General features: G+C 33.8%; 202 protein-coding genes and 2 tRNA genes (1 of these 204 only partly in view). 102 read left to right on the forward strand and 102 right to left on the reverse strand.

Annotated features, from left to right (window positions below; genetic code table 11):
* From KWG70_RS14440 to KWG70_RS14450, 3 genes are all read left to right on the forward strand, one after another.
* Positions 1–710 carry the 3' end of a methylmalonyl-CoA mutase family protein gene (locus KWG70_RS14440; protein WP_230936754.1) on the forward strand. 2,701 nt of this gene lie to the left of the window's left edge, so 710 of the gene's 3,411 nt are visible here — the last part of the coding sequence; its start codon lies off the left edge, out of view; the stop codon is at positions 708–710.
* 88 nt (positions 711–798) lie between these two features.
* The gene (locus KWG70_RS14445) at positions 799–1,917 is read left to right on the forward strand and encodes a response regulator transcription factor (protein ID WP_230936755.1); all 1,119 of its coding nucleotides are present in this window, start codon (positions 799–801) and stop codon (positions 1,915–1,917) included.
* 92 nt (positions 1,918–2,009) lie between these two features.
* Positions 2,010–3,566: an alanine/glycine:cation symporter family protein gene (locus KWG70_RS14450; RefSeq protein ID WP_230936756.1), complete on the forward strand. Its 1,557-nt coding sequence runs from the start codon at positions 2,010–2,012 to the stop codon at positions 3,564–3,566.
* On the opposite strand, the gene KWG70_RS14455 is transcribed toward KWG70_RS14450, so the two are convergent.
* Positions 3,563–4,003 (reverse strand): hypothetical protein, encoded by a 441-nt coding sequence (locus KWG70_RS14455; RefSeq protein WP_230936757.1) that lies wholly within the window; start codon positions 4,001–4,003, stop codon positions 3,563–3,565. The two genes, KWG70_RS14450 and KWG70_RS14455, sit on opposite strands and share 4 nt — an antisense overlap.
* A gap of 71 nt (positions 4,004–4,074) precedes the next feature.
* Here KWG70_RS14455 and KWG70_RS14460 point away from each other — a divergent pair, with 71 nt between their 5' ends.
* The gene (locus KWG70_RS14460; protein ID WP_230936758.1) at positions 4,075–4,518 is read left to right on the forward strand and encodes an Lrp/AsnC family transcriptional regulator; all 444 of its coding nucleotides are present in this window, start codon (positions 4,075–4,077) and stop codon (positions 4,516–4,518) included.
* A 2-nt stretch (positions 4,519–4,520) separates the two neighbouring features.
* Here KWG70_RS14460 and KWG70_RS14465 read toward each other — a convergent pair whose 3' ends face one another.
* Genes KWG70_RS14465 through KWG70_RS14475 form a run of 3 tightly spaced genes read right to left on the reverse strand, consistent with a single transcriptional unit; the run spans position 4,521 to position 6,878 of the window.
* Positions 4,521–5,282 (reverse strand): DJ-1/PfpI family protein, encoded by a 762-nt coding sequence (locus KWG70_RS14465; protein ID WP_230936759.1) that lies wholly within the window; start codon positions 5,280–5,282, stop codon positions 4,521–4,523.
* A gap of 10 nt (positions 5,283–5,292) precedes the next feature.
* Entirely contained in the window at positions 5,293–5,670 is a 378-nt protein-coding gene (locus KWG70_RS14470) for a VOC family protein (RefSeq protein WP_230936760.1), read from the reverse strand.
* Positions 5,667–6,878 (reverse strand): MFS transporter, encoded by a 1,212-nt coding sequence (locus KWG70_RS14475; RefSeq protein WP_230936761.1) that lies wholly within the window; start codon positions 6,876–6,878, stop codon positions 5,667–5,669. Before KWG70_RS14475 ends, KWG70_RS14470 begins: the two co-directional genes overlap by 4 nt.
* 226 nt (positions 6,879–7,104) lie before the next feature.
* Here KWG70_RS14475 and KWG70_RS14480 point away from each other — a divergent pair, with 226 nt between their 5' ends.
* Entirely contained in the window at positions 7,105–7,710 is a 606-nt protein-coding gene (locus KWG70_RS14480; protein ID WP_230936762.1) for a DUF1684 domain-containing protein, read from the forward strand.
* On the opposite strand, the gene crcB is transcribed toward KWG70_RS14480, so the two are convergent.
* Together crcB and KWG70_RS14490 are read right to left on the reverse strand one after the other, a co-directional pair.
* Complete coding sequence (gene crcB, locus KWG70_RS14485; protein ID WP_230936763.1) at positions 7,707–8,081, reverse strand: fluoride efflux transporter CrcB; 375 nt, start codon at positions 8,079–8,081, stop codon at positions 7,707–7,709. The two genes, KWG70_RS14480 and crcB, sit on opposite strands and share 4 nt — an antisense overlap.
* 3 nt (positions 8,082–8,084) lie before the next feature.
* A complete protein-coding gene (locus tag KWG70_RS14490; RefSeq protein ID WP_230936764.1) occupies positions 8,085–9,104 on the reverse strand; it encodes an SRPBCC family protein in 1,020 nt (339 codons plus the stop codon).
* 104 nt (positions 9,105–9,208) lie between these two features.
* On the opposite strand from KWG70_RS14490, the gene KWG70_RS14495 reads away from it, so the two are divergent.
* Positions 9,209–11,248, forward strand: a complete 2,040-nt coding sequence (locus KWG70_RS14495; protein ID WP_230936765.1) for a dipeptidyl peptidase 3 — start codon at positions 9,209–9,211, stop codon at positions 11,246–11,248.
* Between the two features lie 162 nt (positions 11,249–11,410).
* Here the strand turns inward: KWG70_RS14495 and KWG70_RS14500 are convergent, their stop codons facing one another.
* From KWG70_RS14500 to KWG70_RS14530, 7 genes are all read right to left on the reverse strand, one after another.
* Entirely contained in the window at positions 11,411–12,220 is an 810-nt protein-coding gene (locus KWG70_RS14500; RefSeq protein WP_230936766.1) for a hypothetical protein, read from the reverse strand.
* 82 nt (positions 12,221–12,302) lie between these two features.
* On the reverse strand, positions 12,303–13,079 hold the full coding sequence (locus KWG70_RS14505) for a prolipoprotein diacylglyceryl transferase (protein ID WP_230936767.1): 777 nt from the start codon (positions 13,077–13,079) through the stop codon (positions 12,303–12,305).
* A gap of 86 nt (positions 13,080–13,165) precedes the next feature.
* Positions 13,166–14,029: a porin family protein gene (locus KWG70_RS14510; protein WP_230936768.1), complete on the reverse strand. Its 864-nt coding sequence runs from the start codon at positions 14,027–14,029 to the stop codon at positions 13,166–13,168.
* Between the two features lie 38 nt (positions 14,030–14,067).
* On the reverse strand, positions 14,068–14,691 hold the full coding sequence (locus tag KWG70_RS14515; RefSeq protein ID WP_230936769.1) for a response regulator transcription factor: 624 nt from the start codon (positions 14,689–14,691) through the stop codon (positions 14,068–14,070).
* Complete coding sequence (locus tag KWG70_RS14520; protein WP_230936770.1) at positions 14,688–16,541, reverse strand: sensor histidine kinase; 1,854 nt, start codon at positions 16,539–16,541, stop codon at positions 14,688–14,690. The genes KWG70_RS14515 and KWG70_RS14520 overlap by 4 nt, the downstream gene beginning before the upstream one ends.
* A gap of 23 nt (positions 16,542–16,564) precedes the next feature.
* Positions 16,565–17,209, reverse strand: a complete 645-nt coding sequence (locus KWG70_RS14525; RefSeq protein ID WP_230936771.1) for a hypothetical protein — start codon at positions 17,207–17,209, stop codon at positions 16,565–16,567.
* A gap of 155 nt (positions 17,210–17,364) precedes the next feature.
* Positions 17,365–17,550 (reverse strand): hypothetical protein, encoded by a 186-nt coding sequence (locus KWG70_RS14530; protein WP_230936772.1) that lies wholly within the window; start codon positions 17,548–17,550, stop codon positions 17,365–17,367.
* Between the two features lie 35 nt (positions 17,551–17,585).
* Between KWG70_RS14530 and KWG70_RS14535 the strand changes: the two genes are divergently transcribed.
* Complete coding sequence (locus KWG70_RS14535; RefSeq protein ID WP_230936773.1) at positions 17,586–17,972, forward strand: nucleoside triphosphate pyrophosphohydrolase family protein; 387 nt, start codon at positions 17,586–17,588, stop codon at positions 17,970–17,972.
* 35 nt (positions 17,973–18,007) lie between these two features.
* Here KWG70_RS14535 and KWG70_RS14540 read toward each other — a convergent pair whose 3' ends face one another.
* Positions 18,008–19,081: a branched-chain amino acid aminotransferase gene (locus KWG70_RS14540; RefSeq protein WP_230936774.1), complete on the reverse strand. Its 1,074-nt coding sequence runs from the start codon at positions 19,079–19,081 to the stop codon at positions 18,008–18,010.
* 117 nt (positions 19,082–19,198) lie between these two features.
* Between KWG70_RS14540 and KWG70_RS14545 the strand changes: the two genes are divergently transcribed.
* The 8 genes from KWG70_RS14545 (at position 19,199) to KWG70_RS14580 (ending at position 29,145) form a co-directional block, all read left to right on the forward strand.
* Complete coding sequence (locus KWG70_RS14545; RefSeq protein ID WP_230936775.1) at positions 19,199–19,714, forward strand: DUF4920 domain-containing protein; 516 nt, start codon at positions 19,199–19,201, stop codon at positions 19,712–19,714.
* Positions 19,714–20,160, forward strand: coding sequence for a hypothetical protein (locus KWG70_RS14550; RefSeq protein WP_230936776.1), 447 nt, complete (start codon positions 19,714–19,716; stop codon positions 20,158–20,160). The genes KWG70_RS14545 and KWG70_RS14550 overlap by 1 nt, the downstream gene beginning before the upstream one ends.
* A 6-nt stretch (positions 20,161–20,166) precedes the next feature.
* On the forward strand, positions 20,167–20,844 hold the full coding sequence (gene mnmD / locus KWG70_RS14555) for a tRNA (5-methylaminomethyl-2-thiouridine)(34)-methyltransferase MnmD (protein ID WP_230936777.1): 678 nt from the start codon (positions 20,167–20,169) through the stop codon (positions 20,842–20,844).
* Between the two features lie 54 nt (positions 20,845–20,898).
* Complete coding sequence (locus tag KWG70_RS14560; protein ID WP_230936778.1) at positions 20,899–21,807, forward strand: TIGR01777 family oxidoreductase; 909 nt, start codon at positions 20,899–20,901, stop codon at positions 21,805–21,807.
* A 128-nt stretch (positions 21,808–21,935) separates the two neighbouring features.
* Positions 21,936–25,973, forward strand: coding sequence for an FG-GAP-like repeat-containing protein (locus tag KWG70_RS14565; protein ID WP_230936779.1), 4,038 nt, complete (start codon positions 21,936–21,938; stop codon positions 25,971–25,973).
* A gap of 7 nt (positions 25,974–25,980) precedes the next feature.
* Complete coding sequence (locus KWG70_RS14570; RefSeq protein WP_230936780.1) at positions 25,981–26,589, forward strand: SprT-like domain-containing protein; 609 nt, start codon at positions 25,981–25,983, stop codon at positions 26,587–26,589.
* Positions 26,582–27,661 carry a mannose-1-phosphate guanylyltransferase gene (locus tag KWG70_RS14575; protein WP_230936781.1) on the forward strand — a complete coding sequence of 360 codons (1,080 nt, stop codon included), beginning with the start codon at positions 26,582–26,584 and terminating at the stop codon, positions 27,659–27,661. The genes KWG70_RS14570 and KWG70_RS14575 overlap by 8 nt, the downstream gene beginning before the upstream one ends.
* Before the next feature lie 2 nt (positions 27,662–27,663).
* Positions 27,664–29,145 carry a DUF389 domain-containing protein gene (locus KWG70_RS14580; RefSeq protein WP_230936782.1) on the forward strand — a complete coding sequence of 494 codons (1,482 nt, stop codon included), beginning with the start codon at positions 27,664–27,666 and terminating at the stop codon, positions 29,143–29,145.
* Position 29,146: 1 nt separating this feature from the next.
* Here KWG70_RS14580 and KWG70_RS14585 read toward each other — a convergent pair whose 3' ends face one another.
* Together KWG70_RS14585 and KWG70_RS14590 are read right to left on the reverse strand one after the other, a co-directional pair.
* Positions 29,147–29,914: an ABC transporter ATP-binding protein gene (locus KWG70_RS14585; RefSeq protein ID WP_230936783.1), complete on the reverse strand. Its 768-nt coding sequence runs from the start codon at positions 29,912–29,914 to the stop codon at positions 29,147–29,149.
* The gene (locus KWG70_RS14590) at positions 29,914–30,651 is read right to left on the reverse strand and encodes an MlaE family ABC transporter permease (RefSeq protein WP_230936784.1); all 738 of its coding nucleotides are present in this window, start codon (positions 30,649–30,651) and stop codon (positions 29,914–29,916) included. Before KWG70_RS14590 ends, KWG70_RS14585 begins: the two co-directional genes overlap by 1 nt.
* 109 nt (positions 30,652–30,760) lie before the next feature.
* Between KWG70_RS14590 and pafA the strand changes: the two genes are divergently transcribed.
* Positions 30,761–32,449, forward strand: coding sequence for an alkaline phosphatase PafA (gene pafA, locus KWG70_RS14595; protein WP_230936785.1), 1,689 nt, complete (start codon positions 30,761–30,763; stop codon positions 32,447–32,449).
* Positions 32,450–32,585: 136 nt separating this feature from the next.
* Here the strand turns inward: pafA and KWG70_RS14600 are convergent, their stop codons facing one another.
* The 7 genes from KWG70_RS14600 to KWG70_RS14630 all read right to left on the reverse strand — a co-directional run bounded on the left by KWG70_RS14600 (position 32,586) and on the right by KWG70_RS14630 (position 42,406).
* A complete protein-coding gene (locus KWG70_RS14600) occupies positions 32,586–33,221 on the reverse strand; it encodes a hypothetical protein (RefSeq protein ID WP_230936786.1) in 636 nt (211 codons plus the stop codon).
* A 132-nt stretch (positions 33,222–33,353) separates the two neighbouring features.
* On the reverse strand, positions 33,354–33,569 hold the full coding sequence (locus KWG70_RS14605) for a hypothetical protein (protein WP_230936787.1): 216 nt from the start codon (positions 33,567–33,569) through the stop codon (positions 33,354–33,356).
* A gap of 81 nt (positions 33,570–33,650) precedes the next feature.
* Complete coding sequence (locus KWG70_RS14610; RefSeq protein WP_230936788.1) at positions 33,651–34,943, reverse strand: HlyD family secretion protein; 1,293 nt, start codon at positions 34,941–34,943, stop codon at positions 33,651–33,653.
* A gap of 12 nt (positions 34,944–34,955) precedes the next feature.
* Entirely contained in the window at positions 34,956–37,145 is a 2,190-nt protein-coding gene (locus KWG70_RS14615) for a peptidase domain-containing ABC transporter (protein WP_230936789.1), read from the reverse strand.
* 136 nt (positions 37,146–37,281) lie between these two features.
* Positions 37,282–38,892: a vitamin K epoxide reductase family protein gene (locus tag KWG70_RS17985; RefSeq protein ID WP_230936790.1), complete on the reverse strand. Its 1,611-nt coding sequence runs from the start codon at positions 38,890–38,892 to the stop codon at positions 37,282–37,284.
* Between the two features lie 40 nt (positions 38,893–38,932).
* Positions 38,933–41,686 carry a CHAT domain-containing protein gene (locus KWG70_RS14625; protein ID WP_230936791.1) on the reverse strand — a complete coding sequence of 918 codons (2,754 nt, stop codon included), beginning with the start codon at positions 41,684–41,686 and terminating at the stop codon, positions 38,933–38,935.
* A 66-nt stretch (positions 41,687–41,752) separates the two neighbouring features.
* Positions 41,753–42,406 carry a hypothetical protein gene (locus tag KWG70_RS14630; RefSeq protein WP_230936792.1) on the reverse strand — a complete coding sequence of 218 codons (654 nt, stop codon included), beginning with the start codon at positions 42,404–42,406 and terminating at the stop codon, positions 41,753–41,755.
* Between the two features lie 88 nt (positions 42,407–42,494).
* Between KWG70_RS14630 and KWG70_RS14635 the strand changes: the two genes are divergently transcribed.
* The 3 genes from KWG70_RS14635 to KWG70_RS14645 are packed head-to-tail and all read left to right on the forward strand — an operon-like array spanning position 42,495 to position 44,659.
* Positions 42,495–43,058, forward strand: a complete 564-nt coding sequence (locus KWG70_RS14635) for an RNA polymerase sigma factor (RefSeq protein ID WP_230936793.1) — start codon at positions 42,495–42,497, stop codon at positions 43,056–43,058.
* The gene (locus KWG70_RS14640) at positions 43,055–43,849 is read left to right on the forward strand and encodes a CDC27 family protein (RefSeq protein ID WP_230936794.1); all 795 of its coding nucleotides are present in this window, start codon (positions 43,055–43,057) and stop codon (positions 43,847–43,849) included. The genes KWG70_RS14635 and KWG70_RS14640 overlap by 4 nt, the downstream gene beginning before the upstream one ends.
* Positions 43,850–44,659: a DNA/RNA non-specific endonuclease gene (locus tag KWG70_RS14645; RefSeq protein WP_230936795.1), complete on the forward strand. Its 810-nt coding sequence runs from the start codon at positions 43,850–43,852 to the stop codon at positions 44,657–44,659. It abuts the gene before it with no gap.
* Here KWG70_RS14645 and KWG70_RS14650 read toward each other — a convergent pair.
* The 4 genes from KWG70_RS14650 to gcvP all read right to left on the reverse strand — a co-directional run bounded on the left by KWG70_RS14650 (position 44,652) and on the right by gcvP (position 50,126).
* Positions 44,652–45,509, reverse strand: a complete 858-nt coding sequence (locus tag KWG70_RS14650; protein WP_230936796.1) for a glycosyltransferase family 2 protein — start codon at positions 45,507–45,509, stop codon at positions 44,652–44,654. The genes KWG70_RS14645 and KWG70_RS14650 overlap by 8 nt on opposite strands.
* The gene (locus tag KWG70_RS14655) at positions 45,509–46,033 is read right to left on the reverse strand and encodes a methyltransferase domain-containing protein (RefSeq protein WP_230936797.1); all 525 of its coding nucleotides are present in this window, start codon (positions 46,031–46,033) and stop codon (positions 45,509–45,511) included. The genes KWG70_RS14650 and KWG70_RS14655 overlap by 1 nt, the downstream gene beginning before the upstream one ends.
* Positions 46,034–46,035: 2 nt before the next feature.
* Positions 46,036–47,097, reverse strand: a complete 1,062-nt coding sequence (locus tag KWG70_RS14660; RefSeq protein WP_230936798.1) for a 3-oxoacyl-ACP synthase III family protein — start codon at positions 47,095–47,097, stop codon at positions 46,036–46,038.
* A gap of 179 nt (positions 47,098–47,276) precedes the next feature.
* On the reverse strand, positions 47,277–50,126 hold the full coding sequence (gcvP, locus tag KWG70_RS14665) for an aminomethyl-transferring glycine dehydrogenase (protein WP_230936799.1): 2,850 nt from the start codon (positions 50,124–50,126) through the stop codon (positions 47,277–47,279).
* Positions 50,127–50,251: 125 nt separating this feature from the next.
* On the opposite strand from gcvP, the gene KWG70_RS14670 reads away from it, so the two are divergent.
* Positions 50,252–51,085 (forward strand): UbiA prenyltransferase family protein, encoded by an 834-nt coding sequence (locus KWG70_RS14670; protein ID WP_230936800.1) that lies wholly within the window; start codon positions 50,252–50,254, stop codon positions 51,083–51,085.
* Here KWG70_RS14670 and KWG70_RS14675 read toward each other — a convergent pair.
* Genes KWG70_RS14675 through KWG70_RS14710 form a run of 8 tightly spaced genes read right to left on the reverse strand, consistent with a single transcriptional unit; the run spans position 51,068 to position 55,212 of the window.
* Positions 51,068–51,319 carry a glycine dehydrogenase gene (locus KWG70_RS14675; RefSeq protein ID WP_230936801.1) on the reverse strand — a complete coding sequence of 84 codons (252 nt, stop codon included), beginning with the start codon at positions 51,317–51,319 and terminating at the stop codon, positions 51,068–51,070. The two genes, KWG70_RS14670 and KWG70_RS14675, sit on opposite strands and share 18 nt — an antisense overlap.
* Positions 51,320–51,322: 3 nt before the next feature.
* Complete coding sequence (locus KWG70_RS14680) at positions 51,323–51,874, reverse strand: sigma-70 family RNA polymerase sigma factor (RefSeq protein ID WP_230936802.1); 552 nt, start codon at positions 51,872–51,874, stop codon at positions 51,323–51,325.
* Positions 51,875–51,933: 59 nt separating this feature from the next.
* A complete protein-coding gene (locus tag KWG70_RS14685; protein WP_230936803.1) occupies positions 51,934–52,632 on the reverse strand; it encodes a YqjF family protein in 699 nt (232 codons plus the stop codon).
* 5 nt (positions 52,633–52,637) lie between these two features.
* Positions 52,638–53,537 (reverse strand): TIGR01777 family oxidoreductase, encoded by a 900-nt coding sequence (locus KWG70_RS14690; RefSeq protein ID WP_230936804.1) that lies wholly within the window; start codon positions 53,535–53,537, stop codon positions 52,638–52,640.
* Between the two features lie 19 nt (positions 53,538–53,556).
* On the reverse strand, positions 53,557–53,970 hold the full coding sequence (locus tag KWG70_RS14695; protein ID WP_230936805.1) for a hypothetical protein: 414 nt from the start codon (positions 53,968–53,970) through the stop codon (positions 53,557–53,559).
* Between the two features lie 3 nt (positions 53,971–53,973).
* On the reverse strand, positions 53,974–54,327 hold the full coding sequence (locus KWG70_RS14700) for a hypothetical protein (protein WP_230936806.1): 354 nt from the start codon (positions 54,325–54,327) through the stop codon (positions 53,974–53,976).
* A 41-nt stretch (positions 54,328–54,368) separates the two neighbouring features.
* Positions 54,369–54,653: a hypothetical protein gene (locus tag KWG70_RS14705; protein WP_230936807.1), complete on the reverse strand. Its 285-nt coding sequence runs from the start codon at positions 54,651–54,653 to the stop codon at positions 54,369–54,371.
* 55 nt (positions 54,654–54,708) lie between these two features.
* On the reverse strand, positions 54,709–55,212 hold the full coding sequence (locus KWG70_RS14710; RefSeq protein WP_230936808.1) for a GbsR/MarR family transcriptional regulator: 504 nt from the start codon (positions 55,210–55,212) through the stop codon (positions 54,709–54,711).
* Positions 55,213–55,324: 112 nt separating this feature from the next.
* On the opposite strand from KWG70_RS14710, the gene KWG70_RS14715 reads away from it, so the two are divergent.
* A complete protein-coding gene (locus tag KWG70_RS14715; protein WP_230936809.1) occupies positions 55,325–56,035 on the forward strand; it encodes a T9SS type A sorting domain-containing protein in 711 nt (236 codons plus the stop codon).
* On the opposite strand, the gene KWG70_RS14720 is transcribed toward KWG70_RS14715, so the two are convergent.
* From KWG70_RS14720 to KWG70_RS14740, 5 genes are all read right to left on the reverse strand, one after another.
* The gene (locus KWG70_RS14720) at positions 56,036–56,815 is read right to left on the reverse strand and encodes a hypothetical protein (RefSeq protein WP_230936810.1); all 780 of its coding nucleotides are present in this window, start codon (positions 56,813–56,815) and stop codon (positions 56,036–56,038) included. It lies immediately after the preceding gene.
* Between the two features lie 26 nt (positions 56,816–56,841).
* On the reverse strand, positions 56,842–58,875 hold the full coding sequence (locus tag KWG70_RS14725; protein ID WP_230936811.1) for a M3 family metallopeptidase: 2,034 nt from the start codon (positions 58,873–58,875) through the stop codon (positions 56,842–56,844).
* Between the two features lie 6 nt (positions 58,876–58,881).
* Entirely contained in the window at positions 58,882–59,715 is an 834-nt protein-coding gene (locus tag KWG70_RS14730; RefSeq protein ID WP_230936812.1) for a hypothetical protein, read from the reverse strand.
* A 174-nt stretch (positions 59,716–59,889) separates the two neighbouring features.
* Positions 59,890–60,369 carry a 5-(carboxyamino)imidazole ribonucleotide mutase gene (purE, locus tag KWG70_RS14735; RefSeq protein WP_230936813.1) on the reverse strand — a complete coding sequence of 160 codons (480 nt, stop codon included), beginning with the start codon at positions 60,367–60,369 and terminating at the stop codon, positions 59,890–59,892.
* Positions 60,370–60,371: 2 nt separating this feature from the next.
* Positions 60,372–61,526, reverse strand: a complete 1,155-nt coding sequence (locus tag KWG70_RS14740; RefSeq protein ID WP_230936814.1) for a 5-(carboxyamino)imidazole ribonucleotide synthase — start codon at positions 61,524–61,526, stop codon at positions 60,372–60,374.
* 156 nt (positions 61,527–61,682) lie between these two features.
* Between KWG70_RS14740 and KWG70_RS14745 the strand changes: the two genes are divergently transcribed.
* The 4 genes from KWG70_RS14745 to KWG70_RS14760 all read left to right on the forward strand — a co-directional run bounded on the left by KWG70_RS14745 (position 61,683) and on the right by KWG70_RS14760 (position 65,160).
* Positions 61,683–62,792 carry an adenylate kinase gene (locus KWG70_RS14745; RefSeq protein WP_230936815.1) on the forward strand — a complete coding sequence of 370 codons (1,110 nt, stop codon included), beginning with the start codon at positions 61,683–61,685 and terminating at the stop codon, positions 62,790–62,792.
* Between the two features lie 38 nt (positions 62,793–62,830).
* Positions 62,831–63,829 (forward strand): GTPase ObgE, encoded by a 999-nt coding sequence (obgE, locus tag KWG70_RS14750; RefSeq protein ID WP_230936816.1) that lies wholly within the window; start codon positions 62,831–62,833, stop codon positions 63,827–63,829.
* Positions 63,830–63,997: 168 nt separating this feature from the next.
* Positions 63,998–64,519 carry a DUF4136 domain-containing protein gene (locus KWG70_RS14755; protein ID WP_230936817.1) on the forward strand — a complete coding sequence of 174 codons (522 nt, stop codon included), beginning with the start codon at positions 63,998–64,000 and terminating at the stop codon, positions 64,517–64,519.
* Between the two features lie 89 nt (positions 64,520–64,608).
* Positions 64,609–65,160, forward strand: a complete 552-nt coding sequence (locus tag KWG70_RS14760) for a mycothiol transferase (protein WP_230936818.1) — start codon at positions 64,609–64,611, stop codon at positions 65,158–65,160.
* 49 nt (positions 65,161–65,209) lie between these two features.
* Here KWG70_RS14760 and KWG70_RS14765 read toward each other — a convergent pair whose 3' ends face one another.
* Together KWG70_RS14765 and KWG70_RS14770 are read right to left on the reverse strand one after the other, a co-directional pair.
* Positions 65,210–65,587 carry a DoxX family membrane protein gene (locus tag KWG70_RS14765; RefSeq protein WP_230936819.1) on the reverse strand — a complete coding sequence of 126 codons (378 nt, stop codon included), beginning with the start codon at positions 65,585–65,587 and terminating at the stop codon, positions 65,210–65,212.
* Between the two features lie 67 nt (positions 65,588–65,654).
* Positions 65,655–71,753, reverse strand: coding sequence for an alpha-2-macroglobulin family protein (locus KWG70_RS14770; protein ID WP_230936820.1), 6,099 nt, complete (start codon positions 71,751–71,753; stop codon positions 65,655–65,657).
* Between the two features lie 193 nt (positions 71,754–71,946).
* Here KWG70_RS14770 and KWG70_RS14775 point away from each other — a divergent pair, with 193 nt between their 5' ends.
* Entirely contained in the window at positions 71,947–72,903 is a 957-nt protein-coding gene (locus KWG70_RS14775; protein WP_230936821.1) for a tetratricopeptide repeat protein, read from the forward strand.
* Positions 72,904–72,947: 44 nt separating this feature from the next.
* Here KWG70_RS14775 and KWG70_RS14780 read toward each other — a convergent pair whose 3' ends face one another.
* On the reverse strand, positions 72,948–73,190 hold the full coding sequence (locus KWG70_RS14780) for a hypothetical protein (protein ID WP_230936822.1): 243 nt from the start codon (positions 73,188–73,190) through the stop codon (positions 72,948–72,950).
* A 138-nt stretch (positions 73,191–73,328) separates the two neighbouring features.
* On the opposite strand from KWG70_RS14780, the gene KWG70_RS14785 reads away from it, so the two are divergent.
* Positions 73,329–74,684 carry a UDP-N-acetylmuramate--L-alanine ligase gene (locus KWG70_RS14785; RefSeq protein WP_230936823.1) on the forward strand — a complete coding sequence of 452 codons (1,356 nt, stop codon included), beginning with the start codon at positions 73,329–73,331 and terminating at the stop codon, positions 74,682–74,684.
* Positions 74,685–74,740: 56 nt separating this feature from the next.
* Here the strand turns inward: KWG70_RS14785 and KWG70_RS14790 are convergent, their stop codons facing one another.
* The 5 genes from KWG70_RS14790 to KWG70_RS14810 form a co-directional block, all read right to left on the reverse strand.
* Positions 74,741–75,169: a hypothetical protein gene (locus tag KWG70_RS14790; RefSeq protein WP_230936824.1), complete on the reverse strand. Its 429-nt coding sequence runs from the start codon at positions 75,167–75,169 to the stop codon at positions 74,741–74,743.
* Between the two features lie 36 nt (positions 75,170–75,205).
* Positions 75,206–76,375 carry an MFS transporter gene (locus KWG70_RS14795; RefSeq protein WP_230936825.1) on the reverse strand — a complete coding sequence of 390 codons (1,170 nt, stop codon included), beginning with the start codon at positions 76,373–76,375 and terminating at the stop codon, positions 75,206–75,208.
* Positions 76,376–76,458: 83 nt separating this feature from the next.
* The gene (locus tag KWG70_RS14800; RefSeq protein WP_230936826.1) at positions 76,459–76,881 is read right to left on the reverse strand and encodes a hypothetical protein; all 423 of its coding nucleotides are present in this window, start codon (positions 76,879–76,881) and stop codon (positions 76,459–76,461) included.
* Entirely contained in the window at positions 76,881–77,471 is a 591-nt protein-coding gene (locus tag KWG70_RS14805; protein ID WP_230936827.1) for an FMN-binding negative transcriptional regulator, read from the reverse strand. Before KWG70_RS14805 ends, KWG70_RS14800 begins: the two co-directional genes overlap by 1 nt.
* Positions 77,472–77,488: 17 nt before the next feature.
* Positions 77,489–77,932, reverse strand: coding sequence for a DUF1569 domain-containing protein (locus KWG70_RS14810; protein WP_230936828.1), 444 nt, complete (start codon positions 77,930–77,932; stop codon positions 77,489–77,491).
* Positions 77,933–78,001: 69 nt separating this feature from the next.
* Between KWG70_RS14810 and radC the strand changes: the two genes are divergently transcribed.
* Genes radC through KWG70_RS14840 form a run of 6 tightly spaced genes read left to right on the forward strand, consistent with a single transcriptional unit; the run spans position 78,002 to position 83,554 of the window.
* Positions 78,002–78,700 (forward strand): RadC family protein, encoded by a 699-nt coding sequence (radC, locus tag KWG70_RS14815; protein ID WP_230936829.1) that lies wholly within the window; start codon positions 78,002–78,004, stop codon positions 78,698–78,700.
* 15 nt (positions 78,701–78,715) lie between these two features.
* A complete protein-coding gene (locus KWG70_RS14820; RefSeq protein WP_230936830.1) occupies positions 78,716–80,017 on the forward strand; it encodes a polysaccharide deacetylase family protein in 1,302 nt (433 codons plus the stop codon).
* Entirely contained in the window at positions 80,007–80,696 is a 690-nt protein-coding gene (locus tag KWG70_RS14825; RefSeq protein WP_230936831.1) for a YjjG family noncanonical pyrimidine nucleotidase, read from the forward strand. Before KWG70_RS14820 ends, KWG70_RS14825 begins: the two co-directional genes overlap by 11 nt.
* A gap of 48 nt (positions 80,697–80,744) precedes the next feature.
* Complete coding sequence (locus KWG70_RS14830; protein ID WP_230936832.1) at positions 80,745–81,305, forward strand: hypothetical protein; 561 nt, start codon at positions 80,745–80,747, stop codon at positions 81,303–81,305.
* 4 nt (positions 81,306–81,309) lie between these two features.
* The gene (locus KWG70_RS14835) at positions 81,310–82,722 is read left to right on the forward strand and encodes a DUF5723 family protein (RefSeq protein ID WP_230936833.1); all 1,413 of its coding nucleotides are present in this window, start codon (positions 81,310–81,312) and stop codon (positions 82,720–82,722) included.
* A complete protein-coding gene (locus tag KWG70_RS14840; protein WP_230936834.1) occupies positions 82,715–83,554 on the forward strand; it encodes a hypothetical protein in 840 nt (279 codons plus the stop codon). Before KWG70_RS14835 ends, KWG70_RS14840 begins: the two co-directional genes overlap by 8 nt.
* On the opposite strand, the gene KWG70_RS14845 is transcribed toward KWG70_RS14840, so the two are convergent.
* Positions 83,551–84,831 (reverse strand): replication-associated recombination protein A, encoded by a 1,281-nt coding sequence (locus KWG70_RS14845; RefSeq protein WP_230936835.1) that lies wholly within the window; start codon positions 84,829–84,831, stop codon positions 83,551–83,553. The two genes, KWG70_RS14840 and KWG70_RS14845, sit on opposite strands and share 4 nt — an antisense overlap.
* Before the next feature lie 92 nt (positions 84,832–84,923).
* Here KWG70_RS14845 and KWG70_RS14850 point away from each other — a divergent pair, with 92 nt between their 5' ends.
* A complete protein-coding gene (locus KWG70_RS14850; protein WP_230936836.1) occupies positions 84,924–85,673 on the forward strand; it encodes a rhomboid family intramembrane serine protease in 750 nt (249 codons plus the stop codon).
* On the opposite strand, the gene rlmB is transcribed toward KWG70_RS14850, so the two are convergent.
* The 7 genes from rlmB to KWG70_RS14885 form a co-directional block, all read right to left on the reverse strand.
* On the reverse strand, positions 85,670–86,404 hold the full coding sequence (rlmB, locus tag KWG70_RS14855; RefSeq protein ID WP_230936837.1) for a 23S rRNA (guanosine(2251)-2'-O)-methyltransferase RlmB: 735 nt from the start codon (positions 86,402–86,404) through the stop codon (positions 85,670–85,672). The genes KWG70_RS14850 and rlmB overlap by 4 nt on opposite strands.
* 63 nt (positions 86,405–86,467) lie before the next feature.
* Positions 86,468–88,120, reverse strand: a complete 1,653-nt coding sequence (locus KWG70_RS14860) for an aryl-sulfate sulfotransferase (protein WP_230936838.1) — start codon at positions 88,118–88,120, stop codon at positions 86,468–86,470.
* A 140-nt stretch (positions 88,121–88,260) separates the two neighbouring features.
* Positions 88,261–89,310 (reverse strand): hypothetical protein, encoded by a 1,050-nt coding sequence (locus KWG70_RS14865; protein ID WP_230936839.1) that lies wholly within the window; start codon positions 89,308–89,310, stop codon positions 88,261–88,263.
* A 12-nt stretch (positions 89,311–89,322) separates the two neighbouring features.
* Positions 89,323–90,183 carry a hypothetical protein gene (locus tag KWG70_RS14870; protein WP_230936840.1) on the reverse strand — a complete coding sequence of 287 codons (861 nt, stop codon included), beginning with the start codon at positions 90,181–90,183 and terminating at the stop codon, positions 89,323–89,325.
* A gap of 11 nt (positions 90,184–90,194) precedes the next feature.
* Complete coding sequence (locus KWG70_RS14875; RefSeq protein WP_230936841.1) at positions 90,195–91,715, reverse strand: SusD/RagB family nutrient-binding outer membrane lipoprotein; 1,521 nt, start codon at positions 91,713–91,715, stop codon at positions 90,195–90,197.
* Positions 91,716–91,719: 4 nt separating this feature from the next.
* On the reverse strand, positions 91,720–94,794 hold the full coding sequence (locus tag KWG70_RS14880; RefSeq protein WP_230936842.1) for a SusC/RagA family TonB-linked outer membrane protein: 3,075 nt from the start codon (positions 94,792–94,794) through the stop codon (positions 91,720–91,722).
* A 105-nt stretch (positions 94,795–94,899) separates the two neighbouring features.
* Positions 94,900–96,588, reverse strand: a complete 1,689-nt coding sequence (locus tag KWG70_RS14885; RefSeq protein WP_230936843.1) for a BamA/TamA family outer membrane protein — start codon at positions 96,586–96,588, stop codon at positions 94,900–94,902.
* 173 nt (positions 96,589–96,761) lie between these two features.
* On the opposite strand from KWG70_RS14885, the gene rpsL reads away from it, so the two are divergent.
* The 35 genes from rpsL to KWG70_RS15060 all read left to right on the forward strand — a co-directional run bounded on the left by rpsL (position 96,762) and on the right by KWG70_RS15060 (position 119,514).
* On the forward strand, positions 96,762–97,136 hold the full coding sequence (rpsL, locus tag KWG70_RS14890; protein ID WP_008269190.1) for a 30S ribosomal protein S12: 375 nt from the start codon (positions 96,762–96,764) through the stop codon (positions 97,134–97,136).
* Between the two features lie 22 nt (positions 97,137–97,158).
* Complete coding sequence (rpsG, locus tag KWG70_RS14895; RefSeq protein WP_230936844.1) at positions 97,159–97,635, forward strand: 30S ribosomal protein S7; 477 nt, start codon at positions 97,159–97,161, stop codon at positions 97,633–97,635.
* 8 nt (positions 97,636–97,643) lie between these two features.
* A complete protein-coding gene (fusA, locus tag KWG70_RS14900; RefSeq protein WP_230936845.1) occupies positions 97,644–99,770 on the forward strand; it encodes an elongation factor G in 2,127 nt (708 codons plus the stop codon).
* 13 nt (positions 99,771–99,783) lie between these two features.
* Positions 99,784–100,089 (forward strand): 30S ribosomal protein S10, encoded by a 306-nt coding sequence (rpsJ, locus tag KWG70_RS14905; protein ID WP_007650482.1) that lies wholly within the window; start codon positions 99,784–99,786, stop codon positions 100,087–100,089.
* Positions 100,090–100,229: 140 nt separating this feature from the next.
* Complete coding sequence (rplC, locus tag KWG70_RS14910) at positions 100,230–100,847, forward strand: 50S ribosomal protein L3 (RefSeq protein WP_230936846.1); 618 nt, start codon at positions 100,230–100,232, stop codon at positions 100,845–100,847.
* Positions 100,847–101,476, forward strand: a complete 630-nt coding sequence (gene rplD, locus KWG70_RS14915; RefSeq protein ID WP_230936847.1) for a 50S ribosomal protein L4 — start codon at positions 100,847–100,849, stop codon at positions 101,474–101,476. Before rplC ends, rplD begins: the two co-directional genes overlap by 1 nt.
* Before the next feature lie 7 nt (positions 101,477–101,483).
* Positions 101,484–101,774 carry a 50S ribosomal protein L23 gene (gene rplW / locus KWG70_RS14920; protein ID WP_204346315.1) on the forward strand — a complete coding sequence of 97 codons (291 nt, stop codon included), beginning with the start codon at positions 101,484–101,486 and terminating at the stop codon, positions 101,772–101,774.
* Between the two features lie 10 nt (positions 101,775–101,784).
* Positions 101,785–102,612, forward strand: coding sequence for a 50S ribosomal protein L2 (gene rplB / locus KWG70_RS14925; protein ID WP_230936848.1), 828 nt, complete (start codon positions 101,785–101,787; stop codon positions 102,610–102,612).
* A gap of 10 nt (positions 102,613–102,622) precedes the next feature.
* Positions 102,623–102,901 carry a 30S ribosomal protein S19 gene (rpsS, locus tag KWG70_RS14930; protein WP_230936849.1) on the forward strand — a complete coding sequence of 93 codons (279 nt, stop codon included), beginning with the start codon at positions 102,623–102,625 and terminating at the stop codon, positions 102,899–102,901.
* Between the two features lie 6 nt (positions 102,902–102,907).
* On the forward strand, positions 102,908–103,315 hold the full coding sequence (rplV, locus tag KWG70_RS14935; protein ID WP_230936850.1) for a 50S ribosomal protein L22: 408 nt from the start codon (positions 102,908–102,910) through the stop codon (positions 103,313–103,315).
* Between the two features lie 8 nt (positions 103,316–103,323).
* Positions 103,324–104,043 carry a 30S ribosomal protein S3 gene (rpsC, locus tag KWG70_RS14940; protein ID WP_230936851.1) on the forward strand — a complete coding sequence of 240 codons (720 nt, stop codon included), beginning with the start codon at positions 103,324–103,326 and terminating at the stop codon, positions 104,041–104,043.
* A gap of 21 nt (positions 104,044–104,064) precedes the next feature.
* Positions 104,065–104,484 (forward strand): 50S ribosomal protein L16, encoded by a 420-nt coding sequence (gene rplP / locus KWG70_RS14945; protein ID WP_230936852.1) that lies wholly within the window; start codon positions 104,065–104,067, stop codon positions 104,482–104,484.
* Between the two features lie 13 nt (positions 104,485–104,497).
* The gene (rpmC, locus tag KWG70_RS14950; RefSeq protein ID WP_040278737.1) at positions 104,498–104,689 is read left to right on the forward strand and encodes a 50S ribosomal protein L29; all 192 of its coding nucleotides are present in this window, start codon (positions 104,498–104,500) and stop codon (positions 104,687–104,689) included.
* 18 nt (positions 104,690–104,707) lie between these two features.
* Positions 104,708–104,965, forward strand: a complete 258-nt coding sequence (gene rpsQ / locus KWG70_RS14955; RefSeq protein ID WP_053991431.1) for a 30S ribosomal protein S17 — start codon at positions 104,708–104,710, stop codon at positions 104,963–104,965.
* Positions 104,966–104,967: 2 nt separating this feature from the next.
* On the forward strand, positions 104,968–105,336 hold the full coding sequence (rplN, locus tag KWG70_RS14960) for a 50S ribosomal protein L14 (protein ID WP_028871112.1): 369 nt from the start codon (positions 104,968–104,970) through the stop codon (positions 105,334–105,336).
* A gap of 11 nt (positions 105,337–105,347) precedes the next feature.
* On the forward strand, positions 105,348–105,659 hold the full coding sequence (gene rplX / locus KWG70_RS14965; protein WP_230936853.1) for a 50S ribosomal protein L24: 312 nt from the start codon (positions 105,348–105,350) through the stop codon (positions 105,657–105,659).
* Between the two features lie 2 nt (positions 105,660–105,661).
* Positions 105,662–106,213, forward strand: a complete 552-nt coding sequence (gene rplE / locus KWG70_RS14970; RefSeq protein WP_230936854.1) for a 50S ribosomal protein L5 — start codon at positions 105,662–105,664, stop codon at positions 106,211–106,213.
* A 3-nt stretch (positions 106,214–106,216) separates the two neighbouring features.
* The gene (rpsN, locus tag KWG70_RS14975) at positions 106,217–106,486 is read left to right on the forward strand and encodes a 30S ribosomal protein S14 (RefSeq protein WP_099563531.1); all 270 of its coding nucleotides are present in this window, start codon (positions 106,217–106,219) and stop codon (positions 106,484–106,486) included.
* 92 nt (positions 106,487–106,578) lie between these two features.
* Entirely contained in the window at positions 106,579–106,977 is a 399-nt protein-coding gene (gene rpsH / locus KWG70_RS14980; protein ID WP_230936855.1) for a 30S ribosomal protein S8, read from the forward strand.
* Positions 106,978–106,995: 18 nt separating this feature from the next.
* A complete protein-coding gene (rplF, locus tag KWG70_RS14985; RefSeq protein ID WP_230936856.1) occupies positions 106,996–107,538 on the forward strand; it encodes a 50S ribosomal protein L6 in 543 nt (180 codons plus the stop codon).
* Positions 107,539–107,548: 10 nt separating this feature from the next.
* The gene (rplR, locus tag KWG70_RS14990; protein WP_230936857.1) at positions 107,549–107,905 is read left to right on the forward strand and encodes a 50S ribosomal protein L18; all 357 of its coding nucleotides are present in this window, start codon (positions 107,549–107,551) and stop codon (positions 107,903–107,905) included.
* Between the two features lie 6 nt (positions 107,906–107,911).
* Complete coding sequence (rpsE, locus tag KWG70_RS14995) at positions 107,912–108,436, forward strand: 30S ribosomal protein S5 (protein WP_230936858.1); 525 nt, start codon at positions 107,912–107,914, stop codon at positions 108,434–108,436.
* 11 nt (positions 108,437–108,447) lie between these two features.
* Positions 108,448–108,630: a 50S ribosomal protein L30 gene (gene rpmD / locus KWG70_RS15000; RefSeq protein ID WP_230936859.1), complete on the forward strand. Its 183-nt coding sequence runs from the start codon at positions 108,448–108,450 to the stop codon at positions 108,628–108,630.
* Between the two features lie 9 nt (positions 108,631–108,639).
* Positions 108,640–109,092: a 50S ribosomal protein L15 gene (gene rplO, locus KWG70_RS15005; protein WP_230936860.1), complete on the forward strand. Its 453-nt coding sequence runs from the start codon at positions 108,640–108,642 to the stop codon at positions 109,090–109,092.
* A gap of 12 nt (positions 109,093–109,104) precedes the next feature.
* On the forward strand, positions 109,105–110,457 hold the full coding sequence (secY, locus tag KWG70_RS15010; RefSeq protein ID WP_230936861.1) for a preprotein translocase subunit SecY: 1,353 nt from the start codon (positions 109,105–109,107) through the stop codon (positions 110,455–110,457).
* A gap of 86 nt (positions 110,458–110,543) precedes the next feature.
* The gene (infA, locus tag KWG70_RS15015) at positions 110,544–110,759 is read left to right on the forward strand and encodes a translation initiation factor IF-1 (protein WP_026753784.1); all 216 of its coding nucleotides are present in this window, start codon (positions 110,544–110,546) and stop codon (positions 110,757–110,759) included.
* A gap of 4 nt (positions 110,760–110,763) precedes the next feature.
* Entirely contained in the window at positions 110,764–110,880 is a 117-nt protein-coding gene (gene ykgO / locus KWG70_RS15020; RefSeq protein WP_081990159.1) for a type B 50S ribosomal protein L36, read from the forward strand.
* Between the two features lie 2 nt (positions 110,881–110,882).
* Positions 110,883–111,257: a 30S ribosomal protein S13 gene (gene rpsM, locus KWG70_RS15025; protein WP_230936862.1), complete on the forward strand. Its 375-nt coding sequence runs from the start codon at positions 110,883–110,885 to the stop codon at positions 111,255–111,257.
* A gap of 106 nt (positions 111,258–111,363) precedes the next feature.
* Entirely contained in the window at positions 111,364–111,747 is a 384-nt protein-coding gene (gene rpsK / locus KWG70_RS15030) for a 30S ribosomal protein S11 (protein WP_120202429.1), read from the forward strand.
* A gap of 172 nt (positions 111,748–111,919) precedes the next feature.
* Entirely contained in the window at positions 111,920–112,525 is a 606-nt protein-coding gene (gene rpsD, locus KWG70_RS15035) for a 30S ribosomal protein S4 (RefSeq protein WP_230936863.1), read from the forward strand.
* A gap of 97 nt (positions 112,526–112,622) precedes the next feature.
* Positions 112,623–113,615 (forward strand): DNA-directed RNA polymerase subunit alpha, encoded by a 993-nt coding sequence (locus tag KWG70_RS15040; protein WP_230936864.1) that lies wholly within the window; start codon positions 112,623–112,625, stop codon positions 113,613–113,615.
* 60 nt (positions 113,616–113,675) lie between these two features.
* Entirely contained in the window at positions 113,676–114,146 is a 471-nt protein-coding gene (gene rplQ, locus KWG70_RS15045) for a 50S ribosomal protein L17 (protein WP_230936865.1), read from the forward strand.
* Between the two features lie 86 nt (positions 114,147–114,232).
* Positions 114,233–115,336 carry a glutamine-hydrolyzing carbamoyl-phosphate synthase small subunit gene (carA, locus tag KWG70_RS15050; RefSeq protein ID WP_230936866.1) on the forward strand — a complete coding sequence of 368 codons (1,104 nt, stop codon included), beginning with the start codon at positions 114,233–114,235 and terminating at the stop codon, positions 115,334–115,336.
* Positions 115,337–115,494: 158 nt separating this feature from the next.
* Positions 115,495–116,787 carry a phosphopyruvate hydratase gene (gene eno / locus KWG70_RS15055; RefSeq protein WP_230936867.1) on the forward strand — a complete coding sequence of 431 codons (1,293 nt, stop codon included), beginning with the start codon at positions 115,495–115,497 and terminating at the stop codon, positions 116,785–116,787.
* A 102-nt stretch (positions 116,788–116,889) separates the two neighbouring features.
* The gene (locus KWG70_RS15060; protein ID WP_230936868.1) at positions 116,890–119,514 is read left to right on the forward strand and encodes a DUF7619 domain-containing protein; all 2,625 of its coding nucleotides are present in this window, start codon (positions 116,890–116,892) and stop codon (positions 119,512–119,514) included.
* Between the two features lie 3 nt (positions 119,515–119,517).
* On the opposite strand, the gene KWG70_RS15065 is transcribed toward KWG70_RS15060, so the two are convergent.
* A complete protein-coding gene (locus tag KWG70_RS15065; RefSeq protein WP_230936869.1) occupies positions 119,518–120,270 on the reverse strand; it encodes a DUF481 domain-containing protein in 753 nt (250 codons plus the stop codon).
* Positions 120,271–120,495: 225 nt separating this feature from the next.
* Here KWG70_RS15065 and KWG70_RS15070 point away from each other — a divergent pair, with 225 nt between their 5' ends.
* Together KWG70_RS15070 and KWG70_RS15075 are read left to right on the forward strand one after the other, a co-directional pair.
* The gene (locus KWG70_RS15070) at positions 120,496–121,782 is read left to right on the forward strand and encodes a citrate synthase (protein WP_230936870.1); all 1,287 of its coding nucleotides are present in this window, start codon (positions 120,496–120,498) and stop codon (positions 121,780–121,782) included.
* Positions 121,783–121,846: 64 nt separating this feature from the next.
* The gene (locus KWG70_RS15075; RefSeq protein WP_230936871.1) at positions 121,847–122,761 is read left to right on the forward strand and encodes a dimethylarginine dimethylaminohydrolase family protein; all 915 of its coding nucleotides are present in this window, start codon (positions 121,847–121,849) and stop codon (positions 122,759–122,761) included.
* Positions 122,762–122,796: 35 nt separating this feature from the next.
* Here the strand turns inward: KWG70_RS15075 and KWG70_RS15080 are convergent, their stop codons facing one another.
* The 10 genes from KWG70_RS15080 to rsfS all read right to left on the reverse strand — a co-directional run bounded on the left by KWG70_RS15080 (position 122,797) and on the right by rsfS (position 131,609).
* Positions 122,797–123,552: a DUF5995 family protein gene (locus tag KWG70_RS15080; protein WP_230936872.1), complete on the reverse strand. Its 756-nt coding sequence runs from the start codon at positions 123,550–123,552 to the stop codon at positions 122,797–122,799.
* Positions 123,553–123,617: 65 nt separating this feature from the next.
* Positions 123,618–124,394 (reverse strand): hypothetical protein, encoded by a 777-nt coding sequence (locus tag KWG70_RS15085; RefSeq protein ID WP_230936873.1) that lies wholly within the window; start codon positions 124,392–124,394, stop codon positions 123,618–123,620.
* 111 nt (positions 124,395–124,505) lie between these two features.
* Entirely contained in the window at positions 124,506–125,585 is a 1,080-nt protein-coding gene (locus KWG70_RS15090) for an NADH:flavin oxidoreductase (RefSeq protein ID WP_230936874.1), read from the reverse strand.
* 15 nt (positions 125,586–125,600) lie between these two features.
* Entirely contained in the window at positions 125,601–126,764 is a 1,164-nt protein-coding gene (locus KWG70_RS15095; protein ID WP_230936875.1) for a M28 family peptidase, read from the reverse strand.
* A 25-nt stretch (positions 126,765–126,789) separates the two neighbouring features.
* Positions 126,790–127,056, reverse strand: coding sequence for an acyl-CoA-binding protein (locus KWG70_RS15100; RefSeq protein WP_230936876.1), 267 nt, complete (start codon positions 127,054–127,056; stop codon positions 126,790–126,792).
* Positions 127,053–127,706, reverse strand: coding sequence for a phosphatidylserine decarboxylase family protein (locus tag KWG70_RS15105; RefSeq protein WP_230936877.1), 654 nt, complete (start codon positions 127,704–127,706; stop codon positions 127,053–127,055). Before KWG70_RS15105 ends, KWG70_RS15100 begins: the two co-directional genes overlap by 4 nt.
* On the reverse strand, positions 127,696–128,517 hold the full coding sequence (locus KWG70_RS15110; protein WP_230936878.1) for a phosphatidate cytidylyltransferase: 822 nt from the start codon (positions 128,515–128,517) through the stop codon (positions 127,696–127,698). The genes KWG70_RS15105 and KWG70_RS15110 overlap by 11 nt, the downstream gene beginning before the upstream one ends.
* Positions 128,518–129,123, reverse strand: coding sequence for an LUD domain-containing protein (locus KWG70_RS15115; RefSeq protein WP_230936879.1), 606 nt, complete (start codon positions 129,121–129,123; stop codon positions 128,518–128,520).
* 113 nt (positions 129,124–129,236) lie between these two features.
* Positions 129,237–131,198 carry an ATP-dependent zinc metalloprotease FtsH gene (gene ftsH / locus KWG70_RS15120; RefSeq protein WP_230936880.1) on the reverse strand — a complete coding sequence of 654 codons (1,962 nt, stop codon included), beginning with the start codon at positions 131,196–131,198 and terminating at the stop codon, positions 129,237–129,239.
* A gap of 39 nt (positions 131,199–131,237) precedes the next feature.
* On the reverse strand, positions 131,238–131,609 hold the full coding sequence (gene rsfS / locus KWG70_RS15125) for a ribosome silencing factor (protein ID WP_230936881.1): 372 nt from the start codon (positions 131,607–131,609) through the stop codon (positions 131,238–131,240).
* A 96-nt stretch (positions 131,610–131,705) separates the two neighbouring features.
* On the opposite strand from rsfS, the gene KWG70_RS15130 reads away from it, so the two are divergent.
* Complete coding sequence (locus KWG70_RS15130) at positions 131,706–132,437, forward strand: biotin--[acetyl-CoA-carboxylase] ligase (RefSeq protein ID WP_230936882.1); 732 nt, start codon at positions 131,706–131,708, stop codon at positions 132,435–132,437.
* On the opposite strand, the gene KWG70_RS15135 is transcribed toward KWG70_RS15130, so the two are convergent.
* Positions 132,434–132,829, reverse strand: coding sequence for an SRPBCC family protein (locus KWG70_RS15135; protein WP_230936883.1), 396 nt, complete (start codon positions 132,827–132,829; stop codon positions 132,434–132,436). The two genes, KWG70_RS15130 and KWG70_RS15135, sit on opposite strands and share 4 nt — an antisense overlap.
* 37 nt (positions 132,830–132,866) lie before the next feature.
* On the reverse strand, positions 132,867–133,511 hold the full coding sequence (pyrE, locus tag KWG70_RS15140) for an orotate phosphoribosyltransferase (protein ID WP_230936884.1): 645 nt from the start codon (positions 133,509–133,511) through the stop codon (positions 132,867–132,869).
* Positions 133,512–133,637: 126 nt separating this feature from the next.
* Here pyrE and KWG70_RS15145 point away from each other — a divergent pair, with 126 nt between their 5' ends.
* Entirely contained in the window at positions 133,638–134,219 is a 582-nt protein-coding gene (locus KWG70_RS15145; protein ID WP_230936885.1) for an NUDIX hydrolase, read from the forward strand.
* Positions 134,220–134,226: 7 nt separating this feature from the next.
* Here the strand turns inward: KWG70_RS15145 and KWG70_RS15150 are convergent, their stop codons facing one another.
* Positions 134,227–135,960, reverse strand: coding sequence for a M14 family metallopeptidase (locus KWG70_RS15150; RefSeq protein ID WP_230936886.1), 1,734 nt, complete (start codon positions 135,958–135,960; stop codon positions 134,227–134,229).
* Positions 135,961–136,076: 116 nt separating this feature from the next.
* On the opposite strand from KWG70_RS15150, the gene KWG70_RS15155 reads away from it, so the two are divergent.
* Both KWG70_RS15155 and ctlX read left to right on the forward strand, forming a co-directional pair.
* Positions 136,077–136,466 carry a DUF7793 family protein gene (locus KWG70_RS15155; RefSeq protein WP_230936887.1) on the forward strand — a complete coding sequence of 130 codons (390 nt, stop codon included), beginning with the start codon at positions 136,077–136,079 and terminating at the stop codon, positions 136,464–136,466.
* Positions 136,467–136,514: 48 nt separating this feature from the next.
* Positions 136,515–137,447 carry a citrulline utilization hydrolase CtlX gene (ctlX, locus tag KWG70_RS15160; RefSeq protein WP_230936888.1) on the forward strand — a complete coding sequence of 311 codons (933 nt, stop codon included), beginning with the start codon at positions 136,515–136,517 and terminating at the stop codon, positions 137,445–137,447.
* On the opposite strand, the gene KWG70_RS15165 is transcribed toward ctlX, so the two are convergent.
* Both KWG70_RS15165 and KWG70_RS15170 read right to left on the reverse strand, forming a co-directional pair.
* Positions 137,444–138,079 (reverse strand): chromophore lyase CpcT/CpeT, encoded by a 636-nt coding sequence (locus KWG70_RS15165; RefSeq protein WP_230936889.1) that lies wholly within the window; start codon positions 138,077–138,079, stop codon positions 137,444–137,446. The genes ctlX and KWG70_RS15165 overlap by 4 nt on opposite strands.
* Positions 138,080–138,115: 36 nt before the next feature.
* Positions 138,116–140,173 (reverse strand): tetratricopeptide repeat-containing sensor histidine kinase, encoded by a 2,058-nt coding sequence (locus KWG70_RS15170; protein WP_230936890.1) that lies wholly within the window; start codon positions 140,171–140,173, stop codon positions 138,116–138,118.
* Positions 140,174–140,681: 508 nt separating this feature from the next.
* Here KWG70_RS15170 and argS point away from each other — a divergent pair.
* Positions 140,682–142,463 (forward strand): arginine--tRNA ligase, encoded by a 1,782-nt coding sequence (gene argS, locus KWG70_RS15175; RefSeq protein ID WP_230936891.1) that lies wholly within the window; start codon positions 140,682–140,684, stop codon positions 142,461–142,463.
* Positions 142,464–142,534: 71 nt separating this feature from the next.
* Here the strand turns inward: argS and KWG70_RS15180 are convergent, their stop codons facing one another.
* Entirely contained in the window at positions 142,535–145,039 is a 2,505-nt protein-coding gene (locus tag KWG70_RS15180) for a M14 family metallopeptidase (RefSeq protein WP_230936892.1), read from the reverse strand.
* 122 nt (positions 145,040–145,161) lie between these two features.
* Between KWG70_RS15180 and bshC the strand changes: the two genes are divergently transcribed.
* From bshC to KWG70_RS15210, 6 genes are read left to right on the forward strand one after another with little or no spacing between them, the layout of a single operon-like run.
* Positions 145,162–146,763 (forward strand): bacillithiol biosynthesis cysteine-adding enzyme BshC, encoded by a 1,602-nt coding sequence (gene bshC / locus KWG70_RS15185; protein WP_230936893.1) that lies wholly within the window; start codon positions 145,162–145,164, stop codon positions 146,761–146,763.
* Between the two features lie 55 nt (positions 146,764–146,818).
* On the forward strand, positions 146,819–148,354 hold the full coding sequence (guaA, locus tag KWG70_RS15190; RefSeq protein WP_230936894.1) for a glutamine-hydrolyzing GMP synthase: 1,536 nt from the start codon (positions 146,819–146,821) through the stop codon (positions 148,352–148,354).
* A gap of 37 nt (positions 148,355–148,391) precedes the next feature.
* Entirely contained in the window at positions 148,392–150,302 is a 1,911-nt protein-coding gene (locus KWG70_RS15195) for a PBP1 and LysM peptidoglycan-binding domain-containing protein (RefSeq protein ID WP_230936895.1), read from the forward strand.
* The gene (locus KWG70_RS15200) at positions 150,299–150,700 is read left to right on the forward strand and encodes an OsmC family protein (protein ID WP_230936896.1); all 402 of its coding nucleotides are present in this window, start codon (positions 150,299–150,301) and stop codon (positions 150,698–150,700) included. The genes KWG70_RS15195 and KWG70_RS15200 overlap by 4 nt, the downstream gene beginning before the upstream one ends.
* Positions 150,700–151,245 carry a DUF922 domain-containing protein gene (locus KWG70_RS15205; RefSeq protein ID WP_230936897.1) on the forward strand — a complete coding sequence of 182 codons (546 nt, stop codon included), beginning with the start codon at positions 150,700–150,702 and terminating at the stop codon, positions 151,243–151,245. Before KWG70_RS15200 ends, KWG70_RS15205 begins: the two co-directional genes overlap by 1 nt.
* Position 151,246: 1 nt before the next feature.
* Positions 151,247–151,477, forward strand: coding sequence for a DUF3820 family protein (locus KWG70_RS15210; RefSeq protein ID WP_230936943.1), 231 nt, complete (start codon positions 151,247–151,249; stop codon positions 151,475–151,477).
* Positions 151,478–151,480: 3 nt separating this feature from the next.
* Here the strand turns inward: KWG70_RS15210 and KWG70_RS15215 are convergent, their stop codons facing one another.
* The 9 genes from KWG70_RS15215 to KWG70_RS15255 all read right to left on the reverse strand — a co-directional run bounded on the left by KWG70_RS15215 (position 151,481) and on the right by KWG70_RS15255 (position 158,499).
* The gene (locus KWG70_RS15215; protein WP_230936898.1) at positions 151,481–151,882 is read right to left on the reverse strand and encodes an ACT domain-containing protein; all 402 of its coding nucleotides are present in this window, start codon (positions 151,880–151,882) and stop codon (positions 151,481–151,483) included.
* A gap of 4 nt (positions 151,883–151,886) precedes the next feature.
* The gene (locus tag KWG70_RS15220) at positions 151,887–152,735 is read right to left on the reverse strand and encodes a GNAT family N-acetyltransferase (RefSeq protein WP_230936899.1); all 849 of its coding nucleotides are present in this window, start codon (positions 152,733–152,735) and stop codon (positions 151,887–151,889) included.
* Between the two features lie 18 nt (positions 152,736–152,753).
* A complete protein-coding gene (locus tag KWG70_RS15225; protein ID WP_230936900.1) occupies positions 152,754–153,284 on the reverse strand; it encodes a DinB family protein in 531 nt (176 codons plus the stop codon).
* 2 nt (positions 153,285–153,286) lie between these two features.
* Positions 153,287–153,988: an SIMPL domain-containing protein gene (locus KWG70_RS15230; protein ID WP_230936901.1), complete on the reverse strand. Its 702-nt coding sequence runs from the start codon at positions 153,986–153,988 to the stop codon at positions 153,287–153,289.
* 4 nt (positions 153,989–153,992) lie between these two features.
* Positions 153,993–154,616, reverse strand: a complete 624-nt coding sequence (locus tag KWG70_RS15235) for a uridine kinase family protein (RefSeq protein ID WP_230936902.1) — start codon at positions 154,614–154,616, stop codon at positions 153,993–153,995.
* A 72-nt stretch (positions 154,617–154,688) separates the two neighbouring features.
* Positions 154,689–155,921, reverse strand: coding sequence for an alpha/beta hydrolase-fold protein (locus KWG70_RS15240; RefSeq protein ID WP_230936903.1), 1,233 nt, complete (start codon positions 155,919–155,921; stop codon positions 154,689–154,691).
* 34 nt (positions 155,922–155,955) lie between these two features.
* Positions 155,956–157,809, reverse strand: a complete 1,854-nt coding sequence (locus KWG70_RS15245; RefSeq protein ID WP_230936904.1) for a M1 family metallopeptidase — start codon at positions 157,807–157,809, stop codon at positions 155,956–155,958.
* 2 nt (positions 157,810–157,811) lie between these two features.
* On the reverse strand, positions 157,812–158,051 hold the full coding sequence (locus KWG70_RS15250; protein WP_230936905.1) for a hypothetical protein: 240 nt from the start codon (positions 158,049–158,051) through the stop codon (positions 157,812–157,814).
* Complete coding sequence (locus tag KWG70_RS15255; RefSeq protein WP_230936906.1) at positions 158,044–158,499, reverse strand: SRPBCC family protein; 456 nt, start codon at positions 158,497–158,499, stop codon at positions 158,044–158,046. Before KWG70_RS15255 ends, KWG70_RS15250 begins: the two co-directional genes overlap by 8 nt.
* 306 nt (positions 158,500–158,805) lie before the next feature.
* On the opposite strand from KWG70_RS15255, the gene KWG70_RS15260 reads away from it, so the two are divergent.
* From KWG70_RS15260 to KWG70_RS15275, 4 genes are read left to right on the forward strand one after another with little or no spacing between them, the layout of a single operon-like run.
* On the forward strand, positions 158,806–160,749 hold the full coding sequence (locus tag KWG70_RS15260) for a peptidylprolyl isomerase (protein ID WP_230936907.1): 1,944 nt from the start codon (positions 158,806–158,808) through the stop codon (positions 160,747–160,749).
* A 1-nt stretch (position 160,750) separates the two neighbouring features.
* The gene (locus tag KWG70_RS15265) at positions 160,751–161,602 is read left to right on the forward strand and encodes a peptidyl-prolyl cis-trans isomerase (RefSeq protein ID WP_230936908.1); all 852 of its coding nucleotides are present in this window, start codon (positions 160,751–160,753) and stop codon (positions 161,600–161,602) included.
* Entirely contained in the window at positions 161,565–163,022 is a 1,458-nt protein-coding gene (locus tag KWG70_RS15270) for a peptidylprolyl isomerase (RefSeq protein WP_230936944.1), read from the forward strand. Before KWG70_RS15265 ends, KWG70_RS15270 begins: the two co-directional genes overlap by 38 nt.
* 1 nt (position 163,023) lies before the next feature.
* Positions 163,024–163,977, forward strand: a complete 954-nt coding sequence (locus tag KWG70_RS15275; RefSeq protein WP_230936909.1) for an AAA family ATPase — start codon at positions 163,024–163,026, stop codon at positions 163,975–163,977.
* Here the strand turns inward: KWG70_RS15275 and KWG70_RS15280 are convergent, their stop codons facing one another.
* On the reverse strand, positions 163,978–164,577 hold the full coding sequence (locus KWG70_RS15280; protein WP_230936910.1) for an SCO family protein: 600 nt from the start codon (positions 164,575–164,577) through the stop codon (positions 163,978–163,980).
* Positions 164,578–164,581: 4 nt separating this feature from the next.
* Complete coding sequence (locus KWG70_RS15285) at positions 164,582–165,628, reverse strand: hypothetical protein (RefSeq protein ID WP_230936911.1); 1,047 nt, start codon at positions 165,626–165,628, stop codon at positions 164,582–164,584.
* A gap of 144 nt (positions 165,629–165,772) precedes the next feature.
* Here KWG70_RS15285 and KWG70_RS15290 point away from each other — a divergent pair, with 144 nt between their 5' ends.
* The 5 genes from KWG70_RS15290 to KWG70_RS15310 all read left to right on the forward strand — a co-directional run bounded on the left by KWG70_RS15290 (position 165,773) and on the right by KWG70_RS15310 (position 171,802).
* Positions 165,773–166,909, forward strand: a complete 1,137-nt coding sequence (locus KWG70_RS15290) for an acyltransferase family protein (RefSeq protein ID WP_230936912.1) — start codon at positions 165,773–165,775, stop codon at positions 166,907–166,909.
* A 191-nt stretch (positions 166,910–167,100) separates the two neighbouring features.
* Positions 167,101–169,371 (forward strand): aconitate hydratase, encoded by a 2,271-nt coding sequence (locus tag KWG70_RS15295; protein WP_230936913.1) that lies wholly within the window; start codon positions 167,101–167,103, stop codon positions 169,369–169,371.
* A 123-nt stretch (positions 169,372–169,494) separates the two neighbouring features.
* On the forward strand, positions 169,495–170,166 hold the full coding sequence (locus KWG70_RS15300) for a Crp/Fnr family transcriptional regulator (protein WP_230936914.1): 672 nt from the start codon (positions 169,495–169,497) through the stop codon (positions 170,164–170,166).
* A 95-nt stretch (positions 170,167–170,261) separates the two neighbouring features.
* A complete protein-coding gene (locus KWG70_RS15305) occupies positions 170,262–171,131 on the forward strand; it encodes an anti-sigma factor (RefSeq protein ID WP_230936915.1) in 870 nt (289 codons plus the stop codon).
* A 92-nt stretch (positions 171,132–171,223) separates the two neighbouring features.
* Entirely contained in the window at positions 171,224–171,802 is a 579-nt protein-coding gene (locus KWG70_RS15310; protein WP_230936916.1) for a TlpA family protein disulfide reductase, read from the forward strand.
* Here KWG70_RS15310 and KWG70_RS15315 read toward each other — a convergent pair.
* The 7 genes from KWG70_RS15315 to KWG70_RS15345 form a co-directional block, all read right to left on the reverse strand.
* The gene (locus KWG70_RS15315) at positions 171,789–172,934 is read right to left on the reverse strand and encodes a lycopene cyclase family protein (protein WP_230936917.1); all 1,146 of its coding nucleotides are present in this window, start codon (positions 172,932–172,934) and stop codon (positions 171,789–171,791) included. The two genes, KWG70_RS15310 and KWG70_RS15315, sit on opposite strands and share 14 nt — an antisense overlap.
* Positions 172,935–172,949: 15 nt before the next feature.
* Complete coding sequence (locus tag KWG70_RS15320; RefSeq protein ID WP_230936918.1) at positions 172,950–173,399, reverse strand: sterol desaturase family protein; 450 nt, start codon at positions 173,397–173,399, stop codon at positions 172,950–172,952.
* Between the two features lie 4 nt (positions 173,400–173,403).
* Positions 173,404–174,243, reverse strand: coding sequence for a phytoene/squalene synthase family protein (locus KWG70_RS15325; RefSeq protein ID WP_230936919.1), 840 nt, complete (start codon positions 174,241–174,243; stop codon positions 173,404–173,406).
* 2 nt (positions 174,244–174,245) lie between these two features.
* Positions 174,246–175,712, reverse strand: a complete 1,467-nt coding sequence (locus KWG70_RS15330) for a phytoene desaturase family protein (RefSeq protein WP_230936920.1) — start codon at positions 175,710–175,712, stop codon at positions 174,246–174,248.
* Positions 175,713–175,765: 53 nt separating this feature from the next.
* Entirely contained in the window at positions 175,766–176,665 is a 900-nt protein-coding gene (locus tag KWG70_RS15335) for a MerR family transcriptional regulator (protein WP_230936921.1), read from the reverse strand.
* Between the two features lie 127 nt (positions 176,666–176,792).
* A tRNA-Leu gene (locus KWG70_RS15340) sits at positions 176,793–176,877 on the reverse strand.
* Positions 176,878–176,930: 53 nt separating this feature from the next.
* Positions 176,931–177,003 (reverse strand) — tRNA-Lys (locus KWG70_RS15345).
* Positions 177,004–177,133: 130 nt separating this feature from the next.
* Between KWG70_RS15345 and KWG70_RS15350 the strand changes: the two genes are divergently transcribed.
* Complete coding sequence (locus KWG70_RS15350; protein ID WP_230936922.1) at positions 177,134–177,652, forward strand: shikimate kinase; 519 nt, start codon at positions 177,134–177,136, stop codon at positions 177,650–177,652.
* Here the strand turns inward: KWG70_RS15350 and KWG70_RS15355 are convergent.
* Positions 177,644–178,147 (reverse strand): phosphoribosyltransferase family protein, encoded by a 504-nt coding sequence (locus KWG70_RS15355; protein WP_230936923.1) that lies wholly within the window; start codon positions 178,145–178,147, stop codon positions 177,644–177,646. The two genes, KWG70_RS15350 and KWG70_RS15355, sit on opposite strands and share 9 nt — an antisense overlap.
* A 51-nt stretch (positions 178,148–178,198) precedes the next feature.
* Positions 178,199–178,585 carry an RNA-binding S4 domain-containing protein gene (locus KWG70_RS15360; protein ID WP_230936924.1) on the reverse strand — a complete coding sequence of 129 codons (387 nt, stop codon included), beginning with the start codon at positions 178,583–178,585 and terminating at the stop codon, positions 178,199–178,201.
* 123 nt (positions 178,586–178,708) lie between these two features.
* Here KWG70_RS15360 and KWG70_RS15365 point away from each other — a divergent pair, with 123 nt between their 5' ends.
* A complete protein-coding gene (locus KWG70_RS15365; protein ID WP_230936925.1) occupies positions 178,709–179,653 on the forward strand; it encodes an FKBP-type peptidyl-prolyl cis-trans isomerase in 945 nt (314 codons plus the stop codon).
* Positions 179,654–179,721: 68 nt separating this feature from the next.
* Here KWG70_RS15365 and KWG70_RS15370 read toward each other — a convergent pair whose 3' ends face one another.
* From KWG70_RS15370 to KWG70_RS15385, 4 genes are read right to left on the reverse strand one after another with little or no spacing between them, the layout of a single operon-like run.
* Positions 179,722–180,312: a porin family protein gene (locus KWG70_RS15370; protein ID WP_230936926.1), complete on the reverse strand. Its 591-nt coding sequence runs from the start codon at positions 180,310–180,312 to the stop codon at positions 179,722–179,724.
* A gap of 59 nt (positions 180,313–180,371) precedes the next feature.
* Positions 180,372–181,325 (reverse strand): transketolase family protein, encoded by a 954-nt coding sequence (locus tag KWG70_RS15375; RefSeq protein WP_230936927.1) that lies wholly within the window; start codon positions 181,323–181,325, stop codon positions 180,372–180,374.
* Complete coding sequence (locus tag KWG70_RS15380; RefSeq protein WP_230936928.1) at positions 181,322–182,029, reverse strand: hypothetical protein; 708 nt, start codon at positions 182,027–182,029, stop codon at positions 181,322–181,324. Before KWG70_RS15380 ends, KWG70_RS15375 begins: the two co-directional genes overlap by 4 nt.
* 1 nt (position 182,030) lies before the next feature.
* Positions 182,031–182,876 (reverse strand): transketolase, encoded by an 846-nt coding sequence (locus KWG70_RS15385; RefSeq protein WP_230936929.1) that lies wholly within the window; start codon positions 182,874–182,876, stop codon positions 182,031–182,033.
* A 223-nt stretch (positions 182,877–183,099) separates the two neighbouring features.
* Here KWG70_RS15385 and tgt point away from each other — a divergent pair, with 223 nt between their 5' ends.
* The 9 genes from tgt to KWG70_RS15430 all read left to right on the forward strand — a co-directional run bounded on the left by tgt (position 183,100) and on the right by KWG70_RS15430 (position 192,842).
* On the forward strand, positions 183,100–184,230 hold the full coding sequence (gene tgt, locus KWG70_RS15390) for a tRNA guanosine(34) transglycosylase Tgt (RefSeq protein ID WP_230936930.1): 1,131 nt from the start codon (positions 183,100–183,102) through the stop codon (positions 184,228–184,230).
* A gap of 2 nt (positions 184,231–184,232) precedes the next feature.
* Entirely contained in the window at positions 184,233–185,303 is a 1,071-nt protein-coding gene (locus KWG70_RS15395) for an LptF/LptG family permease (RefSeq protein WP_230936931.1), read from the forward strand.
* The gene (locus KWG70_RS15400; protein WP_230936932.1) at positions 185,290–186,204 is read left to right on the forward strand and encodes a DMT family transporter; all 915 of its coding nucleotides are present in this window, start codon (positions 185,290–185,292) and stop codon (positions 186,202–186,204) included. The genes KWG70_RS15395 and KWG70_RS15400 overlap by 14 nt, the downstream gene beginning before the upstream one ends.
* Positions 186,205–186,263: 59 nt before the next feature.
* Entirely contained in the window at positions 186,264–187,217 is a 954-nt protein-coding gene (locus tag KWG70_RS15405; protein ID WP_230936933.1) for an acetyl-CoA carboxylase carboxyltransferase subunit alpha, read from the forward strand.
* A 166-nt stretch (positions 187,218–187,383) separates the two neighbouring features.
* The gene (dnaB, locus tag KWG70_RS15410) at positions 187,384–188,925 is read left to right on the forward strand and encodes a replicative DNA helicase (protein WP_230936934.1); all 1,542 of its coding nucleotides are present in this window, start codon (positions 187,384–187,386) and stop codon (positions 188,923–188,925) included.
* A gap of 68 nt (positions 188,926–188,993) precedes the next feature.
* Complete coding sequence (locus KWG70_RS15415; protein WP_230936935.1) at positions 188,994–190,040, forward strand: AI-2E family transporter; 1,047 nt, start codon at positions 188,994–188,996, stop codon at positions 190,038–190,040.
* Between the two features lie 192 nt (positions 190,041–190,232).
* A complete protein-coding gene (locus tag KWG70_RS15420; protein WP_394801640.1) occupies positions 190,233–191,417 on the forward strand; it encodes an asparagine synthetase B in 1,185 nt (394 codons plus the stop codon).
* Between the two features lie 51 nt (positions 191,418–191,468).
* Entirely contained in the window at positions 191,469–191,741 is a 273-nt protein-coding gene (locus tag KWG70_RS15425) for an EF-hand domain-containing protein (protein WP_230936937.1), read from the forward strand.
* Between the two features lie 21 nt (positions 191,742–191,762).
* On the forward strand, positions 191,763–192,842 hold the full coding sequence (locus KWG70_RS15430) for an adenylate/guanylate cyclase domain-containing protein (protein WP_230936938.1): 1,080 nt from the start codon (positions 191,763–191,765) through the stop codon (positions 192,840–192,842).
* A 35-nt stretch (positions 192,843–192,877) separates the two neighbouring features.
* Here the strand turns inward: KWG70_RS15430 and KWG70_RS15435 are convergent, their stop codons facing one another.
* The 5 genes from KWG70_RS15435 to thrS all read right to left on the reverse strand — a co-directional run bounded on the left by KWG70_RS15435 (position 192,878) and on the right by thrS (position 199,541).
* Complete coding sequence (locus KWG70_RS15435) at positions 192,878–196,135, reverse strand: amidohydrolase family protein (protein ID WP_230936939.1); 3,258 nt, start codon at positions 196,133–196,135, stop codon at positions 192,878–192,880.
* 165 nt (positions 196,136–196,300) lie between these two features.
* On the reverse strand, positions 196,301–196,645 hold the full coding sequence (rplT, locus tag KWG70_RS15440) for a 50S ribosomal protein L20 (protein ID WP_204347045.1): 345 nt from the start codon (positions 196,643–196,645) through the stop codon (positions 196,301–196,303).
* A 103-nt stretch (positions 196,646–196,748) separates the two neighbouring features.
* Positions 196,749–196,946 carry a 50S ribosomal protein L35 gene (gene rpmI, locus KWG70_RS15445; RefSeq protein WP_040250651.1) on the reverse strand — a complete coding sequence of 66 codons (198 nt, stop codon included), beginning with the start codon at positions 196,944–196,946 and terminating at the stop codon, positions 196,749–196,751.
* A gap of 60 nt (positions 196,947–197,006) precedes the next feature.
* Positions 197,007–197,558 (reverse strand): translation initiation factor IF-3, encoded by a 552-nt coding sequence (gene infC / locus KWG70_RS15450; protein WP_317206765.1) that lies wholly within the window; start codon positions 197,556–197,558, stop codon positions 197,007–197,009.
* Between the two features lie 27 nt (positions 197,559–197,585).
* Entirely contained in the window at positions 197,586–199,541 is a 1,956-nt protein-coding gene (thrS, locus tag KWG70_RS15455) for a threonine--tRNA ligase (protein WP_230936940.1), read from the reverse strand.
* Positions 199,542–199,796: the final 255 nt, after the last annotated feature.

Below are 199,796 nucleotides of genomic sequence, written 5' to 3' on the forward strand. Positions count from 1 at the left end.
GAGCACAAATGCTGAAATATCATATTCAAACTTCAGGACGTAGCTTACATGCTCAGGAAATTGATTTTAATGATATTCGTACAACACTTCAAGCGTTATATGCTATATATGACAATTGTAATTCATTACATACCAACGCCTATGATGAAGCTATTACAACACCTACAGAAGAATCTGTACGTCGAGCGATGGCCATTCAGTTAATAATTAATAAAGAATTAGGACTAGCCAAAAATGAGAACCCTATTCAAGGGTCATTTATTATAGAAGAGTTGACAGACTTGGTTGAAGAGGCTGTGTTACTAGAGTTTGACCGAATCACTGAACGAGGTGGTGTGCTTGGCGCTATGGAAACGATGTATCAGCGAAGTAAAATTCAAGAAGAAAGTTTGTATTATGAAACATTAAAGCATAATGGTAAGTTCCCTATTATTGGTGTGAATACGTTCTTGAGTTCTAAAGGATCTCCAACTGTTATTCCTGCCGAGGTTATTAGAGCGACAGAGGAGGAAAAACAATTTCAGATCAAAACGTTGGAGAACCTTCATAAGGCTAATGACACAAAAACCTTATTAAAAAACTTACAGCATAAGGCCATTAACAATGAAAATATCTTTGAAGCACTAATGGATGTTTGTAAAGTGTGCTCCTTAGGGGAGATTACTTCTGCTTTATTTGAAGTAGGCGGACAGTATAGGAGAAATATGTAAAATATATATAACTTACGTTTATCAAATACACTAAAATCCCTTTTCATCGAGGGATTTTTCTATATTTAATACTTCAAACTAAAGAGTAATGCTTTCGACTATTGAATATACGGTTACCTCTATTGTATGTATTATTACTGCAATTATTATTCAGCGCATCTTTATAAAAGAACATAAACGTGGTACAAGTAAGGCTGCTATCAATGGAATTAAATGGTTTGGACTAGCTATTTTTGTTTGGGGTATAGGTGCACTGCTCAATATCGTTTTTACTTATATACTAGGATGGTCATCAAGTCATAAATTAATCATTTATGTGGGTGTCGTCATTTCATTGGCCAATTCATTATTCATCTTATTGTCTTTACCTTCCATAGAGCATAATCACACAAGAGGAATCATAGTAAGACTAATTGAACGCTTTTCGACCAAAGAATTCATTGGTTTATACTCTGGCGTATTAGGAATGATTGCGTTTGTATTTATTGCGACATCATATACTAATGAAGATATAAGTAATAATTTCATTTGGCTTATCGATATTCCAATCTCAATTTTTGTTGCTTTATCCTTATTGTATGAACTCAATAAAGCATTTAAAAGTCGGCAGATGAAGTTTATGTATCTGCCAACATTTGCATTATTTGTACTAATTATTATTGCTGTATCACATAGAATTATTCCTCAAGATCAAGTCATTCAAGTTATCGATCAGCAATTTTGGAGTGTTGTAGGAAGTATCACAGCCATTTCTTTTAAATTTCTTTTTATTTTATTGTTTTCAATTTTGTTGTACAGTTGGAAGTTTCTTTCTGAAAAAGAACAACAACAATCAATGGTAAAGCAATTGTCAGAAGATAAGACAAAACTAGAGCATAAATTAGAGCAGATGACCTTGGCCAATGAAAGTCATCTAGATACCATTAAAACGATGAAAAGGGAACTAGTTGGTCTTCGTGAATTACATCATATAGAACTTTCTGATCGACAAAAAGAAGTTTTAGCCAACCTAGCACTATTAGGTCAACAAAAATCTTATACCGAAATTGCCGAGGCAATGCATATTAGCGTAGATGGATTTCAAACCCATATTCATCAAATAAAAAAAATGCTCAATATTAAAGGTAGTGAGGGCAAGGAGCAATTAATCGCTTATGCTAAAGAGCATAATCTACTTAAATACGCAACGGTAAAACCTAATGCTTAAGTACGTGGTTAACTAGTACAAGTTAAAAATTTCAACACTACGTAACCTTTTGGTTTTTGAAGTTTCAGTGCAATTTGCCAAAAACTTCATTCATGATACTTCTACTTCAAAATCAATCATTAGACGAGCAAATCAACGAAAAATTTAGTGCAGCAACCCAATGGTTTGTTGATGCTATTTTTGCCGAAATTCCAATTACTGAAACGGTAGGTATTCCTTGGGTATTGATTGTCTTAATTTTAGGAGCAGGATATTTTACGTTCTATTATAGATTTATCAATATTAGGGCATTTTTAACTGCGATTAAAGTAGTTAGAGGAGCTTATGATGACTTGGAAGAATCGGGTACTGTATCGGTATCAGATGCCGTATCATCAGTTGATGGTGATAATCCGGATACAATACGAGTAGAAGGTCATGGTGATGGAGAGGTAAGTCACTTTCAGGCATTAACTGCTGCAGTTTCAGCTACGGTAGGTTTAGGAAATATTGCAGGCGTGGCTATTGCTTTATCAATTGGTGGAGCAGGCGCTACTTTTTGGATGGTCCTGGTCGGATTGTTGGGCATGTCTTCAAAATTTGTAGAGTGCACACTTGGTGTAAAATATAGAGAGGTAGATGCTAATGGCACTGTATATGGTGGCCCCATGTATTATCTAAAGAAGGGATTATCTGAAAAAGGACTAGCTAAACTTGGGAAAGTTTTGGCAGTTGCTTTCGCCATTATGTGTATTGGTGGCTCTTTTGGTGGTGGAAATATGTTCCAAGTGAATCAAGCATTTAAACTCTTCGAATATGTTACAGGAGGCGACTCTAGTTTTTTATCGGGTCATGGTTGGGTTTTCGGATTGATAATGGCAATCTTTGTTGGTATCGTTATTATTGGAGGGATAAAGAAAATTGCCAAGGTAACTGATAAGGTTGTACCAGTAATGGTGGTCGTTTATTTACTGGCTGTTTTAATAATTTTGGGTCTAAACTTCTCTAAAATTCCAGATGCTTTTGCTGCAATTTGGGATGGGGCTTTTAGTCCGCAAGGTATTGGAGGCGGATTTGTAGGTGTACTTATCCAAGGATTTAAACGTGCTGCATTTAGTAATGAAGCAGGAATTGGGAGTAGTTCTATTGCTCATAGTGCCGTAAAAACAAAGCATCCAGCTAGTGAAGGGTTAGTCGCCTTGCTAGAGCCATTCATAGATACTGTTTTGGTGTGTACGATGACCGCTTTAGTTTTAATTATTACTGGTCAAGTAGACACTAGTACAGAAATTAGTTTTGAGCAAGGTGTTATTTTAACAGCAACTGCTTTGGAGAGTGGTATATCATGGTTTCCTTATGTACTTACCGTCGCTGTAATATTATTTGCTTTCTCTTCTATGATCTCATGGTCTTATTATGGCTATCAATCTTGGAGTTTTCTCTTCGGAAGAGGAAAGAAAACAGAATATACCTATAAATTACTTTTTTGTGTATTTACAGTTATTGGTGCAGCGGCAACATTAACAGCAGTAGTAGACTTTAGTGATGCTATGGTGTTTTCAATGTTGGTACCTAATATGATTGGTCTATTTTTGCTTCGTAAGAAAGTAGCTTTAGAATTGTCAAAATATCAATTGCTAATTAAGAAGACCTTAAAGCGAAAAGTCTAAAGCGTCATCATCCACGAACGTTGCAAGCGCTTGAATTTTTTGAGCTCACTTTGAAGAATAGGTAAGAAATCTTTTCCATTACTATTACAGTGCTGTAGACGATTACAGTTAAGATGTAAACGATGAGTTAAGCGTTCTATAGAATCTAGATGTTTATGTTTTTTATCTGAAAAACGCTCGGCCTGAGCTTTTTCTATTTCGGGAGCTAAAGATTCAGATTGTTGAATGATATCTCCAGAAAAATAAATATCTGCATCTTCTGTACCGTCAGGTCTTAAATATGATAAATCGTGGTTGATATACGTAGAAATGCTTCTTGATAGCACAAGAATATCCATAGCCTTTTGATATATAGGCAGTTCTGACAGGTTTGATGGTAGGTTATAATTCATTTTTTCAATAGCAATGGTAACAAAATTAGTGACAAGTAACGACATGTCACTTTATTATTTAAAGTAAAAACGTATATTTGATTTAATTATTAACGTATATTTTAAAATTACTTTAAATGTATATTGACTCTTTAAATTGGAACATTTTAAAATGTCTACAACTCAGTGCTAGACAATCTAATGCCGAAATTGGTCGTCAGGTTGGTATTAGTTCTCCAGCTGTTTCAGAGCGTATAAAGAAAATGGAAGATGCTGGTATTATTGAAAGTTATAACGCTTTAGTATCTCCTTTTGAGGTTGGATATCAACTTAAAGCTTTAATTACTCTAAGGGCATTTATGGGCATGCTAAAGCCTTTTTTAGAAAAAGTGAAAACTTATGATGAAGTGATTAATTGTTACCGAATTACTGGTAATGAAAATATAGTAATGGAGGTGGTTTTAAAAAATCAAAAACATCTAGAGTCCTTTATTGATCAATTGATTGTTTATGGTGAAACCAAAACACAAATTGTACTATCTCATGTGATTAAACATAATGAAGTTAAACCTCTAAAATAATACTATTTTTCAATTATTAGATGCGGTACTTCGCCTAGTTTCCAATCAATAACTAAACCTCCTGCTAGACTTTTAGCTATATCTTTTCCATAGAGATATTCACATAAGTATAGTGCTGCTTCAAATGATTTTGCACCACCAGCAGAGGTAATGTATTTTCCGTCATGAACAAATAGCACTTCTTTTCTTATATCCAATTCTGGAAAACGTTTTCTCATCGTATCAATGTCACTTGGAAATGTTGTCGATACGACATGGTCTAATAGTCCAGCTTGTGCTAAAACAAAAGCACCATCACAATGTGAGGTGATAAATTGCGCCTCTTTATCAACACGTTTAACAAAATCAATCATGACTTGATCATCTAGGTCTGTATCTAAATGGTGTTCGGCACTTGGTACAACAAGAATATCAATTTTTGGTAGTTTATCTTCGGTATAATTAAAATCTGGTAAGATGCGCATACCTTCAAAAGTGACAATTGGTTCATCTGTTTTAGCCACAGTAAATACATTCATAGCTTTGATACTATCTCTAAAAATAGTATGCTGAAAAATGTCAAAAGGTGCAGTTAACTCTGTGTTATAGACACCATCCATAATTAAAAAAGCGACATTATAGCGATTGGGTTCTAGCTTAGGAAACTGTTTTTTATTCTCTTTTATTTCAGTTTGCACCTCATCAGTTTTTAGGCTCTCTTTCTTTTCAGAAGTACTACAACTCACAATTAATGATAGTGCTAGTATATAAATAATATGTTTCATTATAAGTGTTTTAATTAATACGCCAGGGCGGATTTTTTCTATTACTACCTGCTTTAAATAGTATGATGTGATTGTTATCCAAATCATGTAAATGGGCTTCACGCCATAACCAATCTTTGTCTTCAGGTTCTGAAGTAAATATAATCCCTTTTTGCTGAAGTTCCTTTACTAATTTATCGAGATTATCATCTTCAAAATAAATTGTAATACCGTTACCACTAGGTAATGTGTTTACTTTGTGGATGGAAAATGTCGCATGGCCATCTGGACACTCAAAGCGCACATAGCGAGGCAAGGCATCAACAATGAGTTTAAGCCCCAAAGTTTGATAAAACTCTGAGGCTTTTTTTACATCTATTGATGGTATTGTAATTTGGTTTAAATTCATACGTGGAGTTTTTTAGTTTTCAATCTATTATTGAGCGTAAACAAAATCAAAGCACATACAAAGGCGATGGCAGTTATGATATACCACGTACTATCGTATCCTAATTTGCCTGTCATTTGCAACCCAGCATTATGTCCAAAGATATGAGCGATAGAAAATGACATAGAATATAAGGCCATATATTCTCCTTGATTTCCTTTTTTAGCTCTTTCTACAGCAAAAGCATTTGAAAACGGAAAGGCTACCATCTCACCAAATGTCATTAACAGCATACCAACTACCAAAACACCAGTCCAACTTGTCAGATTTAAAACGAGTAGACTTAAACCAGTTAAAACGGCTCCAGCAAACATAAGACTCAACTTTGAGTGTCTAGAATCTTCTAACCACTTAATCAATGGCATTTCAAAGATGAATATGATAAACCCGTTAAGACCTAAAAGCAATCCAATTTCTAATTCACTCAGGATATGTACATCTTTATAATAGATCGTAATGGTAGAAAAATATTGTAAGAACACAATTCCAAACAAAGCCATGGCGATTAAGAATACTAAAAATGCTTTATCGTTGTATGCCGAATCAGGATTGTCATTTTCAATGGTATCTAATACTTTTGCCTTTTTTGGGTTCAATACTTTAATCATAACAAAAGTTGCTACAATACAAGTGATGCCATCTACCCAGAACAAGCCACTATAACTCAGACCAGTAATAATTAATCCGCCAATAGCTGGTCCAGCTGAAAACCCTAGATTTATAGCTAGACGAATTAATGTCAATGATCGTATTTTATTTTCAGGTTTGCTATAGGCATTGAGTGCGACAAACATCGCAGGTCTAAATGTATCTGCCACTAACATTACTAAGAATATACCAATACAAATTGACGCAAATGTGGTCAGAAACTGCATCGCAATAAACAAGATGCCTGTTGATAACAAACTTCTTACCATAACCTTATAATAGCCTATTTGATCGGTTAGTTTACCACCAAGCCATGAGCCAGCTACAGAACCTAATCCATAAGCACTCATAATCCACCCAACATCACCAACGGTAAAGTGTAAATCTTCTTTTAGGTATAATGACAAAAATGGAATAACCATTGTACCAGCTCTATTAATCAAAGTAATTAATGCGAGCCACCATATCTCTGTGGAGAGACCTTTAAATGTGTTGAGGTAATTGTTGAATAAAGTTTTCATTTTGATTGTTGTATAAAAGTAAAAAGTCCGACGATATCGTCGGACTTTTTATGATTGATTGGTTATATAATTATATTATCATAGCATATAGGAAGTCCGACTCTTTAGAAAAGAGGTCTGTCTTTTTGTATATGTTACGACGCAGTTTTGCATTATTCTCGATTATTGTTCCCCAAAACTATGAAAAATTTGTTTATGTTGTATTTTTGAAATGAAAAATATAATTATGAGATATTATTTATTGGGTATTCTAGTTGCTATCTCAACATTGAGTTGTGCACAGGATAAAAGACCTATTGCGGGCGAAACTGAATTTCAGAAAGACATAAATGCAGAATATAAAGATGCCACTACATCGCCATTAAAGGATAAAGATCGAAAGAACTTTAAGAGTTTAGACTTTTTTAAGTTTGATTCTACGTTTGTTGTGAAGGCTAATTTAAAACGAACTCCAAATTCAAAATGGTTTAAAATGCCAACAACAACGAGTCGAGTTTCAGATGAACGGGTATATGGTATTTTGTCTTTTGAGTTAAACGGAAAACAATATAACTTAAATGTATATCAGGGAAAGGATCTTATGAAAGAAGCAGAATATGAAGATTATCTATTTCTTCCGTTTTTAGACAACACCAATGGTGGTGAAAGTTATGGCGGCGGACGCTATATTGATTTAAGAATTCCTGAAGGTGATGAGATGACGATTGATTTTAATACGGCTTATAATCCGTATTGTGCTTATAATGAAAAGTATTCTTGTCCGATTGTTCCTCGAGAAAATTATTTAGACCTAGAAGTTAGAGCAGGAGTAAAGACGTTTAAAAAGTATTAGAACAGTAAATCTGTTGCCATATAGCCTAACCACACACAGAAAAATCCTATAAATATACTGGAGAGGACATAGGTGAGAAAAAGTTGAGTTTGTCCAGCTTTAAGTAACGATATACTTTCATGTGCAAATGCAGAATAGGTAGTAAATCCACCACAAAATCCTGCTACCAAAAATACAAATAGGTCATTTGCTATTTTACCTTTAACGAGCATATAGCCAAAAACTATTCCTATAATAAAACTACCAACAAGGTTAACAATAAATGTCGCCCAAGGAAAGTGGAAACTGTCAAATGTAAATTGTTTTCCGATCAAAAACCGAAGCGCACTGCCAATGCCACCACCAAGAAAGACTAATAAAAGTTGTTTCATGTGTTATTCAACTTCTAAGTAAACTTCGGTAATCCATTCGGCAGGATTAGGAGTTGTCATTGGATCTGTTAAATAGGATTCAATAGCCATTCCATTTTCAGGTTGAACCAAATTGTTTTTGGTAATATAAGCCATAGCCGTTTCCCAAGTTTCTTTAAGGTTTTCATAGTTACCTGTAAGTACAGTTTTAACCGCTTTAAAAGGCTCTATCTGACCTGTGAGCACATCTGGATCATTGGTCATAATCTTAGAGGTTGTTGGAATACAACATGAAAACATGACCGTATTATTTTCTTCATCCCATGTATGATAAATCACAAAGGGCTTTCCTGCCATTGTAACGTTGTTAGACATAGCATAACCTCCTATTTTAGGCATCATTTCTTGCATTTTATCTTTAAAATCTTCCATTTTGCAAGAGGTGGTATTGTACAAGTAAAAACCACCACTATGTTGAGTGATACCATCCACATTAACACTATATTTTTTCATATCTACAACCAGAATACTATCTAATTTTTCTAGACTTCTTTCGTAATTTGGACCAATTTGTTTTTCCATTCCACCCATAAGCGCCGAAAAAGCTTTAAAACCAAATGGCAGGTCTTTTCCAGAGATAGACCAAGTGACCTCTGTAGTACCATCCTTGTTGTCTTTTAAATCCCATCTGACATCAGATTTAGGAAAATCGGCAAATTGCATTTCTTGAATAATCGTTTCATTGGTTTTTGCATCAATGGTTTTCATAGTGCCTACACCATCTTTATCTTCCCATTGATAAGAACCATCAATGCCTTTGGTCTGTTCAGGTAGCGTAATGATCATATCTGGATCTGCTTCAGCCCAAGACGACCAAGCTTCCCAGTTTTTGTAGTCGATAACATTATTATAAACAACACTAGTAGGTGCATTGATTGTTTTAGTTCGTGTGACCTCAAAAGAGTTGGGTTGAACAGCAATGTAAATAGATGCGCCTATAAAAAAGATAACCAATAAAAACAGTACATATTTAAGTGCTTTCATTTTTTGATTTTTGATTAGAAATTAATTAGGTACTCAAAGATAATCAATTTTAGGAGATGTTATTAAATGTTTACATTTGCGAAACAACAATTAAATATTTAGCAATGAAATTAAAATTTATCCTAGTATTCTTTATTACAGCAGGTATCATGTTTTCTTGTGGAGACGATAAAAAGGCTGATGGTACAGATGCTAATAAGGTAACAAAAAATGAAGCGTTTAGCTTTAATGTAGAACAATTTGCAGACATTAAGATCTTACGATATCAAATTCCTGGTTGGGAGAACTTGTCGTTAAAAGAGCAAAAATTAGTGTATTATTTAACACAAGCAGGTTTGTCTGGTCGTGATATTATGTGGGATCAAAACTACAGACATAATCTAAAAATTAGAAATGCATTAGAAAATGTATATGCTAATTATGGAGGCGATAAAACGTCTAACGATTGGAAAGCTTTTGAGACCTATTTAAAACGAGTTTGGTTCTCTAATGGAATTCATCATCATTATTCAAACGATAAACTGAAGCCTGAGTTTTCTTCAGATTACTTAAAAGGACTTCTTACAGACACCAATACAAAACTTGAAGGCGAAGCTTTTGATGTTATTTTTAACGATAAAGATGCTAAGAAAGTTAATCTAACTAAAGATGTTGATAATGTATTGTTATCGGCAGTTAATTTCTATGGACCAAATGTAACTACTGCAGACGTAGAAAGCTTTTATAAAGCTAAGACGTCTCCTAATCCGGAACAACCTTTGTCATTTGGTCTAAATTCTCAATTGGTGAAAGAGAATGGTGTTTTGAAAGAACGCGTTTATAAGTCTGGTGGATTATATGGTTCTGCTATTGATGAAATTATCAAATGGTTAGAATTAGCTCAAGGTGTAGCTGAAAACAAAGCGCAGGGTGATGCCATAGGGATCTTAATTAACTATTACAAAACAGGTGATTTACAAACTTGGGATGATTATAATGTCGCTTGGACAGCTGCAACTGATGGTAATATAGATTACATTAACAGTTTTATTGAAGTTTATAATGATCCTGCAGGATATAGAGGATCGTATGAAACGATTGTCCAGATTAAAGATTTTGATATGTCTCAGAAAATGGCAGTGCTCTCTGAAAATGCACAATGGTTTGAAGACAATTCACCTTTAATGGATGAGCATAAAAAAGATACTGTTGTTGGTGTGACGTATAAAGTGGTTACTGTAGCAGGTGAAGCTGGAGATGCATCTCCAAGTACACCAATAGGCGTGAATTTACCAAATGCAAACTGGATTAGAAAGGAAGTAGGAAGTAAGTCGGTGTCTTTAGGTAATATCATTAATGCCTATAACAATGCGGGTAGTACAGGTCGTTTAAAAGAGTTTGTTCATGATGATGAAGAGTATGAATTAGAAAAGAAATATGGACAATTAGGTGATAAATTGCATACAGCACTTCATGAAGTTATTGGTCATGCTTCCGGACAATTAAATCCTGGTGTTGGAGAAACCAAAGAGACGCTTAAAAAATATGCATCCACTTTAGAAGAAGGGCGTGCAGATTTAGTAGGATTATACTACTTATACAATCCGAAATTACAAGAGTTAGGATTAGTCGATGACTGGAAGGCCGTTGGAAAAGCAGCTTATGATGGCTACATAAGAAATGGATTAATGACACAATTAATACGTTTGAAATTAGGAGATGACGTAGAAGAAGCTCATATGGTAAACAGACAATGGGTATCTGCTTGGGCATTCGAAAAAGGAAAAGCTGATAATGTAATTGAGAAAGTAACTAGAGATGGTAAAACGTATTTCAATATCAATGACTATGAGAAGTTACATGAGTTATTTGGTCAGTTGCTAAGGGAAACACAACGTATCAAATCTGAAGGTGACTACGAAGCTGTAGAAGCTTTAGTGGAAGGTTACGGTGTTAAGGTGGATCAAGCAATACACGCTGAGGTTTTAGAACGTAATAAACAATTTACATCTGCACCTTATAGCGGATTTGTAAATCCAGTACTCGTTGCTGAAACCGATGATAATGGTGAGATTACTGCTATTAAAGTAACTCAGCCAGATACTTTTGATGGTCAGATGTTAAACTATAGCAAGATTTATGGTTTCCTTCCTGAGGAGAACTAGATGATATACATTATATAAGGTAAAAAGGATGTCATAACAGACATCCTTTTTTTGTTGATAAATAATTGTTTTCTCCCTATTGGTTTTATCAACGTTGATTAATAGTAAAATCTTAACAGTAAATAATTGTAATAAGACAAATAATTGTTTGTTGAGTATCTATTATTGCTGTTTTAAATTATACTTTTCTCTATACCAATTTTCTAATCGATCTGAATTAATAATTTTATAGATCTCTAGGTTTTTCATTTCTTCTAGGTTTTTTGGAGCTAGATCTTTGTGAGCATATAGACTTGGATTTTTGTTTGCGATTCTGTTTGGGGTATTCTCAACATAAAAAGAACAGTTTTTAGTTATTCTATTGCTGCTGTTATAGGTTCCATTGTCACCAAAATAGAAATTGTTATCAAAGTTGTGTTCGGGTACATTTCTTGGTGCATTAGCATTAAAATCTACTGTATAAAAACCAGGTGTAAGTATTTCAAAAGCTGTTGCTGTAAACACTTTTCCATTTGATGGGACTTGAGGAGTAAACATGCCTTGTAAAGGTTGTTCTCCACTAAAAAGAGGACCATTAATTGTTAGTCTAGGTGCAGTAGTTGAAGGACCAGCTGTATTGCCTAATTCACAATTGGTTGGAGAAAATACATTATAAATGCTTGTAGCCATATCTATGACATCACCAACCAAAACACCTTGACTAGGCGGAAATTGATTGTTAAACAATTCTTGAGTTCTTCTATTGTAATACAATTCATTTAATCCTTGGATTATTTGTCCTGTATTTTGATCTATTATTGGATTACCAAACTGATCAAACAAATCTGCAATTACTGGTATGGTTAAATCTGCTAAGGCAATTGCGTCGCAAGGATCTGTATCGCAAGAAAGATTTGTCGATACAGTAGTAACCGATAATACGACGATACCTAAAATACAGAATAGGCGTTTAATTGGGTTGAAGTATTTCATAAGACATTAGATTTAATTAATAGTCAAACTTATGTATTAAGATTATGCGGTTAAATACCTAATAGCGGGTATTTTGATTATTCTAAATAAGGGGTTTTGTTTTTAGTTTAAAGTAAAAAATAGAGGTAAGAATAATTAAAATCACACCAATGATTTGGGAGTGAGAAAAATAGTTGTTTATAAGATGACCTCTCTCGTCACCTCTAAAACACTCTATGATGATTCGACCAATTGCATAGCATAATACATAAAGAATGAATACTTCTCCGTCATATTTTTTTCTCTTATAGATATAATTAAGAAATAAGAATATAATTGCTAATAGAGTTACCTCATATAGTTGCGTTGGATGTACTTTGTTTGGATATGATTTGGGAAATACAACACCAAAATCAGAAAGTTTTCCATAACAACATCCAGCTAAAAAACAACCAACTCTTCCAAAAGCATGAAGTATTAAAGTACTCAATACAATAATATCTAAAGATTTTAAAATAGATTTATTATGGATTTTCAAATACCAAATAATACTTATTATACAAACAATAAATGACCCATAAAAGACATAACCTCCAGAGATAAGATCGACTACATGCTTAGGTGTATTTATAAAATAAAATGGTCTTTCAAAAAACAGGAATAACTTTCCGCCAATAAAAGCCGAAGCGATAATTAGAAGTAATAGATTTATATTAAAAAAGTAGTGATCACTTTCTTTCTCTTTCTTTTTCAGAAAAATAACAGCTATAATACTTCCTGCAATAATGCATAATGGGTAAGAGTATAGTGTAATAGTATCTGTGCCTAACAATACTTTTAGAAAATCTGGAACCTTAAATTCAAATAGTTGTGAATACATTGTGATATTGATTTACTCAAATATCTTAATGAAAGGCCAACAAAAAAATCCCCAATAGAGGGGATTTCTATCACGAATATATTTATTTAATCAGTTTTAAAAGGGTTTTTGTCGAGTCTGAAAGATATAGATACAAACGGATTGAATCTTATATAGTCGTCATGTAATTGATCAAATGTCAAATTTTCATTTAGGACTTGATTTTTTGTATACTGAGATAAAAGTCTTTTTTGGTTATGAAAAGCTCCACCAATAGAAACTGTAATATTTTCATTATAGATTATTGATGGACCTAAGAATACTGATAAGCTACTATCAAAATCATAGCCTATACCTCCAGATAAACCAAATTGCCAATTCTTGTTGCCTTTTATATAGCTATTTGGTAACCATGTAAACATCAAAGTTGGGTGATAATCAAATTTTTTACGATTTGTACCTTCGGTAATCATATAAGAATCATCTCCAATATCTTTTGAAAAATAAGTGTCTTGTTTGGTGATATAAATAAAATTAAAACCAAAAGTTGTTCGCCATTGACCACGAGCTTTAGTTTTATAGATATATTTAAATGTGGAGGTTTTTGTTTCGGTTCTATTGCCATCTGCATCTTTTCCTATATCAAAAACATCTATTGTAATAGTTAATTGCTCACCGTTTAACAAGTCGAAAGTTCCTATTTCTCGCTCTACATTTGGACCAGCTGCAACACCTCTAACTCCAAATCCTTCAGGAGTTTCTAATTTTTCGATAGTCATATTCTCTTTAATTGCAGATAATTTATATTGTTTGCTAACATCTACATGTGTCATAGAAAAGTGATAAGCTCCAGCTTTGATTGTTATTTCTTGATCTGTAACATTACCTGAGACATCTATTTTAAAATTAGTTTGAGCGTGAGTTAAATTGAAAATTAATAAAATAAATGTTAGTGAGAATATTGATTTCATAATATTGTTGGTTTGTTTAATTAATAGCATTTAAGGTTTTAAAAACGATATTTTTTTTCTAAAGCATAACGCATTAATTCCCCTTTTCCTTGAAGACCTAAGATACGCGCCATATTTTTTCGATGTGTATCAACCGTATGAGTTCCAATAAAGAGCTCATCTGCAATCTCCCTTGACGTTTTTCCTAATGCAATGAGTTCTAAAATTTCAATTTGACGTTTGGTTAAAAGCCCTTTCTTTTTTGTATTGTTTTCTGAAGCAAGCACATTTGTATTAATGTTTGCGTCAAAATAAGTCTCTCCTTTTGCTACAGTGCGAATTGCATTTAGGACTTCAGAAAGCGAAGAATTTTTTAAAATATACCCTGTAGCTCCTGCATTCAGCATTTGTTTTATAGCATCTGTTTGATCAAACATTGAAAAAGATAAAATCTTAATTTCTGGATTAAATTTTTTAATTCGTTTGGCCGCTTCAATACCATCCATTTTTGGCATACGAATGTCTGTAAGAACTACTGTTGGACGTTTTTTTTGTACAATCTCTAAAAGAGCTTCACCATCATTAGCAGTGCCAACAATAGAAATATCATCTTCGTATTCCAAAAGTAATTGTATACCATCAATAAGTGATTGATGATCTTCGGCTATGGCTAATCGTATCATAATGGTAAGTCAATTATTACAGTTGTCCCTTTTTGTTTTTCAGATTCTATAGTCATGGTGCCATTTAGATGTTCTACGCGTTTGTCTATACTACTTATACCCATTCCTTTATTGGTTTTAGTGATTTGACTTGTATTGAAACCCTTACCGTTATCTTCAACCATTAAATTAAGACTGTCTTCATGATTTGTGATATGTATGGTGGCTTCGGTTGCATTGGCATGCTTAATTACATTGGTAATTAGTTCTTGTATAATTCTGAAAATAGTAAGTTCTAAACTATTCTCTAATCGATTTTCTAATCCATGATCTAAAACATCAATCTTAATTGAATTAGATGCTGAAATTTTCTCAGCCATTTCAGTTATCGCCTTCAGTAATCCTTGCTTGGCAATCACACCAGAATTCTTGGCATGCGCCACAGTTCTTACTTTGTTGTAAGCTTCGTCAATAAGTTGATTGGTTTTACTATAGAGTTCAGGTGTTTGTTTCTCTTTTAATGCATTGAAATGGAGCTTAACTGTTGCCATGAGTCCGCCTAAATCATCATGTAAATCATTAGCAATGCGTTGACGCTCTTTTTCCTGACCTTCAATCATAGCATCAATGGCTGTGAGCTCTTGTTCTTTTAAAACAGTCGCTAGTTTTTGAGTTTCCAGTTCTTTCTCCTGCTCAGCAAGTTTTTGTTTGCGTTTGATATTTTTAAAGAGGAGGAAAGCAATGATACTGCCTAGAGCTAAGCTTCCACCCAAGCCTATAGCTATATTTCTGTTTTTTTTCTTCTGTTGCTGTTCTATTAACAATTTTTTCTCGTTTTCTGAAGTGTCGTATTTAGCTTTAATTTCAGCAAATTCTAAATCTTGATTTATTAAATCTAAACTATCCTTTATTTGATTTTCAATTTGTTGATAGTAAAAAGCCTTGTCATATGCATTTAATGATTTGTATCCTTCTTTTAAAAATTGAGCAATTGATAATTTAAATCTTGGATTGGTTAGACTGGTTTGAGTATTATTTAGACTATCTAGAAGCTGTATAGCTGTATTATGCTTTCCTTTTTTTTGGAGAATTATAGACTTATTAATATCTAAACCTATTTTCTCGTTAAGAATAAATGGAGTATCATAATATGCATATTCCTTTTTTGATTTATCAATATAAAAGATAGCACTATCGAGATTGTTCTCAAACATCATATAATAGACGCTTTTTAACTGATATGCCTTAGCCTTCAATAAACTAAGATTGTTTTTTCTTGATAATTTAATTAGATTATCAATATGAGTGATATCTATCCTTTTTGTAGTACCATATGCATATTGCATAAGGTAATTAGTTCTGAAGTAGTTGAAGTAAAAGAACTCAAAATCATCATAAATATAATTTTTGTATTCTTCATTATTTTCTTTAAGTGAACTAATGTTTTTCTGTGTATTTAAATAATGATTGCATATCCGTTTGTATGCTTCACATATTATTGGTTTATTATTTAACTCTTTTCCAATTCTCAAGGCTTGTTCATATTCATTTAAGTATTTTGATACAGAATATTCGTTTTTAGAATATAAATAATCACCTTGATTTAATTTGTCTAAAGCTTTTTGAATAGTACTTGATGGTTTTGTTAGCGAATATTTGTAATAAGTACTATCGGATATTTTTCCAGATGTGTTTTTTTCAATTTGACATTCTATATAAGCAAAAATGAAGGCATCATTATATGATGCCTTTTTAGTTTTTAATAACTCATATTGATTAGTTTTGAGTGATAAAATTGTGTGCTCAATTAATTCTGCCTCTATTGAATTTTGTCCAAGACAAACAAAATTAACAATTGTCAAAGCAAACATAATAAATGATTGATTAGTTAGTCTCATCCACCAGTATCAAATTTTACTTTACAAATTGCACCTCCACAGCATTTTATCGTCCAATGTTTATCATCATCTTCTGCTCCATATTTCTTTTGTAAAATCTGTCCTAATTTAGTACTGTTTTTTACTTTTACGTCTAAAATCTTTTTATCTTCAATTTCACGATTAATACGACTTAAAGTAACATCATTGCTTCTTGAACTAGAAGAGGCTAATTCCACTTCAATAAGTGACTTGAACTTGCCTTCATTAGTATCATACGAATAAGTTGGTGTGTTTGCAAATTTGTAATTTCTACCATCAATAGATTTTATTTTAAATGTAATTGACTCTAAGGTGCATTTTTTACCAACATCTTTTACTTTAAATTTGCCTAGGATTATATAGGGCAAATCATATTTACCTTCTATGTGTATAAGTTGAAATTCATCATTATTACTTTCGTCTAGCAAAACGTTAAAATAAATGACATCTGAAGTTTGAATTTTAGATTTTGCTAAATGTGCTTTTAGTTTTTCTTCAGAAACTTTTAATTTTTCTTCAGTCTTTTTTACTTTTTCTTCACACTCACTACAATCATTACATCCAAAAAAAGTAAAAAGTAATAGTGCTAAACAACTTAATTTTAAAATACGTGTCTTCATAATGGTTGGTTTAATTAATTAATGGGTCAAAGATGCAATCTAGGAGAACATCAAAACATACCTAATAACAGGTATATCAGGCATTAATTTACAAAAAAAAGGAGTTTATAAGGAAAATTCCGACATAGAAATAAAAAGACTAAAGCAAATTTGAGCTAAACAAACACAAATTTAATGGCCGCAATCATCAAGATAAATGCAATAAAAGCAATGAGCACCCACACACTTCCTTTGTAGTATTTTCTGTGAAGCTTTACATCTTTTCGGTACGCTGCAAATATGATAATAGCAAACACTGCTGCAAATAAAATTCCGAAAATCAATTGACCATTACTAAACATATAGCTATTTTTATGGCTAAATTAATACAATTAAAATGAAAGATAAAATAGAAGCTGTTAAAGCATTTCATACCGCCTTTAAAATTGGTCATAGAGAAACTCCCAAAGCCGATCTTGGGATCGATAAAAACATGTTACGCTATAAATTGATGCGTGAAGAGAATGAGGAATATCTCGAAGCCGCTAATGATAATGACCTTGTTGAAGTAGCTGATGCCCTTGGTGATATGCTATATATTTTATGCGGAACTATTATAGAACACGGACTCCAACATAAAATAGAAGAAGTGTTTGACGAAATTCAACGCAGTAATATGAGTAAGCTCGGTGAGAATGGAGAGCCCATTTACAGAGAAGATGGAAAAGTATTAAAAGGACCAAACTATTTTAAACCACATATAAAGACCATTTTAGAGTCATAAAAAAAAGAGCCAATTGGCTCTTTTTTTTATTCTTATTATTTCACTGGATATCTCCAATTGTGTTTGTCTTCTGATAAATTATGCTGTATGTGCAACATCTTTTGTTTTAATTGTGCCGCATAACCATTTTGACCAAGATCGGCAATTTCATGAACCTTATCTCTATATTCAAAGGCAGAGATCTCACTAATCACAGCAGCTGTTCCAGCACCAAATATTTCCTTTAAAGTACCATTTTCTGAAGCTTCAACAATTTCATGAACCTTAATAGGTCTTACTTCAACATCAATACCGTTGTCTTGTGCTAACTGGATCACACTCTTTCTAGTCACACCATCTAAAATTCGATCACTCGTAGGTGCTGTTATGAGCGTATCATTAATTCTAAAAAACACATTCATCGTACCAGCTTCTTCCAATAGCGTATGTGTATTAGAATCGGTCCAGATAATTTGCTGATATCCTTTCTCTTGAGCTAATTTTGTTGGATAAAACTGAGCAGCATAATTTCCAGCAGCTTTTGCATAACCAACACCACCATCGGCAGATCGACTAAAATGTTCAGCAATTAAAACTCTTACCTTTCCTTTATAATAAGGAGATACAGGAGAACAGATAATCATAAAACGATAGCTTTGTGAAGGCGCAGCAGCAATAACTGGCTCTATCGCAATAGCAAATGGTCTAACGTATAATGAGTTACCAACACCAGATTGTATCCAATCTTTATCAAGATTCACAAGAGTTTCCAATCCTTCAAAGAAAAATTCTCTCGGGAATTCTGGCATAGCCAAACGTGCACATGATTTATTTATACGCTCAAAGTTCTCTTCAGGTCTAAATAAAAACACATCACCATGTTCATCTTTATAGGCTTTCATTCCTTCAAAAACTGCTTGTCCATAATGAAATACACGAGCAGAAGGTTCCATAGGCATTGCTCCATAAGGAACAATCTTAGGTTGCTGCCATTCACCATCGACAAAATCACACATAAACATGTGATCTGTAAAGGTTTTTCCGAAGGCTAGATTTTCAAAATTAACGTCTTTCAGTTTTGAAGATGCCGCTTTCTCTACGTGTAAATTGCTAGTATGTATATTTGACATTTTTGGTTGTTTTATGTTTTGCAAAAATAGACATTTATCATGGGTTAAAAAACATAATATTTTCACAAAATATTCGTATATTTAATGCCTTAAAATCTAACATAAATCACAATAAAAATGAAACATATATTATCACTTGTATTAATCCTTTCAGTATTAGTATCATGTAAAGAAGAAACAAAAAAAACTGAAGATGTTGCAGAAGTAAAAACTGAAACTCAAGACATCGCTTATGCGTCTTTTGGAAAAGAAATTTCAGCATCAGATGCGCTTTCAGCAGAGCGAATGGCAGTACATTATGCAAAGATGACAGTAGGTGATACGGTTGATGCAAAAATGACGGCAAAGGTTGATGAAGTGTGCCAAGCTAAAGGATGCTGGATGAAGCTAGACTTGCCAGATGGAGAGCAAGTTATGGTTAAATTTAAAGATTACGGGTTTTTTATGCCGAAAGATATTTCAGGAAAAGAAGTGATCATTAATGGTAAAGCATTTGTAAATGAAGTTCCTGTTGATGAACAACGTCACTATGCCGAAGATGGAGGTGCTACTCCAGAGGAAATCGCTAAGATCACCGAGCCTAAAAAAACATTGTCATTTTTAGCTGATGGTGTCCTCCTAAAAGAAGAGTAATGAAAGCTTGTTTTTCGTGTGTCTTTGTACTCTTATTACTTAGCTGTAATTCGAAGGAAAAAGAGGAAAAGAAAGTGGTCATTACTGATGGCACAAAAACGTATGATGTCTATCAGGCTTCTGAAATGTCAACGCTCATGAAAGGTATGTATGCATATAACATGCAGCTTAAAACAGATATCGAAGCAGGAAACGAAGTGTCTGACGAATTTCCTGAGGAATTCTTAAGAATACATTCGGCTCAACTGTCTGAAACGAAGCTTCGTAATGAAACCTTTCAACATTTTTCTGGTAAATTTATTGATGCACAACGCGAGGTTTTTATAGATAGTTCTTTGCTATCAGTTAAAGAGCGCTACAATAATTCAATTAATATGTGTTTATCGTGTCATAAAACGGAATGTACAGGTCCTATACCTAAGATTCAGAAATTACTGATTAAATAAAATAGTTTGCAACGCAAAATAATTACTACAGCAGATGGCTCTACAACCATTCAAATAGAAGATTGGAATGAGCAATACCATTCTGTTCATGGTGCCATACAAGAAGCAAATCATGTCTATATAGAACAAGGTTTGCTTTTTTTCTATTCGGAAAATGAACCTATATCAACTAAGGATATCTCCATTTTAGAAATTGGCTTTGGGACTGGTCTTAATGCATTATTAACTTTTTTGAAAGGTAAAGAATTGAACCAGCATATTAATTATGTTGGTGTTGAGGCCTATCCGATAGGTTCAGAAGAACTGAAGCAGCTCAATTATGTTTCAGAATTGCGTATAGATGACAATAACTTCGATGCGCTCCACCTGTGTTCTTGGGAAAGTGAACATCAAATTTCAGAATTATTTAAGCTCACCAAACATCAAAAAATGTTTAAAGATATTTCCGAGGAGAATACCTATGATATTATCTTTTTTGATGCCTTTGGTGCTCGCGTACAACCCGAGCTTTGGACAGAATCTATATTCAAAATCATGTATAAGGCTCTAAAACCAAATGGTGTTTTGACGACCTATGCTTCTATAGGTCATGTACGTCGTACTATGCAATCTTTAGGTTTTGAAGTAGAACGACTTCAAGGGCCTCCAGGTAAACGACACATGATTCGAGCAGTAAAACGTTAAACCCTTATTAAAACACTCTAGCTTGGGTTGTGATTTCAGTAAATTTGTAGTGCTATGCGAAAGATATTAATTACAGGTGCTACAGGTTTAATTGGTCAAGAAATTGTCAAAGTATGTCATGACCAGAATTTTGATGTACACTATTTAACCACATCAAAAAAGAAACTTAGTACTCAAGAGAATTATAAAGGGTTTTATTGGAATCCTAGCAACAATGAAATTGATGAACGTTGCTTTGAAGGCGTAGAAGCTATCATTAATTTAGTTGGTGCTGCGATTTCAAAACGTTGGACTGATAGCTACAAAAAAGAAATCATCTCAAGCAGAACTCAAACTGCACGATTACTTAAAACAACTATTGATGCTCATGGTTTTCCTATTAAACACATAGTATCTGCAAGTGCAATTGGGATTTACCCAGACTCTTTAATCAATTATTATGAGGAAGATGAAAAGGAAAAATCGAGCTCATTTTTAGGCGAAGTCGTAGACCAGTGGGAAGCAGCAGTTGACGAGTTTTCATCCTTAAATATGAAAGTGACAAAGATTAGAATAGGTTTGGTGCTTTCTAAAAAAGGAGGAGCCTTGCCAGAAATTGCAAAACCAGTTCGTTTTGGAGCAGGTGCAGCTTTTGGTAATGGCGAACAATGGCAGTCATGGATTCATTTAGAGGATTTGGCAAGATTATTTGTGTTTACTGTAACTAATAATTTAGAAGGTGTCTACAATGGTGTTTCACCAAACCCTGTATCAAACACAGAATTGACTAAAGCCGTTGCTAAGGTTTTACATAAACCCTTAGTGTTACCAAATATTCCAAAGTTTGCTATGAAATTGGTCTTAGGCGAAATGCATATATTATTATTTGAAAGTCAGCGTGTAAGTGCCTCTAAAATTGAAGATGCTGGTTTCTTATTTGAGTATCACCATCTCGAACCAGCCCTTTTGGAAATCTTTAGTTGAGCTGTAAAATTCTAAAATTTTCAAATTTGCATTCGGATTTTAAAGAAGTGAGTTGTTTTATATATAAAATTCATACGTAGCTTTACGTATATTTTTACGAATTCTTATATTTATAAAAAATCCAACACGTGAACCAAACAATACTCTTTTCACTACTTAGAAATTGCTTAAATTTAGTAGTTCTATTACTATCAATATCCCTTACTGCACAACAGTTTGAAGAAGCTCAAGTCATTTCAGGCTTAGGAAGCCTAGCCAATAACAATGGTGTAGCAGTTGCCGATTATGATAATGATCTCGATCTTGATATCTATGTCGTAACCTTGACCAAAGATATTTTGGGTGATGAGACCACGATAAGCAAATTATTTAGGAATAATAATGACGGTACATTTACGGATGTGACTGGTCAAGCAGGTTTGAGTAATTTACTATCCTTTGATGAAGATGTTGAGGAGTTTTTTGGTCTAAAGGGATTTAAACATGGTGCCTCATGGGGTGATTATAATAATGATGGATATCCTGATTTATTGTTAACGCATTCTGAACGACTACAACTAATCATTAATCAAGAAGGAGACTTTACCGACGTGACTGAAGGTGCAGGACTTGAGGCTTTTAGCGATTGTAGGCATACTGGAGCAACCTGGTTTGATTATGATAACGATGGTTTTTTAGACATTTACGTAAACGATTGGGATGCTTGTGGTACGAATTCTTTATATCGTAATAATGGAAACGGGACATTCACTAATGTGACTGTCGCAACAAATATGGAAGATAATGGAGTATATGCTAGCTATACTGCAGTGCCTTTTGATATTGATAAAGATGGTTGGATGGACTTATATGTTACCAACGATTTTAATGAACCTAATAGTTTGTTTATGAATCAAAACGGGACATCGTTTGTTGAAGATGCTGAAAGTTATGGCGTAAATAACATGATTGATGACATGGGTGTTACATTTGGGGATTTTAACCTCGATGGCGCATTTGATATTTTTATTACTGGAATAGATGAAAACACCTTACTAGAAAATGACGGTTCAAATAATTTCACAGATGTTACTACCGCTAATAATATAACAGGTACTGGTTGGGCTTGGGGAACTCGTTTTGCAGACTTTGACTTAGATGGTGATGAAGACCTTGTTATTGTTAATGGCTATGAGTTCGAAGATCGTACAACAGAGGTTAATGTATATTATATGAATTTGGCATCAGAAGGTATTTCTGGTTTTGAAGATGCTTCTGATAATGTCAACTTTAACGCAGCCACTGTTAGTGTCGAAGCTGTTGATTTTGATTATGATAACGATGGCGATCTGGATATCTATGTCACCAACGCTGACCAACAGTCCATACTATATGAGAATAAACTATTAAACTTTGATGAAGAAAATACCTTGCATTGGTTTAAGGTTATGTTGCAAGGAACGGTTTCTAATCGTGATGCTATAGGAACAACATTAAAGCTCACGACAAGTTCAGGTATTTATAGTAGATATTATACTGGAGTTGGTTTTTTATCACAAAGTTTACAAGCGGTTCATTTTGGCTTGGCAGATGAAACTGAGATTTTGGAACTTGAAATTAAATGGCCTTCTGGTCTCGAGGAAACCTTTCAAAACCTTAATGCCGATACAACAGTTCGGGTTATAGAAGGACAAGGCTTAACTGTATTAGATATCCAACCAAGTGAAAAAATTTATGGATGTACAGATCCATTCTCTTGTAACTATAATCCAGATGCCACGTTAGATAACGGTACATGTGCGTATTTGAATGCGAATACAATTTCAGGAAATACAACATCAGGTTATTTGTCTGAAGAGCAATATACGTATCCAATTGCTCCAGGGTCAACAGCTAATTGGACTGTTATAGGTGGTGAAATCATTGATGGACAAAATACAGATACAGTTACTGTAAAATGGCATTTAAATGAAACAGGAACGCTGAGTGTACGAGAGAATGATGGAAATTGCTCAAGTGAAGAACAACAAATTGTTGTGACCTTAAATGCTAGCAATCTTCCTGAAGATGTATCTATTGCACGATTATGGAATGAAGTATTATTGGAAGCTATTAGAAATGATTTTGCTCGACCAACGATTCATGCGCGTAATTTATTTCACTCCAGTGTTGCCATGTATGATATTTGGGCTATTTACGATGAGGAAGCGCGACCTTATCTTATAGGTAATACGGTTAATAATTTTACTACTGAATTACTTGAATTTACACCTTTAGAATCCATAGAAGACTCACAAAAAAAAGCGATTAGTTATGCCATGTATCGCTTATTGTCATACCGATTTCAAAATGCTCCAAATCCTTCCGAATTGCAAAACTTATTTGATCGTATTATGGAACAGTTGGGTTATGAAACGACCTTTACTGTGTCAACACTTTACCAATTTGGAAATGCTGCCGCTTTAGGTAATTATGTTGCTGAGACCATTATAAACTACGGAAATGGTGATGGCTCGAGAGAATTGAACTTTTTTAATAATCAATATTATTTTTCTATAAATCAACCGTTAGCTCCAAATGTTCCAACAACTGAGTTGATGTTTGATCCAAATAGATGGCAACCTCTAAGTTTGAACACGTTTATTGATCAAAGTGGAAATCTCATCGAAGGCTCTACTGTGGAGTTTTTAAGTCCCGAATGGGGAAATGTATATCCATTTGCTATGTCTGAAGATGATAGTAATGTATACGAACGTGAAGGGGATTCATATAAAGTCTATAATGATCCAAGTGATCCTCCTTATCTAAATTTAACAGCTACAGGACCTAGTAGTGATGCTTATAAATTAGGATTTTCAATGGTGTCAATTTGGGGCTCTCATCTTGATCCTAACGACGGTGTTCTTTGGGATATTTCTCCTGGTGCCATAGGAAATACTGATATTTCTACGTTTCCAACTAACTATGCCGATTATCCCGATTTCTATAATATTGTAGAAGGAGGCGACATTGGAGAAGGTCATTCTATTAACCCAGTTACTGGACAACCCTATGAGTCACAACTAGTTCCAAGAGGGGATTATGCTAGAGTATTAGCCGAGTTTTGGGCCGATGGTCCTGATTCTGAAACGCCTCCAGGGCATTGGTTTACCATTTTAAATTATGTGAATGAACATCCTCTTTTAGAGAAAAAATTTGAAGGTGAAGGCGACGTACTAAATGATTTAGAATGGGACGTTAAAGCGTATTTTATTTTAGGAGGAGCGATGCACGACGCTGCAATTTCGGCTTGGAGTATCAAAGGTTGGTATGACTATGTGAGACCAATTTCAGCGCTTCGAAATATGGCATTACTAGGACAAAGTTCAGATCAATCTCAAGATAATTATAACATTGCTGGAATACCATTGCGTCAAGGTTATGTTGAAGTGGTTGGACCTAGCGATCCGTTGCGAGGTGAAGATAATGAGCATGTTGGTAAAATAAAACTATACTCATGGAAAGGACCAGATTTTATTGATGACGAAGCTACAGATATTGCGGGAGTTGATTGGATTCTTGCAGAGAATTGGTGGCCATATCAACGACCAACATTTGTAACACCACCTTTTGCTGGTTATGTGTCTGGACACTCTACATATTCTAGAGCCGCTTCTGAAGTATTAACTAAAATTACTGGAAGCCCATTTTTTCCTGGAGGTTTAGGAGAATTTACTGCAAGGCAAAATGACTTTTTAGTGTTTGAACAAGGCCCTTCCGTAGATATAAAGCTACAATGGGCAACCTATAGAGATGCATCAGACCAAACTAGTTTATCTAGAATTTGGGGAGGCATTCATCCACCAGCAGATGATATTCCTGGTCGATTGATTGGTGAAAAAGTGGGTAATGATGCTTTCGATTTTGCAGTACCATACTTTAGTAGTGATGTTATTATTAATGAACCTCAGGCAGAACAAATTATATATCCTAATCCAGTGATCGCAAGTGAGTTTTTTATTACCAATACCTCGTTAGATGATGTGATTAGTATATTTGATATAAGAGGACGACAGGTTAATATTCTTAAAACTGAATTTAATGAATTTGGTAGCGTTACCAGATTAGTAATTCCCGAAGGAACATCGGCTGGATTGTATTTTCTTAATATAAACGAGGTGTCTAAAATGCTGATTATTAAGGAGTAAAAAATTCATGCAAAACACTCTTAAATCGTACATTCCTGAACAGGCTATTCCTAAAATTATTGACCTTTTAGATCATGATAACCTCACAGTTAAAATAAAACGTGAACGTAAAACAAGACATGGTGATTATAAACGTTTGCCAAACGGAAAGCATCAAATTACTGTAAACTCAAATCTGAATGCTTATCGATTTTTAATCACATTAATTCATGAAATTGCACATTTTGAAGCGTATAATAGTTTTGGTAGATTAATTAAGCCTCACGGAAAGGAATGGAAACATACATTTCAACATTTAATGTTGCCTTTTTTAAACCCTGAGATTTTCCCTTTAGAACTATTACCTTTATTAGCCAAGCATTTTAAAAACCCTAAAGCAAGTAGCGATACAGATGAAAAGCTAGCCTTTGCATTAAAACAATTTGATGAACCTAACGATAAAACTTATATTTTTGAAGTACCTTTTGGGAATACTTTTAAATTGTACAATGGAAAAGTATTTAAAAAGGGACATAAGCGTGTAAAACGTTTTGAATGTATTGAGATTAGAACAGGTAGAGTGTATTTGTTTAATCCCAATGCTGAGGTTGAATTATTAAATGATGTCAATGAATAAAAATTATTATGCCATATTGATGGCTGGAGGAGTAGGATCGCGATTTTGGCCTGTGAGTACTCAGGATTTTCCGAAACAATTTCACGATATGTTAGGAACAGGGGATACCTTGATACAAAAAACCTTTAATAGACTTTCAAAATTAATTCCGAAAGAAAATATATTTATCCTCACAAATGAGCGATATAATGATTTGGTATTTGAACAGTTGCCTGGAGTGACTAAGCGACAAGTGGTTTTAGAACCTGCAATGCGAAATACAGCACCTTGTATTTTATATGCTGCATTAAAAATTCAAAAAGAAAATGAGAACGCACTTATGATAGTTGCACCAAGTGATCATTGGATTGAAGATGAGCAAGCTTTTACTCAAAATGTACAAGAAGCCTTTGATTTCTGTTCACAAAATAATGCGTTGATGACTTTAGGTATAGAACCAACATTCCCAAATACAGGTTATGGTTATATAGAATATGATAAAGGGTCTGAAGGTAACATTAAAAAAGTAGATCAGTTTAGAGAAAAACCTGATTATGAAACAGCTAAAGAGTTTATTGCACAAGGCAACTTTCTTTGGAATGCAGGAATCTTTATGTGGAGTGTTAAAAGCGTTGTGGAAGCATTTAAAAATAATCAACCTACACTGTATCGTCTTTTCGAATCTGGTTATGACGTCTATAATACCCATTTTGAAGATGATTTTGTAAGAGATAATTATGGTAAAGCCGAAAATATTTCGGTCGATTATGCCATTATGGAACATTCTAAAAATGTGTTTGTTATTCCAGCAACTTTTGATTGGAACGATCTAGGAACTTGGGGAAGCTTGTATGATAAATTAGATAAGGATACGAGTAAGAATGCCGTAGTTAATGCGAAAACATTAACAGAAGATGCATCAGGTAATATGATTCGTACGAAAGCGGATAAGGTCGTGGTGGTGGACGGATTGAAAGATTATATCATTGTTGATAAAGACGAAGTTTTGCTTATCTTTCCTAAAACTAAAGAACAAGATATTAAAAAAGTACTTCAAAAGGTTAAAGATGCATTTGGAGAACATTACGGATAATTATGAGTGACGAAAATAAATTTAATTTTTCCGAAGAGGAATCTAAAATTAATAAGGAGCAAGCTGTAGAAGAATCAAAAGAAGCGGTTAGAAAAGATGCCGAAGGTCTTTGGCAAAGTATCAAGCGGTTTTTAAATGAACTATTAGATTTTAGAGACGATACCGATAGAGATACAACTATTGAAGCCATCAAAAATGATATTCCTTTTAAAGGAGCAACGGCATGGATTTTAGTATGTTCAATAGTGGTTGCTTCAGTTGGTCTTAATGCAGATTCAACAGCTGTGGTTATCGGAGCCATGTTAATTTCTCCGCTTATGGGACCTATTCTAGGTGTTGGGTTTTCTATTGCGGTAAACGATATTGATACTTTAAAAAAATCCCTTATAAACTTAGCAACAATGATTGTGTTGAGTTTACTAACAGCGTATTTGTTTTTTAAGTTTTTTCCAACGGCAGATATTATGACCAATGAGTTATCTGGTCGTACAAAACCTGATGTAAGAGATGTACTAATAGCCTTTTTTGGTGGAGCAGCCTTAATTATTGCGCGAACCAAAAAAGGAACCATAGCTTCAGTAATCTTTGGAGTTGCGATTGCTACTGCCTTAATGCCACCTTTGTGTACCGCAGGTTATGGTTTAGCGCATGACTGGGGAATTTTTGTTGGAGCAATGTATTTATTTACTATTAATACTATATTTATTGCTTTGGCAACATTTATTGTATTGAAAGTGCTACGTTTTCCTATGCTCAAGTATGCTAATTCTAAAAAACGTAAACGTATTGCACAATTAGCGTCCTTAGTAGCAGTATTAGTTATGGCACCAGCCATTTGGACTTTTGTTAATTTTATAAGACAAACTGGTTTTGAGAGTGATTACAAAAAGTTTTTAAAAGAAGAAATTACATCTAATAATGAACTTTGGTTACAAAACCAAGATAGGATGCCTGTATGGGAAGACAAGGAAATCACGCTCTATTTCAATGGTGAAGTTTCTGATCAAATTATTAGAAACTTGGAAAATAAAATAAAGAACTATGATAAGATAAAAGACTTTAAATTAATCATAGAGGGTAATGAGAATAGAAGTTTTGATAAAATCGTAGATGCCTATGATAGAGCTATTGATGAGCTTGATGAAAAGAAAATTATTATTAAAGGTCTTAATGAGAAAATTAAGAGTTTAGAAGAGAGTGTTACCAATTTAAATAAACAAATTGAGTCAAAGAATACGCAAACAGCTATTTCATTTACAGATTTAACTCGTGATGCAAAAGTGCGTTTCAATGATTTAGAATATTTTGGTTATTCTGAAATGTTAGAATCCAAAGATTTCATCAATATTGATACCGTTACTATGGCAAATGTAAGATGGAAAGTGTCACTGACCGATAGCTTGGTGGTCGTTCAAGAAAAAGCATTGCAAGAATGGTTACAAAAAGAGTTAAAGGCAGATACAGTTGTGATTAGAAGGAATTAACTTATTCGTTTTCGTCTAGGTACATACGACGAACTTTTTTAAATAAGTTAGATGAGTATACAAAATCTGTAACAACTTCATTATCGGTTTTAAAAATGGTTTCTTTTGAGCCTTCCCAAGCTTTTAGTCCGTCTTTTAAGAATACAATCTTTTCACCTATCTCCATTACAGAGTTCATATCATGCGAGTTAATTACTGTTGTGATATTATATTCATCGGTAATTTCTTGAATCAGATTATCAATTACTATAGCGGTTTTTGGATCGAGACCTGAGTTGGGCTCATCACAAAACAAATACATTGGGTTATTCACAATAGCTCTAGCGATGGCAACACGTTTTTGCATTCCACCTGAAGCTTCACTAGGCATTTTATGATGTGCGCCTTCAAGGTTCACACGTTTAAGTACAAAATCTGCGCGATCTTCCATTTCGCTTTTACTTTGTTTGGTAAACATACGTAACGGAAACATGACATTCTCTTGAATGGTCATCGAATCAAAAAGAGCACTGCCTTGAAACACCATTCCCATTTTGGCTCTAAGGTCACGTCTTTCATCATCAGAAAGGTCAGCGTATATTTTTCCATCGTACACAATGCTTCCTTGTTCAGGAGAAAATAATCCCAATAGACATTTTAAAAACACCGTTTTTCCAGAACCACTTTGTCCGATTACTAGACTCGTTTTCCCTTTTTCAAAAGTAGCAGATATACCTTTTAAAATATGAGCATCTCCAAATGATTTATGTATGTCTTTAACTTCTATCATTAGCTAAGGAGTAATTGAGTTAGTATATAATTTAATAGGATGATCACAACACTAGTCCAAACAAAAGACGTGGTACTTGCTTTACCAACTTCAAGAGCTCCACCTTTCATATAATAACCATAAAAAGACGGAATGGTTGCTAATATAAAAGCAAATACAAACGTTTTAATAAAGGCATAGATGATATGGAATGGAATGAAATCTGTTTGTACACCTTGTACAAAATCTTCTAATGTTCCAAAGCCTCCATAAACAGCAGCTGTCATTCCTCCTAAAACACCCAAGAACATTGCAATAGAGATTACAAAAGGATATAACATCAAAGCAATAAACTTAGGGAATACTAAGTAATTTAAAGAGTTTATTCCCATGACTTCAAGCGCATCGATTTGCTCAGTAACTCTCATGGTTCCAATACTCGAGGTAATAAAAGAACCTACTTTACCAGCCATGATTATGGAGATAAATGTAGGTGCAAATTCAAGAATCACAGATTGTCTAGTCGCAAACCCGACCAGATATTTTGGAATTAAAGGGTTGCTAATATTAAGTGCAGTTTGAATGGTTACAACACCTCCAACAAAGAAAGAGATAAAGGCTACAATTCCTAGAGAGCCAATAATCAAATCGTCAATGTCTTTTAAGATAAGTGTACGCATTACCGACCATTTAGTTGGTTTGCGAAACATTTCAGCAATCATTAAAAAATAAGCACCAATATTATGAAGGTATTGCATAGTGAAATTTGTTACCGCTAAAGTAAAAAATTACGTAGACTTATTTAACCTTAAGTTTAAAAGATGACGAACTAAAATCTGTATTTTTGCAGATCAAAACTCTAATAGCATGATAAAACATATTTTTTCATTAGGCCTTATCCTTGTTTTTACTACCTCATGTGCAGGTCAAAAGCAAACAGAAGTTACCTATAAAGAAAAAAAGGAAATTCAAAATAGTGTCAATAGTTATGATGATGCTAAGCCAAAATTAGTGGTGGGTTTGGTAGTAGATCAAATGCGCTATGATTATCTAACACGCTTTTATAATAAATTTGGTGAAGGCGGATTTAAGCGTATGATCAACGAAGGGTTTAGTTGTAAGAATAACCATTTTAATTATGTACCTACGTATACAGGGCCAGGTCATGCATCGGTTTACACAGGTACAACACCTAAGTATCATGGTGTTATTGCCAATTATTGGTATGATAAAGAGGAGAAAAAAATGGTATACTGTGCTGGTGATGATAGTGTCGAATCTGTTGGTACAAAACACAATGCTGGTAAAATGTCACCATACAGAATGCAGACCACAACATTTGCTGATGAAAATAGATTATTTAGTCAGATGCGAGGGAAGACCATTGGCATATCTTTAAAAGACCGAGGCGCTATTTTACCAGCTGGTCATACTGCTAATGCGGCCTATTGGTTTCATGGGCAAGATGAAGGTGTTTGGGTCTCTAGTTCGTTTTATATGAAAACCTTACCAAAATGGGTAACCGATTTTAATACTTCGGATGTAGCAGAATCATATTTTAAAGAGTGGAATACACTATATGATATTTCAACTTATACTGAGAGTGGAAGTGATTATAACACATTTGAAGGCGGATTTAAAGGAAAAGACAGAGCCACATTCCCATATGATTTAGCAGAACTAAAAGATCAAAATAAAGGATTCGATTTATTAAAAGCAACGCCATATGGTAATAGCTTAACCACAGATTTTGCAATAGCAGCTATAGAAGGTGAACAACTAGGAAAAGATGATATCACAGATGTTCTGGCTGTTAGTTTTTCAAGTACAGATTATGTAGGTCATAACTTTGGAGTAAATTCAAAAGAAATAGAAGATACTTATATTAGATTAGATAAAGATATAGAGCGTTTATTTACTTACTTAGATGCTCAAGTTGGAGTAGGAGAATACACTGTGTTTTTAACTGCCGATCATGGTGTAGTAGATGTACCTTCCTATTTGAGTTCTGTTCGCATTCCTGCTGGTTATGTTAATAACAACGACAGGAAAGAGAAATTTACTGCATTTTTAATGGAGACTTATGGTACAAAAGATATATTAGAACATATCAGTAACAACCAAATTTTCTTAGATAGAGCAAAGATCAAGCAAATGGGACTAAATTTAGAAGATGTTCAGCAAGCTATTGTTAATGAGCAAATAAGCTATAGTCATATTGCTAAAGCCTATACAGCTAACACGATGAGTTCTACCAATTTCACTACTGGTATTGAATCTTTACTTCAAAATGGATTTAATCAAAAACGTTCAGGTGATGTTATCGTAGTTAATGATGTTGCTTTTATTTCTTATGGCAAAACAGGATCTACACATGGTAGTGGGTTAAACTACGATACGCATGTGCCTTTATTATTCTTCGGAAAAGGAATAAAACATGGTGAGACCTTGAAAAAAACAGAAATTTCAGATATTGCTCCAACCATATCAGCGCTTTTAGGAATTAGTTTTCCAAATGGTGCTATAGGGCAACCTTTAGAATTTGTGATGAAATAAAAAAGTAAAGCTGCCTTAAAAAGGCAGCTTTACAAAAGCTAACAATTAATAAATACGAATTTCATTTTAATATAGATGAGATGAGAGAGACAAGTATGACTTAGCTTTTTTGAAATTTAACTATGGAGTAATTAATTTATATTTCGTGACAAGGAACCATATCTGTAAACCTCAAGGTTTCGGTCATTATATCTCCAACACCTTGTATGAAAATAGACAAAGTCAAGGTGCCATTTACTTCATACCAAATCAAACTATCATCAAATGTTTGTAATATTCCACCCATATGCTGATAAGAATAACCTAAAGTAAAAAAACCATCTATATATGAGTTTAACTGGGTACCACCACAATTATCAACATAAAAGGTAGTTTGATGATAGGTCCCAAAATCTATATCTCGAGTATATTTTCTAAAATTGTTTTCATAGCTGCTGGCGCCACCGCCATCATCAACATGATGAGTTAATACCGCTCCACTTCTTTGTTGGAATTCATTTTTTTTGTCTAAGAATTTTGAAAACTCTTCTAAAGTTTCAAATTCCAATACATTCCCTTTTTTTGTGTCTTGACTCAGTCTAGCAAGTCTGTCAGTATCCGAAGGAAAAGTAGCGTTTGGGTTTTTACTTTTAATTAGATTTCTAATTTTTTCAATAGTTACTTCTTCTTGTTGGATGTCATCTTGAATGTCTTCTTTTTGACAAGAGAAGATGAATAGCCCTAGTAAAATAAATGCTACGTTTTTCAAAATTTTGTATTTTAAATTCTTCATAATTTAATATTTAGATAATTATTTAATCACCATGATCATTTAGAGACATTCAAGGTTTATGTCTGCTTCTTGATTAAAAAATAAAGCTACCTTAAAGAAAGGCAGCTTTACCAAAAGAATTATTCCTGATAATTAATTAACTCCACCAGTACAAACTTTTTCTTTTACCCAACATCCACTATCAAGTACAGAACCCGGAGTAGGACATGGTGTTACATGTGTTTGAACATAGTGACAGCATTGATCACCCATTACATTATCACAAACATGAGTGAATGGTGTACCACCAAAAATAGCTTTCTGTTGTGCTTTGTTTAAAGCTTTTCCTAGATTTAATAAATTTTTCATAATTAAAATATTTAAAATTAAATTAACCTTGGTCATTTAAAGACACCCAAGGGTTGTGTCTATTCCTCGCGAGAGAATATTTTAATTGTTGAATACATTTTTTAATTGATAAAAAAAGCGTTCAATCAATCTTAAATCTTCAGTAATGATTTTAGCTGAGCCGCGCATTTCATATCGAAACGGAATCTCTTTATCATAAGATGTGATGAGTTTGGATGGCAGGGATACAGTAATTAAATAATAGCCATCTTCGTCAGCCAAAAGTGAAATAGATTCTATTTGACCTTTGATGTCACCATACTCAGCTTCGGGATAATTTTCAAGTTTAATTTGTACCGTCTGTCCTATTTTTATTTTTCCAGAGTTCTGCGCTGGTGTTTTTAGTTTTGCTATATAGGATGAATTTTGCTCAGGAATAATTGTAAATAATAATTCGCCTTGATTAACAGTTTGATGTTTTGTCCAGAGTTCAGAGAATGCTACTTTTCCGTTAATATCTGATGTGATTGTATAGGTCATTTCCCAATCTATAAGAGCTCTTTTGAGTTGATTAAAGGATTGAATTACATTTTTAAGTAGACTTATTTCTTCTTTAGTTTTTTTGATTGAAGTACTAACTTCATTGGTGTTGGCATTTGCAATGGCTTCTTTTATTTGAGATATGGAAGCATCCATATTAGCAAAATTACGTTCGGCTTGAAGATATTTTAACTCTTCAGACTCTAAAGTTTGTCTAGAAATAACTCCATTTTCAAAAAGGCGTTGTTGTCGTTCTAAATATTTTTTCTGATACACTAGCTCAGTTTCGTTTGTGCGCTTTTGAGATTGAAGAGTTCTTAATCTTGTGTATAATTGACCTTTTGAAAATTGATTTCCATTTTGCTCATTTGCAAAAGGTTTGAGTTTTTGGTTCAATTGATATAAAATGTAATTATTTTCAAATAAAGCATATTCAGAATCTATGTCTCCTAAAAATAGAATAGGTAATTCGTCTATAGGATATTTGAAGTTTTTGTTATTGGGTTTTATAGTGTCAATAACAGATTTGAGTAGTTGTATATGCTCAAAGTTTGCTGTATTTTCAATAACTGCTATTGTATTGTTTTCTTTTAAAGTTTCATTATCAGTAATAAGTATAGAGTCTATTTTACCTGTGATTTGAGCATATTTTTTTTGAGGAGGTAGTTTTGTTGTTATATGTGCTTCAGATACAATAATATCAGGGTATTTAATAAACCATGACAGCATTAAGAACATTATAATGAATGCTAATATTAACAAATTACCATATCTAATCATCCAATTGGGAACTCCTTCTAAGAGTTCTTGAATATGTTCACTTCTGAGTTCAATATGTTTCTCGTTCTCTTTCATTTTTTGAGTATGCTATTTACCTAATTCAAGTTGATTTTTTACCAAGTTGTAATAGTAAGCTCTATTTTTTATTAGTTGGTTATGATTTCCTATTTCAACAATCTTACCTTGATCTAGAACTACAATTTGATGTGCATTTTTTACTGTGCTTAAGCGATGTGCTATGACAACAGCTGTTTTATCTTTGAAAAAAGTATTTAATTTTCCCATAATTACTTTTTCGTTATTGGCATCTAATGCTGAAGTTGCTTCATCAAAGAATAAAAATTTAGGGTTTTTATATACAGCTCTAGCAATAAGTAATCGCTGTTTTTGACCAGTGCTTAATCCTGTACCTTCGCTTCCAATTTTTGTATTATAACTTAAAGGCAATTGGTCTATATAATCAGAAATATTGGCCACATCAATAGCATGTTTTAAGCGATCAACATCAATATAGTCTTCTCCCACTACTATATTATTTGCGATCGTGTCATTGAATATGTAACCTTCTTGCATGACTACGCCGCAATTAGCTCTCCAAGTGCGCTGAGAGATATTGTTTAGGTTAAAGTTTCCAAGAGTTATATCGCCTTTATCAATTTCATAAAAACGGAGCAACAGTTTCATTAAGGTGGTTTTGCCACTACCACTAGCACCAACAATAGCGGTTGTTTTATTAGCTGGGATAGTTACCGATAAATCTTTTATGACAGGCTCTAGACCACCAACATATCGAAATGAAATAGTATTAAGTTTTAAATCAGCCTGTTTTGAGATTCTGGTAATTTTATGATCTTCAGGTTTTTCTTCGTCATCCATATTGTGAATTTCACCTAAACGTTCAATAGATATTTTTGCATCTTGTACTTCCCTCATAAAGTTGATAAATTGCATAATTGGTCCATTGAGTTGTCCTACCATGTAACTTATTGCTATCATCATCCCTAAGGTGATTTCACCTTCAACTACTAAGGTTGCAGATAAAATAGTAATGAGCATGTTTTTAAGCTCATTAATCAAGCTTGAACCCACACTTTGCACTTGTTCTAGCGCCAAATTTTTTGATGCAATTTTGAATAATTTGGCCTGTACATATTCCCAATTCCAACGCATGCGCCTTTCTGCATTATGCAGCTTAATTTCCTGCATCCCATTAATGAGTTCTATCACTTTACTTTGCTCATCACTTACTTGTGCAAATCTCTTGTAATCTAATTCTTTTCGTTTTTTGAAAAAGAATAAGACCCATCCAATATATAGAAGACTTCCTAGAACAAATACACTAAATATCTGCATGCTATAATAGGCAAGTACAATACTGAAAATAATGAGATTGAAAAAAGAAAACAATATGGTTAGTGATGATGTTGTTAGGATACGCTCTATACGTTTATGATCATTAATACGTTGTAATAAGTCTCCAGTCATTCTTACATCAAAGTAGGAGATTGGGAGCTTCATTAATTTGATAAAGAAATCTGAAATGAGTGAGATATTGATACGCGTGCTCAAATGCAATAAAATCCAACTTCTTATAATTTCTAATGAGGCTTTACCTACAAATAAAGCTAGTTGAGCAAAAAGAATTAAGTAAATAAAGTTAAGATCTTGATTTTGAATCCCTACATCTACAATACTTTGCGTTAAAAAGGGCAGTACCAGTTGTAATAGACTTCCAGCGATTAATCCAATAATTAATTGAACTACAAATTTTTTATACTTTAATAAATATTTGAAGATAAAACTGAAGCCAAATTTCTCGTCGTTATCAAATTCAGATTGATAAAATTTAGGAGTGGGATCTATCATCAAGGCAATACCCTCTTCAGTATGCTCATCTGCATTTTCTCCAATCCAATATTTAATGAACTCTTTTGTAGTATAAGTTATTAATCCGTGAGCTGGGTCAGAAATATATATAGTGTCATTCTTTATTTTATAAAGAACAACATAGTGATTTTTATTCCAGTGAATAATACACGGTAAAGGAGCCTCTTTGAGTTTTACAAAAGCTAGTTTAATACCTAGGGTTCGAAACCCTATTGATTCTGCGGCATCACTCATACCCATTAAACTACTTCCTTCACGCGTTGTTTCACTTAAACGTCTTAGTTCTTGTGTGTTAATTGTTTTGCCATAATATTTGGCAACAATTTTTATACATGTTGGACCACAATCTTTGGCTTCTGTTTGTTGATATGTAGGAAATCGACTTTTCAATTATGATTATTTTATTTAAACTTTTTAAGACTATATTAGCGATGAATATTTATGATGCTGCATGTGTTGTGTCTATTCTTCGCGAGAGAATAAAGTGTTCATTCAAAGCCCTTTTAAGGGCTTTGTTGTTATGTTTTTAGTGTCTCACGAAAGGAATGTTGTAGCTGTTTGATTCAAACTGTTCTGCTAAATCATCTATAAAGTAAATAAGGTCTTTTCGATCATAAATTTTAGGATAAGATTGTCCATTAATTAGAATTTCTGGTGTAAAGTTGATATTGTTGTTGCTGCACCAAGAATCTTCTTTTTGCAAAACAGTTAGATATTTTTCTGGATGAAAACAGTTTTGCCATTTTTTTAACCACTGTTCAGCAGAATAATCCCCATAGATATCGTTCATGGCATTTAAGCAATTTTCTGGCCCATCTGTTTGATATAGTTCTAAAAGCCTAGTGCTTACTTTAACAGCTGGACTATCGGCATTTTTAGAATCTACATTAAATCTGATAGTAAGTGTGATTACATCTAAGTAGCGATTTGAAATTTGAGTTACTAAGTCATGAACTGTACGACAATGGCCGCACATTGGATTGGTAATTATAGTAATATTAAAATGACTATTTCTGTTGCCGTAGACGATTTCTTTTGTGTTATCTATATGAGTATTAATAACTTTAGATTTGTTAAGTTGATTACTAAATAACTCAAAGTTTCTTTTGAACTTGAAGTATTTTAATTTTGTTTGATTGAGTGTTTTATTTGCTTTTTGAGCTTCGGAAATTATAAACCATAAAGCTCCTATGCTTGTAAAAGAAAGCGCAGAAATAAGAATACTGGTAAATTTATAATTTGGATTGAAATCTAAAAGAGAAAGACCAACTTGAAACCACATTAAACCTACGATAGATAAGCAAAGAAAGCACCATTTTTGTATGACTGCATATTGGTAATATATAGAATAGATAGTTATTGGTAATGCGGCAACAGTAATGAGTTTTGGAATAAAAATAGTGTTATTACTTATTGCTAGAAGAAAAGTTGTTAAACTCAATCCTGAAAAAAAGATAAAGCTCAAATCGGTTAATTTGAAACCTTTGAAAATCGTTGCGCCCTTAGATGATAATACAGCATCACAGCTCTTTTTTTCGGTAGGATTAGAACAAAAAGCGTTACCCAACATTGTACTTTCACCTTGTTCTTGCTTTATAATGGTCGTCGTTATGTAGATACCAAAAACAGAGGTAAGGAAAAATACTAAATTTAACCATCCTAGATTTGAATTTATTAATATAAAGCCAAAAAGGAGAACCGTACAAATAGAAAGAGTTTTAACAATAGCTGATTTTGAATTAGAGGTATTACTTCGATTAGATTCATTTTCATCAACAGCTAATACTATACCTGTAAACTGATCTAAAAAATCATGTTGCGCTATCGTTTTTTGATTTTTTGGACCAAATACAATACGGTAATTATTTTTTGATTTGGTAACGACAACAAATTGTTTTTGCTGTTCAATGTCAACTTGAGCTAAGAACGTATCTGGTAATTGATTTAATGTTTCAATAGTTTTAGGCACATCTAAAGCTATGTTTTCAATATTGAAATGATCCAAAACTCCAGTTATGGCATGTAAGCTTGGATACGTTGGATGACTTTGAATTTGAAAATTCAACTCATTGAAATCAATGTTAAGGTTATTCTCTTTTAGTAATTGTTGTACTTGGTAACTTAATGCGTCTTTCACAGTCGTAAGGTGTTGTATTTACCTACTGTTCCAAAGACATTTAATATGTTACCCTAATTAGTTGTGTTTTTTTTTTTCTTCGGAAGAATAAAGTGATGATTATCAATGAAATAATAGCAAAAATAAAATAGTAAATAGTATCGAAATCATTATTAAATTCGATGTCGCTAGCATCGCCAATTAGAATAAACGAAGACCAATAGTATGGTGAAGCTTGACTTAAAGAATTATTCTCTAGGTACTTCAATTTTGCGTTATGAAGTGCTAAAGATTTATTTTGACCTTCTTTTAAGTTTTCATAAAATGAATTTAGCAATTGGGTAGATGCCTTATCGTTAACCTCCCAAAGTGTTGGTAGTACGCTATGCGATCCTGTATTAAAGAAACCGCGAGATAAACTCATAACACCTTCACCTTTATATAACTCACCTAAAGAAGTGTTGCAAGCACTTAATACAACTAAGTCTGGAGTATTATTTAAATGATAAAGATCATTTAAATCTACTTTTGAGTTATAAAAAGAAATCCATGGGCTGATACTATCATTAGCATTAGCATGAGAGGCAATATGTATGATTTTAGAATTATGATTTTTATTTAAAAAAGTTTCTTTTAATGCATTTTTTCTAAGATATAGCTTAGAAGAAATTATACGATCAATAGATTTTAATTCTTCCTCAGAATAGGAAAGCGTTGAAAGGTTAGATGTAAATTCAACTGGAGCAAAACCTGTGAGGTTGTATTTGTTTACTCTATTAATTTTATCATTTTCACTCAAAAATGTAAGCGAATATGCATAGTTTATTTCATTTTGAAATATAAGATAACTGTTTTCATCTGTTGAGGTAAGAAGTGATTCAAAAGGAATATTTTGCAAATAATAATCAGGAACAATCGTTAACTTTTTATCATTTATAAATGGGTGAATTTCCTTAGGAAATAATGTGGAATACATCGTATACGAGACCGTTTTAAATGAGTCAATGGCTTCTTGATTATCAAATGGTGTTTCTAATAATCTCCTATATGTAAGCGCTAAATCCTTTAATGCATCAAAATCTTCAATTTTGAATAGTTTAGTAATGGTTTTCGATATTAGTAAGCCATAACCTTCTTCATCATCAAGAATGTATTCTAGATATGCATTATTGTCGTCGATATATTCCGATTTGAATGCTTCTAAATTTATAACATTGGCTGCTTTATGAGTTTTGAAATAAAATTTGGTTTCCGAATCAAGAGAATTTATAAACTCATTATAGTCATTTTTGGCTAATAGTAAAAGACTTTGAACAGAATCTGTTTTTTTAGAAACTGAAAGCTCTTCTAGCTTAGCAATTTCATTTTTAAAAGCCATTTCTTGATTGATTATTTTTTCAGAAATATTAGAGTTATTTCTCGACACCTTTAACATTACATCTTCTAATAATAAAAAGGACTTATTTTTTTCAATAAAATAGAAGGCTCTTTCATAATCTTTTGATAAATAGCTGGCTTTTACAGCAGACATATAAATTTCAGTAGCCGTTTTTCTCCAAAATAATTTTGACTTATATTCTTGACTTTCTAACCTGGCTTGTTCTACCAAATAATGTGCTAACTCTAAAGTTTTTAATGCTTCTTTTAGATAGTCAGTCTTACTAGATTCTTTTTCAGCTAATTTTAACCAAACATTTGCCTTATCGCTAAGTCCAGCAATCAACTGAAATTTCATTTTTGAATTTGACAAATCTTGTTTAGTTGGAAGATTTTTAATGTTAGACGTGTCTAAGTCAACTAATTTAGAGATAGCTGTTTGAGCATTTGTCAGAGCTTTACTATAATTTTCAAAAAACAGATAATGAATACTAAGGTTTCTATGAATCATAACTTCAGTGGCGGTATCCAAATAATAACTCAAAGCTTTATTAAAATAAAGCTCAGCATCTTCACTTTCAGACTTTAAATATAGAACACCAATATCATTATAAGTTTTTCCTAATAAATAATCATTTTCTAATTCCATTGCTATAGATAAAGCTTTATCTAAATTGATTTTTCCATTAGAAAAATCATAATCAAACCTATCTATATAAATATTGCCTAATTGATTATATAATGTATGTATATATTTTTTACTTACATCGTTGGAAGACTCTTCGTCTGCATTGGTAATATTTACAAACTCTGTTGCACTAGATAATACATCTACACCATACTTTAAGCTATTAGGTGTATTTATTCGTTTACATGCTTGACCTATCCCTATAGCACTTCTTACGTAATAATCATTAAAATTTAGTCGTTTAGCGATAGTTTTACTGAGTTCGTAATGATCTTTTGAATTATGATATTGCCCTATAGTAAAATAAATTTCAGCCATTTGAAATGCTCCTTGAATTGCATATTTATCTGGAGTTTCATATTGAAGTAGTCTATTGTATGTTTTTAGAGCGTTTTCTAAATCATATGTTTTTCTTTCGTAAAATCCAAGACTGTATAAGTTTCTTCTGTATAATGTTGTTTTGTTATAATTAAGAGAATCCATTTGCTGTAAATTCTCTTTGTTGAGTTCAATAGCTTTTGAGAGATTACCTTGTTTGCGATACCACTTTGCTAATTCATATGTTTCTAAAAATAACAGATCTAAATTCTCATTTTTTTTATGAGCATTAAGTAGAGAGTCAAACTTTTGTTCTTTTTCAAGTTTGTCAACTTTACTTGAAGAGATATCTTTAAAAGTTTGCGAAATATCCTGTGAAAAAATTCTAATGGATGTGATTAGAAATAATCCGATTAATATTGAGTTTTTCAATTTGTGGTAATAATTATTAGGTTAATAAAAGGCAAAAGGGTAGCTTTTACACTACCCTTTGAATTTTTAATCTATAATTTCGGTTGAAAAGCAATAAGCATAATCTACACTAATGTCTGGATCATCTGGATCAATAACTGTATTATCTGGGTCTGGTGGTGGTGGATCTTTTTTCTTACCATTAACATCAGTAACACCAGTTCCAGTTGAGTTACTAGTACTTCCTCCATCAGAATTACCAGTATGGTCGTGTCCTGGTATTACACCGTCTTGGTGTCCTATACTAGATATATAGGCATTAAACTCATGTACATCTACTATCCATCTTTCAATATTTCCACAATCTGGGTTTGACGCATATTCAACTGAAAAAATTGTAAAATTGTTCATCATTTCATTTCTGTAATGAATATTAAATGGGCCAACAAAACTACCTACATAATTTGCCTCTAACAAGGACATATCTAAATACATTGTATAGGTGTGAGTACCAAAAGGAATTTCATTTAATACAATCAAGTTTGGGTTGTTCAAAGGAATTGGATCAGATGTCCGTTCTTGATTTGAGTTTTCGTTGTGAGATTTTTTTGAATAGGTTTCTGTCTTTAACTTTTCTTCAAGAACTGATTCTTCATAATCTGTTTGAAGTTGGTCAACAGAACAACTCATCGATAGCATTAAAGCTAAAACGGTGAGTAATTTAAATGTGTTTGTTTTCATAATATTTGTTGTTTTCCCCATCTGTTCATAAATATATATATTTGTTACCCATAAAAAAATAAAAATATTCAAGCGACAATAAAAACAGATGAAAGACCCTCATTATTTCTTAAACGGACTCGTTAATAATAATGAGCGTATTGTTAGAGAAATTTATAAAAATTCGTTTCGTCAAGTCTTGAGTTTTATTTCAAACAATAGAGGTCAACGTACAGATGCTGATGATATTTTTCAAAAAGCTTTAATGCAAATCATGGTTCGGGCAAAAACCAGACCCTTTTCTATAAATTCATCTTTTGAAGCCTTTTTATTTGTGTCCTGTAAAAACTTATGGCGCAGAGAATTAAATAAAAAGAAAAGAGAGGTAACAAATGATCAGGTTATTGAACATATAACTGAAGAACGAGACTTAGCTTTAAGTGTTCTTGAACAAGAGCGTTGGGAATTTTTTCAAGAAAAGCTTAAATTGATCTCTGATAATTGTCAGCAGGTATTAAAACAAGTTTTTAGTAAAATGTCTTATAAAGATATAGCTGAACGACTTGGATATAATTCTGAGAATGTTGTAAGGCAAAGGGTTTTTAAATGTAAAACCAAGCTAGTAGAATTAATTAAATCTGATATGAAGTATCTACAGCTAAAAGAAATATGAGTCTAACTGAGAATCAAATACAGCAAATTGAAGACTATCTTAAGGGCAAGCTTTCTAAAGAAGAATTACTAGTTTTTGAGAAAGAGTTAGAGACTAATTCTAAATTACAAGAATATCTTGACATTGCCAAACAGATGGAGGTTGTTTATGGTGATGACAATTGGCTGTTTGCTCAAAATAAAGATTCTGAAGATTTAAAAACTATGGAGGGTTATCTCAATAGTGAAGAAGGGCAACAAGCGAAATTTTTTTTTGAGAAAATGAAAGCTTCTAATACTCCTGTAAGGCGTATAAAGAAGTCTTATGTATATATTGCAATTGCAGCCTCATTGTTACTGCTTCTAACCATTCCTTTTGTCTTGAATTCAAATTTAAGTTATGATGAATTGTATGCGAACTATTCAGATTACTCTAATTTACCTTCTTTTGTTAGTAGAAATAATGCAGCACAAAATAGATTAGCTGAAGCCGAAGAATTATTTAAAAATAAGAACTATAAGGATGCTTTAGAACTATTTCAATCAAACCTAGAAGCATCAAACAATAAAGGTTCCATTTATATATATCAAGGCTTATCTCAAATTGAGTTACAACAATATAATCATGCAGAGCAAACTTTTAATACACTTATTGGGAGTGGTTTAATTGATTCTGAAAAAGGCTATTGGTATAAGGCTTTACTGTATTTGAAGCAAGATAAAAAGGAGGAGTCAAAGGCCATTTTAAATCGCATTATTTCTGAGTCGCTTTTTAATTATGAAAAAGCCAAAGACTTACTAAACGAGTTGTAAATGAATAAAAAAACGATTTATTCAATTATAGCAGTTTTAATAATTGTTGGTATTTATGGGTATGAGCATTTTTTAAAAGAAGAAGCTTCTGCCGAAATAATTAAACAAGGTCAAACAGTTAAAACTGATACCAACGAATACTTTTTACCTACAAGCACCACAGGACAAATTGTGCATCATGATGGTTATTCTTTATCATACAGTGAACCTCATGAACAAGCCGAATGGGTAGCTTACGAATTAAAGAAATCGCACTTATCTAATACCAATTTTAAACGCCCTTATTTTGAAATTGATAACACCGTAAAAACTGGTGCAGCCCATTGGCGAAATTATAAGAAATCTGGTTATGATCGTGGGCATTTATGTCCTGCAGGAGATAGAAAGTATAGTCAGGTTGCACATGATGAGACCTTTTTAACGAGTAATATTAGTCCGCAAGAACATAGTTTCAATTCCGGAATATGGAATACGCTTGAGCAAAAAGTGCGTTATTGGGCAAGAAAATATGATGGGGTTTTTGTGGTTACTGGAGGTGTTTTAAAAGGAAAGATGAAAACAATAGGAGAAGAGGAAGTTAGTGTACCCAATCAGTTTTATAAAGTCCTCATCGATAATAATACGGGTAAAACAAAGATTATTGCATTTTTAATGCCTCATAAAAACTCTAATGAACCACTTTATAAATTTGTAGTGTCTGTAGATGAAGTAGAACAACTTACAGGAATTGATTTCTTTCCAGAACTTGATGATGCTACTGAAAATAAGCTAGAAGCATCAAGTAGCTATAAAGATTGGAGTTTTAATTAAACAACTTCAGTTTTCTCAATATACCTTTCCAACGTAAAGCTCGAATAAATTGGCCTTGTTCTTTAGTTACCAAATACTGTGTATTGGTACGTTTCGCTCTAAAATATCCAGACATATAGTCTTTAAATAGTTTAAAACTTTTCTTTTTTGAAGCTAATTTTAATGCTGAAATGAGAGTAATTATAAAACCATAACGCATTTTGTACATAGCTTCACCTTGCAAATATTTTGAAGCCTTGTTGTAACTAATTCCTGTAGGTTTAAGATGTTTAACATGCAGAGATTCGTCAGTTAACAATTCCCAATTATGGTATTTAGCTAGAAGCTCATCAACAGTATCCCAACCCATAGACGGTTTGAGTTTGTCAATATCTAGAAAACACTGTTTTCGATAGGCTTTCAATGCACCGCGAATATGGTCTTTACGTGTGAGATTTTCTAATACCCAATTACTATTTTTTTCAATATAGCAGAAACCTGCTGCCATTCCTAAAGTTTTATTTTGATTGAAATGCTCTGCCAGTTGTTCTAAATAATTCTCAGGGAAAATAAGATCGGCATCAAACTTACAAATCACGTCATATTGTTCATCTAGTGTGTTATAACCTTTGTAAAAAGCATTAATGATCTTAGAACCTGGTAAATGCTCATCTGTGGAAACCGTATTGACTAGAGATATATTAGAATGTACTTCAGCGTAAGCTTCGATAATTTGTTGTGTGCGATCTGTAGAATTATCATTGACGACTACAATACGTTTTGCAGAAAGTGTTTGAGAAGTTAGAGAGTCTAAAGTTTGAGCTATAGAATCTTCTTCATTATGAGCTGGAATGACAATATAGAAGTTCATTATTTTATTCGTTCGGCATAAACAATATAATATCTTGGTGTAAACCAACGTAATAATGGACGTATTCCAATCTTTTTTGTTGGATTTGTCCATTTTTCAGTAGCAATAATTTTCCAACCTGCTTTTTCCAGTAACCAATCAAATTGCCAATCTTCAAACTCATGGTAATGTCGATCTCGCATATCTGTTTTACTTCTATAAGCTGAAGCAAACCATAATTTTAGTGGAATACTAGCTACTAGCTTATCTGCTTTGATTGATCTTAAAACAGTGAAAGGAGAGAGGAGGTGCTCAAAAATTTCAAAAGCGGTAACGACATTTGCTTTTGAATTTTCTATTTCCGAAGTGTCAAAGTCTAAATCTATTCCTGAAGTGTTTTCAACAGAAAACCCGTTTGATTTTAAAATATCTGACAATGGATTTTCAACACCTAAATCTAAAATAGATTCGGAATTGTCAATATGACTTTTTAAAAACTCAACTGTATGTTTAAACCGTTTATTGGGAAACGTTTTTTCGTACATTATTAATATTTGTATACAATGGCATTAATGTGCATTCCTGCACCAACGCTAGCAAATATAATAACATCACCTTTATTAAGGGATTGATTTTTAATTTTATTGTTACGAATTAAATCAAAAAGTGTAGGTACTGTAGCAACAGAACTATTACCAAGCTTATGAATACTCATTGGCATCACACCTTCTGGCGCTTGTGTTTTGTACAATCTATAAAAGCGTTTGATAATGGCTTCATCCATTTTTTCATTGGCTTGATGTATCAATATCTTTTTAACATCTTTTATATCTACACCACTTTGGTCAAGACAAGATTTCATGGCATTAGGAACATTATTCAATGCAAATTCATAGATCTTACGACCATGCATTTTAATATATCTCGTATCACGACATAGGTCTTGATTGTTAGAATTTCCGAAGTACAAATAATAGGCTTCATCGTAGGTATATGACGCTGTCTCATGTGCTAAAATCCCGCCTTCTTCATCATCAGAGGCTTCTACAACTGTAGCTCCAGCTCCATCACTGTAAATCATTGAATCCCTATCGTGTTTATCGACAACACGTGATAGCGTTTCACTACCAATAACGAGGCATTTTTTAGCCATACCAGCTTTTATAAATGCTTGTGCCTGAATTACACCTTCTACCCAACCTGGGCAACCAAAAAGAATATCGTAAGCCACACATTTAGGATTTTTTATACGTAAGCTGTGTTTGACTCTGGAAGCTAAACAAGGTAAAATATCAGATTGAACAGTATTCGATTTTACGTCACCAAAATTGTGAGCACAAATGATATAATCTAATTCTTCTGCGTTAATATTTGCATCTTCTATGGCTTTTTGCGCAGCCAAGAATCCTAAATCTGATGAGGTGAGTTGCGGATCGGCATAACGTCGTTCAACAATACCAGTAATAGCTTTGAACTTGTCTACAATGATTTCATTTGGATGCTCGATATGACTTCCATCAATATTTAAAAATTTATGTTGATGAAAATCTTCATTTTTTTCTACTTCATTTGGGATGTAACTTCCACTTCCTGTTATTTTTATTGACATATGTTGTAATTTTTGAACATTACGATTTACTAATGTAGTTAATTCTAAATGTCTTGAGACAATCTTAGTTAAATAAGTTAAGATTTTTATCAAATTCTTAAAAAATCGAGTGTTAATTGCCTATAATTAAAAAAGCGCACCTCTTTTTGGCACGCTTTTAAATTTAAATTAAGTTTTGACTAGACTTCCATATATTCTTCAATAGGAGCACAAGTACAAATTAAATTTCGATCTCCGTAAGCATCATCAACACGACGTACACTTGGCCAAAACTTGTTATCTCTAACATAGTCTAAAGGAAATGCAGCTTGTTGACGTGTATACGGTAAAAGCCACTCATCACTGGTGATCATATCCATGGTGTGAGGTGCATTCTTTAATACATTATTATCATTTTCTTTTGTAATGACATCAATCTCATGCTTGATTGAAATCATTGCATCACAGAAACGATCCATTTCTTGTTTACTTTCGCTTTCAGTAGGTTCTATCATCATTGTGCCAGCAACAGGAAAAGATACGGTTGGCGCATGAAAACCATAATCCATCAAACGTTTAGCAATATCAACCACTTCGATACCATGTGCTTTAAACGGTCGACAATCGATAATCATTTCATGTGCTGCGCGTCCACGTTCTCCAGAATATAAGGTTTCATAAGCACCTTCAAGACGCTTTTTAATGTAGTTGGCATTTAGAATAGCCATTTCTGTTGATCTTTTTAATCCAGAGGCCCCTAACATTTTAATGTAACCATATGAGATGAGACATGCTAAAGATGATCCAAAAGGAGCACTCGAAATTGCAGTAATCGCTTTGTCTCCTCCTGTTTTTATTAATGGATTTCCAGGAAGGAATGGTACCAACTGTTTTGCTACGCATATTGGTCCAACACCTGGTCCACCACCTCCATGAGGAATGGCAAACGTTTTATGTAAATTAAGATGACAAACATCGGCACCTATGTTTCCAGGATTGGTTAATCCTACTTGCGCATTCATATTTGCACCATCCATATAAACTTGACCACCATTATCATGAATAATTTGTGTGATCTCTTTTATTGCAGATTCATACACGCCGTGTGTCGACGGGTAAGTTACCATTAATGCAGATAGATTGTCTTTATGTAACTCTGCTTTCTCACGTAGATCTTCGACATCAATATTTCCTTCCTCAGTAGATTTTGTGACAACAACCTTCATTCCAGCCATAACTGCACTTGCTGGATTTGTTCCGTGAGCAGATGATGGAATAATACAAATATTTCTATGGTGATCACCACGAGATTCATGGTAAGCTTTAATCACCATAAGTCCGGCAAATTCTCCTTGAGCTCCAGAGTTTGGTTGAAGAGATGTACCTGCAAAACCTGTAATTTCGGTCAATTGGTCTTCAAGTTCTTTTAGAACTGTATGATAACCATTAGCTTGTTCTACTGGAACAAATGGGTGAATTTTACCCCATTTAAACCAACTTAAGGGTAGCATTTCTGAGGCAGCATTAAGTTTCATTGTACAGGAACCCAATGAAATCATAGAGTGATTTAATGCCAAATCTTTACGCTCTAAAGATTTAATATAACGCATCAATTCAGTTTCAGAATGATGCGTATTAAAAACAGGTTCTTGTAAAAATTCTGTTTGACGTTTTAGAGCATCATTAATTTCATTTCCTTCAGTAATACTGCTAATATCGATAGCATCTTTATTGACGCTTTTTGCAAACACAGAAACGATAGCATTTAATTCGGCTAAGGTTGTTGGTTCATTTATAGATAATACAACTTCATCGTCGCTAGGATAGTAGAAGTTAATATTATTGCTTTCTGCTTCTGCCTTGATCGTTTTGGCATCTGCTTTTAGATGTAATGTATCAAAGAAGTTAGTGTTGATTTGTTCAAAACCTAATGCTTTTAAAGTATTGGATAGGGTTACCGCTTTGTTATGAATATCGCTAGCGATGAATTCTAATCCTTTCGGCCCATGATATACGGTGTACATTCCTGCCATAACTGCTAGTAAAACCTGAGCAGTACAAATATTTGATGTGGCTTTAGCACGTTTTATATGTTGTTCACGAGTTTGAAGCGCCATACGTAGGGCTCTATTACCATTTGCATCTTTAGTTACACCAATGATACGACCAGGAATATCACGTTTATATGCTTCCTTTGTTGCAAAGTATGCAGCATGAGGACCGCCATAGCCCATTGGAATTCCAAAACGTTGTGTGGTACCAACCACAACATCTGCACCAAACTTCCCAGGAGCTTCTAATTTAATCAAACTCATAATGTCTGCAGCGACAGCAACCTTAATTCGTGCTGCATTTGCATTTTTAATGAATGACTTAATATCTGTTACTTGTCCGTGTTTTCCTGGATATTGTAAAATAGCACCAAAGAAATCTTCGGAAAAATCAAACGTATCTTCGTTGCCTATTACTAATTCAATTCCGATAGGATTTGCTCTTGTTTGCAACAGCGAAAGTGTTTGAGGTAGTATATTTTCAGAAACAAAAAACTTATTGATATCAGCTTTTTTCTGATCACGTTCACGAACAGCAAATAATAAGCTCATCGCTTCGGCTGCTGCAGTACTTTCATCTAAAAGAGATGCATTAGCGATTTCCATGCCAGTAAGGTCTGTAACCATGGTTTGGAAATTTAATAAAGCTTCTAAACGACCTTGAGCAATTTCAGCTTGATAAGGCGTATAAGCCGTATACCAACCTGGGTTTTCTAAAATATTTCTCTGAATTACGGCAGGTAAAATTGTTGGGTGATATCCTAAACCTATATATGTTTTGAATACTTTATTCTTCTTTGAAAGGTCGTAGATATGCAATAAATACTCTTGTTCGCTCATTGGAGCATCAAGATCTAAATCTGACTTTAAACGAATACCATCAGGAATAGTTTCATAGATCAATTGTTCTGTAGAATCTACACCAATGGTTTGTAACATTTGCTTTTGATCCTCATCTCTCGGACCAATGTGACGTAGTGAAAAATCTGTTGTATTCATTAATGACGTTTGAGTTGTGTTTTTATTTTTGCAAAATTAAGCAAATAATACCCTATAATTGTTAACGAAAATGAAACTTTTCAACCATTTGAATTGGTTATTAACAGTTTGACTATTTTTGTAGTATGCGTGTTTTGAAAACCATATTGGATTTTTATATTAATAGTAGTATTCATGTGGCTTTAGCAGTATATGCACTGTCTTGGCTAACCTTGTTACAATTTGATATTGCCTATGATGAACATATACTTTATTTTATATTTTTTTCGACCGTTACAGGATATAACTTTATTAAGTATTTTGGACTAGCAAAATTTCATCATCGTAGTCTGGCAGGTTGGCTAAAAGCCATACAAGTTTTTTCATTATTTAGCTTTATTGCACTAGTATATTATGTCTTTAAACTTGAAAAGCAAACATTGATATATGTAAGCCTATTTGGAGTTATGACATTTTTATATGCTATCCCTTTAGTTCCAAAGAAGATTTTTTTAGATAAACAGCAAAATTTGCGAAGTATAAGTGGGTTAAAAATTTATATTATCGCTTTAGTATGGGCAGGCGTGACCGTTTTTTTACCACTACTAAACAATGAATATCCCATATCATATGATGTGATCATAACTACCATACAGCGATTTTTATTTGTCATCGCCTTGATGTTGCCTTTTGAAATTCGAGATCTAGTATATGATAGCTTAAAACTGTCTACAATACCACAGCGTATAGGAATTTTAAAAACGAAATTATTAGGATTTGTATTGCTAATTTTATTTTTTATCCTAGAATTTTTTAAAGATGAAATGAATCAAGACCGGCTTTTAATTCATATCATAATTACCATTGTTACTTTAGTGATGGTACTCTTTGCGAGAGAAAATCAGAATAAATATTATAGTGCATTTTGGGTAGAGAGTTTACCCATCTGGTGGTTGGTGTTACTATTGATGCTTCGCTAATTCCTTTTCAAAAGCAGATTTAAGGCCCTCTTTTGAGGATGCATCTAAGGTTACTGGCTTCTTTGTAACCAGCTTTGTTAATTTAGTGTTGTTTTTTGTGTATTTTCGACACGCTTTACAATACAGTAAATGTATATTTAATTTTATTTTTTCCCACAATGTAGCCTCTTTGTATTGTGTTTTATCACATACATGATTAGCTTCTTCACAAGGGATTATAATTTTGTTACTCATAATTTAAAACCAATTTTTTTCTAGGCAAGCAGCCATGGCTGTTCTAGCTCTATGGATGATTACCCATAGGTTAGACGCAGTAATGTCTAATTCATTACAAATGGCTTCAGTTTCATAATTTAAAATTGTTTTCATCTCGAAAACTTGAGCTTGCTTTTCAGGTAATTTTCCTAAACAGTTATCAATAGCTAGACCTAATTCTGTGTTTTCGATGGTATCTTCGGCCGTTTTATCAAAAGGATCAGCAACGCGTTCTTCTAACCAATCACCTTCACTTTCATCACCACTGTAGCTCATTCTAACTTCAGCTTTACCTTTATTAGAATTAATTTTACGGTAGTAATCAATAATCTTTCGTTTCAAAATAGAAATGAGCCAAGTTCTCTCACTTGCTTCTCCTTTAAAATTCTTCATAGATTTTAAACCAGCTACAAAGGTATCTTGCACTAAATCTTTTGCAATCTCTCTATCATTTACACGTGTGATGGTGTAATTAAAGAGATAATCGGAATATAGATTTATCCACTGATTTGGATCTATAACGTGTTTTGGCATTTCTTCTTCTGAAAAATTTATTTCAAAAATAATGTAAAAAAATGATTTTATCTAAAGTTTTAGCGATGTATGGTTTTTTTGTTTTTTACACTAACCTCTGAACCTTCTGCAAGAATCACAGAAGTTGGTTTGACCTTATCAAGAAATTTAAAAGATGTACCGTAATTAGACTCAAAATTTACATCAATTTTAAAGTTGATCACCTTTAGTTGTCGCCATGATGGATGTACCACTTCATATTCATAAGTTGTATTGCCATATTTAGTGTAACCAAAATAGTGTTCTGTTATAAATTGTTCTTCCGAGCCATCTGTAATGGCTGTATACTCTTTTTCAGTTTCTATCAAAATAGATTGCCAATCGTTCTTGAGTTTCCATTGGTATTCAAATTGTTTACAATTGTTATCCTCTATCCATCGGTGTTTCATTTTATGAGTTTCATAATGTTCATGATAGATAGAATTTGCAACCCAAGTAATTAGCGGTTTTGGAACAATTTCTTTAATAAATACCACACCTCTTTTATTATTGTGTTTAACATAGAACCGTAGGTTTACCTCTTCAAAGTTTACATGACCAGGAAGTTTTATACCTAAAACTTTTGTATTCATGAACATAAATCCAACGATGCTAACATAACATTTACCATTAAAAAAGTCTAATTCGGTTCCTTTAGGTACATAAGGAAGTAATACACTAGGATCAATTTCGTAGTTAATAAGCACTAGGTTTTTCCAATACGCGTTTAAGAAAGTCATAACTATTAGTTTAAAAGGTCATCAAGTGCAATTTCTATATCTGAATGTATGAATTTAAATCCGTTATCCAATAATCGTTTGGGCACTACATTTCTACTTTTTAATACTAATTCTGGTTCTGTACCAATAAGTTTTGCTCCAAGTCTAATAAGCCATTCTGGATGAGAGATTCCAACAGGCATGCGCATAACTTTTCTAAAGCCTTTCATAAGTGTTTTATTGGTTGTTGGTTTAGGAACAGATAGATTAAACTGCCCTTCAAGTTGTTTATTTTCAATTAAGAACTCTATAGCTCTAGCAAAATCCAGTTCATGAATCCAACTTACTTTCTGATTTCCAGAGGCCTGTTTTCCACCTAGACCAAATCGCACTAAGCTTTTTAAAGGTTTGGTTGCACCTCCTTTTTTTCCCATTACGATAGACGTACGTAAGGCGATCTTTCTAGTTTTAGGATTAGTGATTTCGTAGAAAGTTTGTTCCCAAGATTTTGCAATATTCATTGAAAAATCATTACCAATATCTCCATTTTGTTCTGTCATCTCTTTCTCAAGCGAATGCTCATATATGGTCGCTGTAGAGGAATTTAGCCAAACTTCAGGTGGTTGATCACATAAATTGATGGCTAAACCCAGAGCATGAGTAGAATCCATTCGAGAATCATAAATTAGTTTTTTGTTAACCTCATTATACCTGCAATCAACTGACTTTCCTGTAAGGTTTATGAGTATATCTGTTTGCTCTAAAATAGTCGTCCATTGATCTAGATCTTTAGCATTCCAATAGATATCATTATCCCGTTTTGGATCTCGAGTTAAGATAAAAACTTTGTTTCCTTTTTTAGAGAAGTAGCGCTCTAGGATTTGTCCTAGAAATCCGCTACCTCCCGCTATAGTTATTGTTTTCATTGTTTCTGAATTAAATAGGTTATTGCTTTAGTCCAGCATCATAAATAGGTGTTTTTGTTACTGTTTTATGACCTTGTCTAGACTTACGTCGCCCTCTAAAAAAGAAGTATAGATTAATAAACAACATCACACCTAAATAGATAGAGAAACCACCAATTTTCCGACTTAAAATTTCTATGAGTGTTTGATAGCTCATACCTTTGCTGTTGTAGTATGTGATTTTCAGAATTAATAAAGCCCAACCAATATTGATAAGATAAAATCCTATCTCAAAAAGTTTGTTGGTCGCTAAAGCAATGTCTTCTTTGCCTTTAAAGATGTCTAGCATAAAGTATTTACCATTTTTAAATAACATTTTTGATACATAAATAGTAAGTACGATGACTATTGGTAAATAGATAAGATACCCGATAATGATTTTTGAATTGTCCATGATTTATTGTTTTAAGGTTTTTGATTTTACGAGATAATTGAGCCAGAGCACGTTGTTATAATGTAATAGTGCAAGGCCTATGATAATAATACCGAGATGCTCGCTTAATGTATTGAGCATTTGTGGTACAGATGTAATTGTTTCCCAATATGCTAGCGTAATAACCGCATAGCCAAGATTAACTAGATAGTAACCAATGAGCAGCAGGTTATTAATAGATTTTACTAGTGATGTATTTTGCTGAAATAGGTATAACAAGAACACTTCACCATGTGTATAAAACATCCAGCCTACTTTTACCATGATCACTGCAATGATTGGTAGATAAATGCAATATGTAAGGATGTTGTAGTTCATGATTTTTATATTAAACTTTCAGAAAGTATTGAAAGCGTGTTTTAAATTTTTTTGCTGTGTATGATGTAGCTTAAATGAATTAAGAGATATGGCGGGATAATTAATACCCAACTTAGTCTAGCAATAGTTCCATCCCAAAGTAAAAAGAAGGCAGCTACAAGAATAAAATAGAGATAGATCAATTTATCTTTAGGACAAACGATTAGAAATAGAATAGCTGCTATAACCTGTAAGAAGCCAGTGAATATAAGTCCGTAAGCGCCAAAGATTAAAAAGCAAAGTGCTATGATATTGGTGATTTTCGATAGTTTGAGTACAGTTTTCATAATTCACGTATTTATTAAACTTTCAGAAAAAATTGAAAGTATATTTTAAATTTTTTTATTTAATGAGTTTTAGTAACGACTTAGTAATCCAGTTTTGTTTTTGACTAACCAATTTGTTAATCATATCATCTGCTGTTTCAGTTAGGTCATGTAAGGCTTTGGTTTGTTTTATGAGTTCTTTTGTTTTTTCGGTGCCATCATCTTTAATGGAGGATACCTCTTTTAATACTTTTATTACAGGTTGAATTTCCCTACGACTACGCTCTTTTGCTATGGTTCGCGCGAGTTCTTGAACATCTTTTTCTGTAGTGAAATACTCTTTGCGTTCTCCTGGAATGATCTCTTTGGTCACAATACCCCAATCCATTAGCTGTCGTAAATTCATACTAGTGTTTCCGCGAGAAATTTTAAGGTCTTCCATAATGTCTTCCATAGACAAAGGTTTTGTTGAAATAAACAATAAGGCTTGAATTTGGGCCATCGCTTTATTAATTCCCCAAAGTGATCCTAGGCTTCCCCAAGTACTTACAAATTTTATTTTAGCGTCGTCGTAATTCATTAGTATTGTTTTACAGGACAAATATATAAAATATTTTAAACTTTCAAAAATTATTGAAAGTTTATTTTTAATTTATTTTTTTATTACATTTAGCTTACTAACTACTCTTACTATGAAAGGAACACTACTCTCTTTATTCTTTTGCTTAATTACTGCCTTTGGCTTCTCTCAAATTGAATTGCAACCAAATCCGAGTAATATTAACTCAGGAACATTTACTTTTAAATATGGAGAATTAGGAGATTATTCCATTTTTGATCCACTGGGTAATCCTAACTTATACCTCTATACGGGTTTACAAACTGATGCTGATCCTATAACTTGGGATTATAACGATGGTGAGTTTACATTAGCTAATCTTGGGCAAATGATTCCGTTAACCTATGATAATGGTTTGGGATATTATGTAGCAACGTTCAACCCTAAAACACGACAATATATAGAAGAGGTTTCTCAAAACCTTGTAACCGTGCCCAATGGAACTCAAGTTAATGATTGGTATTTTTTAATAACGACCAATGATCTATCACGACAATCTATCGATTTAAAAGGAACAGATTATGGTTTCAATGCGTCTACTTTATCGGTCAACGGCTTTTCAGTAGGAGATGATATTATAGTCCTAAATGGCAGCCTTAAGTTTTCAAAGCAAGGTACCTATAAAATTAAAGTTTATAATATTCTAGGTAAACTTATTCGGGATAAAAGTTTTATTATTACCAGTAGCTTAACACACGACTTAAAGTTAGAAAAGCATGGCATTTATATTGTAAAGATAACTTCGGGACAAACCACTAAAACAGTAAAACTACTACGACATTAGTTATCGTATCTGTAGATGAATATGATCATCATGACGTACTGCTTGACATCCGTGAAAACGTATTTTTGAATAGTGATTTAAGCTCAATGCGTCCTTGAGATAAGGTTCAATAAATAGTTTTTGTGATTTCGGGTGCTCAAGCAACTTTTGTATTAAAATGGCTGTGTTGTTTTTATCGAGTTCTAAATCATTGATGGTTCCAAATGTGAGGTATTTTGGAAAATTATATTGCCAATAGCCTTGATCTCTACATTTAGTTGAGTAGGTTCCGTTCTCTTTTACATAAACACCATAACCAGAAACAGAAGGCTTTTTGTTAGTGGGTTTCCCATCATTATCTAAATACTGAAATGAAATATCAATTTTTTTTCCATCATTGTGACTTAAATGCGGAAGTAAAGGGAATCCATCAAAAAATGGAAAGTTAGCATCTAAATAGGTTATAACCATCGGATGGTATTTCAAATCTTCCGCTGTATGTTCTAAAAGTTGTTTTAACTCAGGATCGACATAATTTCTGAAGAGTAGAGGATATATATAGTTTTTAGGTTTTAAATGACTAGAAATTATAGGAAGTTGTTCTCTGCCAAAATACTTGGCTATAGGCGGAACAATCAAAAGATTAAAAGCCAAATATATTACTGGAAATACGTAACGCTTCTTCTTTTTATATCGAATAGCAGTGATGCTGGATAAAATCCATATGATACCGCCAACTTGTGTTACAATAGTAAGACATACAACAGCGATAATATGGGCAAGCCCTTTTAGTAGTGACATTTATATCTAACGAGAAACAAGTACTATTATTTGGCAATCAATCCAGCACGTTTTAATAAAGCATCTGGTTGAGGTTCCTTTCCTCTAAAACGCTTATATAGCGTCATTGGATCTTCAATACCGCCTTGAGAAAGTACATGATCTTTAAATTTCTTAGCAACATCTTTATTGAATACCCCTTCTTCTAAGAAATATTCAAAAGCATCTGCATCCAAAACTTCTGCCCATTTATAACTGTAATAGCCAGAACTATAACCACCTTGAAAGATATGAGAAAAAGCAGTGCTCATACAGTTTTCTGCAACGTCAGGATAGAGCTTAGTATGCTCAAAAGCTTGTTTTTCGTGGTTTTTAACCGACGTTATTGACGACGGATCTTGGCCATGCCAAGACATATCCAATAGACCAAAGCTAATCTGTCTTAAGGTTTGCATACCTTCATGAAATGTAGCCGATGCCTTAATCTTTTCAATGAGCTCCATAGGAATCATTTCGCCTGTCTTATAGTGTGTGGCAAACAACTCTAAGGCTTCCTTCTCATAGCACCAATTTTCTAAGACTTGACTTGGTAACTCTACAAAATCCCAAAACACACTTGTACCTGATAAACTAGGATAGGTGGTATTGGCTAACATCCCATGTAAAGCATGACCAAATTCATGAAATAAGGTGGTGACTTCATTGAATGTTAAAAGTGAAGGCTTGCTTTTAGTAGGCTTCGTGAAATTACAAACGATGGAGATATGAGGTCTATCATTTACATCATGTTTAATATACTGAGGTTTATAAACCGTCATCCATGCACCATTACGTTTTCCTGCCCTTGGGAAGAAATCGGCATAAAAAATAGAGACCAAATTCCCTTTGGTATCGGTTACTTTATAGGTTAAAACATCTTCATGATATTTGTCTATAGTATTAATCTCTTCAAATTTTAAATCGTATAAACGTTCTGCAATAGTAAACGCTCCATCAATAACATTTTCGAGTTTGAAATAAGGTTTCAACTGTTCATCATCTAAGCTGAATAATTTTTGTTTTAACTTTTCAGAATAATAAGATCCATCCCATTTTTGAAGTTGATCAATACCATCTAAATCTTTGGCAAATTCTTGTAAGTTATTGAATTCGCGTACGGCTGCTGGTTTTGCTTTATCTAAAAGTTCATTTAAGAATGTTTCAACAGTTTCAGGTGTTTTTGCCATACGTTCTTCTAAAACAAAATGGGCATGTGTTTGATATCCTAAAAGATTGGCTCGTTCATGGCGAAGTCTTACAATTTGCAATACATTATCTTGATTGTCTAAATCATTTCCTTTAAAAGCTTTCGCTCCAGCTGCAATAGCTAATTTTTTACGTAGTTCTCGATTATCAGCATAGGTCATAAACGGAATGTAACTCGGGTAATCTAATGTGATTAACCAGCCTTTTTTACCTTTTGACTCTGCTAATTGTTGAGCGGCCTCTTTGGCGCCATCAGGTAATCCAGAAAGATCAGCTTCGTTAGTGAGGTGCATTTCGAAGTTATTGGTTTCGGCTAAGACATTCTCGCCAAATTTGAGTTTGAGTTTACTCAATTCTTTATCAATGGCTCTGAGTTGTGTTTTTTTATCTTCGGAAAGATTCGCACCATTTCTAGAAAAGCTTTTATATTTCTTGTCCAACAACGTCTGTTCTTCAACGGTTAAATCTAATGAAGCCTTTTGTTTATAAATAGTTTTTACACGCTTAAATAAATCTTCATTTAGGGTAATATCATTACCAAATTCTGAAAGGAGGGGAGAGACCTCTTGTGCAATCTTTTGGATTTGGTCGTTGGTTTCGGCACTGTTGAGATTAAAAAATAGACTAGATAATCGATCTAATTCTTCTCCTGAAAAATCCAAAGCTGCAATAGTGTTTTCGAAGTTTGGAGCTTCGGTATTTGCAGTAATGGCATCAATTTCAGCACGTGCTTTTTCTATTGCTTTTAAAAATGCAGGTAAATAATCTTCATTTTTAATTTTTGAAAAAGGGGCTGTATGGTATGGTGTGTTGAATGTCGAATTTAAAATACTCATTGTCTCTTAGTTGTATGCGTTGTAATCAATTAATGTTGTGCCTTTATCGTCTAATAAGCTTAAGTTACCATTAGAAAGTTTATAGGTCCATCCAAAAGGTTCATTCTCAATTTTGTAGTTCTGATATGTATCGGTCGTTTCTATAGGAATTAGTTTTTGAAGTCGATGTTTACGCTTTAGGTATAACGAATTATCAGACATTTTTACAAACTCAAAAAAGCCTTTCTCTTCAATGTTATTCATACGTTCGATATTCCATTTGCCAACTATGTCTTTAACTTCCAGCTGTGCTAATTTTTTTTGTTCTTCTTGAATTTTAAAAAGTGTTTCGCTTACAGTACTGTAACTTTTATTATTTAATTTTTCCAATAATGCGTTGTACTTGTTATCTTGTTGGAACAGTGAAAAGTCATAAAAGGTTATAGATATACCTTCTAATTGATAGGCTGGAAATTTACCTCCAAAAGACTCTATAACTCCTCCTGTTTTTTTACATTTTTGGATAATTGGCCAAAACGCAAGATTAGCATCTCCAATATAATTATGGGTAAAATTCAAAATGGGAACGACATTATCTGGAGTATATACGTCATCGCCATGAATTTCAAACATTAGAGCAGTTCTTATCATATTTGTTATTGAGATCGAATCGCCCTGTAAATGACCTTTAGTCTCTTTTAAATAGGTAATTTGATCTAGGTCATGGAGTTCTTTCCAGTAATTTTTTAGCTCTTGCTCGGTTTTCAATGCTGAAATTTCAGTAGTATATTGATCTAATAGTTCGTTTTTAGAACAATTGAAAATCAAACATAGGCCAAGCAATACAAGTGTTTTCTTCATTTAAAATAGAGTCATTTATTTTATTATATCATTAACTAATCGTTAAGAGCGATATATCAAATTAATTATTACTTTTGCACTATTATTAAAACTTATTTTTTGTAAGATTTAGTAAGAATTGATTAATAGCTCTAAAACCTCGTGTAAAAGCGAGGTTTTTTTATGTTAAGCCTATTATAGGTTCTTTGAAGATTCTATAACTTTAGCCTTTAAGCTTTCTTTGTAATTTAGTATTGTAGTTAATACTTTTTCATTAGACGACCCTATAATTTGAGCAGCTAAAATACCAGCATTTTTTGCACCATTTAAGGCTACTGTAGCAACAGGAACACCACCTGGCATTTGAAGTATTGACAACACCGAATCCCATCCATCAATAGAATTACTACTTTTTACTGGAACACCAATTACTGGTAATGGTGATAATGATGCAACCATTCCTGGTAGATGCGCAGCACCACCTGCTCCAGCAATTATTACACTTATCCCTCTAGTGTGGGCTGTCTTGCTAAAATCGAATAATTTTTCAGGTGTTCGATGTGCAGATACAATATCGACTTCAACGTCAATATGAAATTCTTTTAAGATGTCTATGGCATCTTGCATGACAGGAAGATCACTCTTACTTCCCATAATTACAGCTACTTTACTCATAATTATTTACTTATAACTTTTATCGTTTGCTTTACAGTTTCGGCTATGCGCCTAGCTTCACTTATGTCTTTGTTAACAATAGTCACATGTCCCATTTTACGAAAGGGTCGTGTTAGTTTTTTTCCGTAGATATGTGGTGTAACTCCATCGAGCTCCATAATATCAGTAATATTCTCATAAACAACATTTCCGGTATGCCCTTCAGCACCAACCAAATTAACCATGATACCACCAACTTTACTCTCTGTTTTTCCTAAAGGGAGGTTTAAAATTGCCCTTATGTGCTGTTCAAATTGAGAGGTATAACTGGCTTCAATCGTTTGGTGTCCAGAATTATGTGGTCTCGGCGCCACCTCATTTACAAGAATATCATCGGTTTCAGTTTGAAACATTTCAACAGCTAATAAACCAACATGATCAAATGCTTTTGACACCTTCATGGCAACATCTATTGCTTTATTTGCAACAGCCTCATCAATTCTTGCAGGACAGATTACATATTCAACTTGGTTTGCTTCTGGGTGGAATTCCATCTCCACAACAGGGTAGGATTTAATGGCTCCATTTTTGTTTCTAGCCACAATCACTGCCAATTCATTTTTGAATGGAATTAAGTCTTCAATAATACATTCACCATGAGGAAGGTCTTTCAAGTCTGATAATTGCCGTACTATTTTAACACCATTGCCATCGTAACCAAATTGTGCTGCTTTCCATACAAAAGGAAAATCAAGAACTTCATTCTCAAGTGCGTCTTCAACTTCAGAAAGGTAAGCGAATCTAGTAAAATCTGATGTTGGTATATCATGATCTCGATAAAACAACTTTTGAGTGGCTTTATTTTGAATCGTTCTCAATGTTTTAGATGATGGATAAACACTAACACCTTCTTTTTCTAATACTTCAAGTGCATCAACGTTCACGTTTTCAATCTCAAAAGTGAGCAGGTCTACTTGCTTTCCGAAGTTATAAACCGCATCAAAATCCATTAAATTGCCTAAAGTAAATTGATTACACGCTAGTTTACAAGGCGCTTCATTGCTTGCGTCCATAACATGTGTGGTAATGTCAAATTTACGTGTTGAATACAACATCATTTTGCCTAATTGACCACCACCAAGAATACCGAGTTTGAAATCTGAAGAAAAATAATTCATATGTGTTTCCTCTAAAAGGAAAATCTAAAAGTTAAACCTATCGCTTTTGTTTCACAAAAATACATTATAAAATAGAAAGGATTAACAAAAATGGAATTCAAAAATCGGTAATCGACAATCTATTGATTATCTTTGCTTTTTTAAAATCAAAATCTAGTGATTAAACTACACGATTTATACTTCAAACCTTTTATTTCTGAACAGGAAGTTGATGCTATTGTTCAAAATATGGTAGATGACATTGCTAAGGATATGCAAGACGATATACCTGTATTTGTTGGGATTTTAAATGGGTCATTTATGTTTGTGAGTGACTTTGTGAAAAAGTATCCAAAACCTTGTGAAGTCACATTTATTAAACTAGCGTCATACGAAGGCTTAAAATCTACCGAAGATATTCATCGCCTAATTGGTTTAACTCAAGATTTATCAGGACGAAAAGTAGTCATCTTAGAAGATATTATTGATTCTGGAAAGACCCTTGAAGAAGTTCATCGTATTTTTCTAAATGAAGGTGTAGACGAACTCAAGATCGCAACACTTTTTTACAAACCTGAAGCCTACAAAAAAGATTATAAACTACATTATGTTGGTAAAGAAATCCCAGACAAATTTATTGTTGGTTATGGATTAGATTATGACGGTCTTGGCCGTGATATACCAGCTATATATCAATTAAAAACAACACAACACATGACTAACTTAGTGCTATTTGGACCTCCAGGCGCAGGAAAAGGAACACAAGCTAACTTTTTAAAAGAAACGTATAACCTCATACATATTTCAACAGGAGATGTGTTTAGATTCAATATAAAAAATGAAACAGCCTTAGGGATGTTAGCTAAGTCTTATATGGATAAAGGTGAACTGGTTCCAGATCAAGTAACCATAGACATGCTAAATGCCGAGGTAGAGAAAAATGCAGATGCGAACGGATTTATATTTGACGGATTTCCAAGAACGAATGCACAAGCCGAAGCACTAGATAAACTCATGAATAGTAAAGATTCTCAAATTAATGCTATGATTGCCTTAGAGGTTGATGATGAGGTATTGGTTGAGCGTTTGTTAGAACGTGGAAAAACTAGTGGACGAAAAGATGATGCCGATGAGTCTATTATTAGAAACCGTATTACAGAGTATTACAACAAAACAGCAATATTAAAAGACTACTACACTGCACAAGACAAATACTTTGGTGTTGATGGCGTTGGTAGTATTAGCGAAATTACAGAGCGATTAAATGCTGTAATTGATAAACTTTAATTTTTTAATCGGTAAACGATTTTACATAATATAAGACTATGACTGAGGGTAACTTCGTTGACTATGTTAAAATGCATGTGTCCTCTGGAAAAGGAGGACAAGGCTCTGCACACTTACATCGAGAGAAATTTATAGAAAAAGGTGGTCCAGATGGAGGCGATGGTGGTCGTGGTGGTCATATCATTGTGCGTGGAAATTCTAATCTATGGACATTATTACACTTAAAATTTAAGCGTCATGCTCGTGCTGGTCATGGCGGACATGGCAGTAAGAGCAGAAGTACAGGTGCCGATGGAGAGGATGTTTATCTAGATGTACCCTTAGGAACCGTAATCAAGGATACTGAAACCGATGAGGTATTATTTGAGATTACAGAAGATCAAGAAGAACAAATCGTTGCCAGAGGCGGAAAAGGAGGCCTAGGAAACTGGCACTTTAAAAACTCACGTAATCAAACGCCACGTTACGCGCAACCTGGCCAACCTCTCGAAGAAAGAGACATCACCATAGAACTAAAAATCTTGGCAGATGTTGGTTTGGTCGGATTTCCAAATGCAGGAAAATCAACGTTATTATCTGTTATTACTGCTGCCAAACCTAAAATTGCAGATTACGAGTTTACCACTTTAAAACCTAACTTAGGCATTGTGGAGTATCGCGACTTTCAAACCTTTGTTATGGCAGATATTCCCGGAATTATAGAAGGTGCAGCTGAAGGAAAAGGCCTTGGTCATTACTTTTTACGTCATATAGAGCGTAATTCAATCCTACTATTTTTAATTCCTGCCGATGCCGATGATATTAGAAAGCAATACGATATCCTTTTAGATGAACTCAAACGTTACAATCCTGAGATGTTGGATAAAGAGCGTATGATTGCCATTTCAAAAAGCGATATGCTAGACGACGAACTTAAAGCAGAGCTTAAGACAGAATTAGATAAAACATTGCCAATCGATTACCTGTTTATTTCATCTGTAGCACAACAAGGCATCACACAATTAAAGGATAAGCTCTGGAAAATTCTTAACGATTAATAGTTGGGCGTTGCCCTTTTTCGTAATACTGCAAAGGGCCAGGCTCTCATCAGTCGCTTCTCGACACCTATCGAGAGAGCTCCAACAATGACTCCATCCTTAACGCAACGTATAAAGTTAAAGTTGTTAGTATCAATCATTTTTTGATTATCTTTAAAATAAAAAGCAATGAAATATCTCTCTCTTATATTGATGTTAGTATTAGTAACATCATGCAGCACTATTAGGGTTAATTACGACTATGAAAAAACGACTGATTTTTCGACTTATAAAACCTATAACTATTTTACAAATATAAACAGCGGAATGAGCGAATTGGATACCAAACGTTTGTTTAGAGCTCTTGACCAAGCCTTACAGAGTAGAGGGTATACGTTATCTGAAAATCCAGATTTTCTAATTGATATTGGCAGCAGTGAGTTCCAACAACAACGCAATAATAATGTTGGTGTTGGCGTAGGAGGTACAGGTCGTAATGTAGGCGGCGGAATTTCTATAGGCTTACCACTTGGACAAACTCAAATGGCTAGAGAAATTGTATTTGAATTTGTAGATGACACTAAAAAAGGACTATTTTGGCAGGCTGTTTCTGAGTCTAATTATAAACCAAATGCCTCACCTGAAAAACGTGAAGCACAGTTCAAAGCACTTGTAGAAAAAGTGCTAGAAGGATTTCCTCCAAAAGGCTAACTGACTCGATATCAGCGTTAAGTTCCTGTTAAGGGCAATAATTTTGATTATGGATTGTTTTATTTTTAAATAAACTTAAAACAACAACCATGAAAACAAAATCACTATTATTTATATGTCTTATTGCAGGTACATCTCTTTTTGCTCAGCGACGTTCAGTTATAGAAGTACCCAAAGGCTATTCTAATGACATAGGTCAAATGGTATCGATGTTAGATAACTTAAAAGCACGTGTCGAACGAAATGTCATTAATTTAGACCAAGACGGTACCGACTTCCTTTTAGATGATAAGGCTAATAGCCCTGGCGCTATTATTTATCACCTAGCTGCAACAGAAGCGTATTACCAAGTGTATACATTTGAAAACAGAGGTTTTAATGCCGAAGAACGCGAAAAATGGAATACCGCTTTAAACTTAGGCGATAAGGCAAGACAAGAATTTAAGGATAAGCCTATATCTTATTATTTAGAGATTTATGATAAAGTAAGAGCTAAGACAAAAGAGTTACTAAAAACAAAAGATGATGAGTGGTTTAAGAAAAAAAACGGAACCATGAGTAATCATTGGGCTTGGTTTCATGTTATGGAGCATCAAGCCAATCATATGGGACAATTAGCACTCATTGCAAAACGTATTTAATAAAAAAGAGGCTTATATAAGCCTCTTTTATTTTTAAAGATTATCAACCTTAGTTGAGTAATGCTTTGTATTTGTCTTTATAACCTATTAACACAGCAATATTTAGTACTAATAAAGCCAATGCGCCTCCAATCCCTCCAGGATCTAATACGGCATGGAATAACACAGCATTTACAGATACACTCATTAAAATAAGTGCTAAAAGTGCTCCAAATTTATTAAAGATTAATGCCAATCCTGCAACCACTTCAACAATAGCAACAAGAAGTAATGTTTTAGAGTTAGCTAAAGCTCCAAAATATGCTCCAGCATCACCTGACAATTCAGGCATAGGTAAAAAACCATCTGGTACTAATTTATTGGCTCCGAAGACCAATACGAATAGTCCGAGCAATATTCTCAAGACCAAAAATACTTTTGAATTCATAATGTTAGTTATTTGTTAGTATATCAATATAGTGAATTTGGTCGATACTTTTTAGAATACCTAACAACTATTCGCTGTCCACACTAACCCTAACACCTTCACTATGACTGCTAAACTCAGGAGCGTACATACTTTGAATGGTCGTAATACCATTGCTCATATGTCCTGCATTATTAACTCTTAGATCATACTCAAAAACGTAAATCCCTTTCGGTAAAGAATCAAAAAAGAAATTTGTTGACGCATCTTTTGTGCTTTCATAATACCCTAATCCGTCTTGATATTTGTATTGTGATAATACATTTACTGGCTCAAATCCTGCAGCACGCATATCTTTCATATGAACAAATTCCATAGCACGATCACTGCGTAATTCAATGCGAACTCTCACCAAATCACCAACTTTTAAGTCGGTGTCAGGCGTAATTTCGGTAATTTCTTCACCTATATCAGTATTGGTCTTTTTAAATAGTTTTTTCTTTAATTTTAGAGGCGTTTCGGCAGAAGTAATCTTATCTAGATCTTCAAAATATTGCCAGTACAATCCTCCCCAAGCGATACCATTTCCTTTCTTAGTAAGTTTGACTGTTCCCATGTTTGATGTAATATCTGATGAAGACCATGAGGTTTTGTAATAGCCAGTTCCGGCTTCAACTTTCACATCTTCTAATGTTGAAGGCTCTATTGCTTTTCCGCCAATAACCACATCTACCATTTCAGTAACACTAAGCCAATCACTACCTTGAAGTAATAAAGCATAGATAGCATCGGTCGTCGCTTTTGTGGTTTGCCAACGATTGGTTTGCTTATTCTTTAATAGCCAGATTTTTAAATTATCTACGGTAGCTATATCATTTTCAATTTCAGAAAACACCTCGATCATCAATGATTGTGTTTCTATAGGTGCCTGATACCAATGCCATGAGCTCGTATTTGCTTTCCAGTACATTCCTAATTCTTCCGAAGTAATACTAGTTTCACCAAGCGATTTTAAGATTTTTCCTGAAGTTGCTTTATCATCCATTCGATCAACTACTAAAGCCATTAAGCCTTTAGCATATAGCGAACGACTTAGCCAATACTTTTGTATTTGTGACTGGTAGTAATCAATAATAGATTGTACTTCATTGGATACTTTATATTCTGGATAAAAACTACGCATATACAAGTAATGTAATTGTGTATAACTTAAATGATCTTTCGACAGATCAATATCTGGATTGTATTTTTTAAGGTTTTTATATTCCTGTACGAATTCGGCATCTAAGTAGGCAATAGCACTAGTGATCATTTTTGATTCTGTATTAGTAGCGACACCTAATTTGTTAAGATGTCCAAAACCTGTGATGATGTGTTGTGTGATGTAACGACTTGGTCGTCCTCCATTAAACCAAGGCCAAGCACCATTACTCATTTGACCATTTTTAAGTTTACGTCGCGCAGATTGTAATTCATTATTCATTTTGTTTAAATCGAATAATAAAGCTATACGCTTTTTTTGCTCGGCTTCACTTTGCGCATCACGTAGCCATGGTGTTTCTTGAATGAGAATAGATTTCAGTTCTTGGTTCTTCTCAAGATTACTCAATAAGGCATCTGTATTTCTCCACTGATTGAAAACCTCTTGAATTCTTGGATTACTGTTCGCAATATGACTCGCCAATGCATTAGCATAATAACGACTAAAGGTTTGCTCATTACAGTCATACGGATACTCCATTAAGTATGGTAAGGCTTGTACAGCATACCATGCTGGATTAGAAGTCATCTCAAAAGTAAGTTTGTGATTCTTAAGTGTTGTTGAGGTCGTTGTCTTTAGTTTATCTAAAGTAAATGTTTTTGTTTCATTGCTCTTAATCCACATAGGCAATGTTTCTGTAACTAGCATTCGGTTACTCAATACTGGTAATGCATTTTGTTCACCATCGCTAAAATCATCCGCTTTAGCTATGACTTTATATTGAACAGCACTAACATCGTATGGAATGTCGAGATTCCATGAGACATTTGTATTTCCTTTTGCCGAAACGGTAAAACCAAGTTCATTATATGCGTTTGATAATTTTTGATCTATAGACTCGCCAGTGAGTGCATCAAACAATTGTAAAACCGCAATACCTTTTAATTCTTTATCTGTTAGGTTTGCAATTTTAGTGCTTATTCTAATTTGATCACCTTCACGTAAAAAACGAGGTGCGTTTGGAATAACCATCAATTCTTTTTGGGTGACAGTTTCTAGCGTAGACGTAGCGCTTTCTAGTGATTTGGTATGCGCTAATAGCTGCAGTTTCCATTTGGTTAAGGCTTCTGGTGTGGAAAAACTAAAACTGACATTTCCTTCTTTATCGGTTTCTAAATGTGGAAAGAAAAAGGCCGTCTCTTGAAGATTTTTGCGAATTTTCACATCGCCAAAATCTTGTTCTTTTTCTTGTTCAGCTTCACCATTTTTTGGAGCCCATTCACCTTTATCTTTACCACTTTCTTTTTTTTCATTGGAAAGGTCACCTTGAGCAAAGGCTAAATCTAAGTCATCGGCATTACCCGCTATACTGTCATATAAAATGTTAGCTTCTGCTACAACTTCTCTATCTTCTAAGACAAGTGCTCCTGCTAAGTAATTTTTGTCTCTTCTTAAATAGTTTCCACGTCCAAAACTCAAACCAAAAAAGTTTAAACGATCGTATTGTTGTATAGGATAGCTGCTATAGTTATTTCTTAACTGTCTTATGGTAAATCCATTAGCTGAAAAACTTCCACCAGCATTTACTCTTAAGCGTGAGTAATATGATGGTTGCTGTGTAGGATTAAAGCTCCAATTGTGTGGCAAAAATTGGTCTAACGATGCATCATACATGCTTGCGAGTAACTCTGCAGTAACTTGTTCGCCTTTAGGTCCTTTGATTTTAAAACGCCAAGTTTCATCAGTGCCTGGTTGTAGCTTATCTCTAAAGGTCATAGTTTCAATTTCCAAATCGGTTTTAGGATATGGAACCAAGATATTAAGTCGTCCAGTTTTAACACTATTTTGGTAGACATAACTATAATGAATCACAAAACCACCTAAGTCATTTTCAGAAATTGGAATTGAAATGGATGCCTTATTGTTGCTTAAACTTACAATTTGCTTGGTTAATATTTTTTCGTCTTTTTCAACTTCAACCGTAACAAACAATTGTTTCGCTGCTGAACCTAAGGTCACTTCTACAGTTTCATAAGTTTTGTAACTTGGTTTGTTAGACGTGATACTAAATAGCTCATTATCGGCTAAGGTTTTGTCATCATCACTATATAAGGTGACCTGTGTTTCATCCTTTACGTTTTGATTAAATCGGTCTTTACTTTCTAGAATAATATGGTACTTACCCGATTCCCATCGTTTGATTCTTCCAAGATCAACCGCTTTAGATATGTTGGTGTCGAATGCTTTAGAAAACACGAGTTCGCCTTTTTCCCAATTTTTACTATCATCTTCATTATTGTAAGCATCATAAGGGAATAAATCTTTAAATGCCACTTCAGTGAATACTTGGTAATCTGGAGCCTCCCAAGGTCGCTCTCTTAATACTTGCTGAGGTGCAATTAATTTATAGATCTTGATCATACCAGTCGCTGGTACAAATTCACCGTTTAGATTTCGTGTATCAATGCTGATTTTGTGATCTTTCTTTGTTTTGTCTAATCGATTGTCAACTTTTATTGAAGCTGTTAATGCATGATAACCAACATTTACAATCGTTGTTGTACTTCGGGTTTCACCATTTAGATCTGTAACATCAGCGATGACCTCATATCTAAATATTGGTAAAGACGATGTATCAACACTTTCATCAGGAATGGCTTTAAATTTTATTTCAAAATGTCCCGAAGCGTCAGTTATAGTTTCTCCATGAGTGATCTCTTGAGGTTCACTATTAAAATAAGGTCTGTACCAATAATACCATGATGGGTATTGTACTTGCCTATGAACGCGATACACAACTTTTGCATCTGTAATATTACTACCAGCATAGGCCAAAGCATTTCCATTTACAGTAATGGTATCATTAACTTTATAAGTTTCAGAAACTGGTTTGAATGTTGCTTCAAACTTCGGACGTTTATACTCTTCTACCGAAACAGAGTGGTAAATGTTTAAATCGTGACTACCAGTTACTTTTAAATAATAATTTCCAGTTAGCCCAGAATTTGGAATCATAAACTCACCTGAGACAGAGCCATAGTCATTGGTTTCTAAGTCTAAATTTGAAACTGCTTCATTGTTCGTGTTATAAAGTGTTGCGGTTACCTTTTTATTGGTGACGATTTCAGATTTGTCATTTTTGTTTGAAATTATAATGCCTTTAAAATATAAGGTTTGACCAGGTCTGTAAATACTTCTATCTGAAAACAGAAAACCTGTATGTCGTGTTTTACTGTTTCTGTTATTTCTATAATTATTATATCTGTAGATATTTAGATATTCAAAATGTGCCGTGTCCTTATTTTTACTAACTTCAATTTTGATTTGGTTACGATTAAACTTCCCTTTTTTAATCAAAAACTCTCCATTGTCATCCGTTGTATAAGATTCACGTTTATAGTTCCCTTGATAATTTTTTATAAAAGAAAACTTAACATTAGCATTAGAAACAGGCTGTCCATTTGATCTGTTGACTATTTGATAGATTACATCTTGTTCGCTTTCCTTTTGTAGGTAGGCAAGATTTGTGACTTGAAACACCTTAAAAGCATAAGTATTACTGTCGTTTTTTACTTTAGCAAAAATAACGTATCGACCATTATTCAGTTTAGGAATAGCAATTTCTGTGCGATGAGGTTGGTAATCATGCTCATCTTTTAGTGTTGAAGTCCAGTTTTTTAATGGTTTTAACTTGTTCAGTAGTTTAAGTTCCTCTTGTTCATTACCTCTGTATGCCCTAAGTGTGCTTATTTGATAATTATCGGCCTTAGCAATACTAAATTCAATCTCATCGAGATTTTTGTAATTTATTAATGCACGAAAATCTGAGTTTATAGGTACATTGTTTTCGGTAATAATCTGTAGTGATTGCGTTAAAATTTGAGTTTTAAGTGTTCGACATTTTTCAGCACCTTTACTCTTTGGGTAATTTTTAATCGCACTGTCGCAAAGATCCATAGCTTCTTTTAGTTTCCATCTATGGTTTTCATCCGTTTTAGCTTGGTATTGAGAACCTTGTCGCGAATATTGTTTAGCAATTTCAAAATCGTACAATGCGGCAAACTCCATTTTGCTTGAGTGCCAGCGTTTGCTTTCTTTCAAAAATGTTTCTAAAATTAATTCTTCTTTATTGTCAATAGTTGCATTCTGGTATATGTAGTTCAAACGCGCAATATCTACATCGACCATGGCATTTGGAGTCGCGTCTTTCGAATGAAACTTGATTAGGTTTTGATAAATCTTAAGCGCATGTAATTGTAGTGAGCTTGAGTCTTTGGATTCTAACTTTAGAGATTTAAACGTGTAAGCATCTCCTAAAAATTTTGGATTATCAATTTCAAACTTATAAGCCGGTTTCGTGATATTGTTCTCATCAGTTTTGTAAAAGTCTAATGCGTTATGACTTAACACATCATATAGAGTTGGTCTATAAATTCTCGAGTCCTTCTCGTTGGTTATAATTGCTTCAAAATCTTTTAAATTGGTTTGCTGAAGTATGAGTCCGTTTTGTAACGATTGCTCATAATTTAAATGAATTTCATTAAAAAGCGTCTGTAGGTCCCAAGTTCTAAAATCGACGTCATCTACTTTTTCACTGGTTTTGGTTCGGTCATAAAACGTCCATCTATTTTGATTGAAATATTGCCAGTATAAGGTTGCCAAAATGTTTTGAAGCACATTTTTACTCGGTGATTCACTTTTATCAATAAGTGTTTTAAACTCATTGACAATGCTCAACTGTGCATCTTCTTCGAGGGTTAATGTATATTTACTTCGGAAAAGTAAAGCCTTAATCTCTTGAGGTGTGTTATTGGTTGCTTTAGCTTTTTCTTCAATAGATTTAACAATCTCCAATGCCGATTGTGGCAAACCTTCATTTTCGAGAGTATTAACTTCTTTCCAAAGTTTGGAATAATCTTCTGGTGTTTGAGCATTTGAGAAATTGGCAAAGCAAAGTATCATTAATAGACTTATAAATGGTTTCATTTGTTTATTTTATTTTGGTACAAACTAAAGTTTAAAAACTTACTGTAAAACAACAAATTAGGTATTACCTCGTTTGGATGAGTGAAGTTATGAATTTTAGCCGTAAACGCATTATATTTACAATTTGAAAATCAAAAACAATACCATTTATAATTTTGAAAACTAATGGTACGAGTTTTGCGTAAGTAGTCCTATGAAATACATATATATTTTTCTATTAGTTCCGTGTTTAAGTATAGCGCAACCCTCTGCTTTAAAAGAGGCAAGAACACTGCTTGATGATAAAAAATTTGTGAAAGCCGAACAGCTCCTTTCAGAATATGTTAAGACAAATCAAAACGACAAAGAAGGGTTAGAGCTTTTAGGTGATGCCTTGGGTCACCAAAAAAAGTGGGATAAAGCTGCAACACGATACAAGAAACTAACCAGATTAGAACCAAAAAACGCAAATTTTCATTATAAGTATGGTGGAGCATTAGGAATGAAAGCCCTTAGTGTTAGTAAGTTAAAAGCTCTAGGTATTATTGGTGATGTTAAAGGCGCTTTTTTAAAAGCTGCCGAATTAGATCCAACTCACATCGATACACGATGGGCATTAGTAGAACTCTACATGCAACTTCCAGGAATTATTGGTGGAAGTAAAAGTAAATCGTTTAAGTATGCTAACGAGCTTCAAGTACTTTCTAAAGTAGATGGTTATTTGGCCAAAGGTTATATATATGAGTATGACGACGAACCAGAGCAAGCTGAAAAGTATTATAAAATGGCTATAAATGAAGGTGGTTCATTAACATGTTATGATAAACTCACTAAGCTTTATGAAAAAGAAAAACAACCTGAAAAGGCGATTTCTAATTTGGAAGCTTCAGGAAAAAAACATCAGCGTAATGCAATGCATTATCAAATAGGAAAAGTGTGTGCAGAATACAATATTCAACTAGAAAAAGGTGAGAAATGCTTGTTAACTTATATTGATAATTATTCGGCTAAGGATGGTGTTCCTAAAGCTTGGGCTTATTACAGATTAGCTCAAATACATAAGAATAAAAAAAACAAGAAAGAGGCTCTAAAATGGATCGATAAAGCTATTACCAGCTTGCCAAAGATCAAAGTTTTCAAAACTGAGAAGTCTAAAATTCAAAAACTATAAACAAGACTACAGCTAAAAAGCTATAGTCCTGTTAAAGTTACAACTTAAGCTCTTGAGCAAACAAAAGCCATATCGTTATAGGCTGCAATAAGATCAGAATTGTTAGCTACTTTTAGTTTTGGTCCAACATAGTACCCGCTTAACTCAACTTCCCAAGGTGCACTTCCACCAGCTTCAAAACTGTGAAATGTATTGGTTAAAATTGGTTTAGCGTTGTAGTTGGTTACAATGCCGTCGGCACTAGTGGCTTTAACTAAAAGAATTGAATTAGGTTCTGAATCGTTCATTGTGAATGAAATTTGCATAATAAATTTGATTTGGGTTAATAATAGGTCAATATTACGATGTTGAAAAATCTCTGATTAGCGTAGAAATACCTGAATATTTTTACACGAATAAATACTATCTTTACTTTTTTAAATTTTATGAACGTACATTTTATTGCTATTGGTGGTAGTGCCATGCACAATCTTGCATTAGCTTTACACAATAAAGGTTATCAAGTCACAGGAAGTGATGATACTATTTTCGAACCTTCAAAATCACGATTGGAAGCTAAAGGGTTATTGCCAGATCAATTTGGATGGTTCCCTGAAAAAATTTCCTCAAACTTAGACGCTATTGTTTTAGGTATGCATGCCAAGGCAGACAACCCTGAACTTTTAAAAGCCCAAGAGCTCAATTTAAAAATATATAGTTACCCAGAATTTTTATACGAGCAGTCTAAACACAAAACACGAGTCGTTATTGGAGGAAGTCATGGTAAAACGACTATTACTTCAATGATTTTACATGTGATGCATTATCATGATAGAGATGTGGATTATATGGTTGGAGCGCAATTAGAAGGGTTTGATGTGATGGTAAAACTTACCGAAGGCAACGATTTTATTGTGCTTGAAGGTGATGAATATTTAAGTTCTCCAATAGATAGACGACCTAAATTCCACTTGTACCAACCTAATATTGCATTACTGAGCGGAATTGCCTGGGATCATATTAATGTATTTCCTACATATGAAAATTATGTTGAGCAATTCTCTATTTTTATCGATAGTATTATTCAAGGCGGAAGCATCAATTATAATGAAGAAGATGCTGAGGTAAAGCGTGTGGTAGAAGCTAGTGAAAACACAATACGGAAATTAGCTTACAACACACCAGAGTATCGTGTTGAAAACGGACAAACATTACTCGCAACTCCTGAAGGAGATTTACCAATAGAAGTCTTTGGAAAACACAATCTCAATAATCTCGCTGGAGCTAAATGGATTTGTCAACATATGGGAATTGATGAAGATGATTTTTATGAAGCTATCGCTACATTTAAAGGTGCTAGTAAACGCTTAGAGAAAATTGCCGAAAGTTCTAAAAGTGTTGCCTATAAAGATTTTGCGCATTCACCAAGTAAAGTCGAAGCTACAACTAAAGCGGTTAAAGAACAATATACAGATAGAACACTTGTCGCTTGTTTAGAATTACATACTTACAGTAGTTTAAATGCTGAATTTTTAAAAGAATATAAAGGCGCTTTGGATGCTGCAGATGTAGCAGTTGTATTTTACTCACCGCATGCTGTTGAGATCAAAAAGTTAGATGAAGTCACTCATGAACAAATAGCTAACGCTTTTGAACGTGATGATTTGATTATTTATACCAATCCAGACGATTTTAAATCCTACCTCTTTTCTCAAGCTTTTGAGAATAAAGCATTGTTATTGATGAGTTCTGGTAATTATGGCGGACTAGATTTTGATGAGGTTAAAGAGCTTATCGCATAAAAATAAATAAAAAAAGCCTCCATTTTGGAGGCTTTTTTGTTTGTTTTTAATTGCATCTAGTTAACAGTAAGATCAATCTCTCTAATAGTTGAGGCATTATCTTCATTAACATTAAATATATCAGTTCTAACAAGAACTTCATCGATATAAATATTTAAAACCGCAGTATAATCTGTCCAACTCGACCCTTCAGGAGTTACATTGTAAACGCCATTTTCGAGGAAAGTCAATTGAAAATAAGTACCACTTTCTATTTCAACTTGCGCATATGTTAGACTAAATGGTAAATTTTCAACTTCATCAGTTTGCGTGTCGTTATTAATAGTGGTCGTTATTATCGCTGCTGTATTTCTTGTTGTTGTGACTTCAAACCTAATGTTTGAAATTACTGGTCCATCTGGATCTGCTCCAGAATCACTATCATCTGGAAGACACGAATAGTTGATACTGCACATCAATACTACTAGTAATAAAATCTTTTTCATTTTGTTCAATTTTTATTTAAGATGGGACGAAGGTCGCTATTTTTTTTGATTACTCAAAGCCAACAAGCCAAAGAGTGGACCAATAGCTAAAACCATATATATAAATAACGAATTTGTAGATTCGATTAGTACATTAAATAGTAGAATGCTAACAACGGTTATAGAAAAACCAATACAGTTAACAATTGTCAATGCGGTACCTTTAATCTCTGCTGAAGCATTCTGTGCCACAAGTGTTGAGAATAAAGGGGAGTCGGTAATTACCACTATTCCCCAAAAGATAAGAAAACCAACAAAGACGATTTCAGAATTAATAGTAAATATAAACGGACAAATGATACAGCATATACAAGATAACAACAATGCTAAAAATGCAATTTTTTTGGTTCCATACCTTTGAGAAAGGTAACCTCCTATGACACATCCTAAACCTCCAATTCCTATAACTATAAATGACAATAGTGGAATATTTAAATTGATATGAGGATACAGGTCATTATACGTTTTTAGTAAAACGGGAACAAATGCCCAAAAGGTATATAATTCCCACATATGTCCAAAATAACCAAATGCAGCTGCTCGAAATTTAGTGTTTTTAAAAACTTTGGAAAACGCAGATACGTCTAGATGTTTAGCTGCCACTCTGTATGGACCATTGGGTACAGATAGAAATACAAGTAATCCGCCTAAAATGGCAATAATTGAAGTGAATAGTATCACAGACTTCCACATATGAGGTTCTAGAAGACCTTTTAGAAGATGAGGAAAAGCAGTGCCAAGTACTAAGGCTCCAACTAGAAAACCTAATGAAATCCCTAATCCCTTTTCAAAATAATCTGTTGCGATTTTCATTCCAACAGGATATATACCTGCTAAGAAGAAACCCGTCAAAAATCGAAGCGAAAGGAGGCTATACAAGTTGTGATCATCCCAAATGATAATGCTATTAAACAAAGCTCCAAGTAAAGCGCAAACGAAAAATACTTTTGAAGGCGGAAAGCGATCTGCTATCGTAAGAACAGCAAATACTAATGTACCAACTATAAAACCAAATTGGATGACTGATGTTAAATGGCCAATAGCTGAGTTACTAAGACCAAATGTGTTAACTAGATCATTCATAACACCATTACTAGCAAACCACAGTGAGGTACAGCAAAATTGTGCAATAATTATAATGAAAAGGATACTGTTTTTACGAGTCATTTACAAAGATCTTAGTCTCTAATTTGAAACCGTAACATTGTTTTCGGTTTTTCTAAAAGATGTATGCATATGTCATTTTGTTATCAGAAAACTATGAGTGTCCAAAGCAAATAGATTAAAATTACAGATCTAGCTGTCCAGCTCAATGTTCTAATCCAATTCGTTCTAATAACTTTAGTTATCAATTTCGATGACCCTTCATTCATTAGTTTTAAATGAATTGGAACCTGAAAAATCATAGTACTTAACCAAATCATAGCAAGTAATACTATATTAAGTATATATAGATTTTCTGGATAACTATATATCAGAATAAGTCCAGTAATGAGTTCAATCGTCATAACTGGGACTGTAATTACACCAGTAATTGCATTTTTTCTTTCATACTTAGGAAACACATCGCTATCAATTGCTCTGAAAAGAGGATAATGAACAATTTGTACAAACCAACATAGACCAGTCATGAAAATTGTTGTGAAGATATGAATTAGGAATATAGTTTTCATTAAAAAACGGTATCTAAAAACTGTTTGATACTTTCTTGATTTGCTCGTATCAATTCTTCGCGAGCAAATTTTGTATCACTTGGTTTTTTATCCTGTGAGAGTTTAAACTTTCCTTCCCATTCGGTTATGGTAATTTCAAACATTTTAATATAATCAAGGTTGCGATCTAATCTAGGGTTATCAGGTTCTAGAATATATTTATGATCTGGAGCCTCTAAAAACTCAGTCATCGTAATCAACGACTGTTTTAAAGAAGCTTTACTCTCTATAGCTTCCACAGTTCCTTTGAGATGCACTTTTATGTAATTCCAAGTTGGTAATTGCGTAGTTCCATAGACACTTGGTGAGATGTAACATTCTGGTCCAGAAAACAATAAGGTCACAGCATTACCCGCTTTTAATAAATTGGCTTGAGGATTATAAATATCAATATGTCCAATAAGTTTTCCGTTTTCAAATATTAACGGCAAGTGTGTAATTAATGGTTGATTATTTTCAACAGAAATCACAGCGGCTAGAGGATAGGTTTTTATAACCTCGATCATATGATCTTTATTGTTATCCTGATGATGTTTTGGAGGGTAGTTCAATTGTTTACTCTTTTAGTTTATACACCAAACTGTTTTAAATGATGGTCTAAGTGTTTGTATTGCATTTGTCCCCATTGGTCGGCTGTGAAATGCCCAAATGCAGGATGAGGATTCCATTCTGATTTATCACGCTGATTATGTAGTTCATTTATAAGCTCTACAAGTGTTGCTTTTTCAGCATTAAAGTCTTTATCTTCTTTAGTTTTTAAGAATTTTGCGGTTGGCAAACCTTTACGCCATGGTTTATCATTGTATAAAGATTTTTTAAAAAACAATTTAGCGAACCAACTGGGTTTCATTCCATAATCATTTTTTTCAAGGATAATATTTAAAGGGCCTTGACAATGCCAAGCCATTTGTCCAGCATTCATTTTTCCCCATTTTGCTTGCGATTGGCCATCTAGTTGTTCAATTCTGTTCAAGATTTCAGTGTGGGCTTCTGTTGTGAATATAGATTTCATAAGATGTAGTATTTTTTCTATATAATGCATTATATTTACATCTAGAAAGTTACAATATATCTTTATAAGATGACTAAAAAAACGACTTCATTTTCAATAAAAAATTGGTCTCAAGATGATCAGCCAAGAGAAAAACTTCGTGACAAAGGGAAGTCTGTATTGAGTGATGCCGAATTACTAGCCATTTTAATTGGCTCTGGAAATAAAGATGAGAGTGCTGTTAGCCTTAGTAAACGCATATTATCCAGTGCAAATTATAATTTAAATACACTCGGAAAACTGAATTTAAAGCAATTAATGGCCTTTAAAGGTATTGGTGAGGCCAAAGCTATTTCAATCATTGCTGCGTTAGAGTTGGCTCGTCGTAGGAGAGGAACCGTAGCTATTGAAAAAAAGAAGATCAATTCTAGTGCTTCTGTCTTTGAACTTATGCAGCCTATTGTAGGTGAGTTGCCTCATGAAGAATTTTGGATTATCTATCTTAATAACTCTAATAAGATCATCCAAAAACAGCAACTAAGTAAAGGAGGAATTACTGGAACTTTAGTAGATGTACGCCTCGTTCTTAAGACGGCTTTAGAAGTTGGAGCAGTAGCTTTGTTACTGGTTCATAATCATCCGTCGGGAAGTTTAAAACCAAGCGAAGCTGATAAAAAATTAACCCAAAAATTAAAAAATGCAGCACAAAGTTTAGATATAAAAGTTCTAGATCATCTCATTATCACAGAAAAAGCATATTTTAGTTTCGCAGATGAAACCCTTTTGTAAAAACTAGATAAATTTTTGCTACTCGTTTATACACATAAAATAACACCTCGACTTCGATATGCGTTCAAACACTTATGCACGAGAGTTTTGGGGATTCCTGTGTCATTTACTACAACCATAGAAGAGTTTATTGCTCATGATAGTTTAAAAATGTCCTATACGCGGCAACCATTGAGTCATGAGATTTTTATAAGAAACCATGAGTTGTTATTTGAACAAGGTTTATCAGATATTGATATTAATGTTCAAGATTGGGACGACACCAAATGCTTTTTTGCTACAGGAGAAAAAAGTGCGCTACCATTTGATATTTTTGCAGCTTCCTTTTATCTATTGAGCCGTTATGAAGAATATTTACCGCATGTAAAAGATGATTATGGACGATTCACAGCGACCGAAAGCCTAGCGTATAAACATGATTTTTTGCAACAGCCTGTAGTGGATATTTGGGCTCACAAATTAAAAGCTTTGCTTGAGCAAAAATTTGATGGTTTTACATTTCCGAAGAAAACATACACTATTCAACCAGTTATAGATGTACCAATGGCCTATTACTTCAAACAAAAAGGCTTGATGCGAACAGTTGGAGGTGCACTAAACGATTTATATCGGTTCAAATTAAGACGGTTTTATCAGCGCTTTATGGTGCTGTTTGGTTTTAAACGCGACCCATACGATACCTTCAAATGGATTATAAATAAACAAAAACAGTACGATTTTAAGTTTATGGTGTTTTTCTTAATTGGTGATTATTCAACCTATGACAAAAATATCAGTATCAATAAAAAGAAATTTGTGTCACTCATTAAATCTATAGCAGATTATTGTAAAGTAGGATTGAAGGCCTCTTATTTTTCTTTAGATGATATTTCAATTTTGAAAAAGGAAAAGAAGAAAATGGAATTTGTCACAAATTATGAATTGGAAGCCGCAAGAAACTCGTTTTCTAAGATTAATTTACCAACATCATATCGTAACCTTATTGAATTAGAAATTAAGAATGATTTCACCATGGGTTACCTTAACCATTTAGGGTTTAGAGCGGGAACATGTACACCATTTCTATTTTATGATCTCGATTATGAAATGCCAACACCATTGCTTATCAATTCATTTCACTGCTTAGATCATGCACTATTAAAGCATCAATCACAATTAGATAAAGCTCAAGAATTGCAGCGATTGATAGATGTTGTAAAACAAGTGAACGGTACATTTACTCCTGTATTTCATAATTATTGTTTCGGAAGTGATATAAGATGGAAAGGCTTTAGAAAATTATTTACTCAAATATTAAAATCTAGACATGAAAATTAAGGGAATAAGACATATATTTTTTGATTTAGATCATACACTTTGGGACTTTGATAAGAATTCTGCACTGACATTCGAGAAAATTTTTGAGATACATAAGCTTGACCTAGATACCAAAGATTTCTTAGATCGATATGAACCTATAAATCTTAATTATTGGAAACTATATAGAGAAGAAAAAATAGATAAACCAAGTTTGAGATATAGACGCTTAAAAGATGCATTTGATGCTGTTCGTTACGATGTTTCAGATCAGATCATTAATCAACTATCTGAGGACTACATTACCTATCTCACCACATTTAATCATCTCTTTGATGGTACTGTAGATATTTTAGAGCACTTACAAGACGATTATCATTTGCATATCATCACGAACGGATTTGAGGAAGCACAGCAGCGAAAAATGGATAATGCTAATATATCTCAGTATTTTAAGACCATAACCAATTCGGAAAGAGCAGGTGTTAAAAAGCCAAATCCCATCATTTTTAATCATGCGCTAGATCTCGCCGAAGCCAAACCTAACGAAAGCTTAATGATTGGTGATAACTATGAAGCAGATATTTTAGGAGCCTTAGATGTTGGTTTGGATGTAATTTTATTTAATTATCATGACTATAATGCTGAAGATCATATTAAACAGGTAAAACGACTTGAGGATCTAAAAAAGTATTTATGATATACTTATTTGATGATATTGTCGTTTTAGTACTAAGCCTAAGCCTCTATGAAACGATCAAGATTAGTCGTATTATTTATCATAACCGTTGGTGTTCTCTTTAGTTCATCATGTGTGAATGATGTCGATTTTGATCAGGCTGAAAATATTTTGCCTACACCAGTTTTCGAAGCAAGTTTAATTTTTTCAAATTTAGAAGCTACTAATTTTATTGATGAAAATACACAGCAGGAGGTACTCGTTTTAACAGATACAACACGACTGGAATATATTAATTCCGATTTTTTTGTTGATCAATTAGTAAAAACAAACTTAACCTTTCAATTCACAAATAGTTTAGACAGAAACTTTAATGTCGACTTTATTTTTGTTAACGACAATGATGAACAACGCTATTTGGCTCAAGTAGAAGTGCTACCAGGTCTTCCCGATACTCCTATTTTTGTTGAGTCAAACTTTTTAATTGAAGAACCAGAGTTAAGTACATTCGAAGAGGCGACAAAATTAATTTATCGCATTACATTACCACCAAACACAAACCCAATAGACATATCTGTTTTAGGACAACTAAAATTAGAATCTAAAGCCACCTTTTATTTCGAATTATAAATGAATGCGTCTAAAAATCACATACATAGCAGTATTGATCTCTGTTTTTGGTATGAGCCAAAATAAAGAGCTCTTATATGATTTTAATGACCTGCCGCAAACATTACATCAAAATCCAGGTGCTCTAGTAGCGTTTGACAAACATTTTGGAATTCCGCTATTATCACAGTTTCATCTTAACGTTGGTAGTTCGGGTGTTTCAGCCTATGATATTTTTAAAAATGATGGCATCGATATCAACACAAAAATTAGAAATGCTATTTTTTCATTATCAAATCGCGATTATTTTACGTTTAATCAACAGTTAGAGATTATTAATGGAGGCTGGCGTAAAGATGAGACCACTTATTTTTCATATGGAATGTATGAAGAAGCTGATGTTATATTCTATTTTCCTAAAGAATTAGCTGTCTTACTTTGGGATGGTAATGCAGATTATATCGGACAATCATTTTCACTAAATGATGTAAACTTTAAAGGAGAGGTTATATCTGTGCTTCACTTCGGAATCAATAAACAACTCAATAAGAAACTTACTATTGGTGCTAGAGCTAAATTGTATTCTAGTATTGCTAATGTAAACAGTAGAAATAATTCGGGAACCTTTACAACTCGAGAAAGTACAACAGGTGATAATATTTACGAACACGTATTTCAATCACTAGATGGGAAGGTGCAAACTTCTGGTCTCGCCTCGCTTTTAGGAGATGATAATTCAGATTTTAGTGAAGATATTAAAACACTTAGAAAACGTGTGCTTTTTGGTGGTAATTTGGGTTTGGGTTTTGATGTGGGATTTACTTATCAGCCTAAAGAACAGCATGTCATTACTGGTAGTTTATTAGATGTTGGTGCGGTTTTTCATAGTAAAGATGTAGAAACCTATCATCTTAATGGTAGTTATACAACTGAAGGCTTAGAGCTTGTATTCCCACCTTTGTTGGATGAGGATGGTACAACGCCTTATTGGCAAAACTTAGAAGACGAATTTGAAGAAAGTATTCAAATTGACACACTCAAAAATAAGTATGTAAGCTGGCGTTCTACAAAATTTAATGCGTCGTATCGTTATAATTTTGGAAAAAAGAATGATGAAGACTGTGATTGCTATGCTGGTCGTAAACCCTATCAAAATGGTATTGGTCTACAATTGTTTTCAATATTTAGACCAAGACAACCTCAGTTTGCTGTTACAGCATTTTATTACAGGCGATTATTCGATTTTTTACGATTAAAATTCACCTACACTGTTGATGATTTTTCTTATCATAATATAGGTTTAGGTGCCTCCATGCATATTGGAAGCTTTAATATGTATCTTATGGGAAATAATTTATCCGAATTGCAAAATATTTCTAGAGCACAAAGTGTATCTTTACAATTCGGAATTAACCTAATTTTTGATTCAAATGAATAGATTACTTTTTCTAATTGCTTTTAGCTTTTTATTTCAATTTAATAGTAACGCTCAAGAAGCGATAAATAATTATAAATATATCATTATTGACAATCAGTATGATTTTCAGAAATCTGAAGATCAATACCAACTAAATTCATTAACTAAATTCTTATTTAATAAATATGGATATGAAGCGTATTTGCAAAATGATGAATTTCCCAGTGACCTTGGTGCTAATAATTGTTTAGGACTTAAAGCTGTTTTAAAAGATGTAAAAGGTGGGTTTCTAGTCACCAAAGTTCAAATTGATTTAGTTGATTGTAAAAATAATGTAATTGCATCTTCGGTTATTGGACGAACAAAAATCAAAGAATACAAAAAGGCATATAATAGAGCATTAAGAGATGCATTTGCGACATATCAAAACTTCGATTATAAGTACAATGGTAATGCAGGAAAAGAAACTAGTATGACAAATCAACCTGTTGTTGAAGTTAAGGAAACCGAGAAAGTACCTGAAGAAGCGGTTGATGTTCGTAAAAAAGAAGAAGTGAAAGAGGTTGTGAAAGATACTGTTGAACCTGAAGTAGAAACGGTAGAAGAGCAAGCAATAGTAACACCTAGTGCTGCTAATAAAAAGGAAATACTATATGCTCAACCAATTGATAACGGATTTCAAATCGTAGATACCGAACCAAAAAAGGTGATGATATTATTATATTCTGGATCGCCTGATATGTATATCGTTCAAGGAAAAGATGCGGTAGTATACAGAAGTAACGGAGCTTGGATCTATGCCGAAAATAGCGGAGAAGGTCTACAGGTCAAGAAAATAAACCTTAAGTTCTAATAGCCGTACTTATCTTTCCATCTCAATTTTAAAAATTCGCGTTGCGCATTTTCTCGTGCATTATTTCCTGGGTTGTAAAGTGTGGTATTCTTTATGTCTTCAGGCAAAAATTCATGTGCTGCAAAGTTGTTCTCATACTTATGAGCATATTGGTAATTGTCTCCATAGCCTAATTCTTTCATTAATTTTGTAGGCGCATTTCTTATAGATAGCGGTACAGATAAGTCTCCCGTTTCTTTAACCAATTGTTGTGCTTTGCCAATGGCTTCGTATGACGCATTGCTTTTTGGAGAAGTGGCAAGATAAGTAGTACACTGACTTAGTATAATTCGAGATTCTGGATAGCCAATAACAGATACAGCCTGAAATGCATTATTAGCAATAACTAAAGCTGTAGGATTAGCATTCCCTATGTCTTCACTGGCTAGAATTAATAAACGACGCGCTATGAATTTTACATCTTCACCACCTTCTATCATTCGCGCCAACCAATATACAGCAGCATTAGGGTCGCTACCTCGTATAGATTTTATAAATGCCGAAATAATATCGTAATGCTGATCTCCGGTTTTATCATAACGAACCGTATTGCTCTGTACACGTTTAGAAACAATGTCATTGGTAATAACAATAGTCTCATTTTCATCAAATGAGGTGACAATAAGTTCAAAGATGTTTAAAAGTTTTCTCGCATCACCTCCAGATAGTCTAATTAAAGCTTCGGTTTCTTTGAGCTTTATTTTACGATTAGATAATAATTGATCCTCTTTAATTGCACGATGTAACAAGGCTTCAAGGTCACTTTTTTCAAAGGAGTTTAAAATATAAACTTGGCAACGCGATAGGAGAGCAGGAATCACTTCAAAACTGGGGTTTTCAGTCGTAGCACCAATAAGCGTTACCCATCCTTTTTCAACAGCTTGTAATAACGAATCTTGCTGAGATTTACTAAATCGATGAATTTCATCAATAAATAAAATAGGATTTTTAGTTGTAAATAAACCTCCACTTTGTTTTGCTTTATCTATAACCTCTCTGATATCTTTAACACCAGAATTTATGGCACTTAGTGTATAGAAAGGACGTTTAGATTCATTAGCAATAATATTTGCTAATGTCGTTTTTCCAGTGCCTGGTGGTCCCCAAAAAATCATTGAGGCAATTACACCTTGATTTAATTGTTGGGTCAAAACGCCAGTTTTGCCAACCAAATGCGACTGACTTAAATAATCGTCGAGCTTTTGTGGCCGTAATCGTTCTGCAAGAGGTTCATTCATACTGTAAAATTACAAAAAACGAATGTGACAATATTTCATAGTTTTAATAAATGGATAGCAATTTGCTATTAAAGTTTTAAATTAGACCATAGATGAGCAATAATCAACAACATTTCAAGTATTCAACAGGAGTAATTGCCTATCCTATATTTTTTGTGCTTTCTATTTGGATTGTGTTTTGGTTACAAGTACGCTTTTTTCCATCTATAAAACGTTTAGGTGTATATCCATTAGAGCTGGAAGGCCTCACAGGAATTTTTACGAGTCCGTTCATTCATTCAGATATAGAGCATTTATATCACAATAGTATTCCGTTGTTTATTCTATCTGTTGCCTTATTTTATTTCTATCGGAAAATTTCGTGGAAAGTGCTGTTTTTTGGAATCTTGCTTTCTGGACTTTTTACTTGGATTATAGGTAGACCTGCAAATCATATTGGAGCGAGTGGCTTGGTTTATGTTTTAGTGAGTTTTATTTTCTTTAAAGGTATATTTGCCAAGCATTTTAGATTAGTAGCTCTATCCTTAATTATTGTTTTTCTCTACGGAAGTATGATCTGGTATGCATTTCCAGTTAAAGATGGTATGTCATGGGAAGGACATCTGGGAGGTCTCATTACTGGTTTTATTTTTGCTATTATTTTTAGAAAAGCCATAGCAAAGCCTGAACGTTATGTTTGGCAACAACCAGATTATAATGAAGACGATGATCCGTTTTTAAAACACTTTGATGAACATGGGAACTTTATTGAAAACTTAGAGCCTGAGATCGAAGAAGAGCCACCTTCCGAAACAGATAAGGGTCCAACTATTAACTATACGTATAAAGAGAATAAAGATTAGAGACGTTGTCTAACGGCTTCATATAAAAACGCACCACAAGCTACAGAAACATTCAACGATTCGATCTCACCTAATAGCGGAAGTTTTGCTTTTTCATCTGAAACTTTCAAAACAGACGGATTAATACCTTTTCCTTCTGAACCCATAATAATAGCACAAGGTTCTTTAAAAGAAACATCATAGATGGTATTGTCTGTTTTCTCGGTAGCTGCAATAACTTTGATTCCACTGGCTTGCATATAAAAAACGGCATCTTTAATATGATCTACTTTGCAAATAGGCATTTTAAAAAGAGCACCAGCACTTGTTTTAATGGCATCGCCATTTACTGGAGCGCCACCTTTTTTTTGGATGATAATTCCAGAAACACCTGTACACTCTGCTGTACGAACTATGGCACCAAAATTTCGTACATCACTTAGTTGATCCAGTAACAAAAATAATGGAGTTTTACCAGACTCAATAACATTCATTACAAGGTCTTCAATGTCATAAAATGAAATGGGAGCAATTTGAGCAATTACGCCTTGATGGTTCTTTTTTGATAGACGGTTGAGTTTTTCAACTGGCACATAAGAACTGTTTAAACGTTCTTTCTTTAAAAGCTGTTCAAGCTCAGAAAACAATTCACCTCGTAAGCCTTTTTGTAAAAATATCTTATCAATATTCTCACCAGCCTTTATCGCTTCAATGACAGCACGTATACCAAAAATGGTAGTTTCTTTTTCCATGGCTCAAAGGTATAAAAAAACCATTCTATTTTTAGAATGGTTTCAATGTATTGTCTTTAATAGTTATTGCTTTATTATTTTCTTACTGATGCTGGCATTACCTGAATATAATTGAACAAAATAAACTCCAGAATCAAAGTTGGATAAATCTAAAGAATTTGTTTGTTTTACTTCATGTACCTTTTTACCTAAAACAGAATACAATTCAATTTTATCAATGTCACTTGTTGATGTTATATTGATATAATCGGAAGTTGGGTTAGGATACACTGAAACTTCAGAAATTTCAAAATCATCAACACTTAAATTTAAGCACGCTGTAAGGTCTGGGTTTTGTTCTAATGGAGCTCCTGGTGTTAAATCTCTACCAAAAAAAGCAGGATAATCAGGTGCGTATTTTATAGCTCTAAAAACTAATCCGTTTACTGGAGGCTCTTCACCTTGAATATAAGACGTTCCATCTGCATTACTAATCGGATTTTGGTATTCCCATACGATATTGTCACTAGGATCAATTTCAAAGAATTCACCCGTTCGTCCTTCACAAATCATTGTATTTCCATTAGGTAAGCGTTGTGCACTACTCGTGATTGCAGAATAGAAATCTGAATCTTCCATAGGATCTGCTGGCAGGTCAGAATAGGTGTAATCTGCTGTTAATGGTCCATAAGCTGTTCCAGGAGTGTAACTATAGTCGCCCGTATTAGACACTGGTGGGTCTATAATTAATACCTCTGAGAAGTTTGGTTCTCGGCCGTTACCATTGTTAAACAAAATGATTTTTCCCGCATCGGTCAAACCGTCTGCTATGTAGTGCGGATAATGTTGTCCGTATAAAATTCGGTCAGCTTCTGTTCCTTGACCATAGGCTTGTGGATTTCCCCAGCGGTATAAAAAATCACCACCTTTGCCTGAATTTCCACCAGAACTCGTAGCAGCTTCAGCAGTAGTGGTCGAGTGATCAATAACTAACACTTCACTAAGGTTTCTTGAACTAATTACTATTTGGTCAAAGTTCTCATAGTATTGTATAGAATTAAAATGTAACCAATTTTCTGCTCCAGTACCACCATTTAAGAAGTTGATATCCATTTTACCAGGATTATCAGCAACAGTACCAAAGTTAGCTTTTGTACTATCGAAATCTTGTATTAAATGATCTTTAATATTCCACGCCCAAACCACAGTACCTTGGTTAGTACCTACGGGTTCAACTTCAAAAATTTCTTCCATATATAGACGTGGGTCTGTCAATAATGCTGGGTTTCGTCCTTCATCAACGGCTTCAGTATCAGTAATCGTTTTTACAGCAAGAATTAATACGTTTCCATTTGGCATAGGAAAGATGTCATGGTGTTGTCTAAATGTATTTGAACTGTAAACATACGACCATAGTAAATCACCATCCCAGTTGAATAGTTCTACAATTCCTCCTTGTCCGCCTAGTGATATGTCACTAGAGCCATCTACTAATCTACCTGCTCTAAGTAAATTGCCGTTAGGCAATAAATACACGGCATTTCCAGGTAAATAAGCGCTTGTCCATTCGTTTATAACTTCACCGCAATTGTTCAACACATAAGACTTAGTATTTACTGTAAAAAGTGTAAAGGCTTCAAATACATCATCTGTGATAAACGTTGTTCCGAGTGTGTTTTGAGAGGAGGAATTAAAATATAGGAGAAGTGTAAGAGAGACGAGTAGTTTTCTTATCATAGCAATTTTTTAATAAATTATTAGTGCAACTTTTTTTGTAAACCTAACATATTAATGCCAAAAATAATTAAGATAGTTCATATTTAACAAAAAAAGCCACCTAATTTTAGGTGGCTTTTTAGTATTCATATGTCAAGCAATCAATTATTTCCTTTTAACGCTTGCTTTTCTTTAAGTGACATTCTATGATCTGCAAATCTACCTGAAGCAATTTGTGTGTTATTACTGTCGGTGACTGTGTAGGTGTTTCCTGTTTTTTCAATAGTGAATGATGTAATGGCGTTTCCATTTCCATCAAGAAGCCCACCATCATTTAAAGGAAATAGAGCAGACAGATCAACAGACTCTACAAATACACCAGCTTTCATGAAATCAAGAGTGGCAGGTATATTACTATTGTCTGAAGATGAGTTGCCATTAGCTGTCCAAAAACTAGCATCTATAATATAAGTGCCATCTGCATCAGAACCTAAAATAGTAAGTTCTTCAGGACAATCATTGTAACTCGTTTGTATGTAAGCACCTCCAAAAATGAGCTCTAGATCTAAGTCTAATCCGTTATCAATATCGCAAGCATCAGCACCACTTTCTAAGTAATCACCAGCCCAATTTAGTCTTGCAACTAAATCATTTCCTACGAAATCGTTAATGGTCACACTAATATCTTCAGATATAGTTGCAGCCATTAGAGATGTAGACGTCAATCTTAGATTAACTGTTTTTGTATTCTCAGGAAGAAAATCTTGAATCGTTTCAATATTTAATTCAATTGATTCAGTAAAAGGAGGGAAGGATGCTACATATCCTGTACCACCAAGATATCCATACTCGAACCAGCCAGACTCAAACCAAGTTGGGTAAGGTACTTCAACGTCTTCAAATTGTATTCTGTCATAAAAGCCATTACCTGTTGTTGCATCACCATCTGTAGGATTTGCTGTTACAACTGGATTACCTTCGTCGTCTAGAATATCGACTCTAATGTCTATTTTTTCTGAAACTGCGAATTCAACATCAATATTGAACACAGCCGTTTCGCCTTCAGTTACTGTAACCGAATTACTCATTACTGTTAACTCAGGTTTCCCTCTTCTTGGAATAGAATCGTCATCTTCACATGAAAAGGTAACAAGACCTAACAGGAAAACGAAAACTAAAGAATAACTTATTTTTTTATGTATATTTTTCATGTTTTTCTAGTATTAAAGTGGTGTGTAAACTGAAACTCCATTTTCGCCATAACCTTCGCAAAACCATGAGATGGTTATTACTCCAGTATCAGGATCTACGGCATTAACGCCTCCATCCAGAGGAATGACTAATCCCCAAGGGTCATTTTGATTTACCCAAGATATCTCACCACAATTTTCTGTGAATTCTACATCAAAGCTAGTTGGGCCAGTTCCGTAAGCTGTGCTGTAAGGACCATTGCTGTATAATCCACCAGACATATCAAATACTCTATAAAGTCCGTCACCTAAAGCCTCAATTTCGATTTCTATTGTGTTAGGATTAAAATTTGGTAAGAAATCATGGTATCCATATGTTGTAGTCATACTATACATACCTCCAATATCTGAAAAACAAATCCCATTAATAGTAATTGTCAATGTTCTAAAGGAAGCTGCAACTTCACCATTACTGGCAGAAGTTATATTTAAAACAAGTGTCTTTGGATTATCTACATCTATAACATCAGAGTAAAAATTGATATCCAATTTTGCAAAGTCTCTGTCTTCTTCAATGGTAACAGATTGCGATCCACTTACAAAATCATAATCTGTCCCAGCAACAGCTGTAGAACTTTGATCCACTTCGAAGTTGACCGTTATACTAGGTGTGCTAGCAAATTCTTCTCCACCAAATAAAACAATATTCTCACTATACAAGTTCACCTGTCCATCTGTTAAAAAAGCAGGAGCTGCCGAACTGTTATTAAAGCCAACCACAAAAGGTGTATTAGCTAGGTCTGCTTCTAACTGTTGTTGATCGTCGTCTACACTACAAGAGACTACCAACTGAGCAGCTAGAATTGTCAAAACAATAAATTTAATTTTTTTCATAATCTTTTTTTTTAGTTAACGTCCCAAAATACAGGTGTATCAAAAGCTGTATCTACCGTTTGATTGTAAACACTAACATTTGCTGAATTTCCTGTATATTCTGAGGTTGGATATAATAATCGTAATGGTCTATTAGGTCTGTTTGTAATATCTGGAAGCGGCATGTTACTAGGGAAACCAGTTCTTGTGAACTCTATCCAGGTTTCAATACCATTGGTTCCACCTAAATCAATCCATTTTTGAGTAATAATAGCTTCAAGTTTATCTGCGCTGCCATCCCAACCAATTCCGTTGACATTATTAGCATCATTTAAATAACTTCCAATAGAAGCACCAAGTCTGTCAAATGAAGATTGAATAGCACTTTCGAAAAGACCTTTAGCGTTTCCAGAATTTAATATACCTCTAAATACAGCCTCAGACTGAAGAAATAGTGATTCGGAAGCTGTCATAATATAACCATCTTGTTGAGGCGATATTAATAATCCAGGTCCAATTCTAGACGGTTGATCTTCTCCACCTTGCGTATTTCCTTGAATAGTCGCTTGACCACCTCTTGGTGCGTAAAGTCTTTGAAGTCTGGCATCTGAAACACCAGTTGTTGTTCCGTCTAAAAACTCAACCAAGAAGGTAGTTGGTCCTGCTCTTAAGTTAGAGAAGGTTTGGTTAGACGCATTTCCAAATTGTCCAGGATCGTAACCAAAGGTTTCAGCAAATGGATTCATACGATCTTCCTCATCTGAATATCCTGGATTGATTGTCACATTTTCTCCTGCGCCTAAGAAGTTGGCATTATTGAGAGCTGCAAGCTCACCATTTACAATAGACTGTAAATCTGGTGTTCCTTGAGCAGCATCATACATACGTAATAACATTCTCAGTTTTACAGTATTTCCAAATTTTATCCACATGTCCATGTTTCCTCCCATGATCACATCGTTAGAACCCATTCCAATTGCAGTACTTGTGTCTGTATTTTGAATTTGAGCAATGGCATCGTTGATATCAGCAATCAAAGCAACATAAACATCTGTTTGATTATCATATTCTGGGAATAATAAATCACCACGTTGATGAATATCTGTAAAAGGAATGTCACCATAAAGGTCTACTAAATACTGAAAGTAGAATGCTCTATAAATCTTAGAGGCACCTTTGAAATAATCATAATTATCAGCATACTCATTCTCAATAATTTGAGTTAAGTTTCCAGTTCTAGCCATTAAGTTATCCCATATACCACTATAAAAATCTGTAGTTAATTGGTATTGAAACTCTACAAAGTAAGGTGCTTGCACCTGCTGTGCATTACCTGACCATGTGGCTATCATAGTGTTTCCTAATCCGTTCATAGTCGTCATAAGTGTACCTGCAGGCACAGTTAAGGCTCCAGGAAGAATTACTTCAGGAGGTAATTGATCAATGACAACTCCGTTTGGATCTTCATTCACTAGCACATCGTTACAAGAAAATGTAAGACATAATAGTGCCAATGACATTATCGTATATTTTATTTTATTTATGTTTTTCATTTTCTTAAAAGTTAAGTTTTACGTTCATTGAATAAAATTTAGTTGGAGGCGTTTGACCATATCCACCTATTCCAGAACCTATTTCAGGATCATTATATCGTCTGTTCTCTTTTGGTAAAACAATCAATAAATTTCTTCCACTAACACCAACTGATAAACCTTGAATAAATGTGTTTTCAAGTGCTTTACTCGGTAAGGTATAGCTTAGGGCAACTTCTCTAAGTTTAAATGCTGTTGCGTCTAAAACAAAGTTCTCATCTACACCTGTGAAATCTCCACTTTGAACAAACGATTGGTATTGTGCATAAGCAGATGGTCCTCCGTAAGATGGCCCTGTTAACACATCTGTGTTAGTTGTTCCAGAACCTTGAACTGTTGAATTTGGGAAAATGAAATACCCTCTTCCATTTTCAGCAGTAATAAAACTACGGCCTTGACCAGTAAGGTTATTGTAGATATTTGAATAGAATACATGTCCTGTTCTAAAATCGGCAACGGCACTTAATCTAAATCCTTTATAAGTGATGTCTGTACCGAAATTTAAAATATAATCAGGAGTAGTTCTTCCTAGAACTTTCAGTCCAGAAGCTGTTCTAGGTGATCCATCAGGATTTAAAACCACTCGACCTTGATCATCTCTTTCATAAGCTGTACCTTGAATCAAAGGATATTCTTGACCTTGAATGGCATAAATACCAGGAGCACCACTACCCAATTGATCTGAATCCTCAGTAATTTTAGTAGCGATTGTGCGCTGAGAGGCATAACCAAAGTTTAGATTCCATCTTAGGTCATCTGTTTTAATAGGAGTAAGACCTAAATCTACTTCGTAAGCATTAGTTTCGGTTTCACCTACGTTGATACCAGCGCTAAAAACACTAGTTGATGAAGATACCGAAGCACTTAGTATTTGATTGTCGTTCGTATAGAACGAATAACTACCATCTAGAGTAATTCTTGGAATACCACCACGCTTTAAAAGTTCTAGATTAAGATTTGCTTCGAAAGTACTAATGAATTCAGGCTCAATAGCATTATCAAAAGTAGAAGAAGGGATTATAAACGAGTTTACACCACCTGGGAAAGGGAATGCGGCCGGTCTAAATCCTGTATCAAATAAATCATGTGATCCTAAAGCCGAAATATTTGCAGTTTTTACATAACCTCCAGATACTTTTACTTTATGTAAAAAGTCTGTTTTAATTTCTGGAAATGCTTTTGTTGGAATGAAAGATGCACCAGCAGAATAGTAGAAGAAGCCAATGTCTCCAATATCTCTTCCTGGAGACTGCAATCTAGAATCCCATTCTTGTCGTCCTGTTAAGTTTAAAAATAAATAATCTTTATAACTTAAATCAACATTTGCAAAAATAGCTTGTTGTCTTCTTTTCGAACTGAAATCTGAAACAGTAATACCACTTGAAATATTTTCAACAGTATATAAACCTGGGAGTGTTAAAATATCTCCAGCTGTAGTTTGAGAGAAACCTCTGCTTTCAGTTGAATTGAAACCAACTAATGATTTTAACCCGATATCTTCTGTTAAATCGTAATTGAAATTTGCAATTAAGTCGGTGTATAATGTTCTCGAATTATTACTGTTTACACTTAAAGATGATTGAATATCTCTACCATCACCTGTAATGGTGAATTCAGCAACATAATCATTAACATAAGTAAAGCCTTTACCACTATTAGTAACAACATTACTTCTTAATACTGCGCTGATATTGTCATTGAATTGGTACGATAATTCAGCCGACAAATCAGATCTTGTATTTTCTGAAATAGATCTTTGATTATTCTTTACCCAGTAAGGACTATCACCAAAAGCAGTCCAGTGGTCACTATTACTTCCAGAATCAAAGTCTAAAATATTAACATCACTTGGTAACTGAGCCAGTTGTCCATAAACACCATTCGAAACCGATTGGTCTTCACTAGTAAATCTCACATTAGCCGACATTGAGAATTTTCCAAACGTTTTACCAGCACTAAGTGCTAAAAAGTCTTTTGTATATTCATCATCAGGAATGATACCGTCAGTAGTTCTTCTGTTTGCAGTTAATGAATAAAACCCATCACTGTTTCCGCCAGATAGCGTAATTGTATTTTGTAAGGCAACACCAGTATCAAAAAAGTCTTTCATATTGTCTTTTCTGAATTCGTAAGTACCATATCTAAAATCTGAAACGGTTGGATAAGGTAATCCCACAGGCTGAAGAGAACCATCATATTCTGGACCCCATGATCCTTGGTCAAAGGCATCGATTTCTCCCCAATATCCTTTACCGTATCTATCTTGTAATTGAGGTAAAAAAGCAATCTCTTCTAGAGTAAGCGTTGACGTGTAGCTTATGTTTAACTTTCCTGTGTCTTTTGCTCCTTTTTTAGTAGTTACAATAATAACTCCGTTACCACCTCTAGATCCATAAAGCGCAGCTCCATTTGGACCTTTAATGATGTTTATGGATTCTATAATTTCAGGATCCAAATCTGATAAAATAGTCGCTGAGGAAATAACATTGTCGATTACAATCAAAGCAGAGTTTGATCCAGATAAAGAACGTGTTCCTCTTAGTCTAATTGTTGTAGATGGATTAACACCTGTGTTAGTCGTGTTAATCTGTAAACCAGAAACTTTACCTGCAAGAGATTGCACAGCATCAGGGTTGTTAGCAGATGTGATCTCTTCAGCTTTTAAATTTTCATAAGCTGTTGTGATTTCATCAGGCTTTCTTTTGATACCTACTGCAGTAACAATAACTTCGTCTAAAGATTCAGCATCCTCTAACATGGTAACATTAATTACATTAGATTCTCCAACAGTAATTTCTTGAGTTTTTAAACCTACATACGAAAAAACCAAAATATCGCCTACATTGGCATTTACATTGTAATTTCCGTCAAAATCTGTTTGAGTTCCGGTTGTAGTTCCCTTAATTAAGATATTAACTCCGGGAATTGGTAAACCGGTATTGTCTGAGACAGTTCCGGAAATGGTTTTTTCTTGTGCTAACGTAAGTTGCACAGCTAACAGCAATAAAAGTGTTAGCACTTTACTAAGTGTTATTTTCATATTGTTGATTGATTTAAATTGGTCTAGCTCAAATTTCACAATAAAAAACTTACAAAACAATGATTAAGTGAGAAAATTTTGAATTTTATTGCTAAATATTTAAAATTAGAATGTTGTTGTTAAGCTTAAATGAATTTTTGAGTCTGATAATTTAAATTTCCTGTCTTCAGTTTTTCCACTAGTGTAGTTAAATCGAAATAATCCAGCTTTGGTTAATAGCCCAAATCCAAAGCCAAAACCAAATAGCTTTTCTTTTTGATCTGTTAGCTGATTTTCAAAATAAGCAGCATCTATTACAGAGTGCACATAAATAGTGTTATTGAGTTTGTATCTATATTCCGTATTGAGAACGGCATATAAATTGGCAATGAGACTATTCTCTTCAAAGCCGCGAATTGAGTTGATGCCTCCAAAACGAGGAAGTTCATTTTCTAAATAAGTATCTGAAACTAAATAGTTGGCATTAACTCTTCCGTAAAAACTATTTTTATCATTGAGATTAAAAATCTTAAATGTATTAATATAAAAGTGAGACTGTTTTTCGTCAAATGTTTCATAAGATCTATTTCCAAAACCAGTAGACAGATCAAATAAGAAATTTACAGGAAATAAGCGATCATAATTCTGTCGTTTTATGTAGGTATAGTTTATTAGGTATTTATTAGAATCGTAATCTGTAATCAAAGCTGTTGGCATATCTAATAGATCAGTAGATTTTACCGATTGTATTCCAGCCGAAATAGTATGCCTGCTATTGATTTGATAATTAATTTTTGCTGTTTGACTCACTGTTACGAAAGAGGAGTCACGTTTAAAAATGTTCAAGTTCAAGTCTAAGCCAACTGGAGAGCTAAATATATATGGAGTAACCAATTTTAAATCAAAGGTTTGTTGGTCGTTCTCATCACTTTTGTACAAGAGCTTTAATGACTCACCATAATTAAGGTTGTTGATGAGGTTCAAATCTAAATAACCATCAAACTCAATTTTATTGGTGGACTCGTTTGTACCAAAACCTAAAAAGCCATCGAAGGTATTACTACGCGCTTTTTCTATATACATATATAATATGGTAGAGTCTTGAGTAAATAAAACCTCAGGATCTCTAATTTGATTAGCAAACACCAGGTCATTCAAAGCAGCTGTTTGTTCTTTTATTTTTGCAAGGTTGAAAACCTTTCCTGTTTTTATTTTTAAATAGCGGTTGATGTAAGACTTTGGAAATTTTTCATATCCTTTTATAATAATCTTGTCAGTTGTTCTTGATTTTGGTTCTGAAACCGATAGAGATCCAGTTAATGTTTTACGATCTAATTTTTGAATGTTATTTACAATTAATGTACTAAACGGATTACCACGATTGGCTATTTCAGAATTGATAAATTGTAAGGTGTTTTCAACATTTGCTATTGGTATGACCAAGCGATTCGTTTGGTCTAAAAAGTCGGTAAGTTTCAAAATAGACAGATCTACCAATCCATTATGTTCAATTATGATGCTCTCATATTTATTTTTTAAACTGAAAGAGGCTAGGTAAGTAGTATCATTTTGTTTTTTTAAGTGAAGTAGTTCATTTTCTATATATCCAATTTGAGTTAATTTTTTTTGCAGCGTAGTAATTTCTTTTTCCAAAGACCCATATTCATTGAACGTTTTTTTGTAGCCTATCGAATCGATAGTCTTAGTTTCTTTTTCAGTGGCTCCTATAGAAGTTAAATATAGATTTTGGGCAGACGATTCTGTAGACCATACTATAGATAGGAGTAGTAAAAAAGGACTAATTTTTTTGAGCATCAATAGAATTATTGTTCAAATCTAACGGAAATTAATCAGTAAAAATATGTACTTGTAAAAATAAATCAAGAAACTTTCTAAAATTAATCGTTATGGGTTTGAATTATTCATATTTATTTCTACCTTTGCAGCCCTCTAAGGAGAGGGTTTAATAAAAATTTATATAGTAATATATGCCAACAATTTCACAATTAGTACGAAAAGGAAGAGCCAAAATAACTAAGAAGAGTAAATCGGCTGCTCTAGATTCGTGTCCACAAAGACGTGGTGTATGTACTCGTGTTTACACGACGACGCCTAAAAAACCAAACTCAGCAATGCGTAAGGTAGCAAGGGTTCGTTTAACAAACGGAAACGAGGTTAATGCATACATCGGAGGAGAAGGACACAACTTACAAGAGCACTCGATAGTATTAGTTAGAGGTGGAAGGGTAAAAGATTTGCCAGGAGTTAGATATCACATCGTTCGTGGTGCCTTAGACACAGCAGGTGTTGCAGGTAGAACACAACGTAGATCTAAGTATGGAGCAAAACGCCCTAAGAAGTAATTTAAAACTTTAAGAAGAAGACATGAGAAAAAGAGCAGCAAAAAAGAGACCGCTTTTACCAGATCCAAGATTTAACGATCAGTTAGTAACTCGTTTCGTTAATATGATGATGTGGGATGGAAAGAAGTCTATCGCTTTTAAAGTATTCTATGATGCAATTGATATTGTAGAGTCAAAGAAAACTGACGACGAAAAAACGGCGTTAGAAATTTGGAAAGATGCATTGTCTAACGTTATGCCTCACGTAGAAGTACGTAGTCGTAGAGTTGGTGGAGCAACATTTCAAATTCCAATGCAAATTCGTCCAGATCGTAAAGTTTCAACTGCAATGAAGTGGTTGATTGGATACGCAAGAAAAAGAAACGAAAAATCTATGCCTCAAAAATTAGCAGCTGAAATCTTAGCAGCAGCTAAAGAAGAAGGTGCAGCTGTTAAAAAGAGAGTTGATACTCATAAAATGGCAGAAGCAAACAAGGCATTCTCTCACTTTAGATTTTAATTAACGACATGGCAAGAGATTTAAAATTTACAAGAAATATAGGTATTGCTGCACATATTGATGCAGGAAAAACTACAACTACAGAACGTATTCTTTATTATACAGGTGTTTCTCACAAAATTGGTGAAGTACATGATGGTGCTGCAACAATGGATTGGATGGAACAAGAGCAAGAAAGAGGTATTACAATTACTTCTGCTGCTACAACTTGTACTTGGAATTTCCCAATGGAGAATGGGCAACCTACTCCAGACACAAAAGGATACCACTTCAATATTATTGATACTCCTGGTCACGTTGATTTTACGGTAGAAGTAAACCGTTCATTACGTGTATTAGATGGTTTAGTATTTTTATTTAGTGCAGTTGATGGTGTTGAACCACAATCTGAGACTAACTGGAGATTAGCAGACAACTATAAAGTTCCAAGAATAGGTTTCGTTAACAAAATGGACCGTCAAGGATCTAATTTCCTTGCTGTTTGTCAGCAGGTAAAAGATATGTTGAAATCTAACGCAGTGCCAATTGTATTAAATATTGGTGATGAAGCTGATTTTAAAGGTATCATTGATTTAGTAAAAAACAGAGCTATCGTATGGCATGATGAAACTCAAGGGGCAACTTTTGATGTGATCGACATTCCAGAAGAAATGAAAGAAGAAGCTCGTAAGTATCGTGCGCTTTTAATAGAAGAGGTAGCAACTTACGATGAGAACTTACTTGAGAAATTCATGGAAGATGAAGATTCTATTACAGAAGAAGAAGTGCATGCTGCACTTAGAGCTGCTGTAATGGATATGGCTATCATCCCGATGATTTGTGGTTCTGCATTTAAAAATAAAGGTGTACAGTTCTTATTAGATGCTGTATGTCGTTACTTACCTTCTCCAACAGATAAAGAAGGTATCGTAGGTACAGATCCTAATTCAGGAGAAGAGATCTTACGTAAACCAGATGTAAAAGAGCCGTTTGCTGCTTTAGCATTTAAGATTGCTACAGATCCTTATGTTGGTCGTTTAGCATTCTTTAGAGCGTATTCAGGTCGTTTAGATGCTGGATCTTATATCTTGAACAACCGTTCAGGTAAAAAAGAACGTATCTCTCGTATCTATCAAATGCACTCTAACAAACAAAATGCTATCGATTTTATCGAAGCAGGAGATATTGGAGCTGCAGTAGGATTTAAAGATATCAAGACTGGTGATACCATGTCTGATGAAAAGAATCCTATCGTTTTAGAATCTATGGACTTCCCAGATCCAGTAATTGGTATTGCTGTGGAGCCTAAGACTAAAGCAGATGTTGACAAATTAGGTATGGCGTTAGCTAAATTATCTGAAGAGGATCCAACATTTACAGCAAGAACCGATGAAGCTTCAGGACAGACTATTATTTCTGGAATGGGTGAGCTTCACTTAGATATTATTGTAGATCGTTTGAAGCGTGAGTTTAAGGTTGAAGTAAACCAAGGACAGCCTCAAGTAGAGTACAAAGAAGCTATTACTCAACGTGCAGAGCACAGAGAAGTTTATAAGAAACAATCTGGTGGACGTGGTAAATTTGCTGATATTGTATTTACATTAGAGCCAGCTGAAGAAGGTAAAGTAGGATTACAGTTTGAATCTTTAATTAAAGGTGGTAACGTTCCTAAAGAATTTATCCCTTCTATTGAAAAAGGATTCAAAATGGCAATGGTAAATGGACCGTTAGCTGGATATGAAGTTGATTCAATGAAAGTAACACTAACTGATGGATCTTACCATGATGTGGATTCTGATCAATTATCGTTCGAATTAGCAGCTAAGCTTGGATTTAAGAATTCAGCAAAAGCAGCAAAAGCGGTAATTATGGAGCCAATCATGAAACTTGAAGTTATTACTCCAGAAGAAAATATGGGTGATATCGTAGGTGACTTAAACCGTCGTCGTGGTCAAGTAAGTGATATGGGAGATAGAGCTGGTGCAAAAACTGTAAAAGCTACAGTGCCATTATCTGAAATGTTTGGTTATGTAACAACATTAAGAACATTATCATCAGGTCGTGCGACATCAACAATGGAATTTTCACATTATGCTGAAACTCCTTCTAATATTTCAGAAGAAGTAATCAAAGCAGCTAAAGGCGTAGAAGCTTAAAACTAAAAAGAAAATGAGTCAGAAAATTAGAATAAAATTAAAGTCTTACGATCATAATTTAGTTGACAAGTCTGCTGATAAGATTGTAAAAACAGTAAAAAGTACTGGTGCTGTTGTAACTGGACCAATTCCATTACCAACACACAAAAAGATTTTCACTGTATTACGTTCACCACACGTAAACAAGAAGTCTAGAGAACAATTTCAATTAAGCTCTTACAAACGCTTATTAGATATTTACTCTTCATCTTCTAAAACAATTGATGCCTTAATGAAGCTTGAATTACCAAGTGGAGTTGAAGTTGAGATTAAAGTGTAATGACGGTAATTCTGCCATAGCAGAAAAGAACATGTCCGGAGCTGCGTGCGAAGGAAAAACGGTAAAAATACAATTCAAGGTCGAATGTATTTTCGGCCTTGAGTTTTAATAAATAAGTAACAATAAATAAATTAATAATTATGTCTGGGTTAATAGGAAGAAAAATCGGTATGACCAGCATTTTCGATGAAAATGGAAAGAATATTCCATGTACAGTAATCGAAGCTGGACCATGTATCGTTACCCAAGTCAGAACCGAAGAGGTAGACGGGTACAATGCCCTTCAACTTGGTTTCGATGACAAGACAGAGAAAAGTGCTACAAAAGCTGAAATTGGTCATGCCAAGAAAGCTGGTACTTCTGTTAAAGTTAAAGTCGCGGAATTTCAAGGATTTGAAGGAGATTACAAATTAGGAGACGCAATAACAGTAGAGCACTTTATCGAAGGTGAATATGTTGATATTGCTGGAACTTCAAAAGGTAAAGGTTTCCAAGGTGTTGTAAAGCGTCATGGATTTGCTGGAGTTGGTCAAGCAACGCATGGTCAACATAACCGTTTAAGAGCTCCTGGTTCTATTGGTGCTGCTTCATATCCTGCGAGAGTATTCAAAGGAATGAAAATGGCCGGAAGAATGGGTGGCGAAAGAGTGAATGTTGAAAATTTAAGAGTATACAAAGTAGTTCCAGAAAAGAATTTACTTGTAGTTAAAGGATGTGTTCCAGGACACAAAAACTCTTATGTAATTATTCAAAAGTAATGAAAGTAGCAGTTTTAGATATAAACGGAAAAGACACAGGAAGAAAGGTAGACCTTTCTAAAGAGGTGTTTGCTATTGAGCCTAATAATCATGCAGTATACTTAGATGTTAAGCAATATCTTGCTAACCAACGTCAAGGAACTCATAAGGCTAAAGAAAGAGCAGAAATTACAGGAAGTACACGTAAGATTAAAAAACAAAAAGGTACTGGTACAGCGAGAGCAGGTAGTATCAAGTCTGGTGTATTTAAAGGTGGTGGACGTATGTTCGGACCAAGACCTAGAAATTACAGTTTTAAACTGAATAAAAACCTGAAGCGTTTAGCACGTAAATCAGCGTTAACAATGAAAGCTAATGATAAAGATATCGTTGTTTTGGAAGACTTCAATTTTGATGCGCCAAAGACGAAAAACTTTACAGCAGTATTGAAAGCACTAGACATACAAGACAAAAAATCTTTGTTTGTGTTGGGTGCGTCAAATAATAATGTATATTTGTCATCACGAAATTTTAAAGGCTCTGAAGTTGTAATGAACTCAGAATTAAGCACTTACAAAATTTTAAATGCAAATAAATTAGTTCTTTTAGAGAGTTCTTTAGAAGGAATTGAATCGAATTTAAGTAAATAAGAAGACAATGAGTATCTTAATTAAACCTATCATCACTGAAAAAGCGACAACTAATAGTGAGTTGAATAACTGCTTTACGTTTCAAGTGAACACCAAGGCGAACAAGGTAGAAATCAAAAAAGCAGTAGAAGCTGCTTATGGTGTCTCTGTTGAAAAAGTTCGTACTATAAATGTCCGTCCAGATCGTAGTACTCGTTATACAAAAACAGGTATTCAACATGGTAAAACAAATGCTGTTAAAAAAGCAATTGTACAACTGGCGGAAGGTGAAGTAATTGATTTATACACTAACATGTAATTAGACAACAATGTCAGTAAGAAAATTAAAACCAATCACATCAGCTCAGCGTTTTAGAGTAGTAAATGGATTTGACGCCATAACTACTGATAAGCCGGAAAAGAGTTTACTCGTTCCGAACAAAAGATCTGGTGGTAGAAACAGTCAAGGAAAAATGACCATGCGCCAAATAGGTGGAGGTCATAAGAGAAAGTATCGTATTATCGATTTTAAACGTGACAAAACCGGAGTTCCTGGTGAAGTTAAGTCTATAGAATACGATCCAAACAGAACAGCGTTTATCGCATTATTGAATTATCAAGATGGTGAAAAACGTTACATCATTGCTCAAAATGGTTTACAAGTTGGGCAAAATGTAGTGTCTGGTAAAGAAGCAATAGCACCAGAAATTGGTAATGCTATGCCATTAAGTCAAATCCCATTAGGTACAATTATATCTTGTATTGAGTTACGTCCTGGACAAGGAGCTGTAATGGCAAGAAGTGCTGGAGCTTTTGCTCAATTAATGGCAAGAGATGGTAAGTTTGCGACAGTAAAATTACCTTCAGGTGAGACAAGAATGATTCTTTCAGAATGTATGGCTACAATTGGAGTAATTTCTAACTCTGATCATCAATTAACAGTATCTGGTAAAGCAGGTAGATCAAGATGGTTAGGTAGAAGACCAAGAGTAAGACCAGTAGTAATGAATCCAGTTGATCATCCAATGGGTGGTGGTGAAGGTAAATCTTCAGGAGGACACCCAAGATCAAGAAATGGTATTCCAGCTAAAGGTTATAGAACACGTTCTAAAACGAAAGCGAGTAATAAGTATATTGTAGAACGTAGAAAGAAATAATTGAAATAATATGGCACGTTCATTAAAAAAAGGACCTTACATCCACTATAAATTGGCTAGAAAAGTTGAAGCAAATGTAGCCGCTAACAAGAAGACAGTAATCAAAACGTGGTCTAGAGCCTCTATGATTTCTCCAGATTTTGTTGGACAAACAATTGCAGTTCACAATGGTCGTCAATTCGTACCAGTTTACGTAACTGAAAATATGGTAGGTCATAAATTAGGAGAATTTTCACCAACACGATCGTTTAGAGGTCACGCAGGTGCAAAAAATAAAGGAAAAAAATAGTAAGCTATGGGAAGTCGTAAAAAACAAATGGCAGACGCTATTAAGGAAGGCAGAAAAAACGTTGCATTTGCAAAGTTGAATAACTGTCCAACTTCACCAAGAAAAATGCGCTTAGTTGCAGACTTGGTAAGAGGAAAAGAAGCTGAGAAGGCATTGCAAATCTTAAGATTTAGCCAAAAAGAAGCATCTCGTCGTTTAGAAAAATTGTTGTTATCAGCAATATCTAACTGGCAAGCTAAAAACGAAGATGCTGATATGGAAGAAGCAGATTTGTTTGTACAAGAGATTAGAGTAGATGGAGGATCTATGTTAAAGAGATTACGTCCGGCACCTCAAGGTCGTGCTCACAGAATTAGAAAAAGATCGAATCACGTAACTGTTGTGATTGGAGCTAAAAATAACACACAAGCTTAAATAGAGATATGGGACAAAAGACAAATCCAATCGGAAATCGTTTAGGAATTATCAGAGGATGGGAATCTAACTGGTATGGTGGAAATGATTATGGTGATAAACTTGCTGAAGACGATAAAATCAGAAAGTATATCCATGCTCGTTTATCAAAAGCTAGTGTATCTAGAGTTATTATTGAGCGTACGCTTAAACTTGTAACCGTTACTATCACTACTGCTAGACCTGGTATTATTATCGGAAAAGGTGGTCAAGAGGTAGACAAGTTAAAAGAAGAGCTTAAGAAAATTACTGGAAAAGAAGTTCAGTTAAACATCTTTGAAATTAAGAGACCTGAACTTGACGCTTATTTAGTAGCATCGAGTGTTGCTCGTCAAATTGAGAATCGTATTTCTTACAGACGTGCAATTAAAATGGCTATTGCTGCTGCTATGCGTATGAATGCAGAAGGAATAAAAATTCAAATTAGTGGTCGTTTGAATGGTGCAGAAATGGCACGTTCTGAGCACTATAAAGAAGGACGTATTCCTTTATCTACATTTAGAGCCGATATTGACTATGCTTTAGTTGAAGCACATACTACTTATGGTAGATTAGGTGTTAAAGTATGGATCATGAAAGGTGAAGTGTACGGAAAAAGAGAACTTTCTCCATTAGTTGGCTTGTCTAAGAAGCAAGGTGGCAAGTCTGGAGGACGCGGTGGGAACAATAAATCTCGTCGTAGAAAGTAATTTTTAAAGAAAAGTAATAATATGTTACAACCGAAAAGAACAAAATTTCGTAAGGTCCAAAAAGGACGTATGAAAGGAAATACCGGAAGAGGACACAGACTTTCTAATGGTATGTTTGGAATAAAATCTTTAGATGCTAATTTTTTGACTTCTCGTCAAATTGAAGCTGCACGTATCGCTGCAACTCGTTACATGAAGAGAGAAGGACAATTATGGATTAAAGTGTTTCCAGATAAACCAATTACTAAAAAACCATTAGAAGTACGTATGGGTAAAGGTAAAGGTGCTGTAGAATACTGGGTAGCTGTAGTAAAACCAGGAAGAATTATCTTCGAAGTTGGTGGAGTACCAATGGAAGTTGCTAAAGAAGCCTTACGTTTAGCTGCACAAAAATTACCAGTTAAAACTAAGTTTTTAATCGCTAGAGATTACGAAGCATAATTTATTTGATATTATGAAACAATCAGAAATTAAAGAATTATCAGTAGCTGAGTTACAAGAGAAACTTGGTGAAACTAAAAAGAGTTATGCAGACCTTAAAATGGCACATGCAATCTCTCCATTAGATAACCCAATTCAGTTACGTAACGTTAGACGTTCAGTAGCAAGAATTGCAACAGAATTAACTAAAAGAGAAATACAATAATTGTATTCTGGCTGAAAGATGGAAAAAAGAAATTTAAGAAAAGAGCGTATAGGAGTTGTTACTAGTAACAAAATGCAGAAATCAATTGTGGTTTCTGAAGTTAAAAAAGTAAAACACCCTATGTACGGAAAGTTCGTTTTGAAAACAAAGAAATATGTTGCTCACGACGAAACAAACGATTGTAACATTGGAGATACTGTAAAGATCATGGAAACACGACCTATGAGTAAATCTAAATGTTGGAGATTAGTAGAAATAATTGAAAGAGCGAAGTAATTATGGTACAACAAGAATCAAGATTAAAAGTAGCTGATAACACTGGAGCTAAGGAAGTATTAACTATCCGTGTTCTAGGTGGTACAAAAAGAAGATACGCTTCTATTGGAGATAAAATTGTTGTCTCAGTAAAAGATGCTACTCCTAATGGAAACATTAAAAAAGGAGCAGTATCAACAGCAGTAGTTGTTCGTACTAAAAAAGAAGTGAGACGTCCAGATGGATCTTATATTAGATTTGATGATAACGCTTGTGTACTTTTAAATCCAACAGGAGAAATGAGAGGAACACGTGTTTTTGGACCAGTAGCTAGAGAACTTCGTGATAGACAATTCATGAAAATTGTTTCATTAGCACCAGAAGTGCTTTAATGACTAATAAAATGACAAAGTTTAAAATTAAATCAGGAGATACTGTAAAAGTAATAGCTGGAGACCATAAAGGTACAGAAGGTAATGTGCTTAAAGTATTAAAGGATAAAAACAAAGCCATCGTAGAAGGCGTGAACATGGTTAAGAAACATACAAAACCAAGTGCACAAAACCCTCAAGGTGGAATTGTAGAGAAAGAAGCACCAATCCATATGTCTAACTTATCATTGTTAACTTCAAAAGGAGAAACAACAAGAGTAGGTTATAAAATGGAAGGTGACAAGAAAGTAAGATTTTCAACAAAATCAAATGAAGTAATATAGTTATGGCTTATATTCCAAGATTAAAACAAGAGTACAAGGACAAGGTTGTTTCTGCTCTTACAGAAGAATTCGGATATAAAAACGTAATGCAAGTTCCTAAACTTGAAAAGATTGTAATATCTAAAGGAGTTGGAGCTGCCGTTGCCGATAAAAAATTAATTGATCATGCTATTGATGAGTTAACAATGATATCTGGTCAAAAAGCTGTTGCTACACTATCTAAAAAAGATGTTGCATCTTTCAAATTACGTAAAGGAATGCCAATTGGTGCGAGAGTTACGTTAAGAGGAGAGCAAATGTATGAGTTTTTAGATCGTTTAGTAACTTCGGCATTACCACGAGTTAGAGATTTCAATGGTATCAAAGCTACAGGTTTTGATGGTAGAGGAAATTATAATTTAGGTGTTGTTGAACAAATTATCTTCCCAGAAATCAACATTGACAAGATCAACAAGATCTCTGGTATGGATATTACTTTCGTAACATCTGCAGATACAGATAAAGAAGCAAAATCGTTATTAACTGAAATGGGATTACCATTTCAAAAGAACTAAGATATGGCTAAAGAATCAATGAAAGCCCGTGAGGTAAAAAGAGCAAAAACAGTAGCTAAATATGCTGAGAAACGTAAAGCTTTAAAAGAAGCTGGAGATTACGAAGCATTACAAAAGTTGCCTAAAAATGCTTCACCTATTAGAATGCACAACAGATGTAAGCTAACAGGAAGACCAAAAGGGTACATGAGAACTTTCGGTATTTCACGTGTAACATTCCGTGAAATGGCAAACCAAGGTTTGATTCCAGGTGTTAAAAAAGCATCTTGGTAGACCAAATCGTTTTATTGCGATTACAAACAAGAATTATAAATTGGTTTTAGGTTCGGCATGAGGTCGAAAACCACTACCGCAAATTAATACAAATGAATACAGATCCAATTGCTGATTACTTAACAAGAATCAGAAATGCAGTGAAAGCTAACCACAGAGTGGTAGAAATTCCTGCTTCAAACTTAAAGAAAGAGATGACTAAAATATTATTCGATCAAGGATATATTTTAAGTTACAAATTTGACGACTCTTCTGTACAAGGAACAATTAAGATTGCCCTTAAGTACAACAAGGAAACTAAAGAGTCGGTTATCAAAAAGATTCAAAGAATCAGTACACCAGGTTTACGTCAATATGCTGGCGCAAATGAAATGCCTAGAATCCTTAATGGTTTAGGTATTGCTATTGTTTCTACATCTAAAGGTGTAATTACAGGTAAGCAGGCGCAACGTGAAAACGTTGGTGGTGAATTATTGTGTTACGTTTACTAATTTAAAGCAGAAAGAACAATGTCAAGAATAGGAAATAACCCAGTAGCAATTCCGGAAGGAGTTACAGTTGAAGTTAAAGACAACGTAATTACTGTAAAAGGTAAATTAGGAGAATTAACACAACCATATGATGCTGTTGAAGTGAAAGTTGAAGACGGAAACGTACTTGTAAGACGTTCAGCAGATAATAAAGAACAAAAATCTAAACACGGTTTATACCGATCTTTAGTAAGCAACATGATTGAAGGTGTTTCTAAAGGATGGACTAAAGAATTAGAACTAGTTGGTGTAGGTTATAGAGCATCTAACCAAGGTCAAAAATTAGACTTGGCTTTAGGATTCTCTCACAACATTGTATTAAATGTTGCACCAGAAGTGAAAATTGAGACCATTTCAGAAAAAGGTAAAAACCCAATAGTTAAATTAACATCTCACGATAAACAATTAGTTGGACAAGTAGCTGCGAAGATTCGTGGTTTTAGAAAACCAGAACCTTACAAAGGAAAAGGTGTTAAGTTTGTTGGTGAAGAATTAAGAAGAAAAGCAGGTAAATCAGCTTAAAAAATTAGTTATGGCATTAACAAAGAACGAAAAAAGACTAAGAATAAAAAGCAGAATACGTAAGGTAGTTTCTGGTACAGAAGCAAGACCACGTTTAGCTGTTTATAGAAGTAATAAAGAAATTTATGCTCAAGTTGTAGATGATGTTACAGGTAAAACTTTAGCAGCTGCATCTTCAAGAGATAAAGCAATTGCTTCTGAGAAAGGAACAAAATCAGAAATAGCAGCCTTAGTAGGTAAAGCTGTAGCTGAGAAAGCAATAAAAGCAGGTATCAATACTATTTCTTTTGATAGAGGTGGATACCAATATCACGGAAGAGTAAAATCATTAGCTGAAGGCGCAAGAGAAGGCGGACTTAAATTCTAAGACACTATGTATCAAAAATATAAAAACGCAGAATTAGTAAAACCAAGTGGAATTGATCTTAAAGATCGTTTAGTTGGTGTGCAAAGAGTTACTAAAGTAACAAAAGGTGGTAGAGCTTTCGGTTTTTCAGCGATCGTAGTGGTTGGTGATGAAGCTGGAGTTGTAGGTCACGGTTTAGGAAAATCTAAAGATGTTGCAACTGCAATTGCAAAAGCAGTTGAAGATGCTAAGAAAAACTTAGTTAGAATTCCTATTATCAAAGGAACCTTACCTCACGAACAAAAAGGTAAATATGGTGGAGCAAGAGTAAACATTATTCCTGCTGCTCCTGGTACAGGAGTAATTGCTGGTGGAGCTGTAAGAACAGTTTTAGAAGCAGTTGGAGTACACGATGTATTATCTAAATCTCAAGGATCTTCTAACCCTCATAATGTAGTTAAAGCAACTTTTGATGCTTTATTACAATTAAGAGATGCAAGAACAATTGCTAAGGACAGAGGAGTTTCTCTTGAAAAAGTTTTTAACGGTTAATCAATAGGACGATGGCAAAGATTAAAGTAACAAAAGTAAAAAGTGCAATCAATCGTACGCAAAATCAAAAGAGAATTTTAGAATCTCTTGGATTAAATAAAATTGGTCAAACCAAAGTACATGATGCGTCTCCAAGTATTCTTGGAATGGTAAATAAAGTTTCACATTTAGTTTCTGTTGAAGAGACGAAATAACAATATAAGATGAACTTAAGTAATTTAAAACCAGCAGAAGGTTCTACAAAGAACCAAGGTAAAAGAGTAGGTCGTGGACAAGGTTCTGGAAAAGGTGGTACTGCAACACGTGGTCACAAAGGAGCAAAGTCTCGTTCTGGTTACTCTAAGAAATTAGGTTTCGAAGGTGGTCAAATGCCACTTCAAAGACGAGTTCCTAAATTTGGATTTACAAATATTAACCGTGTAGAATATCAAGGTGTAAACTTAGATACATTACAAGAGTTAGTAGATAACAAGAAAATAAAAGATGCAGTTGATTTTCAAACGCTAGTTGATCTAGGTTTGGCGGGAAAGAATGAATTAGTTAAAATTCTTGGTCGTGGTGAATTAAAATCAAAATTAACAGTAACTGCTCATAAATTTACTGCTTCAGCAAAAGCTGCAATTGAAGCTGCAGGCGGAGAAGCGGTAACTTTATAAGAACACTTTAGTATGAAAATTATAGATACATTAAAAAATGTTTGGAAAATAACTGAGTTAAAAGACAGAATCATTTTGACACTTGGTCTGCTTTTAGTTTACCGTTTCGGTGCTCAAGTTGTTTTACCAGGTATTGATGCAAGTCAACTTGGAGGTTTACAAGATGGAGCAGATGGTGGGATATTAGGAATTCTTAATATGTTTACTGGTGGTGCCTTTGCAAATGCCTCAGTTTTTGCTCTTGGTATTATGCCTTACATTTCGGCTTCTATTGTTGTTCAGTTAATGGGAATTGCTATTCCTTATTTGCAAAAACTTCAAAAAGAAGGCGCTAGTGGACAAAAGAAGATTACACAAATCACACGTTGGCTAACAATTATCATTTGCTTATTCCAAGCACCTGGTTACTTAGCAAGTTTACAACCTGCATTTGGTATTCCTTCAACAGCATTTTTATTAGGTACTGGTCCAACATTCTATATATCTTCAGTTATCATATTAGTAACTGGGTGTATATTTGCTATGTGGTTAGGAGAAAAGATTACAGATAAAGGTATTGGTAATGGTATATCATTATTAATTATGGTAGGTATTATTGCTACTTTACCTCAATCGTTCTTACAAAATGCATCAGCTAGATTAGATGGTGGTGGAAATGGTGGTTTAATGATGATCTTGATCGAATTAGTAGTTTGGTTTGTAATCATTTTAGCATCTATAATGTTAGTTATGGCAGTACGTAAAATTGCTGTTCAATATGCTAGAAGAACTGCTTCTGGAGGATACGAGAAAAACGTATTTGGTAACAGACAGTTTTTACCATTAAAGTTAAATGCATCAGGAGTAATGCCAATTATCTTTGCACAGGCAATTATGTTTGTACCAAGTTTAATTGGAAAATCTTTTGGCTCATCTAGTGAAGTTGGTCAATGGATGCAAGCACAGTTTAACGATCCTTTCGGATTGTGGTATAATATTGTGTTCGCATTACTAATTATCATCTTTACGTATTTCTATACTGCGATTACTGTTCCAACAAACAAAATGGCAGATGATTTAAAAAGAAGTGGTGGTTTTATTCCAGGAATTCGTCCAGGAACAGAAACATCAGAGTATTTAGATAAAATAATGTCACAAATCACATTACCTGGATCTATATTCTTAGCATTAATCGCTGTGTTCCCAGCAGTTATTGTAAAGCTTATGAATGTTCAAGGTGGATGGGCATTATTCTTTGGTGGCACATCGCTACTAATTATGGTTGGAGTTGCAATAGATACAATGCAGCAAGTCAATTCATACTTGTTAAATAAACATTATGATGGCTTGATGAAGACAGGTAAAAACAGAAAAGCAGTAGCTTAAATGTAATACTAATTTAGAGGATAATCTTCGGAAATTTTTTAGGCAAGGTATTTGCTAATCCAAGATTAAATACTAAAACATATAATATGGCAAAACAAGCAGCAATAGAACAAGACGGATCGATCATCGAAGCATTATCAAATGCGATGTTCCGAGTTGAACTAGAAAATGGTCACATAGTGACTGCACACATTTCAGGTAAAATGCGTATGCATTATATTAAGTTGTTACCTGGAGACAAAGTAAAATTAGAAATGAGTCCTTACGATTTAACAAAGGCTCGAATAACTTATAGATACTAAAACCATGAAGGTAAGAGCATCCATTAAAAAAAGAAGCGCAGACTGTAAATTAGTCCGCAGAAAAGGTAGACTTTACGTCATTAACAAAAAGAATCCTAGATTCAAACAAAGACAAGGGTAATTATGGCAAGAATTGCAGGTGTAGACATACCAAAACAGAAAAGAGGAGTAATCTCTTTAACTTATATCTACGGAGTAGGTAGAAGTAGAGCACAAGAAATTTTAGCAACAGCTAAAGTAGACGAAAGCATCAAAGTACAAGATTGGACAGATGAGCAAATTGGAGCAATCCGTGACGCTGTAGGATCTTATACTATTGAAGGTGAATTACGTTCTGAAACACAATTAAACATTAAGCGATTAATGGATATTGGATGTTACAGAGGTATTCGTCATAGAGCTGGACTTCCATTAAGAGGTCAGAGAACTAAAAACAACTCTAGAACAAGAAAAGGTAGAAGAAAAACTGTTGCTAACAAGAAAAAAGCAACTAAATAATAATAGACATTAGTCATTAGTTTTAACCGTTAGAGGAATCTGTTTGAAATAGCAATGTTTAGGATTCTAAAAACTAGGAAAAACTAACAACTAGAAACTGAAAAATATGGCAAAGTCAAGTACTAAAAAACGTAAAGTAATAGTAGACGCTGTTGGAGAAGCACACGTAGCTGCCTCTTTTAACAACATTATCATCTCTTTAACTAACAAAAAAGGTGATGTAATTTCATGGTCATCAGCTGGTAAAATGGGATTCAGAGGTTCTAAAAAGAACACACCTTACGCTGCTCAATTAGCTGCAGAAGATGCTGCTGGAGTCGCAAAAGAAGCTGGACTAAAGAAAGTGAAAGTTTACGTGAAAGGTCCTGGGAATGGTAGAGAATCTGCTATTCGTTCAATCCACAATGCAGGTATAGAAGTAACAGAAATTATCGATGTTACACCATTACCACATAATGGATGTAGACCTCCAAAAAGAAGAAGAGTTTAATTTATTGCTCTGTAGAATTAATATCAACTATTTTAATGGTTGATATTAATTTTTTATGCGTAAATTTGCAAACTGAAAAATAACAATTAACAAGTATCAACGAGAGATCAACGGTTGTCGAAGGATAAGATTAAGACCTTAATTCACAAACACTCTCAAAACAAATTTAAAAATGGCAAGATATACTGGTCCTAAAACTAAAATAGCCCGAAAATTCGGTGAAGCTATCTTTGGAGATGATAAAGCTTTTGAAAAAAGAAATTATCCTCCAGGTCAACACGGAGCTAACAAGCGTCGTGGAAAAAAATCTGAATACGCTATCCAGTTAATGGAAAAGCAAAAAGCTAAATATACTTATGGTATATTAGAAAAGCAATTCAGAAACATGTTCAAAAAAGCAACAGCTGCTCAAGGTATTACTGGTGAGGTTTTACTTCAACTATGTGAGTCTCGTTTAGACAACGTTGCTTTCAGAATGGGATTGTCTCCATCTCGAAGTGGAGCTAGACAATTAGTGTCTCATAGACATATCACTGTAAACGGTGGTATCGTAAATATTCCTTCTTACCAATTAAAAGCAGGAGATGTAGTTGCTGTTAGAGAAAAATCTAAATCATTAGAGTCTATTCAAAATTCATTAGCTAACTCTAGTGCTGTATATGAGTGGATTACATGGAATAACGATAAAAAGGAAGGAACTTATGTTTCTATTCCAGAACGTATTCAAATTCCAGAAAATATCAACGAACAATACATCGTCGAATTATATTCTAAATAATAAATTAATCATATTGGTATTTGGCCAAAGGATTTATTAGTGGTCTTCAAACTTATAAATCGCGCAACTAAATAACAATTAAAACGAAGACAATAATATGGCAATTTTAAACTTCCAGAAGCCCGACAAAGTAATCATGATTGATTCTACTGAGTTTGAAGGTAAATTTGAATTTAGACCTTTAGAACCAGGTTACGGATTAACAGTAGGTAATGCTCTAAGACGAGTATTATTATCATCTTTAGAAGGTTTCGCTATCACATCAGTAAGGATTGAAGGTGTAGACCATGAGTTCTCAACAATTGCTGGTGTAGTTGAAGACGTTACTGAAATGATTTTGAACTTAAAGCAAGTTAACTTTAAGCGTCAAATAGATGAAGTTGATAACGAATCTGTTTCAATTTCTATCTCTGGACAAAATCAAATTACAGCTGGAGATTTCCAAAAGTTCATCTCAGGGTTTCAAGTATTAAACAAAGACTTAGTGATTTGTAACTTAGATCCAAAGGTGAATATCAATATGGAAATCACGATTGAAAAAGGTAGAGGTTATGTTCCTGCTGAAGAAAATAAAAAAGCTTCTGCACCAATTGGAACAATCTTTACAGATTCAATTTATACACCAATAAAAAATGTTAAGTATAGCATTGAAAACTTCCGTGTTGAACAAAAAACCGATTATGAAAAATTAGTTTTTGAAATCATCACAGACGGTTCAATTGCTCCTAAAGATGCTTTAACTGAAGCTGCTAAAATATTAATTCACCACTTCATGTTATTCTCTGATGAGCGTATCACTCTTGAAGCTGATGAAATTGCACAAACTGAAACTTATGATGAAGAATCACTTCACATGAGACAACTATTGAAAACTAAGTTAGTTGATATGGATCTTTCTGTACGTGCACTTAACTGTTTAAAAGCTGCAGAAGTTGATACATTAGGAGACTTAGTATCATTCAATAAAAATGACTTAATGAAGTTCCGTAACTTTGGTAAGAAATCGTTAACTGAGCTTGAAGAGCTTGTAAATGTTAAAGGTCTTAACTTCGGAATGGATTTAGCAAAATACAAATTAGATAAAGATTAATACGTCATATTTTGCTCCTCAAAGAGAGTTGAAGCAAGATGATGATTAAAACAAAATGTCATGAGACACGGAAAAAAATTCAACCATTTAGGAAGACAGACTGCTCATAGAAAAGCAATGTTAGCTAATATGGCATGTTCGTTAATCGAACACAAACGTATCAACACTACTGTTGCTAAAGCAAAAGCTTTAAAACAATTTGTTGAGCCTATGATCACAAAATCAAAGGAAGATACAACACATAACAGACGTATCGTAATGTCTAGATTGAGACAAAAAGATGCAGTTACTGAATTATTCAGAGATGTGGCTGTAAAAGTTGGAGATCGTCCAGGTGGTTATACAAGAATCATCAAATTAGGAAACAGACTTGGTGATAACGCTGATATGGCAATGATCGAATTAGTAGATTATAACGACATCTACAACGCTGGTAAAAAAGAGAAGAAGACGACTAGAAGAAGTAGAAGAGGTGGATCTAAACCAGCAACTCCTCCAGTTGAAACGAAAGCAACTAACGAAGAAGAATAAATGTTAATAAGCATTTAATATATAAAGGATAATCTATTTTAGATTATCCTTTTTTTTGTGCAATTTTGTAAAACTTTTCTATAAAAATGATATATCAAAAACGTAAAAAAGCCTTAATTTTACTCGCAGACGGAACAATTTTTCACGGAAAATCAATTGGCAAAGAAGGTACTGCCTTTGGTGAAGTTTGTTTCAACACAGGAACAACAGGATACCAAGAAATTTTTACTGACCCTTCATACTATGGGCAGTTAATGGTAACAACCAATGCACACATTGGGAATTATGGAACCAAATCTGATGAAGTAGAATCTGATTCGATTAAAATTTCTGGGTTGATCTGTAAAAATTTCAGCTTTGAATATTCACGTCCAGCTGGAGACAAATCACTTGAAGAATTTTTAAATGACAATAACCTATTAGCTATTTCTGATGTAGATACTCGAGCCTTAGTAAGTCATATTAGAGATCATGGTGCTATGAATGCTGTTATTTCTACTGAAATAGATAACGTAGACGAACTTAAAAAACAATTAGCTGAAGTGCCTAGTATGGAAGGTTTAGAATTAGCCTCTCAGGTATCGACCAAAGAGCCTTATTATTATGGTGATGAGAATGCTACCTATAAAATTGCCGCTTTAGATATCGGAATTAAAAAGAATATCCTTCGTAATCTCGCTAAGCGAGATGCCTATATTAAAGTGTTTCCATATAATTCTAAATTTGAAGATCTAGAAGCATTTCAACCAGATGGCTATTTTTTATCTAATGGACCAGGAGATCCAGAACCTTTAGTAGAGGCACAAGCTGTCGCTAAAGAAATTATTAAAAGAGACTTGCCATTATTTGGGATTTGTTTAGGTCACCAAGTCATAGCATTAGCTAATGGCATTTCAACATATAAGATGCATAATGGTCATCGTGGAATTAATCATCCTGTAAAAAACTTAGTGACAACAAAAGGTGAGATAACTTCTCAAAATCACGGATTTGCGATTAATAGAGAAGAAACAGAAAATCATCCAGATGTAGAAATTACACATGTACATTTAAATGACCATACGGTTGCAGGAATGAAAATGAAGAATAAAAACTGCTTTTCGGTGCAATACCATCCAGAAGCAAGTCCAGGACCAAACGATTCAACCTATTTATTTGATGAGTTTATTCAAAATATCAAAAATAATTAATGATGAAATGTCAAGGAAATGAAAGTTTCTTTGACATTTTTCTTTTACGAAAACATTATAGTTGAGATATAATGTAAAACTGTGTTCTGCAGATACCTTTTAGACTAACTATTTTGTAAATTTGAAACTTAAATTAGAAATAACTTAAATACAATATAATGAGCATTATAATTAATATTCATGCAAGACAAATTTTAGATTCTAGAGGAAATCCAACAATTGAAGTCGATGTCACTACAGAAAATGGAATGATTGGAAGAGCTGCAGTGCCTTCTGGTGCTTCAACTGGTGAGCACGAAGCGGTAGAACTAAGAGATGGAGGAAGCGCATATATGGGAAAAGGTGTTACGAAAGCTGTCAATAATGTAAATTCCATAATCGCTCAAGAGCTTCTTGGAGAGTCTGTATTTGATCAAAATAGATTAGACAAATTAATGATAGATTTAGATGGAACAGCTAACAAATCTAAATTAGGTGCTAATGCTATCTTAGGTGTGTCGTTAGCAGCGGCAAAAGCTGCAGCAGGAGAATTAGGAATGCCACTATATCGATATGTTGGTGGTGTGTCTGCCAATACCTTACCTGTGCCAATGATGAATATTATTAATGGTGGTTCTCATAGTGATGCGCCAATCGCATTTCAGGAGTTTATGGTAATGCCAGTTAAGGCAAAAAACTTTACGCATGCTATGCAAATGGGAACTGAGATCTTTCATCACCTTAAAAAAGTATTACATGATAGAGGATTAAGCACTGCTGTAGGAGATGAAGGAGGATTTGCACCAAATTTAGAAGGCGGAACCGAAGATGCTTTAGAAACAATTGCTAAAGCTGTAGCAAATGCTGGTTATAACTTAGGAGATGATGTGATGATCGCTTTAGATTGTGCTGCTGCCGAATTCTATAAAGATGGAACATACGATTATACCATCTTTGAAGGCGATTCTGGACAAGTTCGTACAAGTAAAGAGCAAGCAGATTATTTAGCAGAGTTGGCGTCTAAATATCCTATTATTTCTATTGAAGATGGTATGGACGAAAATGATTGGGATGGTTGGAAATACCTGACCGAACAAATTGGTGATAAAGTACAATTAGTAGGTGACGATTTATTCGTAACCAATGTAGAACGTTTATCACGTGGTATCGAAAACGGAATCGCGAATTCTATTTTAATTAAAGTGAATCAAATCGGAACACTTACCGAGACGATTTCAGCCGTAAATATGGCACACAACGCTGGTTATACATCTGTAATGTCACATCGTTCAGGAGAAACTGAAGATAATACTATTGCCGATTTAGCTGTGGCCTTAAATACAGGGCAAATTAAAACAGGCTCGGCATCGCGTAGTGATCGTATGGCAAAATATAATCAGTTATTACGTATTGAAGAAGAATTAGAAGACGTGGCTTACTTTCCACAAATGAATGCATTTAAAGTGAAATAATTGCTTAAACATTATATCGAAAAAAAGCCTGTAAGACTATGTATTACAGGCTTTTTTCTTATCTTCAGTATTGTAAGAAAAAATAGACTAATCAAAATTGCTATGAAGAGAATTTTACTTTTCCTTTTTTTAATTTCATTTTACAGTACTATTCATGCTCAGATTGTTAATATTCCCGATGCGAATTTCAAGGCAAAACTTTTGGAAGCCGATTGGGATAATGGTATAGCAGCAAGCGCTAGTTATGATAGCGAAATTATTGATACTAATGGTGATGGTGAGATTCAAGTTAGTGAAGCACAATTGATAACAGGATTAACTATTATTGCCTCTTCCATATCTGATTTAACAGGAATAGAAGCTTTTACAAACCTAGAAACTTTGAATTGTAGGATTAATAATTTGACAAGTTTAGATTTAACTCAAAACACTAATCTTATCTCAGTTAACTGTAGTATTAATTCGCTCACAACACTTAATGTAACGGGCCTTCAAAATCTTAGTCGACTGATTGCTAGTAGTAACTTTTATGAAACTATTGACGTTAGCCAAAACCCTAATCTTAATGAATTAGTAGTTGATTCTAATTTTAATTTAACAGGTTTAAATGTAAGTCAGAACCCAAATTTGGAAACATTAAGTTTATCGTACACGACACTATCAACAGTTGATGTTAGTTCAAACTCTAACCTTGTTTCACTTAATATAAGATCTGAAAATTTCAATAGTTTAGATGTGACCCAAAACTCTAATCTTGAGAGTCTTGTGTGCAATGAAAGTATATTAACAAGCCTTGACGTAACTCAAAATTTGAACCTTAGATTTTTGAATTGTTCTGCTAACCAATTAACCACTATTGATGTTTCTCAAAACCCAAACTTAGAATATTTAAATTGTAGTGGTAATCAATTGACAGCTATAGATATATCTCAAAACTTGAATTTAGAAAATCTACATATAGATCAAAATCAATTAACTAATATCGATATAACTCAAAACAGTAATCTTATATGGTTAAGTTGTTCAGATAATCAACTAACAACGATTGATGTTACTCAAAACCCTAACCTTGAAAACTTAGAATTTGGCTTGAACCAAGTTTCAACTATAGATCTTAGTCAGAATCCAGTACTTCGTGATTTAATTTGTCATTCTAATCAACTTACGATTTTAGATTTAAGCCAAAACAGTAACTTATATTCGTTCTATTGTCTTGATAATATACCTTTAGTTGCGATATTCATGAAAAATGGCAACCAAGAATCATTACCTTTTTTTCATCAAAATCCAAACCTTCAATATATATGTGCTGATGAGGATGAAATATCATATTTACAGAGTGTACTTGGAGGAGATAGTGTTGAAATAAATAGTTATTGCACTTTTGTTCCTGGAGGGGATTACAATACTATATTTGGTTCTTTAACATTTGACGGTAATAATGATGGCTGTGATGGTAATGACGTATCATACCCAGGATTAGGTGTTGATATTTCAGATGGAACTGATTCAGGAACAACATTTTCTAATAGCAATGGTGAATATATGTTCTATTTAGGAACAGGATCATATACAATCACACCTAACTTTGAAAATCCGTCTTGGTTTAACACATCTCCGTTAACATTTACAGCACCTTTTTCAGATTTAAACACTACAGTCAATCAAGATTTCTGTATCACTCCAAATGGTACACATAATGACGTAGAAGTTGTTATTGCATCTACAATTCCAGCACAACCAGGTTTTGATGCTAGCTACCAAATTGTTTATAAAAACAAAGGTAATCAAGTGCTTTCTGGTGCTATAGACTTTAACTACGATGACAGCGTTTTAGATCTTATGTCGATAACACAATCTCCAGACGCACAATCTATAGGAAACTTGTCTTGGAACTATACCGATTTAAATCCGTTCGAAAGCCGGACTATAGATGTAGTTTTTAACGTTAATTCACCTATGGAAATGCCTCCAGTAAATCTAGATGATGTATTAAATTTTACAGCGACCATAAGTCCCATATCTAGTGATGAAACATCAAATGATAATACATTTGAACTCAATCAAGTTGTTGTTGGCTCTTTCGATCCAAACGATATTACCTGTCTTGAAGGTGATGTGGTCTCTCCAGAACGTATTGGTGAATACCTCCATTATAATATCCGATTTGAAAATACAGGAACAGCACCTGCTACTTTTATCGTCGTTAAAGATGTCATCGATATCACAAAATATGACCTAAGTACATTACAAGTATTGAATTCTTCTCATAATATGATCACACGAATTGAAGGAAATGAGATTGAATTTTTCTTTGAAGATATCAATTTGGCGCCTTCAGGACAAGGGAATGTGCTTTTCAAAATTAAAACTTTAGATACATTGGTAACTGGAGACTCAGTAACACAGCAGGCTAATATTTATTTCGATTTTAATTTTCCGATAGAAACCAATTTAGCAACAACAGCATTCGAAAACCTTTCAGTTGAAGAATCTGAAATTAATACAGTTTCTATATACCCTAATCCTACCAATGGATTAATAACCATTGATTCTAAGTTAGTAATTAAGTCAGTAAGACTATACGACGTACAAGGTCGAAAGGTGCAAGATTTTATCATTTCAGAAAATCAAACTATAGACATTTCTAATGTATCAAAAGGAGTTTATCTTCTTGAGATTAGAACCGATTCAGGAATTTCTAACCTAAAGATACTAAAGAACTAATTTTTAAAACGTATACAATAACCCATTGGTCAATTCGAACTGGGTCTTTGGAATATTTGAACTCACAGGAACAGCATCGTAGAAATAATTGAAATTGGTCTTAAAAGCCAAATCCTTAAAGATTTTGAACAATAATGAGGTATTGCTAGAAATACGATAATCACTAAAAGCATCAATTTTTGGCTGGTAATAACTTGTACTTATTATACTTATCGTTTCAGTAGGATACATGCTGAACGATAAATAAGCACTTCCTCTCACATCGTTTTGCTCGCGGTCTGCAATAACATTATCGGCTTTTTCATATTCGTACATAATCAATGTTCCTAAATAAAACATGTAATTTTCTTTCTCACTAAGCTTAAATCGAGGTCCAGTTCCTAATAATCCTCTAAAATCAATTTGTGAAATCGCATCGTATTGGGCTTGTGCAAAAGCTTCCCATTTGATGCGTTCAGAAACTTTTCGATTGTATCTCAAATGTTGAGTACCACGATTTACTAACGAATTACCCTCTACTTTCTGAAAGTTTAAATCGTTTACAAATAACCAAAGATTTGTCTTATCGTTATACTGAATATGAGCTTTGTTCGCAATTCTAAAAATATCATTGGTGTTCTTAATGAGCGAGACATCCAAACTAACAGATCCTGTCCATTTTGCAGAATCGGTTGCTTTTCGCAAGGTTTCGATATTAACCACTTGAGAATAAGATGTCATGGATATGAATAAAAAGAAAACCCTAATGTATTGCATAGCTATTGGTTGGATAACAAAATTAATAATTACAAGCTGTAATTCAAGCTTTATTTCAATTTTGGTGTAATGATAATATCGTAAAAACGACTGCTTTTTTAGTATCGATTTTATGAATATCAAAATTGTTAAAAGCATTGTAATAACACTTCATAAATCCTTAGATATTTCGTAAATTCGTAAACTCGATTTCAATAAACATTCAAAATAAAATATTCAAGATATATGTCAGATAAAGCTACACTAGAAATTAATGGACAAAAACATGAGTTTCCGTTAGTTACAGGTACAGAAAATGAAGTAGCCATTAATATCAAAACGCTTAGAGGTGTTACTGGTGGAGTGACTACAATTGATCCAGGGTATAAAAATACAGGATCTTGTGAAAGCGCCATAACGTTTTTAGATGGTGAGAAAGGAATTTTAAGATATAGAGGGTATTCTATCGAAGAATTAGCAGAAAAAGCCGATTTCCTTGAAGTGGCCTATCTTTTAATTTTTGGAGAATTACCAACCTCAGAAAAATTAGAGCAATTTCATTCAGATATCAAAAAACATGCTGTTGTTGATGATGATGTCAAAAAGATATTAGACGCCTTTCCAAAGGCTGCACATCCAATGGGTGTGTTAGCATCGTTAACTAGTGCTCTTACGGCATTTAATCCTACTTCAGTTAATGTTGATTCTGAAGAGGAAATGTACAATGCTATTGTAAGAATCTTAGGTAAGTTCCCAATTTTAGTGGCTTGGACGATGCGTAAAAAACATGGTATGCCTCTAGATTATGGAAGTTCATCTCTTGGATACGTGGAGAACATTCTTCAAATGATGTTTAAACGTCCAGATGAAGATTATGTTCAAAATCCTATTTTAGTAAATGCTTTGGATAAGCTATTGATTCTTCATGCCGATCATGAGCAAAACTGTTCTACATCTACTGTAAGAATTGTTGGTTCATCTCACGCAGGATTATTTGCATCCTTGTCATCTGGTATTTCAGCGCTTTGGGGACCATTACATGGTGGTGCCAATCAAGCCGTTTTAGAAATGTTGGAAGGTATTAAAGAAGATGGAGGCGATACCAAGAAATATATGGCCAAGGCAAAAGATAAAAGTGACCCTTTCCGTTTAATGGGATTCGGACACCGTGTATACAAAAACTTCGACCCTAGAGCCAAGATTATTAAAGTAGCAGCCGATGAAGTATTGGCAGATCTTGGTGTTGAAGATCCAATTTTAGATATCGCGAAAGGTCTAGAAAAAGAAGCTTTAGAAGATTCGTACTTTGTAGATCGAAAATTATATCCAAATGTAGATTTCTACTCTGGCATTATTTATCGTGCTATGGGTATTCCAACTGAAATGTTTACTGTAATGTTTGCCTTAGGACGTTTACCTGGATGGATCTCTCAATGGAGAGAAATGCGTTTACGTAAAGAACCAATTGGTCGTCCAAGACAAATCTATATTGGAGAAACGCACAGACCATTTAAAGATATTAATAATAGATAGGCAGTAGTACATGCCCAATAAAAGCTTCATAGATTATATGGAGCTTTTTTTATATTTGTAATCTATGATAAAACCTAACATAAAAAACGAAACTGCTCGCTTGCGAGTTGTTGTTTTAGGGACTGCCGAAAGTGTTGGTCCTGCACCAACTTTAGAAGAAGCTTACGATCCAAAATCTATTGAACACATCAAGGCTGGGACTTATCCTGTTGAAAAGGATATGGTCAAGGAAATGGAAGCCGTAGCTAAGGTGTTTGAAAAATATGACGTTGCTGTATACAGACCAAAAGTGATTAAGGATTACAATCAAATTTTTTCTAGAGATATCGCTTTTGTCATAGAAGACAAATTTATAAGAGCCAATATTTTACCTGATCGTGATCGTGAGATTGAAGCTATCGAACATGTTTGGAGCCAAATTCCGAAAGAACAACGTATAACTTTACCAGAAGAGTGTCATGTTGAAGGTGGAGATGTTATGCCTTGGAATGACTATATTTTTATTGGGACCTATTCTGGTGACGATTATCCAGATTTTATCACAGCACGCACCAATATTGATGCTGTCATAGTGATTCAAGAACTATTTCCAGATAAAATAGTAAAGTCGTTTGAGTTGCGTAAATCAAATACCGACCCTAAGGAAAATGCCTTGCACTTGGATTGTTGTTTTCAACCTATAGGAAATGATAAAGCCATTCTTCATAAAAACGGATTTCTGGTAGAAAGTGAATACCAATGGTTGGTAGATTTCTTTGGAAAAGAGAATATCTTCGAAATCACTAAAGAAGAGATGTACAATATGAACAGTAATGTATTTTCTATTGCTGAAGATGTTATTATTTCTGAACATAACTTTACGAGATTAAATACTTGGCTTCGTGAACAGGGATTTACAGTTGAAGAAGTCCCTTATGCTGAAATTGCTAAACAAGAAGGTTTATTGCGCTGTAGCACCTTGCCTTTGGTTAGAGATTAGAAATTTATTAATGTGTTCGCTTAGATATGCTGACCTTATTCGTTTTTCAATTTCGAAATAATTTGACTTACTTGTTTTGTTTCAAATTTCTGAATAAGCTTGAGAAAAAATCTAATAACTCGTGACTTAGGTGCTTTAATATATTCACTAAGCTTGAGAACAACTTGATCTATATTGGTTTTAGTGTTTTCAACATGATCTTCTCCTAATGACCATAGCAGATTTGCCGAATTCCAAGATTGCTCCCGAGCTTTGCGCATACTAAAATCAATAATTTGTTCATCTTTGTTTTTTCCCAACCAATCCAAAATAAATAATAAAGGAGAAACCCGACTTAGTCGGTCTTGTAACTCATTGGTTATTTGAAATAGGATATCGTTAACTTTATTAAAATCACCTTCTATAGTCTTGATATCTTGATCAGACATCGTAGATGCTGTTGCTATGGCAAGATCTAGATTGATATGAGCATTCATTCCTAACATAATATGTTGTAAAATGGTTAAGGGTTCACCTGCATGATCAAAAGCAAAGGCCCATGACATGCTTATTGCTTGTTCATTTTTATAGGCTTTGTAAGCATCTAAATATAAATTGGCAAATGCTACATCTAAGATTTCTAAACGCTGATTATCCTCAAAATTACCTAAGGCAATTTCAGATGCAATCTCAGCAGTAGTGCGTCGATAGATGTATGCAAATAAGCCCATACGACTGTTAGTTTGGAGACTCTCATTAATAATCATATCGAGCTCTTCAAGAACATGCTGTATAGTAGTTGGACGTGGCATATTATAATTGCTTTACATAGTATTCGTGTATCATTCTATTACAAATATCTACGTAAGGGTTAATTCTATGATTCTGAAGCCGCACTCATGGCCAAGTACTCTGGGTCATCTCCAAACATAGCTTCACCTTTAATCAACCATGCAAAGCCAAAACTTTCAACTGCTACGGTTTCCATCCAAAAGGTAAGTTGATTACCATCATAAACTTCTTTGGGAATCACACCTGTAAAACCTAAAAGGATAACAACTAGCGATGCTACTATGAGAACTGCACACACCCTAAAAATACGGTTTCGAATTCTTTTTTTGCGACCTCTGTGTTCAGGAGCTTTTCCAGATTTTGTAAACAAAAAGAAAGACATATAAGCTAGTAGTAATAAAAATAGTGCAGCAGAAATTAAATGAAAGGTTTCTCTAAAACCAGCACTAGCATTACCTTTAATAAAGGTTACGGAGTATTCTCTTAAGGTGTCACAACAGACTTCGCTTAAATTTCCTGTAGGAAAGAACACTACAAAAAGGGCAAATAAGCCTGCGAATGTTGAGATGTAAAAATCCTTAGGTTCTTTACCACTATACACAATTAAGAAGATTGCGATGATACTCAAAATTACTGTAAATACGGTTCCAGCTCTTGTATAGTAATAATGACTTATAGACTCTATAGGTCTTGCGAGATCAAAAAATAAAAATGTAATAATAATGAGTATAAATGGTAAAGCCATGCCTAATACGCCAATGAGCTTACGTAGCGTTTTACTTTTTTGTAACCATATATCATCTTCTTTGGTGTAATCAAGGTTAAACATAGCGTTAACCTTTTTTGTAAGCTGATTTTGCATAATTCTCCCTTTTTAACAATATCATTTTCAGATATTTATAAATGTATATAAACGAAGATACGTTTTTTATAAATGCAAAATCTACGTAGAACTACGTAGATTTTAAACGGTTTAAGATTTTACAAATCCGTCCCAACGTTTCATATAAGTGATGAAGTCATTACCTAGACCTTCGTGTTTCAAATAATCTTCTGAAACAGGTAATGTAGTGGGCTCGAAGTTAGCATCATTAATCACTTGCTTAGGAAAGTCATGGTGTAAAATAGCAGAACGACCAATAGACACAAAGTCTACATTGGCATCCAAGACCTTTTGTACATCTTGAGCTGAATTAATTTTGCCAGCAACAGTCCATTTCACAGTTTTGAAATCAAGCTCGGTAAAATGCTCAAGTAATGATTTATTTTGATAAGTGTCCTCTTCTGGATGCTTAAATACATCCCAAAGTGATATATCTAGGAAGTCAATGTCATGCAGGTCAACCAATTGCTGCGTGATGGTTTTTATGTCTTGGAGCTGCATTCCAAAACGTTCTGGAGATAAGCGTACGCCTAACAAGAATTTTAATCCGCATGCTCTTCTTATGCCGTCCACAATTTCAAATAATAATCGCGATCGATTTTCTAAAGATCCACCATACTCATCATTACGTTTATTGATTTTGCTACTTAAAAATTGGGTTAGAATGTAACCATGAGCGCCATGAACTTCAACACCATCATAACCTGCTTTTTGAGCGCGAACAGCTGCAGCAATAAAATCATCTCGCAATTGATAGACTTCATCTAAAGATAAGGCACGAGCATTGTGTTTTTCGCTATTCGAAGGACACACGGCTTTGTCTTTAATTACCTCATAAGGTGAACGCATACCAGCATGATGTAATTGAACAACAGCTAAGCTGTCATAGGCTTTAATCCCATTAACTAAACGTTGATGCCCTTCAATATGCATATCGGAGAATATACCCAGTTGTCCAGGAAAACCTTTACCTATTGCTTGAACATGAGAAGCACAAGTCATCGTGAGTCCAAATCCGCCTTTGGCTCGCATCGTCAACCAATGGTATTCGTCATCAGATAAGGTCCCATCCTCATGACTTTGGGTATTTGTCATTGGCGCTAGCATAAATCGATTTTTCATTTCGAGACCACAATTAAATCCAACAGGAGTATGAGGTTTGTTTTTCATGCCTTAGATATGACTTTAATCGATTAGTATGGTTTTTACAAAACGCTTATTATTGATTTTAAACACGGCTAAATATTGTGCAGAGACCATACTATCTACGGCAACAGTCTGTATTTGCTTTGTGAGTCGATTTTTATAAACATCTTTACCAGACATATCAACAAGTTTAAAATCTATAGCACGATGTACAGGGTTTTTAAATTCAATTTTGAAGTAGTTCTTAGATGGGTTAGGAGAAACAGTCACTAAATTGTCAAAATCATTCTGCTCTTCTATGCTTAATGATTCAAAAGCCATGGCAAACTCCATTGCCGTTCCCAAAGCACCTTTTGTTACTTCGTAAGCATAATAGGGATCCATATTAGCTAAGTTATCATTAGCAGTATGGTTTACTGGAGATATATTTTTTTCATAGATACCTGTAATAATTTCTCCATTAGTCTCAAAAGGTATGTAGTCTGAAGCGTAGGCATTTGATATTTCAGTTTCTAAATTAGAGTATAACTCCATGCAGATAGCCAAGCTATTGGTTGCTGCATTAGAAGCAGCATTATTAGATGATGGATTTGCTTCATCTCGTTCACATACAATAGTGTCATTGTTCATACCATTTACACCTCCAACTTCATCAATATTGAAGACGAGTTTAATATCTAAATCTTGAGGAATCACAGTATTATTGACATAATAGTTACTGCCAATTAGGCCATCTTCTTCTCCAGAAAAATGAATAAACTTGATTGAATACTCAGTATCAACATCTTTAAGAAGTCGTGCTAATTCGAGTAGTAAAACAGTACCAGTTCCATTGTCGTTTGTACCTGGACCATTGATAGTATCGTAATGTGCATCGATAATCAAGTAAGTATTTGGATATACTGTCCCTGTTTTTGTTACTATAATATTGTTACTGGTACCAGCTGCATACGTAAATGGTTGTAATTCTACATCAGTATAACCATAACTTTGATATCGGGCTGCGATCCAATCTTGAGTGTTAGTGAGCGCAGTAGATCCAACGGTTTTGATGCCAAAGTTTTCAAATGCTGTTAAGTCGTTTAAGATGTTAGTTTCTGAAACATCTGAAACCACATTAGCATAAAATTGATTAAATGTTTGCGCATGGTTTAGGTGACAAGAGAAAGCAATTAGTAGTAGGGTTAAGGTTAATTTTTTCATTAGTATTTGGGGTTTAGTAGTTAGGCTATTTTCGGTATAGGAAGTAGTTATTTACGAGATCTATATAAATGCGTTTTGCTTCATCCTCACTAACGTCTTGCACTTGGAACAACGCATTTGTTTTAAAGGCATTAATAATGGGTTTACTGCTGCTTGGTCTACCATAATCATTACTGGCCTTTTTATAGTAAGCATATAGGCGCAATAAAAAATCTGCAGGGAAAGGTTCAGTATGCGCATTAATACGTTCTACTGCTTCTCTAAACGCTATGTCTAATTCTTCTGAGGTCATACTTTTTCAGCAATAACACTTTCGCCTCCTCTTACTTTTTGGTTAAGTTCAACTTTTATATCTGCATCCAATGGCAAAAATAAATCCACGCGAGATCCAAATTTAATAAATCCAGAATCAGATCCTTGAACAGCTTTATCCTCCACCTTTGCATAATTAACGATACGTTTTGCAAGAGCTCCAGCGATTTGTCTATAGAGGACCTTTCCAAAGTTATCGTTTTCAACTACAACAGTTGTTCGTTCATTTTCTTCACTAGCTTTAGGATGCCAAGCTACAAGGTATTTACCAGGATGATACTTACTGTAGGTTATATTTCCGCCAATGGGATAACGTGTTACGTGTACATTTAGTGGTGACATAAACACTGATACTTGGATGCGTTTATCATTGAAGACTTCTTTCTCAAAGACTTCTTCAATAACAACAACTTTCCCATCAACAGGAGATACAGCTGTATGGTTTTCTTTTTTGGTGTGTCGCTTAGGATTTCTAAAAAATTGTAGTATCAATACCAATACAACCAATAGTCCAATCATAAGGACTAATCGTAACCATTGGATATCTATAAATTTATCAATAGCTAAAATTGATATAATAACTACAACAAGCGTAATAAATATAATCTTATAACCTTCTTTATGAAACATAAGTGACAAGTCTTAAAAATAAAAATATAAACGGAGCAGCAAAAATAATACTGTCTAAGCGATCAAGTAAACCACCATGGCCAGGCATTATGACTCCGCTGTCTTTAACATCGGCTTGACGTTTAAATTTGGATTCTATTAAATCACCAAGTGTTCCAAAAACACTTATAATAATACTCAATATCAGCCAATTTGTAAAGCTTAACGTATCTGTAAAGTTAGCAATAAAATAGCTAGCAATACATGAAAAAAAGAGTCCGCCTAAAAAGCCTTCAACAGTTTTTTTTGGTGAAATTCGAGGAAACAATTTTTGTTTTCCAAAGTTTTTTCCAATGAGATATGCAAATGTATCATTTACCCAAACTAATATAAATGAGCCTAATAGGAGTAGTGGAGTAAAGGTTTGATTGAAATTAGCTATACATAGTAAAAACACAAAGCCGCTTGATAGGTAGAATGTAGTTATGATAAAACGCTTAGAGCTAAATAATGGAATTGTTTTTTCAGAAAACAGATCCTTAATTAGTATTAATTGTACGAATATGGTTATCACCAATAGAATTTGAGCTGCCTCATCAATACCTTTAGCAGAATCTGCAATAATCTTCCAATAGGCAAAACCAAAATATAAAACCGAAAAGACTACGTAAGGAAAAAAGCTTTGTAACTGAATCAGTTTTTTGAATTCAGCCATACAGATTAGTCCAAATACAAAAAAGAGGGCAATCAAAGCATTTTGCCAATATAAGGAAGCAATAAGAAGAGACACATATAGTAGTCCTGAGAGTGCTCTTGTACCAATTTCTTTCATTTATAAGTCTTCTAGGAGCAACAAATATAAGTTTTTTGAGCTGCTTCCGTAAGTCAAAAAGTCTTTATCTTCGACTGTTTTAAAATGTTTGATTGTGGTTATATTTGTTGGGATTTTTTCTCTGTTCTTACCTTTAATTCCTCTTAAGCCTTCTCCTATATTTTGAACAAATTGACTAGTTGTGGCATATATGACAAAATTATCGGGTAATTCTTTTAATTTTTTTTCTGCAATTTGGTTTGAAGAGATTAGTAGAGAACCATCATCAGAAATAAGGTATTCACAGGTAGAAAAAAAGAACGTGCTTTCTGAAATACGTTTTGTTGTATTAAACTTGAAATCTTTGAAGAGTTCATTAAGGCGTTCATCAAATAGTAATACTTTACCATCTCCCCAATTATTTTCCTTTAAAATAGAATGTAAGCTATCTTGAACTTCTTGCATGTTTTCGCAATAGAGGAATTTTCCACCATTAGCTTTGAAGTTTATTGTAAATTGTTCATCTACGGGCAGCTTTATTTCAGGCATGTACTTGCCTCTCTCTTCGCTTTTTATGTTGTCTTCAGGATTATTTTTTAAACCGAAGATTTTACGAAATAGACTCATGTATAGGGATTGCTATTAACCTAATAGAATTAATGTATTCCTCAAATATAAAAAAACTTAAATTAATGGGAGTCAATTTAAGTTTTTTATAAGATTATTTACGGATTGGAATTTTATTCCTCTTCTTCAGAATTTGCCTTTAATTTTCGCTCCTCTATTTCTTTATGAAATGGACGTTCGCCAAATATTTTCTCGAGATTATCCTTAAAAATCACTTCTTTTTCTAGTAAAACTTCAGCAAGCTCTGTAAGTTTATCTTTATGTTGTTCTAATAAATTAATTGCACGTTGATATTGCTCTTCTACAATATCAGAAATCTCTTTATCGATTAACTCTGCAGTTTGCTCACTATAAGGTTTAGTAAAACCTGTTTCTTGGCCAGAAGAATCATAATAGGTTAAATTTCCAATTTTATTACTTAGACCATAAACGGTTACCATAGCGCGTGCTTGTTTTGTTACTTTTTCAAGATCACTTAAAGCACCAGTAGAAATTTCGTTAAAAATTACTTTTTCAGCAGCTCTACCACCAAGTGCAGCACACATTTCATCTAACATTTGCTTTGGTCTAACAATTAGACGCTCTTCTGGTAAATACCAAGCAGCACCCAACGATTGTCCTCGAGGAACAATAGTTACCTTTACTAGAGGAGCTGCATGCTCCAACATCCAACTTACAGTAGCATGTCCGGCTTCATGAAAAGCAATTGCCTTTTTCTCTTCTTTGGTAACGATTTTATTTTTCTTCTCAAGACCGCCTACAATTCTGTCAACTGCATCTAAAAAGTCTTGTTTATCAACAGCTTTTTTACCATTACGGGCAGCGATCAAAGCAGCTTCATTACATACATTCGCGATATCTGCACCAGAAAAACCTGGAGTTTGTTTAGCTAGAAAATCAATATCTAATTTTTCAGCTTGTTTAAGAGGTCTTAGGTGTACCTCAAAAATTTCTTTACGTTCTCTCACATCTGGAAGATCTACAAAAATCTGTCGATCAAAACGTCCAGCACGCATTAATGCTTTATCGAGGACATCGGCTCTATTGGTAGCCGCCAATACAATAACATTAGTGTTGGTTCCAAAGCCGTCCATTTCTGTCAGGAGTTGATTCAATGTGTTTTCACGTTCATCATTAGAACCTGAGAAATTACTTTTTCCACGAGCTCTACCAATGGCATCGATCTCATCTATAAAAATGATTGCTGGCGATTTTTCTTTAGCTTGTTTAAATAAATCTCTCACACGTGAAGCACCTACACCAACAAACATTTCAACAAAATCAGAACCTGATAAAGAAAAGAAAGGGACTTTAGCTTCTCCAGCCACAGCTTTAGCTAGTAAGGTTTTACCTGTTCCTGGTTGTCCAACTAATAATGCTCCTTTTGGTATTTTACCTCCAAGAGACGTGTATTTTTCAGGGTTTTTGAGAAAGTCAACAATTTCTTGCACTTCTTCTTTAGCACCTTCTAAACCTGCAACGTCTTTAAATGAAGTTTTTACATCTGTCTTTTCATCAAAGAGTTTAGCTTTCGATTTTCCTATGTTGAAAATTTGCCCGCCAGCACCACCACCAGAACCTCCAGACATACGTCTCATAATAAAGATCCATACACCTATGATTAAGATAAATGGAAGGAGTGAGAATATAATATTACCAAATGTATTTTCTTCTGAATCATAATCGATAGGGACAAAAATGCCGTTCTCTGCTTCATTAATAGCATCAATCTTTTTTTGAAATATTTCTAAATGACCAAATTCAAATACATAGTTAGGTTGTGCTGTAACTGAAGGTAATATATTATTGGGTTTTGCCTTTTTATGAACTTCTTTTTTTAAAGCCTCTTTGGTCAAAAACACACGAGCTTCACGATCATTTATAATGAGAAGCCTCTCAACGTCGCCATCTTCCATGTAAGAAAAATATTCTGATGGATTGATGTCTTTACTTGTAGAACCACCAAATCCACCGGAAAACAATTGAATTGCTAGAATTCCAGCAATGACGAATCCGTAGATCCAATATGGGCTGAACTTTGGTTTTTTATTTAAATTTTTATTGTCTTTTGCCATCTATAATTACCACAATCGTGGTTTTTTATTTAATATTCTTTAGTAACTTGTTTCGATTTGAGTTGTTATTGCATCTCCCCAAAGGCTCTCGATATCATAGTATTCTCTAATATGTTTTTGGAAAACGTGAACAACAATATTAACATAATCCATTAATACCCATTCTGCATTATCGCTTCCTTCTACATGCCATGGATTATCTTTATGCTCTTTACTTACCTTTTTTTGTATAGAATTTACAATTGCGTTTACTTGCGTATTAGAAGTACCTTCACAAATAATAAAGTAGTCACATACTGTATTTTCAATTTCTCTTAAATCTAAAATCGTAATTTCTTTTCCTTTTACATCTTCAATGCCAGCAATAACAGTACTTATAAGTTGATCTGGATTCGTATTTTTTTTCGCCATTAAATTGATTTAATTTTGTACAAAGTTATTATTTTTTTACTTCTTATAAACAGATATTCATCATAAGAAAATTATAATTTTTTTGAGCACATTACTATGCGTATAATCAAACTTAATGCCATCGACTCCACCAATACTTTTTTAAGACAGCTAAGTAATGCAGAAGTTTTAGAAGATTATACAGTGGTCGTAGCAGAATCTCAAACTAATGGTCGTGGACAAATGGGTACAACTTGGTACTCTCAACCGTCAAAAAACCTTATAGCTAGTGTGTTTGTTGATGTTTCTTTTTTATCAGTAGAAGATAGCTTTTACATTAGTATGGCTATTTCTTTGGCTATATCTAATACGTTAAAAAACTTTCAAATTAAACAAGTAAAAGTGAAGTGGCCTAACGACATTTTGGCAGACCAAAAAAAGATATCAGGTGTTTTAATCGAAAATGTCATAAAAAATAATAAATTAAATGCTACCATTATTGGTTTTGGTCTTAATGTAAATCAGATTAATTTTGAGAATTTACCTCAGGCAGCATCTATGCAAATGGTATCTGGAGTGTTTTATGATTTAGATCAGGTATTGCAAGCTGTTATAAAGCATTTAAAGACCATCATAGAGATGCTTAAAAGGCAACAATTTGAGAATGTAAAAGCACTCTATGAAGCTGAACTGTTTAGAAAAAATAAACCTTCAACATTTGAAAATGTTGAAGGTGAAATGTTTCCTGGTTTTATAAAAGGTGTTTCAAATACAGGTCATCTACAAGTGCTTCTTGAGGATAACATTTTAAAAGAATTTGACCTTAAAGAAGTAAAACTATTATATTAGACTTGAGCAGGCATATTACCAGCTAATGTTTCAATGAATTTACTTATAGGCCCTTTGATCATCATAGCCATCATTGCATTGAATTCACCTTCAAAAACTAATTCAACTTCACTCGAAGTTGCATTGATTTCAGAGATTAATCCTGTAAGTGAAAAATCCAGTTTTCCACCAGCTGCACCTAAAACTATCTTATTTGGAGCAATAGCTTCTTTCTTTTTCAATACAATTTCAGGCATTCCTTTAAGAGCAAATAAAAATTTATCGTCTTCCAAAACCTCAAACTTACTTATGTTTTCTGGCATTAATTTTTCAAAGTTTTTTACATCAGATAAAAAATCAAATGTCTCTTGAGCCGACTTATTTATAGTAGTTTTTGGTGATTCTAATTTCATATGTTTATTGTATTTATTTATAACTCTTTACCAATAATCAAATAGCGTTCCATTCACTAGGATTTTCATTCCAATGTGCCAAAACTTCTTGTTCTTTACTATTTATATACATGGTCTCAAGTGCTTGTTCTAAAAGATTTTCATAGTTACTCAATGTATAAAGCTCAACTTCTGCTGTTTCAAAATTTTTCTTAGCGACTTCAAATCCGTAAGAAAAAATCGCAACCATTCCTTTCACTTTAATGTTGGCTTCTTCTAAGGCTTTTACGGCATTAAGGCTGCTTTTTCCAGTACTAATTAAATCTTCAATGACAACAACATTTTGTCCAGATTCAATATAACCTTCAATTTGATTTTGTCGTCCATGAGATTTTGCTTCTGGTCTCACATAAACAAAAGGAAGACCTAAATATTCAGCAACTAAAATCCCAATTCCTATTGCACCAGTTGCAACACCAGCAATAACATCTACTTTGCCGTAATGAGCTTCGATGTGCTTAGCCATGGTTTCTCGTATGTAGTTCCTTATAGGAGGAAATGATAGTACAATTCTATTATCACAATATATTGGTGATGTCCAGCCAGAGGCCCAAGTAAAAGGTTCATTGGGTTGTAGTTTTATTGCATTTATTTGTAATAAAACTTCGGCAGTCTGTTTAGCAGTTTCTTTATCAAAAATCATGTTGCAAAACTACACAATTTTAATAATAGTAGATTTCAAAATTCTAAATAAAATTAACCTTAAAATTAACGCATGTCTATTTAAAAATGATATTTTTACTTTTTGGAAAACTCACAAAACTAAAACATGTATCAAGTTTTTGTTAATGACAAGCCAATTATTTTAACCACTAAAGTTGAGGAAGAAAATGGTTTTAAAAATTATCTTCTATCTAAGGTAAATATTGGCAAAGTAATCAAAGAACTTAACTCTACATCTCTAAAAGAGGTAAGGCTTATTGGAGATATTGAGTCTAAACTTTTAAAAAAGTTCCTAAAACTTTTACCCAATGTCATAGCAGGAGGAGGGAAGGTTTACAATGAGAGCGGACACATTTTGTTTATTTATCGAAATGATAAATGGGATTTGCCTAAAGGTAAAACTGAAGGCAAAGAAACCATAGAGACTACTGCAATTAGAGAAGTTAAAGAAGAAACTGGAGTTACAGGATTAAAAATTACAAAACCACTTCCAACAACCTATCATATTTTTAAACGGAACGGAAAGCATAAGATTAAAATCACCTATTGGTTTGAGATGAAAACCTCCTTCAACGGAAAATTATATCCTCAAGAAAAAGAAGGCATCACAAAAGTAAATTGGTTAAGCCAAGATGAGAGCATTGAAGCTTTAAAAAATAGCTATGCCAATATTAAGTTGCTGTTGTAAGTGTGTTTTATTCTAAACGATAAACCGGATACTGTAAATGTGCTTTCTCATAATACACACTTTGTTTATGGATCCAATCCAATTGAGCATACCAGTTATTTGAAAAATCTTCATCGTAGGTTTTTTTAAGATTAAAATCTATCTTTAGTTTTGGATGCCTGGACAGTAATTCTTGGGCTTTATCTTCCCATACATATGGAGAAAAACCTTCCTTTTGTTGTAAAATGGTATCGAAAAAGTTCCAACTAAAAAATGAATCAACTCCTTGAGGTTCTAAGGTTTCAATCAGGTATCTAAAACCACGTTGATTGGTATTTATCAAGTAATCACCTTTTAAGAATTTAACCTGTTCTTCCTTTGCTTCAAGTTCAATGTTATAATGTGGATAGTGGCCTTCATAAACTTGTTTTCTGGTGTCATAATTTTTGATCTTATAGGAGGTGACATTTAATACTGTATCGCGATCAAATTGATGCATGACAATATTATTTAGTTCTAAGCGATTAATAACATTCCACCAACCTTGAGGAATGATATAGGATTTAGGAATATCAACTTCTAAAGTCGGTGTCATATAATTTCTGTAGGTTACATCTTTTGTAAATGGCTGAGTTCTATCATATTTTAGACGCTGAGCTCCTGTAACTTCACTTTCAATCATTTTACCTTCATACCCTTTAAATTGTAATGTTGAAGATTGAGTTGTATCAATAGTCCATTGTAATGGATATGTTTTTTTTGCCAAGAGTTCACTCAATGCATTTCTACGTAACTCAGTAATGGTTTTACCTTCAGTCTCGGTAATTTCTATTATACTTTTCATGAGTTCATAAGTGCCCTCAACACGTTGTTTGTAAGGTTTTAGCATGTGTGTTTCTACCATCATTCCCAATGTGTTCCAGAGGGTAGTGTAACCTGTCGAGTATCTTGGTGAGTCCATGAACTGTGTAAACCCCTTTTCAGGTGTTCTATTAAAAACATTAACATACGGAGTAATGTCCCAATCTTTTTGTGTTAGCTTTTCTTCAAGTTGTGGCATCATTTGAGTATGAAGAAAAGTCCCAAGTTGACCTCCTAATTTGTTGTGTTGCGTAAATAAATGTGTTAGTGTGTATTGATAATCTGCACCATTACTTACATGATTATCGATAAATACATCTGGCTGGACTAAATTAAAAATTACTGAAAAAGCTTTTGCATTTTTGGTGTCTGTTTTAATAAAGTCTCTATTGAGATCGAAGTTACGTGCATTACCTCTAAACCCATAAGATTCAGGACCATTTTGATTTGTTCTTGTAGTAGAATTTCGATTTAAACTTCCACCGACATTATAAATTGGAATGGTTACCAATACTGTTTCCGTAGGCATATCAATGGTGCCTTGTACAATGTCACGATACAACATCATTGTTGCATCAATACCATCAGACTCGCCAGGATGAATTCCGTTATTTATTAAAATAATACGTTTGTTCTCTTTTATTTTTGTGTAATCAAATTCAGCGTCAGGATTAAGAGTGACTATATGAAGCGGCTTACCAGAATCTGTTTTTCCTATTGCTGTGATATCAATTTCATCATAAGTTTCTGCTAAACTTTTATAGAATGAAATGGTTTCTTCATATGTAGCAGTTTGTAAACCATTGGACGTTTCAAAAACTGTAGTAAAATTGTTGCTTTGGTTATTCTTTTCAGAAGTACAAGACATTAGAATTAGAAGAAGTGGTATTATTTTTTTCATGCTAAAGTTTTAAAATGAAAGATGATTGTTAATATGTTGTTTATTTCTTTATCAACGACACGTAAAAACAGTTCAAAGTTAATCTAAATTTGATTATCCCTCTAAACTAATAGTTAATGAAAGTTTTTATTTTACCCTTTGGAAAGATTTCAGTTATAGAACCTAGCATTGCTGAAGTTATTATCAACGAAGGTGTGCTTATTGATGAGTCGATAGTCAATATTTACCGCAAAGTATTACAATCACATTTCGAAAAACCAATTTCCCTCTTAATTAATAAAGAAAATGCATATTCTTATACGTTTGACGCTCAAGTTGCTATGGGTGAATTAAGCGATGTCATTGCTTTTAGAGCTGTAGTGGTTTATAGTCTTAGTGCTGAAATGGCAACTCAAATAGTTATGGATGTCAACAAACATAACAATTGGAAAATCAAAATTTTTAGAGAAAGACAGGCCGCAATAGATTGGTTAAAAGTCAATCAAAATAATAAAAGTGCAATGTAGAATTCTACATTAAAATTATTTAATTTTACGGCACTTTAATTTTTAGAAATGTCACAAACTACTAATACAATTTTAATGATTCGTCCTGTAAATTTTAGGATGAATGAGGAAACTGCCGTAAATAATTATTTTCAAGAGGAATTAAATTTAAAGAATGCAGAAATAAATATAAAAGCACAAGAAGAATTTGACGCTTTTGTACAAAAATTAAGGGCTGTTGGTGTTACAGTAATTGTTGAAGAAGACATCAAATCTCAAGACACACCAGATTCCATCTTCCCTAATAACTGGATTAGTTTTCATGAAAATGGCGATGTGGGTTTATTTCCAATGTTTGCCAAAAATAGACGAAGAGAACGACGTGAAGATGTGTTAATTCGTTTAGAAAATGAAGGGTTTAAAATTGAGAATATCATAGATTATACAAGTGCAGAAGACGAAGGTATCTTTCTAGAAGGTACAGGAAGTTTGCTCCTTGATCGCGTGAATTCTAAAGCATATTGTGCATTATCTGCTAGAGCAGATGAAGAATTGTTTATTGAGTTTTGTGAAGATTTTGAGTATACTCCGGTCGTATTTACGGCCAATCAAACTGTTGACGGTAAGCGATTACCTATTTATCATACTAATGTTATGATGTGTCTGGCTGAGAAGTTTTCAGTGATTTGTTTAGATAGTATTGATGATAAAAAAGAACGAAAAAATGTGATTAAACATCTCAAGGCTGATGGTAAATCAATCATAGATATTACCGAGGCACAAATGCATCGGTTTGCTGGTAATATGTTGCAGGTAAAAGGACATAATGACCAGCGCTATTTAGTAATGAGTAAGGCCGCTCATGATAGCTTAACTCCAAAGCAAATAGTTGATATAGAAAAATTCTGTCCAATTTTATCTAGTTCTTTGGAGACCATTGAAACTTGTGGAGGTGGAAGTGCACGCTGTATGATGGCAGAGGTGTTTTTGCCTAAAGTTTAATCATCAAGTTTGATGAAGATATAACCACCTTTTTCTGCACCCCAAATATGTTCACCTTTATCGTCAAAACCTCTATCCCAAGAGATGATTTTGTCTTCCATGATTTCTACCTCACTAGTAGCATACGATGCTCCATATAGTGTGCTTTCACACGTTTTTTCTCCTGTTTCACCTTTGTATAAATTGGCCTCTAAACGCTGTAATAAAACTTCACAGCCTTCTTTTTTTGTGACCTTATCCATAGTAAGTGCATCAAACGACTTAGGTGTTTTCCATTTTCCGATCCACAGCGAATCATTTTCAATGGTATAAATAGCAGAACTATACACACTGTCATTTAATTGCGTCACTTCATAAATACGTTGTCTATATGGTTTGTCTTGTGTTGAATTTAGCGCTTGTTCTACATATAGAAAGTTTCCTTTGTCTTCCCAAATTGGATACATGTGAAGAGAGATATTATAGTAGGTCGAATCAACCTGAGATTGTACCTCAGAATTATATGAGCCTTGCATTAATGAAAATAATTCTGGTAAATGATCTGGTTTGGTTTCTTCTTGTGAGTTTGGTTTGTTATCCTTGCAACTAAACATTAAGCTTACTGCAAAAATGATAAGTAAATATCGCGTCATGATTGATTTATTTTTTGGGAAGATACCAAAAAATAATTACTCTGCTGGTTTAACTTTTGGAAGTTCTACATAGAATTTTGTGCCAACATTAAGCGTGCTTTCTACCCAAATTCTACCATTGTTGAGTTCTACTAATTCTTTACAAATAGTTAAGCCCAATCCAGTTCCTTTTTCGTTACTTGTTCCTCGAGTGCTAAACGTACCATTTTGAAATAATTTATCAACATTTTCTCTAGAGATCCCAACACCAGTATCTTCAACGCAAATTAAGCTCTTTCCATTATGATCACTGTTTGATACCGTAATCACATCACCTACTCGTGTGAATTTCACGGCATTTGTGATAAGATTTTGGATTACAATCTCGATCATGCTTTTATCAGCATAAATGAAATCTCTATGAGATTCGTCTATAAGAACAATACGTTTTTGTTCGACTTTATGTTCAACCAAAGCCATTTTGTTTTGAAACACTTCCTGAATATTAAATAACTCAGGTTTTGGTTCTAGATTTTGCATTTGAGATTTTGACCAGTTCAGCAGGTTATAAAGTAATTGTGATGCGCTATCGGCATTTTCACTAAGCTCTGGTACTAAATCATAAAATTCTTCACGAGATATACCATCTTCCTTGAGGAGATCGATAAAGCCTTTTATTGATGAAATAGAATCTTTTAAATCGTGGGATACGATAGAAAAAAGTCGGTCTTTAACATTATTAACTTCTTCAAGATGACTTGTTTTTTTTGATAACTCTTCATTCTGAAGTTTAATTTGTGTATTCTTTTCACGAAGTTCTCGATTAAACTTCAGCGTATTTTTTCGTTTTAGGTAAATCAACAAAAGAATAGTTGAGACAATTAAAAACGCTGCACCCAATATATACGAAATTGCTTTTAGTCGTTTTTCTAAAATAGCGTCCTTTTTTTGTTGCTCCTGCTTTGCTATAGTATCAAAGTCGTCTTGATTCTCAATAAGAGGTTTGACCTCAATAGGTTTAGTAATGACTGGAATTTTAGGTTGATTTTCTCTATCTAGTTCACTTTTTAAAGTGAAATATTTTCCTTGCCAGAAAAAAGCATTTTGAAACTTACCATTAATAGAGTCTAATTCCTTATGTAATCTGTAGTTTTTTAGAAGTTCGGGCTTATTATTGATTTTTGTGGCAATAGAATAGGCTTCATCTATTTGAGCTTGTGCAGTTCTGTAATTATTTTGCTCAATATTCAACTCTCCTACAGCATTCAATGCTCTTAGAATCCCATCTTCATTGTTGTTTTTTCTATTAAACTTCAAACCTTCAACTAGATATTCAGCGGCTTTGTCGTAATCTTTAAATTGTAGATACTCTGCGCCAATTCGTGGCAAAATTTCACCTTTGAGTTTCTTGTCAGTTATTGGGTTTAAAAGTTTTAAAACTTTTTCGTAATATTCTATGGCTTTTCTGTGCTCTTTTCTTTCAGAATATAACAAGGCAATATTTCGCGTAGAGGTTTTAATTCCTATGCTGTCTCTTAGCTGTTCTCTTACATTTAGTGCCTTAATATTAAACTCAAGTGATTTGTCTACTTGCTTTGTATTATAGTAAGCTTCTGCTAAGTTGTTATAAGCCGAACTCAATTCGTTCCTCAGGTTTCTTGATTCAAAGGTTTGAATAGCTGATAATGAATTTTCTAGACCTACTGTATAATTACCTCGTTTTATTTCTATTAAGCCAATGCTGTTATTAACTTTAGCTATACCTAGTGTATCTCCTAATTGTATATAGTAGCGTTTAGAACGGTTATAACCATCTATAGCATTGTAATAATCGTCTCTTTGCGCATATATTAATGCTTTATAGTAATTAACATCAGCTATGCCTTTAGTATGATTTAGAAATTTTGATAAACGTTCTGTATTATCAATATAGGTAAGTGCCTTTTTGTAGCTTTTTGCTTGGTAAAGCGCTTTTATTAAACGTAAAGAAGTATCAACTTTGGATGAATCTTGCTTTTGAAAAGATAAGTGCACAGTCAAACTGTCGATCTCGTTTGTTTGTGAAAAACAAAAGAACGAAGAACATAAAACAGCTAATGTAATTAACTGCTTCATCGTTTAGCTAGAGTTATAATTGCAAAATTATTTTTACACAAAACTTCCTTTAGGGTTGGATAGTTTGGGTGTTTAAATAATAGTGTCAATCTCAACAAAGATTGATTATTAAGTTTCATCAACGTTTGGGACTTTGATTAATAGCAATATCAAAAATGAATAAAAAGGTTCTGAAACCCTAATTTTTAGGTTTTAATGCCTATAAATTAGTTAAAGTGAATTACGAAAATTATAAAAACATCGACGAATAGATTAACGGCAAAAAACATAGAAAAACGACACTTTTATCGATGAAATGCAAGATTGTGAATCATATCGCATAATCACTTTACTGTCAGCATGTTAAGTGATTTTAAATTATTTCTTTTTTTAGTCTAAACTATCTTTGTATTGAATATCGCGAAATTTAATAATTACAAGGATTTATCCTTAAATCAATAAAAGCATCCTGTCTTCTCTAATTTTTAATAAAAAAACTATCTTTGCTGACTTATTAAATAAACGCAAAATGAATCTTCAAGAGACCTTATCAAACACTGTAAAACAGGCTGTGAAATCTGTTTTCAATGCTGAATTAGAATCTGTAGAATTTCAGGCAACTCGTAAGGAGTTTGCTGGAGATATTACTGTAGTTGTGTTTCCAATGTTGAGGATCGTTAAAGGAAACCCTGTTCAAATTGGAGAACAAATTGGACAATACTTGGTTGAGAATGTCAAAGAAGTAAAAGCATTTAACGTGGTTAAAGGGTTTTTGAATATAGAAATTAGTGATGCCTATTACATGGCTTTTTTCAATGAGATTAAAGAGAATATGTCTTATGGCTTTGCAGAGCCAAATTCTAAGGATAAAGCGGTAATGGTAGAGTATTCTTCACCCAATACAAATAAGCCTTTGCATTTAGGTCATATTAGAAATGTAATCTTGGGCTATAGTGTTGCTGAAATTCTTAAAGCGTCAGGGAAGAAAGTTTATAAAACTCAAATCATTAATGACAGAGGGATTCATATTTGTAAAAGTATGTTGGCATGGAAGCGTTTTGGAAATGGAGAAACTCCAGAATCATCAGGTTTAAAAGGAGATAAGTTAGTTGGAAATTACTACGTTAAGTTTGATCAAGAGTATAAGAAAGAGATTAAAACATTAATTTCTGAAGGACAAACAGAAGAAGACGCTAAGAAAAATGCGCCAATACTTTTAGAAGCTCAAGACATGCTTCGTAAGTGGGAATCTGGAGATGAAGACGTTGTAGCTTTGTGGACAACGATGAATGGTTGGGTTTATGAAGGTTTTGATATCACTTATAAAAATATAGGTGTTGATTTTGATACCTTATATTATGAAAGTCAAACCTATTTATTAGGAAAGGAGTTTATTGCTGAAGGTTTAAAAACAGATGTCTTTTTTAAAAAAGAAGACGGTTCTGTATGGTGTGATCTTACCGAAGAAGGCCTTGACGAAAAGATTGTGTTACGTAGCGATGGAACAGCAGTCTATATGACCCAAGATATCGGAACGGCAATCCAGCGTGTTAAAGATTTTCCAGATATTGGTGGTATGGTGTATACGGTTGGAAACGAACAAGAGTATCACTTTCAAGTCTTATTCTTAATCATTAAAAAACTTGGTTTTGATTGGGCTGAAAATTTATATCATTTGAGCTATGGGATGGTTGATCTTCCTTCAGGAAAAATGAAGAGTAGAGAAGGAACCGTTGTTGATGCCGATGACCTAGTTATTGAAATGGCACAAACCGCTGGTGAAATCTCAGAAGAATTAGGGAAACTTGATGGCTATTCTGAAGAAGAAAAAAAAGCGCTCTACAAAACGATTGGTTTAGGCGCTTTAAAATATTTCATTTTAAAAGTAGATCCTAGAAAACGTATTTTATTTGATCCAAAAGAATCTATCGATTTTCAAGGGAATACGGGACCATTCATACAATATACCTATGCTAGAATACAATCTATTTTGAGAAAAGCAGAATCTACAAATTATGCAGTAGATATTTCAGAATTAGAACTGCATACTAAGGAGAAAGAATTACTTAAGCAATTAGAGTTGTTCCCAGAGGTAGTTCAGAATGCAGCAGACCATTACAGTCCTGCGCTTATTGCAAACTATACTTACGATTTGGTTAAAGAGTTCAATTCATTCTATCAAAATGTATCCATTTTAGGAGCAGATACCGATACCGAAAAAGTATTTAGAGTGCAGTTGTCTAAGGCTGTGGCTAATGTGATAAAAAATGCGTTTGGCTTGCTTGGTATTGATGTTCCAGAACGTATGTAATTATCTTATAGAAAATAAAAAAGCTCAAGAATGAATCTTGAGCTTTTTTTTATGGGTTTTTATCTCAAGATTTAAAGCTCTACTAAGTTGTTATTTACAAAGAAAATTGAGTTGACGAAAAAGAGCTTTCCGTTTTCCCAAAAGCTTCTAAACATCACATTGTCTACCATATAAATAATACTCCCACTCCCCATGCGTTGTTCTCCAAATATCAACGAATTATCAAGTTTTTTTAAAGCATCTTTACCTGCATAACCAGATACATTTTTTGGATTCTTTCCGAGGTAAGCCACATTATAGCCATTATCTAACAAACTATATGATGAGCTCCCTAACTTTAGAGTGAAGTAGTTATCGCCATAACCAAAAGCCATCGGATGAGTGTTGTCTACATCAGTATTAAAAATGGCTCCTGTGATAAGGTTTTTGGTGTAATCACGCTCTCGGTCTGCATATTTTATGCGTTTGGTTTTCTCTTTATCTTCTTCAGAGTCTGTGTTTTCAGGCTTATTTCTTTTTAAACCAAACCCTTCTTTGTCGGCAAAGCTATTTAAAGCACCATCAATAGCGATTAGTTTTCCTCCAGAACGCATCCACGTTTTCAATTTATCAATTAGATTATCATTTAATAAGCCTCCATAATAACCATTTGGCATAATCAATACATTGAATTTTGATAAATTAACACTACTTAAATCATCTGTATTAATAGAGGTTACTGGATACTGTAGTTGTTGTTCAAAAAAGTGCCATAGTTCTCCATAACTTAATGATGACGTGTAGTCTCCAGAGAGCATTGCAATTTTTGGCGGATTTACTAATTTGATATCTGGAGATCCAAAATCTGGCCCAGACGTTGAAAACCCAGAAGAAATAGCATCAAAAGTTCGTCTATGCGAAAAGGCAATGGCAGCAAATCGATCATCAAAATCATCCATTTTTTTATTATCACCTCTTACAATAATTAGCGAACCTCTATCATAGGTTTTTCCTTGAGTGGTAAAAGGTTTTTCAGTAAAGCGTACTCTAATACCGTTTTTTAGTAATTCTGCTAAGAACTGAGCGTCTTGCATGTTACCCCATTCTACAACATAACCAGTAGCACCAGAGTTTTTTAAAGAAGTAGGAATGATTTCTCTGGTAGGATTGTTAGCAGGTTGCACCAAACTCCTGCTAGCAACAGCATTTAAACCATAAGCATAAGGAACACTCCATGCAGTAATGTCATAAGTTAAAGAGTCACTTAATTTAGTGTTAGGTTCGAATAACACCTTAACCATTTTTCCTTTGGGTTGATTTGTGCTTACTACTAAATCCTTAGCTGTGGTATTCATTTGTCCTTGCTTAGCCGTTATGTAATTATATCCACTCACTTTTCCGCCTTTAGCAAAACCGTAATTTATTTCATGCTTATCCAGTAATGCAGTTAAACTGTTAATTTTATCAGTATCACCTTGTAATACATAACTTTTGTATTTAAGGTTTTTATTGTCAAAGAATTTAGCAAACTCTGCATTTAGTTTTTCGGCATTTTTGGAAGATATTTCAACAGTAGATAAACCAGTTACTGTATGATGTGTTAATCGGTCAACCAAGGTTAAAACATCACCTTCGTCATTCAATATCCCTAATCCAGCACGACCATGACCACCTTGTTCGTAGGTCATACCAATAGCTCCCATATAGGTTGGGTAAGTATCACCATAACTTGGATATAATAAATCAAAACGTTCTCTCGTAAAATACAACCAACCTTCAGCATCAAAGTACTTGGAGTGATTTTTCCCTATTTGAGTTTGAAAATCGCGTTGCCAATCACTAATTACCTCATGAAAAGGCTCGGCTGCAGGTGCAAAATAATAAGGTTCATTAATACCCTGTTCATGAAAATCAACATGAATATGTGGCATCCATTTATTGTATGCTTTTAGTCGTGAAGCCGATTCAACTTGTGTTGCCCAAGCCCAATCTCTATTAAGGTCAAAGAGATAATGGTTTGGTCGTCCACCAGGCCAAGGCTCTTGATGCTCACTAGCCTGTTGGTCTATGTCATAAGGCGCACTAGCAGTTTCATTATACCAATTCACATAACGATCTCTACCATCAGGGTTAATACATGGATCTAAAATAACCACTGTGTTTTTTAGATAGTCTTGTTTTTCAGTAAGCAACTTATAAATGGTACTCATCGAAGCTTCGGTACTTGAGGCTTCATTTCCGTGTACATTATAGCTCAACCATACAATAGCAATGTTAGTTGATGCTGCTGTACCTTCTAATATACCTGCATTTTTAAGATTATTCTCTCTAATGTTCTCTAGATTTTTGAGGTTGTCTTCTGAAGATACAAATGCCAACATTAATGGTCGTCTTTCATTGGTTTCACCATACTTTTCTAGTTTGACCTGAAGTGGTTTTTGTGTTTCTACATGTTTAAAATAATCGATTACTTGATGATGTCGTGAAAATTGTGTTCCTAAATCATAACCTAAAAATTGTGAAGGCGACTGAAGTGTTTGTGCAGTTGCAGCTATTGATACTACAAATGCAACTAATAGAGAAAGTGATCTATTCATGAAATATAAACTAATTTAGTTGTGATAATGAGTAAAGATATGAAGTGCCATTGAATTAACTAAAATTTAGGACTTAAAAAAAGTGAAGAAGCTTATCTTTACGCGAGAATTGAACCATAACTATGCCAACAGATTGTATTCCGTTTAGAGAGACGAACTATTTTTCTTCATTAATTTGTGATTATTTAGATGAAAAATCCCATTTAAAGTCGTTTTATAATCGTTTTCCAAAACTTGAAAACTTTAAAGATCAAATTGCCGAGAAGCAAGAATCCTTTAATTCTGAAACAAGAGCGATTTTAGTTCAATCTCTTAAAAAACAGTATGGTTCTGTTACTATTTCTGAAGCAACATCGCAACATATTGAGGCATTAAGCGATAGAAATGCGTTTACGATTACTACAGGTCATCAGCTTAACTTATTTACAGGGCCACTTTATTTTTTCTATAAAATTGTATCTACTATTAATTTGTGTAAGCAATTGAAAGCTACATATCCAGAGCAACATTTTGTTCCTGTCTATTGGATGGCTACTGAGGATCATGATTTTGAAGAGATTAATTATTTCAATTATAGAGGGCAAAAAGTACAATGGAATCGTGAAACCTCTGGAGCTGTTGGAGAATTACAACTGGACGGATTAGATCAGGTGTTTGAAGCATTTTCTAGTCAGTTGAATTCAACAACTAATGCTGAAGAACTCAAAGCGTTATTTCAAAATGCTTACTTAGAACATCAAAGTTTAACCGATGCAATGCGTTATTTAGTAAATACGTTATTTGGTTCATATGGATTGGTAATCGTTGATGGAAATGATAGCGACTTAAAGCGTTTGTTTGTTCCTTATGTCGAGCGAGAATTGGTAAATCAAACATCATTTGAAATGGTATCTCAAGCCAATGAGAAATTAAATGATCTAGACGGTAATTATAAGATTCAGGTAAATCCTCGAGCCATCAATTTGTTTTATATCAACAATGGTGTTAGGGAACGTATTATTGAGACAGAGGGTCGATATCAAGTTCTCAATACTGATATTAATTGGAGTAAAAGTGAACTGTTAGAACACCTCGATGAGTCACCAGAGAGCTTTAGTCCGAATGTTATTTTACGTCCTTTATATCAAGAAGTTGTTTTGCCTAACCTCTGTTATATAGGAGGAGGAGGTGAGTTGGCGTATTGGTTACAACTCAGAGCTAATTTTAAAAAGCACGATATTGTGTTTCCGATGTTATTGCTTCGGAATTCGGTGTTATTACTTACAGATAAACAAAAAGACAAACTGGAAAATTTGAATGTTTCGGTTAAAGATTTATTCTTATCACAGCATGATTTAAAAACAAAAGTCACAGAGCAAATTTCGGAGGTAGACATCAATTTTTCATCTCAAAAAGCACATTTAAAGCAACAGTTTGAAGAGTTGTATAGGCTTTCAGAACAAACCGATAAATCGTTTAAAGGAGCTGTTGCAGCACAAGAACGGAAGCAAATCAAAGGATTGGAACACCTTGAGAAGCGCTTGTTAAAGGCACAAAAGCGAAAATTAAGTGATCATTTAAATCGTATCACTGAGATTCAAGATATTCTATTTCCTGGTCAAAGTTTACAAGAGCGAAACATGAATTTCTCCGAGTTTTATTTGGAGTATGGCTCAAGTTTGATTCAAAAATTAATGCAAGAGTTAAAACCTTTAAAAGGGGAGTTTTTAGTGTTAACAATTTAGTGTAAAATTTGTTGGTTTCTAGTTTTAATTTTAGCTGCAATTATTACTTTTGCACATGCAACACAACAAAGTCCTAATTTTAGATTTCGGTTCGCAATACACACAGCTTATTGCGCGTCGCGTTAGAGAGTTAAATATCTACTGCGAAATTCATCCATTTAATAAAATTCCTGCAGATTCTGAGAGCTTTAAAGCTGTTATTTTATCTGGTAGCCCAAACTCTGTAAGAGGCGAAGATGTACTTCATCCTGACTTGTCTCAAATACGAGGCAAAAAGCCGTTACTTGCAGTTTGCTATGGCGCCCAATATCTTGCTCATTTTTCAGGAGGAGAAGTCGCGCCTTCCAATACTAGAGAATATGGGCGAGCTAATTTGGATTTTGTAAAAGAAGGTGAAGATTTTTTCACTGGTATTTCAAAAGGAAGTCAGGTTTGGATGAGCCATAGTGATACCATAAAGGTGTTACCTACAAATGCTGTTCTATTAGCAAGTACTCATGACGTAGAGAACGCAGCGTTTAAAATAGAAGGTGAAACGACTTATGCTATTCAGTTTCATCCTGAAGTGTATCATACTACAGATGGAAAACAATTATTGGAAAACTTTCTTGTACATATTGGTCAGGTAGATCAAGATTGGACACCAGATTCGTTTGTTGAAGAAACGGTAGATGCACTCAAAGCAAAGCTAGGAGATGATAAAGTGGTATTAGGTTTATCTGGAGGTGTTGATTCATCTGTAGCAGCTATATTATTGCACAAAGCCATTGGTAAAAATCTCTATTGTGTTTTTGTAAATAATGGATTACTTCGAAAAAATGAGTTTGAAAGTGTATTGGAACAATATGAAGGAATGGGGCTTAATGTAAAAGGTGTAGACGCTTCGGCACGCTTTTTGGATGCCTTGGAAGATATAAGCGATCCTGAGCTAAAAAGAAAGGCTATAGGTCGTGTGTTTATTGAGGTTTTTGATGATGAAGCACACCTTATTAAAGATGTGAAATGGCTTGCTCAAGGTACTATATACCCAGATGTTATAGAAAGTGTTTCGGCAACTGGAGGACCAAGCGCAACAATAAAAAGTCATCACAATGTTGGAGGATTACCTGATTTCATGAAGTTAAAGGTTGTAGAGCCTCTAAAAACCTTATTTAAAGATGAGGTTAGACGTGTTGGAGCATCAATGGGAATGGATAAATCAATTTTAGGTCGTCACCCATTTCCTGGTCCTGGACTGGCAATTCGTATTTTGGGTAGTCTAACTAGAGAAAATGTTCGTATATTACAAGAGGTAGATGCTGTTTTTATCGACAATCTGAAATCATGGAATTTATACGATAAAGTATGGCAAGCAGGAGCAATTCTCTTACCAGTAAATAGTGTTGGAGTTATGGGAGATGAGCGTACATACGAGAAGTGTGTTGCTTTACGAGCAGTTGAAAGTACTGATGGTATGACTGCAGATTGGGTAAATCTACCTTATGAGTTTTTGCAAAAGACCTCAAATGAAATTATTAATAAAGTTAAAGGTGTAAACAGAGTGGTTTATGATATTAGTTCAAAGCCACCAGCTACAATTGAATGGGAATAAATGCGTTTAATATATGCACCATATAAATAAATTATAAATGAAAAAACTAGTTCTAATCATTCTTGTTTTGCTATGCAGTATCTCTGCTTTTGCGCAAGATTATAAAACGCACAAGGTTAAACAAGGTGAGACTATTGAAGGTATTGCAAAGTTATACTTGGTAACTCCTTTTGATATTTATGCACTTAATCCTGATGCAAAAAATAAGATTGGACCAAATACGGTTTTGATCATTCCAACATCACGAGTAAAAAATGACCCTATTCAAGAACCTGTTAAAGAAATTACTGGTTTTAAAAAACATAAAGTTAAGCGTAAACAGACATTATATAGCATATCGAAAGATTACAATGTGCCTATTGAAGAGATCAAGAAGTATAATACCTATTTGTATTCTGAAAATTTACGAAAAGGCGACAGGATAAAAATTCCGAAGTACAAAACAATAGTTAGTCAAGTATCTCTTAATAATACAATTAAAAAATATAAAGTATTACCTAAAGAAGGAAAATGGCGCGTCGCTTATAAATTTGGTATTACTGTTCCTGAATTAGAAGCTTTAAATCCGAATTTAGGTGAAGTGTTACAGCCTGGTCAAGAAGTTAATGTTCCTAATATTAGTAATAATGAAGAGAAACCTGTAGAAGAAAACTATAACTATTACACGGTTTTAAAAAGTGAAGGATACATGGCACTTAACAGAAAGTTAGGTGTTACTCAAGAGGAATTGGAAACATTAAACCCTGAGTTGAAAGAGGGTGGACTCAAACTAGGTATGGTACTTCGTGTGCCACAAACTGCTAAAACTGAGCTAGTGGTTAAGGATTTAGAAAACACTAATTTGTCTAATAATCTCACAAATCTAAGTCAAAAACGAATTGCATTAATGTTACCATATAGAATGCATAGAGTTGATGTAGATTCTGTTCAAGAGGCAAAAAAAGCAATTAGAAAAGATGCGTTACTATCGGTATCTCTTGATTTTCATGCTGGCGCTTTAATGGCTATAGATTCAGCCAAGCGTTTAGGTATCTCGACTTACCTTAAGGTGTTTGATACGAGAAACCAACCGTCAGAAGTTTCGAATATTTTAGATGCTAATGATTTTTCTGAATATGATGCAGTTATTGGTCCTTTATTACCAAAAAACTTAGATCGAGTTGCTTTAGAGTTGAAACGGGATAATGTTCCTGTATTATCGCCTTTAACCATGCCAGAGAAGTTATATGATAACGTGTTTCAAACGATTCCATCTAGTGATTTATTAGAAGAAACGATCATTAATTTTGTAAAATCTGACTCTTTACCAAAAAATATTGTGGTCATTTCAGATTCAAAACATAAAAGAATTAGTGATAAACTTAAAACTGAGTTTCCTTCTGCAAAACAAATTTTTTCGAGAAAAAATAAGAAAGGTGAAGAGGCTTTCTTTATCTATCAAACTGATATTGCTAATGTATTCGCTAATGGGAAGAATGTTGTTTTTCTTGAGACCGATAATGAAGGTTTTGCATCTAATGTGATTAGTATGATTAATGGAATGAGTTCTGTTGGAAAGGAGATTATATTGATGACAACCGATAAAAATAATGCATTTGAAGGACGAGAGATTTCGAACTATCACTTGTCTAATTTGAAGTTTCATTATCCATCACCAAACAAAACTACAGATATTTCGTCTTCCAGAAATGATTTTGTTAGAGCCTACAGAAGACAGTATAATGTAAGTCCTAACAGATATGCTGTTAGAGGTTTTGATCTCACATTAGATTTATTGTTGCGATTGGCTAGTGGAGAAGACCTATATAAAGCTTCATCTAGTGAAATTGAAACGGAATATGTTGAGAACAAGTTTAGATATTCTAAAAAATTGTTCGGAGGCTATTACAATGAAGCCGTTTATATTGTAAAATATGATAATTTAACGATTGTAGAAGCAAAATTATGACATCTAAAGTCACTTATTTAGGCGATTTAAGAACCGTAAGTACGCATCTTAAATCTGATAATTCATTCATAACAGATGCTCCTACAGACAATAATGGTAAAGGAGAAGCGTTTTCACCTACAGATACTGTTGCTACAGGATTAGCAAGTTGCATGATAACCGTTATGGGTATAAAAGCTAGAGATTTGGGCGTTGATATGGCAGGTACTACTGCTCATGTTACTAAAACGATGGCTGCTGAGCCTAGACGTATTTCTAAAATTGAGGTTGTTTTAGACTTCCCTTTTGAAGCTGATAAAAAGACAAGAGCAATTTTAGAACGCACAGCAAATACTTGTCCTGTACATTACAGTTTACATCCTGATATCGAAAAGGATATCGCGTTTAACTGGAAATAATGTTGATTAGATTTTTAATTATTTGTTTATGTTTTCTTAGTCTACCTTCAAATGATGAGGTTACGATTACATGGAGTGAATCAAAAAAATTAACTTGGGCAGATTTTAGAGGACCTGTTGGTACTGATACAGATGCAGTCGCAGTAACAGCCTCAGGAATTACGTTTTCATTTTCGGTTAAGCAAAATAGCAATGACGAGTTGTTGAGTTTTAAAGCTAAGGTAGAAGCACATTTTTACCCTGAAAAATCTTGGTACATTAAAGCTAAAGGTGATGATCATATTTTAGCACATGAACAATTGCATTTTGATATTACAGAATTACATGTTAGAAAACTACGTTACGACATCTCAAAACTCAATATGTCACAGCATATCAAAGAAGATCTGAGACGCGTTCATGTAAAAGCTAACGAAGATCTTGCTAGAATGCAGAATGCTTACGATACGCAAAGTCAAAACTCCATAAACAAAGAGCAGCAAGCCATTTGGTCTCAGTTTGTAAAGGATGAACTTAAAAAGTTTGAAGACTTCAAGTCTAAATAGAATGCTTCAACCAGATAAAAATTTCCTCATTAAATTAGCTCATACTAAAATGCCTTTTGGTAAATATGAAGGACGCTACCTTATCGATTTGCCAGAGTATTATATCGTATGGTACCATAACAAAGGATTTCCAAAAGGTAAGCTTGGCGATATGCTTACACAAGTATATGAGTTAAAACTTAATGGCTTAGAATATTTGATTAGGGACATACAAAAGCGCTATCCCAGATAATCTTTATATATAATTTTTGGATAAGGTTTTCAATACGTTTATCGCTTTGTTCTCGTACTTTTTATCTACAAAAATATGGTCATGATAATAGCCTGCAATAACATTACAACTTATATCATGCTTTGCCAGTTCATTTGAAAATACAGCAGTTAAACCAACAGCGTCCAATGATGAGTGAATCATTAATGTGATCCAAGATGCAATAAAGTCGTAGTTGAGGTTTAAAGCATCTGCCTTTCTTTGTTCGATTACTATAGTTATCCCTTCAGGTTCTTTAAATTCACATAATGTATCTGCTCTACTAATGTTGCTAAAATCTTTAATAGTACAAAATACAAAGTTACCTTGATTAAGCTTTGGTGTCATTCCTTTTATGAGTTGTCTTAGGTTGGTTTCTCCTGTCATAATCTTAGTGTGTATTTAAGTCTAATGTCATTTCTAACTGACTTAAGAAATGTTTTAATCCAATAGCATGTAAAAAAGCGTTTGTTGATGTAGAACGTTCGTCTACATTAATTATGGATAATGTACTTCCAAATCTTTCAATGATGTAGTTAATTAGTGCTGTTCCTACTTTTTGTCTTCGGAAATCTTTACGTACTGAAATTTGCTGAAGCCGTTTACTATTGGCATTATAAACCAAGTATCCAACAAGTGTATCGCCAATAAAGGCACCAATAAGATGGTTCTTTTCTTTTAATTTGTTCAAAACGTGAGACGCATTTTGCCAGGTAGGCCTAATGTCCCAAAATGATTGCATGAGGTCCCAATTGTATTCCGATAGTTCTTTTATTACCAGAGTATTCGAACATTTTGAGCTATTCAAATATCCTTTATAGCAATGAAGTGTCCTTTTTTTCTTGAAACAAGCTCTTTTATAGGATTTAATAGCTTGAATGTTATTTGAGATGACTTCTAAAACAACCTTGTCAATATGTTGTTGTGTTAATATGGGATTAATAAATTCATACATTTTTGTGGTTAAGCCATGGCCGCGTTTAGTTGGAATAACGCCAGTACCTCCATTATATACTATTTTTTTCTCGTTTATCGTTTGAATGCCATGTAACATAAAACCAACAAGTTGATCATTATCAAATGCACCAACCGATATGTTTAAATCTATATGGTCTGCATATAACTTTGACTCCAATTGCTCTAATGTTAAATGAAACGGAATAGAATAATCTGAAAACGACAAGTTAAATACGTCTACTAATTGTTCGTTAGTTATGCCGTTCAGGGTTTTTATTTTCATGAGATTACTTCCGTTAAATTAGTATTGGCTGAGTATTCCCATAAAGGCTTTCCAAACACCAACATGAGTTTTGTATTGCTTAGCCATGACCCGATTAATTTGAGCGAGATGAGCTAAATCATGAACCACCCAAGCCGATAAAAGTTCTTGTAGGGTGACATTGCCTAATTCTGGATGAGTTCCTTTCTTGATCAAATCAGTATTAGTTAACTCAAAAGATTTTAGAGTATTAAGATTCTTTTCTCTTAGTGTTTTAAATTCTGCTATTAATTCTGAAATAGGCGTGTTTTGATCTTCACCAAATTGGGCAAAACGATCAAAAGGTTCAAATTGTTTGTTTTCAGATGTACTTAAGATAATCTTAGCTCTAACAATCCAGTCTGTCTTTTCACCATAAATATAATGGCCAACAATATCATAAGGGCTCCAGGTATTCTCGCCTTCATTAGATTTAAGCCATTGCTCAGGTAATCCATTAAGCATAGCACTTAAAACTTCTGGTGTTCTTTCAAGAATACCGATAGATTCTTCAAGATTAAAAGGGATCATGATTATTTAATAGCGTATTTAATATAATAGGAAAATTTCACAGTAAAGGTTTCAAAATTTATTTGATTAAAACCAGATAGGTCTTGACTAAAAGAGGCATTAGGTCTATTAATAATAGTATTTGTGCTTTGCGCTAAAATCCCATAGTTGTTGCCTAAGTATTCCTTAACTTCTATAGGTTTTCCAAGTTCTTCATCAATGGCTTCTAACAGATAAGCCGCTTTTTCTTTTGCCGCTTTAATGGCTTCGATCCGCACTTCTCTTCTAATAGTGTCTATTTTTGAACTTTCGGTTTTCACAATTGATGCTTCATTGATGTTTATATCATTTAAGGCTCTAAATACACTAGTTACTTCTTCTGAAGTATTGACAGTAAGAATAAATTCCTTAGTGAGTTTGACACCAGTTTGTCGTCTTTTGTTTCTCAGGATTATCGAATTAGAATCTGAAAGTGATAGTTTGTCTAAACTAATATTCAAGGCATTTAATTTAGTCTTAAGGTTATTTTCCTGTTCAACAATAGTATAGTTTTTTCTATTCACTACTTTTTCAGATAAAGTGATCTCTATAGAAATAATATCAGGAACAACCTCTTGAGTTGCAGTTCCTATGACTTCAATGAATGGAACATCTTTGCTGTCATTAACTTGAGCAAAAATGCTTGTGAATGTAACTAATGTGATGATTAAAAATAGGTTTTTCATAGTGTTAGATTAGTTTATAATGCCATTTTGATTCTAAGAATATTTTATAATTGGCGAGTTTATTATAAGGTTCAATGTTAGATTTATATAAGTTAAATTCACTGTCTGAAATTTGTTCAGAAAAGTTTAGCGTATAATTTCTTTTTATCAGGTCTGCATCACGTCTTATTTGTTTTAGAACATCATCATTAGTAGAAATGAAAATTGACATATCAATATACGGCAAAAAAGTAGGATGCATCACATGTAAACCATCAAATATTAAGATGTCTGAATTAGTAAGTGTGATTGTATTATTTGCATTTTCACCTTTTCTATGGTGATATGGGTGAAATGTAATAGACTCTTTGTTTTTAATGGTAATCAGATTTTTTAGTGCTAAATCTATGTTGTAAGCTTCTATTTGATAACCACTTAAGTTTTTCTTAAGCCTATCCTCTCTAGGCATTAGATAAGAATCTAAGGTTAAATGATTAGCAGATTGATTGTAATGCTCTAGATGTCTAATTATATTTTGTGCAATATGAGATTTACCCAAATCTGCTGCTCCACAAATAGCTACTATCGTAGTATTTAAATTCTTTTTACGACTAATTATTTCTCTTGAAAGTGTATGTTCAATTGTCATAAATCTAAGCTCTAATTGTTGCCTGAAAAGCAATAGCAACAAAGCATGCACACAAAAAAACAGAACATGAATTTATTCATTTTCTATTTTTTCTAATTTTTCCTTGGCATAAGAATTCTTATTTAAAGATAGCGATTTTTTAAAATTTTCTATGGCTTTTTCTTTATTACCAATCACCACATATAAATCTCCAATAGTATCATAAACATATGAGTGTTCTGGGTAATTAGCGACATTATATTTGAAAAATTGTTCGGCTTTTTCAAATTGTTTCAGTTCCATACACTTATACCCCAAGTTTGAAATATAGTATAATTCTGGTTTAATGTCTCTTCCAAATTCCTTTGACAGTCTTGTATAATATGCTTTTACTTTGCCTAGACTATCATAATTAGGATCTATTAGGTCTTTGTTGTTTATTTTTATTTGATGGAAATCAAAAATATAGCGTAAGGCATCATACTCTGCGATTAGTGGGACAGAGCCATGAGTGTCGTCTTTGTAGTATAGTCCTTTAAAGGATAAATTGTTTAAAGAATCGTTCTCTAGTACCGATTTTAGTTCTAAAATAGCTCTTATGTGTCTAGTGCTTTTGGTTGTGTCTTTTCGAACGTTTACGATATCCATACCTTCATTCATGGTATTTGCTATACCTAAAAAAAGAGATTTATTCTTGTATCTTTTATCGAATTTTATAGTCTTGATTTTTTGTAATAAGTTATTGTTATTCCACCACATCGACGGGTCAATGGCAACATAAGAATTAAATAATTCGGGTTTGTGTACTAAGGTATTCATAACGGTTAAACCTCCTAATGAATGACCAATAAACATACGATACGATTCTGTTGCGTAATTTGAATCTATATAAGGAATTAACTCGTTTTCAATAAATGAAATAAATTGATCCCCTCCACCTGTGTTTTTAATTAGACTGTTTGAATAAGAAGATTTTGAACTTGATTTTGTAGGTGATAAATCTCTCATCCTATTTGTATTTGGAATCCCAACTACAATCATTTCTGGACAAACGGTATTTCCATTCACAGTGCTTAACTGTCGAATCATTCCTACCACAGAGTAAAAATGTGCATCACCATCTAGGAGATAGACAACAGGGTATTTTTTGTTTTTAAAAATACTCTTGGCATAGCCTTCTGGAACATGAATCCATAATGGCCTTTGTTCATTTAATATTTTGGAGGTTATAGTATCAATTTTTCCAATATTGATTGTGTTGGTATTCTGTCCGTTCACATAGTAAAGACAAAAGCATAACATGTATAATAAGAATGTTTTCTTCATTTTATATGTTCTAATTTACTTTTCAGGACGTATATCATCCACGATAGCCTAACATGTCATCAATAGTATTAGCTGTTACCGAATGATAGTTGGCTCTCGCTTTTTTATAGATAGCTAAAGCTTCGTCCACTTTGTCATTTCGTTTGTAGGCTTTGTATAAAGTCGAAACATACCAACGTCGTCCTACACGTATCAAAAAGTCTTCGATATGCCGATCTACATTCTTACCATGATAATCATGATTAATGGTTTGTTCATACCAAACCATAGCAACATGGGAGTTACTTGTATTAGTGAGATTAAACGCTTCATCAAAACGTTTCAAATCGTCTGTTGTGATTGTTTCAGGGAAATTTCTAATAAAATGCACCCATTCTTGAGTCGTCCATGCTGTTGTTTTTGACACATCTACTGATTGGTTGTCGATAAATGAACCTAATGTGTTTTCAACATTTTTAAATTTATTGGATACAATTATCGCTTGATTATCTGGTATTCCTGGTTGATAAACCCATTCATCAACATTAAATTTGATACCATTTGGTTCTAGTAAATTCGAATTGAGATAATCCACAAAACCTTCAGTAGTTACAGTAGAAAAGGCATTAACCTTGAAATAGTTTTTGAGAAAAGCATCAAATTTTTCCCGTCCTACTTTTTCCTCGAGTGTTCTTAAAAAGAGATAGCCTTTGTCGTAGGCAATACTATTCATGCCATCGTCTGGATTTTTGTTAGTTAGATCCAATTTTAGTTTAGTCATATCAGGTTCGTCTTTAAACCCTTCAACTTCTTCTTCAAGATCTTGTCTGCCAATAAGCGCGATCATATTGGCGCGATCTTTTCCGTAGAGCGCTTCCATGATTCTAATTTCAAAATAAACGGTAAATCCTTCATTGAGCCAGAAATCATTCCAAGTGGCATTGGTTACTAAATTTCCAGACCATGAATGTGCCAACTCATGTGCAATTAAAGAAGTTAAGCTCTTATCTCCAGCAATAACGGTTGGCGTGGCAAATGTGAGTCGTGGATTTTCCATTCCACCAAACGGAAAACTTGGAGGAAGTACAATCACATCAAATTGATCCCAGTCATAATCGCCATACAAGTTCTCGGCAGCAACAACCATTTTTTCCATATCAGAAAATTCAGATTGGGCTTTATCCACCAAAGATTTTTCTGCGTAAACACCAGTTCTATGACTTACTGCTTTATACTCTAAATCACCAACAGCTAGAGCAATTAAATAAGGCGAAATGGGTTGTTTCATTTTAAAAGAATAGGAACCATCAGTAGTTTTTTGCTTTGGGTTTTCGGCACTCATCACTGCCATAAGGTGTTTAGGGACATGAACAGTCGCATCATAAGTGATTCTAATTTGCGGACTATCCTGAATGGGAATCCATGTGCGTGTTAAAATAGCCTGACCTTGTGTAAACAAAAACGGATTTGTTTTGTCTGTAGTTTGTTGCGGATTTAACCATTGCAGAGCTTCAGTTTTATCTGTGGTTTTGTAATGTACCGAAATGTGCTTGGTATCATTTTTTATAGAAATAGTTAATGGCTGACCTAATTGTTCATCAAAGTTACCAAGAGTGAATTGAGTGTCTTTTCCATCGGCTTCTACACGTATAATGTCTAAAAATTTTGAATCTAAAATAATTTCCGACGCATTATTGTTTTCAATAGCGTAAGTAGCTGTGCCATCAATGGTTTTAGTGTCGAAATCGATATCTATATTAAGGTCTAAATGTTTGATTACAGATGTGTTAGGTTGTGCGTATGAATGAGATTCTTTAACGTAATTCACGGTTTTGTTGTCTTCCTTTTTATCTGTTTCACAACTTAAGATTAATGTAGTTAGAGCGAAAAGCAGTACTTGTTTTTTCATAATTATTTGTCTGAATAGATTTGTCCTCGATGCGGCTTTAGGGCATCTCTAATAGGCTTCATTTCATCGTCGGTTACCACCATAAATGCAATGTAGTGCATTTCTGAAAGCTGTTCAAAACCTGTGATGTCGAGATTTGTTTTTTGAATAACGATATATTCTTTGAGATGTTTTACATGGTGTTCGGCAATTTTCAAGGCATCAGGTCCTCGAAAATCCCAGATAAGTTTTAGTTTACGCATCGGCAACAGATATTCCTTCTTCAGCAAAATTTTTGAAATCCTGCATGTATTTAAGGCTTTGTTTTTTAAATAGACCTGGCATTAAAAACAGCATAAACCTCATAACCAAATTTAGTGGTAAAAACTCAGTTTTGGAAGTCCATTTTGTAAAACCATCATTAGTTTTTTCAAAATAATTCCTTTGAACGTTATGTACACTTTTAGTCGTGTAATTGGCATGAAACTCATAAGGGAATTTGCGTTTGGTAATAGTTTCGATAAGTTCCATTTTACGCCTACCGAATTTGTAGTTGAGCTTCATTTTTGCACCTAATTCACCAGGTGTTCCAGATATGTGCTCTGCAGATACGAGTCCGCGTTGCCAATGTTTCATGTTTTCAACATTGTCCATTTTTTTTATAAACTCATCCAAAGGTACATTGACCTTTATTTCTGTAGTATATTTCATTTTGAATATAGAGGGATTATTCAGTCTTAAATGTAATTAGTTTTTTGTAGAGTTATTGTTAAATAATGTCCAATAACCATAATTTTAGATGAGTGGTTAATTTTAATCCATTCAAAAATTAACAACCCATAGTTTTCTACACTAAATTTGATTCTTGTTCGTTTGAAAATTGTAGCTTGTTTTATAGGCTAATTATATTATTTTTGCTGAAATTAGCGCCTAAGGTTTAAATGAGATATAAGACTAAAATCTTAATATAAATTTGGGACAATGGGTGTATCGCAGCCGTTAAAAAAAAGAATGTACATGAAATTATTTGTCACTTCAATATTACTTTGTTTCAGCTTGGGTTTACAAGCTCAGGTAAAAGATAAAGATGTATTGTTTACTGTTGAAGGGGAGCCAGTTATGGCTTCAGAATTTATTAGAGTTTATAATAAAAATCTTGATTTGGTTAAAGATGAAAGTCAGAAAGATATTGATGCTTATCTAGAGCTTTTTGTCAATTACCAGTTAAAGGTAAAAGAAGCTCGACGTTTAGAACTTGATAAAGACCCTAATTATTTAAGAGAGTTCAATAACTATAAAAAACAACTCACTAAAAACTTCATGGCTGATAATAAAGTCACAGATGCTTTAGTTGAGGAAGCCTATCACAGAACAACAAATGATGTTAAGGTGTCTCATATATTGGTGAGATTAGACGAAACTGAAACTGATACAACAGCAGTATATAATCAACTTTTAGAATTACGTGAACGTGTGGCAAAAGAGGGCTATGCAGCAGTTCAAAAAGCAGTGCATAATGGTAAAACCATTTTTGCCGAAGACTTAGGTTACTTTGGTGGGTTTAAGATGGTGTATCCTTTCGAAACAGTTGCGTTTAATACACCTAAAGGCGAAATATCTATGCCTTTTAGAACTCGTTTTGGTTATCATATTCTTAAAGTTTTTGATAAGCGTAAATCACTAGGAGAAGTTACTGTAGCTCATATTATGATTTCTAATAAGCAGAACGACAGTACTGTGGTCCCTGAAACGAGAATCAATCAAATCTATAAAAAGATTCAACAAGGAGAAAAGTTCGAATCTCTGGCTAGGCAATTTTCAAATGATAAAAGTTCTGCTAAAAAAGGTGGTGCATTGGCGCCATTTACTGGAGGACAATTAAGCTCTAAAGAATTTGAAGATGTTGCATTTTCTCTAGAAAATCAAGGCGATATTTCAGCGCCTTTCAAAACAGCTTATGGCTGGCATATTATGAAGTTAATTCGTAAAAAAGGAATTCAACCGTTTGAAGAGGTAAAGGTGCAGCTTCAAAATAAAGTAAAGCGAGATTCTAGATCTAAATTGATCAATTCTGCCTTGGTGAAAAAACTGGCAACTAAATATAAGGTAGAAGAAAATAAAAAGGGATTAAACTATTTTGAGAGTATCATAACCGATGCTTATTTCAAACAAGCATGGAAAACACCTGAAGGGTTTGATGCAGATAACACTTTAATCAAAATTGGAGATGTTTCAGTATCTAACAAAGCATTTTCAGACCATTTAATGAGTAATCAGCGAAAGTATAATAATAGGAGAGCAAATCCTAAAGCTCTTATTGAAACAGAATATAACGCCTTTTATGAAGCACAAGTGTTGAAATATCATGAAGATAACTTAGAGTTTGAAAATGAAGATTTTGCTTTTGTTTTAAAAGAGTATAGAGATGGGTTACTACTGTTCGACTTAATGGAAAAAGAAGTCTGGAACAGAGCAACTAAAGATTCGGTTGGTCTCAAAGCATTCTTCGAAAAGAATAAAACTAATTATACTTGGAAAGATAGAGTAGATGCAGTAATCTTATCTTCAGCTTCTGAAAGAAAAATAGATCAGTTGAGGGAAGCCCTCTTAAATGGAGCAGATATTGATGAGATGTATTCTAAATTGGTTACTGAAAAATCTTCTACATTAATAACTACTCAAGATGTTTTTGAAGAAGGACATGCATCTTTACCTAAAGACTTTGAATTTAATAAAGGAACCTCAAAAATTTATAACCATAATGACTCATATCACGTTATTTATGTGAAGGAAGTATTCCCTTCAGGACATAAAACACTTGATGAAGCTCGAGGTAAAGTGGTGAGCGATTATCAAGCCTATATCGAAGATAATTGGGTAGACACATTGAGTAAACGTTTTAAAGTAAAACTTAATGATTCGGTTTTAAAACGTGTAAAAAAACAAATTTTAAAAAAGTAATTTGAAGAAAAAAATTGTCCTTATACTGTCAGCTTTAGCTTTTGTATCATGTGATTTTTTTAAAGAAACAGATGATAGAGTTCCTGTAGCTAGAGTTGGCGAAAGTTACCTTTATAAGGAGGATGTTGAAGGTTTAGTAGTTGAAGGTACACCTAAGGAAGATAGCATACAAATTGTGAATGGCTTTATAACGCGATGGGCAACGCAACAATTACTGTTAGATGGCGCAGAGCGTAATCTACCTGAAGAAAAGCAAACGGACTTTGATAAACTGGTTGATCAATACAAAAATGATTTGTATACTAAAGCGTATTTAGAAGCATTAGTTATAAAGAGTATAGATACTATTGTTGATGAAGCACAAGCTAAACAAGTATATGAAGCAAACCAAGAGGCTTTCAAACTCAATGAGGAATTAGTGAAGTTTCGCTATATAACGATTCCTCAAAATGCCATCAATGAAGATGAGATTGAAGAACGCTTTAAACGATTTGATGCACAGGATAAAAGATATTTAGATTCGATCTCTGTTCAATTTAAAAGTTACTCACTTAATGACTCCATGTGGGTGAAGGCCTCTCAGATTACTGAAAAAATTAGTGTTCTAAATTCTGAAAACAAAAAAGAACTGTTAAAAAAATCTAATTTTGTACAACTCAAAGATTCATTAGACCTATATTTGATGCAAATTAAAGACGTGTTATCTCAAAATGATCTGGCGCCTTTAGAGTATGTAAAACCTACCATTAAACAGATTGTAATTAACAAAAGAAAATTAGAGTTGATTAAACAACTTGAAAAAGATATTACCAAAGATGCAATTAAAAACAAACAATTTGAAGTCTACAATTAAATCGGTTATCACTACAGCGATGGTATGTGTGTTTGCTGTAAATCTATCTACAGCTCAGGAAATAATTCCAGACGAGGTAGACAATTCTAAAAAGAAAATGGATTCAACACAAACCTCTGCACGAAAAAAGGTAGATGGTGTTGCTGCCGTTGTTGGTGATTTTGTCGTTCTAGATTCTGATATCGATAAAGAATATATTCAACTACAAGCTAGAGGTGTATCTATCGCCGAAATCACAAGATGTCAACTTTTCGGAAAGCTTTTAGAAGATAAATTATATGCACACCATGCTATTCAAGATAGTATTACGGTAAATGAATTAGAGATTCGTTCTAATATCGAACAACAGATTAATGCGTTTTTAGAATCCAAAGGAGGATCGATGGCTGAGTTATTATCATTTTATAATAAGGACAGTGAGGAAAGCTTACGCGAGGAAATGTTTGAAATTAATAAGAATGCTAAACTCGCTGGTGATATGCAAAGAAAGATCATTGCAGATGTAGAGGTCACACCTGAAGAGGTTAGAGAGTATTTTAATAGTATCCCTAAAGAAGAACGCCCTGTATTTGGCACCGAACTTAAAGTAGCACAAATTGTCGTGATGCCTGAAATAAGTGAAGAAGCAAAGCAAGCGGCTATTGATAAGTTAAAAGAATTCAAAGCTGATGTTATTGAAAATGGAGCGAGTTTTACGACCAAGGCAGTATTTTACTCTGATGATAAAGCCGCAAGAGGTAAGGGAGGAGCTTATACGTTAAACAGAAAGCGTCCGCAGATGGTAAAAGAGTTTCGCGATGTAGCATTCTCACTTCAGGAAGGAGAGATTTCTGAGCCTTTTGAAAGTGATTTTGGTTATCATATTATTTTGTTAGAAAAAATTAGAGGACAAGAATATGATGTGAGACATATTTTGATACGACCTGAAATTACCGAATCTTCAGTATTGGCAGCAAAAGAAAAAATTACTAAAGTGCGAGAGCGTATTCTATCTGGAGATTTAACCTTTGCTGATGCTGCTCTTGAGTTTAGCGATGAGGAAGAAACTAAATACGAAGGCGGTCAACTTATAAATCCGTATACTCAAGATTCTAGTATGGAATTAACAAAAATGGATCCAGAGCTTTATGGTCAAATTCAAGACTTAAAAGACAATGAAATTAGTTTGGTATTGCAAGATCAAGACAGAATCAATCCAATAAAATTCAAAATATTAACGGTTACTGATAGAATAGATGAACACGAAGCAGATTTTGCACGTGACTATTTGAAAATTAAAAGTTTAGCCTTACAAGAAAAGCAATATAAAGAAATTCAGAAATGGCAAGAAGAGAAAATCTATGATACCTATGTTAAGATTTCTGACGATTATAAAAGTTGTGAGTTTAATAGTAACTGGTTAAAAACTGAAAAAAAATAATATGTCTGACGTCGCTGCAATTGAACAGTTTGTAAAAAAATATAATGCCCTAAAAACCGAAGTAGCCAAAGTCATTGTTGGTCAGGATGATGTTGTTAATCAGATATTGATTTCCATATTTTCTGGCGGACATTCACTATTAATTGGTGTTCCAGGTTTAGCAAAAACCTTGATGGTAAATACCATAGCACAAGCTTTAGGTTTAGATTTTAAACGTATTCAGTTTACTCCAGATTTAATGCCTAGTGATATATTAGGAAGTGAGATATTAGACGAAAACAGACATTTTAAATTTATTAAAGGGCCAATTTTCGCTAATATTATTCTGGCCGATGAGATTAATCGTACGCCTCCAAAAACTCAGGCAGCCTTATTAGAAGCTATGCAGGAACGCGCTGTAACTGTTTCAGGACATCACTATAAACTAAGTTTACCTTATTTCGTTTTAGCAACCCAAAACCCTATTGAGCAAGAAGGAACTTATCCGTTACCAGAAGCACAATTAGACCGTTTTATGTTTGCGATCAATTTAGAATACCCATCATTCAAAGAAGAAGTAGAAGTAGTGAAATCGACCACGACAGATCAGCAAGCTACAGTTAATGCATTGTTTACGGCTCAAGAGATTATCGATTTTCAAAATGTGATTCGTCGCATTCCTGTTGCCAATAATGTGATAGAGTATGCTGTTGGTATGGTCGCAAAAACAAGACCAAATGGATCTGATGCTTCAGATTTAGTTTCGGAGTTTGTCGATTGGGGAGCTGGACCTAGAGCGTCACAAAATTTAGTGTTAGCAGCAAAAACTCACGCTGCAATTAACGGTAAATTTTCTCCAGATATTGAAAATATACAAGCCGTTGCTTCAGGGATTCTACGCCATAGAATTATCAAAAATTATAAAGCAGAAGCTGAAGGTATTACTGATGATCAAATCATCAAAAGTTTATTTTAATTAGTCTAACAGACGTTTAATATCTTCCTTTAGCAAAGCGACTTCCTCATCTAGGAGAATATTGTAAAATCCTCTTATATACTGTTCTTTGTCTATCAAAGCCAGATAACTTGAGTGATAAAAATCGGTTCCGTCTTCGTTAGGTTTAAAGTTCGTCTTTAATGTATTAGCAATGCTCTTTAACTGTTCTTCAGAAGTGGCTCTCAGTACTTGCCATTGTCTAGAATCAATATTGTGAATTTTAGAGTAATACTGCAATTGTTCTAAAGTGTCCTTTATGTAATCAATGGATATGGAATATTGCTTGAATTCCTTTTCTTCAGAAAAAGTATCTGCGATTTCCAATTGTTTGATACGCATTGGTGGACAAATAGAAGGACAACTTGTAAAGAAAAAATTCATTGTATGCACTTTGCCCTCAGTAGAAGATGAAGTGATGATGTCACCATCCTGATTGATAAATTTATAATCATCGACCTTGTAGAGTTTCTTTTTTCCGTCGATATAATTATAGCTTAAAATGGGTAATTCCGCAGGCTCATTTTTGCTTTTACATGCAAAAAGCAGTAGAATCGCAAGACTGAAAATTTTAGATTTCACAAGGCTAGAATTTGAGTTCACTTATCTTGTCTTGCATTTCACCATCATAATAAAAGATAGCCATACTTGCCATCATTTCTTGATCTTTATCTGTGGTGTTGTCAATTTCCAATAGCATTTCATAGACATGGTCTTCGTACATCCAAACACCTTTCTGACTTGAAAAAGAGGGTGTGCGCTTTAAGCCAATTTTATTCTTAAAATTTTCACTCTTACAATCATAAATAATCGTACCAGTGGTTTTATCTTTCAATACAAACCTATTAGCAAAAGGATGTAAGTGCGAGGTAATTTGATGTAATCTTATGCTGTCTTTAATATTGAGCTGAGCTGAGGTGTCGTAGGTGTAATTGTGTTTTCCGGGCTTAATAATCCAATGTCCTGACAAAGGATTTCCTTTAGTGTCTATATAAGTGTGATTTTTAGTCTCTACTGGAATACAGGCATTTGGTAATGCTTCTGTTGGTCCTTTAAAAGGATTGTCTGGGTCAAATGGAAACATCATAAATACTGTTTTTGGTTGCAGCGGAATGAGAGGTGTCTGACTATGCTTTGTGAATCCAATTTCAATTTTATGTTTGATGTTAAACGTGGAATCTGTAATGTTGTGATTCAGAGCCTGTGCATTAATAAACAAGCGTTCATTAGAAAATACAGGAAACCCAAACCCTTCGGGTAATTCAAAATCTTCTACACCATTACTTATAGAGGTGATTCTTGGATACTGAGAATTGATACGGTTGGTCATGTTCCAACGATTATAATGCTCTGCATCACGATACTCAAAATTGGTATGACATACAAAATCGTTAGACATTTTTCGCTTCTCATCTGAAGATACGGCATTGGTTTTAAATGAGGTAAGGAACAATAATTCTTCCTTGGTATCATCGATAACCACATACTGATCAGATTTAGGACCTTCCATAGATTTGTAAATATTACTAATGACAAAAGTGGGTGATGTATATACCACTTTAGTATCGCTAAGATCTTTTTTCCATTCGGAATCTACTAAATTTAACGTGTAGTAAATTTTGGATTTGATCAATTCTTGATGTCGCGTTTTTAAAGATTTAAAATAAATAAATCCAGCGACAAGAATCAAAACCAGAAAAATTAATATAAATTTAAACGTTCTGCGCATATTCAAATGTAATGAAACCCTCATGATAAAAAAAATGATGAGATACGTATGAAAATAGATTACGAGAAGCGAATTTTTGGTTTAGATGTCATGAGAGCTATAGCTATACTATTAGTGGTTTGTTCTCATTCTGTTTGGATTTTTCCTCAAACAAAAAATGTGTTCACAGATTTAATGAGTGTAGCTGGTTTAGTTGGGGTTGAAGTATTTTTTGTGCTTAGTGGTTTTTTAATTGGACGATTAATTTACAAATTATTCACATCACCATCTTTTGGTTTTAGAGATGTGACCTATTTCTGGATTCGACGCTGGTTTAGAACATTGCCTAATTATTATTTAATTCTCTTGTTTAATGTGCTTTTAGCTGTTTATCTTGGAACGGTATTACCTGAGAATCTATGGCAATACGTTTTCTTTATCCAAAATTTTGCATGGGAAATGCCTTTGTTTTTTGGTGAATCTTGGAGTTTACCTATAGAAGAGTTTGCCTATATACTTGGTCCATTGTTATTATATCTGGTATTGTTTTTAAACTTGAAGATTAGTAAATCTAAACTGTTTTTAATCATAACTAGTTGTATTGTGTTAATATTCTTTTTAACTAAAATAGGATACTATTTTAGTCATCCACAAACCAGCATGATCTTTTGGAATGTAAACCTTAAAGCTGTAACAATTTACAGAATTGATGCTATTTATTATGGTGTTTTGGCAGCATATGTCGCTATGACTAAGGAGGGCTTTTGGATAAGATATAAGTATTTGTTTTTTGCTATTGGTTCTTTAGTTTTTCTAGGACTTAATTTTGTTGTGCCTGCAAAGCAATTGTTTATTGAAGGCTATCCATTTTTCTGGAATGTCCTGTATTTGCCTATAAATAGTTTGGCAATTGTCTTTACTCTGCCAGTATTATCGCAAATTAAATCTGCACCAAAATTCATACTTGTCCCTGTGACTGTTATTAGTTTGATCTCATATTCAATGTATTTAATTCATTATTCGGTGGTTATGCAGCTGTTAAAACACTTCTTTCCAACTGAAGGATTATCTACAAGCATGTTATTTATCTATTTGATTGCTTATTTTGCAATTACTACAGTTGGTTCCTATTGTTTATATTTGGTTTTTGAAAAACCAATGACTAATCTTCGAGATCATAAGAAAATTAAGAACCATTTTAAATAAGCTTGAATTGTTAATTTAATAATTTTCGCATGGTTTATTTGTTAATTTTTCATTTTAATCATTAAAAAATCACTATTTATTGATTTATTTTCAATGTTTTCAGCATTTCATTACATATTTTTAAATTTCCTTTAAAATTTGTATTTTTGCAGGACTTAAAAAAAATGATAATTAACCTTTAAATAATACATATGGCTTTTGATATAGACATGATTAAAAAGGTTTATGCAAATATGTCTGAGCGTGTAGATGCTGCTCGTGATATTGTTGGTAAACCATTAACGCTTTCTGAAAAAATATTATACTCTCACCTTTGGGATGGAAATCCAACCAAGGCTTTTGCTAGAGGGAAAGATTATGTAGATTTTGCACCAGATAGAGTGGCATGTCAAGATGCAACAGCACAAATGGCGTTATTGCAGTTTATGCAAGCTGGTAAGCAAAAGGTTGCTGTACCAACTACAGTACACTGTGATCACTTGATCCAGGCAAAAGTTGGTGCGACTACAGATTTGCAACATGCAATTAATACCAGTAATGAGGTGTTTAATTTCTTAGAGTCTGTATCTAATAAATATGGTATTGGTTTCTGGAAACCAGGAGCTGGTATTATCCATCAAGTAGTTCTAGAAAATTATGCTTTTCCTGGCGGAATGATGATTGGTACTGATTCTCATACAGTAAATGCTGGAGGATTAGGTATGGTAGCCATTGGAGTTGGAGGAGCAGATGCTGTTGATGTTATGGCAGGTATGGCTTGGGAGTTGAAATTTCCGAAGTTAATAGGTGTGAGATTAACAGGAAAACTTTCTGGATGGACAGCACCAAAAGATGTGATTTTAAAAGTAGCTGATATACTTACTGTAAAAGGAGGTACTGGTGCTATTGTAGAATATTTTGGACCTGGAGCTACGTCTATGTCATGTACTGGAAAAGGAACTATTTGTAATATGGGAGCTGAAATTGGAGCGACGACATCTACATTTGGTTATGACGAATCTATGGAGCGTTATTTACGCGCAACAGACCGACCAGATGTTGCCGATGCAGCAAATGAAATTAAAGAGTACTTAACTGCAGATGCTGAAGTATATGCAAATCCTGAGCAGTATTTTGATCAAGTGATTGATATTAATTTATCAGAATTAGGACCATTATTAAATGGACCATTTACTCCAGATTTGTCAACGGCTGTTGGGTCTACAATGACAGAAAAAGCTAAAGCTAATGATTGGCCATTAAAGGTAGAATGGGGCTTGATAGGTTCTTGTACTAACTCATCTTATGAAGATTTATCTCGTGCGTCTTCTGTAGCACAACAAGCCTTAGATAAAGGTCTTAAAACTAAAGCCGAATTTGGGATCAATCCAGGTTCTGAAATGGTAAGATATACTACAGAAAGAGATGGGATATTGGAGATCTTTGAAAAATTAGATGCTAAGATATTCACTAATGCTTGTGGACCATGTATTGGCCAGTGGGCGCGTTATGAAGATCCTAAAAATGCACCTAAGAATAGTATTGTACATTCGTTTAATAGAAACTTTGCTAAACGAGCCGATGGAAATCCAAATACGCATGCCTTTGTAGCCTCACCTGAATTAACTGCAGCTATTGCTATTGCAGGACGCTTAGATTTTAATCCGTTAACGGATAAATTAATCAATGAGAATGGTGAAGAAGTTATGTTAGATGAACCAACAGGTTGGGAATTGCCTCCAAAAGGGTTTGATGTTGATGATAATGGATACCTAGAACCAATGACAGATGGAAGTGGCGTTGAAGTTAAAGTGGCTTTAGATTCTGAGAGACTACAATTATTGACACCATTTGTACCATTAGGAGATACTATAACTGGTGCCAAGCTTTTAATTAAGGCCTTTGGAAAATGTACTACAGATCATATATCTATGGCTGGACCTTGGTTACGTTTTAGAGGACATTTGGATAACATTGCGAATAACACCTTAATTGGAGCAGTAAATGCTTTTGGTAAGAAAACCAACTTTGTTAAAAACCAATTAACAGGTGAATATGGTGGCGTTCCTGATACAGCTAGAGCTTATAAAGCTGCAGGAATAAAATCTGTTGTAATAGGTGACCATAACTATGGAGAAGGATCTTCTCGTGAGCATGCAGCTATGCAGCCACGTCACTTGGGTGTTGCTGCTGTAATTGTGAAGTCATTTGCACGTATTCATGAAACAAATCTTAAAAAGCAAGGAATGCTTGGATTGACATTTGCGAATGAAAATGATTATGATTTGATACAAGAGGATGACACATTTAACTTCTTAGACTTAAATGAGTTTGCGCCACATAAACAATTAACAATTGAAGTTGTTCATGCCGATGGAAGCAAAGACACAATTAAAGTGAACCATACTTATAACCAGTCACAAATTGATTGGTATAATGAAGGTTCTGCTCTAAATTTAATTAAGAAAGAAAACGCTGCCTAACAGTAGTTTTAAAATTATACTAAAAAAAGCTCTTGAGAAATCAGGAGCTTTTTTTATAAACTAGTGTAAGGAAGTTGAAATTTTAACGACTGCAATAAAAATCTAACAAAAAAATACTCCCAAATGCAGTCAATGTGGTTCTTTGACGATGTTAACCTGTTCAAGGTGCTTTGTCCTCATAAGTTTAAGGCTTATAAGAAAGATCATGAATTTGATGCTTATAAGAAAAAAGATTACATCTATTTTGAAGATGACTCGGCTAACAAAGTATACCTCATAGAAAAAGGAAAAGTAAAAATTGGGTATTATACTGAAAATGGCGACGAGGTCGTTAAAGCTATTCTTTCTAAAGGAGAGCTATTTGGAGAAAAGGCGATTCTAGGTGATAACAAGCGTGATGAATTTGCCCAGTCTATAGATAATGCAACATCTATTTGCCCAATTGGAGTGTCGACTATGCACGATCTCATGCGAGACAATCAAAGCTTTAGCTTTAAGGTCTATAAATTTATTGGCTTCAAATTCAAAAAATTAGAACGCCGACTTCAATTACTTTTATTTAAAGATACAAAAACGCGCTTGGTTGAATTCTTAGATGAATTATGTACAGATTATGGTTATGATTGTCCGAAAACTGGTGATCATGTTATTAAGCATCCCTATACACAAAAAGATATTGCTTCTCTAATAGGAACATCAAGACCAACCTTAAATATTCTTCTGAACGAACTTAAAGAAGAAAACTATATTAATTTCAACAGAAAAGAAATTAGAATTCTAAAGCATTCAGCATAATTATTTAAATTTTTTTCACTTGTGTTAGCTAGCTAACATTTTATGAGAATCACGAGTTATAATTTTGAAGTATAAATTTTAAAAATTATAAAGCAATGATTAAAAAAATGTTTTTAGCAGTTTTGGCCTTATCTTTTGTAGCCACTTCATGCAGTAGTGACGATGATAATAATGGTCCTACAAATTCAGATTTAACTCTTAATCTTAGTGGACTAGAATCCCTAGGAAGTAATTTTGTTTACGAAGGATGGATTATTGTAGATGGCGCTCCAGTTTCTACTGGAACATTTACAAGTATTACTTTTCCGCAGACATTTTCAGTAAATACAGCGCAATTAAATAGCGCAACAGCATTTGTGCTTTCTATAGAGCCTGCTGTAGATCCAGATCCAGCGCCAGCTGATACAAAAGTACTACGTGGTGAGTTTACAGGGAATTCGGCAACAGTTAATACTGGTCTAATTGGAGATTTTAGTTCGGCATCAGGGATGTTCTTTTTAAGAACTCCAACAGATGAAACAGGAACAAATAATATGAATGATGAGTACGGTGTATGGTTTGGAACACCAGGTATGCCACCAACACCAAACTTTAACTTACCAGTTTTACCAGCTGGTTGGGCATATGAAGGTTGGGTTGTAGGAGATTCGGGGCCTTTGTCTACTGGAACTTTTACAGAATTTGATGCTGCTGATGATTCAGCTCCTTTTAGTGGAACAGCTCAATCTGGACCCCCTGTACCAGGAGAAGATTTCTTTATGAATGCACCTGCAGGCGAAACATTTCCTTTAGATATTAGAGGACGTACTGTAGTCATTTCTGTAGAGCCAGTTCCAGATGATTCTCCAGCACCATTTGCTATCAAGCCTTTAGTTGGTACAGCTGGAAATGAAACTGCTCCTGCTACTCACAGTTTTGGACAAAACTTGTCTTCTTTACCTACAGGTTCAGTAACAAGAAACTAATTCAGGGATTAGTACTAGACAAAATTTAAAGTTTTGTTGTTAGATTTGAAGCGCATTGCCGACTATGGTAGTGCGTTTCTTTTATCATTATTATGGCTAGATCAAAAAAATCAAAACTATACAATCTTATTTTTATTGTGATTATTGCGTTGTTGTTGATTCCGCAAACCCGACAACCTATACAAGTATTCATTAATAAAGGTATCGCACTTTTTGTAAAGCCTTCTGTAATCAAAAGTTCTGAAAGGAAAGTGCTATCTAGTTACGATTGGACATTAAAAAACATGTCTAACAATACTTATGATTTTAAATCAGCTGAAGGAAAAGTCATTGTGATAAATTTTTGGGCAACTTGGTGTCCGCCTTGTATTGCCGAAATGCCGAGTCTCGAAAAATTATATCAACATTACAAATCAAATGATGATGTCGTATTTCTGTTTGTATCTAATGAAGATAAAGAAAAGCTCTATGAGTTTACGATTCACAATAATTATAGTTTTGAGGTGTATCAATCGCTAACTAAGTATCCAAAAGATTTTAATGTGAGTTCAATTCCTAGAACATTTATCATCAATAGGAAAGGAGAAATCGTTATTGACAAATCTGGTGCTGCAGACTGGAATAGTGAACGTGTCATCAATACTATTGATGAACAACTCAAAGTGTTTTAAAAAAAGCTTTGATAAATGACCAAGAAAAGAGAGAGGTCATAATACTTATTTCTTCTAAAAAAGTAGATTCTTCATCTAAAAATCGAAACATGGTTTGTACAGAGTTTTTAGAGTAAAATTGTTCGAACAACCATTCACCTTTTTGATTTTCGTCCTTTAAAACTTTTAAAAATACCTTATCGTAAAACTTATATTTCTTTTTGAAAAGACCTTTTGAAGGTAGTTTTTTATCTTTTAAATTACTGATAATTTGAGCTACTTTTTTTTCAGTATGCTTAAAAGAATACCCTGTTGATCCTTTAACCCATCCACCACCAGTTCCTATTTTTGTTACTTTGCTAGTGTTGTATGTTTCAAAAGCGAAATTGGTCATTGGAATTTGACCCATTTCAGTTTCTAATATGTTATAGTGATCAATATTGAGATACTCTTTAATGTAGTTTTTAATATAATGATCATAAGTGGTTTCAGCTACGACATTTTCAGTAAAATATGTAAACTCTACAAGGGCTTCTGTTTTTGAAAACGGCAACACATAGGTAAATGTCGTTTGTTTACCATCCTTTAAACGATAATCCATCATCGTAACCTTTTCATCATCAAAGACTTCTGTTTCAGTTTTAATCACCCAACCTTTAAAATGTTGAATGAGTGAAATGCACTGTTTTGATCTCTCATAAAAATCTTTTGGGATTCTACTGTCAAACACATGCGATGCAGAATAGACATTTAGATTTGTAGATACTATCACATTATCTTCTTCTACAACAGAAGTTACTGTATCTTGTATAAAATGGATGTTTTGTTGCTGTTTTAGTATTGCCTTGGCTTGCGTATAGAAATCGATTGCACGAATGCTTTTGTAGGCATATGGATTGAGATTGAGTTCAACATTTGTTTTTGAAGTGACTACAGACGCTTTAGACCATGATTTATGTACAACATCATCCCATTGTGATGGTGCTGTTTCCCAAAAACTCCATGTTTTATCGTTTGTGTCTTTTTTTGAAGGATCTATAAGAGCAACTTGCTTATCTTTAAAATAAGTATCAGAAACCATTTTTAAAGCCAGATGGAAACCAGCTAAACCATTTCCTATAATGATATAATCGAAATGGGAATTATCTGTCATAAACGATATGGTGTGCTATTTCTTAAAGTATTTGAAAGGAACAAACAACATTCCGAAGCATTCGCCATCACTTTTTCCGAGATGTTTATGATGAATTTTATGCGCTCGTCTAACGCCTCTAGCATACCAGTTATTGGCATTTCTAAATAGTTTAAAACGTTGATGAATGAAAATGTCATGTACTAAAAAGTAGGTTGCTCCATAAGCCATAATTCCTAAGCCTATTGGTAAACAATACCAAACACCTTCATAGCTCCAAAGGTAAAAACATGTCATACTTACTACAGCATAAAATATAAAGAAGGCATCATTACGTTCAAACCAGCTTTTATGATCTTTATGATGGTGATCTTTGTGTAAACTCCATAAAAAGCCGTGCATGACATATTTGTGTGTGAACCAGGCCATAAATTCCATAGTGCAAAACACACCTAAAAAAATAATAATCCAATATACTGTTTGCATACAATTACATTAAATTTAGTTGATATTTGACATAGCTTCTCGTAAGTAGCTCGAACTTTTTATAATTGGGCACTCTTATGCGTGTAGATTTAATTTCTAACGCAGGTGTCTTTTTTAATTTTTTGAGTAGTTGACTATAATAGCGATACGCCATAAAAACTCCAAATTTTGCTTCAATAGGTAATTTTTTAATGCCTTGTAAGCCTTTTGCAAAATCACTTTGAATATCATCAATAATAGCCTGTTTTGAGGCTTCATCTAAATGATTGAGATCTGTGTTTGGAAAATAGGTTCTACTTAAATCCTCAAAATCGGCTTTTAAATCTCTTAAGAAGTTTACTTTTTGGAATGCAGATCCTAAACTCATAGCAGAATCTTTTAAGGTATCATATTTTTTTTGATCCCCTTTTACAAAAACTTTTAAACACATCAAGCCAACAACATCTGCAGAGCCATAAATGTATTCTTTATACTCAGCATCGGTGAGGTAGTTTTGTTTGTGCAAGTCTAAACGCATACTTTTCATGAAAGCATCTACTAGACTTTTATCAATATCATATTTATGATATGTCTCTTGAAAAGAATTTAGAATTGGGTTAAGACTTATTTTATGCTTAAGTGCTAATTCTAGATCTTTTGAAAAATTCTCAAACAATAATTCTTTATCGTAATCATGAAAGGTATCTACAATTTCATCGGCAAATCTTACAAACCCGTAAATATTGTAAATATCTTGACGAATAGAGTTAGATAACATTTTTGTTGCTAAAGAAAATGAAGTACTGTACGATTTGGTAACAGTTTTACTACATTGGTTTGAAACGGTATCAAAAATAGCTTTCATAATTAGTTACTGTGGTGTTTTTTAATGAGTTCTGCGACTAATTTACCTGAAATTAGCGAAGGCGGAACTCCTGGTCCGGGAACCGTTAATTGTCCTGTGAAATATAGGTTGTTTACCTTTTTACTTTTCAATTTGGGTCTTAAAAATGCAGTCTGTAAGAGCGTATTTGCCATTCCGTAGGCATTTCCTTTGTACGAATTATAGTCTTTTATAAAATCGTTGACACAATAGGACTCTTTAAATATAATATTTTTTTCGACGCTTTGAGAAGTCAAATCTTCAAAACGTGTAATTATTTTTTTGAAATAAGCTTCCCTTAACTCGTCTGTATCTTCTAAGCCAGGAGCTAAAGGCACTAAGAAAATTCCTGCTTCTTTCCCTTCAGGAGCTGCATTATCATCGGTTATTGAAGGAAAACTCGCATAAAACAATGGGTTTTCTGGCCATTTCGGTGCATCGTAAATTGCTTTTGCATGAACATCAAAGTCGACATCAAAAAATAATGTATGATGATTTACGTTTTTTAGTTTTTTATCAAATCCAACATAAAATAATAGGGAAGAAGGCGCAAAGGTTTTTTTCTTCCAAAAAGTTTCAGAGTATTGAACATATTTTGAATCTAAAAGCGTTTCAGTGTGATGATAATCTGCACCACTTAAAATGATATCGCTTGTATAATTAGTTCCATTAGACACTATTGCAGTTGCATTACCATTATCAACGACAATTTTGTCAATTGAATTTTCAGTTTTTATAGTGACACCAAGGCTTTTGGCTAATGTTTCCATAGCTAGAATGACCTTATACATACCACCTTTAGGATGAAATGTTCCTATACCAAAATCGGCATAGTTCATAAAGCTATAAAATGAAGGCGTGTTATCTGGTTTGGCTCCCAAAAACAGAACCGGAAACTCAAGAATCATCGCTAGTCTATCATTCTTAAATTCTTTCCTAACATCCTTCTTGATTGTGCTAAAAAACTGTCCGATTTTTTTCATAGTCACTGGAGTGACTAATTCAAATGGTGATACACCAGGTCTATAGACTAAATCTTTTATAGCAACCTCATAGTTGTTTTGTGCATTATCAATAAACTTCATGAGTTTTTTTGAACTGCCTTTTTCTTCTCTTTCAAAAGCAGCACAAATTTTCTCTATAGTATCTTCAATAGTGATGTAATCTTCTTTTCCGAAGTAAACACTATAAGCAGGATTTAATTTGTCTAGAGTGTAATAGTTTTCGGGTGTTGTATTGAAATCTGCAAAAAAGCGTTCAAAAACATCAGGCATCCAGTACCAAGTAGGACCAATATCGAAGGTAAATCCATCTCTATGGAGTTGTCTTGCGCGACCACCAATGGTTTTATTTTTCTCAAATATGGTGACCTTGTAACCATCTCGAGCTAAATAGCACGAAGCAGCTAGAGCCGAAAAACCAGAACCTATAATAGAGATGTGTTTGTTCATTGTTCAACAAATTTAAACAAAAGTTAAACAAAATTAACTTTAACGATAAAATTTTATAATTTTTTAACTAATTCCTCAATAGTATTGAAAGGTGTAATTTGCTTTGGAAGCTTATTTAAGTCTAATTCTTCTAGCATTCTTCCAATAATCCAAAGTTTGATTGATTTTTCGATTAATAAATTATCTGAAAAATCTTTGAGATATTCATCAATATACTCTTTTTCGGGCTTGACTGTAAAATAGGATACAAATGTAATGTCGTCATAATAGCTTAGTAAATCCTTTAAACTATTAAGAGGAACACTTTGACCTAAGAAAATAGCTTGATGACCCCTTGCAATGATCTCATGATTAATAATCATAAGTCCTAATTCGTGAACTTCATTATCTGGAAGATACAATACAAAGACTTTATTAGTATCTATTTGATTTTTGGATTGAAGTTTCTCGGTATTAATTAATATTTTTTGTCTGATTAATGACGTTAGAAAATGTTCATGTGCTGGTGTTATGGTATCGGTTTGCCATAACATGCCTATTTCAGAAAGCAATGGGATAAAGTCTTGATAAAACATTTCGATAAAGGTCTTTTCTTTTAGCAGACCTTCGTAGGTATCGTAAAATAGTTTTTGATCAAAGTTCAACATTGACAGTTTGAATGTATCAATGGAGTGGTTATTGGTTTGATCACTTTGAGCAACCTCCTTAACTAATTTAGTAATTTCATCGTTTTGTAAAGAAGCAATTTTAGAAATCTTGTAACCATTGTTATTAAGATAACTAATGTTAAGTAGCTTTTGCAAATTGCCTAGACTATAATATCTGATATTTGTATCTGTTCTTTCAGGTTGAAGCAGATTGTATCGCTTTTCCCAGATTCTAATAGTATGTGCCTTAATACCAGTTAGGTTTTCTAGGTCTTTGATACTAAATGTGCTCTTAACGTTGTTCATTTTTAATTTAAAAAGGTTAAACAAAAATAAACTTTTTTTGGAAGAACACTAAACTTTAAGGTTTTTTTAATAGTATAACTATTAACAAATGGCGTTGATAAGTGGGAAAAAAGGGACGAAAATAAAGTGCGCACGAGAAGATTCGAACTTCCACGACCTAAGCGGTCACTGGCCCCTCAAGCCAGCGCGTCTACCAATTCCGCCACGTGCGCATTCTTCAGTAAAGATAAAAAAAAAGTTAAGCGGCTGCTTAACTAATTTCTTGTGACTTGGCTGGGGCTCGAACCCAGGACCCTCTCCTTAAAAGGGAGATGCTCTACCAACTGAGCTACCAAGTCAATAAGTTTCTCTAAACGAGGGTGCAAATATAAAACGATTAATTAATATTCCAAACCTATTTTTAGATAATTTTTCGTTTTTTTGTGATTGCATATCTTATGTTTTTAATTATCAATTTATAACGAGAAAATGACTTTGTTTTTAGTTGGATATATGGGCTCTGGAAAATCAGTAATTGGCAAGAAATTGGCTGAAGTTTTAAACTATACCTATTTAGATTTTGACGAATTTATCGAAGACAATGAAAACGCGACTATTGCAGCTATTTTTGAAACCAAGGGCGAAATATATTTTAGAAAAGCCGAAGCCAATTATCTCGATGAAGTTATTGGTTTAGAGCATACTATTATAGCACTTGGAGGAGGAACGCCTTGCTATGGTAATAATATGGAAAAGCTTTTACATTCAAACAACACGCAATCCATCTACTTAAAAGCTATAATACCAACATTGTCTGCACGTTTATATAAGGAAAGGGTAAAGCGACCATTAATTTCCCATATAGAATCTATTGCAGAGCTTAATGAGTTTATTGGTAAACATTTATTTGAACGCGCTCCTTTTTATGAGCAAGCACACTTGAGTATAAAAACCGATAATAAATCTGTTAATGAGGTTGTTGAAGAGCTTGTAGCACAATTATTTTAAATAGGCTTCATATTCTTTTCCTGATAAAATAATCTCGACATGCTCATGAAGTGATGTTGACAAAGAAATTCCTTTAAAATCTGCCTTTACAGGATATTTTTTATGATTTCGATTAACCAAAACAGCAGTTTTGAATTGTTTTAATGGAACATCTAAAAAGTGTTTTACACCATAAATTAACGTACTACCAGAATTTAATACGTCATCAATTAATACAATAGATTTATTAATGTATTCTTCTTGATTCAATGATGTTTTTATCTCAGAAAGTGGGTTTTTCTTGTCAATCTTAACTTTGCAAAGTATTGGTTTTAAATCTGAAATCTTTTCGAGACTTTGCTTTAGTTTTTTTGCCAGTATGTAACCATTGTTTTCAATTCCAGCTAAAATGATTTCATTTTCATACACATTACTTTCATAAATTTGATACGCAATACGCTTGATCTTATGCTGAATTTCTTGATGATTCAAGATGATGTTTTTGGTAAGGCTCATACTTAGGAATTATTTCTTCAAAGATAAAAAACAGTTTTATTAGTCAGCGTATTAAATTTGGATATCTTCTTCGGGTGTATCGTAAAAATCATCAATATCCCTTCGATCTTTTTTGGTAGGTCTTCCAACTCCTTTTTTTCGATAATAATCCTTAGAATATTTTAGCATGTCTTTGGCCTCAAATGCTTCTTTTGGTGTGACATCAGTTCTATATATGTCTACAAGTTTTGCACCAACACGACTTTCAGGTAAATCATTAACTACAATTTGATAGTTAATTTGATCTTTTCTAAAGTCAATTTTATCGGTAGGATAGACCTCTCTACTGGGTTTTACAACTTGTCCGTTTACCTTTACATGTCCTTTTTTACAAGCATTTGTTGCTATACTTCTTGTTTTGCAATATCTAATGCACCATAAGTATTTATCGACTCGCATATTAAAACTGTGAAATTGACGTTAATTGTATTGCGCAAAAATATTATATTATTGTATCTTGCGTGATAAAAATAAGCAATATTGAACGATTCAAATTTATTTGAATTAAAGAAAAATTTAATCATGATAAAATTAAAAAATGTAGTAGCAGTTGTTACGCTTTCGGCGCTGTCTTTTTTCGCCTGTAAGCCTGATGACCCAGAGGTGAGCCTTATACCAGAAAGAGATAGAGTAGAGCAGCAAGTTGTGGATAATGACTCTTTAATTGATTACTTTCAAACGCATTATTACAACTCGTCTGTTTTTGAAACTCCTGGAGATCATACTATAGACGAAATCGTAATTACAGAGTTGCCTCAAGATGACAATGGTAATTATTTACCATTACCAGATCCAGATGAAAATACGTTATTGATAGATGCAGTAGATACATTTACTAGAACCTTTGAGGAGACAGAGTACGAATTCTATATTCTTAATTTAAACCAAGGAGATGGGGAATACAGTCCTAATTTTACAGATAATATTAGGCTAATTTATTCTGGAAATTTAATGGACGAAGTTGTATTTGATAGCTCCGTAAATCCTAATCTTCCTTTTGATTTAACAGGTTTAATTGAAGGTTGGAGAAATGTTATTCCTAGATTTAATACGGCATCAGACTTTATCGTTAATGAAGATGGTACTGTTGATTATTCAGGTTATGGATTAGGTGTTATGTTTATACCTTCTGGTTTAGCATATTATGCAACGCCTCCTTTTGGAGTTCCAGTGTATTCTAATTTAATTTTTAAGTTTGAATTATATGCAGCTGAAGCTAATGACCATGATAACGATGGTGTATTATCTCACCTTGAAGATTTAAATGGAAATGAGAGTGTTAATGATGATGATACAGATGATGATAGTGTACCTAACTTTTTTGACCCAGATGATGATGGTGATGGCGTATTAACTATTAATGAAGATATCGACAATGATGGAGATCCTACCAATGATGATACAGATGGAGATGGTATTCCAAATTATTTAGATGAAGACTCTACAGAGAGCAATCAAGATTCTTAAAATAATAAAATAAGTATAATAAAAAAAGACGCTGATTAGGCGTCTTTTTTTGTGTTTAATTTTTCGTATTACAAAGCTATAGATAAACTTAAAATCAATTGATCCGGTCTTGTGTCTATTCTACTTACAACACCTTCGCCTAGGTTATTACCTATAAAATTTGCTTCATTATCATTAAAGCCTCTTTCATAACGAAGATCAATTCCTATTTTATTCAGGTTTAATCCAATACCAAAGTTTAATCCGATAGAAAAATCGTCATCTACATTATCTATATCAATACCATCAAATTCAGTATCTAAAATATATTGTAATGATGGTCCGCCAAAGACGCTAACAGGTCCAATAACTTTTAATCCAACCAAGAGTGGTGCATCGATCTTTTTCATGTCAAAAGAATCATCTTGATAATCACTCTTCGTACTTGTATACATTAGCTCTGGTCTAAAATAGAGTTTGTTACCTAATTTCCCGAAAACACCAATGTGATAGCCTATGTTACGATCTGGATTTTGGGCGTTGTCACCAATAGATTCAAAATAATCACCATTGGCATTATAATTTAAGCCGCCTTTGATACCAAATGAACTTCCAGTTTGTGCACTAGCACCTAAACAAAATAACGTTAATAAAAACGTACTAATAACTAATTTCTTCATAATATTCGTTTTTTGTGATTTTGATGTATAGTATCAAAAACGTTGCCAAACGAATATTATTACTTTCTTTTTAACACAGTTTCAGTTGCTTTTACGATGGCACTGGCGTTTAAACCGTACTTTTCCATAAGTTGAGCTGGTGTTCCAGATTCTCCAAAAGTATCGTTAGTTGCTACAAATTCTTGAGGTGTAGGTTTGTGTTGAGCTAAGACTCTTGAGACACTTTCTCCTAAACCACCTAAGTAATTATGTTCTTCAGCAGTAACAATGCATCCTGTTTTTGAAACCGAATCTAAGATGGCTTTATCATCTAAAGGTTTAATAGTGTGAATATTGATAACTTCGGCTGAAATACCTTGTTCATTTAACGTTTTTGCAGCTTCAAGCGCTTCCCAAACTAAATGTCCAGTAGCAACAATGGTGACATCATTTCCTTCGGTAAGTTGAACCGCTTTACCAATTTCAAAGTTTTGATCTTCAGGTGTGAAATTAGCTACTTTCGGTCTGCCAAAACGCAAATAAACAGGGCCGTGATGTTCGGCAATAGCAATAGTAGCAGCCTTTGTTTGGTTGTAATCACAAGTATTAATAACCGTCATACCTGGCAGCATTTTCATTAAACCAATATCTTCAAGGATTTGATGTGTTGCACCATCTTCTCCAAGAGTTAAACCTGCGTGCGATGCACAAATTTTTACATTTTTATCAGAATAGGCAATACTTTGTCTAATTTGATCATAAACACGACCTGTTGAAAAGTTAGCAAAAGTTCCTGTAAATGGAATTTTACCACCAATGGTCATACCTGCAGCTAATCCAATCATATTGGCTTCGGCAATACCGACTTGGAAAAAGCGCTCTGGATGATTGGCTTTAAATTCATCCATTTTTAGAGAGCCAATTAAGTCGGCACAAAGTGCAACGACATTTTCATTGGTTTTTCCTAATTCTGTTAATCCAGCTCCAAAACCTGAGCGTGTATCTTTGTTTCCTGTGTTTGTGTATGTTTTCATTCTTTGATTTTGAAACTGTAATTAATAGTTATTTCTTTTTTTGTTGAGTCAACTGTATATGCTTCTATTAAGGTTTTTTCGTCACTGCCAACTTTCATAAGTAATCCATCAGGAATATTAAACCCTAATAGTTTAGCATTATCGTCAGCGGCAAACATGATTTCAAAAAACTTTTTGAATAATAGATTATTGTTAATTTTTATACGTTCATCTAAAGCAACAGATATTGTTTCCGAATTTTTATGAGATGGATACACGTCATAAAGTGTTGCTTCTCTGTTAGCTATAGTAATGGTTTCTTCTGTTTTTTCTGATATCAACTCAAACTCGTCACCATCATCGTTTGGTATAGGACCAGGAATGATAGCTGATAATTCTACATTCATGAAAAATTCATTTTTACCTGATTCAAAGCACATTATTAGCATAGCGTTTTTTGAATCATAAATAATAGCCAAATCTGAGTTCTCCAATAGTTCAGGTTTTTTTCTAAACATAGATTTACCTAGATCTTTAGCCAGAGCTTTACTGTTGGTCCAGATATACTTGCCGTTTTTTTCAAATCCAACAGTAATAGTATCTGTAGTCCCTTTACGTTTATTTGGAGATAAATATTTAACAGTATAGTCAATGGTAATCGTTTTTTCTTGAGCATAAGAAAATAGCAGAAAAAACAAAGCGAGAACTGTTAACGTTTTTTTCATATTAATAATCTCCTAAGGTTTCTGCGTTTTGAGATAGACCTATTGCTAATTGCTCATCATTGGGTGCTTTACCATGCCAAGCATGTGTATGCATCATAAAATCTACACCATTACCCATAACTGTTTTCAATAGTACACAAACAGGTTTTCCTTTTCCTGTTAAAGACTTAGCTTCGGCCATTCCTTTTAAAATCGCATCAATGTCATTACCGTACTCAATATCAACAACAGTCCAGCCAAAAGCCTCAAACTTCGCTCTCACACTTCCCATAGGTAAGACATCGTCTGTAGCACCATCAATTTGTTGCCCATTTAAATCAATAGTAGAAATAATATTATCTACATTATTAGCTGCAGCATACATGATACCTTCCCAGTTTTGACCTTCCTGTAATTCGCCATCACCATGTAAACTGTAAACGAGATGATTATCCTTGTTAAGCTTTTTAGTTTCTGCGGCACCTAGAGCAACACTAAACCCTTGTCCGAGCGATCCCGAAGCTACTCTAACTCCAGGTAAACCTTCATGAGTTGTTGGGTGTCCTTGTAATCTAGAGTCAATTAATCTAAAGGTGTTTAATTCGTCTACTGGAAAATATCCAGATCTTGCTAGAACGCTATAAAAAACAGGAGAAATATGACCATTAGATAAAAAGAAAAGATCTTCACCAATTCCATCCATGTCGAAATTATCGTTTCTATCCATGATTTCTTGGTAGAGGCATACGAAAAATTCGGCGCAACCTAATGAACCTCCTGGGTGACCTGAGTTTACTTTGTGAACCATTCGTAAAATATCTCTACGAACTTGAGTTGTTAAGTCTTGTAATTGTTGTGTGTTTGGCATATAAATAGTGTGAGTAATTTCAGGCTCAAAAATAAAGTTTTCATAAGGCTAATCAAAAATAGAATGGAGTCACTTATTAACGATTTTAGTCAGTTGCTAACAATTTAAATAAGAATCAAAATTTTAGTTATGAGTTTTTAGTTTGTAAGTGAATAATTTTATTAAATGTTTAAGACCTTAATAGGGTGATATAATTATCTTTGCCCACTGATGACCATTTTTTATGAAATTTGAATTAAAAGCAAGCGATTCTCAAAGTAAGGCCAGAGCTGGAGTGATAACTACAGACCACGGGCAAATTGAGACACCTATATTTATGCCAGTTGGGACTGTTGCATCTGTTAAGGGTGTGCACCAACGTGAGCTGAAAAATGATATCAATCCTGATATTATTTTAGGAAACACCTATCATTTGTATTTAAGACCACAAACGCCAATTTTGGAAAAAGCTGGTGGGCTGCATAAGTTTATGAATTGGGATAGAAATATTTTAACCGATTCTGGTGGTTATCAAGTATATTCTTTATCAGCCAACCGAAAGATCAAGGAGGAAGGCGTGAAGTTTAAATCGCATATTGATGGGAGTTATCATGTATTTACTCCTGAAAACGTTATGGAAATACAGCGTACTATAGGTGCCGATATTATCATGGCTTTTGATGAATGTACACCTTATCCATGTGATTATAATTATGCCAAACGATCAATGCATATGACACATCGTTGGTTAGAACGTTGTTTAACTCATTTAGATAAAACGCCGTTTAAGTATGATTATGAGCAAACTTTCTTTCCTATAGTTCAAGGAAGCACATACAAAGATTTGCGTCAACAATCTGCAGAATATATTGCTAATGCTGGAGCTCAAGGTAATGCCATTGGAGGTTTGTCTGTTGGTGAACCAGCTGAAGAAATGTACGCCATGACCGATGTTGTGTGCGAGATTCTTCCGTGGGACAAACCACGATATTTAATGGGTGTTGGAACACCTATAAATATATTAGAGAATATAGCATTAGGTGTTGATATGTTTGATTGTGTCATGCCAACCCGAAATGCAAGGAACGGAATGTTGTTTACGGCTCATGGAACAATCAATATTAAGAATCTTAAATGGGCCGATGATTTTTCTCCTATAGATGAAATGGGAATAACTTTTGTAGATACCGAATATACCAAAGCCTATCTTAGACACCTTTTTACTGTAAATGAATTACTAGGCAAACAAATTGCCACTATTCATAATCTCGGATTTTATTTGTGGTTGGTAAGAGAAGCTAGAAAGCATATCTTAGCGGGAGACTTTAGAGCTTGGAAAGATAAAATGGTAAAACAAATGGATAACCGCTTATAGTTTTGAAAATATTAGATTGGTACATATTAAAACGCTACTTGTTCACATTTTTAATGATGCTGCTACTGTTTATTCCTATTGGAATTACAGTAAACCTTGCCGAAAAAATTGGAAAAATATTAGAGCGTGAAGTACCATTTGCTGCTGTAGCCCAATATTACTTAGATTTTACGATATATTTTGCCAATTTATTATTTCCAATCTTTTTATTTTTATCTGTTATTTGGTTTACATCTAAACTCGCCAATAATACAGAGATTGTTGCTTTTTTAAGTTCGGGAGTATCTTTTTGGCGGTTTTTAAGACCTTATATGATAGGCGCTACGATCATAGCTGGATTTGCGCTGCTAATGGGATTGTACTTAGCACCAAAAGCAAGTAAAGGCTTTAATCAGTTTAAGTATAAGTATCTAAAAAGTAATAAAAATGTTGTTCAAACAACCAATATCTATAAGCAGATAAATGACAACGATTTTATCTATGTAAGTAGCTTTAATCCAGTCACAGGAATCGGGACTAATTTTTTTCTTGAACATTTTGAAGGTAATAGATTAGCTTATAAGATAACAGCCAACTCTATTAAAGATAATGATAGTGTGTATCGTCTGTTAGGGTATTCGAAACGTATCTTTGGAGAGCACAAAGATATTATTCAGTCTGCAAGCCGAAAGGATACCATTCTTCCGTTTAATGTCGATGACCTTACACCTGAAGAGTATATCGCCGAAACAAAATCTTATGGTGAACTGTTAGATTTTATTGAAAAGGAAGAAAAAAGTGGTTCTTCAAATATTGGACGCTATTTGGTCGTGAAATACAAAAAATGGAGTTTACCTGTAGCCGTATATATTCTAACGATTATTGCAGTTTCGGTATCTTCTATAAAGCGAAGAGGAGGTATGGGCGTGAACCTTGCGTTTGGTATTACCATTGCTATGATTTATGTCTTTTTCGATAAGGTTTTTGGTGTTATGGCTGAGCAATCAAGTTTTTCTCCTTTATTGGCAGTCTGGTTTCCTAATATCGTTTTTGGTATCTTAGCTGCTTATCTGCTGTATAATGCCAAACGCTAAACTCAAAAACTATTTTCATCTCCATTTTTTAGTCTTTATAGCTGGCTTTACGGCTATTTTAGGTGAGTTAATATCTATTGGTTCAACGGCATTAGTGTGGTATCGTATGTTAATTGCTGGTATTTTAATGTTTCTCTACATTAAAATGATTCGGTTAAAAATCAAGGTAGACACCAAAACTAAATTTAAGTTTTTTGCTGCTGGAATTATCATCGCATTGCATTGGATTACATTTTTTGAAGCCATCAATCAATCTAATGTTTCTATTACTTTAGCCATGTTTTCGACAGGCGCATTTTTTGCTTCATTTATTGAGCCAATGATTTATAAACGTAAAATTATTTGGTATGAAATTTTCTTCGGAATAATCGTCATTTTGGGTGTTTTTTTAATTACTCAAAGTGAGATAAAATATCTTAATGGGATAGTGTTGGGCATTTCTTCCGCTTTATTCTCAACACTTTTTGCTGTAATCAACGGACGATTTATTGAAGAGCATACCGCAACAGTAATCTCATTTTATGAGTTTATTAGTGGTGTTGTTTTTTTATCATTGTTTATTTTAATTTTTCAAGGCGGATTTAATGAGGCCTTTTTCAGTTTAAAAACATCAGATTGGATCTACATTTTCATTCTCGCTTCGGTCTGCACAGCATATGCATTTATTGGTTCTGTTAAGGTGATGAAATATATAAGTCCGTATACAGTTGTGCTTACCTATAACTTAGAACCCTTGTATGGTATAGCTTTGGCCTTGTTGCTATTTCCTGAAACTGAAACCATGAATACTCAGTTTTACTATGGTGCAATTTTGATTTTGCTAACAGTTTTAGCAGATGGGTTTCTTAAAAATAGAAAGAGTAATAAAAAGCACAATGCCTTGACAAATAAACCCAATTAAAGTTTTTATATTTGCACAGACTAACTAAAAGATTAACTAAGAACTAAATCAAAATTTCAATGGAATATTTAGATTTTGAACTACCCATAAAAGAACTTCAGGACCAACTTGAAAAATGTCAATTAATAGGTGAGGAGAGTGATGTAGACGTGACTCAAACTTGCAAAAAAATTGAAAAGAAGTTACTTGAAACTAAGAAAGAAATTTACAAAAACTTAACGGCTTGGCAACGTGTACAACTGTCAAGACATCCTGATAGACCTTATACTCTAGATCATATTAAAGCATTATGTGGTGATACTTTTTTAGAATTACATGGTGATCGTAATGTTAAAGATGACAAAGCGATGATTGGTGGTTTGGGTAAAATTGGAGACCAAACATATATGTTTATTGGTCAACAAAAAGGGTTTAATACTAAAACAAGGCAGTATAGAAATTTTGGGATGTCAAATCCTGAAGGCTATCGTAAAGCATTGCGCTTAATGAAATCTGCCGAAAAATTTGGTATTCCTGTAGTAACATTGGTTGATACTCCAGGTGCTTATCCAGGTCTAGAAGCAGAAGAACGCGGACAAGGAGAAGCTATTGCTAGAAATATTTTAGAAATGACACGCCTTAAAGTGCCAATCATTACTATTATAATTGGTGAAGGTGCTTCTGGTGGAGCATTAGGAATAGGTGTTGGAGACAAGGTGTTAATGTTAGAAAACACATGGTACTCTGTAATATCTCCAGAATCTTGCTCTTCTATTTTATGGAGAAGTTGGGAATATAAAGAGCAAGCAGCTGATGCACTAAAATTAACTGCTCCAGATATGAAGAAACTCAAATTGGTAGATAATATTATCAAAGAACCATTAGGAGGGGCTCATGCAGATAGAGCTGCAACTTTTAAAGCAGTAAAGGAAGCCATAGAAAAAAATTACGAGGAACTTAAAAACTTATCACCAAAAGATTTAGTAAATCAACGTATGGATAAATACTTGGCGATGGGAGTTTTTAAAGGTTAAACCTTATAGAATAACGGATTAAAAAAACTGAAACATTTCGTTTCGGTTTTTTTTAGCGCTATTAACAATATAATCAAGTTATTAACAGTTAAAATGTTGAAGACCTGTTAAGATTGAAAATTTCGTATCTTCAGTTTTAGGGCACATTTGTTTTACATTCGCAGTTATGAAGCAACCTAACCAAATAAAAGGCTATCAAGTCGATAAAAGTACTCTAATTAGTTTAGAGAAAGGCAAGATACCCCCTCAAGCCATTGATTTAGAGGAAGTTGTACTTGGTGCAATGATGATTGATAAGAAAGGTGTCGATGAGGTCATTGATATCTTAAGTCCGGAAGCATTTTACAAAGAAGCCCATAAACATATCTTCGAAGCTATTTTCAAATTATTTGAAAATAGTGAACCTGTCGATTTATTAACCGTTTCTACGCAACTTAAAAAAGATGCAAAGTTAGACATGGTTGGTGGTGATTTTTACTTAATTTCTTTAACCCAGCGAGTGTCTTCTTCGGCACATATCGAATTTCATGCGCGTATCATTCTTCAGAAATATATTCAACGTAGTTTGATTAAAATCTCGAACGAAATTATTGAGGAGGCTTATGACGAAACCAAAGATGTTTTTGATTTGTTAGATACTGCCGAAGCAAAATTGTACGAGGTAACCCAAGGTAATGTCAAGAAATCTACCGAAACAGCTCAAAGTTTGGTGATTCAAGCTAAGAAAAAAATTGAAGAGATTTCTAATAAAGAAGGATTAAGTGGTATTCCAACAGGATTTACCAAATTAGATAAACTAACATCGGGATGGCAACCAAGTGATTTAATTATTGTCGCTGCACGTCCAGGTATGGGTAAAACAGCCTTAACCTTAACCATGGCGCGTAATATTGCTGTTAATACCAATATTCCAGTGGCATTCTTCTCTTTGGAGATGTCGTCTGTACAGTTAATAACACGTTTAATTTCTTCTGAAACAGGTTTGTCTTCGGAAAAGTTAAGAACAGGAAAATTAGAGAAGCACGAGTGGGAACAGTTAAATGTGAAGGTGAAAACCTTAGAGAAAGCACCTTTGTTTATTGATGATACACCATCACTTTCTATTTTTGATTTGAGAGCAAAAGCACGTCGTTTGGCCTCTCAATATGGAATTAAAATGATCATGATTGATTATTTACAGCTAATGACAGCTGGTGGAAGCCAAAAAGGAGGAAATCGTGAGCAAGAAATCTCAATGATCTCTCGTAATTTGAAAGCACTAGCAAAAGAATTGAATGTACCAGTAATTGCCTTATCTCAGTTATCGCGTGCTGTTGAAACACGTGGTGGAAGTAAGCGTCCGTTGTTATCTGATTTACGTGAATCTGGTGCGATTGAGCAAGATGCCGATATTGTAAGTTTCATTTACAGACCAGAATACTATAAGATTGAAGAGTGGGACGACGAAGAGCGCTCACCAACAGAAGGTCAAGGTGAATTTATTGTGGCAAAACACAGAAATGGTGGTTTAGAAAATATTAGATTGAAGTTTATCGGACACTTAGGTAAGTTTGATAACTTAGATGATTTTGATACGCCTTTTGGGGAGTTCCATTCCAAGATGAATGCAGCCGCAAATGATGATACTTTTAAGCCAGATAATTTTCCTTCGGCTTCTGATGCTTTTGGCGCTCCAGAAGGCGATGATGACAATGACGTGCCATTTTAAGATTTTTTAGGATATTATAACAACTTAATGTCTTAAATTTGTTTTTGCTATTAAAAAGACATTGCCTCATGCTAGAAGAAAGACGAACTACCAATATCCTACTATTATTTATTGTTGTTCCATTTGTATTTTACTTACTTAAGATTCTATCGTTTATTTTTATTCCATTGATCTCATCAATGTTTATTGCTTTGCTGTTTTTACCATTGATGCGATGGTTTGGAAGACGCAATGTCCCTAGATTGGTTAGTATTATTGTTGTCGTGGCACTTATAGGTATTGGCGTATTTATAGGTGTAGAACTGGTGCAACTATCGAGTAAACAAATCTTATCAAACGACACAGGTTTCTTTGCAAAAGCTCAAGTGAAGATTAATGATCTTATGTTGTATATGCAAGATAAGGTTGGTCTAGAATACAATAGAGATGATAAGTTTTTAGCGCAGTTTTTTCAAAAAGAAAGCATTGGTTCTACATTTGATTTTGTAAGAAAGTTTTTGACCAATATTTTAATGATTACCTTCTTTACGATCCTATGGTTGTCTGAGTCTATTAATATGCATAAGGTGTTGAATAATACCATTTTAAAGCGAAAGCATACATCGATAAAGGCCTTCATGAAAATTGAAAAGGACTTGATCACGTTTATAAAAGTTAAGTTTTTAGTGAGTTTGTTCACCGGAATCTTTACAGGTTTAGCCTGTGTGTTCTTTGATGTGAGTTTTCCAATTTTTTGGGGACTCTTTGCCTTCTTAATTAATTTTGTACAAATGGTAGGTTCGTTTATTTCGGTGATATTACTATCTGTTTTTGCCTTTGTTGAGTTAGACCCAACGAGTACTCTATTCTTTTTTATCTTATCTATTACAGGAGTGCAAGTTTTATTTGGAGCTATTTTAGAGCCTATTTTTATGGGTAAATCGTTTTCTATAAATGTGATAACAGTCTTGATTATGCTAATGCTTTGGGGCTTTATTTGGGGTATACCTGGATTAATAATGGCCATTCCAATTACAGTATTCATTAAAATTATTTTAGAACAGTTTCCAAACACTAAAGTGATCGCGTCTCTGTTGTCTGGTCCAGAGCGAACCATTCCTCCGCTTAAGAAGTAGATGCTCTTATGTGATTATTGGTGCATTTCAGCTAATAAATCCCTAAAACTATATTAAAGGCTATCGCTTAGGAATATTTTTTGACTATATTTCAAAGGTTAAATTGAAAAAATTTAGATGAAAAAGACAATTGTTGTATTAGTTCTATTTTTAATTTCGATGTCATCATATGCGTCGTATATTTTAATTCCTATGGATGCTGAAGGTCAGCAAAACCATTTGAAAGCCTATGGTGTGACGTATTGGACTTTAGAAAAACAATTAAAGGTCAAGTGGCTGTTAAACTATAAAGGCGGTTCTTTTCTATTACCAGATTCGGAAGAAATTCAACGTGAATGTCAAATTAGAGGTGTGAGTTTTGAGGTCATATCAAATTCTAAAGCCGAAGAAATCTTGAACATGATTGCTAGTCCGTCGCAAAATATGGAAGCCGTTGTTTTGGAAAAAGCGCCAAAGATAGCAGTGTATACTCCAAAAGGATTACAACCATGGGATGATGCTGTAACTATGGTATTGACTTATGCTGAAATCCCATATGAAACAGTTTATGATGAAGATGTATTGAATGATGCTTTATTGTTATATGATTGGTTGCATTTACATCATGAAGATTTTACAGGACAGTATGGTAAATTCTACCGTGCTTATCGTTCGGCATCTTGGTATATTCAAGAAAAGAAAGAAGCCGAAGAACTGGCAACCAAATTGGGATATGCTAAAGTTTCAGAAGAAAAATTAGCTGTAGCCAAAAAAATTAGAGATTATGTCATTGGAGGAGGCTTTATGTTTGCTATGTGTAGTGCAACTGATAGTTTTGATATAGCACTATCTGCTGATGGCGTTGATATATGCGAACCTATGTTTGATGGTGACGGAAGTGATCCTGGATATCAAAACAAAATCGATTATAATAAAACCTTTGCGTTTAAAGATTTTCTATTAGAACGTAGCCCTAATGTTTATGAATTTTCATCAATAGATATGACAAGAAAGCGTCGTATCCCAATGACGACAGACTATTTTTCACTGATGGAATTTTCTGCAAAGTGGGACCCAATCCCTTCTATGCTGTGCCAAAACCATACAGCTTTGGTTAAAGGTTTTATGGGACAAACAACATCGTTTACTCGTGAGGAAATAAAATCTAATGTATTGGTGATGGGTGAAAATAAAACCAATGGCGAAGCGAAGTACATCCATGGTATCAAAGGTAAAGGCTTCTTTACATTTTATGGAGGCCATGATCCAGAAGATTACACACACAAAGTTGGTGATCCAAAAACTGAGTTGGACTTACATCCAACGTCGCCAGGATATCGATTAATACTTAATAATGTATTATTCCCAGCTGCTAAAAAGAAGAAGCAGAAAACCTGATTGATTTGTATTAAAAGTTTTGTAATTTTAGTTGCATCTAACTTAAATTGAATGGCATCTAAAAAGAAAATTCTAAAAAAAATACAAATCGTTATCACTAATCATTTCGATTCTCCAGAAGATGCCTTTAATTTTTTTGATAAAAGCGGAAACGGAACCTTATCAAAAAAAGAAATCGTTACCCTTTTAAAACAAGCTGAGATAAGCGGATTTATTAGAGGGATTGTATCCTCAAAGCTCATTGAAGGTTATGATAAAGATGGAGATGGGCAAGTTAATTGGAAAGAGTTTAAGTATGCCGTTGATGAAATTTCAAAAGGCTAAACAGCAAAATTTGATATTGATTTGAAGTATAATCTTTTTAAGTTTTTAAAACTTCTTGTTTTTACGGTCTTCTTTTGGAGCTTTGCGTCTACTTTATTTATTGTGATTCGTTTTTTTGCTTATGGCGAAGAGCAAGGCGCTGCCTACGTCAATCCAAAAAATATAATTCCTATTACTGAATGGTTAGATTTTGGACTAATCCTCGGTATTATTATTGGTGTCTTTTATGCGATTGTAGAGTTTTCATTTGAAAAGTATATTTCTCAAAAGCTTAACCTAGCGGTATCTATTGGTCTAAAATTAATCATCTATCTCACCATACTTATTATCTCATTAAGTTTTATCACCTTAATCGCTGAAGATAGGATGGATATAGACTTAAATAATGAGCAAGGCTGGTGGCGAACCGATCCTTTGTTTTGGTTGTCTACAGCATATTTTTTACTCACCTCTTTGGTCTTTTCCTTTATAAGAATAGCAAATGATAAGCTGGGTTCTGGTGTTTTTATTAAGATGCTTTTAGGCAAGTACAGAAAGCCTCAGGAAGAAAAGCGGATTTTAATGTTTTTAGATTTAAAAGATTCTACAGCTATTGCTGAAAAACTAGGCCATAAGCATTATAGTCAGTTCATTCAAGATTGTTTTTTTGATCTCAATACAATATTACGCAGGTATGATGCTGAAGTATATCAATATGTTGGTGATGAAGCTGTGATTAGTTGGAGATATAAAAAAGGAGTTAAAAATAATAATTGTATTGACTTGTTTTATGCGTTTCAGTATGCATTACTAAAGCGCTCTAAGTATTATCAAAAGTCCTATGGTCTAAATCCGTTGTTTAAAGCTGGACTTCATGGCGGACAATTAATGGTTGCTGAAGTTGGCACGATAAAAAAGGAAATCGCATACCATGGCGATGTTATTAATACAACGTCTAGAATTCAGAGTGAATGCAATACGTATAACGAGAACCTATTAATTTCTAATGGGTTATTAGATACTATAAATCTTAAACCAAAGTATAAGTCCCGAACTTTAGGAGAAATTCAACTCAAAGGAAAACAAGAGATTATTGAAATATCTGCAATCCAAGTAGAATAAAAAAATCCGATTCATTTAAGAATCGGATTTATGTTTTAATGAGATCCTACATGACAACCACAAGCACCTCTCGTGAAACTTTGTGTTTCTTCATGCCAAGGAAATGCTTGATTGTATTTAGAATTTTCCCAATAGAATTTTGTACGTTCTTTAGGTTCATTTCCAATTTCATTCATTGTTTCAGTATCATACATACGTCCGTTGATCATCGTATAAATAATACTTTCAGAATTTCTAATATCTTCTAATGGGTTTTTGTCCATAACAATAAGATCGGCTAGTTTTCCTTTTTTAAGAGAGCCAATATCATTACTCATCCCAATATAATCTGCGCCATTAATAGTAGCAGCTTTTAAAGCCTCATGGTTAGTCATTCCACCTTGTTGTAGTAACCATAATTCCCAATGTGCACCCAAACCTTGCAATTGGCCATGCGCACCAAGATTTACTTTCACACCTGCATCGCTCAATGCCTTACATGTTTTAGATACTAATATATGTCCGTTATCATATTCTTCATCAGGAATCATAATACGATGTCTTGAACGAGAATCAATAATCCCTCGAGGCGTATATTTTAATAGTTTCTCGTTTTCCCAAACATTGGTGTTTTGATACCAGAACATTTCACCATTCATACCTCCATAATTTACAATAAGTGTAGGTGTGTAGCCCACATTACTATTTCCCCAGAGTTCTAAAACGTCTTTATAAACAGGAGCAACAGGAATATTATGTTCAACACCAGTATGGCCATCCATAACCATTGTTATATTATGGTAGAATGTTGATCCACCTTCAGGTACTACAAAAATTCCCTCTTCACGAGCAGCTTGTAAAACCTGTTGTCTTTGTTCACGTCTTGGTTGATTATAGCTCTTTACTGATAAAGCTCCAAAAGCTTTTGTTCTTCGAATTGATGAACGCGCATCTTCAAGATTATTAATTACAGCTTTAAAATCACCATCGGCTCCATAAAGAATGAAACCAGTAGAGTAGAGGCGAGGGCCAACAAGTGTTCCGCTTTTTTGTAATTCGGAAAGCGCAAAGACTGTCTCAGAGTTTGCCGAAGGGTCATGAGCAGTGGTAACGCCATAAGCTAAATTAGCATAAAATTGCCAGTGCTTTTGTGTGGTTAACCCATAACGGAAACCTCCAATGTGAGCATGTGCATCAACCATTCCGGGCATGATCGTTTTTCCGGTAACATCATACACCTTTGCATTAGATGGAACCGAAACTTCTGATGTACTACCAATCGCTTCAATGACGTTATTGTTAATGATTATCGTTCCATTTTCAATCACTTCATCACCTTCCATAGTAATAATTCGAGCACCAGTGAGTGCAATTTTTCCTTGAGGTTTATCGGTTTTGACTTCCAGATTAATTTTGATGCCTGTTTCAACAAGCTTTGTGTCTTTAGATGCTTCTGCCGAATAGTACATATTTCCTAAGGTCCAACGGATAGTTTTGCTGTCTTTAGACCAATGTAAATTAATACCAGCATCTTTTGATAATTTCGTAACGGGAACATATTTTGTTTTGTCGGTAAGATCTAGTGTTTGTCCTGCTTTAGGCATAGGAGCCATATACACTTTATGAAGGTGTATGAAAGCAATCCAATTTCCGTCAGGACTTGGGACTAATCTATTTCCATGTTTAGATTTTACATGAATGCGCTCATCGAAACCATTGAGATCTACACTTTTTAATTCTTTAGTCAAGGCTCCAAAAAAGAGTCCGCCTTTCTGGTAAATAATTCTAGTGTCCGCTTTATTAAACATTGGATAATCACCTTCCTTAGTTACCAATTTAGGGTTAGAGCCATTAGCATTCATTACATATATCCCTGTCTTTTTAGAAAATGTTCTTCCTTGTTCATTATTGCCACCTTCCTTGCGATACACGATGTGTTTACCGTTATGCGAGTAGGAAGGATTTCTATAAATACCTTTTTCTGAAGATAATTTGGTAGAAACTCCACCAGTACTAGAAACTGAATGTATAGCGCCTAAATTTTCATCATTCCATGTGACATAGGTAATCGTATTTCCGTCGGGAGAAAATGTTGGTTCGAATTCAAAATCGGTTCCAGAGGTTAAACGTTTTGCTTTTCCGTTAGGTAATTTTTGAGTGTACAAATAGCCTAAAGCATTAAACACAATGGATTTCCCATCTGGTGATGTCACTGCATGACGAATGACTTTGGCATCAAATGTATTTGGAGCCACTTGATTTTCGACTTCAATGGCCTTAGCAATTTTGATTGTTGCATCAACTTGAAAAGGAATATCAGTAACATTTAAACTACTAACATTTATCTTTTTAATTTTTCCACCAGACCATATAACTATATCGTCATTGTTAGGCATCCAGTTAAAGTTTGTATATACACCAAAAATGGCCCAAGCTTCTTGTTGATCTTTATTAAGTTGATCATAGATTGGCCATTCTTCACCAGTATCTAAGTCATGAATATATAGAACCGATTTTGTGCGTACACGTTTTACAAAAGCTAGTTTTTTTCCATCTCTAGAAATCTGAGGACGAGCAGCTCCACCAGGCCCACCAGTTACTCTAGTAATCTTGCCAGTTTCCATATTGTATCTATTGATGACATAGATTTGACTATTCGGATCTTTATTGTATTGAAAGAAGCCTCCAGGATATACATCTTCACTATAATACAGATATTTTCCGTCAGGAGAAAGCGTAGGTTCATTAACATCTTGTTGTGCATTCTTCTTTTTTGTGAGTTGTATACCACTGCCTCCAGTTTTATGATACATCCACATTTCACCAGCACCAAGTGAACGACTCGAAGTGAAGTGCTTTCTTGCGATTAGATAATTTCCATCGGGAGTCCAAATCGCATTGTTTAGTAATCTGAAACTTTCTTTTGTAATTTGCTTTGCGTTAGATCCATCACTATCCATAACCCAAACATTATCGCCTCCACCAGCATCACTAGTAAATGATATGTGCTTACCGTCAGGACTAAAACGTGGTTGTATCTCAAAGGCTAAACCGTCTCTAAGAATCTTTGCCTTTCCACCGTTAATATCTATCTTATAGATATCGCCAAGCATATCAAAAACAATAGACTTTCCATCTGGACTTACATCAAGGTTCATCCATGTTCCTTCATTAGTAGATAATTTTAATTCCTTAAAATCCCAATTACCTTCAGGATTAGAAACATCCCAAGGTTTTGGTTTGTCTTTGTTTTGGGCAAATACATTAAAAGTAATAAGTAGAATGAGGGTTGTAATGAGTTGAATGCGTTTCATTTTATTATTGATTAGTTGACTTGTAAGTTAACTATAAAAAATGAAAGTTTATGCTAAAATTAAGTATTGAAACTGCTCAAATCTAAAAAGGCATGGTATAAAAAAACCGACTCATTTCTGAATCGGTTTTATAAGCGAATTGTTGTTATTATTTAGGCGAACGCCTTACTTTACTTTGTTTACTATTGCTTCAAAAGCTTCTGGGTTATTCATTGCTAAATCTGCAAGAACTTTACGGTTCAATTCGATATTATTAGCTTTAAGTTTTCCCATAAACTTAGAATAGCTCATTCCATGTTGTCTAGCTCCTGCGTTAATACGCATAATCCAAAGTGAACGGAATGTTCTTTTTTTGTTTCTACGATCTCTATACGAATATTGCATCGCTTTGTCAACCGCATTTTTTGCTACTGTCCAAACGTTTTTACGTCTTCCGAAGTAACCTTTTGCTTGCTTAAGAACCTTTTTTCTTCTGGCTCTTTTCGCTACTGAATTTACTGATCTTGGCATTTTTTAAATTGTTTTTTGTAGTAGGCGGTCAATTAATGACACTTGCTAAATACTTTTGCCTAACTCCAGGGTTTATAATTTGTTTTAACCGATTAAAACGGTGTTACTTTAAACGCAACATTGTTTTAATATTATTCTCATCTGCTTTGTGTACCAAAGTGTCATGAGTCAAAGCTAGCTTACGCTTTTTAGATTTTTTTGTCAAGATATGACTCTTAAAAGCATGCTTTCTTTTAATCTTACCAGTGCCAGTTAGTTTAAAACGTTTCTTAGCACTTGATTTAGTTTTCATTTTAGGCATTGTCTCCTAGTTTTATTTACGTTTCGCTTATTATCTTTATACGCTGAACTTTTCAGCTATTTATTTTGGTTTTTTTGGCGCAATGAACATGGTCATACGCTTTCCTTCTAATCTAGGCATTTGCTCAACTTTACCTAATTCTTCTAGGTCTTGTGCTAATCTTAATAATAAGATTTGACCTTGCTCTTTAAATATAATTGAACGCCCTTTAAAAAACACAAAGGCTTTTAGTTTTGCTCCGTCTTTCAAGAACTTCTCGGCATGTTTCTTTTTAAATTCGTAATCATGGTCATCTGTTTGTGGCCCAAATCGAATTTCTTTGATAGTTACCTTTGAAGCTTTTGCTTTTAAAGCTTTTTCACGTTTCTTCTGTTCGTAAAGAAACTTCTTATAATCCATTACTTTACATACAGGAGGATCAGCCTTTGGCGAAATCTCAACAAGATCTAACCCTTGATCATCTGCAATGGCTAATGCTTCTTTAATTGAGTAAATTCCAACATCTACATTATCACCTACAAGTCTTACTTTTTCGGCTCTAATTTTTGAGTTGATTTTGTGTTGATCTTCTTTTACTACTCTCTTGGAGTTGTGTCTTCTACGTATTGCTATGGCTTATATATTTTAATTAAACTTATTTTATTTAAATGTTTTTAATGTTTTACTGATTTCATTATCAACTATTTCAGAAAATTCTTCTACACTAATCATGCCTAAATCTTCACCACCATGTTGTCTTACTGAAATCTTGTTTTCTTTCTCTTCATTCTCACCAATTATAATCATGAATGGTATTTTATTCATTTCCGCTTCACGGATTTTTTTACCAATCGTCTCATTTCTATAATCTGCGAGGGCGCGAATTTCGTGATTTTCTAGCAAATTTAAAACTTTTTCTGCGTATTTTTCATATTTCTCGCTTAATGATAACACAATTACTTGTTCAGGCATTAACCAAAGTGGGAAATTTCCACCAGTGTGTTCCAATAGTATTGCGATAAAACGCTCCATACTTCCAAAAGGAGCACGATGTATCATTACAGGTCTGTGAAGCTCATTATCACTGCCTTTATATGTTAAATCAAAACGTTCTGGTAAGTTATAATCTACTTGAATAGTTCCTAATTGCCAGTTTCTACCCAATGCATCTTTTACCATAAAGTCTAATTTAGGACCATAAAATGCAGCTTCTCCAGTTTCTACAACATAATCCAATCCTTTATCAATAGCAGCATTCAATATTGCATCTTCTGCTTTTTTCCAATTCTCATCGCTGCCAATATATTTATCTGGATTGTCAGGGTCTCTAAGAGATACTTGAGCTTTAAAATTCTCAAACCCTAGAGAGCCAAAAACATATAATACTAAGTCTATAACTTCTTTAAACTCTGCATCCAATTGATCTGGTGTGCAAAAAATATGCGCATCATCTTGAGTGAATCCTCGTACTCTGGTTAATCCATGTAATTCTCCACTTTGTTCATATCTATATACAGTTCCAAATTCTGCATAGCGTTTTGGTAGCTCTTTGTATGAAAAAGGTCTAGTATTATAAATTTCACAATGGTGCGGACAGTTCATTGGTTTTAATAAAAATTCTTCGCCTTCCGCAGGAGTGTTTATGGGTTGAAAACTATCTTCACCATATTTTGCAAAGTGACCAGAAGTAACATACAATTCTTTTTGACCAATATGAGGCGTAGCTACCATTTCATATCCAGCTTTCTTCTGTGCACTTTTAAGGAAGTTTTCAAGACGCTCTCTTAATGCAGCTCCTTTTGGTAACCATAAAGGAAGTCCTTGTCCTACTCTTTGAGAAAAGGTGAATAATTCTAGTTCCTTTCCTAACTTTCTGTGGTCTCGTTTCTTTGCTTCTTCTAATAGTTGTAGGTATTCTGTTAATTCCTTTTGCTTCGGAAATGAGATACCATAAACTCTAGTTAATTGTTTGTTGTTTTCATCACCTCTCCAATAGGCTCCTGCAACTGACATTATTTTGACTGCTTTTATTAAACCAGTATTAGGAATATGTCCTCCTTTACATAAATCTGAAAATGTTGAATGATCGCAAAATGTTATTGTGCCATCTTCTAAATTCTCAATCATTTCAACTTTGTATTCATTGTTTTGAGACCTATATAAAGATAGAGCTTCATCTTTAGTTACTGAGCGCATTTTGAAATCATGTTTCCCTCGTGCAATTTCTAACATTTTATTCTCAATTGCTTTGAAGTCTTTTTCAGAAATAGAATGATCACCAAAATCTATATCATAGTAAAAGCCATTACCTTTATCTTCTTGAATAGCAGGTCCGAGTGTTAGCTTTATATTTGGATATAACTCTTCCAAGGCTTGAGCCATAACATGTGAAGTAGAATGCCAGAAGCTTTCTTTTCCTTTGCGATCTCTCCAGGTATACAATATTAATGACCCATCATTATATAATGGAGTAGAGGTTTCTATTGTTTCGTCATTGAAGCTTGCAGAAATTACATTTCTTGCAAACCCTTCACTAATACTTTTGGCAACATCAATTGGAGTTGTTCCTTGTTCAAAATTTTTAATAGTACCATCTGGTAAAGTAATATCTATCATAATACAGGCTGTAATTAAGTTCGCAAAGATAGTATCTTAAAAATTCAGATACAATATATTATGTAATACATAATCGTATTTCCATATTATTTTAAAGTGAAGATGTTTTTTTAGAAAAAAAAACAGGATAATCACTTCATAATAAGGCCTTCATGAGTATTAGGGAAAAGATTTTAAAAAAAGATTAAAAAAGGTTTGGTGGAATAAAAATAGTGGTTGTATATTTGCACCCGCTAACGAGATAAGTTGGTTACG

The organism is Psychroserpens luteolus, from assembly GCF_021032705.1.
Classification (GTDB): Bacteria; Bacteroidota; Bacteroidia; order Flavobacteriales; family Flavobacteriaceae; genus Psychroserpens; species Psychroserpens luteolus.

Coding starts and splice junctions, on each gene's coding strand:
- rplX (WP_230936853.1), top strand. CDS start 105,348: ATGACAAAGTTTAAAATTAAATCAGGAGATACTGTAAAAGTAATAGCT.
- KWG70_RS14475 (WP_230936761.1), bottom strand. CDS start 6,878: ATGAAAACTTTATTCAACAATTACCTCAACACATTTAAAGGTCTCTCC.
- KWG70_RS14705 (WP_230936807.1), bottom strand. CDS start 54,653: ATGAAAACTGTACTCAAACTATCGAAAATCACCAATATCATAGCACTT.
- KWG70_RS15110 (WP_230936878.1), bottom strand. CDS start 128,517: ATGAAAGAAATTGGTACAAGAGCACTCTCAGGACTACTATATGTGTCT.
- KWG70_RS14655 (WP_230936797.1), bottom strand. CDS start 46,033: ATGTACGAAAAAACGTTTCCCAATAAACGGTTTAAACATACAGTTGAG.
- KWG70_RS14675 (WP_230936801.1), bottom strand. CDS start 51,319: ATGAGTAACAAAATTATAATCCCTTGTGAAGAAGCTAATCATGTATGT.
- KWG70_RS15230 (WP_230936901.1), bottom strand. CDS start 153,988: ATGAAAAACCTATTTTTAATCATCACATTAGTTACATTCACAAGCATT.
- rplB (WP_230936848.1), top strand. CDS start 101,785: ATGTCAGTAAGAAAATTAAAACCAATCACATCAGCTCAGCGTTTTAGA.
- rplO (WP_230936860.1), top strand. CDS start 108,640: ATGAACTTAAGTAATTTAAAACCAGCAGAAGGTTCTACAAAGAACCAA.
- KWG70_RS15040 (WP_230936864.1), top strand. CDS start 112,623: ATGGCAATTTTAAACTTCCAGAAGCCCGACAAAGTAATCATGATTGAT.
- KWG70_RS15060 (WP_230936868.1), top strand. CDS start 116,890: ATGAAGAGAATTTTACTTTTCCTTTTTTTAATTTCATTTTACAGTACT.
- KWG70_RS14575 (WP_230936781.1), top strand. CDS start 26,582: ATGAATAAAAATTATTATGCCATATTGATGGCTGGAGGAGTAGGATCG.
- KWG70_RS14875 (WP_230936841.1), bottom strand. CDS start 91,715: ATGAAAAACATAAATAAAATAAAATATACGATAATGTCATTGGCACTA.
- KWG70_RS15240 (WP_230936903.1), bottom strand. CDS start 155,921: ATGAAGAAAACATTCTTATTATACATGTTATGCTTTTGTCTTTACTAT.
- pafA (WP_230936785.1), top strand. CDS start 30,761: ATGATAAAACATATTTTTTCATTAGGCCTTATCCTTGTTTTTACTACC.
- KWG70_RS15290 (WP_230936912.1), top strand. CDS start 165,773: ATGAAAATAGATTACGAGAAGCGAATTTTTGGTTTAGATGTCATGAGA.
- KWG70_RS14530 (WP_230936772.1), bottom strand. CDS start 17,550: ATGTTTAGTAATGGTCAATTGATTTTCGGAATTTTATTTGCAGCAGTG.
- rpmD (WP_230936859.1), top strand. CDS start 108,448: ATGGCAAAGATTAAAGTAACAAAAGTAAAAAGTGCAATCAATCGTACG.
- KWG70_RS14730 (WP_230936812.1), bottom strand. CDS start 59,715: ATGAAGAAAACACTTGTATTGCTTGGCCTATGTTTGATTTTCAATTGT.
- KWG70_RS14600 (WP_230936786.1), bottom strand. CDS start 33,221: ATGAAGAATTTAAAATACAAAATTTTGAAAAACGTAGCATTTATTTTA.
- KWG70_RS15080 (WP_230936872.1), bottom strand. CDS start 123,552: ATGCCACGTCCAACTACTATACAGCATGTTCTTGAAGAGCTCGATATG.
- infA (WP_026753784.1), top strand. CDS start 110,544: ATGGCAAAACAAGCAGCAATAGAACAAGACGGATCGATCATCGAAGCA.
- bshC (WP_230936893.1), top strand. CDS start 145,162: ATGCCAACAGATTGTATTCCGTTTAGAGAGACGAACTATTTTTCTTCA.
- KWG70_RS15435 (WP_230936939.1), bottom strand. CDS start 196,135: ATGAAACGCATTCAACTCATTACAACCCTCATTCTACTTATTACTTTT.
- KWG70_RS15180 (WP_230936892.1), bottom strand. CDS start 145,039: ATGAATAGATCACTTTCTCTATTAGTTGCATTTGTAGTATCAATAGCT.
- KWG70_RS14830 (WP_230936832.1), top strand. CDS start 80,745: ATGAAACGATCAAGATTAGTCGTATTATTTATCATAACCGTTGGTGTT.
- tgt (WP_230936930.1), top strand. CDS start 183,100: ATGAAATTTGAATTAAAAGCAAGCGATTCTCAAAGTAAGGCCAGAGCT.
- secY (WP_230936861.1), top strand. CDS start 109,105: ATGAAAATTATAGATACATTAAAAAATGTTTGGAAAATAACTGAGTTA.
- obgE (WP_230936816.1), top strand. CDS start 62,831: ATGACTGAGGGTAACTTCGTTGACTATGTTAAAATGCATGTGTCCTCT.
- KWG70_RS15210 (WP_230936943.1), top strand. CDS start 151,247: ATGCTTCAACCAGATAAAAATTTCCTCATTAAATTAGCTCATACTAAA.
- KWG70_RS14780 (WP_230936822.1), bottom strand. CDS start 73,190: ATGAACGATTCAGAACCTAATTCAATTCTTTTAGTTAAAGCCACTAGT.
- rplQ (WP_230936865.1), top strand. CDS start 113,676: ATGAGACACGGAAAAAAATTCAACCATTTAGGAAGACAGACTGCTCAT.
- KWG70_RS15245 (WP_230936904.1), bottom strand. CDS start 157,809: ATGAAAAAACAAGTACTGCTTTTCGCTCTAACTACATTAATCTTAAGT.
- KWG70_RS15315 (WP_230936917.1), bottom strand. CDS start 172,934: ATGACAGATAATTCCCATTTCGATTATATCATTATAGGAAATGGTTTA.
- KWG70_RS14845 (WP_230936835.1), bottom strand. CDS start 84,831: ATGAATGAACCTCTTGCAGAACGATTACGGCCACAAAAGCTCGACGAT.
- fusA (WP_230936845.1), top strand. CDS start 97,644: ATGGCAAGAGATTTAAAATTTACAAGAAATATAGGTATTGCTGCACAT.
- KWG70_RS14850 (WP_230936836.1), top strand. CDS start 84,924: ATGAGCAATAATCAACAACATTTCAAGTATTCAACAGGAGTAATTGCC.
- rplF (WP_230936856.1), top strand. CDS start 106,996: ATGTCAAGAATAGGAAATAACCCAGTAGCAATTCCGGAAGGAGTTACA.
- rpsJ (WP_007650482.1), top strand. CDS start 99,784: ATGAGTCAGAAAATTAGAATAAAATTAAAGTCTTACGATCATAATTTA.
- KWG70_RS15330 (WP_230936920.1), bottom strand. CDS start 175,712: ATGAACAAACACATCTCTATTATAGGTTCTGGTTTTTCGGCTCTAGCT.
- KWG70_RS14835 (WP_230936833.1), top strand. CDS start 81,310: ATGCGTCTAAAAATCACATACATAGCAGTATTGATCTCTGTTTTTGGT.
- KWG70_RS15360 (WP_230936924.1), bottom strand. CDS start 178,585: ATGCGAGTCGATAAATACTTATGGTGCATTAGATATTGCAAAACAAGA.
- KWG70_RS15170 (WP_230936890.1), bottom strand. CDS start 140,173: ATGAAGCAGTTAATTACATTAGCTGTTTTATGTTCTTCGTTCTTTTGT.
- KWG70_RS14570 (WP_230936780.1), top strand. CDS start 25,981: ATGCAAAACACTCTTAAATCGTACATTCCTGAACAGGCTATTCCTAAA.
- KWG70_RS15375 (WP_230936927.1), bottom strand. CDS start 181,325: ATGAAAACATACACAAACACAGGAAACAAAGATACACGCTCAGGTTTT.
- KWG70_RS15425 (WP_230936937.1), top strand. CDS start 191,469: ATGGCATCTAAAAAGAAAATTCTAAAAAAAATACAAATCGTTATCACT.
- KWG70_RS15325 (WP_230936919.1), bottom strand. CDS start 174,243: ATGAAAGCTATTTTTGATACCGTTTCAAACCAATGTAGTAAAACTGTT.
- KWG70_RS14465 (WP_230936759.1), bottom strand. CDS start 5,282: ATGAAACATATTATTTATATACTAGCACTATCATTAATTGTGAGTTGT.
- KWG70_RS14885 (WP_230936843.1), bottom strand. CDS start 96,588: ATGCTCAAAAAAATTAGTCCTTTTTTACTACTCCTATCTATAGTATGG.
- KWG70_RS15405 (WP_230936933.1), top strand. CDS start 186,264: ATGGAATATTTAGATTTTGAACTACCCATAAAAGAACTTCAGGACCAA.
- KWG70_RS15115 (WP_230936879.1), bottom strand. CDS start 129,123: ATGAGTCTATTTCGTAAAATCTTCGGTTTAAAAAATAATCCTGAAGAC.
- rplE (WP_230936854.1), top strand. CDS start 105,662: ATGGCTTATATTCCAAGATTAAAACAAGAGTACAAGGACAAGGTTGTT.
- pyrE (WP_230936884.1), bottom strand. CDS start 133,511: ATGATTTTTGATAAAGAAACTGCTAAACAGACTGCCGAAGTTTTATTA.
- rplN (WP_028871112.1), top strand. CDS start 104,968: ATGGTACAACAAGAATCAAGATTAAAAGTAGCTGATAACACTGGAGCT.
- KWG70_RS14795 (WP_230936825.1), bottom strand. CDS start 76,375: ATGACTCGTAAAAACAGTATCCTTTTCATTATAATTATTGCACAATTT.
- KWG70_RS15195 (WP_230936895.1), top strand. CDS start 148,392: ATGAAAAAACTAGTTCTAATCATTCTTGTTTTGCTATGCAGTATCTCT.
- KWG70_RS14495 (WP_230936765.1), top strand. CDS start 9,209: ATGAAATTAAAATTTATCCTAGTATTCTTTATTACAGCAGGTATCATG.
- KWG70_RS14535 (WP_230936773.1), top strand. CDS start 17,586: ATGAAAGATAAAATAGAAGCTGTTAAAGCATTTCATACCGCCTTTAAA.
- KWG70_RS15270 (WP_230936944.1), top strand. CDS start 161,565: ATGCAATTAAAAACAAACAATTTGAAGTCTACAATTAAATCGGTTATC.
- KWG70_RS14520 (WP_230936770.1), bottom strand. CDS start 16,541: ATGTTTGCTTTGACAATTGTTAATTTTGTTTGTCTTGGACAAAATTCA.
- rpsH (WP_230936855.1), top strand. CDS start 106,579: ATGAATACAGATCCAATTGCTGATTACTTAACAAGAATCAGAAATGCA.
- KWG70_RS15300 (WP_230936914.1), top strand. CDS start 169,495: ATGCAGTCAATGTGGTTCTTTGACGATGTTAACCTGTTCAAGGTGCTT.
- eno (WP_230936867.1), top strand. CDS start 115,495: ATGAGCATTATAATTAATATTCATGCAAGACAAATTTTAGATTCTAGA.
- KWG70_RS15070 (WP_230936870.1), top strand. CDS start 120,496: ATGTCAGATAAAGCTACACTAGAAATTAATGGACAAAAACATGAGTTT.
- KWG70_RS14740 (WP_230936814.1), bottom strand. CDS start 61,526: ATGAATTATTTTTCTTCAGATTTCAAACTCGGTATTCTTGGTGGTGGT.
- KWG70_RS14870 (WP_230936840.1), bottom strand. CDS start 90,183: ATGAAAAAAATTAAATTTATTGTTTTGACAATTCTAGCTGCTCAGTTG.
- KWG70_RS14500 (WP_230936766.1), bottom strand. CDS start 12,220: ATGAAATACTTCAACCCAATTAAACGCCTATTCTGTATTTTAGGTATC.
- KWG70_RS14635 (WP_230936793.1), top strand. CDS start 42,495: ATGAAAGACCCTCATTATTTCTTAAACGGACTCGTTAATAATAATGAG.
- KWG70_RS15305 (WP_230936915.1), top strand. CDS start 170,262: ATGATTAAAAAAATGTTTTTAGCAGTTTTGGCCTTATCTTTTGTAGCC.
- KWG70_RS14445 (WP_230936755.1), top strand. CDS start 799: ATGCTTTCGACTATTGAATATACGGTTACCTCTATTGTATGTATTATT.
- KWG70_RS15135 (WP_230936883.1), bottom strand. CDS start 132,829: ATGAAATTAGAATCACCAAAAACTACTATAAATAAGTCGGCTCAAGAG.
- KWG70_RS15400 (WP_230936932.1), top strand. CDS start 185,290: ATGCCAAACGCTAAACTCAAAAACTATTTTCATCTCCATTTTTTAGTC.
- rpsL (WP_008269190.1), top strand. CDS start 96,762: ATGCCAACAATTTCACAATTAGTACGAAAAGGAAGAGCCAAAATAACT.
- KWG70_RS14810 (WP_230936828.1), bottom strand. CDS start 77,932: ATGAAATCTATATTCACAACAGAAGCCCACACTGAAATCTTGAACAGA.
- KWG70_RS14450 (WP_230936756.1), top strand. CDS start 2,010: ATGATACTTCTACTTCAAAATCAATCATTAGACGAGCAAATCAACGAA.
- KWG70_RS14880 (WP_230936842.1), bottom strand. CDS start 94,794: ATGAAAATAACACTTAGTAAAGTGCTAACACTTTTATTGCTGTTAGCT.
- crcB (WP_230936763.1), bottom strand. CDS start 8,081: ATGAAACAACTTTTATTAGTCTTTCTTGGTGGTGGCATTGGCAGTGCG.
- KWG70_RS14545 (WP_230936775.1), top strand. CDS start 19,199: ATGAAACATATATTATCACTTGTATTAATCCTTTCAGTATTAGTATCA.
- KWG70_RS14725 (WP_230936811.1), bottom strand. CDS start 58,875: ATGAGTATTTTAAATTCGACATTCAACACACCATACCATACAGCCCCT.
- KWG70_RS15310 (WP_230936916.1), top strand. CDS start 171,224: ATGGCTAGATCAAAAAAATCAAAACTATACAATCTTATTTTTATTGTG.
- KWG70_RS14515 (WP_230936769.1), bottom strand. CDS start 14,691: ATGATACGATTAGCCATAGCCGAAGATCATCAATCACTTATTGATGGT.
- rplW (WP_204346315.1), top strand. CDS start 101,484: ATGAGTATCTTAATTAAACCTATCATCACTGAAAAAGCGACAACTAAT.
- KWG70_RS15205 (WP_230936897.1), top strand. CDS start 150,700: ATGTTGATTAGATTTTTAATTATTTGTTTATGTTTTCTTAGTCTACCT.
- KWG70_RS14650 (WP_230936796.1), bottom strand. CDS start 45,509: ATGAACTTCTATATTGTCATTCCAGCTCATAATGAAGAAGATTCTATA.
- ftsH (WP_230936880.1), bottom strand. CDS start 131,198: ATGGCAAAAGACAATAAAAATTTAAATAAAAAACCAAAGTTCAGCCCA.
- carA (WP_230936866.1), top strand. CDS start 114,233: ATGATATATCAAAAACGTAAAAAAGCCTTAATTTTACTCGCAGACGGA.
- KWG70_RS14670 (WP_230936800.1), top strand. CDS start 50,252: ATGCGTGTTTTGAAAACCATATTGGATTTTTATATTAATAGTAGTATT.
- ctlX (WP_230936888.1), top strand. CDS start 136,515: ATGTCACAAACTACTAATACAATTTTAATGATTCGTCCTGTAAATTTT.
- KWG70_RS14800 (WP_230936826.1), bottom strand. CDS start 76,881: ATGAAAACTATATTCCTAATTCATATCTTCACAACAATTTTCATGACT.
- KWG70_RS14775 (WP_230936821.1), top strand. CDS start 71,947: ATGAAATACATATATATTTTTCTATTAGTTCCGTGTTTAAGTATAGCG.
- thrS (WP_230936940.1), bottom strand. CDS start 199,541: ATGATAGATATTACTTTACCAGATGGTACTATTAAAAATTTTGAACAA.
- purE (WP_230936813.1), bottom strand. CDS start 60,369: ATGAGTAAAGTAGCTGTAATTATGGGAAGTAAGAGTGATCTTCCTGTC.
- KWG70_RS14630 (WP_230936792.1), bottom strand. CDS start 42,406: ATGAAAACAAACACATTTAAATTACTCACCGTTTTAGCTTTAATGCTA.
- KWG70_RS14755 (WP_230936817.1), top strand. CDS start 63,998: ATGAAATATCTCTCTCTTATATTGATGTTAGTATTAGTAACATCATGC.
- KWG70_RS15130 (WP_230936882.1), top strand. CDS start 131,706: ATGCGTATAATCAAACTTAATGCCATCGACTCCACCAATACTTTTTTA.
- KWG70_RS14480 (WP_230936762.1), top strand. CDS start 7,105: ATGAGATATTATTTATTGGGTATTCTAGTTGCTATCTCAACATTGAGT.
- KWG70_RS15215 (WP_230936898.1), bottom strand. CDS start 151,882: ATGACAGGAGAAACCAACCTAAGACAACTCATAAAAGGAATGACACCA.
- rplR (WP_230936857.1), top strand. CDS start 107,549: ATGGCATTAACAAAGAACGAAAAAAGACTAAGAATAAAAAGCAGAATA.
- KWG70_RS14695 (WP_230936805.1), bottom strand. CDS start 53,970: ATGGACAATTCAAAAATCATTATCGGGTATCTTATCTATTTACCAATA.
- KWG70_RS15415 (WP_230936935.1), top strand. CDS start 188,994: ATGCTAGAAGAAAGACGAACTACCAATATCCTACTATTATTTATTGTT.
- KWG70_RS14790 (WP_230936824.1), bottom strand. CDS start 75,169: ATGAAAAAGATTTTATTACTAGTAGTATTGATGTGCAGTATCAACTAT.
- argS (WP_230936891.1), top strand. CDS start 140,682: ATGAATCTTCAAGAGACCTTATCAAACACTGTAAAACAGGCTGTGAAA.
- guaA (WP_230936894.1), top strand. CDS start 146,819: ATGCAACACAACAAAGTCCTAATTTTAGATTTCGGTTCGCAATACACA.
- KWG70_RS15385 (WP_230936929.1), bottom strand. CDS start 182,876: ATGCCAAACACACAACAATTACAAGACTTAACAACTCAAGTTCGTAGA.
- KWG70_RS15250 (WP_230936905.1), bottom strand. CDS start 158,051: ATGCGTAAACTAAAACTTATCTGGGATTTTCGAGGACCTGATGCCTTG.
- KWG70_RS14840 (WP_230936834.1), top strand. CDS start 82,715: ATGAATAGATTACTTTTTCTAATTGCTTTTAGCTTTTTATTTCAATTT.
- KWG70_RS14680 (WP_230936802.1), bottom strand. CDS start 51,874: ATGCCAAAACACGTTATAGATCCAAATCAGTGGATAAATCTATATTCC.
- rplD (WP_230936847.1), top strand. CDS start 100,847: ATGAAAGTAGCAGTTTTAGATATAAACGGAAAAGACACAGGAAGAAAG.
- KWG70_RS15335 (WP_230936921.1), bottom strand. CDS start 176,665: ATGAACAACGTTAAGAGCACATTTAGTATCAAAGACCTAGAAAACCTA.
- KWG70_RS15370 (WP_230936926.1), bottom strand. CDS start 180,312: ATGAAGAAATTAGTTATTAGTACGTTTTTATTAACGTTATTTTGTTTA.
- KWG70_RS14505 (WP_230936767.1), bottom strand. CDS start 13,079: ATGTATTCACAACTATTTGAATTTAAGGTTCCAGATTTTCTAAAAGTA.
- KWG70_RS15155 (WP_230936887.1), top strand. CDS start 136,077: ATGAAAGTTTTTATTTTACCCTTTGGAAAGATTTCAGTTATAGAACCT.
- rpsM (WP_230936862.1), top strand. CDS start 110,883: ATGGCAAGAATTGCAGGTGTAGACATACCAAAACAGAAAAGAGGAGTA.
- KWG70_RS15100 (WP_230936876.1), bottom strand. CDS start 127,056: ATGACCTCAGAAGAATTAGACATAGCGTTTAGAGAAGCAGTAGAACGT.
- radC (WP_230936829.1), top strand. CDS start 78,002: ATGACTAAAAAAACGACTTCATTTTCAATAAAAAATTGGTCTCAAGAT.
- KWG70_RS15350 (WP_230936922.1), top strand. CDS start 177,134: ATGACTTTGTTTTTAGTTGGATATATGGGCTCTGGAAAATCAGTAATT.
- KWG70_RS14580 (WP_230936782.1), top strand. CDS start 27,664: ATGAGTGACGAAAATAAATTTAATTTTTCCGAAGAGGAATCTAAAATT.
- KWG70_RS14685 (WP_230936803.1), bottom strand. CDS start 52,632: ATGACTTTCTTAAACGCGTATTGGAAAAACCTAGTGCTTATTAACTAC.
- KWG70_RS14540 (WP_230936774.1), bottom strand. CDS start 19,081: ATGTCAAATATACATACTAGCAATTTACACGTAGAGAAAGCGGCATCT.
- KWG70_RS15165 (WP_230936889.1), bottom strand. CDS start 138,079: ATGACGCGATATTTACTTATCATTTTTGCAGTAAGCTTAATGTTTAGT.
- KWG70_RS14760 (WP_230936818.1), top strand. CDS start 64,609: ATGAAAACAAAATCACTATTATTTATATGTCTTATTGCAGGTACATCT.
- KWG70_RS14645 (WP_230936795.1), top strand. CDS start 43,850: ATGAATAAAAAAACGATTTATTCAATTATAGCAGTTTTAATAATTGTT.
- rpsG (WP_230936844.1), top strand. CDS start 97,159: ATGAGAAAAAGAGCAGCAAAAAAGAGACCGCTTTTACCAGATCCAAGA.
- KWG70_RS14590 (WP_230936784.1), bottom strand. CDS start 30,651: ATGCAATACCTTCATAATATTGGTGCTTATTTTTTAATGATTGCTGAA.
- ykgO (WP_081990159.1), top strand. CDS start 110,764: ATGAAGGTAAGAGCATCCATTAAAAAAAGAAGCGCAGACTGTAAATTA.
- KWG70_RS14860 (WP_230936838.1), bottom strand. CDS start 88,120: ATGATAAGAAAACTACTCGTCTCTCTTACACTTCTCCTATATTTTAAT.
- rpmI (WP_040250651.1), bottom strand. CDS start 196,946: ATGCCTAAAATGAAAACTAAATCAAGTGCTAAGAAACGTTTTAAACTA.
- KWG70_RS14715 (WP_230936809.1), top strand. CDS start 55,325: ATGAAAGGAACACTACTCTCTTTATTCTTTTGCTTAATTACTGCCTTT.
- KWG70_RS15255 (WP_230936906.1), bottom strand. CDS start 158,499: ATGAAATATACTACAGAAATAAAGGTCAATGTACCTTTGGATGAGTTT.
- rpsD (WP_230936863.1), top strand. CDS start 111,920: ATGGCAAGATATACTGGTCCTAAAACTAAAATAGCCCGAAAATTCGGT.
- KWG70_RS14720 (WP_230936810.1), bottom strand. CDS start 56,815: ATGTCACTACTAAAAGGGCTTGCCCATATTATCGCTGTTGTATGTCTT.
- gcvP (WP_230936799.1), bottom strand. CDS start 50,126: ATGAATACAACAGATTTTTCACTACGTCACATTGGTCCGAGAGATGAG.
- KWG70_RS15260 (WP_230936907.1), top strand. CDS start 158,806: ATGAAATTATTTGTCACTTCAATATTACTTTGTTTCAGCTTGGGTTTA.
- KWG70_RS15420 (WP_394801640.1), top strand. CDS start 190,233: ATGGATGCTGAAGGTCAGCAAAACCATTTGAAAGCCTATGGTGTGACG.
- KWG70_RS14640 (WP_230936794.1), top strand. CDS start 43,055: ATGAGTCTAACTGAGAATCAAATACAGCAAATTGAAGACTATCTTAAG.
- KWG70_RS14710 (WP_230936808.1), bottom strand. CDS start 55,212: ATGAATTACGACGACGCTAAAATAAAATTTGTAAGTACTTGGGGAAGC.
- rpsN (WP_099563531.1), top strand. CDS start 106,217: ATGGCTAAAGAATCAATGAAAGCCCGTGAGGTAAAAAGAGCAAAAACA.
- KWG70_RS15275 (WP_230936909.1), top strand. CDS start 163,024: ATGTCTGACGTCGCTGCAATTGAACAGTTTGTAAAAAAATATAATGCC.
- KWG70_RS14700 (WP_230936806.1), bottom strand. CDS start 54,327: ATGAACTACAACATCCTTACATATTGCATTTATCTACCAATCATTGCA.
- rpsE (WP_230936858.1), top strand. CDS start 107,912: ATGTATCAAAAATATAAAAACGCAGAATTAGTAAAACCAAGTGGAATT.
- rplV (WP_230936850.1), top strand. CDS start 102,908: ATGGGAAGTCGTAAAAAACAAATGGCAGACGCTATTAAGGAAGGCAGA.
- KWG70_RS15085 (WP_230936873.1), bottom strand. CDS start 124,394: ATGCAAAATCAGCTTACAAAAAAGGTTAACGCTATGTTTAACCTTGAT.
- KWG70_RS15145 (WP_230936885.1), top strand. CDS start 133,638: ATGTATCAAGTTTTTGTTAATGACAAGCCAATTATTTTAACCACTAAA.
- rpmC (WP_040278737.1), top strand. CDS start 104,498: ATGAAACAATCAGAAATTAAAGAATTATCAGTAGCTGAGTTACAAGAG.
- KWG70_RS14490 (WP_230936764.1), bottom strand. CDS start 9,104: ATGAAAGCACTTAAATATGTACTGTTTTTATTGGTTATCTTTTTTATA.
- KWG70_RS15320 (WP_230936918.1), bottom strand. CDS start 173,399: ATGCAAACAGTATATTGGATTATTATTTTTTTAGGTGTGTTTTGCACT.
- rsfS (WP_230936881.1), bottom strand. CDS start 131,609: ATGGCGAAAAAAAATACGAATCCAGATCAACTTATAAGTACTGTTATT.
- KWG70_RS14455 (WP_230936757.1), bottom strand. CDS start 4,003: ATGTCGTTACTTGTCACTAATTTTGTTACCATTGCTATTGAAAAAATG.
- rpsK (WP_120202429.1), top strand. CDS start 111,364: ATGGCAAAGTCAAGTACTAAAAAACGTAAAGTAATAGTAGACGCTGTT.
- KWG70_RS14510 (WP_230936768.1), bottom strand. CDS start 14,029: ATGAAATCAATATTCTCACTAACATTTATTTTATTAATTTTCAATTTA.
- rpsQ (WP_053991431.1), top strand. CDS start 104,708: ATGGAAAAAAGAAATTTAAGAAAAGAGCGTATAGGAGTTGTTACTAGT.
- rplP (WP_230936852.1), top strand. CDS start 104,065: ATGTTACAACCGAAAAGAACAAAATTTCGTAAGGTCCAAAAAGGACGT.
- rpsC (WP_230936851.1), top strand. CDS start 103,324: ATGGGACAAAAGACAAATCCAATCGGAAATCGTTTAGGAATTATCAGA.
- rpsS (WP_230936849.1), top strand. CDS start 102,623: ATGGCACGTTCATTAAAAAAAGGACCTTACATCCACTATAAATTGGCT.
- KWG70_RS15200 (WP_230936896.1), top strand. CDS start 150,299: ATGACATCTAAAGTCACTTATTTAGGCGATTTAAGAACCGTAAGTACG.
- KWG70_RS15150 (WP_230936886.1), bottom strand. CDS start 135,960: ATGAAAAAAATAATACCACTTCTTCTAATTCTAATGTCTTGTACTTCT.
- KWG70_RS14470 (WP_230936760.1), bottom strand. CDS start 5,670: ATGAATTTAAACCAAATTACAATACCATCAATAGATGTAAAAAAAGCC.
- KWG70_RS14550 (WP_230936776.1), top strand. CDS start 19,714: ATGAAAGCTTGTTTTTCGTGTGTCTTTGTACTCTTATTACTTAGCTGT.
- KWG70_RS14560 (WP_230936778.1), top strand. CDS start 20,899: ATGCGAAAGATATTAATTACAGGTGCTACAGGTTTAATTGGTCAAGAA.
- KWG70_RS15075 (WP_230936871.1), top strand. CDS start 121,847: ATGATAAAACCTAACATAAAAAACGAAACTGCTCGCTTGCGAGTTGTT.
- KWG70_RS15105 (WP_230936877.1), bottom strand. CDS start 127,706: ATGTTTCATAAAGAAGGTTATAAGATTATATTTATTACGCTTGTTGTA.
- KWG70_RS15295 (WP_230936913.1), top strand. CDS start 167,101: ATGGCTTTTGATATAGACATGATTAAAAAGGTTTATGCAAATATGTCT.
- KWG70_RS15380 (WP_230936928.1), bottom strand. CDS start 182,029: ATGAAAAAAACGTTAACAGTTCTCGCTTTGTTTTTTCTGCTATTTTCT.
- KWG70_RS15090 (WP_230936874.1), bottom strand. CDS start 125,585: ATGAAAAACAAACCTCATACTCCTGTTGGATTTAATTGTGGTCTCGAA.
- KWG70_RS15220 (WP_230936899.1), bottom strand. CDS start 152,735: ATGAAAATAAAAACCCTGAACGGCATAACTAACGAACAATTAGTAGAC.
- KWG70_RS14865 (WP_230936839.1), bottom strand. CDS start 89,310: ATGAAAAATATACATAAAAAAATAAGTTATTCTTTAGTTTTCGTTTTC.
- KWG70_RS14825 (WP_230936831.1), top strand. CDS start 80,007: ATGAAAATTAAGGGAATAAGACATATATTTTTTGATTTAGATCATACA.
- rlmB (WP_230936837.1), bottom strand. CDS start 86,404: ATGGAAAAAGAAACTACCATTTTTGGTATACGTGCTGTCATTGAAGCG.
- KWG70_RS14525 (WP_230936771.1), bottom strand. CDS start 17,209: ATGAAGACACGTATTTTAAAATTAAGTTGTTTAGCACTATTACTTTTT.
- KWG70_RS14585 (WP_230936783.1), bottom strand. CDS start 29,914: ATGATAGAAGTTAAAGACATACATAAATCATTTGGAGATGCTCATATT.
- KWG70_RS14660 (WP_230936798.1), bottom strand. CDS start 47,097: ATGTCAATAAAAATAACAGGAAGTGGAAGTTACATCCCAAATGAAGTA.
- KWG70_RS14460 (WP_230936758.1), top strand. CDS start 4,075: ATGTATATTGACTCTTTAAATTGGAACATTTTAAAATGTCTACAACTC.
- KWG70_RS15365 (WP_230936925.1), top strand. CDS start 178,709: ATGATAAAATTAAAAAATGTAGTAGCAGTTGTTACGCTTTCGGCGCTG.
- KWG70_RS14770 (WP_230936820.1), bottom strand. CDS start 71,753: ATGAAACCATTTATAAGTCTATTAATGATACTTTGCTTTGCCAATTTC.
- KWG70_RS14785 (WP_230936823.1), top strand. CDS start 73,329: ATGAACGTACATTTTATTGCTATTGGTGGTAGTGCCATGCACAATCTT.
- KWG70_RS14605 (WP_230936787.1), bottom strand. CDS start 33,569: ATGAAAAATTTATTAAATCTAGGAAAAGCTTTAAACAAAGCACAACAG.
- rplT (WP_204347045.1), bottom strand. CDS start 196,645: ATGCCAAGATCAGTAAATTCAGTAGCGAAAAGAGCCAGAAGAAAAAAG.
- KWG70_RS15235 (WP_230936902.1), bottom strand. CDS start 154,616: ATGACAATTGAACATACACTTTCAAGAGAAATAATTAGTCGTAAAAAG.
- KWG70_RS15225 (WP_230936900.1), bottom strand. CDS start 153,284: ATGATCCCTTTTAATCTTGAAGAATCTATCGGTATTCTTGAAAGAACA.
- KWG70_RS14610 (WP_230936788.1), bottom strand. CDS start 34,943: ATGAAAGAGAACGAGAAACATATTGAACTCAGAAGTGAACATATTCAA.
- dnaB (WP_230936934.1), top strand. CDS start 187,384: ATGAAGCAACCTAACCAAATAAAAGGCTATCAAGTCGATAAAAGTACT.
- KWG70_RS15065 (WP_230936869.1), bottom strand. CDS start 120,270: ATGCAATACATTAGGGTTTTCTTTTTATTCATATCCATGACATCTTAT.
- KWG70_RS14690 (WP_230936804.1), bottom strand. CDS start 53,537: ATGAAAACAATAACTATAGCGGGAGGTAGCGGATTTCTAGGACAAATC.
- KWG70_RS14765 (WP_230936819.1), bottom strand. CDS start 65,587: ATGAATTCAAAAGTATTTTTGGTCTTGAGAATATTGCTCGGACTATTC.
- KWG70_RS15355 (WP_230936923.1), bottom strand. CDS start 178,147: ATGAGCCTTACCAAAAACATCATCTTGAATCATCAAGAAATTCAGCAT.
- rplC (WP_230936846.1), top strand. CDS start 100,230: ATGTCTGGGTTAATAGGAAGAAAAATCGGTATGACCAGCATTTTCGAT.
- KWG70_RS15095 (WP_230936875.1), bottom strand. CDS start 126,764: ATGAAAAAATTAACCTTAACCCTACTACTAATTGCTTTCTCTTGTCAC.